Genomic DNA, 230,686 nt, shown 5'->3' with positions numbered 1-230,686 from the left:
AAATAACCACCAACGGCAGCGGCGAAGCGGTGGCCGAACTCACCAGCTTGAGCGCCGGCACCAGTCAGGTCAAGGCCGCGCTGGCTGATGGCCAGACCCAGTCGGTGGCGGTTAACTTTGTTGTGAGCATCGTCATTACGTCCATAACAGTAACGGCAGACAATGCCACCGCCAATGGCCGTGAAACCAACGTCGCGCAGGTCAAGGTCACCGACGCCAGTGGTACCGCGTTGCAAAACCAGCCAATCACCCTAACCGGCGCAGGCAGTGGCGGCACGTTAAACGTCACAATACCCACGGTGTTGACCGATGCGGGAGGTACTGCCACCTTTGCCTACACCTATGACCGCATTGGAACGGTGATGATCACCGCCAGCGCCGAGGGTGGAAGCGTCAGTAAAACCGAGCCGGGCGGAAGCTTTACCGTGCCAACATTGGCCATCGTGTTGGCAAATAACACCGCGCTGGCCGATGGGGCAGATCCCATCAAGGCCACCCTGACGGTCACCACAAACCGCGGCGCCCCCTTGGTTGATGAACCCATAAACACTGATGTTCGGGATTTCTCGGCCGGTTCTACTCCATTTCCAGATGCAATCGTCACGGCAGCATCGACTACCGACACTAACGGCAAACTCGACATATCTGCTATCAGTGAGACAGAAGGGAGTGGGCTTGTTTTTAGGTTTGTTTTCGCCAATATCAATGGCGGTTACGCGACTACACCCCAAGCAGGTTCATCGAGCTTTGAATTTAATTAGCTAAGCGTTAACCGGCGGGATGGCGAGGTCGCTATCCCGCGCTTGTTTAAACCGCAAAACCCGGCACCCGACCCTGGGCCGTCGATCGGCGCATCGCTATTTTTAGCGACCCGCTGCTAAAAATCAACATTGCTCACCCGCCGCATTCCGCCGTATAACGTGGGTATTGACCAGCCAAAACCCACAACCGGTTTGATAAGGAGCGAGGATGACGTATCAAATCGTTTTGCATTTTTTTCCACTGTTTACCGGGCCTGGAGAGGAGAGTGAATTTACTTTAACCGCCAGGGTTTACGATAGCGCAACGCAGGATCCGGTGCCCGATGTGGCGGTGAGATTTACCTCGCCCCTCGCCGGCATTACGTTCGACCCGCCCACGGTCCGCACCGATCCTTCAGGCCAGGCGCAAACCCTTGTCGGTTATCTCACCTTAGGGTCGGTACCGGTGCTGATCCCGGTTACCGCCACCACCGATGGGGGCAGCGCCAGCGGGGTGTTTAATATTTATAACCGGGCGTTGAATCTGATCTCATTAACCAATGTGACCATTAACCCAGCTACCGGGGCCGCGCCCATTGATGGGCAGGCGATAGCCAAGGGCATCCAGGCGCGCATCATATTGCCGGCGGATACCCCCTCAGACAGCCTGATAACGCTGTATTGGGGAGATCTGGCGTTGGAAAAAGCGGTTACCGGCAGCCTGGTCTGGGTCATCGATATCAAAACCGCCTTCGGCAACCCCACGTTGGTGCTGGCCAACGGCCGCTACTTTGTGTGGTATAGCATCCAGGATGCTGCGGGTAATGGCGTGGGTGCCTTCCCGCTGACCGTCACCGTTACCGGCAGCCCTTATTCCGACCCGGTGTTATTGGCACCAACCCTGCCACCAGAGCTATACAACCGAATTAACCTGGCGGCAGCGCAGGCTGGGGTAGTGGTGACCGTTGCCGGTGGGCAGACGTTATTAAGCGGCAATCCGCAGCGCTCACTGTTTCTGACCAAACGCCGTTTTAGCGGTACCTACCTGAGTAACGAACTGATTTTGCGCGGCCGACCAGCCAATGCCAGTCTGCCTTGGGAAGTGCCGGTGCCGGAAGGGATGTTTCTGGATTATAACGGCATCTACGGCGATTTTTATTACACCGCTACGGTGAGCAATGTTGAATACGCCTCATTTATTACCCGAACCATCATTGATACCGTGCCGCCTTAAATCAACGGCCCCGATAAACTTGCAGCGCGCGCTTATTTAATGACGTTATTCGGGTGATCAGGCCAGTCATTACCCTCTGTAGCGGAATAGTTCAAAAGGATAACAACGCTGATACGTTTATACATTGATACATCGATACATCGATACATCGATACATCGATACATCGATACATCGATACATCGATACATCGATACATCGATAATTCGATAATTCGATAATTCGATAATTCGATAATTCGATAATTCGATAATTCGATAATTCGATAATTCGATAATTCGACATATAGCAATATTGCTATATTGCTATATTGCTATATTGCCATACGAAATAACCGTTTTTAATGATATCAGGGGAGTCATTATGACCGTTCGTAATACGTTAAGCACCGATTCACCGAATGATGCCGTTACCCCGAATCTGATTGCCAATCACAGTCACCTGCTGCCGTGTTATATTACCAACCTGGCTCCCGGGCATATTATAAACGATCACTCCATTGCTGCCGGTGTCCAGGTGGTGGTGCCGCAGCCGCTTACCGGCGCGATAGGCGACATCTTCACGCTCTACTGGGGCCAATATTCGGTGCAACGGGCCTATGACGGCGCCAACTTTCCCTGGATTATCGACCTGGCGGCGGTATTCGACCCCGCGCAGCTGTTCAAAAATGGTCGATATGTCATTTATTATGCTGAAATGGACGGCGCCGGCAATGTAGCCAAATCCGCGCCGCAAACGGTCACGGTAGTCAGGCATCATCCGCATCACACGGCCCCACCGGCTGCAATACCGACGGATGAATTGAAGCAGTCTACGGATTAACAGGGCTGAGGTTGTGCTTTGCCATCGCCGACGTAACCCGCATTTCCACCCGGCGGCGACGCAATATTTAATAAATTATGAGCAAAAGAAATTCTGCTGCCGGTGCAATAAATTCAGGTTGTAGAAGATGTTATTTGTTGGATTAGACAAATGTGTTTTTTTAATACCCTTGCTGGCAAAAAATGACATTGATTAAGTCTATTGAAGCGATAAATATATAGCTTAAGTAATTCACGTTTCCGCCAATTCTGCACATCGACAACCTGAATTATCGCGTTTTATTTTTAATGTCATTTCAACGCCAGTCGCCACCCGTTACTGTAAGGAGTTATTATGTCGAAACCATTATTACCAGCGTCCGCCGCTATTTTAGCCGCCGCCGAACTTGACCTCGTCACTGTCACTAATTTAAAAGCTGGCAATATTTTAACCCAGCAAAGCATTGATGCTGGCGTCCAGGCCCGTATTATTTACCCACCGGATATCGCCGAAGGCGACGAGATAAATTTCTTTTGGGGTATCAATCAATTACAAAAATACTATGAATCCGGGCCGATAGCCTGGGTGATCAATATTAAAACCGCCTTCTTGCCGAGTGCAGCATTAAGCGATGGTAATTATGCTGTATATTATAACATCAACGATGTTTTCGGCAATTCTCGCACCTCACCTCAACTTGACGTGACGGTTCAAGGTAGCAGCGCCACCCAGCCAACCCTGCTCAGCCCCGATGTGTTGTACGCAGGCACCCCGGTCAATATTATCAATATCGCCAGATCAGACGACATTTCCATACGTATTCCCGTTCAGGCAGGCGCCATTGCGGATGAGGATGTGGTTAAAGTCTATTTGAGGGTGACCAATCGCACCACCGGCGCACTGATTTCGTTGAGTCAGGTGGCGGATGCCACCATTGAGGATGCGACAGCGCCTACGGTTATCGCTATACCCGGGTACCAATTCAATAACCTGGATAGCGTACTGGGCAATTTTTATTATGAAATTGTTAAAGACGTTACTGGCGCCCAAGCTTACTCACGCACCACCGCCGTGTGGATCGATACCGTGGCACCCGGCGCATAAGGGCAAAACCGGCGTGGATACGCAAGATCACCGGGCGGCTTCAAGGGGCCGCCCTCGGCTCATTTAAATCCCACCCAGATACGCCTTGCGCACGTCCTGATTAAGCAACAGCTCGGCACCGGTGCCGCTCAGGCGAATCTGTCCGTTGACCATCACGTAGGCCCGATCGGACAGCTTCAGCGCATGGTGGGCGTTTTGTTCTACCAGAAAAATGGTCATGCCCTCACGTGCCAAATCACGCAGGATCTGAAAAATCTGCTTAACGATCAGTGGTGCCAGCCCCAGGCTCGGTTCATCCAGCAATAACAGCGTTGGCCGACTCATTAACGCGCGCGCGATTGCGAGCATTTGCTGTTCACCGCCGGACAGGGTCATGGCCCGCTGTTGGCGCCGCTCCAACAAACGCGGGAACAATGCGTACATATGTTGCAGATCCTCTGCCTGATGTTGATTACCGATGGCAATGGTGCCCATCAGCAGGTTTTCCTCCACCGTCATATCATGAAACACCCGTCGTCCTTCCGGCGACTGGGCTATGCCGTTGGCGGCGATAAAATGGGTGGATTTGTGGCTGATGTCGCTGCCGCGAAACAGGATCTGCCCGGCGGTTATACGTGGCTGGCCGAAAATCGACATCAGCAGCGTGGATTTTCCGGCACCGTTGGCACCAATCAGCGCCACCGTTTCGCCTTGATTAACCTGCAACGAGACCTGTTGCAGGGCCTGGATCGGGCCGTAAAATACGTCCACCGCCTTAAATTCCAGCAACGCATTATTCATGGCGTGGGGGCCTTATTATCGATGCAGTGCAAGGCAGGCGATGTCTCGCCGGTGATTGCAGCCGCAGATTGTTCGTCGCGGCAGGGCCTGATTCTCGATACCGGGCAAGGTAGCCGAAGTCGCGCCCGCAATGTCAGCCGCACAGTGTTCATAGCACCGGTTCCTCCTCATCGGTTCCCAGATAGGCGGCAATCACTTTCTGGTCGTTCTGAATCGCCGCCGGGGTGCCTGTGGCAATCACATCCCCATGGTCGAGCACGATAATATGATCGGAAATATCCATCACCATGCCCATATCGTGTTCAATCAGCAGTACGGTGATCCCGTGCCGGTCACGCAGTAGGCGGATAATTTGACTTAAATTGCGGGTTTCCACCGGGTTCAGGCCCGCTGCCGGTTCGTCCAGACAGATGACCTCGGGGTGGGTGCACATGGCGCGAGCAATCTCCAACCGCCGCTGTTGTCCATAGGACATTTCTCCGGCCAGCCGGTTGGCGCAGTCCACCAAATCCACCACCTCCAGCCAGTAAAACGCCCGGTCCAGCGCACGGTTTTCGGCGCGCCGATAGGCTGGGGTATTAAGCACCCCAGCGATCAGGTTGCGGTTGGTTTGCCTATGTTGGGCCACCAACAAGTTCTCCACCACCGACATTTCGCGGAACAGCCGGATATTCTGAAATGTGCGCGCCAGCCCGACGCGGTTAACCAAATGGGTGCCCCCGAACATTTTATAAAATACCTGCCGACCCAGCCGCGTCGGGTGGATAAAATCGCCGAGGCGAAATTTTTGCCCAAGAATTTGTATAATATCCGTGGGGCGCTGGCGGGTATTGAGCAAAATAGTGCCACCACTGGCCTGGTAAAAACCGGTCAAACAGTTAAATACCGTGGTTTTCCCGGCACCGTTGGGGCCAATAAGCGAGGTGATCGAACCGCGTTTCACCGTCAGGTTGACGTCATTCAATGCTTTGATACCGCCGAAATGCATCATTAAATGCTCGACACTGAGAATGGTATCACTCATGGCGCCACCCCCTTGCGTATCTCCACACCGGTACGACTGACACGGATCAGGCCGCGCGGACGCCAAATCATCATCACCACCATCAACACCCCAAATAGCAGTACGCGATATTCGGCAAAACTGCGCAACAGCTCCGGTGCCACGGTAAGGACGAAGGCGGCAATCACCACGCCGATGGTGGACCCCATGCCGCCAAGCACCACGATGGCCAGAATAAGCGCCGACTCAAAAAAGGTAAACGAGGTTGGATTGACAAATCCCTGGTAACTGGCAAAAAACACCCCGGCGATACCGGCGGTAGACGCCCCCAGGGTAAAGGCAGAAAGCTTGACCAACACATGGTTCAGCCCCATGGCCCGGCAGGCAATTTCATCCTCGCGCAGCGCTTCCCAAGCACGGCCGATAGGCATGCGGGTCAGGCGATGCTTAATAAACAGCACCAGCATCACCACCAGGATCAACACACTATAGATAAAAATAAACTTCAGGCTGGGATTATAGGTAATGTGCAAATATTCGTGGATCGGCACCCCGCCCTCCGTGGCCCGACGGCCAAACTCCAGGCCGAAAAAGGTCGGTGACGGTACCGATACGCCGTTGGGGCCACCGGTAAACGCCAGCCAATTATTGAGGATCAGGCGGATTATTTCGCCAAAACCCAGAGTGACGATGGCCAGGTAGTCTCCATGCATACGCAACACCGGAAAACCCAGCAGGGCACCGGCCAGGCCCGCCATTAGCGCTGCCAGCGGCAACATGGACCAAAAGCCCAACCCCAGGTATTCATAACCCAGCGCCAGACCATAGGCTCCGATGGCGTAAAACGCCACATACCCCAGATCGAGCAGGCCGGCCAGACCCACCACGATATTCAGGCCCAGTCCCAGCAGTACGTAGATCAGGCCGAGAATGGCCACGGTCAGCAGATATTTGGTGGCGACAAATGGAAACAGCAACGCCAGCAGCAAAATCAACGGGATAATCCAGCGCAGGCGACTACGTTGGTGCGCCGGGCGAACATAGACACCGCCCGAATCGCCGTTAAACCGTACCACCCAGCGGCGTCCGGGTGCTGTTTGTAAAAACAGGCTGAGTAAAAACCGCCCTGCCGCCACCACCAGAATAATGCCCACCAGACGTGGGGCATGGAAATTAAAGCTATAGCCGTCAAGCACCACCCCGACCATCGGCCCAAACACGATCAGCGCGATAAATCCCGCCAACACCGCGTCAAGTATGCATTGACGAATATCCGGTGAGCGACCTACCGTGGGTTGCACCATATTCCCTCCCTTTATACCTTAGCCACCATCGGGCGACCCAGCAGACCCTGCGGGCGAAAAATCAAAATCACCACCAATAATGAAAATGAAAATACGTCTTTATAATCGGAATTCACCATGCTGGAAAACTGCGCTTCGGCAACGCCCAAAATCAACCCGCCCAGCATCGCCCCCGGCAGCGAACCAATGCCGCCCAACACCGCCGCGGTAAACGCTTTAATACCGATAATAAAACCGGCGTAAAAATCAAAGGTACCGTAGTTCATGGTAATCAATACGCCGGCCAGACCCGCCATGGCCGCACCGATCACAAACACCCAGGAGATCACCCGATCGGTGTTGATACCGAGAATCGAGGCCATTTTGCGGTCCTGCTGAGTGGCACGGCACATGCGGCCAAGCCGGGTATGGCCGATCACATAGGTCAGCACCAGCATCCCCACCAGCGAGGCGATCAAAATAAACACCTTGGTATAGGTCAGTTGGACAAAACTTTCGCCAATATGGAACTTAAGTACCCCATCGAGCATGGTGGGAATGCCCTGCTGACGCGGGCCTTGGCTTATCTGCGCGTAGTTTTGCAGGATCAAAGACATACCGATGGCGGAGATCAGCGGCGCCAGGCGGGTAGAATTACGCAGCGGCCGGTAGGCAATGCGCTCAATGACCCAGCCGTAGACGCCGGTGACCACGATGGTAAAGACCAAGGTGCCCAAAATCAGTAAAGGAAACGAATGCAGACCGAAAAAGGACAGCAGCGCCAGCGCAATGGCGCACAGGTAGGCGGAAATCATATACACCTCGCCGTGGGCGAAGTTGATCATACCGATAATGCCATAGACCATGGTGTAACCAATGGCGACTAAGCCGTAGACCGCGCCCAGCGTCAAGCCGTTAAACATTTGCTGCAGAAAGGAAGAATCCATAGTTAAACCGTCTCATCTGGTGTGATAGGCCGCCCGGCGGTGGCACGGCATAACCCTTGCCGGTACGCAGCGCGGCGGGAAGGTGCAGCCTGAGGAAACCGGGTGCCGATACCAACACCTCGGGGGCCAGCACCTCGGGAGTGCCTCCCCGGGCTGGGGTCCGGAGCAGCGGCCGGTGCGCTGTCGCGCTCACATAACCGCCAGTGGCGTTCGCATGCCATTGTGGGGCTGCACCTAGGGCAGTTCGTGATATTTGCCCTGATCGTCCCATTGATAGACCACATAATCGGACACTTTCAGATCGCCCTTGTTATCCCAGGATTTTTTCCCCATCACCGTATCCACGCTATTGGCTTTCAGCCAGGCACTGGCCTTGGCGGAATCGCTGCCGCCCACAGCGTTAAACGCCGCCGCAATCGCCTGCACCGACGCATAGGAGTAAAGGGTATAACCTTCCGGCTCAAAATTGCCGGCGCGGAATTTTTCGATCACCGCTTTGCCTTGCGGGATCAAACGCGGATCCTTACCAAAGGTCATTAGCACGCCATTGGTATACTGCGGACCGCCGGCGGCGGTAACCATTTCGCTATTTACAATGCAGTCGCCGGAGAAAAATTTAGCCGTGACCCCCTGCTCGCGCAACTGACGCACCAATGGACCAGCCTCCGGGTGGCAACCGCCAAAATAAACCACGTCGGGGTTAAGGGCGCGAATTTTGGTTACCAGGGCGTTAAAATCTTTTTCACCTCGCGACAGGCCTTCATACATCACCTCTTTTACACCACGTTTATTCAGTTCCGCCTTAGTGGCATCCGCCAGGCCCTGACCATAAGTGTCCTTATCATGGATAATGGCCACCTTCTTGGCTTTGAGCTTATCGATAATATAATTGCTGGCAACCAGCCCCTGCTGATCGTCGCGCCCGCACATGCGGAACATGGCGGTCTGGCCGCGTTCGGTAACCTGCGGGTTGGTGGAGCCTGGCGTGATGGCGATAATACCGGCGTCGTCATACACCACCGAAGCCGGCATGGTAGACGATGAGCAAAAATGGCCGATGACCGCTTTAACATGGGATTGGTCCACCAAACGGTTGGCCACCGCCACCGCCTGCTTCGGTTCGCAGGCGTCGTCGCCCTGTACCAGCGTGATTTTTTCGCCTTTGATGCCGCCGGCTGCGTTAATATCTTCCGCCGCCTGAGTGGCACCGCGCCAGTATTGATCGCCATAAGTGGCATTTGGACCGGAAAAAGGGCCGGCGACGCCGATGACAATATCCGCGTGGACGGCAAACGCCGTACCCAGGCAGCCAAGCACTAAAGCAGAGAGCGGTGTTGTGAGCAATTTCATTGACATCGTCTGGATCCTTATACAGTTTTAGCGAAACGTCCAGGCCGTGAACCATGACTCCAAAAGCGTAAAACGTACAGCCCGTAGCGCGGCGGGATAACCCGCCCGAGAGTAAAACCAAGCAAGATATCGGCCATATCCGCAAACAAACAACAATGTTGCAGTTAGTAACCTTTTAGAGATTGACTTTCTTAAACAGCACCGGCATTAACGCACTACTTCGGTGCAGCAATGGGGTAACTTCACCATTCCCGGACATAATTGCACCAACGAGAGACGTCATTGTGCACTTTTCGCCGACCTCTCCCGAGTGAACACTGCGCGCGGGAAGAGACGGTGACATACAGTAAATACGATTTTTGTAACATGTGAAGTATATTTCACCAACAATATCGATACATATCACAGTTAACGCAGTGATTATGACTATTTCACCGGCTGCGAAGGATTGAAACCCTCGGCGAGCGCGCGGTTTATGCCGTCGCCGATAGTGCCATTGCGACATAGATTTCACGCAGCGCCCGGGTGATCGGCCCTGGCGAGCCATCGCCCACCAACTTGCCGTCAATGGCGACCACCGGCCAGATAAAGGTGGTGGCGGAACTGATAAACGCCTCGCGGGCCGCATAGGCCTCCTCGACACTGAACGCCCGCTCTTCGAAGGGAATAGCATGACGTTCAGCTAACTCAAGTAGCGAACGGCGGGTGATACCGTGCAAAATGTCCTGGCTGAGCGGGCGCGTCACCAGTGTGCCTTGCGCCGTGACAATCCAAGCGTTGCAGGCGCTGCCTTCGGTGATCAGTCCATCCTCCACCAAAAAGGCGTCGTCGGCGCCATGAGCATGGGCGTACTGCTTCGCCAGGCAAGGCGCCAGCAATCCCACCACTTTGATATCCCGCCGCCGCCAGCGGATATCAGGCAGGGTAACCACCCGAATGCCGCTCAATGCCTTGGCATGGGCGATAACCGCGCGGGCCTGGGTAAACAGAACCAGCGTTGGCGCCACCCCAGCCGGAGGAAAATCAAATTCGCGATCGCCTGTGGAACCACGGCTTAATTGCAAATACACCGCCCCTTCCCGCAGATGGTTACGGGCGATCAGCCCCTCTTGGATCGTTTCGAGCTGCGCTAAGCTAACCGGAAGAGTGAGCGTGAGTTCGGCGCATGAGCGCGCCAGCCTGGCGAGATGCCCGGCATTTTCCAATAGTTTGCCGTTGAGCACCGCAGTGACTTCGTAGACCGCATCGGAGAATAAAAAACCGCGGTCAAAAATGGAGACTTTCGCCTGATCCTCTGGCACAAAGTCGCCGTTAATATAAACAATTCTGGTCATATTCATACCCTGCCGTAAACGTTAACGTTCGATGATACTGCGGCTCACACCCACCTAAAGTCCGTCGATAATACGATCGACGCCCTGACGGAACGGGTCGACCACCGGCAGGCCGAACCGGTGCTCCAACTCTGCCATATAGTCCAGCGCCGCGGCGTCGGCCAGTTGGGCACTATTAATGGAAATACCGACAAAACGCGCCAGGGGGTTGGTCAGCCGCGCCATCTGCAAATTAAGCGCCATACACGCGTCCAGATCGGGTAGCGGGTAATCCACCCCACGCATCGCGGTGCGGGTTGGCTCATGGCACAATACCAGCGCATCCGGCTGGGCTCCGTGGATAAGGCCCGTGGTGACCCCAGAAAAAGACGGATGAAACAGCGATCCTTGCCCCTCAATCACATCCCAGTGATCCGGGGCATTTTCCGGTGCCAACAGCTCCACTGCCCCAGCAATAAAATCCGCCACCACCGCGTCAATACTGATACCCGCCCCGCTCACGAGAATACCGGTCTGCCCGGTAGCGCGAAACGTGGCCGGGAGCCCCCGGGCCAGCATGGCTTTTTCGATCGCCAACGCAGTATACATTTTGCCGCAGGAACAATCGGTGCCCACCGGCAACAGCCGTTTACCGGCGCGCTTGCGACCATTGGCCACCGGCAGAGCCACACGGGTATGACGCACGTCAAATAGTGATCGACCAAGCCGGTCAGCGGTTTGCTTCAATTCCGGCACATCCGCCAAGCGATTATGCAGCCCGGCGGCCAAATCCATGCCACTTTCCAGCGCCTGACATAACAGCGCCACCCAGTTATCGGCAATCACCCCGCCACGGTTGGCAACACCCACCACCAACGTCTTGGCACCGTGAGCCCGGGCAGCGGCAATATCCAGGTCTGGTAGGCCACAGTCCACCTGACAGCCGGCCATGCGCAGTTGACCCACGCAATACTCGGGATGCCAATGACGAATGCCGAGAGCAACTTTTGCTGCCAGCCGATCGTGCGCATCCGCCAGGAACAGCAGGTAGGGTTTCTGAATTTCCATTATCAACGCCTCTTTAATAGTCTTAAGAAAGGATGCGCACCACCCAACGTGATAAGGAGATAGGCGCGATATGGAGATCAAAGCACAGGTTGTGCCAACTCATTTAAAAACATTTTTATTCATTAAAAACAAATAGTTAAATTATATTTTTTCAATATAGATCATAGATATCACCCAGGAGGAAAAACGCAACGCACCATTCTCAGGCATTAACACTGCTTTTATGCTCCATATAGGTGAAATTTAATAAATTATTAACAATAAGCACCATAATAAGCTGGTATACGGCACAAAAAACGATATATACGACTGTTTTATTTTCAATAATTCACTATAAACAGTAAACAGATGTCCGCTTTACCCGGTTTTATCGCGCCAAAAGGTCGAAAAATGAATAAAAACAGACAAAACCCGTTGAATTTGCTGCAAGGGGAATGCCATCTTATCGACGAAAAAAAACCTAAACCCATTGTCAGCCACTGCTCAAGAAAGCAATAGCGACAAGGGATTTAGGTCTTTACGGCTCAATAACCACACAACTTGTGTTAGATATGATAATGCCGCCGTCAGCGTCGTTATACAAGTCCGAGCCGGTAACATCCGCTGGTTATGTGATGCTGTTCAACTTTTAATCATCCGTAGACTTAACCGGGTGGGCCGCACTGACGGTTTTTATCGCGCTACCATTAAAACCCAGCAGGCGGTAGACCATGGATACCAGCAGCAAAAACCCGCCGCCAACCAATAACGACAGGCGGGTTTCAGGGCTAAACGCCATGCCGACCAGCACACAAATTAAAAACGCCATGGTCAAATAGTTAGACCAGGGAAACCACACCGAGCGAAACGGGTGAGTCAACATGGCCTGCCGGTGGGCGCGCCTAAAACGCAGTTGGCTAATCAACACCACAAACCAGGGCACCATCCCGGGTAAGACGCTGGCGCTATAGACATAGACAAAAACCTTTTGCGGATTGGGAATCAGATAGTTAAGACAAGAGCCCGCCAGTAATATCGTAATGGATAGCATAACACCCACCGCCGGCACACCGTTGCGCGAGACCCGGCCGACCACGGCAGGTAACTGACGGTTATTGGCCAGGGCATACAGCATGCGCCCACAGCTATACATGCCGCTGTTACAGCCGGAAAGGGCGGCGGTTAAAATGACAAAATTAATGATGCCAGCCGCCGCCGTAATACCGATTTTAGCGAAAGTCAGCACAAACGGGCTGCCACCGTGGTCGATTTGGTTCCAGGGGAAGAGGGTAACGATAACAAAAATCGCACCCACGTAAAAAATCAGAATACGCCATAAAATATTGCTTACAGCACGCCTCAGGGTGACCTGCGGATTTTTCGCCTCGCCAGCGGTGATACCGACCAGTTCAACCCCTTGGTAGGACGCAACCACAATGCATAAGGAAAACAACAACCCCCGCCAGCCGCCGGCAAAAAATCCGCCATGGGCGGTCAGATTGCCCAAGCCAACCGCATGGCCGTGGTTGCCGATGCCAAAGAATATAATGCCCAGCCCAACGACGATCATCACGACGATAGTGGTGATTTTAATCATGGCAAACCAAAACTCGATTTCACCGTACAGGCGGACTGCGGCCAGGTTGGCCAGAGCCACCAGCCCCACGGCGGCCAACGCTGGGATCCATTGGGGCAGTTCGGGAAACCAATACTGGACATACAACCCGATGGCGGTGATTTCCGAAATGCCCACCGCCATCCACATAAACCAGTAACTCCAGGCCGTCAGATAACCGTAAAACGGGCTCATATACCGATGCGCATACACGGCAAAAGAACCGGTAACCGGCTCTAAATACAGCATCTCGCCCATTGAGCGCATAATAAAAAACACAAACAGGCCGGCGATAATATACGCCAGCAATACCGACGGTCCGGCCCATTGCAGAGTACTGGCCGCGCCCATGAACAGTCCAACGCCAATAGTCCCGCCCAAGGCGATCAGCTCGATGTGTCGGGCTTTAAGGCCCCGCTGTAACTCCTGCTTTGGTTTCACTCTTTTCCCTCTATTGGTACGTGCTGGCTACCGCTTAACGGGTCAACAATCATTATTATAAGGCAAAGGAGATTACCGCATTTTTTGTCGCAAAACATGTTTCTCGTGGAGATGACTCAACGAAAAACGGATCCCAGAGCGTTCGTCACTGCATGACGCGACGCCGAATAGACTGCCGCTGCATTGACAGAGTTTCAGCCATCGCGGGCAGATCCTTGTATTGTGTTTTTTTATGAAAGGTCGTTATGATGAGATCACATCAATCATTTTGGAGAATATCATGTCGACCGATTTGCATGTTATTGCGGTAATCGAAGGCAAACCAGGCAGTGCCGAAACCATTAAGGCTGTGGCCACACCCTGTATAGAAGCAACACGCAAAGAACCTGGTTGCCTGAAATATAACCTGCATCAGGACCAGGCACGCCCCGATCATTTTATTTTTGTTGAACACTGGGCCAGCAGTGAGATTTTAGACCAGCATAACAAGGCACCACATCTCAAGGCGTTGGTTGACGGGTTGGCCGATCTGACGATTAAACCGCTGGAAGTTTCCGTTCTTAAAGAACTGTTTTAGGACTACCCTTTTTCATACTGCCGTGTTAATAGCGCCGTCACGTGGGGATATGACTCAAGTCAGGTCAATAGGCATGCGGGCCGCTTAGTGATTTGCTGCCCGCCCCGCCTATAAACACCCCTCATACATCACGTTGCAGATGCGTTTACAATGCTCGGCACTCGACTGGACCTCGCGCCTAACAAGGCCGCGACAGGCCAGGTTCGAATCTGTTCCAGACCGATGAGCCACTGCGTTGACGCCGCCTCTTGCTGCAACGCGAATTGTCTCGCCTATAGCCAGACCCTTCAGAGATACTTCCGTAGCCAGTTAACTTCCCGCGCGGCCACCTGATTGAGATGCTCGCCGGCAAAAATTTCATAATGACGGGCATCAGGCTGGATGTGACAATATTTTTCTGCCCCGATCGCACGATAAAGTGCCAGCCCATAATCCAACGCTATCACTTTATCTTGTTCCGCAAACACCATTAACGTCGGTTGGGTAACATTGGCGGCAGCTTTGACAGGCCGATAGCCCATCGTCTCCCAAACCGTCAGATAAGGGATTTTTATCGCCAAGGCGTCAAACTTTTTCTCCTGCTGTTCAAAAAAAACCCGCGACTCTTCATCGGTCATCACCTTGACGATAGGCACAAACAGTTCTTGATTGGAGTGTTTTTTCTTGCTGGCCATACGTGCCATGGTGGCGATGAAACGTTGTTTTTCCTCAATACCCATATCACCGGTGACCAATTGTTCACCACTGGCAAAGGCCATCTGACTGATCACACACTTCACATCAGCGCGGCGCGCAGCGGCCTCCACAACATGACAACCGCCAAGGGAGGTCCCCCATAAAGCGATGCGGCGGGCGTTAATACAGGGCTGTGTTTTACACCAATCAAACACCGCCATGATATCGTTAATCTGCTCCTCGGGCACGATACGCCCGATTTCACCCTCACTGTCACCGTAACCCCGATAATCAAACGTCACAGCGATATAACCTGCATCAACAAAGCGCTGCACAAAACCAGGCAGCAGGACATCCTGGATACAGCAAAACCCATGGCATAACAGGACTGCCGGACGGGAAGTCTCGGCGACTTCATCGGAACCACGATGTATCCTTACAGATAACTTGAGGTTTTCACCTGTTGTCGTTGTTATTTCTACATAGTGTTGTTGCGTATCCATCGTATATTCTCCTTATAAAGCTACCCACGGCATGCTTAAATATCGCAATACAAACGGCATGCGGGGCAAGCGGCATCAATAACCGTTTAATGTTGTTACCCATAGGGGGAACCGTTAGCTTATAAATCAAACTAGTTTTTATTATGCTGATATAATAATCATGGTAATTATTATTATGAAGCCTAATTTATTTTAAATTAAATAATTGAGGTATTCATCTGACGAGAAAAGTGTTTAAAACCATAAAATACTCCTCTTGAGTTTTTTTTAAAGAAAAATCTAATTAACAGTGATTTATTTTCAACAATAGGGTCAAAAGCAAGACAGTATAGAGTGATATTTTCACTTAAATCAATGTGTTGAACGGGAAAAATTAAATTTAATTATTAATAAATTTTTAGTTTACCGTCCTATCGCCCAGGGTTTAACACATTTGGCCACCCGGGCGATAAAGCTAATCAAGCACATTATTTTATTGTGATGATATCTTAACGCAAAGGAAAGAATGCTCACAACAAATAATTTGACGTTATCATTAATAACATATTTATCAAATTTAATGAATGATGAAAAATGTTGTTTTGTCAAATTACTGTTCCTATATTCCCCCAGAATTAACCTTACCGAATAGCGGTCCTCGAATGATTGGGAAACCCACGATAACAAATCAGGCTGCCTGAAACCGAGAACGTCATGTTCCAGGTTTGTGTCCTATAACTGTTCGAAATAGGGGGTAAACTGATTTATCGGCATAGGCCTGGCAAAATAATAGCCTTGTTGATAAACAACCAGTTTTTCCAACAAATAATCTCGTTGACGCACATTTTCAACACCCTCGGCTATCAATTTCATATTGAGTTTATTAGCCAAATCTATCACCACATCAACAATAATCCGCGAGGTGGTTTCCTCTTCGATCATCGCCACGAACGATTGATCGATTTTAAGGAAATCGATTTTCAGTTTTCTGAGATAAGAAAGACCCGAATAACCGGTACCAAAGTCATCAATGGCAATCCCTATTCCCAGTAGCTGCAAGGCATCCAGTACGCCAAGGGTGGTATCGTTAATCTCAATGAGTTGACGTTCGGTCAACTCCAATACCAGCTTGATATTCTTCTCTCTCACCACGGAGAGAAACGCTTCGCAGTCCCCGACAATCCGCTGATCGCTAAGATGCTGAGCCGAGATATTGATCGCCACGTAAAAATTATCCAATAGCTGAATCGGGGTATTGGCCACCACAAATGCCACCCGCTGCATCAGTTGCTTGGTCAGGGGGATGATAAGCCCAGACTCCTCGGCCAAAGGAATAAAGACATCCGGTGAAACCACCCCGTCGGCAGGATGCTGCCAGCGCGTCAAGATTTCCACGCCGATACAGGTATTGCTCGCGGCATCCATCACCGGTTGAAAGTAAGGTTCGAATTCGTTGCGCTTTAGCCCCTGCGCCATATTGGATCGAATCGAGCTCGCCACCTTAAGCCATTTACGAATCAGCAATGACATGACGACACAAACGATCACCGATAGGATCATGACCAGTCCATAGGTATTGATCAGATACTGAAGATAATGTTGAAAAGAGATGCTGATATGGATTTGGTAGGGAAAGGTCGCAGAACTGCGTTTCACCGAGATAAAACCTTTTGCCATCGAGGACAAGGGAAGCAGTTTACCGTCCGACGTCAGATATAAATCTTTTATTGTCATGCTAGTATTATTATCAGTGTCGATCATATTGAGCAGATGGAGCATATAACGCATATCAATCACCACCGCCACGCCGTTCTCGCCCTGAGGTTTATGTAGGACCAGTACCGTTTGACCGAAAAACAGCGAGGTTCCTGAACGAAATTCTATATCGGCCGCCTGCTCTGAGTCCGATACCGGGAGATTGATTATCTCGATGTTTTGCAATGACGGTATGGGTGCGCAATACACACGCCTCTGGTGAAGGAGGTCCACCGTACGCACCAGCGAGTGCTGCATGCCCATGACCCGTAGCTTTTCAACAACCGTATCGCAGGGTCGCCCCAGCAACGTCAATGCCTGAGACGCGGTATCATTGGCATCGTTTAATACGCTGTCAATAACGCCAATGGTATTGTCAACTTCATGCCAGGCACGGTTTTTCAACATGTGTTGTGCAAAAAGGCCGATGATACAAAAAGAAAAAACAAAAAAACATAATGGAATGACCACCCAGAATATCACGCGATGTTTTTCGGCAACGAAGGCGCGGATTTTATTTTTCATAGCGGTGGGCATGTTAGGTTCCCTACTCATAACCCTTGGCTCGGGCGGAGAAAATAGCCTATTCATCTGGATACGCTATTCCTATGGTATATATTTTACACCTGCTATACCCGTTGGTATATATTTTACACCTGCTATACCCGTCATAATCCACGTTGCAGGCACGTTGGTTACGCGAGTTGGCGCGAATCCCTGACCTGAGTCGCGCCGGACTCACCCTTTTGCCGCCTAACTGCAGCGTGAAACCTATGGGTGATCCCGTTCACGCAGCTCGGAGCGCTGCTGAGGTTATCACTACGCTCATTCACCTGAGTCATCGATCAAGTGAAACACAAAAGTCTCTCGCGTGTCGCCCCCTTCCGCGAAAAATCCATTAGCACAGTATAGTATATTTCATAATAATTATTTAATTTTATTCCTACCTCATTCCAGCTACAAAATAATAGGGTGGATTAGCATTATTTGCTCACTAATTTCAAACAATGATATTCGATCTAGATGAGTAATATTATCGTTGACCTGTTTCGTTATTTCATTTACTATCAATTTCAATAATATTTAAAATTTAATGGTTTGCTAGCCAAATCTATTCAACCATTTCGACACCGATAACGTTGTCGGAAAAACCAAGCGATATTCATCACATGTATTCCTTACCCTCCTTATTAATACCTAAAGAAGAAACACTGAGCAGCGGGGACGTTGTCAACTGTATTCTTCGCGAATTAAGCCTACCTGAACACACACATTTTGCTTATTCAGTTATCAATAAAAAAGATGCAAAAATACCCATAATTCATTCTAATTATCCCGCAGAATGGGTTGAAAGGTATATTAATACAGCATTATATAAATATGATCCCGTACTTGCTATCGCCAGTAGAAAAATAACACCTTTCCGTTGGGGGGACAGCCAACCATGTCATCACCTAGGAATTGTTAAAAATATTTTCGACATATCAAAAAAATATAATATAATTAGCGGTTATACGTTTCCTTTACACGATCATAAAGATAATCTGGCCACGCTGAGTTTTTATAAAGAAGATAATCAAACCTTGTTAGATGAATGTTTGGAAAAAAATAATAAAAATATACAAAGTCTATTAATATATATACATAATAGTTATTTTTTTACTTCTTCCCATTCTTTTATGGTGGCCGAACATTCGGTTAAAAAAACACTCACTGCGCGAGAGTTAGAAGCGCTTCATTGGGCAAGTAAAGGAAAAACCTATGGAGAAATAGCGATGATAATGGGTATTACCGAAAGTACCGTAAAATTCCATATTGGCAATGTAGTCACTAAACTCGATGTCGTTAATGCCAAGCACGCGATAAAAAAAGCATCTGACCTGCAGTTATTCGTTTGTGACTAGGGAAATATTGACTAAGGGCTATTCACTAAAGAACTATCGCAATTTATGACATGGATAGGTATAAAATAAAAGTGCCACGCTAAGCCTATCAAGTTATCCATCTCATAAATAGCGTGTTTTGCGTGGCCAAGTGATAGAGTTCACACTGAGTCATGCCGACCGACTTTACATCTTAGTAATGTCTTTGCCATGTAAAACAGGAGGTTATTATTAAAGATACAATGGCCATTTTTTTAGATAGATCCCTTCACAATAATGATATCGACGAATATATTTGATAAGGGCTTCCTGACTGGCTTCATCAACCCCAAGTCTCAATAAAAAAACCGGTTCTTTTTTTTCCGAGGAACCGATACTCTCAACAACGATATTCCATCCACTTCGTTTCAAAATAGTGTACATCGATTTACTGCATACCGTCATTATCCCGGTTTTATTGAGCATTCGAGCATAGTTTATCATGCCCAGAAACAGCAAATGGCAAAAGGGGAGTGTTGTGTCCGTTAACTGTTTTACCCGCGTTTTATCGACAAAAAAACGGCTCGATTCCAGTAGCATGTTATCCTCAGGCGCGTGGTAATCGAAAAATGCTTTAAAGGGGCCAGTGATCATATTGGGATGATCCATACTGATAAAACGAACGCTACAAATAATGTGTCCATCGTAACAGCCTAATAAATAATCAGTGTTTTCGTTGTCATATTGATCAAATTCCCGGTCACCGACGCAGGAGACCTGCCAATCAAGGCGATCTTTAAATGTTTGTTTTCTTAATAGATATAATTCATCGAGTTTATCACTGATAATATCTTGATGTTTAACACTGATTAAATTAAACATACACCACCTTTATTCATTATTAATTGAAAGATCATGTTTTTAAAAACCCAAAGACAATTTATGGTATCAGTTAAAAAAACCTGAAACAACCTATACTAAAGTCTAGGTTAATAGCTGTACTTAATGTCAGCTTTATGTGTTTTCATTTAAAGTGTATTGTCTATAACTACCGTTTTTTGTAAAAATTTTTCCCACATTAATATCAATAAGAGGATGTATGAGCAACCGTTTCTGTGTCATTCTTAATCAAGGGAATAATATTTTAACCATCTCAAAGCAGTCACATGACCAGCTGCATGAACTTCGTCAGGGTCATTTGTTGATTGGTGAAAATACGCCCTATAAATTTTTCAGCCAAGATGATGAATCTTGGCATATCATCGGACATATTGACAATCTACCGTTGTTAAATTACTTATTATTTAGTCATTATCCTTCCGCCGGCCATTTGGTAAGCGAAGAAATTATTTGCTTAGCCATAAGGCGTTATGGAATGAAAATCATCGAGTTATTAAAGGGCGATTTTTGTGTTATCTATGAAGACGCGGAAGGCAACCTTACCCTCGTGACCGAGGATGAAAGCTCGCGACTGGCCATGACTGCGACGGGAAGCACCGACGAAGACAGTGCCGAAAAGGGAATAAACCTTGCTCAGCACGTAGACCGTTTTGGCCAGTTGGGCCCATTACCCAGCGGGTATTCGAGAAAATATGCTTACTTAGGCGAAAAACATGGCGATTGCGCGCCATCGTGTCAATGCCCTGAGGGGGTTTTTAATACTCGACGGCGTATATCCATTACCCGCTGGCAAGATAATAATCTGCAGTTCATTCAGAGTTTTCGTTGTCCGCAGCATTCTTCGTTGAAAGAGGAGAAGATGGAAGATCATGCTAAAAGTGCGCTTTATAATGGCCGGCATTCCCTTTAAGCTAGCCGGCTATAGGCATACCACAGCATGATTGTGTCTCGACATCCTATCTAATATTAATAAATAAATTAACTTCAACAATATTATTTTTAATTAAAATTCTATATTTTATAAAAATATTAAAATAACACAAACCATTAAACACAATAATTATTAGACAAATCATGGAAATGGACTAGGCTTATCTGTGGTATAGTCAGTCTTTAATACAGGGAGACAATGATGGCCGATTTTGATCAATATACAATGCGTGATCCCGTGACCCAATATCAACAGGATGAATTCCCCAAGCAGACCCAGACCGCGCCGGGATTACAATCAGAAATGACACCGGTCCCGGATTGTGGCGAGACAACATATAGAGGAAGTGGGCGTCTCACGGGACGAAAAGCATTGATCACGGGCGCGGATTCGGGTATTGGACGCGCGACGGCCATTGCTTATGCTCGCGAAGGTGCGGATATTGCCCTCTCTTATCATCCCGATGAACAAAAAGACGCCGACCAGGTGGCTGAACTTATCAAAGAAGCAGGGCGAAATGTTGTCCTTCTGCCCGGTGATTTAAGCGATGAATCGGTAAACGTCAAAGTGGTACAAGATGCGGTAAACCATTTGGGCGGGCTCGATATTCTCGCATTGGTGGCCGGCATACAGGTCGCAGTGGAAGATATCAGCGAGTTGACCACCGAGCAGTTTCGCAAGACCTTCGAAACCAATGTTTTTTCTTTATTCTGGATGACCAAGGCCGCGTTGCCCTTTTTGCCTGCGGGTGCCTCAATCATTACCACCTCCTCCATACAGGCCTACCAGCCCAGCCCTTCCTTACTGGATTACGCGGCCACCAAAGGTGCCATCGTGGCCTATACCCGGGCACTGGCAAAACAGGTTGCTTCCAAAGGTATCCGCGTCAATTGCGTGGCCCCCGGACCTATTTGGACCGTACTGCAGGTCTGCGGCGGACAGCCTACCGATGCGTTACCCTCGTTTGGGTCACAAACGCCGCTGGGGCGTGCCGGACAGCCAGCAGAGCTGGCGCCGATCTATGTCTATCTGGCCTCGCAGGAATCGAGTTATGTCACGGCAGAAGTCCATGGTGTTACCGGTGGCAACCACTTGGGTTAACCTCCGTAGCGCGCCCAGTCTGTATCCCACAATGGCAGGTGAATGCCACGGTTAATGGCGGGACAAGCCGAATACACCATCCCGAACAGTACTCTGATTCAGCCTGGCGAAACAGATCGTTGCCCATCTAGTTTTTTTGCCCAGTGTGCTCCACCCCAACCAGACCGACCTTGAAATAACCCGCTTTGCGCAAATTATCCATCACCGACATAACGGTTTCGTAATCTACATGCTTGTCCGCCTGGAAAAAAATGGTGGTTTCTTTATTGCCTTGGGTCTGCTGATTGAGCGTCTGTGCCAGCGTTTGCAACGTAATAGGCTCAGCGCCGATAAATAACTGCTGGTCACCCTTTACCGACAGGTATAACGGCTTATCGGGCCGGGGTTGCGCCGGTGCGGAGGAGTTGGGCAGGTCTACCCGGATATCCACCGTCGCCAGCGGCGCCGCCACCATAAAAATGATGAGCAATACCAGCATGACATCGATAAACGGCGTCACATTGATGTCATGCATTTCGCCGTCGCTGTCAATATCCTCGTTAAAGTGCATCGCCATCTGTTAGCCTATCCGATACTTAGCAACACCCTGAGCCAAACGGCTATCGGCGCTGGCAGCAAGATCTAAATCGCGACTCAGCAGCAGTAACACCTGAGCTGCATAGTCGCCGACCATGGCTTTGTAACCCGCAATGGTCCGCGCAAAAATATTATAAATCACCACGGCGGGAATCGCCGCAAACAGGCCGATAGCCGTGGCCAACAATGCTTCGGCAATGCCGGGGGCCACCACCGCCAGGTTAGTGGTCTGCGTCTGGGCGATACCAATAAAACTATTCATGATGCCCCATACCGTGCCGAACAGCCCGATAAACGGTGAAATCGCGCCGATAGTGGCCAGAAAACCGTTACCTTTTCCCATCATGCGGCTGGTTGCCGCCACACTGCGTTCCAGCCTAAATGCCGCACGTTCTTTGATGCCATTGTTATCCGACGACTCGGCGGATAACGCCAGTTCGTTCTGCGTCTGGGCCAATAACCAACCGCCGACGCTGCCAGCGGGAAATTCCGCCGCACCTGACAGTGCCTCATCCAGGTTACGAACATCCTTTAGCGCAGCCAGCTCACGACCCAGGCGACGTTTGGCCGACAATAATTCCGCACTTTTGCCAAAAAACAGCGCCCACGTGATGATGGATGCGATTAACAGACCTATCATGACGGTTTTCACCACCACATCAGCATGCTGATACATACCCAAGACCGACAAATCCATTTGTGCCAGTGGCGGTTGACCTGCAGCAACGGGCAACATTGGCAGTTGCGTTTGCACCGCGCCATCGCCTGGCAAAACAGGCACGGTGGCGGGTGCGGCGACAGCAATACCCGCCAGCCCAGACACTAAGACCAGCCCAGCGACTAGGAATAGTGCCGATAGCAGCCTGCGCAGCAGGGCGGATATATTAACAAAACGTCCAAGCGCTTGGCACAATAGGGCCTGAACAATATTTAAGACAACCATCTTCACGCCTTGCCTCCATCTAATGTTTTACTGGAAAATAAGCCAGGAAGAATGATAACAAACAGAACACGAATTGATAGTGGTTCTCATTATTATTTGTATCTCCTGTAGACGACGCCCCATGGCGTTATCGCGGCTGGGATCAATTTTATGACCCATCATTGCACCCTCAGCAAAACGCCTGTCGTCGGCGCGCATTCATGCTAACGTAGCATGTATGGTCCGCCGGCATAACTGGCCCAGGACCGTCACAGCAAATACATAGAGTAAAAGGCATAGCATAAATAATGGCGAACAAAAAAATAGAAACAGCATTGATTTCCGCCGGCAGGGATAAAAAATACACTCAGGGCTCAGTCAATGCGGTTATCCAGCGGGCTTCCTCATTAGTTTTTGATTCGGTACACGCGAAAAAGCAGGCCACCGCTCAGCGGGCCAACGGTGAATTGTTCTATGGCCGACGCGGCACCCTAACCCATTTTTCCTTTCAACAGGCTATGGTGGAACTGGAAGGTGGAGTCGGTTGCGCACTTTATCCCTGCGGTGCCGCAGCCGTTACCAATGCTATCCTGTCTTTCGTTGGCGCAGGGGATCACATTTTGGTCACCGGTTCGGTATATGAACCCACCACGGATTTCTGTCGCCATATTCTGGCCAAGTTGAACGTTGCCACCACCTGGTTTGATCCCTTGATTGGCGCAGGGATCGCGGCACTTATCCAAAAAAATACCAAAGTGGTTTTCCTGGAATCTCCCGGATCCATCACCATGGAAGTTCAGGATATCCCGGCGATCGTTAACGCTGTGCGCGCAGTCAATCCGGAGATTGTCATAATGTTGGATAATACTTGGGCTGCGGGGATCCTGCTGCCAGCGCTGGCGTTGGGTGTGGATATTTCGATTCAGGCGGGAACCAAATACATTATTGGCCATTCGGACGCGATGTTGGGTACGGCCGTAGCCAACGCCCGCTGTTGGGATCAATTACGCGAGCAATCCTACCTGATGGGGCAGATGGTGGATGCCGATACCGCGTATATGGCCGCTCGTGGCCTGCGCACCCTTGGCGTTCGGCTTAAACAACATGCGCAAAACGGACTGCGGGTGGCTGAGTGGCTGGCGCAACGTCCTGAGGTCGCAGTAGTGAACCATCCTGCGCTGCCTGGCAGTAAAGGACATGAATTTTTTGTGCGTGATTTCATCGGTGCCAGCGGATTGTTTTCCTTTATTTTAAGGCAACGACTCACCCAGTTTCAGTTGGAGCATTACCTGGATAATTTCCAGCATTTCAGCATGGCCTACTCCTGGGGTGGTTTTGAATCGCTTATTTTAGCCAACCAACCCGAAGAGATCGCGGCAATCCGTCCCGCCGGCGGCGTGGATTTCACCGGTACTCTGGTGAGAGTCCATATCGGCCTGGAAAATACCGATGATCTGATCGCCGATCTCGCCGCAGGTTTCGAGCGTATCAATGAAAGCCTTGATAGCTGATCAGGACACATCAGGCCAGCATCATACACTATGCTCTGAATCATTCGAGTTGCAGCAAGGCGGCGACACATCGGCAACCTTACGTATGACGGGTATATAGTGTTTAATTGCGTCAGCGATCGAGGACAACAGCCCTTTTTGGCGTTACGCTGTCAACAAAATAAGAGAAGCAGGTTTAAATGAGCGTATTACATGAGATTATCAGCGCATTTTGGCAACAAGATTTTGCCGCGTTGGCTAATCCGCGGGTAATTTGGATCGTTTATTGTGTGATGTTTATTACACTGTTCTTGGAAAATGGGTTGTTGCCTGCCGCTTTTTTACCAGGCGACAGCCTGCTGCTGCTGTCGGGTGCCATGATCGCCAAAGGCGTAATGGCATTTTTCCCCACGTTAGTGATCCTCACGGTAGCCGCCAGCCTAGGCTGTTGGTTCAGCTATTTGCAGGGGCGTTGGCTGGGAGATACCCGTATTGTTAGGGGGTGGCTGTTGCATCTCCCTGCCCATTACCACCAACGAGCCTATTCGATGTTTGACCGTCATGGTTTGATGGCGCTGCTGGTGGGTCGTTTCTTGGCGTTTGTCCGAACCCTGCTACCGACCATGGCCGGTATTGCCGGGTTAAGTAACACCCGCTTTCAATTGTTTAATTGGTCAAGTGCGCTGATCTGGGTCGGCACATTACTCACTTTGGGGTTTTCCATCAGCCATGTGCCGCTGATAAAACATCATGAAAATCAAGTGATGATGATCCTGATGATATTGCCGTTGGTGCTACTGTGTAGTGGTCTATTGGGCACCCTGCTGTTGTTTTTTCGCCGGCGTAAAATCAAGAATGCGACCTAAACGCCCCGTTACCGAGATCGCAATGCGCACTTTTCATCAATCGCTTTCCCTGCGTCTATTATACTAGTCGCTGTAGAGTTGACGCCTGCCGGTAGCGGCTGGCGTATGTATATAGAGGAGATATGATGACAACGCAACCTTTCGTAATGCTTAACGATGGACACCGCATGCCACAATTGGGCCTTGGCGTGTGGCAGGCCAGCAACGAGGATGTTCTGACTGCCGTCCGTGAAGCGCTTAACGACGGCTACCGTTCCATTGATACCGCCGCCATCTATAAGAATGAAACCGGCGTAGGCGAGGCGCTGCTGCAGACCGATATTGCGCGTCAGGATCTGTTTATCACCACTAAATTGTGGAATTCCGACCAGACCATGGCGCCTAAGGCCCTGAAGGAAAGTTTACAGAAATTACGGTTGGAGTATGTCGATCTTTATTTGATGCACTGGCCGGTTCCTTCACAGGATACTTACGTCCAGGCTTGGCGCGATATGATCAAGTTAAAGGAAGAAGGGCTGGCCAAAAGTATTGGCGTTTGTAATTTTAATGCTCCGCATCTGCAGCGACTACTGGATGAAACCGGCGTCACGCCTGCCATCAACCAGATTGAACTGCATCCGCTGTTGCAACAGCGCGCAATGCGCCAATGGAACGCCCAGCATAATATCCAGACCGAATCCTGGAGTCCGCTGGCTCAGGGTGGCGACGGGGTGTTTAATCAGGACGTGATACGCAGCTTAGCGGAAAAATATGGCAAGAGCCCGGCGCAGATTGTTATTCGTTGGCACCTCGACTCCGGTTTGGTGGTGATCCCGAAATCAGTGACGCCGTCGCGGATTAAAGAGAATTTCGCGGTACTGGACTTCCAACTGCAACCTCACGAACTCGATTCTATCGCCACACTGGATAAAGGCCAACGTCTTGGTCCTGACCCGGATAGCTTTAATAAAGTCTAAAACCTCGCTCCACGTTGGCTGAGCGCGCTTGGGCATGATGCCCCCGGTATCCTTTAGCTGGCGCGGACGGTGAACTGGCCGGTAGCGCCGCGATCGGCCATTTCCAGCGTCTGGCTATAATAGAGGAACGGGAAGTGGTCGCTCGCCAACTGTGGAAACCAGACCATCAGTTCCACCTCGGTATCCACCCATACCGTATCCTTCCATCCCTGATCTTCTAGTTGCGGCATATTGCCGTTAACGCGCTTAATCAAAAACGCAACCCCCTGAATATGAAATGCTTGTGGTGTGTCGGCTCGCACCATCCAGCGTTCAAAGCTGCCCTGTTGTGCTTCGAAATCCGTACGGTTCATACTCCACGTTGCACCGTTGATCTCCGGCTGACTGCCAAGACGAAACTCGCGCGTGCGACGGATATTGCCGTCGATAAACTGATCCGGCAGCAGACGCATCGGCAGATTATCAGTGACCAGCGACAGCAGTCCGGTAGGTTTCAGGGTTAATACTATGGTTGAAATCAGTATGGTGGAGGGCTCAAAAAAACCGCGCACCCGATCCATAATCCCGGCGGCCACGCCGGCAGTAATGTCGACTTCCTCGCCTTGGGACATATCAATCAGAATATCTCGCCGCTCGCCGGGTGCCAGGGACAGTTGGTTAACGGGAACCGGAGCCGGTAAAAAACCCTGATCGCCAGCAACCACCTGCATTCTTCGTCCATCACTCAATTGCAGTTGATAACGACGGGCATTTGACGCGTTAAGCAGTCGCAAGCGTACCCAACCACGCGCCACTTTCACATACGGGCTCTGTGCCCCGTTGGTCAACAAGATATCACCAATAAACCCACCATTGGCCGGCGGGTTATAAATCGGCGTACCAAAATTATCCAATCGTTTATCCTGGATAATCACGGGAAAATCATCCACTCCGTAGTGGTTGGGCAGAGGGGTGTTTTTGCTCACCTCATCCTCCACCAGCCACATCCCCGCCAGACCATTATAAATATGGGGTGCCATGCGGTTGGGCGTATTGGCGTGATACCAGCACGTCGCAGCAGGCTGACGAATCGGGATCACCGGAGACCAATCCACATTGGCTGACATCAAACGCGCCGCGCCACCCATTAGCGTTCCGGGCACCTGCAGGCCGCTAACGGTCATGGATACCGGTTCGTTGAGTCGGTTGTTATAGATTAGCTTAACGTCATCACCGTTGTAGACCCGTACCGTTGGGCCAAGATAACCGCCGTTAATTCCCCAGGTGGCTGCGCGTCGGCCGGGCACAAACTCCCAGTGCGCCCGTTGCAGGGTAAGGAACAGCGGTTGACCACGACGTGATTCCAGTAGCGGTGGAATGGGTAACGCGGTGGGTTGCCCGTTAGCCCGAGCCCTCAGTGGTATGGTACCGGCGCATAACGCAATGCCCGATGCCTGAATAAACTGACGTCGACTGAGAGACATATCTGCTCCGTAAAATACCTAAAAATCCGACACGGCCTAACGCCCGTTTACCGTAGCGCAGGCACGACGGTTCAAGCCCGGCTTGCATCACCCTCACGCTTGGCCACTTCCGCATCCAGCTCTGCCAGTCTGGCCACCATTAGGGTACGGCAATGCTCCGCCAGATCACGTACTCGATCACGGCTATAAGGCGAGGTATCCACCGGCGGCAACACTTCCACGATGACCAAGCCATTTGACCAACGGTTGAGCTTAATTTTGTTGGAGGTGTTGGACACGCAAATCGGCACCACGGGTACACCTGCGGCGATGGCGGCATAAAACGCCCCCATTTTAAACGGCAACAGACCGCGGCCACGGCTTCGTGTGCCTTCAGGGAACATCCAGATGGAAATATTTTTCTTTTTGATGTGCTCGACGATGGCAGAGATAGTGCCATGGGCACGCGAGCGGTTTTCCCGGTCAATCAGCAGGTTGCCTGTCAGCCAGTAAAGTTGGCCAAAAAAAGGTATCCATAACAGGCTTTTTTTCCCTACGGTGACCGTGCGTGGCTGCACCATACTCGCCGCAGTGACCATGTCATAATTATTTTGATGATTGGCAATATAAATACAGTTTTGCCGAGTCACCCGCGCCGAGGGATAGCGCAGTTCCACTTTTAGACCCAGCAGCGGGGCCATACGGCCAAACATACGGCCAAAGGTGGCGACATGGCGGGGATTCCTGGGGCTGAAAAGACAATAAATCAAACCAAATACGCAGATACAAATAGAAAGCAGCACCACCACAATGGCACGAATTATCGCTAACATAATAACCTCTTAACCCTCAGCCGCCGCCAGTATAACGGCTTAATAACAAAACACACGGTTATTCCCGACGCGCCAAGATATCACTTAACCCATCCCACAACGCAATTTTACCCAGATTTGACCCTGCCCGGAACGCTGAGTGTGCCGGGCACGACAATTATTGGGCCGGCGGCGCCGTTTCGTCGTTGATCTCCGCCAACGGATCGTCTACTTCCACCCGGTCGATACGCTGCAGACCCCGGGGTAACAGCGTTCCTTTGCGCCCACGTTCGGCACGGTATTTCTGTAGCTCCTCAGCGCGCAGCGTCAGCTTGCGTTTGCCGACAAACAACGTCACCGAGGCTTGGGTGGAAAGCAGCAGCATCCAGAGCAGACGATCGTTACCTGCCGCCGCATCCGCCGAGGCGATGGAGATAATTTTATTGCCCTTACCTTTGGACAACTGCGGTAAATCGCCCGCCGGGAATAACAGCAACCGTCCAGCCTCACTGATCACCAGCAACAGCTGTTCGATATCATCACGAACCCAAAGCGGTGCCATGACACGGGCATTTTCGGGCAGCGTCAACATTGCCTTACCGGCCCGATTACGAGCGACTAAATCATTAAAGGTACACACAAAACCATACCCCGCATCCGACGCCAGCAACAGCTTCTGATCATCAGTTGCGGTAATCATCTGTCCCACAGTCGCGCCTGGCGGCAGCGTCAGCTTGCCGGTAAGCGGCTCGCCTTGCCCCCTGGCCGAGGGCAGCGTCGCAGGTTCCAACGCATAGCTGCGCCCGGTGGAGTCGATAAACACGACCGGCTGATTACTTTTGCCCCGAATGGAGGACAGGAAATTATCACCGGATTTGTAATTTAACGCACTGGGGTCGATATCATGGCCTTTGGCACTGCGCACCCAGCCCATGGTGGAAAGAACAATAGTCACCGGTTCCGAAGGTGTCAATTCGTTCTCACTCAAGGCCTTGGCTTCACCGCGTTCTACCAGTGGTGAACGGCGAGCATCGCCAAAAGTGGCAATATCAGCCTCAATTTCTTTTTTCAGCACATTGCTCAACTTACGTTCGGAGGCCAGGATCCCCTGTAATTTATCGCGCTCCTTTTCCAGCTCAGCCTGCTCCCCGCGAATCTTCATTTCCTCAAGCTTGGCGAGGTGCCGCAGTTTTAACTCCAGAATCGCATCGGCCTGGGTATCGCTTAACGCAAAGCGCTCTATCAATTCCCGCTTCGGTTCATCTGCGGTGCGAATAATATGGATGACTTCATCAAGATTAAGATAAGCCACCAGCAACCCTTGCAAAATATGCAGGCGCCGCAGGACTTTTTCCAGCCGATAGTTCAGGCGGCGTCGTACCGTATCCCGGCGATACACCAACCATTCAGTGAGAATTTCCAACAGGTTTTTCACCGACGGCCGGGCATCGAGTCCAATCATGTTCATATTAATGCGATAGCTGCGCTCCAGATCGGTGGTGGCGAATAAATGGTGCATCACCTGATCAAGGTCCACTCGATTGGAACGTGGCACCACCACCAGTCGGGTGGGGTTTTCATGATCGGACTCATCACGCAGATCCTCCACCATTGGCAACTTTTTCGCCCGCATCTGCGCGGCGATCTGCTCAAGCACCTTGGCGCCGGAAACCTGATGGGGCAAGGCAGTGATCACCGCTTCGCCGTCCTCAATTTTCCACAGGGCGCGCATGCGCACCGAGCCGCGCCCGGTCTGATAGATTTTACGAATATCGTCACTGGGCGTGATAATTTCCGCCTCGGTGGGAAAATCCGGGCCTTTGACGTAATTAAGCAGTTCCTCAAGCGAGGTCGCAGGGTTTTGCAACAGCGCAATGATCGCCGCACCGATCTCGCCGACGTTATGTGGCGGAATATCCGTGGCCATGCCAACCGCGATGCCGGTAGTACCGTTGAGCAGAATATTGGGCAACCGCGCCGGCAGGGTTTTCGGCTCTTGCAACGTACCGTCAAAATTAGGGGCATAATCCACCGTGCCCTGCCCAAGTTCGCCTAACAGCAACTCGGCATATTTAGACAGCCGGGATTCGGTATATCGCATGGCAGCGAAGGATTTCGGATCATCGGGCGCTCCCCAGTTTCCTTGACCATCCACCAGTGGATAGCGATAGGAAAAGGGCTGGGCCATCAACACCATCGCTTCATAACAGGCACTGTCGCCATGAGGATGGTATTTGCCCAACACGTCACCCACGGTACGGGCAGACTTCTTATACTTGGCGTTGGCGCTGAGCCCCAACTCTGACATCGCATAAACGATGCGGCGCTGGACCGGTTTGAGACCATCACCGATAAACGGCAACGCGCGGTCCATAATGACGTACATGGAATAGTTCAGGTACGCACTCTCGGTAAATTTATGCAGCGACAAACGTTCGGCGCCGTCATGAGCCAAATCACTCATTGATCAGTATTTCCTCTCACCGCGGCATGGTCTGGTGGATAGCCACGCCCTTGGTTAGTGTTGATAGCCCATGATACTACCTTATCCGCCCCCCGACTGTCACAGGGGTTAATCGCTACGGTTTATTGCGCGAGGCGCAAAAATGTTCTGCGCTGCGCGGTCTGTTTCCTTACCGCCGCCAGGACTAGACTCCTGCAAACACACTTAAGGCGGGACCACATGCAAAAGATATTCATTATTAACGCAGGGAAAAAGTTCGCCCATTCGCAAGGCATGCTGAATAACACCTTAACCGACGTCGCCGCAACCCAACTGACCGATGCCGGTCACGAGGTTCGTATTACGGCAGTGGATCAGGGTTATGACATTGAACAGGAAATTACCCATTACCTCTGGGCGGACGCGGTTATTTACCAAATGCCCGGCTGGTGGATGGGGACACCCTGGATCCTGAAAAAGTACATTGATGACGTTTTCACCGCCGGCCACGGCCGACTCTACGCCAGCGATGGACGCTCACGCGCGGACAGCAGCAAACAATATGGCTCTGGCGGCCTGTTGCAGGGTACCCACTATATGCTTTCGCTAACCTGGAACGCGCCGTTAGACGCATTTACGGATGCTGAACAGTTTTTTACCGGCGTGGGCGTGGATGGTGTTTACCTGCCTTTCCACAAAGCCAATCAGTTTCTCGGAATGTCAATGTTGCCGACGTTTATCCTCAACGACGTCATAAAGCAACCACAAATTGAACAAGACATTATAAAATATCGCGAGCATCTCGGGCGCGTCTTTGGTTAACTAGTGCCGAACCCACATTAACATCCAAAGACTGAGGAATAGATGATCACGGTAATTGCAGAAATCAAAGTGAAACCGGGACGAAGAGAAGCGGTTTTAGCTGCCATCCAGGCCCTTAGGCCCAGCGTATTAGCCGAAGATGGCTGCGGCGAATATACTTTGCTGACCGACTATAAAGCGCAAGTGCCGTGGCGCAAAACCGCCCCCGACTCCATCTTCATGCTGGAGCAGTGGAAAAGTATCCGCCATCTTGAACAGCACCAACAAGCTCAGCATATGGATGAGCACCGTGCCCATATCAGGAACGATGTTGTGGACGTCACTTTTCATATTCTGGAAAAACGCACGGATTGATTATCGAGTGCACCCATTAAAGGGGAGCCAAATGCTCCCCTTTAATGTTCTCAAACCCCGCCGCCAAACCCGCCAACACCGAATCTACCGCAGTCCCGGTTAACGAACCCGCAGGTCATGCCCATCCGCGTGACATTATGATTTCATTAAACCTTATTAAAAAAATGGTTATTATCATTTTCCATTAAAGCGCTATTACATTCTGAAAATGCGTTCCGACCTGTGCCACGGTTTGCAACCTCAAGGCGCGACAGGGTCGTTCTCCCCCGCCATACTTCGCCTCTGCAACACCATGCCATTACTTTTTCATGACTACCGGAGACGCAATGCTAAGTTTGTTTAGACCCGCAGCCCATAAACCCCGTGTACCTGATCAACGAATCGACTCACTTTATCGCCGCCTGCGTTGGCAAATTTTCTTTGGTATTTTTTTCGGTTACGCCGCCTACTACTTAGTCCGTAAGAACTTTGCCCTGGCGATGCCCTACCTGGTTGAACAAGGTTACAGCCACGGAGATCTGGGGCTCGCGTTTTCAGGTATTTCCATTGCTTATGGCATTTCTAAATTTGTAATGGGATCGATTTCCGATCGCTCTAATCCACGCATTTTTTTACCCGCCGGGTTGGTATTGGCCGCGTCGGTAATGTTGTTTATGGGTTTAGTGCCCTGGGCAACATCAAGCATCGCCATTATGTTTATCCTGCTGTTTATCTGCGGGTGGTTCCAAGGCATGGGCTGGCCGCCCTGTGGCCGGATCATGGTACATTGGTGGTCCCATAAGGAAAGGGGGTCGGTGGTTTCCGTCTGGAACTGTGCCCACAACGTCGGCGGCGGCATCCCGCCACTGCTGTTTCTGTTGGGCATGGTCTGGTTTAATGATTGGCATTGCGCACTGTATATGCCGGCCATCGTCGCCATTATCATCGCCTTGGCAGCCTATGTGCTGATGCGCGATACGCCGCAGTCCTGCGGCCTGCCCGTGATTGAAGAGTATAAAAACGACTACCCGGTCGACTATGACCCACAGTCTGCCGAACAGGAACTGAGCACCCGGCAAATTCTGCAACGGTATATCTTTCCAAATAAACTATTATGGTATATCGCATTGGCCAACGTCTTCGTTTACCTGCTGCGCTACGGCATCCTCGACTGGTCACCTACCTACCTTAAAGAGGTAAAACACTTTTCGCTAGACAAGTCGTCCTGGACCTATTTCCTTTATGAATATGCCGGTATTCCCGGTACGTTGCTGTGCGGCTGGATGTCAGATCGCTTGTTCAAAGGCAACCGCGGCGCCACGGGCATGTTTTTTATGGTGTTGGTGACCATCGCCACAGTGGTTTATTGGCTCAACCCCGCCGGTAATCCTGGCATCGATATGCTATGTATGATCGTGATTGGTTTCCTAATCTATGGCCCGGTGATGCTGATCGGTCTGCATGCGCTGGAGCTGGCACCGAAAAAGGCTGCTGGCACCGCCGCCGGATTTACCGGCCTGTTTGGTTATCTGGGCGGCTCAGTGGCTGCAAGCTCCATCGTGGGGTATACCGTGGACTATTTCGGTTGGGATGGTGGTTTTATCGTGATGATCGGCGGGTGTCTGCTGGCGGTGCTGCTGCTAGCACTGACTATGCTGAGCGAAAAAAAACACCGTCAGACATTAATCATGGCCACTGACTGATCCTGACGCCCACAGGTGGCTGCGTTCATTCAGCGCGAAGCATGACGGGATACCCTAAATAATTCGTGTTGCAGGCAGGCGGCAAACGAATGAACCCCGATGAGCTTACTCCAGTAAGTGATTCGGGTGAATGAGCGCAGCCAACGCACCTGCAGCGCGAAGTATGACGGGATACCCTAAATAATTCGTGTTGCAGGCAGGCGGCAAACGAATGAACCCCGATGAGCTTACTCCAGTAAGTGATTCGGGTGAATGAGCGCAGCCAACGCACCTGCAGCGCGAAGTATGACGGGATACCCTAAATAATTCGTGTTGCAGGCAGGCGGCAAACGAATGAACCCCGATGAGCTTACTCCGGTAAGTAATTCGGGTGAATGAGCGCAGCCAACGCACCTGCAGCGCGAAGTATGACGGGTATGGGTATCAGAAGATAAGCTTAAACACCCCTGTCAGGGTCAGTAAACCAACAATAAAGATAATCGCAATAATCCACAGAAATATTTTCATTCCCTATTCCTTCTTATGGGTTGTTGTTTTGTCTAACTTAACTCGACGATATCGTTATGTCAGTATAGAAGAACCCATGAGAAAAACAGGGCAGCGGCGGTAAAAAAATACCGCAATTCCACCACTAGCCGTTTTGCCGGATACGGGCTATCAGCGCATCAACGTCACTGATATGCGGCGCGGCGATGATCAGCATATTCCCCATGCTGAGCGCATGGCGCTGGCAGTCAAGACGCATGACGTCGTCGCCAATGCCATCAAGATCGGCTACATGGGCAAAACCCATCGTGCGGCGAATCAACTCGGTGCCGCAAAAACCAACGGCGTCGCGCCACACCCCGAGCAGGAATTGATGGGCGTAACCCGGGGTAGCCAGCATGGCATCAGTGGTTTTTTCTGCCGCCAGCGCCAGAAAACCCTCGCTAAAGGCCAACCACAGTTCACGTATGTCCCGCAATCGCTGTTCACGACCGCTTGCCGCTTCACGTAGCGCCAACAACCCGGGCAGTCCGCAATAATTAAGCAATAAATTACCCATGGCGGTACCGATGTCGAAACCCATCGGGCCGTAAAAACCGAATTCCGCGTCAATAACCTTTAAGCGACCATTAGCCACAAACACCGAACCGCTATGAATATCGCCATGCAGCAACGCCTCGGCCTGGCTCAGGAACCGGTGCTTTAAACCGGCCACCGCCAGGTTAAGCGACCGATCCACGCGCAGCGCTGTCACCTCCGGTTCCAGCGCTGGTGGATAGGCATTACGTTCATGAATCTGATAGGGCTCGGTGAAAAACAGATCTTCGGTGATCTGGCACATTTCCGGGTTGAGAAACCGCGCCACCTGGGCTTTTTTGCGCTGGGCTGACAGGAAAAAATCGGAGGTATGAAACAGCGCTTGCGCCAGATATTCCCCCAGTTGACGTGCGGCCTGCGGATAATGTACCCCCAGCAGCAGTTCGCGCCGCCAGATGACATGATCAGAGAGATCTTCTTGTATCATCACTGCTAATTGGGGGTCGTGATGCAGGATACGTACCGTGTGCTGTGGGCAATACTGTCCATGGACCAATAGGGTTTGCGCTTCGATCCTGGCGCGATCGAGCGTAAGCGGCCAGGATTCGCCGACGCAACGCACATAGGGTAACGCCTGTTTGACGATGATCCGACTGATTCCCTGGCTATCGAGGATTTTAAACACTAAATTCAGGTTGCCGTCACCGACCTCCTGCGCATCCACCAAGGATTGGGGATCGGACAAGCCGGCATATTGACGGGCATAGTCCACGGCACCGGCGGCGGTAAGGGTATGGTATTTCGACATATCAACACCTCAAACGTTTAGACGTCTATACTTCTTTATGCCATGTTGTCAGAATACGGAATAAGTTGCAATTGCCCAAAAGGACTTAACATTTCATGCAAAACCTTAACACCACCAGTATGCAAATTCGCGACAATCGCTTGTGGATTTTGGACCAACAAAAGCTACCGCAGGAGCAGAGCTGGTGCGCTACGGATACAGTGGCGGATCTGGTGGATCATATCCGCACCTTGCGGGTGCGCGGTGCGCCGCTAATCGGCCTGACCGCCAGCCTGCTCCTGGGGTTACTGGCTGAACAGGGAATGAGACGCGACCTACTGCGCACGGCGCTAGCGGTTCTGCGTGAGGCTCGGCCGACAGCGGTAAATTTGATGAACAATATGGCTCGCATGGCGGCGGCACTGGATCGGGACGATTATGCCGCCGCTATGGTCACGCAAGCACTGCAGTTGGTGGAGGAGGATCGGGGGCTTTGCCTGGCCATCGCCGGTCATGGGGTGGGACTGGTTACGCCCGACAGTCGCCTGCTGACCCATTGCAATACCGGTGGGCTAGCCACTGCGGGCATCGGCACCGCGCTAGGGGTCATTCGCCATGCCGCCGCCCTGGGCAAGGTACGCCAGGTCTGGGTGGATGAAACCCGGCCACTGCTACAGGGGGGACGATTGACCGCCTGGGAACTGGGCGAGTTGGGTATTCCCTATCAGCTGATCTGCGATGCCATGGCCGCAGGCCTGATGGCACGGGGGGTGGTGGACGCGGTTTGGGTAGGGGCGGATCGCATTGCCGCCAACGGCGATGTGGCCAACAAAATTGGCACCTACAGTCTGGCAGTGCTGGCCCATTACCATGGCATTCCATTTTATGTCGCAGCACCCCATACCACCCACGACCCACACTGCCCGAACGGCGAGTCCATTCCCATAGAACAGCGTCCGGCGGAGGAAGTGACCGGCGTCAGCGGCAGTTTCGGCAGTTGCCGCTGGGCACCGGAACAGGCGAAGGTCGATAACCCGGCCTTCGACGTCACCCCGGCGGCACTGATTAGCGCCTGGGTACTGGACACCGGCATCATCACCCCGGCCATGGCCGCCGCGGGCGTTTTCCGCCAAGGGCTGACGGCGGCCGACCGGTAATCGCTCACCCACCGCCGCAGCCAGTGGCGAGGGTCTTTAACTCTTATACAGCGAGCGACGCTGCCAGCCTACCCAGCATGGCGCGCTGGCCTAAGGGGCGTTGGCCCGGTGTTAACGCACCAGGCGCGGGTAATGGTCGGCAATGCCATCGCCGGTGAACCTCGCCACCCATCCATCCGGGTTATCAAAAACCCGGATGGCGGTGAAATTGGGTTCAGCCCCCATATCAAACCAGTGCGGAGTACCGGCGGGCACTGAAATAAGATCATCTTTCTCGCACAGGATTTGCCAGATTTTTCCGTGAAGATGCAGGCAAAACAGACCAGACCCTTCGACAAAAAAACGGACTTCGTCTTCGCCGTGGGTATGCTCCGACAAAAACTTGGCGCGCAGCGCCTCCCGCTCGGGATGGTTGGGTCGCATGCTGATCACATCCCAGCTTTGGTAGCCTTTTTCCGCTACCAGCCGGTCGATAGCATGTTGATAAGCAGCCAGTACCTCGGCGGGCTGCGGGTCGTCACCGACATCACGGTCGGCTCGCCAGCGTTCAAACCTGACCCCGATGGCGTCAAGCTGACGGCCAATGGCCTCGGCATCGCAACTTTGCCATATCGATTGGCCAGCATCGGTATCAGTAAAAATGGTTAACGCGCTCATTGAGCCATCTCCTGTAAGTCAATCTGGTCAAAACGATGTACCTGAGGGTGCATGGATGTCACGTCTGCTACCAGCAGATCCCGCACCAACTGGCAGGTGAGCCAGCCTGCGGCGCGCGCGGCGTCCAGCTCCGGTGTGGTATCCGAAAGAAACAGCACGTCCGCGGGAGGCAGTTTTAACTCGCCAGCAATGGCGCGATACGCGCTGATGTCACGTTTGGCGCCGACGCGGGTATCAAAATAACCGCTGAACAGCGGCCGCAGATCGCCGGCATCGCTATAACCGAACAGTAATTGCTGTGCTTGTACCGATCCGGAAGAATAGACATACAACCGTATTCCCTCGCGCTGCCAGGTTTCCAACTGAGGCGCCACATCAGGGTAAAGGTGGCCGCGAAAATCCCCCTGCTGGTACCCATCGCGCCAAATCATGCCTTGCAAAGCCTTTAGCGCGGTGGACTTGCAATCCTGATCCATAAAACCGAACAGCGTGGTGATAAGACTTGGCAGATCGGCGGCCGGTTGGCCTATTTCGCAGCGCAACTCGCCAAGGGCCAACGCAACATCAGGCTGATCTTGGTGCTGGCGTAGATAAGCCGCCAGCCGTTCGCGTGCATAGGGAAACAGCACCTGGTGAACAAAACGGATGTCGCTGGTGGTCCCTTCGATATCGCACACAATCGCCTTAATCATTTGGTCTCCAATAGCCGACGCTGTAACTCGCAGTGGAACAAAAACTCGAGGCCTTCCAGGTGACGTCGCGCTTGCTGAATGTCTCGGCCCCAGCAATACAAACCGTGGCCGCGCACTAGAAAACCAAAACGCAGCGGGTCGCGATGATGACGCTCGGCAACCTGTGCCGCCAAGGTCGGGATATCCTGATGGTTCTCAAAAATCGCGATGACCACGGACTCCAGGTGGCTGCCGACCCCGGTAAGGGATTTTTGCATCTCATACCCGGTCAGATCCAGCGTAGGACCCAGTTCGGCTCGGGACAGAACGGTGGCGTTTACCGAATGGGTATGCAAAATGGCCCCTACCGCCGGATGGCTGCGATAAAGCAGGGTATGTAGACCGGTCTCGGCGGAAGGGGTCCGCGTATCGTCTACCTGGTTACTGGCGATATCCACCGCCAGAAAATCCTCCACCCGCAACGAACCCTTGTCTTTACCCGATTCACTGATCAGACAGCGTTGCTCGCTGCTGCGTATCGACATATTGCCGCCAGTGGCGGGACACCATCCCCTGGCGCCAATCCAATGACACGCGTCCACCAATGCGGCGAGTTGCCCGTCTTCCGACATAGTGATTTATCCCCTGGTGTTAATAATGATCCTACTATTTTAGCCGTTTAAACATCCATATGGCTTTATAGCCAAAGAGTAACATCAGGTTAATGTGCCGACAACATATTCAATTTATCCCAAACGCCTTATATACCCGTCATACTTCAAGCTGCAGGTGCGTTGGCAATACTCAACCCATCCCTGGGCCTCGCCCTTAGCGGGGCCGCAACAGATCGCGTTCAAATCTGCTCCAGACAGGTTTGTCTCTGCGTCGCCGCCTTCCTGCAACTCGAACTTAATTCGTAAGGCGGGGCATGAGTCGTGAAGTGAAAACGTTTGCTTTGGTTCAACAATATCGATCACGTTATTGATTCTCGAACCATTCAAGTGACTGCTCCCCGCCGTAAACGGCGAGGTTTCCCACTTCTTAGGCCGCAACCGTCTGTATGACGGATTTACGCTGGCCTCGATGGGCAGAAACGACGCGTCCCGCCGCGGGTAATTCTATTATGCCCTTGCACTGGATGTTGAGCGCCGCGTTTATATCGCGGTCATGGTCAACTCCGCATTCAGTGTCTCTACAATGACCGCTTGGTTTTCGTCAACCATTGCGCGAGAGAGTGTGTGCTGGACGTCGGCGCGGGCGTTCGCCACCCGTTCGTGTACTGCGCCCAGCATTAACCGTGCTTTGCGTCGATTGGCGCTACCTCGTTGTCTTCGGCAAAGTGCTTTCTGTTTGCGTCGCAGGTTGCGGCTGGCGTTTATCACGTGACGGGGGTAAGCGTGGCGGCTGATATGAAGTGCTTTATTGTATGCGAACCGAACCGCGCCGAACTGAACCTTTAAACATGCAGCGTGTTCGTCAGTAGGGTACAACCGTACTTTTGTTGCTCTTTTCATATTCAGCGCTCATGAAGAGAATACGCATAATCTATAGCGTCATGGGGCATCATTCAAAAGAGTGCATATCACAATGATTTAACGGGGTATCTACGCCGTCGCCACCGCATCAGTAAGCGTGTTGTTCATTTGATTTTTACGACGAAATACCGCCGTAAGATACGGGATGGCAAGATGATAATGCAGATATGTGAGGCGTTCTTATCTGCTGCTGAGAAACTCGAAATAGAGATCATTGAGATGGATGGAGAGGGAAATCACGTTCATTTGTGGGTGGCATACCCGCCAAAATGGGCGATCAGTGTGCTGGTCAATAATTTGAAATCAATCAGTAGCCGTCGCGTAAGCATGTTAAACACCCCCCTACGTAAACAAAGTGATCGCGGCATTTTTTGGTCACGTTGTTATTTTGCGTGTAGTACAGGAGGCGCAACCATCGACACCCTGAAAGCGTATGTTGCATCGCAGAAAACACCTGATTAGCTCCCCTTATATCACCGCCCGATTTGAACTGACCCCATATAGTTGGACAGGTTATATCAGGCAGTCAGCAGGGTCCGGGTTTGGTATTCTACCGGGCTCTGACCATTCAGGTGTATCAGGCGGCAAAAAGCCAGGCTCCAGCCCGCTGGTCGAAAGAGACCCGAAACTGGGAGCCTATTGGTCGGTTTAGTACTCCTTTATATTGTTTATTTAACGTATTGATATCAATTTATATAAGACAAATATCTCGTTTTGTATTCTTTACTCTCACTCACTGGACTGATTAAATATTAGAGTGATTCTTTCCGATTGAGTTAAATCAAATCATCAACATAACTCATAATGGACCGTACTAAATTGATGGCGAACTTAGCATCTACTTCATTAAGTAATTTATTTTCTTGATGTAATAAGCTATTGTTATTTAGCAAGTTATTAACTCTATACAATATAGATATTGCAGATCTAAGCATATTAAAAACCTCGCTATTTCTTTCAGGATCTTGCTTTTTTAAAGTGGGAATTGATTAGTGACAATAGTCCTTGTATAGCCTCACTGCCCGTGGTAACAATATTATTAGCGCAAACTTGCTTCAGCGTGCCATGTAAAGCCGTGTGATCCGATCATATGCATTCTGTTGCCCTTGCTGATTTATAAGGATTCCGGCATCTGCAAGGGCTTTGTAGATGTTTCGTTAACGTTATTTACAGGAATAGATGATATACTTTTAAGTGACTCAGCGTTTATAAGGAACTCTATTTCCGCATGCAATTTCTCGTCTTTCATTTTCACATATCGTTGAACGTTATCAAGTTCCCATATATGGTTGAGATTATCTTTTTCCCGATCTAAAATTTTATTAACCGCCTCAATGCAACCCCCTTTAACCTCTGGATTGTGCCAGTGAACATGTTGTCAAAATTTATAAATCCCATCAGGAATATCTTCACCATCACACACAGCAAAAAGCTCAGTCCAATCTCCTTCATTAAAATTGTCGCAAAGAATTTTTGCCAGTTTGATTCTTGATTTACTGTCTAGCATACATGGCTCCATTTAATATTATTAAAATAATTCGATAATATCAGAACGGATGATGTCGGGCATGAGGAATCTCGTATCTCTTGAAGCTATGATAATTATTTATGACCAACTGTGTTGCTAACTAATTGTAAAATATATTTATTTTTTACACTCTAGACATAAAGGTAACTCTGTCTTGAACATTAAAAATCTGGTACAATAGCCAATCTAAAAATAATAACTCATTGATATGCCTACATATCTATCAACAGCATTCCAAGAGTTCCCTCACGGTGCATTTACAGCGCATCGTTTTGACTTTTGCATAGAAACACACAAGTTTCTTGTGATTTTTTCGGAAATCGACACAAGCGATCCAGCCATTCACACGTACAGAAGCGAAGAGGTTGGTTTTGACATTCCTCCTCACTGCTATGACGTTAAGTTTGATAGGCTTGAAAATTTTGAAAGTGGTGAGTTCTACCAACCCCCGCCTCAGGGGCAATGTTCAACCCAATATGGCTTCACTCATGAATTAGCGGAAGCCCTGGAAACCATAATCACACTACATCACAATGTTTATCACGCCAGAGCTTATTTGGCCGTCGCGGAAACCCCAAAGTTGAAACGTTTTTATGACCGTGTTTTACAGCAACCGCCGCATGATGTAGTATATGGAGTCAACGCCGGACTTGGCGAAGGAGGAATGGGTTATGTACTCAAAACGCGATATTTCCACAATTAAACAGATGACATTGGCTGAGCGTAAAGCTGAAGCCATGAAACAGCTCAAGGATTCTTTTGAGCGTGCTGCACACAATGGCACTCTGCGCACCCGTGATGTACACGCCAGTTGACTATATGCTTCCTCTAAAACCCGCTAACGCGGGTTTTTTTATGTCTGCGTTTTACTAATCCTCTTGGCTTGAATATTCAAGTGATCCTTTCCAGTTACCCACAATCACTCAATAAATATGATGTTAATCAATATGTTGTATCGACAGCAACTGCTAAGCACACCCGCTTTGGTTTTCAAGCTTAAATTTCGCTCTCCAGTGTGCCCCAGTGTCAGGATAGATGACACCCCCATCAAAAACTCTAATGGGGCGATGGGGACATTATATGAAACGCATTTCACCGGAACGAAAGGCCGCCACACTGGCCAAATTACTTCCTCCGTACAACATGACGGTCTCTGCAGTTGCGCAAATGGAAGGGATATCGGAAGCTACTCTCTATAACTGGCGTAGTCAGGCAAAAGCAGAGGGGAAACCGGTGCCGGGTGCAGATAAAAACAGTGAACAGTGGCCGGCGCAAGCCCGCCTGGCGGTCGTTATCGAGACCGCCACACTCAGTGGTCGGATTGGGCCAAAACATGCAATTCGGCGGTGAATCTCGTTTTTTTAGTCATCGGGACATCCTTTTAGGGACGGTGATTATACCGTCTTAAATGCTGTCCGGCATTAGTAGACCATATATGGACGCCCCGGGTGTTACAAGTACTGGTTCGATACGGTTTGCGACCATATATCCGGGGTCATTACTGGGTTAAACAACCCGCGCCATGATGTTATCCGAGCCCTGTTTCCTTATCACTACACCGGTATATGATTACCCAGGTCAACTTCAGGCTGTTACAGGGACGGTAGCCGTTTTCTCATCAGTGCTTGCAAACTCAGAGAGACATATTTTCTTTAACGCTATATTAAGTTAACTCACAGCAAAAGCCTTATTCATATCAAAATCAACGCCATCAGTCAGTATTCGCCAGATAATCCGGGTCAGCTTATTGGCCAGCGCCACTGTGGTTTTCAGAAACCCTCGCCGGGCATCAAGCCTTTTCAGCCAATGGCCCAGGCTGTCGTCACGTTTTTTCACGCATCGCATCACGGATCGTGCGCCATGGATGACCAGTATTCTTAGGCTGCGATTGCCATTTTTTGTCAAAGAGGACAATCTTTGTTTTCCTCCCGAACTGTGCTGCCGGGGGACCAGACCGCACCAGGCGGATCATTCTCTGCCGCTGGAGAACTGCACAGCATCCACTTCACTGATAAAAGCCGCAGCGATAAGCGGGCCGACACCCGGGATCGTTAATAAATGACGATAGGCTGTCTGTTGTGAAGACAATGCCGCAATTTCTTTATCCAGACAGGTGGCGCGTTCATTCAGGGCCTGCATATCTTCCCGTAATGAAGAAAATAAACGGCGAAGCGTATCCAGCAATTTCTGACGCGATATTTTTTTGTTCCAGGCAACAGAACCATCAACCATCCAGACACAGACTTGAAAAACAGATTTGGCAATATCGATACCAACAACTCTGATCGTGTTCATGTGATGTTACTCCCGGATTAATGCAGTCAGTAAAAGTATGGCACTGACTACCTTAGGAAGGGGCGTCCATCACATCACTTCAATATCGAGTGGCCCAGTCAGCCCATCCAGAACGGTGGAGCGGTGGAATAAGAAATTGGCAGGGGGTGACAACATGCTTGACACTGACCGAAATGTATCCACCACCATTCGTTTTAACTGCCGGAAAACGAAAGATATTTTTAACTGCGGACCATTTTATCTTGCGCGCTGGATTAGTCATAATGTAGCCCAGTTCAAGTATCCCTACTTGAACTGTTGCCTATTTATAAACTTCTGCTTAATTATTTATAATCTTCTGATTTAATTTTATAAATTTCTTATAAAAACGACACTATACGTCGATTTCGGCCTCGTCACCCTTTTCCTGCAGCCAGTTGCGCCGATCTTCGGAACGTTTTTTGGCCAGCAACATATCCATCATCGCCAGTGTCTGCTGCATATCCTCGTCGTCGATGGTTAACTGCACCAAACGGCGGGTATTGGGATCAAGAGTGGTTTCGCGTAACTGCGGCGGGTTCATTTCACCCAGCCCTTTGAATCGCTGTACGTTTGGCGTGCCCTTCTTGCGTTTAAGCTGCTCAAGTATCCCATTCTTTTCACCCTCGTCCAGGGCATAAAACACCTCTTTGCCCAAATCGATGCGATACAACGGCGGCATGGCGACATAAATATGGCCCCCTTTCACCACGGCACTGAAATGGCGGACAAACAGCGCGCACAGCAAAGTGGCAATATGCAGACCGTCCGAGTCGGCATCCGCCAAGATGCAGATCTTGCCGTAGCGCAGTTGGCTGAGATCGTCGCTGTCGGGATCGATGCCGATGGCCACGGAAATATCATGGACTTCCTGCGAGGCCAATACTTCGTCGGACGAGACTTCCCAGGTATTGAGGATCTTGCCTTTAAGCGGCATGATCGCCTGGTATTCGCGATCCCGCGCCTGCTTGGCCGATCCACCTGCGGAATCACCTTCCACCAGAAACAGCTCGGTACGTGCCAGATCCTGCGCGGTACAGTCCGCTAGCTTGCCGGGTAACGCCGGGCCGCTGGTGAGCTTTTTACGCACCACTTTTTTTGATGCGCGCAAACGCCGCTGGGCGCTGTTAATGGCCAGTTCGGCCAACTGATCGGCAATTTGGGTATTCTGATTGAGCCACAGGCTAAACGCGTCTTTCACCACCCCTGACACATAAGCCGCACATTGGCGAGACGACAGGCGCTCTTTGGTCTGACCGGCAAACTGCGGGTCTTGCATTTTCACCGACAGTACGTACGCACAGCGCTCCCAAATATCTTCCGCCGACAGCTTGACGCCGCGCGGCAAAATATTGCGATACTCGCAAAAATCGCGCATGGCGTCGAGCAGCCCTTGGCGCAGCCCGTTAACATGGGTACCACCCTGTGGCGTGGGTATCAGATTAACGTAGCTTTCGGTAAGCAGTTCGCCACCTTCGGGCAGCCAGAGCAGCGCCCAGTCCACCGTTTCAGTTTCGCTAGCGAAAGCGCCGACAAACGGTGCCTCGGGCAGGGTGATCAGGCCGTTGATCGCCTGGTTAAGGTAATCCGTCAGACCCGATGCATAGCACCAACGGGTCTCGGTATTGTTTACCTGGTCGTTAAAAACAATTTCCACGCCGGGACATAATACTGCTTTTGCCTTAAGCAAATGGGCCAACCGGGAAGCGGAAAAACGCGGGCTGTCAAAGAACTGGGGATCGGGCCAGAAATGGACGCTGGTACCGGTATTACGTTTTCCACAGGTGCCCACCAACGACAGGTCTTCTACCTTATCGCCGTTTTCAAACGCGATAGCATACACATTGCCATCGCGGCGCACCTTGACGTCCACTCGGGTGGAGAGCGCATTGACTACCGAAATACCAACGCCGTGCAGGCCACCGGAAAACTGATAGCTCTTATTGGAAAACTTGCCGCCGGCATGCAGGCGACACATAATCAATTCCACTGCCGGCACACCTTCCTCAGTGTGGATATCCACTGGCATACCGCGCCCATCATCAGTGACTTCCAGCGATTGATCGGCATACAGCACCACATCGATACGGCGGGCATGCCCGGCCAAGGCTTCATCCACGCTGTTATCGATAACTTCCTGGCCCAGATGATTGGGCCGCGAGGTGTCTGTATACATCCCGGGGCGTCGGCGCACCGGTTCCAACCCGCTTAGTACTTCTATCGCATCGGCGTTATAGCTTGTTTCAGTCATGGCTTAAATCGTATTTCGTGACAAATTGTTGGAGAGCCTACCGCAAAGAGTACCTGCTCGGGAAGCGTTATTCGCGTGGCTCAAAGGGTGGCGATTCAGTCCGGATTAAGACCCAGGAAGTCAATGATGGGCGCAAAAAAGTGGTCAAAGCCAATAAAAGCATGGTTTCCGCCCGATTCCACGGTTTGGCGGCAATGCGTATAATATTCCTGCGCCTGTCGGTAATCGAGGATTTCGTCGCCCGTTTGTTGCAGCAACCAGATAAGATCCGGCGATTCGAGCTTTTCGATCTGCATTAATTTCAGATCATAAATATGCTGTGACTCTAGCACATAACGACGGCCGGTGTAGGGATTCTCGTTGGCGCCTAAATAATGGGTTAATAATTCAAAGGGACGCACGGCCGGATTCACCACCACCGCCGGCAACATAAAGGATTGCGACAGCCAGGTGGCATAATACCCGCCCAAAGATGAACCGACAATGCCCACAGGCTCGCCCGCGCGCGCCAGCACCAGCGACTCGAGCAGCTCGGCCGCGTCGGCCGGGTAATCCGGCAACTGCGGAACCAACATCTCAATGGCCGGATGATATTCCTGCAACCAAGCCTGCAGGGATACCGCTTTGGCCGAGGCCGGGGAACTGTTAAAACCATGCAGATAAAGCAAGAGCGCCATCAATAACCTTCCGAATCCGTGTCGGGCAAGTATTCGTCGTCGTTTAACCGATGCACTTCGGTGGACAACGTCCCGTCGGGATGTAAATCGAGATAACGCCAGCCAGGAGCGATGGGATCGATAGTAAAATTGGTGCAGTGCGGCTTGAACTGGACACAGGTAGACGGCGAAGCCAGCACGCGCCGCCCTTGCCAGTCCACATCGAGCTCTTGATGAATATGGCCGCACAGCAAGGTGTTCACCCGCGGAAATTTAGCCAGCACCTCCGCCAGCATATGGGCATTTCGCAAACTATGCTGATCCAGCCAGATACATCCCGAAGCAAAGGGATGGTGATGCAGCAGTAGCAGCGTATTGCGCTGTGGCTCAGAAGAGAGCACCTTGTCCAGCCAACCCAGTTGGTAATCGCTAAGTTCGCCATGGGGTACGCCGGAAACCTGGCTGTCAAGCAGCACCACTTGCCAGTTATCACCGAGCAGCACGTGTTTTGAGGGTAAAATCCCACACTCGTCCAGCGCTTTAACCATGGCGGGCTGAAAATCATGATTGCCGGGCAACCAGACACAGGGTGCGGGCAAGCGGGCAATGCCTCTGGCAAAATGCCGATAGGCCTGTAAAGAATGGTCCTGGGCCAAATCACCCGTCGCAACCACCAAATCATAGTGCAACCGTTCGGCTTCAACCGCATCAAGTACCGCGCTGTAACTTCGGAAAGTATTTACGCCGAGCAGGGCCTCATCCTCACCAGCAAACAGGTGAGTATCGGTGATTTGTAAAATCCTGATTATGGCCCCGTGCGCCACAGGAAGAGTCAACAGGCTTTCCAAAGGTTATCCTTGGTTATCAAAATCCGTTCAACAAACAGGAACCGCCATCGCCCCATACGCTAAACAATAGCGTAGCCAATCCGCGAGGAATTGGTTGATTTGATGTTTTTCGTCACGTTGATGTAACTTTTTATTAGGGTAATCATACCGTGCCTTGAAACGATAGATCTGCTGGCTTGAACACACTTCCGCAACCAGCGCGTCTCGATAGAGCCGCACACTCATGGACGGCAAGCTCCAGTAGCTGAGTACCGGCTCGGTCTGCAGTATTTGTACCAAGGTGGTATAACGGGTCGCCTCAAGGATTGTCAGGCGATAGCTGGCCCCATTAACCTGGTAGGTGATCTGATCGCCCACCTCGTTGGTGCGCGGCAACAGCCGGCGCAATTGGGCGAAATTCGTCTCACACAGGCGCATCATTTCTGGAAAATCCGGGGTGTAGCGCTTGATCATTAATCGGCCCACTCTTTTCTTAGCGATTCATGGTGCAACGCCAGCCATTGCAAAGCAATGACAGAGGCCGCGTTATCGATGACACCCTCTTCAACCCAGCGATAAGCCTGTTCGCGGCTGACCACATGAAGCCGAATGTCCTCGTTCTCTTCCACCAATCCGTGGATACCTTCAGCCACCAGCGCATTAACCTCGCCCACCATAATCGTCAAGCGCTCACTGGTGCCGCCTGGGCTGGCTAAATAGCTTAGCATGCGTTTGCAGCGCCCCACGTCCAGTCCCGCTTCCTCCTGCGATTCGCGTCTGGCCACCTGCTCATCCGTTTCACCGGGTTCTATCATCCCAGCCACCATTTCCAACAACCAGGGCGTCGGACTGCTATCATAAGAGGCAATCCGGATTTGTTCCAATAGAACCACTTCATCACGTAACGGGTCATAGGGTAGCAAGACGACAGCATGCCCGCGTTCAAAAACTTCCCGCGTCACTTCGCCGCTCATTTCGCCATTGAAAAGCCGATGGCGGAATCGATAAAGCTCCAGGGAAAAGAATCCTTGGTAACGTTTTTCCCGCGCGATCATTTCTACATCGTTTTTACCTAAAGTGACGGGAGATTTTTCCGAAAATGCCATGTGAACAACTCCTAATGGGATTAATGTGTCAGTAACATCGCTGACGGGCAAATCACTTTTTTCAATAGTTAGCCGAATAGTGAAAAATTTGCTTCACAGATCTAAGATGGCACATTAAGCCATCTCATTATTCTGGCGGACTCTGTTAGAATCATGCACTATTTAGTTTAATGGCTTTTTTGTCGACAGCGCTACCATAGCAATTTTGCTGTATCAAAAGGAATGCAAATGAAGAAACTGCTCCCCCTTCTTATCGGATTGGGCCTCGTCGGCTTCAGTACTATAAGTCAGGCAGAAAATCTGCTACAGGTGTACCAGCAGGCGCAATTGTCCAACCCGGATCTGCGCCAGTCCGCCGCCGAACGCGACGCGGCGTATGAAAAGATTAACGAATCACGCAGTCCACTGTTGCCACAGCTTGGACTGTCAGGGGATTATACTTATACCACCGGCTTTCGCGATCAGAAGGATGTTAACTCCAACGCCACCAGCGGTTCGCTACAGTTAACACAAACCCTTTTTGATATGTCCAAGTGGCGCCAGTTGACGCTCCAGGAAAAGACCGCCGGCATTCAGGAAGTCAGCTACCAGACCGAACAGCAAACGATACTGCTCAATACCGCCACCGACTATTTTAACGTATTAGACGCCATTGACGCACTGTCTTATACCGAGGCACAGAAACAATCGATTTATCGTGAATTGGACCAGACCACCCAGCGGTTTAACGTGGGCCTGGTGGCGATCACCGACGTGCATAACGCCCGCGCCCAGTATGATTTGGTTTTGGCTAACGAAGTTAGCGCCCGTAACACGCTGGATAACGCACTGGAAACCCTGCGACAAATCAGTGGTAATTACTACCCGCAGCTCGCCTCGTTAAACATTGAAAACTTTTCTATGCAGCGCCCAGAACCGATCGCCAGCCTGCTGAAACAAGCGGAAAATCGTAACCTAAACTTGTTGAGTGCCCGTCTCTCACAGGATCTGGCGCGCGAACAAATCCGCTACTACGAAACCGGCCATTACCCCACCTTGGGATTAACGGCGTCTTCGTCACTCAGCAACACCGCGTATAACGGTTCGAAAACAGATAATAACGCCAGCTATACTAATAAAAATATCGGACAGAACGCCATTGGCCTGACGTTGAGTGTCCCCATATACTCCGGTGGCTCGGTAACATCCCAGGTTAAGCAAGCACAGTATAATTTTGTCAGCGCTAGCGAGCAGTTGGAAAGTGCCCATCGCAGCATGGTGCAGACGGTACGTTCTTCCTTTAATAATATCTCGGCGTCCATTAGCAGCGTCAAGGCCTACAAGCAGGCGGTTATCTCGGCGCAAAGCTCTCTGGATGCCTCCCAAGCCGGTTATGACGTTGGTACCCGCACCATCGTCGACGTGCTGGATGCCACCACGACGCTGTATAACGCCAAGCAAAATCTATCCGCCGCGCGATACACCTATTTGATTAACCAACTGACGCTGAAGTCGGCCCTGGGTACCCTAAACGAAAGCGATATCCTGGCGATGAATGGTGTTCTGGGCAAGCCCATAACCACCACCCCCGAACAGGTCGCGCCAGAAAATCCTGCTCAGGCGGCCAATGCTGAAGGTATCAATCCAAGCCGCTCGCAAACCGCTATGCCGCAAGCCTCAACGGTAAGCGCTACCACCCCGGTCACCAGTGCCAATACCACCGGGCGCAATCCCTTTAGGCATTAGGCAGCGCCCCGCGATTGACCTAAGTCCCTTCGCGGGGTACCCCCTCGCTCGCCTATTCAGGCGGGCAGCATGTCCACCTGATGTGTGCACCCCCCCGCATACCCACCATCCCACCATTGTTTGTGTATAAATATGTAAATATATTTCAAGCGGACATGTGTATGCTTCTTCTTTAGACGTTTTTACCTTATCCTTGATGAGCAGATCTCTGGAAATGTTAACGCATTAATAAAGCAGGATAATAATGAAACGGACAAAAAACATTCATCACGCCAGTTTTCGTAAGCAATGGCGTACTTATCGAATGGCGCCGGTGGCGCTGGCGGTCAGTGCGGTATTTATGTTGGCCGGTTGTGAAAAAAGCGACCAGAACGTCTCGCTGTATCAGAATAGCGACGACTGTACCCGCGCCAATCCGTCGATGAGCGCACAGTGCACCACTGCGTTTAACAACGCGCAGAAGGAAGCAGCGAAAACCGCACCGAAATACGCCACCCGCGAAGATTGCATCGCTGAATTTGGCGAAGGGCAATGCACCCAGGCACCCGCTCAGGCTGGGATGGGTGCTCAATCCCAACAAAGCGGCAGCTTCTGGATGCCGCTTATGGCCGGTTACATGATGGGCCGCATGATGGGCGGCGGCGGTTACTCCCAACAGCCGCTATTTAGCTCGCGCGCACCCAATAGCCCGGCCAACGGCAAGTTCGTTGACGCCAGCGGCCGTAATTACGGTCCCGCTACCGGTGGACGCAGCATGAGCGTACCGCCATCGGCCATGGCGCCCAAACCCCCGACCACCGCTACCGTCACCCGTGGCGGCTTCGGTGAGACGGTAGCCAAACAAAACTCGGCGATGCAGCGCAGTAGCGCCATGCCTCGGCGCAGCATGGGCGGCTAAGCGAACGATGAAAAGAGTCACCCTGAACGAACGCCCGGACTGGCGTGCAAAAGCCACAGAATACGGTTTTGAATTTCATACCATGTATGGCGAACCCTACTGGTGCGAAGACGCCTATTATCAGTTTACGCTGGCGCAGATTGAAACCCTGGAGGACGTCACCGCCGAGCTGCACCAAATGTGCCTTAAGGTGGTAGAAAAAGTGGTAGACAGCGACGCGCTGATGACCCGATTTCAAATACCCAAGCATACTTGGCAATTTGTTCGTAACGCGTGGCACTCTGGCCAGCCTTCGCTCTACTCGCGTCTGGATCTGGTTTACGACGGGCAACATCCGCCGAAACTGCTGGAGAACAACGCCGACACGCCAACGTCGCTGTATGAATCCGCATTTTTCCAATGGATTTGGCTGGAGGATCAGATCAAATCCGGCCAACTCCCGCCCGGTGCCGACCAGTATAATAGTCTGCAGGAAAAAATAATTGAGCGTTTTAGTCAATTAAAACAAGAATATGGCGTAAATCTTCTCCACTTCGCCTGCTGCCAGGACAGCGTAGAGGATCGTGGTACGGTGCAATACCTGCAGGACTGCGCGCTGGAGGCGGCGTTAGCCAACGATTTTTTGTTTATTGAAGAGATTGGTCTGGGGGAAAAAGGGCAATTTACCGATACGGAAAATCAGGTCATCAGCAATCTGTTCAAGCTCTATCCGTGGGAGTTCCTGCTGCGGGAAATATTCTCCACCAAGCTGGAGGACGCCGGAGTACGCTGGCTGGAACCCGCCTGGAAGAGCATTATTTCCAACAAGGCGCTGCTACCAATGCTCTGGCAGATGTATCCTGGGCATCCTAATCTTCTGCCGGCCTATTTCGCCGACGATAACCCGCCGCCAATGGAACGCTATGTGGTCAAACCGCTGTTTTCCCGCGAAGGGGCCAATATAAGCATTGTGGAAAATGGCAAGGAAACCGCCCATGTGGAAGGTCCTTATGGCAAAGAAGGTTTTATCGTGCAGGAGTTTTGTCCGCTGCCGCGGTTTGGCGACAGCTACACAGTGATCGGCAGTTGGCTGGTGAACGATCAACCCTGTGGACTGGGTATACGTGAAGATAAACAGATGATTACGCAGGATCTCTCGCGTTTTTATCCGCATATCATACTCGGTTAATCCGCGTGACGTTGCGGCGGTGAACCCACGCCGCCGCGTAACATCGATATTACCCCACCTGTACTGACAGCATGCTCAGTGAAGCCATCTCAATGCCCTCCACCGGTACCGAAATCGGTTCCTGACCATCCCAACTGCCCAGGACATACAGCAGTGGCAGATAGTGCTCAGGGGTGGGATTGGACAAGGCAGCACCCTCATGTTGCGAATAATTAACCAGCGGATGCACACCCTCCCCGCGCCAGGCAATGTTATCCCGAACAAATTGATTGAACGATTCAGCCCAGGCATACGGTGCCGCCTCGCCTTGCCAGTTTATCATGCGTAAATTATGCACCACGTTGCCGCTGGCAACGATCATCACCCCCTGATCACGCAGGGCCGCCAGTTTACGCCCTAACTGATAGTGGTATTCCGGTTTCTGAGTACCGTCAACGCTCAATTGCACCATAGGAATATCGGCGTCAGGATACATTTTTTTCACCACCCCCCAAGAACCGTGATCGAATCCCCACTCGGACAGATCGGCCTCCACTGCCACCGGTAACAACAGTTGCTGGATCTCTTTGGCCAGCTCAGGGGAACCCGGCGCCGGATAACGAATATCAAACAGCGCCTGTGGAAAACCGCCAAAATCATGGATTGTACGTGGGTGTTCCATCGCGGTAACCACAGTACCCCGAGTATACCAATGGGCAGATATCGCCAAAATGGCGCGAGGACGAGGCAGGGTCTGACCCAGACGTGACCAGACTTGAGTATATTGATTATCTTCCAGCACATTCATCGGGCTACCGTGGCCAAGGAACAGTGCGGGCATGCGGGATTCGGTCATGATTATTCCTTACTTATCGTTCTTACCGCGCCAAGCGCTCTATGACGCTTACGTTACGCGGTACTGACAAGAAATAAACTCGGATAAGCATGATAATGACTGTCAAAAAAATTGAACATCAACTGGCGGTTGTTTTCATTATCACCAGCACAACGCCCGCAGACAACACTTTCAGCTCCGATTCCCGCGTTTCAGTCACAGACGCCAGTTCACTTTGTTTATATAACGGTGCTCATAACGTATCCTCTCTTTCCGATCAGCCTTTCGTATGCTGATGAGGTGAATCATCTCTGTCCCGTCTTCAAATCGTACTGTATGTGCCACAAGAACCATTACTCAGCCTGTTACCACCCCACTGGCGCGCCACATAATAGTTACATTATTGTGATGCTTCGCCCTCTAATACTGCACTTTTGTGATGCAAGCTCTTTAAATGATGCACTTTTGTTAGGCATGTATTACATAAAGTTACCCTTCAGACCTCCCCTGTCATACAAAAAATCCCTGCCGACCCGAGCTCCGTTACGCTTTTGAAAACATGGCACGTATCGTGCTTTGTTACTTTTATATCATGATTATTTTGAATGACAGAAAAGTAACATCAAGGCGAATATGAAGGATAACTCAGAACTTTTCAGGAAAATTGAAGCTGCGTTCAGTCAGCAAACGCCTAGCGAAAAGCGAATCAGCTCATGGCTGCTGAGTCACCGTGAACAAATTCCGTTTGAGACGGCGGACAGCATCGCCCAAACGACCGGCACCAGTGGGATTACTGTTGGGCGTTATTTGCGCAAGTTGGGTTTTCGTAATCTGGACGATATCAAAAATAGCCTAAAAGATGTTTCGAATACCCCTTACAAGCAATGGGGCGTGATAGATCGCCTAGATTCATGGGAACAGCAGCAGACATTGCCGGATCATGCTAGCCAATCGCTTGAGATGGAGCTGGATGCTATTCGTTATGTCTATCAGATTGCGCAGAGCGAGGCATTCTCTCGCGTTAGTCAGCATATTGCGAAAGCAGATGCGGTCATCGTTATTGGGATCCAGTCCACACGCGGCATTGCCAATACTTTTTTCAGCCATCTTGAGTACCTACGACCACGCGTCACCTACGCCGATGGCTGCTCAGGCAGTTGGCTGGAATCACTCAATTCCGAGTATGACAAACCTTATGTGGTCCTGACGGACGCTCGAGCCTATTCAACCGTTGCACGGCAGTTTTGTCGGGTGGCAACAGAACATCAGGTTTCAATGGCGCTGGTGACAGATATCTGGTGTCCCTGGGCGCGTGACTACCCGGTTGATTTATTACAGGTAAAAACCGATACCGGTAACTTCTGGGACTCGTTGGCTCCGATCAGTTGCCTATTTAACCTGTTGCTGTCTTCGGTTGTGGAATGTCTTGGTCCGAAACTTTCCAGCCGCCTGGCGCAGAACAGGCTGCTACAACAGGAATTTGGCCAATTTGAACGTTAACAATACAGGGATTATTGAATGAGTCAGGAAACAAAACTGGTCGATATTGCAGCTAAATACCCTCAGTTGCGTATCGATTTGAAATATGCCACCGCAGATAATATCACGGGTCATCCGATATACAGTGTTGCCCGGTGTCTGCTTCACACTGATGCGGCAGTGGCGCTGGAAAAATGCATTGAGATTGCCCGGCTTGCGGGTTTCACCTTGTTGGTTCTGGATGCTTACCGGCCACAAACAGCACAAGCGCTTTTGTGGCAGGCATGTCCCGATAAGGACTATGTTGTGCCTTTGTTTCAGGGCTCCAATCACAGCCGGGGCACGGCTATTGACGTCACCCTGATCGATGCGCATGGGAATGTCCTGGATATGGGAACGGGCTTTGATGTAATGGCTGAGCCGTCCCATCCTTATCATCCGTCCATCCCCCAAGCAGCTCAACGAAACCGGCTATTGCTCAATGCAGTCATGATTGGCGGTGGCTTCACTGGCATTGCTACGGAATGGTGGCATTTCGAATTACCGGAAGCAGCCAGTTATCCGCTCTTCGACGATGTTTTCACCTGTATTTATCCAACCCCGATTGACGGAGTATTACCATGAAAATGACCCACACCGCGTCTTTACATTTTCGTCCGCTGATACTTGTGATAGCCATGGCTGCTATATCTGCACCCGCTTTCTCAGCAGTGCCAAAAGATATGCTTGTCATCGGTAAAGCGGCCGATCCACAAACGTTGGATCCGGCCGTCACCATTGATAATAACGATTGGACAGTCACTTATCCGGCCTATCAGCGCTTGATTAAATATAAGACCGAAAACGGTAAAGGCTCGACAGATATAGAAGGTGATCTGGCGCAAAGCTGGCAGACATCATCGGACGGAAAAGTCTGGACATTCAAACTGCGTAAAGATGCCGCGTTTGATGACGGTTCAAGCGTCAATGCAGAGGCAGTCAAACTGTCCTTTGAGCGCCTCATGCGCATCAAGCAAGGGCCGTCAGAAGCATTTCCCTCAGGACTAAAAGTGGAGGCAGTCGATCCTTATACCGTGCGTTTCACATTGAGTGAACCCTTTGCCCCTTTCCTTTACACGCTCGCTAATGACGGGGCTTCAGTTATCAATCCCGCCGTTCTGAAAAGCCACGATTCGGATGATGCGCGAGGCTATTTAGCTGAACATACGGCCGGTTCCGGCGCGTTTATGCTGCAGAGCTGGCAAAAGGGACAGCAACTGGTTCTGGTTCCTAACCCACATTATCCGGGCGAAAAACCATCGTTCAAACGCATTTCCGTCAAAATTATTAGCGAAAGCTCCGCTCGCCGTCTGCAGTTAACCAAGGGCGATCTGGATATTGCGGATTCGTTGCCGGTAGATCAGTTTGCGGCGCTGAAAAAGCAAGCAGACGTGGCGGTATACGATTATCCAGCACTTCGTGTTACCTATCTTTATCTGAATAACAGTAAAGCCCCCTTGAATCAGCCAGATTTACGCCGGGCAGTATCTTGGGCGACTGATTATAAAGGAATGGTCACCGGCATTCTGGGTGGAAATGGTAAACAAATGCGCGGTCCCATCCCTGAAGGGATGTGGGGATATGATTCAGGTGCTATGCAGTATTCATTTGATATGACTAAAGCAAAAGCAGCGATGGAAAAGGTGACGGATAAACCTAAAACCTTGTCATTTCTTTATTCGGACAACGACCCAAACTGGGAGCCTATTGCGTTATCAACACAAGCTAATCTTCAGGCTCTAGGGATTAATGTGAAGTTGGAAAAACTAGCGAACGCAACTATGCGTGAGCGAATCGGTAAAGGTGATTACGACATTGCCATTGGCAACTGGAGTCCCGATTTTGCTGACCCCTATATGTTTATGAATTACTGGTTTGAGTCTGATAAAAAAGGTCTTCCCGGTAACCGTTCTTTTTATATGAATCCAAAAGTTGATGCACTGCTGAAAAAAGCGATATCAACCACCGATCAGGCCGAACGCACTAAAGACTACCAGGCAGCACAAAAAATAGTTATCAACGAGGCAGCCTACGTTTATCTCTTCCAGAAAAACTATCAGGTCGCGATGAACAAAGACGTTAAAGGCTTTGTATTTAATCCGATGCTAGAGCAGATATTTAATATTGCTGACATGCATAAGTAATTATTCAGCCAAAACCTTTTCATGCAGGGCGTCGGTTCCGGCCCTGCAGAGGTAGCAATTATGAGTTTCTGGAGTTTACTAAGACAGCGTAGCTGGGGACTGCTATTGGTGGTTGCTGGCGTATGCGTTATTACATTTATTATTTCACATCTTATTCCCGGTGATCCGGCTCGCCTTCTGGCCGGTGAGCGTGCAAGTAATGAGATAGTTCAGCATATTCGCCAACAATTGGGTCTTGATTTACCACTGTGGCAGCAGTTTGCCCATTATGTCGGCGCACTTCTTCACGGTGATCTAGGAACATCGATACGTACAGGTCGCCCCGTATTGGAGGACTTGAAAGACTTCTTCCCAGCCACACTTGAGCTGGCATGTTGTGCGCTACTGGTTGCACTGGTCGTGGGTGTACCGCTGGGTGTTCTCTCTGCGGTTTATCGTAACCGTTGGCTGGACCATCTGGTGCGGCTACTGGCACTGACTGGCATCTCCACACCTGCCTTCTGGCTTGGACTGGGTGTCATTGTTTTATTCTATGGAAAACTCAACCTGCTGCCAGGGAGCGGAAGACTGGATGACTGGTTTGTTCCACCACCCCGTGTCACCGGATTTTACCTGATAGATTCGCTGCTGAGCGGTGATCTGGATGTTTTTTTCAATGCCTTTAAGCACCTGATCCTGCCTACCACCACCCTAGCATTTGTACATCTCGGAATAGTGGCTCGCCAGATCCGCTCAGCCATGCTTGAGCAGCTCAGTGAAGATTATATCCGCACAGCATTGGCGAGTGGTCTTACAAGGTTCACTATTATTGTGCGCTATGCCCTTCCTAATGCCCTTATTCCCTCTGTAACCATCCTGGGGTTGGCACTTGGCGACCTTTTGTATGGCGCCGTTCTAACCGAAACCGTTTTTTCCTGGCCAGGTATGGGGGCTTACGTGGTTTCTTCCATTCAGGCACTCGATTTTCCTGCCGTAATGGGTTTTGCGATCGTCGTGTCGTTCGCCTATGTGCTGGTCAACCTGTGTGTAGACCTTCTTTATCTGTGGATCGATCCACGCATGAGTCGGGGAGCTAACTAAATGATGATGACGCAAGAACACCCCACCGTGATGAAAAACAATGCCACGATTACCGCCTGGAGGCGGCGTTTCTGGTTGCTGCGTAAAAGCCCACTGACCGTCATCGGGGGAGTGATCATATTGCTCACGTTGATGATGATGGTATTTTCGCCCTGGCTTGTTCCCCTGGATCCTAACGCCATCAACCTTACCGACCGACTGTTGCCACCCTCGCCAACACACTGGTTCGGCACTGACGAAGTGGGTCGCGATCTGTTCAGCAGGGTGCTGATAGGAAGTCAACAATCTGTTGCAGCCGGTTTGTCTGTCGTGCTACTGGCGGGTACGAGTGGCTCGTTATTAGGATGTTTGTCCGGTGTGCTGGGCGGACGCAGTGACGCACTTATCATGCGTCTGATGGATATCATGCTGTCCATACCTTCACTGGTTCTGACTATGGCACTGGCCGCAGCACTTGGACCCAGCCTATTTAATGCCATGCTGGCTATTTCGATTGCCCGCATCCCTTTTTACGTTCGGCTGGCTCGCGGGCAGGCGCTGGTCGTTCGCCAACATACGTTTGTCGAGGCATCTAGAACCTTTGGTGCCTCGCGCTGGCATCTCATCAGTTGGCACATTCTGAGAAACGCGCTACCTCCGCTTATTGTTCAAGCATCGATGGATATCGGTAGCGCCATTTTGATGGCCGCGACGCTCGGCTTCATTGGCCTGGGTGCACAACAGCCAACGGCTGAATGGGGTGCGATGGTGGCAAATGGGCGTAATTATGTGCTCGATCAGTGGTGGTATTGCACCTTTCCGGGGGCCGCCATTCTGATTACAGCCGTCGGGTTCAATCTATTCGGTGACGGAATTCAGGATCTGCTGGACCCAAAAGCAGGAGGACGTAACTGATGAAAAACAGGGTGCTCACGATTGAAGATCTGCGCCTGAGTTTCCCGGTGTTTCAGGGAGAAGTGAAGGTACTCAACAATATATCAATGCATATCGATCGCGGCGAAATTGTCGGTGTCGTGGGTGAATCAGGTTCTGGCAAGTCCGTTACCGCCATGCTTTCTATGCGGCTCATTCCACAGCACAGTTATCGCATCAACAGTGGCAAACTTGAACTCATGGGCAAAGATGTCCTGAATGCCAGTGAAAAAGAGATGCGCGAAATGCGCGGCAAAAAAATTGCCATGATTTTTCAAGAACCGATGACGGCACTTAATCCGACTCGCCGGATCGGTAAACAGGTGGTGGACGTGATCCGCCAACATAGCCCCTTATCTTCACGCGAGGCCAGGCGTCGGGTGATGGAACTACTCAGTGATATGCAAATCGCTGATCCAGCGAACATCATGGAACGCTATCCATTTGAACTGTCAGGAGGTATGCGCCAGCGAATCATGATTGCGCTAGCATTTTCCTGTGAGCCAGACCTGCTGATTGCTGACGAACCGACAACCGCACTGGACGTTACAGTTCAGCGGCAGGTACTTCGCTTACTGAAACAAAAGGCCAAAGCAACGGGAACGGCGGTACTGTTTATCAGCCACGATATGGCTGTCGTATCGCAGGTCTGTGATCGCTTGTATGTCATGTATGCCGGCTCAGTTATTGAAAGTGGTTCTACTGACGCGGTACTGCAAAAACCTTTTCATCCATACTCTGTCGGCTTGCTTGGCTGTACACCTGATGCCAGCGAGCCGCGTTCAGTTCTGCCATCTGTACCGGGAACGGTACCTAATATGGCGAAGCTACCCTCGGGATGCGCCTTTCGTGAGCGCTGTTTTGCAGCCGGTGAAGCTTGCGCTAATGTACCCCATCTTCGTTCAGTTGGTGAAACGGAACAACAGGTCGCGTGCTGGTATCCACAACAGGAGAAGACCAATGTCTGAGTCACTTATTGAACTGACCGATGTCCATGTCAATTTCCCGGCCCGAACTAACTGGCTTGGCAAGGTGACGGAACGCGTTCATGCGCTTAATGGTCTGGATATGGTGGTGCAACGCGGTGAAACCCTGGGAATTGTCGGCGAATCCGGCTGCGGGAAAAGTACGTTGGCTAGGCTGCTGATGGGGATGATCAGCCCCTCATCGGGTCAATTTGAGCTGGCACGGGCACCCTATTCCTGGTTAGGCCGCGGTATGCAGATGGTGTTTCAGGATCCGCTTTCCTCTCTTGACCCACGATTGCCTATCTGGCGAACCATTACAGAACCCGTATGGATACAAACCCATCCGGGGGAAAAAGAGCGCCGCGACCTGGCTGCAAAACTGGCGTCACAGGTTGGGATCCGTCAAGAATACCTGGATCGTCTCCCCCATGCTTTTTCCGGTGGTCAGCGCCAGCGTATTGCTATTGCCCGCGCCCTGTCGGCGCAACCCGACATTATTGTTCTGGATGAACCCACCTCAGCGTTGGATATTTCAGTACAGGCGCAAATCCTGAACCTTCTGGTTGATTTGCAAAAACAACAAAACCTGACGTACATCCTGATTTCTCACAACGTCTCGGTCGTTCGTCATATGAGCGATCGTGTTGCAGTGATGTACCTCGGGCAGATGGTTGAAGTTGGCGAAGCCAGACAGGTCCTTGATTCACCCTCACATCCCTACACTCGTCTTCTGATGGAGTCAATACCGCGCATTGGCGCCCCCCTTGACGGGGCACCACATAACACTGAATTACCGAGCAATAGACACTTACCCATTGGGTGCTATTTCAAGGATCGCTGCCCGTTTGCGACTGTGGCGTGTGAAAAACCGCAAACACTGCGATCACTGACAAACGGCAGTTCATCTCGCTGCTGGAAAGCAGAGAGTCTGCTGGATGTATGACGGGCGCTAATTAAACAGTAACTAATTAACAAATATCATTTTTATTACTGATTCAAATGGGATTTTGTGGAGTTATAGAGATATGAATATTGTTGTTCTTGGCAGTGGTGTAGTGGGGGTGGCAACCGCCTGGTACTTACGTCAGGCAGGCCATGATGTTACTGTAATTGATCGCGAGCCCGGTCCGGCATTAGGCACCAGCGCCGGTAATGCAGGGCAAATTTCGCCAGGATACGCCGCACCATGGGCAGCGCCAGGCATTCCATTTAAAGCGGCAAAATGGATGGTACAGCGGCACGCACCATTGTCGATTCGGCCAGACGGCACCTGCTTCCAACTGTCCTGGATGTGGCAAATGCTAAAGAACTGTAATCCGCAAAGCTATGCGGAAAATAAAAGCCGCATGGTGAGGCTGTCAGAATACAGCAGAGACTGCCTGAAGTTACTGAGATCAAGTTCAGGTATTCAGTATGAGGGGCGTCAGGGCGGCACATTACAACTTTTTCGTACTGCGCAGCAGTATGAACACGCTTCAAAGGATATTGCCGTCCTTCGGGATGCAGGTGTCCCTTATGAGCTCCTTGAATCACATCAGTTAGCCGATGTTGAACCTGCTCTCGCACCAGTAGCTCGCAAGCTTACGGGGGGGTTGAGGCTGCCAAATGATGAAACGGGAGACTGCCAGCTTTTTACTCAACAACTTGCAAAAATGGCCGAAGAGGCCGGAGTACGTTTTCGCTACAACACACCGGTAGACCAACTCATGACGTCAGGCAGTCAACTTACCGGCGTGAAGTGCGGAAATGAGACGGTGACTGCGGACGGATATGTAATGGCATTGGGTTCATACTCAACGAACCTTCTTAAAGGGCTGATGCATATCCCGGTCTATCCGTTAAAAGGCTATTCACTCACGATCCCGATCACGGATGAAAGCAGCGCTCCGGTATCCACCGTGCTGGATGAAACCTACAAGATTGCCATTACGCGCTTTGATAATCGCATCCGGGTGGGCGGCATGGCTGAAATCGTAGGTTACAGCGATACACTGCTCCCGGCCAGGCGGCAAACGCTGGAGATGGTTGTTCAAGACCTGTATCCTCGCGGAGGGCACATAGAGCAGGCGACATTCTGGACCGGCCTGCGCCCGATGACACCGGATGGAACACCCATTGTAGGGCGCACGCCTCTTAGCAATCTGTGGTTAAACACCGGTCATGGAACATTGGGATGGACTATGGCCTGTGGATCGGGCCAACTTCTGAGCGATGTTATTTCTGGCAAAAAACCGGAAATTCAGCACAACGATTACACTGTCTCACGATACGCCATGTAAACCGTTGGCACTCGGTTATCACCCGGGTGCTTAACGCATCGCCACCTGATAAACAGCAGCGAAAACCCATATTCGCCCTCGAACAATATGACGCCGAGACCACCAAGCCGTGTAGCAGGCCATGTTAAGGGGAGATCGCCCCTCGGTGTGCTAGGCCCGCGATCACCACTCCCGCAGCAAACCGGGTTAAAGGGAGAGCGCGCCGAAGGGGTAGAAGCGGACATGCTGTTACCAACCGCTCTGGCCAGCCTAACCCCATACTGGCGATAACATATCATCACTTAGTATACAGGTCGCGCATCATTGCTTCGCGCAAAATAGCATTAAGCCGGGTTTGATAGCCCTTACCTGGCCCTTTGAGCCATTCCAGAACATCTGCATCAATCCTGACAGACGCATGCTTTTTAATGGGTCGGTAAAACTGCCCACGCACTGTATTTTTCCAGAATGCGTCGCTCAATGCGGCTACATCACTGTAATCAATATCGCAATCAGGCTTCTCAGACAATGCTTTCAGCTCCGATTCCCGCGTTTCAGTCAGAGGCGCCAGTTCACTTTGTTTATATCTAACGGTGCTCATAACGTTTCCTCTCTTTCCGATCAGCCTTTCGTGCGCTGATGATGCGAATAATCTCTGTCCCGTCCTCAAATCGTACTGTATGCGCCACAAGAACCACTACACAACCGGTTGTTACCACCCCAATGGTCTGCCAGCGGTACTCGCCATTCTCCAAACGGTCCTGCGCTGAAAGATGAAAAGGATCTTCAAAAACCAATGCAGCCTCTTCAAAACGGAGTCCGTGTTTGCGGAAATTTATCTCAGCCTTAGCTGAATCCCACTCAAAATCCAAGTCCATATGGCAACTGTTAAATCACATTTTTGTATATACATATTAGTATAAACAAAAATAACAGATTTACCATAAAATCCGGGCTACAAAACCTACCCGACGGCTTAAAAAAGCACATGGATATACTTAAATGATGGCTAATATAACCCCTAATCTACAATTGAAAACCAGCAAAATGGCGTTCACTGAAAACCAAAAGTTTATTATTAAACAGATAAACCATAACGGTATTGGAATACATTGATTCAAGGCCGTAAAGCCGTTCTGCGAGGTGGTGTTAAACGAAGAGTGCCCCATGGTGCGCTAGGCCCGCGATCACCGCTTCCGCAGCAAACCGTGTTAAAGGGAGAGCGCGCCGAAGGGGTCGAATTGGCCGTGTTTTTCCCGGCCAACCGAGCACCCCTCGGTGTGCTAGGCCCGCGATCACCGCTTCCGCAGCAGACCGTGTTAAAGGGAGAGCGCGCCGAAGGGGTCGAATTGGCCGTGCTTTTCCCGGCCAACCGAGCACCCCTCGGTGCGCTAGGCCCGCGATCACCGCTCCCGCAGCAGACCGTGTTAAAGGGCCCGCGCCCCATGGCAAATAGATCGCCCTCAGCTTGCCTGGCGGCTCAACGACTGACGATACTCCACCAAATCCTCAATGGTCACCACCGGCATCTGATGCCGATTGCCGAAGGCCACAATTTCCGGCGCATGCGCCATACTACCGTCTTCATTAGTCACTTCACACAGCACACCCATCGGTTTGAGACCGGCAAGCGTCACCAGATCAATACTGGCTTCGGTATGTCCACCCCGGGTCAACACCCCGCCAGGCTGCGCGCGCAAAGGAAAAACGTGGCCGGGCCGATTAAGATCCGACGGTTTAGCGTTATCCTGAATGGCGGCACGAATGGTGGTCAGGCGATCGGCGGCAGAAACACCGGTAGTCACCCCTTCAGCAGCTTCAATGGTCACGGTGAAGGCCGTTTGATAATGGCTGGAATTGTGCTCCACCATCATCGGCAAATCCAACTGCAGCCGACGATCCTCGGTCACGCAGAGACAAACAATACCGCTACCGTGACGAATGGCCAGAGCCATTTGTTCCACAGACATATTTTCGGCGGCAAAAATCATGTCGCCTTCATTTTCACGATCTTCATTATCAAGCACCAACACACCGCGCCCGTGGCGTAATGCATCCAGTGCATTTTCCACGCGTTCTGTCGGGGTACCGAATTCGGAAAGAAGCGTCTGATTCATGGTAAATAAAACCTCATAAAAAATATGGATTACCAGAACCAGGGCAGACTTAGGAGTGAGCCTAATAAAAAGGCTGAAAAGTGAACGACAATGAGCTGGTAACTGACTCATTAGTAAACCGCTACTCTCTCCCATCCGGACTATAACCGTCGGCCCCGGAATTTCACCGGATCTGCTGACCTCGGACTAGGTGCAATCCGAGCGCTCGCGGGCTTCCTGTAACATGATCACTTAATGCAATCATTACACAGGTTTACCGCCGGTGGGGAATTACACCCCGCCCTGAGAATAAACGCAATAACTATAACGCCATTGGATAATCAGGGCAATTAACAAAGCAAATATTTCCAGCGCACTGTTTTAGTTTCTAATCCTACCATCTGGCATTACACTTAAACAAAACCAACCCACTGGGGAACGAAAGATGATTGACACCAAAAAAATCGAACAACTTGCCCGTCAGATTCATGAGTCCCTGCCCAAGGGCATCCGCGATCTGGGTGACGATATGGATAAAAAAATCCGCCAAGTATTGCAAAGCCAGTTCAACCGGATGGATTTGGTCAGCCGCGAAGAATTTGATGTACAGACCCAGGTGCTGCTACGCACACGCGAAAAGCTAAACCAGCTGGAACTGCGGATCAACGCACTGGAAACCATGCCGGGCGCGACTAAGGCCGCTGGCCAGACCGAGGCACCGGCTAACGCGACAAAGGCGACCGACGCAACGCCCGACGACGCGCCAGACACCGTTAAAGACGCTAACTAAACCGGCAAAAGACGCTTATATCCCCGTTCGCATTTGGGGCATAGGTATCTACACATCTTCGAACGGGCCCAGAATGGTTGTCGCCAGCCGGGTCAGTTCTTCCGGTGTGTATTCTGACAATAACGTCAGCGTATTCAGTAAGATCCCCAACCCCGCCAGCAGTGACGAGGCACTTCCCCGCCGCCCCACCTCACCGAAAGCGATGGGCCTGCCTGGGGTTTTACCCGTCTGCCTGTCTCCTTATCGGTTCGTTTGGGTTTTGCCACCCGGATGATATCCGCAGCCAGGGCATCCATATGGGTGTGGTTATCGGACAGGCCATCCGTCAGCGTTGAACAGCAACCCTTGCTGTCTGTCAACGTCTGTGCCAGCTTTTCTGGGCACTGGCGGCATTTTTAATCGCACAACTGAGAGGATCTGCGGGTGTCATATGTTGTTTAACCAGCGTCTGATATCGGCGGTTAAGCCGGGCATCAGGCCCGGCAAAAGAGAGATTGAGTGCATGCACAAGAGTAATAGCATTAATCACAATAAATGCGTAGATACCTATGCCGATTGGGCAAGGGTTTACGGGGCAATTGCTAATAATGTGGTAAATTAGTCAGCATTTTGCAGGCCAGCACACAGGGGAAACATGGCGCGGGCTATAAAAGACTTACTTACTTTCAGAACATTAGGGCTTCCAGATCTAAGGGAACTTGAAAGCGAATTCAGGCTTGAGCCTACTCCTGAAATCAACGCTGCCGATTCCGTTGAAAGCGCCGTTTCCCTTCTCGAACAACATATGGGTTTTAATGAACCGAATATGCTTCTCGTGCCAAAATACACACATCGGTACCCTCAGCATTTTAAGAAGTAACCTTGTCCACATCGTGGAAAAGCGTATTGATGCCCGCGAGCGTTATGTACTTCTTGCTCTCGATACGCTTGATAATCCGTATGAAATTTGGGAAACCATGTATGACGACCATATGGTGAGATATATTTTTATCGGCGCATCGCATACAGACAAAAACAGCAAATGCTTGTTGTAGCGGCTCCCTGGGACGGAAAAGTACTCTGGAACTTCATGCATACAGATGCAAAGAGCCTGAACAAGCATCGTCAGGGTGATCTACTTTATAAAAGGCATTAAAAAGCCGCCATTCAAAGAAACAGCGGCCCTCGGATTAAGTGCCTGATTATTTTACACCTTCAGGCGGGAGGTGTGAGGTTTCACCCTGACACAGAAGTTAGGGCTTCTATGGGGTTCTTCCACCGACTAGTGCACCCTAATGCAGTCAGCTTCTCGCTCAAGAGTAATAGTACTTTCTTTTGACTGGCCCGTCAAAAATTTGTGGTTGCACAAATATCGTCTTCAACGCTCCATTGCCTATTCTCAATACTGAATGCCTATGTGACTGCTCCCCGCCGTAAACGGCATAGGTATCTACTCATATTCGAACGGGCCCAGAATGGTGGTCGCCAGCCGGGTCAGTTCTTCCGGTGTGTATGACAATAACATCAGCGTTGAACGGCAACCCTTGCTGTCTGTCAGCATCTGTGCCAGCTTTTCTGGGCACTGGCGACATTTTTGAAAGGATCTGCGGGTGTCATATGTTGTTTAACCAGCGTCTGATATCGGCGGTTAAGCCGGGCATCAGACCCGGCAAAAGAGAGATTGAGTGCATGCACAAGAGTAATATCATTAATCACAATAAATGTGTAGATACCTATGCATTTGGGGCGAGGGTTTACCACGGATCTCGCTAAACCATGATGTCATCACGGCAGCACGCGTCGTCACCGTGATGAACGCCAGCGAACACCTAACCGCGCTTGCCGCTTTTAATCGCGTTGATGATGTTGGTTGTGGAACACCCGTCTTCGAAATTCAATACCTGGACGTCGCCACCGTTAGCCCAAACCTCCTCACTGCCGGCAATCTGCTCGGGCCGGTAGTCACCGCCCTTCACCAGTAAATCAGGCAATATCTCAGCAATCAGCCGCTGCGGCGTATCCTCTTCAAACGCCACCACCCAGTCTACCGCCTGTAGCGCGCCCAAAACCGTCATACGCTGCGCTAACGGGTTAACCGGCCGGGAATCACCCTTTAGACGGCGCGTCGACTCATCGCTGTTTACCGCCACAATCAGCCGATCCCCCAGGCGTCGGGCCGTGGCCAGGTAAGTCACGTGACCGGCATGCAGAATGTCGAAAATACCGTTGGTCATGACCACTTTTTCACCACGCTGCCGCGCCTGGGCAACCGCCTGGCGCAGTTCGTCTTCGCTCATCACGCCGAATCCAGCGTCACCGCGGCCCTGAATGGCATTTTCCAGCTCAATGGGGCTGACGGTTGACGTGCCGAGCTTGCCGACCACCACCCCGGCCGCCGCATTAGCCAGAAAACAACACTCTTCCAACGGTCGACCTGCCGCCAGCGCCGTTGCCAGTACGCCAATCACCGTATCGCCCGCGCCGGTGACATCGTAAACTTCCTGCGCCAACGTCGGCAAATTAAGCGGTTCCTGACCCGGCTGCAGCAACGTCATGCCCTGCTCGGAACGGGTGATCAGCAGTGCCGACAGCTCACACTCTGCAATCATGCGCATACCGCGACTCACCAGTTCATCCTCGTCACGGCAATGCCCTACCACCGCTTCAAACTCGGAGAGATTCGGCGTAAGCAGCGTCGCACCACGATAACGGCCGAAATCTGTGCCCTTGGGATCAACCAGCACCGGCACGCCGGCGTCCCGCGCCAGTTGGATCATGTCCTGCACCTGCGTCAATGCGCCTTTGCCATAATCCGACAATACCATCGCACCAGCGGCCGGCAACGCCTGTTGGATCCGCTCGCGCATCGGCGTCAGGTCTACATCCTCGAAACCCTGCTCGAAATCCAACCGAATCAACTGCTGGTTGCGCGACAATACCCGCAGTTTGGTGATAGTGGGATGGGTGGCCACCGTCACAAAATCGCAGGTGACGTTCACTTCGCTTAACCGCGCACCCAGCGCACGCGCTGCGTCGTCAATCCCGGTAAGGCCGACCAGACGCGATGCTGCGCCGAGGGCGGCAATATTCATCGCCACGTTGGCGGCACCGCCGGGGCGCTCCTCAATCGTCTCCACTTTAACCACCGGCACCGGGGCCTCTGGTGAGATACGACTGGTGGGGCCATACCAATAGCGATCCAACATAACATCACCCACGACCAGCACGCCTGCCCGGCGAAAATCAGGCAAAGTCACTTTCATCCTATAGCTCCAGACTCAACGATTTTATTGCGCGAGATAGTAGCATAGCCCGCATGAATTCTCTCTTGCCAGGAGGTGGAATTGCCACTTCCTCCACCCGAAGATCACCCTAACCACTGTTGCCAATAACGGGTGATCAATGCCCGCTCCGTAAGAAATCCATCGGTCGCCACCCGGCCCGGCAGATCTTGTAGCGCTAAATGATGGATCTCGTCACGCAGGGTGATATAGGCCTGAGTCAAGGCACTGGCCTGCTCCTGGTTGATGATGCCGTAACGCGCCATCAACTCGAAAATACGCACATTATCGGACCAGCGCGTCAGTTCCGGGATCGTGGCGGCATGACGCAACACCAAATATTGCGCCATAAACTCAATATCGGTAATGCCCCCTTCATCAGCCTTGATATCAAACATCTCGCTGTTTTTGCCGGCCAGATGCTCACGCATCTTGGTGCGCATGCCACTCACCTCGGCCCGTAGCGCCTCACCATCACGCTCACGGCACAACACAACGCGGCGGATGGCCACAAAACGCACCCTGAGATCCTCATCGCCGTAGACCATCCTCGCCCTGACCAGGGCCTGGTGTTCCCAGGTCCAGGCTTCATGCTGCTGATACGCCTCGAACGCCCCGAGAGTACTGACCAACATCCCCGCAGCACCTGACGGACGCAGTCGTGGATCGACTTCATAAAGGATCCCCGACGGTGTACGGGTACTGAACAGATGCATAATCCGTTGGGCCAGGCGCAGGTAGAATTGTCGCCCGTCGATACAGCGTTCACCATCGGTCATGGCATCTGCCGGGCAGTCGTGCAAAAACACCACGTCAAGATCGGAGCCATAGCCCAGTTCCCAACCGCCTAACTTGCCATAACCAATAACCGCAAATCCCTGCCCGCCGCTCTCCGGCAGGTGATTCGGTCGCCCATAGCGCGTCACCATGGTTTTCCAGGCCTGTTCGATCACCGCGGCAATCATCGCCTCCGCCAGATAAGTCAGGTGATCGCTCACCCGCATGACCGGTAGTACGCCGGTAATATCACTGGCAGCAATACGCAAATGCTGTGCTTGTTTGAACTGCCGCATGGCATCGAGCCGCTGTTCCTCGTCCTGTTCCGGCACCCGCAGCAAATATTGGCGTAACTCGTCGCCATACGCCTTGGGTTCTAACGGATGGTAGAGCGTGGCGGGATCGAGCAGCTCATCAAGCAGCAGTGGATGGCGGGCCAGTTGGGTGGCAATCATTGCCGAGGCGGAACACAGGCGAATCAAATGGGTCAATGCGCCTGGGTATTCCACCAACAGCTCCAGGTAGGTAGTGCGGGAAACAATGCTCAGCAGCATCGGCGCCACCCTGCCGAACACCGCATCCGCCGCAGGCTGGGAACACATTTGCGCCAACAATCTGGGCATCAGTTGATCCAAGACCCCACGCCCGCGTGGGCCAATGGTTCGTTTATCCACATCATGCCGGAACCCGTCAATCAGTCCGCACAGCCGCCAGCGACCGGCCTCATCCAGGGTCGATTCTGCCAGCCCGTTCTCCGGATCCGGCGTTTCGTCAAACCACAGCGCACCGTAGCGCCCAAAATCCGAAGGATCGGCCGGATCGGGAGCATCATCGCCGATCAGTTCGTCAAAAATGCCCCGCACCAGTTGCATATGCCGCGCTAACGTTTGTAGCATGGACGGCCAGTCAGCCTCGCCCATGCCATAAGCCAAGCGGGCCCGATTTAAATCATCTTCGGGTAGGGTCTGGGTTTGCTGATCGCCGATCGCCTGCAGTAAATTCTCCAGCCGCCGCAGATACATATAAGCATGGTCCAGACCTTGTGTCTGTTGCGCACTTAGCAGACCCAACTCACCAATGACCAACAGCGCCGGCTGCAGAGCGCGTTGCTGCAGCCGGGGTTCACGCCCGCCGCGAATCAACTGGAACACCTGGGTGATAAATTCGATCTCACGAATACCGCCAGCACCCAGTTTGATATTGTCCTTCAATCCCCGCCGCCGTACCTCGCGGGCGATCATAATCTTCATATTGCGCAGGGATTGAATCACACTGAAATCGATGTATCGCCGGAAGACAAAGGGCCGCAGCATGCTATACAGTTCACGGGCATAGGCATCATCCTGGGCGCCCATCAGCCGCGCTTTAACCATGGCGTATCGCTCCCAGTCACGGCCCTGTTCCTGGTAATAATCCTCCAGCGCAGCAAAACTCAACACCAGCGGTCCACTGTCACCGAATGGGCGCAAACGCATATCCACGCGATAAACAAACCCATCACTCGTGGGTTGATCCAGCACTTTAATCAGCCGCTGCCCCAAACGCGTAAAAAATAACGCATTATCCAGCTCGCGGCGGCCGCCTCGGGTATGTCCATTTTCTGGGTAGACAAAGATCAGGTCGATATCGGAGGAAAAATTAAGCTCCCCACCCCCCAGTTTGCCCATGCCCAGGACCAATAGCGGCTGCGGATCGCCCACCGCATTGGCCGGCGTGCCCCATTCAACACAGCAGGCGTGATAAAGCCAGTCGCGCGCGGCAATAATCAGGTTTTCGGCCAGTTGACTAAGCTGAGTCAGGGTCTCGGTGGTGGTGCACAGACCCAGCGCCTGCGCACAACCGATACGCACCAACGCCCGGCGCCGAAACCACCGCAGCGTCTGCATCAAACCCGCCTCATCGCGCACCGACGCCAACTGCTGGCGCAATATGCTGGCATATTCGCGCCATTCATCGGCCTGCACTGGGTTGTGTCCCAGCTCATCGAGCCAATCAGGGCGAGCAATCAGCGCCTCGCTGATAAAATCACTTAAGGCCAAAGGAACGGCCATAGCATCATCCAAAGAGAGGGGCCAAGGCGCCCTGGCGGCAATCTCACGCGCCTGCTGAGATAAGCGCGTCGGTAAAGGCAGGTTCATCATTGGACTCCTGTTGGTGTGCCGCGACGCGGCCTAACGGCGACTCACACTGAGCCAGAAGCCCGGTTGCGTTACCGCCTGGTGACGCATAAATTCCACATCATTGGTCTCAGGCAGAATAATCGCCTGTTCCAGAGCTTGCCAATGCAAAATATAGGTCAGCACGTTGTTGACCGGATAGAAGCCCGACAGCAGGTGGAAAGCCATAATATGTCGTGCCAGGCGCGGCAGTTGCTGTTGATATTCTTCCGAAGATAATGCCCGACCAAACGCCACTTTCAGCTCGGCGGCGCAGCGTGAAAGCATGATATCGGCAAAACGTTTAAACGAACCGTCCAGTTTTTTACGGGCTTTTTCATCCACGCTGGCTCGCCACTCCTGCAGGATCAACCAGGTCGTGATCGCCAGTTTACACTGCAAATAACGCGTCTGATAACAGAGGTCGTGAGGGTCGCTGTCCGGCAGCGCGATCAGGGCGCTGATGTCCACCAATTGCTCACGCAGCACGTGTGTGGCCTTGCGCGGGATCATATTTCCCATCACCACAAAGGTTTCGCGCACCAGCGCAATGGCAGCCAGGATACTGTCCCGGGCCAACGGTACGTCCGCCAGCCACAGCTCCTCATGATATTGCCAATGAGCCAAGGCTAACGATAGCCCTTCTCTTAACCCTTGCTCAACGCTGGCTTTGGGGGCCGGCCGCAGTAACGACAATGCCCGGATTTCCCGGGTTGGGCTGCCTGCGGCTAAATCGTAACCCCGTGCGGCTTTACTTACGCTACCCAGCCGCAAGCCGCCGTCGGCGCTAATCTGTTGGGCGAACGTCAGGAGATCGGCGATATTGCCGCTTAATAATTCCATTTCCAGTTCGCATATCGCCTCGCGGGCAGCGCCCGCCAGCACGTCACCACGATCAAAAGCCACTTCAATCTCGCTTTCGCCGTACGTGATCACCCATTTTTCACGCTGGTAGTCGGTGCTAAACAAGGGTGCCAACCGCGCTTGCAATGAGTCCACTGCGATGCCCTGTGGCCAGATATCCGTCGGCAACAAGCTGATATTCAGTTCAGGACCAGGCAAAGCAATATTATATTCTGGATGTTGATGTAAACCGCCGATAATTTTACCGGCCGTCTTGGCCGTCATTTCATAACGATCATTATTGCCCCGCACTCGCAGGCCTAGACCGTGCCGACGCAGTTCAAGATCCTGGGTGTCAAAATAAAGATTAATCAAATGCTGGGGGGCAAAGTGAGTCCCGCCAAAAACGGAAACACGCTCGGCCACGTGCGCCAACGCATCAGGATGGATAATAAATTTCAATTCGGTTTCTTCACTCATAACGCCGGCCACATCCATAGTTGCTGAACGAGTAATTGTTAAGGTTGGTCATGCCACCCCTACTATGGGCGCTATCCTAAGCCCACCAGCAGGCCCTTTCCTAGAACATAATCATCGCCTTAATGTGTAATATGGACAAGTTGGAAATAATTGAAAAGCAAAGTTAGTAGGATAGTTCCCATTTTTGTTTACGTATTGCGCCGTCAAACTGATCCCTCTACTATCGACTAACATTTACCAAAAAACGACGGAACTATGCACAAATTACGCCATATTTGCTTCGCGTTATTGAGTCTAAGCTTCGCCGCTAGCACTCATGCGGATGAGACACGCTACATCTCAGATGAGCTGATCACCTATATTCATAGCGGACCTGGAAATCAATATCGCATTGTCGGCACCCTTAATTCAGGGGAAGAAGTGGCGCTACTGAGTGTCAACCAAGACAACAGCTACGCACAGATCCGCGATGACAAAGGGCGAACTGCCTGGATCCCGGTGGATCAGCTCAGCGATCAACCCAGCCTGCGCGTCAAGGTCCCCGCACTAGAACAGCAGGTGCAAACACTGACGCAAAAACTCAGTACTATCGATGCCAGTTGGAATCAGCGCACGGCACAGATGCAAAAGGACGTTGCCGAAAGTAGCGGCACGATTAAAGGCCTGCGTGACGAGAATCAACATCTCAAAGACCAGTTGGCCGAAGACAAGAAAAAAATGGCCGCCGTCGCGGTACAGCTCAATGACAAACAGCGCGCCATTATCATGCAATGGTTCCTGTACGGCGGTGGTGTGGCTGGCGTCGGCCTGATTCTCGGTTTGTTATTACCCCATGTGATCCCGCGCCGTAAAAAAAATAACCGCTGGATGAACTAAAGCCGGTTTGCTGCGTATCAGGGAGGCTGCCGAGCGGGTAACACAGCGCGGCACGCGTTCGTCGGATATACTGTTAGGAGATAACGGCAACGCTGATACTGGGCAAGGAGTTTTTATAGTGAAAAAATATTTGGTCGGCGGCGCAGTTCGCGACGGCTTATTGCATTTGCCGGTGCGGGAGAAAGATTGGGTGGTTGTCGGCTCAACCCCTGCCGAGTTGTTGGCCGAAGGGTACCAGCAGGTAGGCAAGGATTTCCCGGTATTCCTGCATCCTCACACCCGTGAGGAGTATGCGCTGGCGCGCACCGAACGCAAATCCGGCCAAGGTTATGCCGGTTTTACCTGCTATGCGGCGCCAGATGTTAGCCTGGAACAGGATTTGCTACGGCGCGACTTGACGCTTAACGCCATCGCCCAGGACGAAAACGGCAACCTGATTGATCCTTATCATGGTCTAGAGGACATTGAACGTCGCTTATTGCGCCATGTTTCGCCGGCGTTCGGCGAAGATCCCTTGCGTGTGCTGCGCGTTGCCCGTTTTGCTGCCCGCTTCGCTCACCTGAATTTCCGTATTGCCCCACAAACCATGGCCCTGATGCAGCAAATGGCCTTGGACGGCGAGTTGCCGCTGATTGCGCCGGAACGCGTATGGAAAGAGACAGAAAAAGCCCTGTCCACCGCCCATCCTCAAGTCTATTTCCAGGTATTGCGTGATTGTGGCGCCCTGGCGGCGCTATTCCCCGAGATTGACGCCTTGTTCGGCGTCCCTGCGCCAGCCAAATGGCATCCGGAAATCGATACCGGTGTCCACACTCTGATGACGGTGGCGGTGGCTACACAGCTGACGCCGGATATCGCGGTGCGTTTCGCCACCCTGTGCCACGATCTTGGCAAAGGCCTGACGCCACGCGAACTCTGGCCACATCATCATGGTCATGGCCCGGCGGGGGTCAAGCTGGTGCAGGCACTGTGCGAACGTCTGCGGGTCCCGAACCATGTCCGTGATTTGGCGAAAGTCGTCGCTGAATACCATGACCTGGTGCATACGGTAGAGCGCCTGACACCAAAAACCCTGATGAAATTGTTTAATGCCATCGACGTCTGGCGCAAACCGGAGCGGCTGGAGCAAATCATCATGACCAGTGAAGCTGATGCCCGGGGTCGCACGGGGTTTGAACACAACCCTTACCCACAGGGAGATTACCTGCGGGCGGCATTCGCCGTGGCCAACAGCGTAACCAATCGTGAAGTGATTGATGCCGGATTTAGCGGTGCGCAAATTGGCGAAGAGATACGGCTTAGGCGCCTGCGGGCGCTGGAACACTGGAAAGTGCGGCAAGAACAGGCGCGTAGCGCATCCGCTCAGGATTGACTGCGGCGCAAGATAGATGGATGGATGGACAAGCAGAGGCCAGCCTCAACGGTCTGGCCCCGCTAATGATCTTAGAGCATGACCCAATAAACCACCGCCGCCAGGATAAAGCGGTAGATGGCAAAGGGGACAAACGAAATACGTTTGATCAACTGCAGGAATAACTTGATGGCGACCAGCGCCACCACAAAGGCGGTGACAAATCCCACCGCAAACAGCGGGAAATCCTGCCAGGACAGAAACGGCAGACTTTTATACAAATCCAGCACGGTAGCGCCCAACATCATTGGCACCGCCAGGATAAATGAAAACTCCGATGCGGCGTAACGGCTCACCCCAACCAATATCCCGCCGCTGATGGTCGCACCGGAACGAGAAAATCCGGGCCACAGGGCCAAACACTGGAAACAACCAATCAGGAAAGCCTGCAAATGGGTAATATCATCGATGCCTACCGAACGGGGCACCTTGGGTTTTAGCCATTCACCCGCCAACAACAACACCCCGCCGGCCACCAATGCATACATCACATATTTAGCTTCAAACAGCGATTTTATTTGTTCGTGAAACACCAGACCCATCACCACGGCGGGGAGCATCCCCAACAGAATATGGGTTAACCGCAGGCGCCCGGCACCGGTACCTTCATGTTTCACTTCGCCGAAATGAATACCGATAAGACCAAACAACCGTCGCCAGAACATCACCACCACCGCCAGGATCGACCCCATTTGAATAATCACTTCAAAGGTTTTGGCCCGGTCATCGGTAAACCCCAGCAATGTCCCTACCAAGATCATATGTCCCGTCGACGAGACCGGCAAAAACTCCGTTAATCCTTCAACTACCCCAAGAATCAATGCGATGAACAAATCATGCAGGTCAGCCATACAACACATTCCCCTCAATCAAGCGACAACAAAAAGCGGCGCTTTGGTGATACCAACGCAGCCGCTAAAGCACACCGCAACAAAATGAAACAAACATACGGTAAAAACGGTTACACTGCATGAAATTTAGATTAAGGCCTGTTCACTTTCAGACTTTTCGGTGACCACGCTCGATGATCACGCCGACGCTACTCGCCTGTGGCACCGCACCCGGTTTGCCAAGTTTGATCCGCACCCAAGGCAGAGCAAAACGGGTCATCAGTAATTCGGCCACCTCCTCCGCCACGCGCTCTAGCAGGGCAAAATGGTGGGATGAAACAAACGCTATTACGGTGTCGCTGACATCGGCGTAACTCAGGCAATCGGCCACGTCGTCACTGCGCGCTGCTGGCCGGTTATCCCAGCCCATTTCAATATCAAACATCAATTTTTGTTGACGTTCCTGCTCCCAGTCATACACACCGATGACGGTCATCACTGTTAATTGCTCTATGAATACAATGTCCATGTGCCATACTCGCTTTTTGTCGATACCGGATACCACTTCCAAAGGAATGTGCGTATTATCCACAGTTAGACAAATAAAACGATGATTATGGGATGGAACTTGGTTATGAATGCTGTCGCGATTGGCATGATAATCTTCGCCTATCTTTGCGGCTCAATATCCAGTGCGATACTGATCTGCAAACTCGCCCACTTACCGGATCCCCGCACCCATGGTTCCGGTAATCCTGGGGCGACCAACGTGCTGCGGGTTGGCGGCAAGGTTGCGGCGGCCGGAGTAATGGTGTTTGATGTGTTAAAGGGTATGCTGCCGGTATGGTTGGGCTATCGGTTGGGTGTGCCGCCGTTTTACCTGGGTCTGATCGCCATCGCTGCCTGCATCGGGCACATCTATCCGGTATTTTTCCATTTTCAGGGTGGCAAAGGCGTCGCCACGGCGTTTGGCGCCATCGCGCCCATCGGACTGGACCTGACCGGCCTGATGGCGGGCACCTGGCTGCTAACGGTGTTGCTCAGCGGTTATTCGTCGCTTGGCGCCATTATCAGTGCGCTGATCGCGCCATTCTACGTCTGGTGGTTCAAACCACAGTTCACCTTTCCAGTATCCATGCTGTCCTGCCTGGTACTGCTGCGCCACCATGACAATATTCAACGCCTGTGGCGCGGCCAAGAGAGTCGGATCTGGCGCAAGCGTGCCAAGGATCGTGCGCTGGACGCCGATAAAGACAACCCGTCGAACCAATCGGAAGACCACCGTTAAGCTGGGCCACCGCCTGCGTCAACAGTCATCACGTCAAGAGTCATCACGTCAAGAGTCACGACCAACACGTTACAACGACGATGATTCGACCAACACCCACACAGACCACACAAACAGTCACACTGACTGCGGGGACACCCGCCAGGCTGCGAGTGGCTCAGTCAGTGTGGACGCGGGTTATACGGCGAGTAACTCAGCCAGCGGCCAACGCGGACGCACGGTGATCGCCAAATCACCGGCAATACCGGCCCGCAAGCGCATCATCCCCGCATAAGCAATCATTGCGCCGTTATCGGTGCAAAATTCCGGCCGAGCATAAAACACCTTGCCGCCGCGCTTGCGCATCATCTCGCCAAGCCGCTCGCGCAGAGTATGGTTGGCGCTCACGCCACCGGCAATCACCAAGCGCGCCAACCCGGTCTGATCCATGGCCCGTCGGCATTTAATCAGCAGGGTATCCACCACGGCATCTTCAAACGCGCGTGCCACATCAGCCTGGGTCTGGGCGTCCTGTGGATTGGCGCGAATGGTATTGGCCGCAAAGGTTTTTAAACCGGAAAAACTGAAATCCAGTCCCGGCCGGTCGGTCATCGGCCGGGGAAAGGTGAACCTCCCAGCCACACCGTCACAGGCCATTTTCGACAACCGAGGCCCACCGGGATAGTCCAGACCCAGCAGCTTGGCGGTCTTATCAAACGCCTCCCCCGCCGCGTCGTCGATAGATTCCCCTAACAGCACATACTGCCCGATACCCTGTACCGCAATAAGCTGAGTATGACCGCCGGAGACCAACAATGCGGCAAAGGGAAACGCCGGCGGATCCGCTTCCAACATCGGCGCCAGCAGATGACCTTCCATATGATGCACCGCCACCGCCGGCTTTTTCCAGGCATAGGCCAAGGCGCGGCCCACAGTGGCCCCCACCATCAAGGCACCCACCAGACCCGGACCGGCGGTATAAGCCACCCCGTCGATATCTTCGCCGGCCAGACCGGCTTCGGCCAGGGCGGCCTGAATCAGCGGCACGGTCTTGCGCACGTGATCGCGCGAGGCCAACTCCGGCACCACACCGCCGTAATCGGCATGCAGCTTAACCTGGCTATACAACTGATTGGCCAGCAATCCCGCCTGTTGGTCATAAATCGCCACGCCGGTTTCATCACAGGACGTCTCAATACCCAATACTCGCATAATTTATTATCCACTCCCCTCAGTGCGGCGCACAGTCTAGCATAACCCGGTCGCGGAGCACTTAGCCAAATCCGCCATAAACCCTCGTCCGGCACTCAACTGATCCCCAAAAACGCCCAACATGTTGGACCCGGTCAGGCGTGGCGGGAAAACGGCAACCGCGTAAATTCAGTGTCTTTATTGGCCAACTCATGATACAAGTACTGCCCCGAGGATCCTGCGGGCAATAAAAAAGATCCAGGATCACGGTCGAAGGATCCTGGCCCCATTCGAAAGGTCGCGTCGCTTAAAGATTACCACTTTAATCGGGCAGGCCAATCGAGTGCAGTAATTTTGGCCAAATTGTGCTAGAATAATTGCCAGAAATGTAAATTTGCGCGGCGGATAACCACGGCGCTTGCAAGATCATTGTCCGTGGCGCTTTACAAAGTGGTCACGGTTGAAGTAAAATTCCGCACCATTTTGAAACGGCTGACACAAGGTCAGCAGCAAAATCCGAATTCTATCGAGGTGAGAGTTACATGCCGGTAATTAAAGTACGTGAAAACGAGCCCTTCGACGTAGCACTGCGTCGCTTCAAACGTTCATGCGAAAAAGCGGGTGTCTTGGCCGAGGTTCGTCGTCGTGAGTTCTATGAAAAACCGACTACCGAACGTAAACGCGCCAAAGCTTCCGCAGTAAAACGTCATGCAAAAAAATTGGCTCGCGAAAACGCACGCCGCACTCGTCTGTATTAATTTTATACCCAGTAGATTTCACGTTGCAGGAACGCGGCCAGTGAGAGCATTCCGATAAGCTTACTCAGGTAAGTGATTCGGGTAGCCGAGCGTAGCCAACCTATTCTGTAACGTGAAAGATGACGGGTATCGGGATTAACCTCCCAATAGCGTGATTATTCCGCAGACTCAGTAGTTGCATACGAAGGCCGTGCGATCCGCGAGGATTGCGCGGCTTGTTCTCGTTTATAGGCTAACCAATCAGGGCTTATGGCTGGACGAATCCCACGCGTATTTATCAACGACTTGCTGGCTCGCACCGATATTATCGATCTGATCGACGCTCGGGTGAAGCTGAAAAAACAAGGCAAGAATTATCACGCTTGTTGTCCGTTTCACCATGAAAAAACCCCGTCGTTTACCGTTAATGGTGAGAAGCAGTTTTATCATTGCTTCGGCTGCGGTGCCCACGGAAACGCCATCGATTTCCTGATGAATTACGACCGGCTCGAGTTTGTCGAGTCCATCGAAGAGTTGGCAACCATGCACGGTCTTGAGGTGCCCTCCGAAGCGGGAGCGGGCCCGAACCAGCAGGAGCGCCACCAGCGCCAGAGTCTGTATCAGGTCATGGGGCAACTCAGCGAGTATTTTTCACAAGCATTGCAGCAAAACGGCGCGGCATCAGCCAATGGATACCTGGCGAAACGCGGCCTGAGCGCAGAAATAATAAACCATTTCACTATCGGTTACGCGCCGGCTGGCTGGGATAACGTCTTAAAGCGCTTTGGCCGCGCACCGGAAGATCGCAGCGCGCTGAATGATGCCGGCATGCTGGTGACGAACGATCAAGGCCGTGTCTATGATCGTTTTCGCGAGCGAATTATGTTCCCGATTCGCGATCGCCGTGGCCGGGTTATCGCCTTCGGCGGGCGCATTCTGGGTGATGGCCAGCCGAAATACCTGAACTCGCCGGAAACCGAAATTTTCCATAAAGGCCGTCAGTTATATGGTCTTTATGAAGCGCAGCAGCAACATCCTGAATTATCCCGCGTGTTGGTGGTCGAAGGGTATATGGACGTGGTGGCCCTGGCGCAGTTCGGCATTGATTACGCCGTTGCTTCACTGGGAACCGCTACCACCGCCGAGCATATCCAGTTGCTTTACCGCGCCACCGACCGGGTCATTTGCTGCTACGACGGCGACCGCGCCGGACGTGAAGCCGCCTGGCGGGCACTGGAAACTGCCCTGCCCTACCTTAACGATGGGCGCCAATTGCGCTTTATGTTCCTGCCGGACGGGGAAGATCCGGATACGCTGGTCCGCCAGATTGGTAAAGATGCCTTCGAGGAACGCATGGAGCAAGCACAGCCGTTATCCGTGTTTTTATTCGAAACGCTGATGCCGCAGGTGGATTTAAGCAGCCCGGACGGTCGCGCCAAGCTCAGCACCTTGGCTTTGCCGCTGATCGGACAAGTGCCAGGGGAAACGTTGCGCATGTATCTACGCCAACAGTTGGGTAATAAATTGGGCATCCTAGACGACAACCAATTGGAAAAACTGTTGCCCAAGCAGGCCGGCAGTACAAATATTTCGCCGCAACCCCGGATAAAACGCACAACCATGCGTATACTTATAGGGTTGCTGGTTCAAAACCCGCGCCTTTCGGCTCTTATCCCCTCTGTGCAGGGTCTAGAACAAGCAAAACAACCGGGCGTACCGTTATTTATTGAACTCGTGCAGACATGCCAGGCACAGCCGGGGCTGACCACGGGCCAGTTGCTTGAACATTATCGGGATAATAAATCCAGCCCGCAGCTTGAAACCTTGGCTATCTGGAACCACATGATCATAGAGGATATGATCGAAGCGACGTTTGTCGATACCCTGACCAGCTTATATGATTCAATACTAGAGCAGCGCCAGGAAGAGCTGATAGCACGCGAAAGAACACACGGATTAACGGCCGAAGAACGAAAAGAGCTTTGGTCTTTGAACATGGCTTTGGCCAAAAAAAACTGAATAACGAGGCTTAATTGCCTATAAACGGCAGGGCAATGCCCTGTGCGATGCCGTATTGGGCTGCGGCGTTAAACAACGGCCTGATCTCTTGTTGGTGATGAAATTTCACCGACCAACACCGAATTATACTCTGAAGTGTGGATACCGTCTTATGGAGCAAAACCCGCAGTCACAGCTCAAGCTACTTGTCACCCGTGGTAAGGAGCAAGGCTATTTGACCTTTGCCGAGGTCAATGACCATCTGCCAGAGGATATCGTCGACTCGGACCAGATCGAAGATATCATCCAGATGATTAACGACATGGGCATCCAGGTGATGGAAGAAGCACCGGATGCCGACGACCTGTTATTGGCTGAAAACACCTCCGACACCGACGATGATGCCGCTGAAGCCGCTGCTCAGGTACTATCAAGCGTGGAGTCCGAAATTGGACGCACCACCGACCCGGTGCGCATGTATATGCGCGAAATGGGTACAGTAGAACTGCTTACCCGTGAGGGTGAAATCGATATCGCCAAGCGTATCGAGGAAGGGATTAATCAGGTGCAGTGCTCGGTTGCCGAGTATCCTGAGGCCATCACCTACCTGCTGGACCAGTATGATCGGGTGGAAGCGGGCGAAGCGCGCCTCTCCGATATGATCACCGGTTTTGTCGATCCTGACGCCGAAGAACAAATGGCGCCTACCGCGACCCATATCGGCTCCGAATTAACGACCGCAGAGCTGGCAGATAACGACGACGATGACGATGATGACGACGATGAAGAGGACGATAACAGCATCGACCCCGAATTGGCGCGTCAAAAATTCCTCGACCTGCGCAATCAATACGAAGCTGCGCGTGACATGATCAAGGCCAACGGCCGCAGTCATGCCAAATCAGCCGAAGAAATCTTGAAACTGTCCGACGTGTTCAAACAGTTCCGTCTGGTGCCGAAACAGTTTGACTACCTGGTCAACAACATGCGCGCCATGATGGATCGTGTGCGCACCCAGGAACGGCTGATCATGAAGCTGTGCGTTGAAGTCTGCAAAATGCCGAAGAAAAACTTCGTCACGCTGTTTGGCGGCAATGAAACCAGCGAAGCCTGGTTCAAGGCCGCGCTGGCCATGAACAAACCTTGGTCGGAAAAACTGCGCGAAGTCGATGAAGATGTCCATCGTAACCTGCAAAAACTGCGTCAGATCGAAGAAGAGACCGGACTGACCATCGAGCAGGTGAAGGACATCAATCGCCGGATGTCCATTGGCGAAGCCAAAGCACGCCGCGCCAAGAAAGAAATGGTCGAAGCCAACCTGCGTTTGGTGATTTCCATCGCCAAAAAGTACACCAACCGCGGTTTGCAGTTCCTGGATCTGATTCAGGAAGGCAATATCGGTCTGATGAAAGCGGTAGATAAGTTTGAATACCGCCGCGGCTATAAGTTCTCTACTTATGCCACCTGGTGGATTCGCCAGGCCATCACCCGCTCCATCGCCGACCAGGCGCGGACCATCCGTATTCCGGTGCATATGATTGAGACCATTAACAAACTCAACCGTATCTCCCGTCAGATGCTACAGGAAATGGGCCGTGAGCCTACACCTGAAGAGCTGGCGGAACGGATGCTGATGCCGGAAGATAAAATTCGCAAGGTGCTGAAAATCGCCAAAGAGCCGATCTCCATGGAAACGCCGATCGGTGACGACGAAGATTCGCATCTGGGTGATTTTATCGAAGATACCACTCTCGAGCTGCCGCTCGATTCCGCCACATCGGAAAGCCTGCGTTCGGCCACGCATGATGTGCTGGCCGGCCTGACCGCGCGTGAAGCCAAGGTGCTGCGTATGCGTTTCGGTATTGATATGAATACCGACCATACGCTCGAAGAAGTGGGCAAGCAGTTTGATGTTACCCGCGAACGTATCCGTCAGATCGAAGCGAAGGCATTGCGCAAGCTGCGTCATCCTAGCCGTTCTGAAGTGCTGCGCAGCTTCCTGGACGACTAGCGCTACCCGAGCGTGCCTACGGGTACGCCAAGACGTTATTAATGGCAACAAAAAGCCCCGCGCAAACGCAGGGCTTTTTTTTGCCGATTCATCACAGAACCTGCCGCGGCTAGCGCCCTTGGGTGGCGAGGATCGCATCCAGTTCCCGATACGACTTGATCAGCGTATCAAAGCCCATACGATTAAGGCCGCTAGGATTGGGCAGCACCCAAATCTGGGTGGCACCGATGGTCACCTCCTGCTTGCCCCACATCGCATTACTCACCCGAAATGCCTGCCGATAGGCCTGCTTGCCCAGTACCGCCAGCGCACTAGGCTGATAGCACTGGATCTTCTCAATCAACCGCTTGCCCCCTGCGCGGTACTCCGCCAGCGACAGCTCAGACGCCTCAACCGTGGGCCGGTCCGCCAGCATGGTAATACCGCAACCGGTATCCAACAGTTCCCGCTCCTCTTCCGGTTTCAACTGACGCGTGGTAAATCCCGCCTGGTGGATGATTTTCCAGAATCGGTTATTGGGATTGGCAAAATGCACCCCTTTATGGGCACTGGATAACCCCGGGTTGATCCCGCAAAACACCACCCGTAATCCTGGGGCCAGAATATCCTCTATCATCTTGAAAACTCCGAAATTGCCGCCAACCATCATAATCGTTCAATAATAACCTGAAATTGGCGATAAATCCGCCAAGCGAACGCCCCCCCTATGGATCTGCCCATAGAGTTACTCTATAATCAACGCCCACTCGGCCCCTTAGCTCAGTTGGTTAGAGCAGGCGACTCATAATCGCTTGGTCGCTGGTTCAAGTCCAGCAGGGGCCACCAATAAATGTGTGATAAATCATGAAATTAGGCCAGCCATTGAGCTGGTTTTTTTACGTCTAAAAATGGCGGTAGCGATGAAATGGCGATGGCGTTTTGTCATACGAGCCAGGCAGGCCAATGATACAGATAGCGGGATGCCCAACCATATCAATCAGCGTTGAATGTTGAGCCGCTGGGGGCCTTTTTACATTGGCACTAACAACTGCGGCAGAAATGGGGTTGTTCCATTGCGAACACTGATAAGTGAAAATAAGCGAACTACCTTACTAACAACACTGTTCCCCTCTAGACTTTCGAGAACAGTTCAAGAGACACGTTACATGAAAAGAAAAACCGTTACTAAAGCTCAGATTTACCGTTCCGTCGCCAACTCTACCGCGATCGAAACAGGCGTTTCTGTGCAAAAAATTGAGCAGCAGCTCAAGCGTTATCAGATGCAGGCGAAAGCCGTTGGCCTCGCCCGTTAGTCTGGCAAGATGTCGGTCACCCATTGCATCATAGGGCGGTAGAGAGTGCCGCGTATAAGCTTCACAAACCTACCTAAATGTAATGGTTATCTGGTAAGCAGTAAGACCAGACAATCAAAATGTTATGAGCCACATCTGCACAAGGGTGGTGCAGTACCCCAGACCGGTGCATTACCGCGCCCCTGAATGAACATCAGCAACCACGGGCTCATGTTTTAACGCATCCAGGAATAGCTTCATAACGGCATTTTGCGCAGCGCCCTTTTTTACCACCAGATGAAACGGCGTGGTGACATAGATATCTTCCGGCTTAAGCGCTTTAATTTTCCCTTCAGAAACAAAACGACTGATATAATGTTCCGGAAGAAAACCCACATAATTTCCGGTAAGGATAAGCATGGTCACTGCCTCTACCTGCACCGCCACAGCATTGGAAGGTTGGAAATGTAGCGTTGGGTTTTGATGACTATGATTAGTATAAAAATGTTTGATTAAGCTGGCACTCTCAATACGCGCATCAGTCAAGGACTCCGGCGCCAGAGTAAACAAGTCGTGTTGATATGAACAGCATAAATGAGATATTTCATTATAAAGAAAAAAATAATCGAAATCTGTTTTTTCCTCATAAACGGGTATTATTCCACAGGTAAAACGGCCATCGATAACGCCGCGTTCGATCTCCTCAAGTTGGGTAGCGTGTAGGCGTACGCTGACCTTTGGCGCCTGCCGGTGAATCTCGCTCAACGCCCCCACTACCGGGGATTTCCGGTCGGTAATGGTGTTATCGATAATACCGATATTTAACTCACCGAATATTTCTCGGCGGGCGTGGTTTAGGGTATCCCGAAACTGATTGATCGATGAAAATAAATCAAGACACGCCTGATAGGCCACTTTACCATGCTCGGTGAGATAAAACCCTTCACGCCCACGGGTGCATAACTTCATGCCAAACCGGATTTCAAGATCAGATATTTGTTTACTGATCGCCGCCAAACCAATATTCAAATCATTAGAGGCCGCAGTAAATCCGCCGGCCTCAACTACCGTTTTGAATACCCGCAAAAGCTTTAAATCCGCAACCCCAATGTTTTGCTGATTAATATCACTCTTGACTGGCGATGTGTTTCCAAATTTGGAAAGTGGACTTTCCATAATAACTATTTACCCCTACGCCCTCGTTCTCCATTATCAATTTAACCGCGTTATTTTCCTTATTTCACCCATGTCAGCGGATGTTGATCATTCTTGGTTAAATGCCCTTTGCCAGCAGGCGATGGCGCCGTTTACCAAAAAGACTGCAACATCCATGCCATCAAAGGAGCATGCCATGACTCATTCGGTAGACCGTCTGTGGGGCGCACGTTTTAAAAGCGGGCCCGCGGCCGCGCTTAGTGCGTTGTCACGCAGCCCAGACGCCTATTTCGCCCTGGCCGCCTATGATCTGGAAGGTTGCCGTGCCCATGCTCGTGAACTCCAGCGCGCCGGACTGCTGGACGCGCAGGAAACCGCCCTGATGTTAGCGGCCATCGCACAACTGGCCGATGACCATCAGCATGGACGCATCCAGCCCAGCGTGGACGATGAGGACGTGCATACCTATATCGAACGAATGCTGACCGAGCGGCTGGGAGAACTGGGCGGCAAGCTGCGCGCCGGCCGTTCGCGCAACGACCAGACCGCCAACGATCTGCGGCTGTATCTGCGCGATAACGCCCGTAAAATCGTTCACGCCCTACTGACGCTGCAAACCGCACTGGTCAAACAAGCGGAACAGCATATCAACAGCATTGCCCCCGGATTTACCCATCTGCAGCAGGCCCAACCCATTGTGTTCGGCCATCAGTTGATGGCCCACGCCCAATCGTTTGCCCGCGACATCGACCGCTTCCAGGACTGGGATAAGCGCTGCGCTTTTTCTCCGCTGGGCGCGGCGGCGATGGCCGGCTCGGCGATTGCCATGCATCCCGAGCTATCGGCGCAGGATCTAGGTTATGACGGCCCCTGCGAAAACTCCATCGATGCAGTGGCAAGCCGTGATCATGTGGCGGAATTTTTATTTGCCGGCGGCATGCTCGGCGTCAACCTCTCAAGGTTGTCCGAGGAAGTGTGCCTGTGGGCATCACGCCAGTTCCGCTGGGTGTCGCTGGATGATGCTTATGCCACCGGCAGTTCCATCATGCCACAGAAAAAAAATCCCGATATCGCCGAGCTGACCCGCGGTAAAAGCGGACGGCTTATCGGCAACGTGACGGCGATGCTGTCCACCATGAAAAGCCTGCCGCTGTCCTATAACCGCGATCTGATTGAAGATAAACGCAACGCCATGGATACCGTCGAACAGCTGTTGCTGGTACTGCCGGCCATGGCGGGCATGGTCGAGACTATGGTTGTTGACGCCCAACGTTTGCTCACACAGGCGCCAGAGGGCTTTACCCTGGCAACCGAAGTGGCGGACTGGCTGTCCCGCCGTGGCGTGCCGTTTAAAGAAGCCCATGACATCACCGGCAAATTGGTGCAGCTATGCGAGCAGCATCAGTTGGAACTGCACCAGCTAAGCGACAGCCAACTGGCCGAGGTGGACGCCCGTCTGACCGGTGAGGTGCGTCAGTGCCTGACCCTGGAGGCGGCCATCAGCGCGCGTTGCGCCTGGGGCGGTACTGCGCCGGAACGGGTGGCCGAACAAATTGCCCGGCTACGGCTAAAACTGGCGGCCCAGGCCGCCTGGGTCACCGGCTATACCGGTCTTTCCTTAATTTCAAATGCATAACCTGGGGGTGCGATCATGACCGAACAGCGCTATCCGGGCGCCGGCGGCGAGCCAGCCAAGATTGATTTAAGCGAATATCAGCACGTGCCTCAGCGTTACTACGGGCGGATATTCTCCTCGGTGATTATTCTGGTGCTGCTGGGGTTACTCATCAACGCCTTTGCCCACGGCAAGATCGAGTGGCGTTTTGTCGCGCAATTCCTCACGGCCAAAGCCATCATGTTCGGCCTGGTCAATACCATCATCATGTCAGTCTTGGCGATGTTGCTGGGGGTGATCTTCGGTGTCATCATCGCGGTAATGCGCATGTCGCAAAACCCGGTGCTGCGCGCCGTCGCCATCGGTTACACCTGGATTTTCCGCGGTACTCCATTGATATTGCAATTGTTGCTGTGGTTCAACCTGGCACTGATCTTCCCCGACATGGGCATTCCCGGACTGTTCAGCTTTCATACCGTCGACATTATGACCCCCTTCATGGCCGCGCTGCTTGGCCTGAGCATCAACCAGGGCGCGTATACCTCGGAAGTGGTGCGTGCCGGCCTGCTGTCGGTGGATCTGGGCCAGTATGAAGCGGCCAAAACCATCGGCATGACCCGTCTGCACGCCCTGCGGCGCATTATTCTGCCCCAGGCGATGCGGGTGATTATTCCGCCCATCGGCAACGAATTTATCAGCATGGTGAAAACCACCAGCCTGGCCAGCATGATTCAGTATTCCGAGCTGTTGTATAACGCGCAAACCATTTACTTCGCCAACGCCCGGGTAATGGAATTGCTGTTTGTCGCCGGTATTTGGTATCTGGTGGCGGTAACCCTGCTGTCGCTTGGCCAGATACGCCTGGAGCGTCATTTCGGTCGTGGTACGCAGCGTCGCGATCGCTAACGGGAGAAAAAAATGAAAAACATTATCAAAGCCGTGAATGTGAATAAGTTTTTCGATGCCTTCCAGGCGCTGAAGAACATCAACCTGTCGGTGGACCATGGCGAGGTGATGTGTGTTATCGGCCCTTCCGGCTCGGGAAAAAGTACCTTTTTACGCTGTATTAACCAGTTGGAACGTATCGACAGCGGCGGTATCTGGGTGGATGACGAACTGGTGGGCTATCGCATCGCGGGTAAAAAACTCTATCCGCTTAACGATCGTCAGGTTGCCCGCCAACGGCTGAAAACCGGCATGGTGTTCCAGCGTTTTAACCTGTTTCCCGATAAAACCGCGCTGGAAAATATTATCGAGGGGCCAACCCAGGTGCTGTTGCGCCCGGTAAAAGAGGCGCGCGAGGAGGCCATGGCGTTGCTCGAACGGGTTGGCCTGGCCAATAAACGCAACGCCTACCCACTGGAGCTGTCCGGCGGTCAGCAGCAGCGGGTGGCGATCGCCCGTGCGCTGGCCATGAAACCCAAGCTGATGCTGTTTGACGAACCTACCTCCGCACTGGACCCGGAGATGGTGGGAGAAGTGCTGGCGGTGATGCGCGGCCTTGCCGCTGAAGGAATGACGATGATCGTGGTCACCCATGAGCTGGGTTTTGCCCGGGAAGTAGCCAACCGCGTGGTCTTTATGGATGAAGGCGGGATCATCGAGAGTGGTAATCCAGAAGATGTTTTGCTTAGTCCACAAAATCCGCGGACCCAGAATTTTATTTCTGCTGTCCTGATTTAAACATCCATACACACTGAGAGCCTGATGATGATGAAAAAAACGCTGTTGTCCTTATTAACCGCCGGCGCACTGCTTACCGGCGTCACGACTGCCGGTGCCGCGGAACTGACGCAAAAAGACGACATTAAAGTGGCGATGATGCCCAACTATCCGCCGCTGGAATTCAAGGATCCCGCCACCGGCCAGTTGACCGGCATGGATTACGATCTGGGCATGGAAATCGGCAAGCGGTTGAACCGCAAAATCAGTTGGCAGGAAATCGGCTTTGAACAGATGGTCAACGCAGTGGCCACCAAACGCATCGATATGATCCTCTCCGGCATGACCGATACCAAAGCCCGCCAACCGGTGGCCACCTTCGTGGATTATTACCATAGCGGACCCCAGTTCTACACCACCGTGGCCCATAACGAAATAAACCAAATGCTGGATCTGTGCGGCAAAAAGGTGGGCACCAGCCGGCGCACCACCTTCCCGGCGGAAATTGCTGCCTGGAGCAAAGCCAACTGCGAGGCTGCCGGTAAGCCAGCCATCGTCGTGGTCGGTGCCGAAGGTACCGCCGATGCCCGTACCCAGCTGCGTCAGGGCCGTATCGAAGGCGCGGTGCAGGGCAGCGAAACCCTGCCCTATATCATGAACATGGAAAAAGACACCTTTAAACCACTGGGCAAAGCCTTTGCCTACCAGGTGACCGGCATAGGCATCGCCAAAGACGATACCCCACTGATTGACGGCGTCAAGTCGGCGTTGACCGCAATGATTGCCGACGGCACCTACATGAAAATCCTGACGAAATGGGGTATGCAGGACGGCGCGATCACCAAAGTCACCATCAACAGCGGCAAATAAACGGCCGTGATTTTTATCGCGTGGGTGTCTCGAGCCCGCGCAGCTCGCTAGCGGAGAAAACACGCGATCATGTCTTCTATTCCAACCCGCTGGCCCGGGGATAAAACGGGCTGTATGGCGCTGGCGTTCGACGTTGACGGTCCCACCGGCGATGCGATGCTCAGCGGTAGCATTTGGCGCAAGGCGGATTATTTTACCTTCGGCGGTTACGGTCCTTTTCGCGCGCTAGGACGTATTTTGGATTTGCTGAAATCGCATCAGCTACCCGCTACGTTTTTTGTGCCTGCCTGGGTGGTGGAAAACTGGCCGGCGCAATGTCGGGCCATCGTGGAACAAGGGCACGAAGTGGCCTACCACGGCTATCGTCATGAGTCTTTTTATGCCCTGACCCCCGAACAGCAGCGCTGGGTGATGGATAAATCGCGCGCTATTTTCCATCAGGTACTGGGCATTCGCGCCGAGGGGTTTCGCACCCCGTCCGGCGACTGGCATCAGGAAACGCCCGCTATGCTGCTGGACGCCGGCGTGACCTACTCCAGCAGCATGCGCGGCGACGACCGGCCTTACCTGATAAGGGTGGCCGGGCATGAACGGCCGTTGGTGGAAATCCCCGGCCGCTGGGAGATGGACGATTATGCTTCCTTGGCGTATACCCGCGAACCTAACTTCCCCTCTGGCCTGGATCGCACCGCGAGCTATGCGCTGACGCTGGATAACTGGTGTCGCGAATTCGACGGCGCAATGAACGAGGGGCTGAGCCTGACCACCCTGTTCCATCCGAAGATTTCCGGCAAGCCGGGCCGCATTATGCTGCTCGACCAATTTTTTGATCATCTGCGCCGGCGCGACGACGTGTGGTTCGCTCGTTGCCGGGACGTGGCGCACTGGTGGCTGGGAGCAGGCAATGAATCTTGATGCGGGTTTACTCACCGGCCGCTGGCCGCACGGCAAACGTTGCGCGGTGGTGGTTACGGTTGATTTTAATGATATCCACGGCATCCTGAGCCAGGTGCCGGCGGTGGCCGGCCGAGAAAAAACGCTGTCGGTATGGCGCTACGGCACTCTGCGTGGCATCGATCGGTTGCTGGATTTGCTGGCGGCGAAAAACGTCCCCAGCACCTGGTGTGTGCCGGGCCTGGTGGCGGAAGAACATCCCGATCGCATAAGGCAGATCCAGCAAGGCGGCCATGAACTGGCCTGCAGTGGTTACCGGTTTGAGTCGTTTGATAACCTGACGTTGGCGGAGCAGATCGCCAGCATACAGCGCGGCAGTGCCGCTATCGCCGGTATTACCGGTAGCGCGCCGCAAGGGGTTCGGCTGCCGGCGGGCAATGGGGCGGCCGGCCTGCCCGACGCGCTGGTGGCCGACGGGATTCGCTGGACCTCCGGCTGGCGCGGCGACGATGTGCCGTTTTTTATCCCGTTGCAACGGCCTGCGGATACCACGCCCGGGCCCCGACTGGTGGAGTTGCCGCTGCACTATGAGCTGGAGGACGAGCCTTATTTCGCGTTTAATCTCAGCCCGGCGGTGCCGCCGGCGCAATCACGAATTGCCTCCTACAGCCAGACGCTGGGCAATATGAAGATGGATTTCGACGGATTTTATCGTTTTGGCCTGTGCTACGTGCTGCGCCTGCATCCTGAAGTGATAGGCACCGCAGGACGTATCGGCATCCTGGCCGAATTGCTCGATTATATTATGGCCCAGCCCGATGTCTGGATCGCTAACGCAGGCGAGATCGCCGACTGGTGGCAACGTAGCCAGCCGGACAATGATCCCACGCATCCAGCCGAAATCTGGCAGCGCCACATTGGCCAAGAACATCCTGCCGGTTCCCCCCTCCCAGCGGATAACCAGAAGGGCACACCCCATGTCTGAAACAATACTGACCCAGAATGCCAGTGGTCCCCTAGGATCCAATCCCCAGCAGGTGCTGGCGGCGTTTATTACCGACACGACCTTTGACCATCTGCCACCGGCGCTGGTGGCGCGCTGCAAGCGGCATATCCTGGATACGCTGGGGGCGGGTCTTGCCGGCGCGAGCAGCGAGGTCGCACAGGACATGGTCAGGCTCCTGGCAGCGGAAGGCGCGTCAGCGCAGGCGAGTGTATGGGGCACAACCCTGGCGACCTCGCCACGTAACGCGGCGTTGCTCAATGGCATCGCCGCCCATGCGCTGGAGCTCGACGATACCGGCGGTTGCGACCATTCCGGTGCCGTAGTGCTGCCCGCACTGCTGGCGATATTGCCGCTGTGCCCACAGCCGGTCAGCGGCAAAACGTTGATCCTGGCAACGGTCATGGGTTACGACATCGCGCGGCGGGTGCTTGAAGCCTGCGGCGGTTATGCCGCCCATAACGGTGCCGGCTGGCATTCTACCGCCACCTGCGGCGTGTTCGGCGCGGCGGCGGCGGCGGCCCGCCTGCTGGGACTGAGCACCGCGCAGGCCCGTTCCGCCTTGGGCATCGCCGGCAGCTTCAGTGGCGGGTTATGGGGATTTATCCATGACGGCTCGCAAAGTAAAAAACTGCACGCCGGCCGCGCCGCCGAAGGTGGGGTGCTGGCGGCGCTTTGTGCCCGCCAGGGTATCAGTGGACCGGGCGCGCTATTTGACCATCACTGGGGTGGTTTCCTTACCACCTTTGCCGCCGACGGTGCCAGACCCGAGGCGCTAACCCACGCGCTGGCACGGGAATGGAAACTGGAGCGCTGCTCGATAAAACCCTATGCGTCCTGTCGCGGCACCCATGCGGCGATTGACGCCGCCGGCGTATTGCTCGATCGGCTTAATGTCGGCCATCAGGCGATCGAAAAAGTTGAGGTTCGGCTCTGCCCGTTCCTTAACGATATGTGCGGCAATGCCCGTTTGCATACGCTGGCGGCTGCGCAGATGAGCTTACCCTATGCGGTGGCGGCGCGGCTGGTATTCGGCCATGCAGGCCTGGATGCCTATGGGGACCAGGAACGCCGCGATCCGCGGTTGCTGGACATGATGGCACGCATTGAATTACAGATCGATCCGACGCTCAGCGCCGACGGCGAGCCGGAAATCACCCTGCAGACCCGCGAGGGCGATCGCCTGTCGCTGCGCGTGGATATTGCGTTGGGCAGCCCCGCCAATCCGGTGAACGACCTGCAGTTGCGGGATAAGTTTTTATCCCTGGCAACGCGCGTCCTGCCGGCCACCCAGGCGCAGTTGCTATGGGCCAGGGGAATGGCCTTGGAAGATGAAGAGGATATCGGCGCTCTGGTCGCCCTGTTGATGCCAAACCAGATAGATTTTATCTGAGCACCGGTTAATGTATTGACCTTTAGAGGACACGACGTCAGTGGAGAGATCGCACATGCAAACACAAACCATTATTTTTCCGGCACACATCCTGCGCGGACCTGGCGTGTTGTCCCGGCTGGGGGACGTTTGCGGCACGTTAGGACGGCGCGCGCTGCTGATTGGCGGCCACCAGGCGCTGGCGGCGGTGGCTGAGACCATCAAATCTCAATTGGCCACCGGCCCGGTGACATTGGTCGGCAGTACATGGTTTGGCGGAGAATGCAGCGAAACACAAATCCTCCGGTTGACCCAATTAGTACTGGAGCAGCATATCGATCTGATTATCGGCGCCGGTGGCGGCAAGGCACTGGATACCACTAAAGCGGTAGGCGTCGCCGCCAATGTACCGGTGGTGACCGTCCCGACCATTGCCGCCACGTGCGCCGCCGTGACGCCATTATCGATTCGTTATTTTGATGACGGCCGGTTCCAGGACCTTTATCCACTAGCGCAGGCGCCGGCGGCGGTATTCATCGACAGTGATCTGCTAGTGCGTGCGCCGATGCGCTGGCTGGCGGCCGGGCTTGGCGACACGCTGGCAAAATGGTACGAATTCCGCGCCATCAGCACGCGGCAGACCGCATTGGTGGGGATCCAGCGCGCATCGCAGGCCAACAGTTTGATTTGCTACGATCTGATCGCCACCTATGGGGCGGCGGCATGCCAGGCGGTACGCGATGGCCGGGCCAATCCGGCACTGGATCAGGTGTTGGACGCCATCTTTATGTTCGCCGGACTCACCTCGCTGATGAGCAACGGTGCCCATGCCGCCGCCGCCCATGCCATGTATGAAGGTTTTACCGTCTGCCATAAAACCCATGATTTTGGCCATGGTTTGCTGGTGGGTTTTGGCAATCTCTGCTTGCTGGCGCTGGAGAACCGCGCCGACGATGAACTGCGCGATGCCATGGTACTGGCCAAAACCTGCGCGGTGCCGCTGCGGTTAAGCGAAATAGCGGATTTAAACGCTGAGGAGCTGGAGAGTATTGTGCAGGCATCGGTGCAGGCGCCGGATATGGCGAACATGCCGGGCAAGGTCACGGCGACTGACCTGTATACCGCCATCCGGCGAGTGGAGGCGATGGCGGAAACGATCCTTTAGTGACATGAGAAAAAGGGCGGGAACGGCATTAGCCGTATCGATTACGTTAATGCAGACAGCAATGCTTGAATTTTTTACCGCTACCACAAGGACAGGGATCGTTGCGCCCTACTTTCGGCATCTGTTTAACCGGTGTGGCCCTGGGGGTTAATGCATCGCGGCGCTGATCTAAATAATAGCGGTGTAATGCACGGGCAGCCGGCTCGATAAAACCTACCGATTGTTGATGCTGTTCTAAGGTTAACTTATCAAGCAGCGGAAAATTTTTTTCGCAGCCATGCAGAGCAATGGCATCGAGGTGGATCTGCATTGCAGGCGGCAAGCCCGTCCAGTCGCCTAATTCCACGCCCCGCATATAACCGAAACACCATTCCTCAGCAACGATTATCTCTTTTTCGTCGATGTTTCTAATAGCAAACATTGCCGTAAATTGATCGGGCTCATCCATCAGCGATGAAACAATACCGTTCATATGCTTAAAGATCGGATCAAAAAATCGCTGCAACTGCGCTTGGCTTTCCCAGCCTGGCTGGTGCTCCTGCCCGCCCCACAACGCCGGTATCCACTGGCTTGGCGCAATGGTCTGTGGCCCGGAGATTATCGCCGTGAGAAAACCATCCAGTTCCGACAAGTCCAGAATGGAATCGTCGTTACCATATCTCAACAGCATTTCGCCGACGAAATCTAACCCTGGCTCATTAATTGGCTCTGACATCTGGCGATCCCCCTGATTAAGTCACCCAACCATGATATCAATCTCATTCCCAAACGAAAAGCCAGTCCGCAGAACGAGGTTAATCCCAATCGAAGAAAGATTAAAAAAATCGTCCACTGTTCGGCGCATGTAGATCTGATACGCGGCTAACAACCGGTGGTGAACCGTTGCATTTGTTGGCGGCTGAAGATGGCAAAGCTGCCTTTGCTCACGCGAACTGGACGCGTCTTACCCGCAACTGCCTTATTTAGGCATTACAACCACCAATGTTTACCTGGCGGTGGAGCGTAACGAAAACGTTATCCTGCTGTACATCTACCCGGTGAAGGACAAACCCGCCGGCCCGCAGGCCAGGGCACTTAACGCACAATATTAATACCCATATTACGTAAACTACCCTTGACGCCGTTTGCATGAAGAATAAAACGATGGTGATGCTAGGCAAAACGCTTCCCGAGTGGGCTCAGTTTCCGTGGTGCGTGCACATGGCCAGTTAACCGGTTGATAATGTACATAAATCACATAGAATAAGCAGCTATCCCACGGCGTGATCCTGCTGATTTAATGTAAATCTGATAGGGGTTTTCACTTATGCGACCAAAAACTATTGTGGTGTTTATCGATATGTCACCGAGTAGCCAGTCAAGGATCGATTACGCAGTAAAAATCGCGCACCGCTATGATGCTCATCTGACGGGTATCTATATTGCCCCAACTTACTGGGGGGCCAGTCCCTCTGAGTCCTATGTTATTGGCAGCAAAGCAATAACTGAATTGACAAAGTTTTATCACGCAGAAGAACGGGAAACATCAAAAATAGCGATTGAATTGTTTAATACCGCCACCAGCAATGGAAAAATCAGTGCTGAATGTCGCATCATCAAAGACAGCGAGGTTGACCTGCAGCTAAAGTCAATTTTGTTATATACGGATCTGATCATCGCGGGTAATCCAGGAACTAACGGGCTGCCGAAAAATTGGTCGGCGGAGGTGATATTACTGGACACCGGGGTCCCATTTCTTCTGGTGCCAAATGGATGGCAATGTCAATCAGGCGACATTGGCACACGGATCCTGCTTGGCTGGAACGGCAGCCGTGAGTCGCGCCGGGGTATTACCGATTCCTTACCTTTTTTGGTCGAGGCACAATCTGTGTCCGTTGTGGAAGTCGATCGAGAAAAACATCCACATCATGAGGACCCGATCGGCGCTGATTTATTGCTTTACATGAGTAGGCATGGGGTCAAGGCTGATCTTAACGCGTTATCATCCCAAGGCCGTCCCGTTGCCACGGTGCTCTTGGAATTTGCGGCGCAGCATGACATTAATTTCATTGTACTTGGGGCTTACAGTCACAGCCGGTCGAGCGAAATGATTTTCGGGGGCGTGACGCGAACACTCTTAAAGACCATGAGCGTTCCCTTGTTGATCGTGCATTAGTATCAATAACGGGTGAAAGGCGGGTCTAGCGCAACGTGAGTGATTCAACTCATGCCAGGGGACCCAGGTGGCCGGTAGGCTAACAGAAAATCAATTAATTACAGATGGTCATGCTCCGCCAGTTCCTGCCAAAATGACTGCATTTCGATTTATTCAACAACGCCTATCCATGTAAAAAAGGGGTGATATTGATGCCATTAAACACATTTTCACCCCAAGGTGAGCATGAGTGTCAGTTGAAATAGCCTCGCGCATTGTGGTAACAGATATTAGTCACCATTTCCCCGGTCAGAGCGAAATCCGGCGGAATTTCACCACGATCAATCCACCCGCCAATGATGTTGCACAGTAGGCGACGAAAGTATTCATGCCGGGTGTAGGACAAGAAGCTGCGTGAATCAGTAAGCATGCCAATAAACTGGCTCAGCAGGCCAAGCTGTGCCAATTGCTCCATCTGACGAGTCATACCATCAAGTTGATCGTTAAACCACCACCCAGAGCCAAACTGTACTTTTCCGGCGATCCCGCCTCCTTGAAAATTACCGCACATCGTGGCCATCACCGCATTCCACGCCGGGTTGAGTGTGTACAGCACCGTTTTCGGCAGTTCGTCGCTGAGATCCAGTGTACTGAGTAACTGCGCCAACGGCTCGGCAAAGGGGCGATCATTGATCGAATCAAAACCGGTATTCACTCCCAGGATACGGAATGCCCGCTCGTTGTTGTTACGCTGTGCACCAATATGCAACTGCATGACCCAACAACGCTGCGCATATTGTTTGCCCAACCAGACTTGGATTGCCGTGCTAAACTGAGCAACTTCTATTTCACTGAGTATCTCTCCGTCGAGCCGGCGGCACAGTATAGTGTTAAGAGTGTTCATTGATGGTATCTGGGCAAAACGAACCACTTCAATACCATGATCGGCACTTCGACAACCGTGACGACCAAAATGATCTAATCGCTTTGTCAGGGCAGCGGTCAGATCATTAAAACTGGTAATAACAATATCAGTCAGAGCGGACAGTGCCTGGATGTAATCGGCAAACCCCGGCAATTCAGGTTTGAATACATTGTCCGGCCGCCAGGTCGGAAGCACGGTAATGTTAAAACTCTGTTCATCGGCTATACGTTGATGGTGCTGCAGGTCGTCCAGCGGGTCATCCGTGGTGCCGACCATTTTAACATTCATCTGCTGCATGATGCCACGTGCACTAAATTCAGGCAGAGCGAGCTTCTGCTGGCAATGATCCCACACCTGTTGCGCAGTCTGAGGGGAAAATACGATATTTTTCAGACCAAACGGGCGTTTTAAGTCCAGATGACTCCAGTGAAAAATCGGATTTCCGATGGTTTTGGGTATCACCGATGCCCAGGCCATAAATTTATCTTTATCACTGGCGTCACCCGTGATCAGCCGTTCGTCTATTCCAGCGGTACGCAGTACACGCCATTTATAATGATCGCCTTCCAGCCAGATTTCCGTCATGTTATTAAACTGGCGGTTATCAGCAATTTCCTGTGCAGGTAAATGGCAGTGATAGTCAAAAATAGGCTGGTCTTTGGCAAATTCATGCCATAAACGTACAGCAGCATCACTATGCAACAAAAAATCTTCATCAAGAAAAGGTTTCATATTCCCCTCATTTAACCGTGGCGAGTTCAGTTCGCGATACACCCGGTGTTTTATGTTCTTTCACCATGGTCCAGAGAATGATGGCACCAATAATATCCATTATGCTTAGGAACATGAAGAACGGGTTATAGCCGATCGTATTAACCAGGCTTCCCATAATCAGGGTGCAGATGAAAATACCGCTCCAGCCGGCCGTACCTGCAAAACCGCTTACAGTAGACGTTTCATTACGTTTGAAAAGGTCGGTCGCCATGGTAATCACCTGAGTTGACAGCATCTGGTGAGCGAAACCGCAGATAGAAACTAGACCAATTGCAAGATAGGGACTTTTAACGAAACCAACAAAGGCCAGAGGTAACATTAAAATGGCGCCCAAAGAAAAACCGATACGACGAGCGTTTACCGTGGTAATACGCCACCGTTTCATCATAAAATTGTTCAAGAAACCACCAGCCATACCGCCGAAATCTGCGGCGAGAAAAGGCAGCCAGGCAAACATAGCTATATCTCTCAGTGGCATATGACGCACAGTCATTAGATATACAGGTAACCAGAAGTTAATGGTGCCCCATGCCGGATCAGCCAGAAATCGCGGTAAAGCAATCCCCCAAAAATTACGCTGGCAGAGCAGTTTACCGATCGATGGTTTAGCATGGTCGGCAGCCAGGTGTTTTTCCTGACCTGCTTCGATTAAGTGAAGCTCTTCCGGGGTTATAGCTTTATGTTTTTGTGGGGTGTCATAGCAGAACCACCAGATAACAGCAAACACCAACCCCAGCGCACCGGTTATAACAAATGCCATTTCCCAATTGTAAGCCATGATGGCCCACACGACTAACGGTGGCGCCAGCATCGCACCTATAGATGTACCGATGTTAGCAATACCGCCCGCAATACCCCTCTCTTTAGCGGGGAACCATTCGGAGTTACATTTTACCCCAGCGGGGATCGCTGCCGCTTCACTGAGACCCATCAGGCCTCTGAAAAAGGCAAGTCCACCCCACGAACTACAAGAAGCATGCGCCATGTTGGTCAATGACCAAGCAATAATCATGATGAAAAAGCCTAATTTCAGGCCGATCACGTCAATAATAAATCCGCAAATAGGTTGTGCGATAGTATAGGTAAACTGAAAAGCGCTCAGGATCCATGAATATTGCTGTTCGTTAATGTGTAAATTAGTAAAAATCGTCGGCGCGGCAACACTCAATGAACTGCGCGCTAATGCGTTAAGGATGGTGCCCAATGAAACAAGGCAAATAACCCACCAACGCAGTTTTTTAACTTTCATGGGGTAAATTCCAAATCAGATATCAATTATATTAGCCGGAAAATAATCCAGTTCTGCTGGGAAAGCGTTTACCAGTTCCACAACGTTCCGTCTTCAAGACGGGACACGGGTAAGTAAGCGGGTTCATATGGATATTTCGTGGCCAGTTTTTCATCGAATTCAATGCCAAGCACTGGTTTATCACCTGGGTGCATAACTCCGATTTTAAACATCACGTTATGCAGGAACACTTCGAGAATTTATGCGGAATATCCCCTGTATTCCTGGTCAGTCCGTTATCAGTTGTTATTTTCAACGTAACAACGTTACGCCTTAAGCAATTGACAAAAATTTCAGCTTTTACAATTTTCATTTAGTTTCCTGTCTGTATACCAGTAAGGGGTCTTATGAAAGCTAAACAATCATCATCCTAACGTAACTAGAACACTACCATACAAGAATGGTCAAAAATTGTGAGCTACGTTTCATTTCACCAAAACTCAGCTTCGTCGTGATGATCACTGAGCTCTTTTCGTACAATTGGCTCTTATCGGCACGGATTATCTGCCAGGGACACGACTTCCCCCACATACATACCGGCGAGCCCAATTCCTGTATCACATTAGCGGGCTTATGGACGTTGAAACTGACGACGGTGCATGGGTAGTCGGGGAACATGTTGTGATTAAACACCGCTATCAGGCCTTGGGGGCGCTGAATGGCTTTTTCATCGCGCTTTGGTTTTTGATAGGTAGCGTGTTTTTTTATACGGTAGCTTGACGCTTGACGGTACTTGGCTTTTTATCGCAGGCAGTACGCAACTGATGCTAAAACCCGCCATCAAACTTGCTGAACTTATTCATGTAAGGCATATTTACCGTAAAATGCAGGATGCGTCAGCCGACTCGCCTTAATCACGGTTTAACGGCATTGCCGCGTATTTTTCGGCCAACTTGTCGAGGAAGATACACCGCGTCTGGTCCATATTACGGTAGTCCTGCTCACGCCAATTGACTGATGCACGGACCAAGTCCATCCAAATGTCATTCCACCCTCTTCTTATTATGTGCTGGGCTTATGTGGGTTTAAGAACCCTGTTTCCAGCCCGTGCGAGTCCTGCGGTGAAAACGAGATACGTGAAAACCATCATGGCATAGTCGATCGTAAACCGGTCCAGAGAAGCCCTGCGCCAGCATTGCTCCAGCCTAGTCAGAGTGACTGCCGAATGACCAGATGGCGGTGCTGGACGCGCCCATCAGGAAAGATGCGATGATCAAACGCGTAAGCGCACTATTGCGTGGTGGCAAACTACTGGCGCTTTTGGTGCCTGTTTTGGCCTCGCGAGGCACGCTCAGTGCCGCTGCTATCGCCATGAAAAAAGCGACCGCAATAAAAATGACGTCAATAACATTGGTTGCAGCGGTTAAGGTTCATCGGATAAAGGCAATCACCGATACGTTGCGCGAAATGCTACCCCTTCTCGCCTGAACGCGTGTTCTCATGCTTTTCATACGGTAGCATGACTCGGAAAATGCCCGTCTGTGCTTAGGCGGCACCAGGTTCTGCCAACGTATTAACCAGCGCTACAAAGGGAGTCTTATGTTAAACAACAAAATCGTGTTTTCTGTCGCTGGGGAACATATTGTGATTAAGCACCGTTATCAAGCCTTGGGGGCGCTGAATGACTTTTTCATCGCGCTATGGTTTCTGATAGGTAGCGTGTTTTTTTTATATGGTAGCTTGACGCTTGATGGTACTTGGCTTTTTATCGCCGGCAGTACGCAACTGATGCTAAAACCGGCCATCAAACTTGCTGAGCTTATTCATATTAGGCATATTTACCGTAAAATGCAGGATGCGCCAGCCGACTCGCCTTGATCACGGCTTAACGGCATGGCAGCGTATTTTTCGGCCAACGTGTCGAGGAAAATAAACCGCGTCTGGTTCATATTGCGACAATCATGCTGACGCAGACGTTCCCGTGAATCAACCAAACGGAACGCTGCGGCGTGGTTGTGATCTTGTGCGAAATGAGCAATCAGCAGTTCAACCCAATTTGAGTCCCGTTCCATATGGCATTAAAAACCATAACCCAGATTACGGCAAACAACGATCTGTCGTGGGCACCTTCGCTGTATGCCATGACCAGTGCATCTGACGGCAGTATTCGGGCCAAGGTTTTTACACGTTGATGGTTTATACGACTGAACAGCCCTCACTCAAATTTAGTAAAAGCCCACATCCCCTCTTGAAAAAGCGACAGAACGTCGTCTATATTTCCCGTACGCTGTACCGTGGTGATGGCACCCTCAACTAGCAACGCGTATTTCTGTGCCATGCGGCCCTCATCTTTTTCTGAGGATATAAAAGACGCGATTATTTGTTCCATTTGCGTCTTATGTTCTCTGATAAGCGGCATAACCTGTGGTAGCTCATTTCCGATTTCACTTACCGTATTGATGAATGCACAACCTCTAAAATCATCAGATTTGAACCATTCCGCCAGTGTTTCCGTCAGCCCTTCAGGCAGTGTCCCGTAACGATTTATATTTCGCCTTAGAGATTCTTCAAACCAGTTAATCCATAACCTATGGCGAAAATCAAGAAAGGCTAGAATGAGATTATTTTTAGATGGAAAGTGCCGATAGAACGTAACTTTGGTCACTGCCGCTTCTTTGATAATACGATCAATACCCGTGGCACGAATGCCATCGCGATAAAACAACCGGTGGGCTGAGTTAAGTATGCGTTCCCGCGCTTCTGATAGTTTTTTTGTCATATTTTTCTCCTCGTACACAATAATTCATGTAGACAGTTCTGTCTACATGAATTATTGTGTAGACAACCCTGTCTACATACACTGAGGAAAAAACCATGGAAATCAGACAACCTATCCCACCCTTTACACACAAGACAGCCGAGTTAAAGGTCCGCTTAGCGGAAGATGCCTGGAACAGCCGGGATCCTGAGAAAGTATCATTGGTGTACAGCAAAGATACGTACTGGCGTAACCGAACGACTTTTGTGGAAGGCCGCGAATCTGTGGTGGCGTTTTTAAAAAACAAATGGAATAGAGAGCTCGAATACCGTCTTATTAAGGAGTTATGGGCGTACGATGAAAATCGCATTGCTGTGCGTTTTGCATATGAATGGCATGATGATTCAGGTAACTGGTTTCGCAGCTTTGGCAATGAAAACTGGGCATTTAACGAACAGGGGTTGATGACCCGTCGTTTTGCCTGCATCAATGATATGCCTATCCAGGAACCTGAAAGGTGTTTTCATTGGCCGTTAGGACGTCGTCCCGATGAAGCTAAAGGCCTTAGTGAATATGGTTTTTAACACATACCTCAAACTCAACCCTGATGTAAGCCAATAACGTTAATAAGTCATCATCGCACACCAATTGACTGATGCACGGACCAAATCCACCCAAATTTCCTTCCACCCTCTTCTTATTATGTGCTGGGCTTATGTGGGTTTAAGAACCCCGTTCCCAGCCCGTGCGAGTCCTATGGTAAAGGAGAGACAGGCGAAAACGACCACAGCATAACCGATCGTAAGCCGATCCAGAGAAGCGCTGCGCCGGCATTACTCCAGCCTAGTCGGAGCATGACAAGCTGACTGCAGAATGACCAAATGGCGGTGCTGGACGCGCCCATCAGGAAAGATGCGATGATCAAACGCGTAAAGCGCACTATTGAGTGGCGGAAGACCACGGGTGCTTTTAGTGGCTGTTTTGGCCTCGCGAGGCACACTCAGGGCCGCTGCTATCGCCATGGAAAAAGCGGTCACAGTAAAAATGACGAAGGCTAACCACCATTGTCCCCCATCAACAATGTCCAAATCCGCGGGAGGATTATCGTTACCAAATTGCGCATTTATGTATCATTCATGGCGATACATTTTATTTTTTCATTTTTCGCAAAATGATGATCAACTCATGAATCAGGGTGCTTGGATTATCGGTGCCATGGTTAAAAGCGGCATTTTTAGCTCTAAGGCTGTTCGCTATAGCAGCATCTACTTTATCATTCAACTTGCGGAATAATCCTTTGGTGGCTTTTTTATAGTCCGGAATATATTTCTTTAATTCATGGATTATTTGTTTACCTGAACTATTGTTTGGTAAGTTTTCATAATTTTTTGTTGAGTATTTATAATGTAAAAGCAACCAGTATTCGAAGCATGGTATGGAATTTATTATAAAAAATATATTTTTTGGATTAGCCCTGTATATAATATCAAGTGCTTTAAAATAATCGACATGCGCATCTTTATCTATCACACAGTAAACTTTGTCATAAGGAGCATATGCAACTACTGATTCTTTGTATAATTTTTTGCATGAGCGACCACGCTTGATGGACTTGAGCCACAATTACCAATGACTTCAATAACATTGGTTGTATTTAATTCATAAAACTCTCTTAACTCAGTAAAATAGATCGGTTCGGTTTTTTCTCCTTCACATACGATAAGTATTTTGTCGAGACTTATTTTTGATTCTTTCTTTCTGCGCATATCCGCAGTAGATTTTGGCCTTCTTTTGTGAAATAAATCATCGCTTCCCATCTTCACATCTCCATTTTTTTAATAAATGGGATCGCACCGTAACGACCATCAAGATAAGATGTCTCAATATTTTCTCTACCTTTTCTTGGACTGAAGTCAGTCAAAGGAAATAGTTTCGTGGCGTTGGCATTATCCTTTTCACAAAACCAAATCTGATCTCTTCTAAAAACTTCCTGATTAAGAATTGAAGTTTCATGCGTGGTAAAAATCAATTGTGCATTATTTGTATTTTTATCAGGATCATTAAATAAACTGACTAAAAACCTGACTAATTTTGGATGCAAACTTAAATTTAATTCATCAATAAAGATAACATGACCTTTATCTAAAGTATCTAGCCATGGCCCCGCTAAAGAAAATAATTTTTTTGTACCTTCTGATTCATCTTTTAAATCAAATAACATTAATTCGTTATTATTATTCTTATGAACCGTTTGAATTTTATAAGTATTCACATCATTATTATTTTTAATTACCAGTTGTTTAAGATTTTCAGGTAAGCTATTAGGCAGAGATGCAGGGTTGAATTTTTCCTTTGTCACAATAATATCATCAATCCCAACATCAGCCGCTTTGAGAAAATTTAATACTTCTTCCTTTTTATCTCGAGTGCAAATCAATGAACTGAATTTTTCATTCCACCCACCCAGCGTTGATACTCGTAAAGTATTTTTGAACCAATCGAATACGGGTTTAAGTTGTTCGCTATTAAGTTGCATCGCTGTTGACAAAAACAAAGCATTTGATCTGGTCGCCTTTTGCCATACATGCTTGTCACCTAATAATGCACTACCCATCTCCCATTCGTATTCATTTTTTTTATTATTCCATGCCCGCATAAACCATTTTTGAGGACGACCTTTTGGCCATGCGAACAACCATTCGTCATGAATCTTGCTTGAAGTCGCCGTAAAACCATACTGATATCTAATATTATTGCTAATAAAAGAAATTTCAAATTCGCTAGGTTTATCAATTAATTCACTATCTAATTTAAAGGGAACAATAGGTAATTCATCGCCGCTTTGAGATTCAGAGGCAGAATTGATAATAATATTGTGCATAACACGTAATCCGAGGAAAAAATTAGACTTTCCAGCTGCATTAGCGCCATAAATGACAGCGGAACGCAACAGTTCTAATTTATTAGGATAGGTAAGTTTGATCGTGCTTGCATCTAATCCTTTGAGCCTAGAAGAGTTAAGTGAGATCGTTTGTGTCTGTGCAAATGAGTAAAAATTTTTAAGTGAAAATTCAATAATCATGATGTTAGTCCGTGTGGGTCTTTGGCCTTATCATAAAGATAAATCTAAATTTAGTTAATGTCATCATTTTGATTCGTTTTATGACAAAAAAAACCAAAAAATGACATTTGATTGAGTATTTGTTGCGATTATAGGTTTATGAGCTGCAGCGGTTAAGTTAAGGTTCATCGGATAAAAACAGTGGCCGATATGTTGCGCGCAATGCTATCCCTCCTCGCCTGAACGCGTGTTCTCATGCTTTTCATACGGTAGCATGACTCGGAAAATGCCCGTCTGTGCTTAGGCGGCACCAGGTTCTGCCAACGTATTAACCAGCGCTACAAAAGGAGTCTTATGTTAAACAACAAAATCGTGTTTTCTGTCGCTGGGGAACATATTGTGATTAAGCACCGTTATCAAGCCTTGGGGGCGCTGAATGACTTTTTCATCGCGCTATGGTTTCTGATAGGTAGCGTGTTTTTTTTATATGGTAGCTTGACGCTTGATGGTACTTGGCTTTTTATCGCCGGCAGTACGCAACTGATGCTAAAACCGGCCATCAAACTTGCTGAACTTATTCATATTAGGCATATTTACCGTAAAATGCAGGATGCGCCAGCCGACTCGCCTTAATGCCGACATCAAGGCCGCGAGTATCCACGCTAGATAGTCGTCGGTTGATCAACGGGCATCCGCATTAGTGTGTTTTATTTTCCATTTTTTGAGGCAACCTCATGAAAAACCAGATTGACAAAAAAATTGCTGAAGACTTTTTGGCTGCCTATGCGGCGCATGATTTCCAACGCATTGCTCTGCTTTTGCACAATGATATTGAATGGAACCTTCCCGGCAATGGCCCAATTTCCGGGACCGCTGTGGGTATTGATGCCGTCATCAGGCGAGTAAAAACAATCATCGCCTCAGGCATCAAAACGGAACTTCACCATATATTGATCGGCCAGCATGGCATTACGCTTTCTTTGCACAATACGGCAAGCAAACCTGACGGCAGGCAGCTCGACGAAGAACTGGCAACCGTGCTGGCCGTCGACGCTGGCCTTATCAAGCGGATTGACACCTATCTTTCCGATGTTCCGATAATGGAGCGCTTTTTTAACGCCTAACCATCCCCACATATCGTCGTTGGCGGTTCCCTGCCTAAAGCACGTTTCACCCGATGTGGCGCGGCACGACACACCTCTACACGCGTAAATGCCTCAGCGATGAAACACCATCTGAGGTCTTCGCGCGTAAAATCATGCACGGTCAACCCAGTATTACCCCTCAAACTTGAAACCGCGTGCTTATGACAGGGCGAAAACGCTTTAAATTAAATAACGCTATTCTTTAAATAAGTTATGTTATTAATTTAATATTCATAGATTAAATAAGCACATTTCCCCATAAGACGCCGAGAAACACACTTTAAATTCACTTAATCACTTAATCACTTGATCACTTGATCACTTAATCACTTGATCACTTGATCACTTAATCACTTGATCACTTGATCACTTAATCACTTAATTTAATTACCTTATTATGTATTAAATATGCTTTATACTACTTGCTCTTTTTAAAAATAACAGTTTATAATCCTCCCGCACCGTTAATACGGTGTGGGGACTCTCACTCTTCGAATGACAACAGCGATATGATATGAGGATTATATTATGTCGTTTAAGAGTAATCATTGAACTACGATATATTGACTTATTAGTCTTATATCAACAGCGGCTCAAATTAGTCAGTGTTAGTGCTAACTATAGAGCTGATATCAACGATTGTGAGATTGTTCCCCACTACTAAGGTGCCTACCATGCAAATCCGTTTTGATCCCTCCTTGGCCTGCTACGACGATGTGTACTGTCAATGCCAGGCATTAGCTCACGCAGCCTACAAAATCGACGACGACGATATCCGAGAAATGCTGTTATATACGCTGCTGGAAAAACAACAGCAGTTGGAAATGCTGCTGCCCGCATCAGGCTTGGGTAACGAAAGCCCCGCAGTGTAAAACGATGTTAAGGGGAAAATAATAATCAGAGGGGTGGCGTTCAGCCCTCACATAGTTTACAGCACCCGCAGCACCACGATACCCAGCTTATTGGTTAAATAGCGCTCAAACGGGGAATCCACCACTTTCATATTTTGCTCGAGGGATGAAGCATTACGAAAATAAACACCATCCGGGTCTTTAATACAAAAACCCACATGCGAGACATCCAGACCGTGAGATTTGGAATAGATACCCATAAGATCGCCGGAGTTAAGTTTGGCTATCACATCGTCATCAATTTTTTCCGTTGGGATATAATGTATTTCTCGTTCGACGATACCCAAGCCCGGAATAAACTCTTCATCGATGCCTTTACGATTGAGGTGCTTTGTTACGGTGATAGCATCCGCACTGAGTTTATCCGTAATATCCACTGCATTGGCCGGTTTTCTGGCAAACCAGTCGCTAAAAAAGTGATTTCGTTTTAAAAAGTTAACCTCACCGCCTTGGTATCTTATGGCCTGTAGATGGTGGATAAACGCCGAATGACTGTGTGATTTGGCCAACGCACAGACATAATCCAGCAGGGTAAAACAGTCCACACCGCTAACATCAGCCACCAGTCGCTCTTGTTCTGCTAATGAGCCTATTAACCTGTTGGCGTGATAAGGCGTATCCAAAAACGCTTGTGATACTATTTTAAGTAATTGGCCGGTATCAACATCACGACACGGGATGACGATGTCATCGATTATCGCGTTGATCTTTGCCGAGGTGGCAGGATCTATCACCGTATCGTCCAGATCATTTTTTTGCGCAACCGACTCGATATCACTCTCATCATTTTGGGGCATGGATTCATGACATAATAACCAAGCATGACCGTTGGTATGATCGACATTCATCAATTATCCTTAATGACATTAGCATAATAGGCAAAATATCACATATCTGCGGATCAACTTCAATCCACAATCATGCTACTGGTGAGCCGCCATTTAACGTTGTTGGCATTTTAGCCCGGTTAACCTGCCACCCCCACCAGTATACTGTTGCCAGCCCTTCGTTCAGGCGTAAACCCGCAACGATGATGTGCCGCTACATTGTTTAGCAAAGGTGTCCGTGATATCAGTCTGCCACCGGCTTCAACGGTGTTGGGAGGAGCAATTGATAAAAAGCCAAATCCAGCCAGCGGTCAAATTTCCAGGCCACCTGTGGCATTGTCCCAGTATGGCGGAAGCCGTTTTTTTCATGCAGTACAATGCTAGCGCTGTTGTGCGCGTCGATGGCACCAATTAGCGTATGCACTTCACGCTCACGGGCGGCATCAATCAGCGCCTTAAGCAGCACGGTTCCCAACCTTTTGCCACGATGATCTGGATGAATATAAATAGAATGTTCGACCGAATATTTATAGGCCGGCCAGGCGCGGAACGTGCCGTAGCTGGCAAACCCGAGCAGTGTGCCCTGCTCATCTTCCAGACCCATCACCGGAAAGTCATGGGTCAGTTTTGTGGCAAACCATGGGGCCATACTGTCGATATGACGCGGTTTATAATCATACAGTGCGGTAGATGTCAGGATGGCGTCATTAAAAATATCCAGGATCGCGCCCGCATGCTGGCGCTCACTGCAGGTAATCAGTTGCATAGGTTACGCTCCGATGGCTTTTTTTATGCGCTAAATTCCACTATAGTAGAATTAATTCCATTAAAGTAAACAACGGAAATTCCCTTATGTCAATCGACCACTTGCTTGCTACGCGCTTGCAGGCATTACGCAAGGCACAGGGCCTGAGCCTGGAACAGCTCGCCGCCAGCGCCGGTGTCAGTAAAGCGATGATTTCGAAAATTGAACGCCAGGACAGCAGCCCAAGCGCCAGTCTGTTAGGCCGTTTGGCAGCAAGCCTTGGCGTGTCACTGGCACAGTTGCTCACGGAAGATAACGCACCGCCCGCGCCGTTGCGCCCGTTTGCCCAGCAGGACGTCTGGCAGGACCCCGACATCGGCTATTTACGCCGTCAGGTGACCGCACACGATAAACAGGGTGGCCCGGAACTGGTGGAAATCACATTGCCCGGATTCGCGCGCATCAGCTATCCAGGCTGGAGTCATCGGGCCTACACACAACGCCTGTGGTTGGTGGAAGGCAAGCTGAATATTGATTATGGCGCTGAAAATTATACGTTATCTTCTGGCGACGCGCTGACGTTTGGGGTGGATCTGCCGATCACCTTTAGCAATCCGGGTGAACAACCGTGCCGTTATTTACTGGTGATGAGCGACAAATGATCTCAACACCATACCCTATATACAGGCGTTTATTCATCTGTTAGCGCCCAGGCATCCCGGACGCTAACCGCTAGTGGACACTGATCACAGGTCTAGCGTGCCGTCAATCAATGTACAGGTGTCGCCACCAATCCAGGGTTTGCCGTCAACAAACGTGACCGTAACCCGTCCATCTCGCTGGCGCTGAGTGCCCTGACGGACGCGGTAACCCTGAGCTGTACCTCTGCCATCGGGAAAAGCAGCCGCGTGGAGAAGCTGCGCCAGACAGGCGTTGGCACTGCCGGTAACCGGATCTTCTACCAGCACATCCTGCTCGAAGATAAACGCACGCACTTCGTAATCCGCCGGACCCTGTTCATCGTGTAAACCGTACACCGCGACACCGTCCACGCCGAACTGCTTTTGTAACTGTTCTATCGCCGTTGCATCTGCCGTGATATTAAGGCATTCCTGTGCATTTTCCATGCGAACCATCAGCCAGTTAATGCCAATGTCCACTGCTGTCGGCGTGACATTCTCCTGTATCTTGCCGCCATGCAGCGCAGCGGCAAGCAAAGGATGATGCGCTGCGCACAGCGGTTTTAGTACGGCCGGTGGTGCAGCAAATGCCAGCCCGCCACCTTGCAGACGATTGACCAACACCTGCCCAATGCCGCATTCTTGTACCAGATACCCCGGTTTTTTGGCTACCAGACCGTCTTGCAACAACGCGTATGCGGTCCCCAACGTGGGGTGCCCAGCGAATAACAGCTCTTTGTCGGGAGTGAAAATCCGCACACGGTAATCGGCGTCCGGTGACGTGGGTGTCAGTACAAAGGTGGTTTCGGAAAGATTAGTCCATCGCGCCATGGCAAACATCTCGGCGTCAGTCAGTCCTTCGGCGTCAAGGATCACCGCCAGTGGGTTACCTTTGAGCGGAACGGCAGTAAACACATCAACTTGTTTAAAACGACGCAGGCGAGTCATAGCAAATCCTTTTTAGTGATATAAAAGGGAAAGTTGAATTCATCGAGTTTAGTAAATTTTCAATAGGTTATCGAGAAAAATGAGTACGGCACTCAACTTGCTGATTCAGCAAAGACGGATACCTTTTGACGTGAGTATTGGCACAGATGGATGAAGAGCGATCTTATGTGACCACAAAGGCCCACCCGCTGTGGCTGTTTTACACCGATGACCAAGAGGTAAATGAACACCGTCTAAACGGGGGGACGGCACGTCAGATCAACACGCAACACATAACTTCAAGGGTGATATGATGTAAAATTAATTATATTTTTATTATTTAATATATTATGTCGCCGCCGGAATAGTTTAATTTGTAAATAGGCGTCTGATTTTCCAGGATGACCGTCTCGCTGCCATTGAATTTATCGATATTGCCATAGATACCATTGAAATAATATAACTTACCGTCTTGATACTCATTAGGTCCTCGGATCGGGTATTCAAGTGTCGCTCTAGAGACATTTTTTATGACAAAAGTATAAATTTTCCTAACGGAATCGTCCGACATCAGCATGTCTAGCACCCCACCGTCATAGGTTAGGGTCCAGACAGGTTTATTTGCTTTGAGCACCAGAATAGTGCCATATAAGGTACGGTTTCCAATAATATAATTCCTGTAGATAAACTCACCTCGCCGGTGTTCTACCAGCTTCATATCACCATTGGCGGTGTTCCTGAAAATGATATTTTCAGGAAAACTATAGAGAAAATTATTCGCTTCAACTAAGAATTCAATCATCGGCTCATTTTTACTCGGTGAGAAGTTGGCGCGCTATGATAGCATCATTATCTTGGCGCAGAATTAAGGTTAATCGCTAATAAAACAACCGTGCCAAGTAACCATAGCACTGATACACATTGTTCTGATGCGTGAAATTAAAATAATTCATAAAAATTTAAATCTAGGTGAGTTGTAGCATTATTTTTTTTCAGATAAATTACTGTCAGCGCTATTATCATCTATTAGATTGTTATTTGAATAATAAACATATTAATGGTTGGAATGATTACATAGGGAGGGGGAACCAGCGCACTGACCATTTGAGTGATAACGGGGGTAGTCACATCCACTTCATCAGCGAAGTGGATGTGATGACATACGGCGATACCCGCAAGACGCCGCTTAGAAGGTTTGCCAGTTATCGTCTGTCGCAGCGGCACTTTTCTTACCGGCGTTATCCTGCGGTTTTTTCGTCACTACGGTTTTTGTTTTTTGGCCAATCTTGTCTTCAGCTAATTGGAACACGGCCACCATTTCGGTTAAATTGCGCGCCTGTTCTTCCAGCGACGCGGACGCGCTGGCTGATTCCTGTACCAAGGCGGAGTTTTGCTGCGTCACGCTGTCCATTTCCGTGACCGCCTGGCCGATTTGTTGGATGCCTTTGCTTTGTTCATCGGATGCCGAGGCTATCTCGGCCATGATATCAGTAACGTGGGTAATGGCTTTGACGATATCTTCCATGGTTTCGCCGGCATAGGTCACCTGCTTGGACCCGATATTCACCCGTTCCACCGACTCGCTGATTAAGGTTTCAATTTCTTTTGCTGCATCACCGCTGCGTTTTGCCAGATTGCGGACCTCACTGGCGACCACGGCGAATCCCCTACCTTGTTCACCGGCCCTGGCCGCTTCCACTGCGGCATTCAACGCCAGGATATTGGTCTGGAAAGCGATACTGTTGATGACACCGATAATATCGACGATCCGCCGTGAGCTGGACGCGATATTGCCCATGGTTTCCACCACGTCCTGCACGCTGTTACCACCTTTGCGGGCAGTTTGCGACGCCGTCTCGGCCAATTTACTGGCCTGATGCGCGTTGCCGGTATTTTGTTTTACCGTGGAGCTAAGCTCTTCCATACTGGCTGCGGTTTGCTCCAAGGCGGATGCCTGCTGCTCGGTGCGCGAGGCGAGGTTGCTATTGCCCAGCGAGATCTCGTTCGACCCTTGATAAATGGCATGGGCGCTGGTGCGAATGTTGGTGACTGTGCTGATCCAATTGGTTTGCATCTCCAGCAGAAAAGGAATCAGTTGACCCACGCAGTTGCGGCCTAAATCGTCGATTTTCACGCTTAGCCGTCCAGCGGCCAGCTCGCGAAAATAGAACTTCAGGGCATCAAGTGGCTTAACCAGGTACTTTGCCAAATAACGATCGGTTGCCAGCATAAGCAGGATACCGGCGATCAGTGCGGCGATCAGCGTGCGTTGACACCAACTGACCAACAGGTTAATCCGAACATTAGCCTGCTCTCTGATACTCACTATCTCGGCATTGTATTCCTTGATGGCGGCAGTGAAACCGAGGCGCAGTGGCAAATATGTGCGTTCCAGATCGCGGTCAAACGCGTCGTAACGGCCCTCTTCTATCGATTGGTAGAGCGGCAGCATGCCCTGGGTAAACAGTTGTAGGGAACTGTTATAAATTCTGTCGACCAACTCGGGACGTAACGTGCCGTGATCCATGACCTTAAACTGCTTTAGTCCTTGATCAATGCCGTCTATTTCCACTTTGGCCGCCGCCATTTCCTTGTCATAGCTGGCTTTCTCACTGATTTTAGCATCCCTGACGGCACGTTCCATGGTGGTCACCAAACGATAATAATGATCGTTGGCACCATTGATGACATCCCCATTGAGCTGATGGTTGTCACTCAACTGCAACGTCTCATTGACCTGATTGAGCGAAGACAAGGTGAATGTCGATACCGCGGCCCATAACAAAGAAAAAATAACGAGGATAAGTAATAAAATAATCCTGATTTTAGTATTTTTCAAAAAATTCATAAGGCCTTCCTGATCATTTTTCGCCTGTTGCACATCCGACTGCCTCGCCTGCGATGAGGGTGTTACATCGCCGTATTACCTTATTTGCTGTCAGTAATACCTATGAGGAGTGCCTTCTGGAAATATGTCTTGTTATACTGACATTCCAAGGTATATCGGCAAGATTTGTACAAAAATTAGAGTGGATTGATCATTTATTGCAAAAATAAGACATTACTCAAAAGAATGAAGTAAACCAAGATAATCACCATTGCTTTATGGCAAACAGCCGTGTTCATCCTGAATATCCGTCAGCAGTAAAAAAAACAGATTTTTTTATTTTAACATAGCACCATTGTCGAGCCAGGCATATAACTTACTGGAAAATAAATTAAAAAGACCATTGCGTATCACGGTCATGAAGATATTACTTATTGGGTTATTTTCAATGGCTTCTTTTTTTGATTTACTGGACAGTCAATGAACAATCTGAGGTCACCAGGTCACAGGTTGTTATTTTATGATAATCACCGACGCATTCAATCACGTAATTTTTTGGTGTTTATTATTAATTAATTAATAATTTGGATTGATATGTTAAATTCAGTTCTCGGCGGTCATCTGATGGCCCAGCAGTTTTTATCACAACGTCTGATGGATGACGAATCGGATCCTACTGCTAAAAAAAACACCTCTCGAACCGCACCAAAAAAGAAGATAGCCTATATAAGACTGTTGGACGCCGTGGTAACGCAAGCCGATCTGGCCAGTGCGCAGACGCTGTTAGCAAGAGATTATTTGACCTTAACGCTGAGCAATGCTCACGTAATGATGGCGTCAACCGTGGAACGACTGGACATGACATCATCCCAGACTCGCCGTACGTTTTTTTCGCTGTTAGCCGACTGGCTTAGTCTGGCCGAGGTGGACGAACCCACTAAAAACAAGCTCTACAACCTTGCTCTGGTGCTGATAGATGAGCATGAAACCCGGCAAAGCGGCGTTCATGTCGCGTGTGCAGCAACAGATCATGTCACGATACCTGGCGAGCTAAAAATGATTACCACTGCGGCCATAACCGTTGAAACCTATATTATTGACCAGGCTATCTACCTATTGTCCAAAACCCACCGTGACTTCTTTTCTACCCCTACCCTGCTTTATCAGTCCAACAGTGATCCTTTTCATGATCAACCAAACCATTACCTGAAAGCACAAGCCAATACATTTAGCGAACTCGCCCGGGCAAACTTAAGTCGGTTGCAACCTGGCCAGAAACTGATGATCCCATTGCACTGTATTGATATTAACCCGAGTGGCTTAAGTCCATCGAGCAGCCATATCAGCCCAGTGGTCGCGTTAAGAATTGATCAGGGTTTCAAATTTTACCTATTTGACAGCTGGGAAAGTGCCGAACGAAATGAATATAAGGAAAATCTGATTAATTCACTGATTGTGAATAACATGTATAGAGAGTTTTTTTATCATGGTATGGCGTTTCAATGGGAAAATGATTGTGCTATCCATACCTATAATTTTTTTCGGCTTTGTACGTTATCTGCAGAATACCTGTTCAGCACCGCGGATGGCACACACCTTCTTTTTCGTCAATACGTCGATAATCTAGAAAAACTCAAAGAAAAAGTCAATCATGATACCTTGGCAGCAAGCAGCCTATTGCGGATTTTTTTTACATTGGATTGTATAAAAACGGGTTACCAGGATCAGTATCACGATATTGGCGGCCTGCTGCAGATTTATGACCCACAGAACGAAAGCCCACCGGAAGAGGCGGCGGCTTCGGCCAACTGCTTTAATGACCTTTGGGACAGCCTACGCCATCACTCATGCCTAGGCTACCGGCATGGGGAGCGTCGCAGGATAATACAAACGGATTGACGCATCCTACTGCGGCAGTGACTGGCGAAATGCCGTGGCATCCTGCGCCAAGGCGTCGATGTGAGAGTTTAATATTTTCATTTTGTGTATCAGCGGGTTGCGATCAGGCGAACTGTCCATATTATTCAATTGGCTCACCAGCAGCGCATTCTGTTGGCGTAGCTTTTCCTCGCGGCGCAGGCTTAAATCTAACTGCTGTTGCAACGTCTGCTGGTCTTGCTGCCAAAGCTGATGATACCGTCCGACGCTTTGCTCCAACGCCGTCAAGGCATCGTTTATCCGGGTTTCAAACTCTTGCAACAGCATAATCGTTCCTTAAATATGATCTTGGCAACGTATGGAGAAGGTTACTCATTCCAACAATTCATTATACTCACCGTTTTTTACACTTGCCCCACCCAGGCGGATTCAGGTATTGACCGCGCGTAACACCACAAACTTCGGATTCGCCCCAAGTGTAGTGCAGTTACCAAATAGCTGTTTAATCTTATGATAATAATCCAGATGGCGATTGGCGACGATGCGTAATTCGCCCCCAATGCGCAAACACCGTTTCGCCTCACTGAACATCTCTCGGGCGATATGATCGGTAATGACCTGCTGTTGATGAAACGGCGGATTGCACAATACCGCCTGCAGGCAATTGGCGTCATAGCCCGCCAAGGCATTACCGACGTTAAACTGGCAGCGTCCCAGGTCAGCCGGACGATTACGTTGTATATTAATCTGACTTGAGGCGATTGCCATATAGGATTCGTCAACAAAATGCACGTCGGCCTGTGGATTTAACTGCAACGCGCTCAACCCCAGAACACCGTTACCGCAGCCTAAATCCACCAGCGTCCCGTTCAGTCCTGTCGGCAGATGCTGCATAAAAAATCGGGCGCCGATATCCAGCGAGCTACGGGAGAACACGTTGGCGTGGTTTTGGATCTGATACGGGGTATCTTCAAGCGGCCAGGTGCAGCTTTGATCGCGCGCCACACCAACAGGTGCAGTGGGTTGGCTGAAAATCAACCTGGCTTTCTTTTTGGCCAACGAGGTGCGGGTCGGCCCCACGATATCGCTAAAGCGCTGCAGGGTAGAATTATGGATATCCCGCACTTTGCCGGCGGCGATAATCAGCGTCCCGGGCACGGCCACCTGACGTATAGCATACAATTGGTGCTCAAGCAGCGCCAGCGTCTTGGGCAATTTGATTAACACCAGCGCCGGCGCATCGGGCAAGGGTGCCAAGCTATCAAGGAACTGGACCTGACCGCCGGTCACCGGATTTTTTTGCAGGTTATGCCGGCTGGCTAGCTGGCTAAGAAAAGAGTCGCCGATGCTAACCGGACATCGGTCTTGCAAGGCACAAGCCAGCGTACCGAAACCATCATTAAAGAGCAGCGTCGGTCCGGACTGCGGCTTGAGGGTTACGCAGTGCTGCAACAGATATTCGTCTGCTGCATCCCAAGCCTGCAAATTGTCGGCGGCAGCGTTCAGTGGGTAACGATCGAGTTCTAACCCCCCACAGACAGAATCAAAGCGGCTCATAAGCCATTCCTGAAAAATAAAATTGTGGTGTTTATCCTTTAAAATGCCGCATCAGTAAACCCCTTTTTGCGTTAACCGCATAAAACCACCGATGGGGCCGAGTATTGCCATGCAACCTACGCACCTGCCACTTGAATGATAACAGGTATAGCGTGTTAATCTTAATGCCCATCCCTTACGCCTAGGAAACTCACCCGCTATGATTCGCTTCGCTATAATAGGTACCAATTGGATCACCCGCCAATTCATTGATGCCGCGCATGAGAGTGGCAGGCTGAAGCTGACTGCCATTTATTCACGCCGGATTGAGCAAGCACAACACGTTGGCATCGACTATCCGGTCCAGCATTATTTTGATTCGCTGGAGGCGTTGGCGGCGTCAGAGGTTATTGACGCGGTCTATATTGCCAGCCCCAATGCTTTTCATTATCGGCAAGCGTTGCTATTTCTTCATCAGGGTAAACATGTGATCTGTGAAAAACCGCTGGCGTCCAATTTACGGGAGGTGGAGCAGATGATTGCCGCCGCCAAAGATAATGGGGTGGTACTGTTTGAAGCGTTCAAAACCGCCTATTTGCCCAATTTTCTGGCGTTGCGCCACGCACTGCCCCGCATAGGTAAAATCCGTAAGGTTTGGCTGAATTACTGCCAGTACTCCTCGCGCTATCCTGCGTATCTGGCGGGTGAACATCCCAATACCTTTGATCCGTCATTTTCCAACGGTTCAATCATGGATATCGGCTTTTATATGCTGGCAAGCGCAGTAGCGCTGTGGGGGGAACCCCGGTCGTTGTATGCCACGGCGTCACTGCTGGCCAGCGGTGTCGACGGCCACGGTACGGTATGCCTGAACTATGGCGACTTCGATGTCACCGTGAGCCACTCCAAGGTGAGTCAAACGGTGTTGCCTAGCGAAATTCAGGGCGAAGACGCGTCGCTGATCATTGAAAAAATGTCCGAATGCCAGCAGATCCTATTGGTGCCGCGCGGCGAAAATAAACAGGATCTGACACAACCACAGCACAGTAATACTATGCTTTATGAAGTGGAACAGTTCGCTGCGTTGGTGGAAAACGGCGCGGTGGACCACCCGGGTCTGGCACTGTCACGCAGCACGGCCAAGCTGTTGACTGAAATCCGGCGACAAACTGGCGTGGTGTTCCCGGCTGATGACGCTGACGCTCCGCCGTCAATGTAAACTGACCGTCAATACCATGCTGATGCACCCGGCTACCGGGTAACCAGACAAAGTCTGTCCAGTGTGGTAAGTGAGACCTTGCCGTAAAGCGAGCTTGGTTCATATCCTGGATCAGGAAAAACGACCTGCGTTTTACGACGTTGGCCTTTTTTTTGTCTTTATGTGAGGATTTGCTATGAATACCGTGGGTACCCCGTTGCTGTGGGGCGGGTTTGCCGTGGTGGTGGTGGCCATGCTGGCCCTTGATCTGCTATGGCAAGGCCGTGCCATGACCTTTAAACGTGCCGCCTGGTGGTCGTTGGTTTGGGTGTCGTTGTCGATGCTGTTTAACGCCATCTTTTGGTGGTATCTCTCCCTCACCCAAGGACGAGGGGTCGCGGATACTCAGGCGTTAGCATTCCTGACCGGTTATCTGATTGAAAAAGCGCTGGCGGTGGACAATGTGTTTGTTTGGCTAATGCTGTTCAACTATTTCGCCATACCGCCGCAGATGCAGCGCCGAGTGTTGGTCTATGGCGTGTTGGGCGCTATCGTCTTGCGGACCTTAATGATTTTTGGTGGCAGTTGGCTGGTGACGCAGTTTTCATGGCTACTGTATATTTTTGGCGCGTTCCTGCTGTTTACCGGTATCAAGATGGCGTTGGCGAAAGAGCAGGCGTCGAACCTGGACAATAAACCGGTGGTACGCTGGTTGCGCGGGCATTTGCGTTTGACCAGCGAACTGCATGGCGAACATTTTTTTGTTCGACAAAACGGACTGCTGTATGCCACGCCGTTGATGTTGGTGTTGATTCTGGTGGAGTTGAGCGACGTGATTTTTGCGGTCGATAGCATCCCGGCGATCTTTGCCGTCACCACCGATCCTTTTATTGTGCTGACCTCGAATCTGTTCGCCATTCTGGGGCTACGCGCCATGTTTTTTATGCTGGCCGGGGTTGCTGAGCGTTTCTCGTTGCTAAAATATGGCCTGGCGCTGATTCTGGTATTTATCGGCATCAAGATGATGATAGTGGATATTATTCATATTCCTATCGCGCTATCACTTGGCATGGTGGCCACTATTTTAGTGGGCACCTTGCTAATTAACGTCTGGGTTAACCAGCGTCGGGTGCCTTAGCGCACCTTCGCGGCTCTATTTTCTGCCACAAACGGGTCGATGCCACGCAGTTGCATACGGCGGAACCGAATAATATTGAAGCCGTTGACAATTAAAAAACTGCCTTCGATCAGCGAGCCGCCAATGGAGCCAAGCCAGATATTATGGGTCACCCAGCCGGCAGTAGAACACCACATCACGCAGCGGGTAGTCAGCCCGCTGGTGCGAAACAGCGCCCAGGTACTCATGACCGTGCCGATAATCGGCAGCAGTTCGACGGCATGTTTAACCTCTGACAGGCCCAGAGCCAGCGTGAGAGTGATAAACACAAACATGACGATAATACTGCGGGTGCGGGTGGAGATCACTGTGCGCACCGAGTTCAATACCGCGCTCGTGCCTGCGGCGTTGGCCCCCATCAAAAAGAAATGGCAGCCGATAATGAGGCTGTATAACGCCAGCTGTAATTTAAATTTGCGATCGTCACGTTTAACAAACATGGTGATGCCAACAATAAATGCCAGCCCCCCAACTGCTTGGGCAAACCAGTAAAGGCTCATGGAATGGTGGTCCTGTCTATCCGAGGAGAGTGAAAAGAAAACGGCGATTCAAATAAATGAAACGCCGTTCTTATTCTATGGAGTTATGGATACGTTTACAACGTGACACCGCTTTTAAATATAGCCAACTCGCGGAAGTCATTGACTTCGTTACGACTATGCTTGCCATCGGCGATGGCGACGATCAGATCGACGAACTGCGTTAAGACATCGTCCATTGCCACGCCATGAATCAGCTGCCCGGCGTCAAAGTCAATCCAATGCGGCTTTTTGGTGGCCAATTCGCTGTTGGTAGCAAGTTTGACCGTTGGCACAAAACCACCGTAAGGCGTACCGCGTCCGGTGCTGAACAGCACCATATGACAGCCGGCACCCGCCAGCGCACTGGTCGCCACGGCATCATTACCCGGCGCACTGACCAGGTTAAGCCCAGGCACCCGTAGCCTTTCTCCATATTTCAATACATCCATCACCTTGCTCTGTCCCGCCTTTTGCGTACAGCCCAGCGATTTTTCCTCTAGGGTGGTGATGCCGCCGGCTTTATTCCCCGGCGACGGATTCTCGTAAATCGGCTGTTGATGGGCGATGAAGTATTGTTTGAAATCATTGACCATATGAACGGTTTTTTCAAACGTCGCTTCGTCGCGACAGCGGCTCATCAGAATACGTTCAGCGCCGAACATTTCCGGCACTTCGGTTAATACCGAGGTTCCACCGTTGGCAATAACATAGTCGGAAAAACGACCCAGTAGTGGATTGGCAGTGATGCCGGACAAACCATCTGAACCCCCGCACTCCAGGCCAAACTTAAGCTCGCTGAGCTTACCCGGCTGGCGTTTATCCCCGCGCATGGCCAAATACAGTGCGCGCAAGCGTTCAAGACCGGCTTCTACCTCATCATCTTGCTGCTGACAGATCATAAAGGTGACCCGCTGCGGATCATATTCCCCAAGCGTGGTGCGAAACACATCCACCTGGTTGTTTTCACAGCCCAAGCCAATGACCAACACCGCGCCGGCATTAGGATGGCGCACCATATTTTGCAGCATGGTGCGGGTATTTTCATGATCCTGTCCCAACTGCGAACAGCCGAAGGGGTGGGTAAACAAATGAACGCCGTCGATATCCTCAGCGCCAAAGGTCTCTTTGAGAAAACGTTGCTGAATCTGCTTGGCGATACCATTGACACAGCCCACGGTAGGCAGGATCCACAGTTCATTACGGATACCCACGGCACCGTTGGCACGACGATAGATCTGGACCTCACGATCGGCCATTTGTGCCGGCAGAGTTTGGAAATCAGGCTGATACTGATATTCATCCAAATCGCTCAAATTGGTTTTGGCGTTTTGTGAATGAATATGCTCTCCAGGGGCAATATCATGCAGGGCATGGCCGATAGGCAGGCCATATTTGACGATCATTTCACCTTCACCTATGGGTGCCAGGGCAAATTTATGCCCCCGGGCGATAGGCTGAGGCAGCGTGATGGTCATCCCCCCCATGTCCACTGACTCATTGGTCTCGAGGTCTTGCAGGGCGACCGCCACATTGTCTAACGGATGAATTCTAATAATATTCATGAAGTAACCTTCTTGCTTTCAGCAATAGGCGGAAACGGCGGCTCGCATGCCTTGATCAACAATAGCGTGCAACTGCTTTTCCACCTGTTTTGCCAGACCAGGAACCAGGAGCAGATCCTGGCCCCAATGCTCGCTATCTTCTAATACGTCATTCACTAACGTGCTTAACGCAACCTCACCGTTGTCCACACCGCTCCAAAGCGATTTAAAGCGGGTGATCCATTTTTCATCATCCTGCAACGCATAGGTTTCATCAGCACGTTTACCACGATAAAACGCGATCAACGCCGCCAGCGCAAACGTCAGGCGGGCGGGAAGCTCACCGTGCTGCTCACGATACGCCAGCAATTGCGGCAGGATGCGGGTGCGAAATTTAGTCATACCATTCAAAGAAATGGACAATAACTGATGTTGTATAAAGGGGTTGCGGAAACGGCTTAATACCGCTTGGGCAAACGAGGTCAGTTCGTCATGGGGTAAATCCAGCACCGGCACGATCTCTTCGGCAATGGTTTTTTCCACAAATGCGCTAATCTGCTTGTCGTTCATGGATTCGCCAACGGTGTTCAGACCGGACAAGAATGCAATAGGCACCAATGCCGTATGAGCACCGTTGAGGATGGCGACCTTGCGTTCTTTATAAGGTTTGATGTCATCGACAATGCGTACGTTCAGCTCGACCTGGTCAAGACGCAACTCTTTCGCCAACCATTGCGGTCCCTGAATCACAAACAGGTAGAAATATTCCGCGGTATCCAGGAACGTGTCCTGATAACCCAATTCAGTTTGCAGAGCGTCCACTTCGCCACGGGGATAACCGGTAACAATGCGGTCCACCAGCGTGGAACAGAAGGTATTGTGTTCATTGAGCCAGGTGGTGAATTCAGCCGGCAGCGCCCATTCCTGTGCATAACGCAGTACCAGTTCCTGCAAAGCGTCGCCGTTATAATCAATCAGTTCGCAAGGCAGCAGTACCCAACCCTTGTCGGCAGCACCGTCAAAATGTGAGAAGCGCTCAAAAAGTAAACGTGTCAATTTAGCCGGATAACTTACCGGCGGCGTATCGGTCAGTTTGTCACCCGCATGATAGCTGATACCGGCTTCAGTGGTGTTGGAGAAGACAAAGCGGATATTGGCATCATGCGCCAAAGCCAAATATTCATCAAATTGATGATAAATGTTGATTTCACGGTTAACCGAACGGATCAAGCGAGGTTCGCGCACCGCTTCACCTTGTTCATTCAACCCGCGAATCACGGTAGTATACAGGCCGTCCTGGGTAGATAACGACGGCGGGAAATCGGTATTGATTGGACGAACGATCACGATACCGGCATCAAGGTCGGTGTGTTCATTGAGAAGGTCAAGCTGCCAGTCAATAAAAGCCCGTAAAAAATTGCCTTCGCCGAACTGAATCACGCGATCCGTATACTGGCGACCAGGAAAATTTTGACGATTTAACGTTTGCATTCGAAATATACCTTACGAAATTACCCGCCCTCGGGTGATAAAACATCTCATATACCCTTTGTCTTTCGCGTTGCAAGTAAGGTGGCGGTACGCATTCACCTTAATCACTGACTTGAGTAAGCTCAGCAGGTTTTTTCACATACCGCCTTCCTGCAGCTCGAAAGCTATAGGGTCATTCAACCATAACCGAGCAGACCGATGGCCTGCCCGCAATCATCACAATTCGATAGCGAAGTAGTTTTTCGCGTTGTCGAAACAGATGTTTTTGACCATATCGCCCAACAGATGAATATCTGCCGGTGCTTCGCCGGACTCAACCCAATGGCCCAGCATACGGCACAGGATGCGACGGAAATATTCGTGGCGAGTATAAGAAAGGAAACTGCGGCTGTCGGTTTGCATACCAACAAAGCGGCTTAACAGGCCCAGGTTGGCCAATTGCAGCATCTGACGTTCCATGCCATCTTTCTGGTCATTGAACCACCAGCCGGGACCGAACTGCATTTTGCCCGGCATGCCTTCACCCTGGAAGTTACCAATCATGGTACCGATAACTTCGTTATCTGACGGATTCAGGCAATAAAGAATGGTTTTCGGCAGGGCATTGTTTTTTGCCTGGGCGTCGAGTAGACGGGATAACGCCATGGCTACCGGCTGGTCATTAATGGAATCAAAACCGGTATCGGGACCCAGTTGCGCCAGTAAACGGCTGTTATTGCTGCGCAGCGCGCCAATATGGTATTGCTGCGTCCAGCCACGACGGGTGTATTCGCTGCCAAGGAAGATCAACACGGCAGTGCGGAACTGGGCGATTTCTTGCGGGGAAGGCAGCTTGCCGTCAAGGCGGCGGGCGAGAATGCCATCCAGAGTGCGATCATCCGCTTCACCATAAACCACCACATCCAGCGCATGATCCGACACTTTACAACCGTGGGCGGCAAAGTGGTCTAACCGTTTTTTCAGGGCGTCGCACAGTTGGCTGAAACCGGTGATCGCGGTATCGGACGCGGTTTCCAGGAGTTTCATATAATCATTAAAACCGACGGCTTCAATATTAAAGGCTTTATCCGGGCGCCAGCTCGGCAATACTTTAATATTGAATTCGGCATCGTCAGCGATGGCTTTGTGATGCACCAGCGAATCGATCGGATCATCAGTGGTGCCGGCCAGTTTCACGTTCATCTGCTTCATGATACCGCGGGCGGAGAAGTTATCCTGCGCCAACATCTCATTACCGCGATTCCAGATATCACGCGCCGTGGCGGGAGACAGCAATTTGTCGGTAATGCCAAACGGACGACGCAGTTCCAGGTGCGTCCAATGGAACAGTGGGTTACCAATAGTGTGTGGAACCGTCTGTGCCCAGGCTTCGAATTTTTCCCAATCGTCAGCGTCGCCGGTGCAAAAGCGTTCAGCTACGCCGTTAGTGCGCATGGCGCGCCATTTATAGTGATCGCCTTTCAACCAGATATCATACAAATTCTTAAAGCGGTAATCTTCCGCAATCTGTTCTGGCGGCAAATGACAATGGAAGTCGTAGATCGGCTGATCAACAGCGTATTCATGATACAAACGACGAGCGAATTCGCTATCCAATAAAAAATCTTCAGTCAAAAACTGGGACATTTCAGGCTCCTCACCTTCTACCTTATTGAGTAATGTTTCTAAAATGTTGAAAGATATTATACCAATTTGGCAGAAAATCACCGAATCCACTGGGATAGATAAACCATTTACTGCCAAAATCAACAAAAACTCAACATTTAGATGTCAGTTGCGGGCAAAAGCCCGGCTAACGGGACAGCTTATTATCCCTTAAATTAAAGATGGTTTTTGTGATGGCTCTCAACTTTTAAATCTGTATGACAAGTTATCGTAGCGCCACATTGAGCCTTGGCTCAATCTTTTTATCATCATGATCGCAATTTGGGTCATGAATTTGTTTGGCGGTCAGGTCGATAAGGGCTATCCGGCGACAATTGGTTGGGCCGGTACGTCTGAAATTGGTATACCACGTTATCACGTCGGCGGGGTTCGCGTTGGCAAGGCGCGAGTGAGCTACACGTGCTAACGGGTCGTTAAATGATGTATTTACCCGAAGGGCTTCACGCCCGTCGGCGAACTCTATATCCGTCATCCCCATTATAACTGGGTAGTGGTGATGATAGCTCATACTCATTGGGAGAAGTGGTAATGCGTAAAATCAAAGGGTTACGCTGGTATATGATCGCCCTGGTCACCGTTGGTACGGTGCTGGGTTACCTGACGCGTAATGCTATTGCAGTGGCAGCTCCGACACTTCAGGGGCAACTGCATATAACCACTCAGCAATATTCCTACATCATTGCCGCCTACTCTGCATGCTATACGATCATGCAGCCGGTAGCCGGCTATATATTGGATTTACTGGGTACAAAAGTGGGTTATGCCGTGTTTGCCATCGTTTGGGCGTTAATGTGTATGGCAACCGCGTTGGCCGGCAGTTGGGGTGGTTTGGCGATTGCCCGCGGCGCAGTGGGTATGGCGGAAGCCGCAATGATTCCCGCCGGCCTGAAAGCCAGCAGCGAATGGTTCCCGGCCAAAGAGCGTTCCATTGCCGTAGGTTATTTCAACGTTGGCTCCTCTATTGGTGCGATGCTTGCACCGCCGTTGGTGGTTTGGGCGATTCTGGTTCATAGCTGGGAATTGGCATTTGTCATCGTTGGTGCACTGAGTCTGGCCTGGGCTATTTCCTGGCTGGTGTTGTACAAACATCCCAAAAATCAGAAACACCTGGGTGATGAAGAACGCGACTATATTCTTGGTGGTCAGGAAGCACAACATCAGGTCAATAACGGCAAAAAAATGTCGGCTTGGCAGATTATTCAAAATCGTCAGTTCTGGGGCATTGCCATCCCGCGTTTCCTGGCTGAACCAGCCTGGGGGACGTTTAATGCCTGGATCCCGCTGTTTATGTTCAAGGCTTACGGCTTTAACCTGAAAGAAATCGCGATGTTTGCCTGGATGCCAATGTTGTTTGCCGACCTTGGCTGCGTGCTTGGCGGGTATATGCCTCCGTTCTTCCAACGGGTATTCGGTGTTAACTTGATCGTTTCGCGTAAATTGGTGGTGACGCTAGGTGGTTTCCTGATGATTGGCCCAGGCCTGATCGGTCTGTTTACCAGTCCTTATGTTGCCATTGGCTTATTGTGTATTGGTGGTTTTGCCCATCAGTCCCTGTCCGGTGCACTGATTACGCTGTCGTCCGACGTTTTCGGCCGTAACGAAGTGGCTACCGCCAACGGTCTGACCGGTATGGCGGCCTGGACGGCCAGTACGATGTTTGCCCTGGTGGTCGGTGCTTTGGCCGATACCCTGGGTTTCAGTCCGCTGTTCGCGGTACTGTCGGTATTTGACCTGCTGGCCGTGTTGGCGGTGTGGACCATATTGCAAAATCGTCCGGTGATCGAATTGATTGAAGGGCAAGAGCCGCTTAAACCGGCCCATAGTTAACTGCTCCGGTGCCGTCATTACGCCTCTACGGCACACTGCAGTGACAAAAACCTAAAGGGTCCCCGGCGTATGCACATAGGCATTGCCGGGGATTTTTTTTAAAAGTTCGTGTTAGGCACCATAGATTTGACATTAACTATTGGAGTCAAGGGAATATTCATTGCTAGATGAGAGGTAGCCACCTAGGCGTAACATTTAATAAGTGGTATAACAAATAAGTCAAATTTACCGAGTTGTGCATGTGTGGCACAACGGTCAATGCACTAATTCACTTACCTTTTTTAAGAGCACGTATCATGGAATTCACTGAAACCCGGCGATTGTACCAACAACTGGCTGCCGAGCTTAAACAACGTATCGAATCCGAAGTCTACCGGGTAGGTGAAAAGCTACCAGCGGAACGCTATATCGCGGAAGAGATGAATGTCAGTCGCACCGTGGTGCGCGAGGCGATCATCATGCTTGAAGTGGAAGGCTACGTTGAAGTACGCAAGGGTTCAGGTATTCACGTCATGTCCAACCAGCAAAAAAACCCGCTACAGGACAGCGGCGAATTCCAATTCACCACTGTCGGTCCCTTTGAATTGCTGCAGGCCCGTCAGCTTATTGAAAGTAATATTGCCGAATTCGCCGCCACACAGGTGACACGGCAGGATATCGTGTTACTGATGGAAATTCAGGAAAATGCCCGCTTGGAGGACCGCTTTCGCGATTCCAAATGGGATCTTAAATTTCATGTCCAGGTCGCGCTGGCAACGCAAAATACCGCCATGGCCACCATTGTCGAACAAATGTGGAGCCAACGTCTACTCAATCCCTACTGGCGCAAGTTGCACGAGCATATTGATGATAAATCCATTGAGAGCTGGTGCGAGGATCATGATCATATTTTAAAAGCGCTTATTCGCAAAGATCCCTACGCCGCAAAACTGGCCATGTGGCAACATTTGGAAAATACCAAGCAGATGCTGTTCCATGCCACCACCGACGATTTCGAGTTTAACGTTGATCGTTATATGTTTACCGAAAATCCGGTCGTGCATTTGGACAATTTGGCCAACGGCACCAAATAGTACAAATTCCCCCTGCACTCGGCCGTATTCAATCGGCCGGAACGTGAATAAATGTCATTTTTATGTCAGTCAGTGTAAAAAAACGCTCAATCCTTTATTTTAACGCAATCATCCCTTGGCTCATGCCGATAGTGGGTTATATTTCCCTGTCTCAATGAGTTCTATTTTGTTACAGTGAGAACGATTTTTTACACTTTACATGAGTAGTCGGTGATGACTTCTGGCGCGGCGCGTCTTTGTATTGCCTGCGAACGCAACGCCCGGCGCTACATTGGTGCGATATTGGCACTAGGCCGGCACTCAGCATGGCTGACCATGAGCCCAGTTTTCCCCTCGGGCGGACGTTACCCACAAATATCTTACTGCAACGCCGAAGTTTTGCTCACCCTGGGCGAAGAAGGCCCGTTCAGGAAAGCCAATGAACGTTGTCTTATGTTAGGAATGCTGAATGGACATACTAAAATCCCTGGTACATGCGCTTTGGCAACAGGATTTTGAAACCCTTGCCGACCCAACCTTGGTCTGGACCATTTATTTGGTATTGTTTGTCATACTTTTTTTGGAAAACGGATTACTGCCCGCAGCCTTTCTGCCCGGCGACAGCCTGCTGATCCTGGTGGGTGTATTGATCGCCAAAGGTACCATGAACTTCCCCATGACCTTGCTGGTGCTGACCGCTGCCGCGAGCCTGGGCTCCTGGATCAGTTACATTCAGGGTAAATGGCTGGGCAATACCCGCCTGGTGCAAAGTTGGCTGGCACATTTGCCGGCGCAGTATCATCAGCGCTCGCATCTGATGTTCCACCGCCATGGACTCTCCGCACTGTTGGTTGGCCGTTTCATCGCGTTTGTCCGTACCCTGATGCCAACGATTGCGGGTCTTTCGGGTCTGAGCAACACCCGTTTTCAGCTATTCAACTGGTTAAGCGCGTTGCTATGGGTATTGATCCTTACCACACTGGGTTTCCTGCTGGGAAAAACCTCACTGTTTAAGTATTACGAAGATGAGCTGATGTTAGGGCTCATGCTGTTACCGCTGGTATTCCTGGTCATCGGCCTGGCCGGTTCATTAATGATCCTATGGCGTAATAAGCACGCGCAGGATATGAGAAAAAGGCAGTCCAAATGACCGGTCTTCATTGCACGTTCTCTTGGCGCGCGCTGCTGTTAGTGACGGCATGTCTACTGACGCTAACCTTGCTGTTACCGGTAATGTTAAATCACGATACGTCGCTGGAAATCACCTTGGCTAACGAGCGTGGCGCCTTGCCAGATGGTTTTTATATCTATCAGAGCCTTGATGAACGAGGCATTAGGATTAAAAGTATCACGCCGGCGAAAGATAGCCTGGTGATCCTGCTGGAATCGCCGGAACAAGCATTGGCGGCACAAAACGCGCTGCGAGATCTGCTGCCGGCAGACTACGCTATTTCGCAACGTCGTCAATTTTACCGCTGGCACTGGCTGACCTATTTGCATGACGAAAACGCCCAATTGGGATGATAAACGTTTGGGGATTCGTTGCATCGAGGATGTCCTGCAACGCCCATGATTGAGGCCATACACCCGCGGGTGTCCCTGATTAAGCCTAAGAATTTACTATACCTTTTTTGCGATTCGCCCCGCCCTGAACTACTCTTATTATCTGAATCGAGAATAATGTCCAATCGTAAACATCGAAGGAGTAATAAAAATGGCTAAAGATACCACCGCTGAGCATTTGCGCGCCGAATTGAAGTCGTTGGCGGATACATTAGAAGAAGTGCTGCGCGGCTCCTCTCAAAAACCCAAGGCCGAATTCGACAAATTGTGCAGCAAAGCAGAACATGCCCTGAAAGAAACCCGTACCCGGATGGGTGATAGCGGTGAGCGTATCGCAGAGCAGACTAAAGTGGCCGCAGAGAAAACCGATGAATATGTTCACGAAAATCCATGGACCGGTATTGGCATAGGTGCAGCCGTCGGTTTTGTCCTTGGCGCACTCCTTACGCGACGTTAATAATGACGGACCAACAAAACCAGGGCCCTGGCAAGGGCATTCTCACCATAGGCCAACGCATCCTTACGCTGATTGTTGGCATGGTGGAGACCCGCATTCGGTTGGCGGTAGTAGAGCTAGAGCAAGAGAAAGCCAATATCATCCAGCTGTTGATGATGGCGGGCATAACGTTGCTGCTGGCGGCGTTTGCCCTGATGAACCTACTGGTATTGATCGTCTGGGCCATCGATCCACAGTATCGTTTGACGGCCGTTGCCACGACTACCGGGGTATTATTTCTGCTCGCGATTATCGGCGCAGTATGGACCTTAAGCAAAGCACGTAAATCGACGCTGTTAAGTGCCACCCGTGAAGAACTGCAGGCCGATCGCAACATTTTGGAAAAAGTGCAGCACGACATTCACGAAGAGGAAAAAACGCGCAAAAAAGAACAGGAAAGGGAGTGAAAATGAGCCATCAACATCCACGGATTGCCAAAGCTCAGTTATTACGCAAAATTCAACAACAGCGCTTGGATTTGGCGGCGGAAAAACAGCAGTGGTTTATGGCCACTGCTGGCTATGACCGCAGTTGGAATATGCTGGTAAACTTGCGTAAGTACCTGATTGCCGGCTCCAGCTTGTTCGCACTTTACACCGTCAGACATCCCAGTCGTTTGGTGCGCTGGACCAAAAGAGCATTAGGCCTGCTCGGTACCATCAGACTTATCCGTTCGACCCTGCTATCGCGTTAACTCAATTGCCCCTTACCCACTGATGACAATATCCACGCCTTGCCGCCTGATATTGTCCAGGTCTTGCGGATCAGCCCCAGGGTCAGTGATGAGCCGTTGGACCTGTGCCCAGGGGCAGACGCGGAAGCTGGCAAAAGAAGCCAGTTTAGTATGATCCGCCATGACGGTGACTCGATTCGCCGCAGCAATAAACGCGCGATTCATCGCGGCATCCTCGTTATCACGCATGTAGATACCGGTGGGCGAAACGGCATGTACCCCCAGAAAAACTTCACGGATTTGGATGTGGGGAAACCGATCCCTCTCAGGACGCTCAATGGTGGCCTGTTTATGGCTGTCGAGCCGACCTGACAGGACATAGACATGTGCATGTAGGCTTTGTCCTAGCGCCGCCGCCACCGTCAGGCCATTGGTGATCACGTTCAAATCCTGATGCCCGCGCAATGCCTGCGACAACGCGTGGGCGGTGGTGCCAGCATTGATCAGGATACTGTCGCCATCGGATATAAACTGCGCGGCGCACTCGGCAATAGCGGCCTTTTCCTGCGACTGTTGATCGTGCCGCTCGGCATAACTGTACATTTCGTAGCGCGCGCTACCTTCGGCGATAACCTCCTGCGTCGCCACCGCGCCACCGCGAGTACGTTCCAACAGGCCCCGCTCCCCCAATTCCAATAAATCGCGTCTGATGGTAATGGGCGAGGTGGCGAATTCCCGTGCCAGATCGCGCACAGTGACCAAACTGGTTTGCTGCATCAACGCAAGAATGCGCTGATGACGTTCTATTTTGAGCATAAGGCCTACGGTTCGCTCCGAAACAATGGGTGAGGTGGCTTACTATGACCTAGCGGCAATAGAAAATATAGCCACGATTAACTACGCGAATTATAGCCATATCGAACAATATTGCTCGCACAAAACAATCATAAAAGAACAAAAATATCCAATAAAGATCATTAACGTTCTAAAAAGTGTCACATTTGATCATTATAGTGGCCGCCATGGCCCATAATGACGTTTATACTATGATTGTTTTCGATCTGGATGGCACGCTGCTTGATACATGGCCCGGGTTACTCGCTGCGGTTCGCAGCGTACTTCGCTCCGATTCCCCTGAGCTTGATCCTGGCGCGTTACGGCTGCAAATGAGTTTTGGTATCGGCGCGGTGCTAAATCAGGCAGTGCGGCAGATGGGACTTGATGACGATAATGCGTCTGGCGTCAGGATACGCATTCTTGATGCCTATCTACATCAGTGGTTGTGTACGGCGAAACCTTATGCCGGTACACAGGCGATGCTGCACTCGCTGCTGTCGGCCGGATATACGCTGGGCGTGTGTACCAATCGCGACCGGGGTACGACAGAGGCACTATTAGCGCATTTGGGCTGGTCAGCTCTCTTTTCCGGGATTATTTGCCTGGACGAATGCGCCAATGCCAAGCCCCACCCCGAGCCCCTGCTGACACTGTTATCCCACTGTCATTGTTCGCCCAGTCACGCCCTTTTTGTCGGCGACTCCCTAGTCGATGCACAATGTGCAGCCAGGGCCCAGGTGTCTTTCGCCGCACATCTTCAAGGGTATCATTCACACCCCAACGACCTGTTTCCCTGTGCTTTAGCCTTTAGTCATGCCAGCGAATTAGCCACATGGGTCATTCGCCAGGGCAGTTCTTTTTCACCGGGGGAAACCTCACATGGCTGATATCAAACTTGAGCACATTAGCAAGACCTACGACGATACAGCGGTACTCACCGACCTGTCTTTGACCATTCGCGAGGGTGAATTCCTGACGCTACTGGGCGCATCAGGCTGCGGTAAATCAACGCTGCTCAGATTACTTGCCGGATTGGAATTGCCCGACACCGGGACCCTGCGTAAAGGCGACGTGGATATGCTGAGTCTTTCACCGGGTGAACGCGACTGCGCCATGGTGTTTCAGTCTTATGCCCTCTATCCGCATATGACCGTTGGCGACAACATTTGTACGCCGCTTTATATGCGGATGTTGCGCTGCTGGCAACGGTTGCCGGGCATGCGCTGGCTCAGTCCCCATGCCCGTAGGCAAATCAAATTGGCCCATCGGCAAGGGCATCGTGTGGCGCAAACCCTCGGTATCGACACACTTTGGTCACGCAAACCCGCCCAGCTTTCTGGCGGTCAACGTCAGCGGGTGGCGCTAGCGCGCGCCATGGTCCGCCGCCCGACGGTGTTTTTGTTCGACGAACCCTTGTCCAACCTGGATGCGGGCCTGCGCCAGTCACTGCGCGGTGAAATCCGCCAGTTACATGATGCGTTGAACGTGACCTTCGTTTATGTCACCCACGATCAACATGAAGCCATGTCCATGTCCGATCGCATCGCGGTGATGAAAGGGGGCTGTATTTTGCAATTGGGTACACCGGCTGAAATTTACGATTGTCCCCAGCATAAAGATGTCGCCGCCCTGGTCGGCACGCCCCGAATCAATTTTATTACACTAACTCGCGATGCCGACGGGCGGGCAAACTACCAGGGGCACACTATCGATAGTCTTGTCCCGGCAAACACTGCCGTCTTGGCGTTCCGCCCGCACACCGCTCGGCGACAAAACGGCCCGAATAGCCTTGGTATCACCGGACAGATCACACTGGTCGAATTCACCGGCACAGAACAGTTGGTTACGCTGAAAACGCTGACGGAGACCTCGTTAACCGCCATCGTCGATAAACAGCAACGGTGTGTGGTCGGCGACGTGATGACAATTTATGTGGCTTGCGAGGACTTGCACGGTTTCGATGCTCAGGGCGGACGCGTCGAACTGATTTATGCTGCCCGACAAGACCCGGTTGTTCCAACACCTGTATTCTCGTTATAGAAGGTTCGCTATGCGTATCAAAGCTTTGCAAACCCTACTGCTGTTAGGGCCCAGCATGTTGTTAACCCTGCTTCTGCTGGTGCTTCCTCTGGCCGTCGTCGCCTTAATGTCGCTAACCGACTGGCAATTCGGCGCTAGCACCCTGAACTGGGTTGGACTGGAAAATTATGTTTCCTTGTGGCACGACGACACGTTCCACAAGGCCTTTTTTAATACGCTGGCTTATATGGCGCTGGTGTCGCTGGGTTCCGTCGCCATTGGCCTAGGCGCAGCGTTGTTGATCGAATCGCATCACTCGTTACGGGGCCTGTATCGCACCGCGTTTTTCTTGCCGGTAGCCTCGACCTTTATTGCCATGGCGGTGGTCTGGCAGTTCCTGATGAACCCCAATATTGGCCTGATTAATCAGGTATTCACCTGGTTTGGCGCCGCCAAACACAATTGGCTTAAAGACTATGATCTGGCGCTGATATCACTCGCGGTCATTGGTATCTGGCAAATGTCGGGGCTGGCGATGGTCATGTTTCTGGCGGGTTTAAAAAGTATTCCGGTGGAGTTACGCCATGCCGGTTTATTGGATGGTATGGCGCACCCAGTCGATCGCTTGTTCCGTCTGACATTACCCATGCTAAGGCCAACGACCCTGTTTGTCGTGACCATCTGTGGCATTCGTTCACTGCAAGTCTTCGATACGGTGCAGGTTCTTACCCAAGGTGGGCCAAATAAAGCCACCGAGGTCATGCTGCATTTAATCTATACCGAAGGTTTTGGGTTCTTGAAAATGGGCTATGCCTCAAGCATGACCATGGTGTTTGTGGTGTGCATTTTTATACTGACACTATTACAACAGGCCGCTATGGCAAAAAGGAGCCGCTGTTAATGAAACAAAATCCTTTGCAAGCCGGCATACCGTGGCAAATATTTCGCCATGTCGTACTGATGGGCGGCGCGGCGGTATTTCTGCTGCCCTTCGTGTGGATGGTATCCACCTCGTTCAAACCTGCGGACGAAATTTTTACCGGCGGTTTCCATCTGCTGCCACAGCACTGGGCTGTCGTCGACAATTACACCAAAGCGCTCACCGAGGTGCCCCTGCTGCGTTTTCTGCTTAATGGCGCGATCGTCTGCGGCGCCATACTGGTATTGCAATTACTGGTCGCGCTGCCCGCGGCATATTGTTTTGCCAAAATACATTTTCGTGGCAAACGGCTGGCCTGGGCGTTGGTATTGCTGGCGCTAATGATTCCCTTCCAGGCAACCGCCATCCCGTTGTTCATCATGCTGTATCACGTTCATCTTCTCGATACCACCGTCGCGCTGATTATTCCATTTATCGTCTCTGCATTTGGTATTTTCCTGCTGCGCCAATCCATTATGGGCGTACCTGATGATTTGATTTACGCCGCGCGTCTTGACGGCATGGGCGAGGTTGAACTGTTATGGCGGGTTATCATGCCCGCCTCCCTGCCAGCGATGATCGCGTTTGCTATTTTTTCGGTGGTCTGGCACTGGAATGACTACTTCTGGCCATTGTTGGTGATCAATACCACCGACCTTGCTACACCGCCGCTGGGCACATTATTTTTTATGAACCAGGAAGCCGGTACGGATTTTGGTCCACTCATGGCCGGCACCGTGATTATTACATTGCCCTTACTGCTGTTTTTCCTGAGCGCCCAAAAGCGCTTTATCGAAGGTGTCACTCTCTCAGGCCTTAAAGGTTGAAAAGCGAATGATGAAACAAAAATTTTTCTACGGATTGATAGCCGGGTTGGCACTGACCGGCAATGTCGCCCATGCGGCCAATATCGAGTTGGTAGTGGATTACGTTTACCCGGCCATGTTTAACCAGGTCCAAACGGACATCGCCCAGCGTTTTCATGAAAAATACCCGGCTTATTCGGTCAGGTTTCGGGCGCCTACTACAGAATATGAAGCCGCAGCCCAGCAAGCGTTACGTCAGGCCGTGACACACCAGCTACCCGACGTCTCCTTTCAGGGGTTGAACCGTCAACGTTTGTTCGTCGATCGGCACATTGCGGTAGACCTGACGCCCTTCATTCAGCGTGAGCATAATTGGACACAACAAGGTTATAGCCCATCACTGATGTCGTTAGGCCAGATCAATGGCCAACAGGTGGGTATCGGTTTTGCGCTGTCAACGCCGGTGGTCTACTACAACATGGATTTACTTGGCAAAGCCGGTATCCAAGCCGATAACCTGCCCAAGACCTGGGATCAGATCATTGCTGCAGCCGACCGTTCCAGGCAGTCCAATCCCGGTACCCAAGGCCTGTATTACGACTGGAGCGTCACCGGTAACTGGTTATGGCAGGCCATGGTGTTTTCCAAAGGGGGTCGGATGCTCGATGACACTGAGAAAAAAGTGGTTTTCGGCGACAGTATTGGCCAGTCAGCCATTGCCCAAATGGGAAGAATGGTTGCGCACGGTACGATGCAAAACCTCTCTTATAGCGATGCAGCACAATTGTTTGTGAGTGGCAAGCTGGCGGTGTTGTCCTCCACTACCGCACGTTTGTCAGGGTTTGAGAAACAGATCGGCGAGCGTTTCAAGCTGGTTACCGGGCCGTTCCCGCTGTATGGCGATCACGCCCGGGTTCCGGCGGGCGGTAACGTGGCGATGATGTTTACCCACGATCCACAACGGCAGAAGGCCGCGTGGGCATTCATTAAATTTGCCACCGGCCCGGTGGGGGGAACCATTATGACCAAGGGCACCGGTTATTTCCCCGCCAATACCCTACCCATAGAAGAACCCGGTCAGCTCAAAGGATTCTATGACGTCCATCCAAACCAATACACGGCGGTCAAGCAATTGCCCGTAGTCACCGGTTGGTATGCTTTCCCCGGCGAAAATGGACTAAAAATTACTGATGTGATCAACGATCATCTGCAGACGGTTTTTGACAAATCAGCCGATCCGCAAACCGCATTAGCGTCAATGGTAGACGACGTGCAAAAACTTTTGGATAAATAGGAAAAACAATGAAATTTATTCACCTGACGGATACACACATCGTGGCGGGTGCCGGCGATCTCTACGGTACCAACCCCAAAACACGGCTTCAACAGGCGGTAGCACATATTTGTGCCCACCATGCTGATGCTGATGCCCTGGTCCTTACCGGCGACTTGACGCATCTGGGTCAAGAGGATGCCTATCGGCAAGTGTGTGAATGTCTGGCACCGTTGCCGATGCCCGTTTATCCCATACTGGGTAACCATGACTGCAGGAGCGTGTTTATAGCGCATTTCAAGCAGGTCCCCCGTGACGGGCATGGATTTATTCAGTACACCCAAGATTTTGGCGATTATCTGGCGATTTTCCTCGACACCAACAAGCCCGGCGCACATTGGGGCGAGTTCTGTGAATTACGTGCGCAATGGCTGCGTGCGCAATTGGCCGCAACCGACCGGCCAGTATTATTGTTTATGCATCACCCGTTTTTCCCTGTGGGCATCGGCAGCATGGATACGATCGCCCTGCGTGATACCGCACCATTCTTATCCGCCATCGCCGGTTATCAAAACCAGATAAAGCATATTTTTTTCGGACATATACATCGGCCGATATTTGGTTCCATCAATGGAATGCCGTTTTCTACGCTCAGAGGGACTAACCATCAGGTCGCATTGACGCTCGATGACGATGCCACCGCGGATATTATTGCCAGCCATGAACCACCGCAATACGCGGTAGTGCTGTTAGATGAGCCGCAGATTGTGATCCACCTTGAGGATTTTTCAGACCACAACCTGCGCTTTGCTCTCACCTAGCGCCGCTGAAGGCTCAGTTTTTTTGATAATAATAGACAATTTTAATCGCTATCACCCTTATCTTTTCACAGATAAGATTCCATCCATCCAACGTGAGGGGGACACAACGCCGGAATAATTGCTGTAAATCCCTGGCGTTATCTGGCTTTCATAACGAATGTCACCGTTAAATATGAGATGGAATGAAGATGAAAAAATTAGATGATAGCGCCATTTTGATCGCCCGTATTCTGATGCCGATCCTGTTTATTGTCGCAGGGTTTGGCAAAATGGGCGGCGGTTATGCCGCTACCCAGCACTATATGGAAGCGATGGGTGTGCCCGGCTTTTTACTGCCTCTGACCATTTTGCTAGAATTCGGCGGCGGTCTGGCGATTTTGTTCGGTTTTTTGACCCGTTCGGTGGCCTTGATTACCCTGGTATTTGTCTTATTAACTGCCTTTATTTTTCATAGTGATTTTTCACAGGCAGGCAATCAAATTAACTTTATGAAAAACCTTTCCATAACCGGTGGTTACTTATTGCTGGCGGTACAAGGCCCAGGGTATTTCAGTATTGATCGTTTATTGAACAAGAAATGGTAATGCGATAAAAACCAGTAGATAGAAACCGGTAAATTGACCACCCGATGACTACACTTAACGGGTGGTCAGTGCATCTGTGATGTGAAAGATAATGGTAGATAAGGAGCTAAATATGGGACTGCTTGTCGAAGGTAAATGGCAAAATAGCTGGTACGACACCAAGGCGACCGGTGGACATTTCGAGCGATCTGCGGCGCAGTTCCGTAATTGGGTTACGGCCGATGGCCGCCCTGGCCCAGCCGGCCGTGGCGGTTTTGCCGCCGCCAACCACCGGTATCATCTGTATGTGTCGCTAGCCTGCCCATGGGCACACCGCACGCTGTTGATGCGCCAGCTCAAGGGGTTGGAGAAGATTATTCCGGTCTCAGTGGTTCACCCGCTGATGCTGGAGCACGGTTGGACCTTTGGTACCGATTTTGCGGGTGCCACCGGTGACCCGCTCTATCATAAACATTATCTTTATCAGCTTTATCTCCAGGCCGACCCGCGTTATAGCGGCCGCACCACGGTACCGGTGTTGTGGGATACTGTAGAAAACACCATCGTCAGTAATGAATCGGCGGACATTATTCGCATGTTTAACAGTGCGTTTGATGCAGTAGGTGCCCAGGCAGGGGATTATTATCCGAGCGCCTTGCGCGGGCAAATCGATGAGATTAACGACTGGGTTTATGATCAGGTCAATAACGGCGTGTATAAGGCCGGCTTTGCGACTACGCAGGACGCTTATGAGGAAGCCGTGGTGGCCGTATTTGATGCCCTCGATCGGCTGGAGCAGATCCTGGGCCGTCATCGTTATCTGACCGGTGATCGGCTGACCGAAGCCGATCTGCGGCTGTGGACCACATTGATCCGTTTCGATCCGGTTTATGTGACCCATTTTAAATGTGATCGCCGCCGGATCAGCGATTATCTTAATTTATCGGGGTTTTTACGCGATATTTATCAGATGCCCGGGGTAGCCGATACGGTGGACTTCGCCCATATTCGTCACCATTATTATCGTAGCCATGCCACGCTCAATCCGCACGGTATTATCTCTATTGGTCCGGAACAGCACTTAAACGAACCCCATGGGCGTGATGACCGGTTCGGGCCTGGGGCCAGCTAAGCAGCTTGGCTTGCCGGCGACATTACCAGCGACATTGCCGGCCAATGGGGTGAGCGCGTGCCCGACAACGGCATACTCAGTTAAGCAGCTTGGGAATTTCACGCAGGCACCATGACTTGGCTTCACCCATGCTATCGCGGCGCCAGGCCATGATGATATCACTTTCGTTACTGTATTCCGGCCCAACGACCCGCAACCGGCCAGCGGCAATATCATCCGCCACCAGTTGATAGGGCATGGTGGCCACACCCAGTCCGGCAATCAGGGCCTTGCGCTTATCTTCCATTGAGCTTAGGGTCAGGCGCTGCTGTTTATCGAGCAATTGTACCGTTAGCACTGGTCGTTCGCGGGCCGTGTCGGCAATTGCGATGCCGCGATATTTCACCCGCGTCAGCTCGGAAAGCGGCTCCGGTTCCAAATGTATCGGGTGATCCGGACTGGCCACATACACGTTAAGTATTTTATAAAGCTTGCGACTGTTAATTTCCGATGAAGCGCGAAAATGCAAGTCAGGCGCGATCACGATATCGGCGCGGCCCTGTTCCAGCCGTTCCCAGGATCCCGCCAATACTTCGGTAATAATCGATATCTGGGTATTGGCCTTAAGCGCCAATTTCTCAACTAATGGAAACAATTTTTCGCTGGGAACCAGCGCTTCCGTAACCAATGTCAAATGAGTTTCCCATCCGCGCGCCAGAGCTTCGGCGTCGGTGGTGAGTTTATCCGCCGCTTCCAATAACACCCGCCCACGCTCGAGCAGCATGCGACCAACGTTAGTAAACTTGGTGCGATGTCCTGAACGATCGAACAGCACCACATCTAACTCATCTTCCAGCTTTTGCATGGTGTAGCTTAAGGCAGAGGGAACCCGCCCCAGCTCATCAGCTGCGGCGGCAAAACTGCCGCGCCGGTCGATGGCATCCATCACCCGTAATGCTTCAAGCGTCAACGCCCGTTCTCTTGCCATGGACAATCTCATTCAGCTTTTTTGAATATTCTGACCAGATTAACTTGCTAACAATCTGCCGTCCATACACTTACTCTTTATACAGTAACGTTTTGGTGTCATTTGGCAAAATGCGCCTATTACCTCTTATAGCAACCCAAAATGAGCGATACGCCCATAACAATAAGCAGATCGACCCATGATTACAAACAGAACGGCGAAACAGTGTGGCCACGCGGATTACGGGTGGCTTCAAGCACGCTATACCTTTTCCTTCGGCCATTATTTCGATCCGCAAATGTTGGGTTATGCTTCGCTGCGAGTACTCAACCAAGAGATATTGGCCGTTGGTGCCGCCTTCCAGCCACGCGCTTATCCACAAGCGGATATTGTTAATCTGATCTTGCAGGGTCGGGCGGAATACCGTGATAGCCAGGGTAACCATATTCAAGCGGACACCGGCGAAGCGGTCTTGCTGTCGGCACGTAATGGCGTCACTTATAGCGAACACAATATTGGCACCATCGCGCTGACGCGCTTACAGCTGTGGTTGGACGCCTGCCCCACCCGTGATAATCCACTGATCCAAAAGATCGCCATCACCGACGCGCCTCATTGTTTGCTGGCGTCTCCCGAAGGCGAGGACGGTAGCCTGGCACTACGCCAACAGGCCTGGATTCATCATCTGGATCTGGCCGCCGGGCAAACAATAACGGTAGATATCAAAGGATCGCGCGCCTATTTGCAGTCCATTCACGGGACGGTACAGATCGCTAACCACCCGACCCATGACAAAACACTGACCTGTGGGGATGGCGCGTTTATTCATAATGAACCCCATCTCAGGCTGCAGGCGTTAACCCCGCTCAGGGCGTTGCTGGTCGATTTGGCCGGCTAAGCGGGCTACAGACGAAAAAAAACCCCATGCCATTGAAAGGCATGGGGTTAACGCAATAGTGGAGTTGACCGGTAAGCCGGGTTCTGTCGTGGACAATCATTCATCTAGGCCAGCGCTCGCGCGCTGGCTCAAGCAGCCTACCCGGGTTCAGTACGGGCCGTACCTAGTGAACCCCTATTTGGCCTTGCTCCGGGTGGAGTTTACCATGCCACAAACTGTTGCCAGCCGCGCGGTGCGCTCTTACCGCACCCTTTCACCCTTACCTGATCCCACAAAAGCGGGCCATCGGCGGTTTGCTCTCTGTTGCACTTGTCGTGGGTTTGCACCCCCCAGGCGTTACCTGGCACCCTGCCCTATGGAGCCCGGACTTTCCTCCCCATGCCCTTGCTTCCCGAAGGAAGGTCGGCCAAGCGGCGATTGTCTAGTCAACTCCGGCGCGGAGTATAAGGGCTTTTATCTCAATTGTCATCACCTAGCTGCTCCAGGGCGTAACGATAAAGCGCATTTTTCTTCAACCCATGAATTTCGGCAGCCAGCGCGGCGGCCGTTTTCAGCGGCAGCTCTTTTTGCAGCAGGCTTAGCGTGCGCAGTGCTTCCGGCGGCAAACCATCCGCCTGCGGCTGGAAACCTTCGACAATCAGCACCATTTCGCCCCGGGCACGATGTTCGTCCTCACTCACCCAAGCCAGCAGTTCCCCCACCGGCGCACCGTAAATATTTTCCCAGGTTTTGGTCAACTCCCGCGCCAGTACCACATAACGGGCCGGTCCCCAGACCGCCACCATGTCACGCAGGCTCTCCACCAGACGATGGGTAGACTCATAGAAGATCAGTGTACGCGGTTCCTGCTCCAGCGCCTGCATGGTATCCATGCGGCCTTTACGTTTGGCCGGTAAAAAACCTTCGTAGCAAAAGCGGTCCGAAGGCAGCCCGGCGGCGGAAAGCGCGGTAATGGCGGCGCAAGGCCCCGGCAACGGAACCACCCTGATCCCCGCTTCGCGGCAGCGCCGCACTAAATGATAGCCAGGATCGTTAATCAGGGGTGTGCCAGCATCACAGACAAGTGCGATACTGAGTCCTTGTTGTAATTTTGCCAGCAAAATATCCGCTTTTTGTTGTTCATTATGATCATGTAACGCGAACAAGCGCGCATTTATGGCAAAATGTTGTAACAATAGGCCGGTATGACGGGTATCTTCGGCGGCAATGAGGTCAACTCGCCCGAGTATCGACAACGCCCGCTGGGTGATGTCTTCCAGATTACCAATGGGAGTCGGTACCACATAAAGCGTTGATGCGCAAATATCTGCTTGTTGGTGTTGATTCATTGTCTCATCCGGATTGCCGATTTAATATTGAGCATCTTGATAAAAACATCACTGGATACAGAATGCTTTACTCATATGTCATGGGTTTTAAAACAGGGCGTGTTCTCCCCGCCTTGCTGGCTGCATTGATCCTGGCTGCATGTTCAGGCCAGGCGCCGCAGACACCATCCGGCGACGTGCAGGCCAAAGCCGGCGCCAACTCGGATTACTACCTGCAGCAAATGCAACAGGCAGGCAATGATAGCAAGACCGACTTTCAATTACTCGCCATTCGCGCATTGATTAGCGAAGGCAAAACCGATCAGGCACAGCAACAGCTCGGCACGCTACCCCAAGCGCTCAGTGATGTCCAACATCAAGAGCAACTTTTGTTGGCCGCCGAACTGGCCGTGTCACAACATCGGCCGCAGGATGCCGTCGCCGAGTTGCAAAAAATCGACCCGGGACAGCTTTCCAGCGACCAGCAAGCGCGTTATTTGCAGGTCCGGGTTGCTGCAAATCAAGGGCAACCCTCGCTGGATCTGCTGCGTGCCTATATCGCTCAGGAACCGCAGCTCACCGGCCCGGCGCACCAGCAAAATATCGACCAGACCTGGCAAACACTGCAGGCTTTCATGGCGCAACCACCGGCCAACCTGATGATAAACGCCAATGAAAACGTTCTGCAGGGGTGGCTGGATTTGCAGCATGTCTATCAGAACGACAAACAGGATCCCGCGCTGCTAAAGGCCGGCATCAAAGATTGGCAGGTGCGTTATCCGCTTAACCCGGCAGCCAAGACGCTGCCGACTCAGTTGGCCCAGATCCTGAATTACCAACCCTCGGCAGTGGGAAACATTGGCCTGTTTCTGCCGCTAAGTGGCCCGGCGCAGGTGTATTCCAACGCTATCGAGCAAGGGTTTAATGCCGCCAAGAATGGCCTGCCGATCGCAGTCCCAACCGGGACGCCGACCGAAGGTACCGTCGCACCCGGCCAAACGCCTACAGTCGTCCCCACGTCCGCCACGTCACCAGCAGGTACAAACGCCCCCACCAATCCGGTCGCAGGCAGCACAGTCCCGGCAGTGGCCGTCGCACCCTCTGCGACCAGCAGTGCACAGGTTAAGGTGTATGACACCGCAAGCCAGTCGCTGCCCGTTTTGTTGGCACAGGCTCAGCAGGACGGCGTCACCATGATTGTCGGCCCGCTGCTGAAAACACAAGTGGAACAACTTTATGCCAGCCCGATCACCATGAACGTACTGGCGCTCAACCAGCCGGAACAGGTACAAAACCGACCGAACCTTTGCTATTTCTCACTTTCACCGGAAGATGAGGCACGCGACGCGGCCGATCATATTTTCCAGCAACATCGACAACAGCCGTTATTGCTGGTGCCGCGCGGCTCATTGGGCGATCGGGTGGTCAAGGCCTTTGCCGACGCGTGGACCAAAGCCGGCGGTGGCACCGTGCTGGAACAGCGTATCGGCTCGGTCGGCGAGTTGAAACAAGCACTTAACAGTCGGGCGGGCATACAGCTTACGGGCCAGCCGGTAACCACCTCAGCCACTCCGGCGGCGCAGTCAGTCACCATTGGTGGCCTGACCATTCCGGCACCACCGAGCGACGCGGCAATATCCCCTTCGGCTAACGGCGGTGTGGATGCAGTGTATATTATCGCTACGCCAGCCGAACTGGCGCTGATCAAACCCATGATTGATATGCGTACCAGTTCGCGCGCCAATCTGAAATTATATGCCAGCTCGCGCAGTTACCAGGCCGATGCCGGCCCGGACTACCGTTTGGAAATGGAAGGTCTGGAATTCAGCGATATTCCACTGCTGGCAGGTGCCAATCCCGATCTGCTCCAGCGGACTAGCGCCCAGTTCAAGGACGACTATTCTTTGGTACGGCTATACGCCATGGGCATGGACGCCTGGACGCTGGTTAACCATTTTTCTGAAATGCGGCAAATCCCCGGATTCCAGGTCAACGGTGATACCGGCGTACTGTCGGCGACATCGGATTGTGTTATCAACAGGAAACTCTCTTGGCTGAAATACCAACAGGGAAAACTTATTCAGGCAGATTGACCCGGTGGCAACTCGGCGCGCAGGCGGAACGCCGCGCGCGCCGATATCTCGAAGCGGCCGGGCTGGTTTTTGTCGCCGCTAACATGCGGGTACGCGGCGGCGAAGTGGATCTCATTATGCGCGAAATCCATACTTGGGTGTTCGTCGAAGTGCGTTATCGTCGCGGTGACGCTTTCGGCGGGGCCGCCGCCAGCGTCACTCTCCATAAACAGCGCCGCTTATTACTGGCAGCAGCAGTGTGGCTAGCCCGTAGGGGCGAGAGCCTTGACACATCCGCTTGCCGTTTCGACATTTTAGCGATCACTGGTTGCCACGTAGAATGGCTGGTTAACGCCTTTGGCGAATCGGGTCCCTGCTAATCCATTTATCATCAATTAGGTTTAATTATTGTGCTGGAAAGAATAAAAGGCTGTTTTACCGAGAGCATTCAAACGCAAATAGCCGCGGCGGAAGCGTTACCCGACGCCATATCACGCGCCGCAACGGCCTTGGTACAGGCGCTGCTCAACGGCAATAAAATTTTATGCTGCGGTAACGGTACTTCCGCTGCCAATGCGCAACATTTCGCCGCCAGCATGATTAATCGTTACGAAACTGAGCGGCCAAGCCTGCCCGCCATAGCGCTCAACGCCGACAGTGTGGTGCTGACCGCTATCGCCAACGATCGGCTGCATCAGGAAATTTATGCCAAGCAGGTACGGGCACTTGGCCAGGCCGGTGATATTTTACTGGCCATATCCACCCGGGGGAATAGCCGTGATATTGTGAAGGCGGTAGAAGCCGCAGTGACCCGGGATATGACCATTATTGCCCTGACCGGCTATGACGGCGGGGAACTGGCAGGTCTACTGGGCCAGCAGGATGTTGAAATCCGTATTCCCTCGCATCGAAGTGCGCGTGTACAAGAAATGCACATGCTGACGGTAAACTGTTTATGCGATCTGATAGATAATTCTTTGTTTCCTCACCAGGACGATTAAGGAGCTCAAATGAAGGTATGTTCACCCCTTGCACTGCTATTTGCGGCCCTGCTACTTCAAGGATGTGTCGGTGCGGTTGTGGTCGGTAGCGCCGCCGTGGCGACCAAAACCGCCAGTGACCCACGGACAATCGGCACTCAGGTCGATGACGGCACGCTGGAAGCCCGTGTCTCCAATGCCTTGTCAAAAGACGCACAACTTAAGAAAGAAGCCCGTGTTGTGACAACCGCCTATCAGGGCAAAGTCCTGTTAACCGGCCAGGCACCGACCTCCGAACTGGCGGCCAGGGCCAAAAAAATCGCGTTGGGTGTTGATGGCGCCAGCGCCGTGTATAACGAAATCCGCCAGGGCCAGCCAATAACGCTGGGGCGTGCCTCGTTGGATACCTGGATCACCACCAAAATCCGCTCTCAAATGTTAACCAGCGATACGGTACAATCCTCCAATGTCAAAGTGACCACCGAAAACGGCGAAGTATTTTTATTGGGTCTGGTCACGGCGAAGGAAGGCAAAGCTGCGGCGCAGATCGCCAGTCATGTCAGTGGCGTCAAACACGTTACCACCGCGTTTACCCCGCTCAATTAGCTGAGATAAGCCTTCATCGGTGACGATGCGGGCTTGTTTTCTCAAAGGCTAATACAGTTTATTTTCCCGCAAATACTCCACTGAACCCATTTGACGCATTTGCCGCAGGATCCACTGCTGACGCATCTGCACATAACGGGAAGGCGCATTGGCGTGAAAAAGCAGTGGATTAGGCAGTACCGCCGCCAGCAGCGCCGCCTCGGAAGCGGTCAGTCGGGCCGCGGGTTTATGGAAATAACGCTGTGCGGCCGCCTCTACCCCAAAAGTCCCCTCGCCAAATTCGGCGATATTCAAATACACCGTCAAAATACGCCGCTTGGTCCAGATCCCCTCCATGGCCAGGGTAATACCCGCCTCCAGTCCCTTTCTGATCCAAGTGCGATCGTTCCACAACAGCAGATTTTTTGCCGTTTGTTGTGAAATCGTCGAAGCACCGCGTGTCCGCTGGCTGCGTTCGTTATGGGCCACCGCAGCCTGGATAGCGTCAATATCAAATCCCCAATGATCAGGAAATTTTTGATCCTCTGCCGCGATGACTGCCAGCGCCATGCTGGGGGCAATCTCATCCATTGGCACCCAGTCGGAGTGCGCGACATAACTAAAATCCCCCTGCAACCAAGCACCGACCTGGCGCTCAATCATCACCGCAGAGAACGGCACCGGCAGAAAAGCGAACAAAACCACCGCCGTCAGCCACACGCCGAGAATAACCGCACAACCGGCCGCCAGCCATTTCCCCGTCCGGGCGACAACCGAGCCGGAACGGAATTTGCGCCTCATGAAGTCGATTCCAGCACCGTTAGGTGAATCTCACTACCGTTATTCGCGCCGCGTCCGCATAAACCAACACCAACAGGTTTCATTATTTCGCTCCCTTCCGAATCACCGGTGAACATGTTATTTCATTGACAAAGCCTATTCTTCATCCAAAATCTCATGGATTCCTAGTAACATACCCGTGTTTTTTGCCGTGTTGTTCATTCAGAATTAATAATTCTAGTCAATTTGTCAGCGCCACCCAATGCATGTCGAGTGACACCGAGGTGGTAAGCAAACGGCTCTCAATGATCTTACTCAACGTCATTCGGGCGAACGAGCAAGATCCCTGCAACGTGAAAGATAACGGGCATAAAACAGCTAATCACAATGATAAGTATCGCTTTCCCTGGTGTTGGCGCAACCTTCGCGCACCCCGACATAGGTCGGGGTCATTTTTTTACCACGGTTTTTTCTGCATGCTTTACCCAATCGCGCAGGCGTTGCACATCATTTCGCCATTCGTGATCGAGTTCATCCACCCATTCCTGGACGTTATCCCACCAGGCCGGTAAATCCGGCGACTGGATTTGCTGCGCCAATTGCTGGAGGTGTACCAACCCAATGGAACCCGCAGCACCTTTAATTTTATGCCCCTCTTCGGTAATGCCGTCACGATCGCGTGCCGTCATATTGTTCGATAAAATCGCCATATATCCCGGCATCATTTTTTCGAACATGGCCAGGCCCTCATGGATCAGCGACGGCCCGACCAACTCCATGTACTGCTGCAGCATTGCAGTATCAAGCACATTCTGGGCGAGCGGTGCGGCGAGCGCAATGTCCGACGTGTCCTGCGGTTTGCCTGCCGGTTGATCCCAATATTTTTGAATGATGTCAGTGAGTGCAGATACCGCCAGCGGTTTACTCAACACGTCATCCATGCCTGCGTCGAGATACTCTTGTTTGTTTTTTAACACATTGGCAGTCAGGGCAATCAATGGCGGCAGGTGTTGTCCTTGGTAACGCCGGCGCAGTTCCCGCGAAATATCCAGTCCGGTCATATCCGGCAGTTGGATATCCAACAACACCAGATCGTATTCATCAGGGTCAAACATTGCCAGCGCATCGTGACCGTTCATGGCCACATCCACGCTGCTGCCCAATCGTTCCAACACCGAGCGTGCGACCACCACATTCAGCTCAATATCTTCCACCAACAACACGTTTAATGCAGGCAGCGGCAGATCGTCCTCGTTATCCGATGCCGGCAATTGTCCATCGGGGGCCACAATCGACAAGGTAAAGCAGGCCCCTTCGCCCGGACGACTGGTGACCTGTATATCCCCCCCCATGGCCTGCGCCAAGCGTTTAGACACCGCCAGCCCAATGCCGCTGCCAGTGGCGGGTTTACCACCACGCTGGTCCTTAACCTGGTAATACATGGCGAAAATCTTGTCTTGCTCATCATCGGGAATACCGATGCCGGAATCCTGCACGTCGAAGAACAACATGTACTCAGCACCACGCCGGATACGAATAGTAATGTTGCCATGCAGGGTAAACTTCACGGCATTGCCGATCAGGTTCCAGAGAATTTGGCGCAACCGGGTGCCGTCGGCAATGATATTGCCCGGCAGCTCGGGCTCAGGCTCCATAACCAGCGTCAGGCCTTTCGGCTGCACCAGCAATCCAGAAAGGTTTTCCAAATCCGCCAGGAAGGCAGTGAAATCCAGCGGTTGGTTATCCAACTGAACGTTACGCCGTTCCAGCTTATCCATTTCGATAATATCGTTGAAGATATTGCCAAGCGTAATGGCGCTGACATGGATGGTTTTCAGGTAGTTCTGTTGCTCATTGTCCAACTGGGTATCAAGTAAAATACGACTGAGTCCCACAATGCCGTTAAGCGGCGTGCGCAGCTCGTGGCTGATGGTTGAGATGAAGGTGGTCTTTTCCCTGCTGGCATTCTCCAGTGCGTCCTGATAGCGCTTACGTTCGGTTATATCGCGGCCAAAGCCCATCAGACCATGTCGTTTGCCCACCCGGTCGTAAAAGGGCACTTTACGCAGTTCAAAACACGCTTTGCGTCCATCTGGATAAATTAGCCACTGCTCATAGGTCAAAGAAACGTTATGGCGAAATACTTTTTCATCGGTTTCGATAACTTTTTCCGCAATCTCCGCTGAGTAAACCTCCCGAGGCGTCAGACCCACCAACTGCTTTTCACTTTTTCCCACCAGCAATTCCATTGCCCGGTTACAGCCGGAAAATTCTTTGTCTTCGTTGCGGTAATACACCAGATCCGGCGAGGCATCCAGAAACGAGCGCAGCAGTGAGGACTGTTGCTCCAACTCGACTTGCGCCTGTTCCCGCCGCGCCATCTCCTCGGTGAGCTTGGCGATGGCCCCCGCCCGCGCATCCTCTGCCTTTTCGCGATCGGCAATTTCCTGATTCAAATGGGCAATATTGTCCTGCAATTGCTGGTTAAGTCGTAGATCACGGTTGCGCATCTCCTCAAGCTTGTCGACCAGCTTGACCAGCCGCTGACGCGACTCTTCCAATTGTTCAACCACTACCGACAGGAAATAGACCGCCCAGGGCGTGATCAGCAGGCCAAAGAATATCGAGCGCACCACATCGATTCTTTCCACCTCGCCGTGCAGCAGCATGGTCACGGCCATCTGCACGATCATCGCCAGGACCACCAGCGCCGACGCCAACAGCAGCGAAAAGCGAATCAACCCCAACTTGACCATGAGATCGACGTAATATTGCGCCAGCAGGCGGATTTGCTTCATAGCGGTTTCCTTGAATGTCCAGGCCTCAATCATACCGTAAAATTAGGTTTTTGAACGGGTATCTGTACCAAGAACCTGTGCTCAACCGGACGCTTTTGCCAGGCGTGGACGCCCGGGCCAATTGAAGGTGACGTCTGGCGCTCGCCCCCTAGGCCCGTTGCGCGTGTTGCCTGACATAGAACGCCTAAGCTGGTTGAAAGGGTTTTCCTCGTGCGGCACCCTGCCCACCGTGCTCCAGCAGGTTATTGTACAGGGCGTTCATCCCGGTCCAGTGATTGGCGCACCATAACGGGGCGAGCAAGGTCGGTGGCCGTGCGCTGGCGCAAATACGGTGAAACACCACGTCGGGTGGCGTATGGCGGATCAGGTCTGCAGCGATGGCGGTATAATCCTCAACCGACAGCGTGTGCAACCGTCCGGCCCGCCAGGCTTTGGCCATGATACTGCCTTCCACCACCAGCAACGGATGCAGTTTTAGGCCATCTACCCCTGCCGTCAGCACCTGTTCCAAGGTTGATAAGCAGTGGTCGGCCGTCTCGCCCGGCAGGCCAACAATAAGGTGGGTACACACGTTCAGGCCCCGTTGACGCGCCTGGGTTACCGCGCGCTGGTAACAGGCAAAATCATGACCCCGGTTAATCCGATGCAGGGTTTTATCCTGTGCGGTTTGCAGTCCCAGTTCTAACCAGACCTCAAACCCCTGCCGCCGGTAACCCGCCAGCAGATCCAGCACTTCCGTCGGCACGCAATCCGGACGGGTACCCACACAGATACCCACGATGTCCGCCCGCGTCAGCGCTTGGCGATACAGGTGGTCCAACGCCTCAACTTCTGCATAAGTACTGGTATAAGCCTGAAAGTAGGCCAGATAGCGTTTGGCCCGATCAACACGACCAAGCTGTGCGTCAAGCTGTTCGCCAATACTGTCAAACTGACGTTGTTCATCCGCAAACGACGCGACATTGCAAAATGTACAGCCCCCACGCCCCAAAGTGCCGTCGCGGTTAGGACAGCTAAATCCGCCATGTAACGAGAGTTTAAAGACTTTCTGGCCATAGCGGCGCAGGAGATCGCCGCCAAACATATTGACTACCTGGAGCAACTGCATATTCTATCTGTCCTGACCCGATAAGGCGGTATAGGCTATCCCATCGGGTCGATGGCTGTGATGATATCGATCAATTCGGATGGTTGGCTGTAGTTCACCTGCATATTTATGCGTATAATGTGAAAATTAAATCATCAGATAGGAATTAATAGTTCTTATCTCCACCGGGTAAATTATTCATATTGTCACTGTATGGGCAAAACAGTGTCATAAATGGTAAAAAAAGCCATAACCAGCACATACTGCTAGTCTGGAGCGCAGCACTAGCATGGTGCAGAGATTGTTGAGCTGCACTATAGTGAGACAGCGCATATTATCAGGAGCGATGCGCAGCACGTTAAGTCGGGTTAAAATAGCAATAAAATAAACTTATTCAACAAGTTAAATATATATTAGCCTACTTACACGCCGTTAACGGAGATATTTGACCTGCGTGTGGTTTGTCGTTAATTTGGAAGGCCGCTGGAAGAATTCTGGACGGGCCAACGACTCGTCATAGTTATGCAGTTATGAAGACTCCTTCTTAAAGCAAGTCGTTTATCACTAGTAATACCGCCACGATAAGGTTGTCCGCAGAGTGGAATAGCAGGAGATTAATCCGCAGCCGCTCAATACCGATACGCCTTCTCGCAGTAGGTTGTGAGAGTCACCTGGAGCCTGGGGAGGTCCACGATATGTTGTACGATGAATCCCAAGAGAAGGACAACTGCGGCTTCGGCCTAATTGCCCATATAGAAGGCGAGCCAAGCCATAAAGTGGTCCGGACGGCGATCCACGCACTGGCCCGCATGCAGCATCGTGGTGCGATCCTTGCCGACGGCAAGACCGGCGACGGCTGCGGGCTATTGTTACAAAAACCCGATCGTTTCTATCGCATTGTCGCTCAGGAACGCGGCTGGCGATTAGCGAAAAACTACGCGGTCGGCATGATTTTTCTGAGTCAGGATGAAGAAGAAGCGCGCGCCAGCCGCCGTATTGTGGAAGAAGAACTGCAAAACGAAACGCTGTCGATCGTCGGCTGGCGTGAAGTTCCGATCAATGCTGATGTTCTGGGTGAAATCGCATTGTCCTCCCTACCGCGTATCGAGCAAATTTTCGTCAATGCCCCAGCCGGTTGGCAGCCGCGGGATATGGAGCGTCGGTTATATGTGGGACGCCGCCGTATCGAAAAGCGCGTGACCGACAACAGTTTCTATGTTTGCAGCCTGTCGAATTTGGTGACCATCTATAAAGGTCTGTGCATGCCGGCGGATTTGCCGCGCTTTTATCTGGATCTGGCGGATCTGCGGCTGGAATCGGCGATCTGCCTGTTTCACCAGCGTTTCTCCACCAATACCGTGCCGCGCTGGCCACTGGCCCAGCCGTTTCGTTATCTGGCCCATAACGGCGAAATCAACACCATTACCGGTAACCGGCAGTGGGCACGTGCGCGCGCTTATAAATTAAAAACGCCATTGATCCCAGACCTGCAGGATGCCGCGCCTTTCGTCAATGAAACCGGATCCGATTCAAGCTCTCTGGACAACATGTTGGAACTGTTCCTCAGCGGTGGTATGGATTTGATCCGCGCCATGCGTTTGCTGGTGCCGCCGGCCTGGCAGAACAACCCCAATATGGATCCCGAGCTACGGGCGTTCTTCGACTTCAACTCCATGCATATGGAACCTTGGGACGGTCCGGCCGGACTGGTGATGTCCGATGGCCGTTTCGCCGCCTGTAACCTCGATCGCAACGGTCTGCGTCCAGCCCGTTATGTCATTACCACTGATAAGCTCATTACCTGCGCATCCGAAGTGGGTATCTGGGACTATCAGCCGGACGAGGTGGTGGAAAAAGGCCGGGTCGGACCTGGCGAGCTGATGGTGATCGATACCCGCAACGGACGTATTTTGCATTCGGCGGAAACCGATGACGATCTGAAGAGCCGCCATCCCTACAAGGAGTGGATGGAAAAGAATGTCCGTCGCCTGACGCCGTTTGAAGAGTTATCCGACGACCAGGTTGGCCACCGTGAGCTGGATGATACGCTGCTCGAAACCTATCAAAAGCAGTTTGGCTACTCGAATGAAGAGCTGGATTCCATTTTACGGGTGCTCGGTGAAAACGGTCAGGAGGCGACCGGTTCTATGGGGGACGATACGCCGTTTGCGGTGCTGTCAAGCCGCCCGCGCGTCATCTATGATTACTTCCGTCAACAGTTTGCCCAGGTAACCAATCCCCCTATCGACTCACTGCGCGAAGCCCATGTCATGTCCTTGGCCACCTGTATCGGCCGGGAAATGAACGTATTTTGTGAGGCCGAGGGTCAGGCATTCCGTTTGGCATTTAAATCGCCAATCTTGTTGTATTCCGATTTTACCCAGTTAACCACGCAAGAAGGCCGGCACTATCAGGCAGATAAGCTGGATATTACCTACGATCCAAGTGAACGCGATTTGCATCAAACACTGTTAAAACTGTGCGACGACGCCGAAGAAAAAGTTCGCCAGGGTACGGTACTGCTGGTGCTGACCGACCGGGTGATCTCCCCTAACCGCCTACCGGTGCCAGCACCGATGGCAGTAGGGGCGATTCATACCCGACTGGTGGAAAAAAACCTGCGCTGTGACGCGAACCTGATCGTCGAGACCGCCAGTGCCCGCGACCCACACCATTTTGCGGTATTGATTGGTTTTGGCGCTACGGCTATCTATCCTTACCTGGCCTATGAAACGCTGGCGGCGTTGATCGACAACGGCACCATTGAAAAAAATTATCGCACCGTGATGCTCAATTACCGCAACGGCATCAACAAAGGCCTGTACAAAATCATGTCCAAAATGGGCATTTCCACCGTGGCCTCATATCGCTGTTCCAAGCTGTTTGAGGCGGTGGGGCTGCACAGTGAACTCACCGCGCTCTGTTTCCAGGGTGTGGTGAGCCGTATCGGCGGCGCCAGTTTCAGTGATTTTGAACAAGATCTGCGTAATTTGTCAAAACGCGCCTGGCTCAAGCGCAAGCCTTTGGATCAGGGTGGTCTGCTGAAATATGTTCACGGCGGTGAATACCATGCCTACAATCCAGACGTGGTCAAAACCCTGCAATTGGCGGTGAAAAGCGGCGAATACCGTGATTATCAGCTTTATGCCAAGCTGGTGAATGAACGGCCCATCGCTATGCTGCGCGATTTGCTGGCCATCAAGCCCAACGGCCAGGCGGTATCCCTTGACCAGGTGGAACCGGCGGAAAATCTGTACCAGCGCTTCGACACGGCGGCCATGTCCATCGGCGCACTCAGTCCGGAAGCGCATGAATCACTGGCGCAGGCCATGAACAGCCTGGGCGGATTCTCCAATTCCGGTGAGGGCGGAGAAGATCCCAAGCGCTACGGTACCAATAAAGTGTCGCGGATCAAGCAGGTAGCCTCGGGACGTTTTGGCGTGACACCGGCCTATCTGGTCAACGCTGATGTGATCCAAATCAAGGTGGCCCAAGGGGCAAAACCGGGCGAAGGTGGACAGTTGCCTGGGGATAAAGTCACGCCCTATATTGCTAAGCTGCGCTATTCGGTGCCGGGCGTCACGCTGATTTCACCACCACCCCATCACGATATCTATTCTATCGAGGATTTGGCTCAGCTGATTTTCGATTTAAAACAGGTCAATCCAAAGGCGCTAATTTCGGTCAAGCTGGTTTCGGAACCTGGCGTTGGCACTATTGCCACCGGCGTGGCAAAAGCCTACGCCGACTTGATCACCATCGCCGGTTACGATGGGGGTACCGGCGCCAGTCCTCTGTCTTCGGTGAAGTATGCCGGCTGTCCGTGGGAACTCGGTCTGGTGGAAACCCAGCAGGCCCTGGTGGCCAATGGTTTGCGCCATAAGATCCGCCTGCAGGTGGATGGCGGCCTGAAAACCGGTCGAGACATTATCAAAGCGGCGATCCTTGGCGCGGAAAGTTTTGGTTTCGGCACCGGGCCAATGGTGGCCCTTGGCTGTAAATACCTGCGAATTTGTCATCTGAATAATTGCGCCACCGGTGTGGCCACCCAAGATGAGAAACTGCGCCGCGACCATTACCACGGTCTGCCCGGGCTGGTAACCAACTACTTTGGTTTTATTGCCCAGGAAACCCGCGAAATCATGGCCGAACTGGGCGTCACCCGGCTAGTGGATCTGATTGGACGTACCGATCTGCTGCTCGAACTGGACGGCATCTCCGCACGCCAGCACAAGCTGGATCTCTCGCCACTGCTGGAGACCGCAACGCCGCATCCCGGTAAAGCGCTATATTGCACCGAGGGCAGTAATCCACCGTTCGATAAGGGGCTGATGAACAAGACCTTATTGGAACAGGCGATGCCGTATGTGGAAAAACGCCAGAGCAAGACATTTTATTACGACATCCATAATACCGATCGTTCGGTGGGCGCTTCCCTGTCTGGCGCCATCGCCGCACTGCATGGCGATCAGGGCTTAGCCGCTGACCCCATCAAAGTCATTTTTACCGGCACCGCAGGCCAGAGTTTCGGCGTATGGAACGCCGGTGGCGTTGAGCTGACCCTAACCGGCGACGCCAACGACTACGTGGGCAAGGGCATGGCCGGTGGCAGCATTGTGATCCGTCCACCGGTAGGTTCGGCATTCCGTAGTCATGAAGCAACGATTATCGGCAACACCTGTTTGTATGGCGCTACCGGTGGCAAGCTGTATGCCGCTGGGCGAGCCGGTGAACGTTTTGCCGTACGCAACTCCGGCGCCATCACGGTAGTGGAAGGTATCGGTGACAATGGCTGTGAATACATGACCGGCGGCATCGTTTGTGTTCTGGGCCGTACCGGCGTCAATTTCGGCGCGGGCATGACCGGTGGCTTCGCGTATGTGCTCGATGAGGAAGGCGACTTCCGCAAACGGGTGAATAGCGAATTGGTGGAAGTGCTGGACGTCGAGCAATTGGCCATCCATGAAGAGCATCTGCGCGGCCTGATCACCGAACACGTCCAGCTCACCGGCTCCAATCGTGGTGAAGAAATTCTGGCTGACTGGCCAGCCTGGGCATCCAAATTTACACTGGTAAAACCAAAATCAAGTGATGTGAAAGCGTTGCTGGGTCACCGCAGCCGTTCTGCGGCAGAGCTTCGCGTGCAAGCGCAGTAAGAGGTTAATGATGAGTCAAAATGTTTATCAATTTATCGACTTGCAGCGTGTAGATCCGCCGAAAAAACCGCTGAAGATTCGGAAAATTGAATTTGTGGAAATCTACGAACCGTTTTCGGAATCGCAGTCAAAAGCACAGGCGGATCGCTGCATTTCCTGCGGCAACCCTTACTGTGAATGGAAATGCCCGGTACATAACTATATTCCAAACTGGCTGAAACTGGCCAACGAAGGGCGGATTATCGAAGCAGCAGAGCTGTCGCACCAGACAAATACCCTACCGGAAGTCTGTGGTAGGGTCTGTCCACAGGACCGGTTATGTGAGGGCTCATGCACGCTGAATGACGAATTCGGCGCGGTGACTATCGGCAATATTGAACGCTATATTAACGATAAAGCCATCGAAATGGGCTGGCGACCCAACGTGTCCGGCATTGTCGCCACCGGTAAACGGGTGGCGATTATCGGTGCCGGCCCTGCCGGTCTAGGCTGTGCCGACGTGCTAACCCGCAACGGTGTGCAGGCGGTAGTTTTTGATCGTCATCCAGAAATTGGCGGTCTGCTGACCTTTGGCATCCCGTCGTTCAAGCTGGAAAAAGAGGTGATGATCAAACGACGGGAAATCTTTAGCGAGATGGGTATCGAGTTTCGCCTCAATACCGAGGTAGGACGGGATATCCAAATGAGCGACCTGCTGGGCGAATTTGACGCGGTATTCCTGGGTGTCGGCACCTATCAATCCATGCGCGGCGGGCTGGACAATGAAGACGCCCCGGGGGTAGTGGATGCCCTACCGTTCCTGATCGCCAATACCAAGCAACTGATGGGATATGAAAATCCGGAATCCGCGCCGTACGTCAGTATGGCCGGCAAGCAGGTAGTGGTACTCGGCGGCGGTGATACGGCCATGGACTGTGTACGCACATCCATTCGCCAAGGTGCCGCCCATGTGATTTGCGCCTATCGTCGCGATGAGGAAAATATGCCCGGCTCTCGGCGTGAGGTGAAAAACTCTCGCGAAGAAGGGGTTGAATTTATGTTCAACCTGCAGCCAGTCAGTATTGAAATCAATAGCGCCGGTAATGTCAGTGGCGTGAAGATGGTGCATACGATGATGGGTGAACCGGACGCAAAGGGTCGCCGCCGGGCTGACATCGTGGCCGGGTCTGAGCATATCCTGCCCGCCGATACAGTGGTGATGGCGTTTGGCTTTCGCCCGCATAATATGGAATGGTTGGCCGACTTTAGCGTTGAGCTGGATGGTCAGGGGCGGATCATCGCACCGGAAAATTGCGAAACAGCATTCCAAACCAGTAATCCGAAGATCTTTGCCGGTGGTGATGCGGTACGGGGGTCGGATTTGGTGGTTACGGCTATCGCCGAAGGCCGTAAGGCCGCTGAGGGTATCATGAACTATCTGGAAGTGTAGGACGATTGAGTGGAATGTTTCCCGCCCAACAGGGGCGGGAAAATCAAGGTTTGCACGTTAGGTGATGTCACGCCGTTAACCGCCAGCAACACGCTCTGGCAATACCGGAATGACCTATGGTGAGCCGACTACTTCACCACCCGCAGCGACGGACGGGCACCACGTGGTGGTGTAGGAGGTTCGTCGTCGGAGTCATGTTCGTCACTGACATCGGGGCGATCGCCGTCAATAATCGACATAACGGTTTCCGGGCCACTATCCAACGTTGAGTCATCTTCCGCCACGCCGTTCTGCTCATAACCCACTTCTGGTTCGAACATGGTGCCGGCACCGTTTTCCCGAGCGTAAATGGCCAATACCGCGGCGATGGGCACGTTGACCTGACGGGGTATGCCACCGAAACGCGCGTTAAAACTCACCTCGGCGTTGGTCAGCTCAAGATTAGCCACCGCACGCGGAGCAATATTAAGCACAATCTGTCCATCACGGGCGAATTCCATCGGCACCGAGACACCTTCCACCGAGACATCCACCACCAGATGAGGTGTCAACTGGTTGTCCAGCAGCCATTCATAAAACGCCCGCAGCAAATAAGGGCGACGCGGCGTTAGCTGAGAGACTTCCATGCTTAACCCCGGGTTTGCAGGCGCATTTCGCGCTCAGTTTCGGTTAATGAAGCCAAGAACGCGTCACGCTCGAAGACACGTGTCATGTAACCTTTCAGTTCCTTGGCTCCGGCGCCTGACACCTCAATGCCCATCTGCGGCAAACGCCACAACAACGGTGCTAGATAGCAGTCAACCAGGCTAAATTCCTCACTCATAAAATAGGGCGCTTCATTGAATACCGGTGCCACCGCCAGCAACTCTTCACGCAGTTGACGACGTGCGCTGTCCGCTTCTTGGTGGCTGCCGTTCTCGATCTTGCGCATCAAGGAGTACCAGTCACTTTCGATACGGTGCATCATCAAACGACTGCTGCCACGCGCCACAGGATATACCGGCATTAGCGGAGGATGAGGAAAACGCTCGTCAAGGTATTCCATGATGATGCGTGATTCATACAATGTCAGCTCGCGATCGACTAAAGTCGGCACCGTGCGGTAAGGGTTGAGGTCAATCAGGTCCTGCGGTAGATTATCCAGCTCTACCTGCTCAATTTCGACACTGACACCTTTTTCCGCCAGTACAATGCGTACTTGATGGCTAAAAATGTCGGTCGGGCCAGAAAACAGCGTCATCACCGAACGTTTGTTGGCAGCGACAGCCATGAAAACCTCCAAGTTATCTAGAAAATACCGCGAATAGCCATATTAGCCGGCTACTATCCTGAAATGTTTGACCGTTAACCTATCGTCAGTTTGTCCATCGCTCACGCAGTAAATTGCTCCTACCGCGCCATGACAAAACGCCACCTAAGTAAACAGGCATAAAAGTGCTTAACAGTTTACCAGATTTTTGCGTGTTTAGGGGGATGGCGAGTGGCAAATCGCGACGAATAAAACGACGCAATCAGATTATTGGCGTTAAATCAATGCTAGATCAATAAAAAAGCCCGGACCGTGCCGGGCTTTGCTAGCTGTAAAAAACAGCCGGAAATTAACGTTTGGAGAACTGCGGACGACGACGTGCTTTACGCAAGCCGACTTTCTTACGTTCAACCTTACGGGCATCGCGAGTGACGAAACCGGCTTTACGCAGTTCTGCGCGCAGCGATTCATCATATTCCATCAGCGCACGGGTGATACCGTGACGAATGGCGCCTGCCTGACCGGAGATGCCACCACCAGTTACGGTAATGTACAAATCCAGTTTTTCAACCATGTCTACCAGTTCCAGCGGCTGACGAACTACCATGCGGGCAGTTTCGCGACCGAAGTACTGATCCAGACTACGCTGGTTGATGACGATATTACCGCTACCCGGCTTCATGAAGACGCGTGCGGAGGAGCTTTTGCGGCGACCAGTGCCGTAGTATTGATTTTCAGCCATTGCCTATAATCCCGATTAAATGTCCAGAACTTGCGGTTGCTGAGCCGCGTGGTTGTGCTCGGTACCCTTGTAAACTTTCAGTTTACGATACATTGCACGACCCAGCGGGCCTTTTGGCAGCATGCCTTTAACCGCGATTTCAATCACACGCTCAGGGTGGCGGGCAATCATCTCTTCAAAGGTCGTTTCTTTAATACCGCCGATGAAACCGGTATGATGATAATAAATCTTATCGGTACGCTTTTTGCCGGTCACGGCGACTTTCTCAGCGTTCAATACGATGATGTAATCACCGGTATCAACATGCGGTGTAAATTCCGCTTTATGCTTCCCGCGCAGGCGACTAGCCAGTTCGGTTGCAAGACGACCCAGGGTTTTACCGCTGGCGTCGACAACATACCAGTCGCGTTTTACGGTTTCTGGTTTTGCTGTAAATGTTTTCATTAAAAGCTTACCCAATTTAAGTTACACGTTGGTGAACACCCAAACGCTTCAATGAACAGTTATGAGGCTCACACGGCTATCTAGTCCAGCAAACCTACCCCTTCGAATAGCCGTTGCTGGCGCGATCGAAGTTTTTGGGAAAAAAACTTCTTGTAACGTGGGGTCGCGAGATTATAGAGAAGACCAGGGCAAAGGTCGACTGTTATTTACGATATTCGCCAAATACGCCAACGCTCCCCGCATAGCCAACGCCCCTGCAGCGTGAAAGATGACGGCAAATAGCCTATAGATTTCGCGTTGCAGGTAGGCGGCAAGTAAGAGAACCCCGGGGAGCTTACTCCAGTAAGTGACCCGGGTGAACGCGCATAGCCAACGCCCCCTGCAGCGTGAAAGATGACGGCTATGGACGGTGTGGTTGCGCCAAATACTCCTCACTTTGCATCTCGCGCAGGCGCGACAGGCAGCGCTTAAATTCAAAACGTAGCAAGTTCCCTTGGTATAAATTGTCCATCGGCACAGCGGCAGCTATGATCAGTTTGACTTGACGCTCATAAAACTCATCCACCAGCGCGACGAAGCGTCGGGCGGTATTTTCGTCATCGGACCCCATCACGTGGACATTATGCAGTAGTACGCTGTGATAGAGGCGTGAGAGTGCAATATAATCGTTTTGGCTGCGGGCATCGGCGCACAACGTGTTGAAATTGACCGCCACCACGCCATTGCGGGCGCCCAGGATGGGCATCGGCCGATGATTGATGGTCAGCACCTGCGCGGCGGTGGTATTTTCTCCCGCCAAGCGGGTGAAAATGCCGTGCATCTCATGGGCAGTCTGGTCGTTGAGGGGGGTTAGGTAGATACGGGCTTGGGTAAGAGTGCGCAATCGATAGTCAATGCCCGCGTCCACATTCATGACCTCGCAATGGCGGGTGATGAGCTCAATCGCCGGTAGGAACCGTGCGCGTTGCAGACCGTTGCGATACAGCTCATCTGGGGGAATGTTGGAGGTGGTGACAAGCGTAATGCCCCGAGCAAAGAGTGCTTGCATCAATGTACCTAACAGCATGGCATCGGTAATATCGGAGACAAAAAACTCATCAAAACAGAGAATATCCGTTTGCGCCTTAAACCCGTCAGCGACGATTTGCAGCGGATCGGCTTGACCTTGCAGACGGTTCATTTCTTCGTGGACGCGCAACATAAAACGGTGGAAATGCAGACGCAGTTTGCGATCCCCGGGCAAGCTCTGAAAAAACAGATCCATCAGCCAGGTTTTCCCCCGCCCCACCCCGCCCCACATATATAAGCCTCGCACGGGTGTCAAGGTGTTATCGGCAGGGGGCTTGCCCAGCAGTTTTTTACTCAGTCGTGCCAGTAACCCGCGGTCTGCTGGCACGGTTGCTGCGCGACGGGCCAAGAGTTGGCGATGGATAACATCAAGTCTGCTCATAGCCGCAGCCTGTACGGCGTCGGCCTGATACTCTTCCCCCTGAGCTAGCGTATGTTGATAAAGGGACAACGGCGAGCTGGTTTGCATGGTCGACAACATTCCCTGATAACAATTATTTGTTATGATTTTGTTAGAGGTTCCATACTAAACAGCGACAAACAGGAACACAATAGCAGGATATTTTGGGCGTAAAATAGTGGCTGCGTCGCTGTTTAACGACCTTCATTCACCCGGTGACGCTATGGGGATTCCCCAGTAGCGGGATAAACGGTTATAGTGAGTAGCATAGAGAACATCCCCATGGGACAACGAAGTCAACTAAAGGAGTCATTATGACCTGGGAATATGCGCTGATTGGATTAGTGGTTGGTATTATTATCGGTGCAGTCGCAATGCGGTTTGGCAATCGTAAACTTCGTCAGCAACAAACCCTGCAGCACGAGTTGGAAAAGAGCAAGGCAGAATTGGAAGAGTACCGCCTGGAACTGACGGGTCACTTCGCCCGTAGCGCGGAACTACTGGATAACATGGCCGATGACTACCGTCAGTTGTATCAACATATGGCCAAAGGCTCCAGCAGTCTGCTGCCGAATTTGCCCGGAGAAGAAAACCCGTTTCACTACCGCCTGACCGAAGCGGAAGCCGATAACGATCAAATTCCGGCGGGAATGCAACCCAGAGATTATCCAGAAAGCGCGTCTGGACTGCTGAGAACCACACGGCCACCCCGTAAGTAATATGAGGGTATCGAGAGTCACTTGCCTGCAATGCTATATCGACAGGATTTAGTGATTTTCCCGCGCCCGCCAGTACCGATTTCCCGCGGGGGCACTGAACTTTAACCGCAGTGGAAAGGTCATAAAGTATCTCAAGGTGGCGTTTTAACAAGGCTTTTGATTAATGGCGTCGTTCACGGACAGTAAGAGAGTAACAAGTTTAATGAAAACAACACCTTTATTAAGCATGCTAGCCCTTTGTATCACACTCGGCCTGACCTCGATGGTGCCCGCTGAAGCGGCGCTGCCGGCCACAGTGCCCGGACAGACGATGCCAAGCCTGGCTCCTATGCTGGAAAAAGTGCTTCCCGCAGTGGTCAGCGTTCATGTTGAAGGTACCCAACCGGTACAGCAACAGAATCTGCCGAAAGAATTTAAATATTTCTTCGGACCGAACGGCCCCAGCGATCAATCACAGGGAGATTCCCGCCCATTTGAGGGCTTGGGCTCCGGCGTCATCATTAACGCTGCCAAAGGTTATGTGATCACCAATTACCACGTGGTCAACGGCGCAAATAAGATTAAGGTCCAGCTCAATGACGGCCGCGAATTCGAGGCCAAGCTGGTGGGGAGCGACAAACAGACCGATCTGGCGCTGCTGCAACTGCCCGATCCGAAAAACCTGACTGAAATAAAAATGGCCGATTCCGATGACTTGCGGGTAGGTGATTTTGCCGTCGCGGTGGGCAACCCCTTCGGCTTGGGACAAACAGCAACGTCCGGCATTGTTTCAGCGCTGGGACGCAGCGGTTTACACCTTGAAGGACTGGAAAATTTCATCCAGACCGATGCCTCAATTAATCGTGGCAACTCCGGTGGTGCGCTGATTAATCTCAATGGCGAACTTATTGGCATCAATACTGCCATTCTGGCGCCCGGTGGTGGCAATATCGGTATCGGTTTTGCCATACCAAGCAACATGGTGAAAAACCTCAGCCAGCAGTTAATCGAATTTGGTACCGTCAAACGTGGCCTGTTAGGGATTAAGGGCAGCGACATGACCGCCGATATGGCGAAGGCGTTTAATATCGATGTTCAGCGCGGTGCCTTTGTCAATGAAGTGCTGCCCGATTCCGCTGCGGCGAAGGCAGGTATAAAGGCCGGCGATATCATTGTTTCTATCAAAGGCAAGGCGATCACCAGTTTTGCCGAGCTGCGGGTGACCATCGGTACGACGGCGCCGGGCAAGTCGATCAAGCTCGGGTTGCTGCGCGAAGGCAAGCCAGTGGATGTTACCGTCACCTTGGATGACAGCGCCGCGACCACCAGCAGTGCGGAAATTTTGACCCCATCGTTGCAGGGCGCATCCCTGAGCAACGGCCAGTTAAAAGACGGCACCAAAGGCATCATGATAGACGATGTGGCTAAAGATACGCCGGCTGCGCAAATCGGCCTGCAGAAAGGGGATGTGATCATCGGCATCAACCGCAGCCGGGTGAACAATATCATTGAACTGCGCAAGGTCCTGGATACCAAACCGGCGGTAATGGCCATGAATATCATGCGTGGCGACGAGAGTATTTTTCTGTTATTACGTTGATATTTTGAGCTGTGGGCAAGCGGCAAACGAATGAATCCCGATAAGTTTGCAAAGTGATTCGGGTAAATGCGTGTAGTCAACACACCCACAGCTTGAAAGATAACGGGTGAACAGACCACGAGACGTGGGGTTGTCATATCAACTCATGCTACCCTACAGCTAATCCCATTACTCGATTTGGATATCATGCTGGTTAAGCTTTTACGCGCGGTTATTTTCGGTCTTATCATCGCAGGCATTTTGCTGCTCACTTTGCCTTCCTTGCGTTCCACCACGGGCGATCTGTTGGCGGGCCTTTCGAGCAGCGATGACGAGTCTCCGGCCAGCTATAACCCGGCAGTTCGCCGCGCCGCACCAGCGGTAGTAAACGTTTATAACCGTAGCATGAACGCCTCCTCCCACAACGCGCTGGAAATTCATACCCTCGGATCCGGCGTGATCATGAACCAAAAGGGTTACCTGCTTACCAATAAGCATGTGATCAATGATGCCGAACAGATTATCGTGGCGCTGCAGGACGGCCGGGTGTATGAGGCGCAACTGGTAGGCTCTGATAGCCTTACCGATCTGGCAGTGTTAAAAATTGACGCCAATAATCTGCCGGTTATTCCAATCAATCTCAAGCGCGCGCCGCATATCGGCGATGTCGTCATGGCCATCGGCAACCCCTATAACCTGGGGCAGACCGTGACCCAGGGTATTATCAGCGCCCTTGGCCGTATCGGCCTGAGTCCATCCGGCCGTCAGAACTTCCTGCAAACCGATGCGTCGATAAATCGCGGTAACTCCGGCGGCGCGCTGATCAATTCACTGGGTGAACTGGTGGGTATCAATACCCTGTCGTTCGATAAAAGCAATAATGGGGAGACACCAGAGGGTATAGGTTTCGCCATTCCTTCCGCGCTGGCAATCAAAGTGATGAATAAGCTGATCCGCGACGGACGCGTGATCCGCGGTTATATCGGCATTAGCGGGCGTGAAGTGGCACCGTTGCACTCCACCGCCGCCAATATGGATCGGATACAAGGCATTATTGTCAATGAGGTCACCCCGGGTGGCCCCGCAGCCGCAGCGGGTATCCAGGTTAATGACGTTATCCTCAACGTCAACAATAAGCCGGCGGTCTCTGCTATAGAAACGATGGATCAGGTGGCGGAAATTCGGCCCGGTTCGGTGATCCCGGTGGTGATAATGCGCAACGGCACCAAATTGACCTTACAGGTGACTGTTCAGGAGTATCCGGCGACCAATTGATAGCGCGTGAGCGACCACTGCCGGTTGTATTGCCGTAGAAGCCAGCACCGAGGATAACCGTGCTGGCGTTGGTACCCTAAAACACACGTCAGCCGTGGCCAGTAGGGCGTCATCGCTGACGCTCCCCCGGCCACGGCGTTTATTCATTATTCGCCGCTGATACGCTCGATGTTAGCACCCAACTTGCGCAGTTTGGCTTCGATACAATCGTAACCACGATCGATATGGTAGATACGATCCACCACCGTGACACCGTCTGCAATACAGCCCGCCAGCACCAAACTGGCTGAGGCACGTAGATCGGTGGCCATCACCTGAGCGCCCGACAGCATTTCAACCCCGTGACAAATGACGGTGTTGCTTTCAATTTCCGCCCGTGCGCCCATACGAATCAGTTCGGGTATGTGCATAAAGCGGTTTTCGAAAATGGTCTCAGTAATGACGCCGGTGCCTTCGGCCACCAGATTCAACAGGCTGAACTGCGCCTGCATATCGGTGGGAAAACCCGGGTGGGGCGCGGTGCGCACCGTGATGGCTTTCGGCCGTTTACCGTGCATGTCGAGGCTTATCCAATCTGCACCGGTTTCAATATCAGCCCCGGCCTCGCGCAACTTGGCCAGCACAGCGTCCAACGTATCCGGCCGGGTGGACTTGCACACCACGCGTCCGCCGGAAACGGCTGCCGCTACCAAAAAGGTGCCGGTTTCAATCCGATCAGGCAACACGCGATAGACGCCGCCGCCCAGACGTTCCACCCCTTCGATGGTAATCTTATCCGTGCCGGCACCGCTGATTTTCGCGCCCAAGGTGATCAGGAAATTGGCGGTATCAACAATCTCCGGCTCGCGGGCGGCATTCTCAATAATCGTGGTGCCTTGCGCCAGCGTGGCGGCGCTCATAATGGTAACGGTCGCACCGACACTGACTTTATCCATCACGATGTGAGCACCGCGCAATCGACCATCCACCGATGCCTTGACGTAACCCTCTTCGAGCTTGATGGTCGCGCCCAGTTGTTCCAGGCCGGAGATATGTAAATCCACCGGTCGGGCGCCAATGGCGCAGCCACCGGGCAATGAAACCTGGCCTTGGCCGAATCGCGCCACCAGCGGACCCAGAGCCCAGATGGAGGCACGCATCGTTTTCACCAGTTCGTACGGTGCGCAGAACACATTAACGCCGCTGGCGTCGACGTGTACCGACCCATTACGCTCTACTTTTGCACCGAGCTGGCTGAGCAGTTGCATCGTTGTATTAATATCTTTTAACTTTGGCACATTCTGAATTTCCACTGGCTCCTCAGCCAGCAGCGCAGCAAACAAAATCGGCAACGCGGCATTTTTAGCGCCGGAGATTGTCACTTCACCACTTAACCGGGTTGGACCCTGGACACGAAATTTATCCATCACAACTGCTCTCTATTTAACGGGGACTGGGCTGTCGAACGTCGATATACCGGTCGTGAACGACCGGTTCAGCCGCTTAAAAACCGTTTAATTTACGATCGCGCTGCCATTCATCAGGGGTATAGACCTTGATGGAAAGCGCATGTATACGATTGTCCGCGATATACTCCTTTAAGGGGGCATATACCGCCTGCTGTTTTTTTATCCGGCTCATACCGGCAAACCGTTCGCTGACGACAACTACCTGAAAATGGCTGCCATCGCCCGTTACATGAGCTTCCTGTAACGCCAGCTCACTGGTATTCATCAGTACTTCGTGAATTTCGTGGTTTTCCATAAGGGTCAAATCTTTTTCATGGTTCAGGTATCAAGCCGACATATTAGAGGAATCCATCGCTATCTGAAACAGGCATTCGATGAATGAACGCGTCAGACAGGGCTATCGTCGGCGCAGGGAAGGATATTATCCAGCTTATACAACGCGATGAGAGTGCGTAATTTTTCCGTGACGCCGGTCAGAGTCAGGGCAACGCCCCGCTGCTCCTGCAAAGCGTATAAATGCAGCAACATGGCCACACCTGCGGAGTCCACCCGATCCAATCGCGATACATCCAGAAAATGAATATCCTGCAGCAGGTTCTCGCGCTGCTCCCATAACGACAACAGCGTGACCCGATCTAATTCACCCTGCAGGAACAGCGTCTCACCTTGTGTTTGCCATGACAGGGGCTCAGCCATTATTTTGCTTATCCAGCGTAATAGGTTGCGCTGCTGCCGCCAATAATTGCTTGGTCAGCCCGTCAATACCGGTCTGACGCAGTGTTGCGGCCCATTCATTTTGCTTGGTGGTGATCATGCTTACCCCTTCGGCAATCATATCAAACGCCTGCCAATGCCCGGTTTGGCTGTTCTTACGCCATTGAAAATCCAACCGTATCGGCGCCCGTCCACCCTGATCGATGATGAGCACCCGAATCGCGATGATGGTGGCGTCACCGATGGGTTTGGGCTGGGCCACCTGATAGGTCTGGTTGTGGTACATGGCCAGTGCCTGACCGTAGGCTTGCTCCAGATAGGATTCAAAAGCCTTAAAATAAGCGTCGCGCTGCGCCGGCGTCGCTTGGCGATAATAGGTGCCCAGCACCAGTGCGCCGGCATATTTTATCTGCACATAAGGCAACAGTTCTTCACGCACCACGGTACGCAGATAGTTGGGATCCTGGTGGATCTGGCTTTGTTCGTTTTTCAGTCGGGTAAAGGTTTTATCCGCCGCCGCGTTCATCAATGCGTAGGGATTGGTCTGGTCAACCGTCTGCGCGTTCACCAGGGGGGCCAGAGCGAACAAGGCCACCATCAATAATCGTTTAAACATTATCTGTATTCCTCTTAGTGAACTGCCGGGATGGCGTCGGCCGGGGCTTTGGTTTCTGCCGGACTCGTCGGGTTAGGGGTGCCGCCTTTATATAAGAATTGACCAATAAGATCTTCCAAAACCAACGCTGATTTAGTGTCCTGGATAACGCCACCATCCTTAAGAATAGACGTTCCCATTTCCGGGTCCTCAAAACCAATATTCAGTGACAGATACTGCTCGCCCAACAGTCCAGAGGTGCGGATAGCCAGAGAGCTGGTATCGGGAATATGGTTATACCTCTTATCAATCTCCATGGTTACCCGTGGCGTGTAGGTTTTAGGATCCAGAGCGATATCCACCACTCGTCCCACCACCACACCGCCCACTTTCACCGGCGAACGGATTTTCAGTCCACCGATATTATCGAAGGACGCGGAAATACGGTAGGAGGCCATCTTGCCCACCGAGTGGATACCCGCGACTTTGAGACACAGGAAAATAACTGCGAGCATGGCGATAATCATAAAAACGCCGACCCAGATTTCACTTTTTTTCGTTTGCATTAACTCAATTCCCAAACATCAGTGCTGTCAGCACAAAATCCAGTCCCAACACCGCCAGGGACGCATGGACAACCGTTCTGGTAGTCGCTCGGCTGATGCCTTCAGAGGTAGGAATCGCATCATAGCCGTTAAACAACGCTATCCAGGTCACCGTAATGGCAAAAATAACGCTTTTTATCAGGCAATTAACCAAATCCTGCTGCCACTCCACCGCACCTTGCATGGCGGACCAGAAATAACCGCTATCAATGCCTTTCCAATCTACCCCCACCATGCCACCGCCCCAGATGCCCACCGCGACGAATATTGCCGTCAGTAACGGCATACTGATAACACCAGCCCAAAAACGCGGCGCCACAACCCGTCGCAACGGATCCACAGCCATCATTTCCAGACTCGATAGCTGCTCGGTAGCCTTCATCAGACCGATTTCGGCGGTCAACGCCGACCCCGCCCGCCCGGCAAACAGCAAGGCGGTGACCACCGGGCCGAGTTCACGCAGCAACGACAGCGCGACCATCATTCCCAAGCTCGCTTCAGCGCCATAAGTGGTGAGGATGATATATCCCTGCAGCCCAAGCACCATGCCAATGAACAGACCGGAGACAATAATGATAATTAACGATTGTACCCCAACGTTATAGAGCTGTTTTAACAGCAGCGGCCACTGCTGGCGGAAATCGGGTTTACCCACCAGCGCGTTAAACAGCATTAAGCCCGAGCACCCAAAGGCGTGACAGACATTAATGCCCCGGCGTCCCAACGACGCCAATGCTTGTTGTAGTAGCATGGCTAGGTCAACTCCCTAAACCTAAAAGCTGTGATTGGTAGTCGCGGGCAGGAAAATTAAACGGCACGGGACCATCGGCGATACCGTCGAGAAACTGGCGCGCACGCGGGTCGGGGTTTGCCCGCAGCTCAGACGGGGTACCCTGAGCGATAACCTGCTGATCAGCTACAATATAAGCATAATCAGCAATACTCAATACTTCGGGAACATCGTGCGAAACCACGATACAAGTCACCCCCAGCGCGTGGTTTAATTCATCAATAAGTTTTACCAGCACGCCCATCGCAATAGGGTCTTGCCCGCCAAAAGGTTCATCAAACATGATCAATTCCGGATCCAGGGCAATGGCACGCGCCAAGGCGGCGCGGCGTGCCATGCCGCCAGAGAGTTCGGCAGGCATAAGGGATGCCGCACCGCGCAACCCCACCGCTTCAAGCTTCATCAACACGGTGCTGCGCAAAATGACTTCCGGCAGACGCGTATGCTGGCGCAGCGGGAACGCCACGTTTTCAAACACGTTGATATCGGTGAATAGCGCACCGGACTGGAACAGCATACTGATTTTTTTTCGCACCTCATATAAACGGCGGCGCGACAAGGCGGGAATATTATCGCCATCAAACCAGATTTCGCCGCTATCCGGCGGCAATTGCCCGCCAATCAAGCGTAACAGGGTAGTCTTACCGATACCAGACGGCCCCATAATAGCGGTAATCTTGCCGCGCGGAACCTGCAATGAAATGTTATCAAAAATGGGTCGGTCGCCGCGGCGAAAACTCAAACCGCGAATGTCGACCAAATGCTCAGCCTGATTCATGTTGTCACTACCCATTGCATCCTCGCCCAAACCCATTGCCTATATACCCTTTATCTTTCAAGCTGCAGATGCGTTGACTGCACTCGTTCACCCGAATCACTTACCGATGTAAGCTCATCGGGATTCTCTCCCTTGCCGCCTTCCTGCCGCTCGAAATCTATCGGGTAGACCTTTATCTTTCAAGCTGCAGATGCGTTGACTGCACTCGTTCACCCGAATCACTTACCGATCTCGACATCTAGTGGAGATAGATAGTAAAGCAATGGGACCGATTCATCGAACTTTTACCCCCAATTGCCTTGCCGAGGGCTAAGATACGCAAACTCACCGACATTTTACTTTTGTGCCGCAGACAGTCAAAATTAGATCTTGGCGCCTTTGCCCACGCCAAGCCTGACTCATTCCGGTAACCACGATGGCGCCGATAGCCCAGGATTTCTTAGTAATCAAGGACTTTACATGCTTTTTTCCACGTCATTATTAATTATCGGCCTTATTCTACTGGTTTATGGCGCGGATAGATTGGTTTACAGTGCTGCCATCATCAGTCGTTCGCTGGGGGTACCGCCATGGCTCATCGGTTGTACCATTGTGGCGTTCGGCACCTCAGTGCCCGAAATGCTGGTTTCGGTCACCGCGGCACTGAATCATCAAATCGATATGACCGTGGGCAATATCATCGGTTCCAATATTACCAATATATTACTGATAGTGGGGGGGGCGGCGCTGGTTAAGCCGATCACCTTCCATTCGGATATTGTCCGGCGGGAACTGCCGCTCATGTTAGTGGCAACGGTACTGTGCGGCCTGGTACTGGCAGATCACACCTTGAGCCGGGTGGATGGTATGATATTGTTACTGGCTGCGGTGGGTTACGTGGCCGCCGTAGTGCGTATCTCACGCCCGGCGCTGTGTGATGGTAGCGACAGTTTGACCCGCGAGCAGTTGGCGGAGCTGCCTTCGGACAGCAGTAATACCGTCGCGGTGTTGTGGTTGGCCCTGGCGTTTATCATCATGCCCATATCCGCCCATATCGTGATCGATAATGCCAGCGTGCTAGCGCGCCACCTGGGTGCCAGCGATCTGGTTATCGGCCTCACGGTAGTGGCGGTGGGGACCAGCCTGCCAGAGCTGGCTACCGTTATCGCCGGCGCGCTTAAAGGTGAAAACGATATTGCCCTTGGCAATCTCATCGGCTCGAATATTGTAAACAGTGTTATGGTGCTGGGCGTTCCGGCGCTGCTCTCTCCCGGCCCGTTCAATCCGCTGGCGTTTACCCGAGATTACTGGGTAATGCTGGCCGCCAGCGTGGTATTGATGCTTTTTTGTCTGGGAAAGCGCCGCAGAATCGGTTCCGCCATGGGCGCTCTGTTATTATGTGGATTTGCCGCCTATCTGACGGTGTTGTTTATTTAGCCCGGACATAAAACCGGGTACCTCAGGATGAATTTATGTCACATATATCATTAGCGCCGGATTTCGATTTTCCGGCCGCCGGTAAGAGAGTCCTCGCGGACGAGCGTGCAGGGTTGGCGCAACTAGATCAATATATCAATGATGATTTTCGTCGCGCCTGTGAAAAAATATTCTACTGCAGCGGCAAAGTCGTGGTGATGGGGATGGGCAAATCGGGACATATCGGCCGTAAAATGGCGGCAACGTTCGCCAGTACCGGCACTCCGTCCTTTTTTGTCCATCCTGGCGAAGCGAGCCACGGCGACTTGGGGATGGTATCCCCTCAGGACGTGATCATTGCGCTGTCCAATTCCGGTGAATCCGATGAAGTGCTGGCGTTGATCCCGGTGCTCAAACGCCAACATATTCCATTGATTTGCATGACCGGCAATCCAGAAAGCACCATGGGCAAAGCGGCGGATATTCATATCTGCGTCCATGTCCCGGTGGAAGCCTGTCCACTGGGCCTGGCACCGACCACCAGCACCACCGCCGCGCTGGTGATGGGTGATGCATTAGCGGTGGCGCTGCTACAAGCCCGTGGTTTCACCGCCGAGGACTTTGCGCTTTCCCATCCCGGCGGTGCCCTTGGCCGCAAGCTATTGCTACGGGTATCCGATATCATGCATAACGGCGATGATATTCCGCTCACGCGGCGCGATGCCACACTGCGTGATGCGTTATTGGAAATGACCCGCAAAAGCCTCGGTATGACGGTTATCTGCGATGAGCAGCGCAACATTGAAGGTATTTTTACTGACGGGGACTTGCGCCGGGTGTTTGATATGGGCATTGACCTCAACCAGGCGCGAATCGCCGATCTGATGACCCCCGGCGGCATCCGCGTCATGCCGACTATCCTGGCGGTAGATGCACTGAATTTAATGCAGTCACGCCACATCACTTCGGTGCTGGTGGCGGACGGGAACCGGCTGGTAGGCGTGGTGCATATGCATGATATGCTGCGGGCCGGGGTTATTTGATAAGGAAAACGTCATGCAAGATATACCACGCCATAATGGGCCCAGTATAGCGACCTGTTACGGTCCGGTCGATTCGCGGGTATTGCACAGTGCCGCCAGTATCCGTCTGCTGATTTGCGATGTGGACGGCGTGCTGTCTGACGGCCTGATTTATCAAGGTAACCACGGCGAAGAGCTAAAAGCGTTTAACGTGCGCGACGGCTATGGGATTCGCTGCTTACTGACAACGGGTATCGAGGTCGCTATTATTACCGGCCGATCCGCCAAACTCGTGCAAGATCGTTGCAAAACGCTGGGTATTAGCCACCTTTATCAGGGCCAATCGGATAAGCTTTTGGCCTTTGAGTCCCTATTAGGTAAACTGTCCTTAACAGCCGATCAGGTTGCGTATATCGGCGACGATCTGATTGATTGGCCGGTCATGGCGCGAGTCGGATTAAGCGTCGCCGTAGCCGATGCTCACCCGCTGCTGCTGCCCAGAGCTGATTACGTAACACGGATTGCCGGCGGACGCGGCGCGGTGCGCGAAGTATGCGATCTGGTGCTATTGGCACAAGGCAAGCTTGAGGATGCCAAAGGGCAGTCGGTATGAGCAAAATAAAAATAGGGATTACCGTACTGCTGCTATTAGTGGCATTGGTGTTAATCGGCCTCAATCTGACGGGTACGCATAGCGAGACGTCTCAGGTGGTAACCGACACCGGCGAACCCACCTACCAAAGTCAGCATACCGTCACCCTGGTATATAACCCGGTGGGTGGATTGAACTATAAGCTGGTTGCCGAGCACGTCCAGCAGTTTGCCGTAGAGCAAGTCACCTGGTTTACCCGGCCGGTGGCGACAATGTACGATGAGAACAAGATTGCAACCTGGACGGTCAGATCCGATCGTGCCAAGCTGACCAATGACAAAATGCTGTATTTGTATGGCCATGTCGAAGTCGATAGTCTGACCGACACCTCGCAATTACAACATATCAGGACGGATAATGCGGTGGTCAATCTTGTTACGCAGGATGTCTCCTCTGATGACGAAGTGACATTATCTGGCATCGGATTTAGTTCCAAGGGCATGAAAATGCGCGGAAATTTACGAAAAAAGACGGCTGAACTGCTTGATAAGGTTAAAACCTCTTATGAAATCCAAAACAAAAAATAATATTTACCGTATTGTTACCGCTGGCGCACTGCTGCTGGGTTGCGCCAACGCGCTGGCGCTTACCGGCGATACCAATCAGCCGATTAAGATCGATTCCGCACAGCAGTCCGTGGATATGCTGACCAATACCGTAACCTTAACCGGTTCGGTGATTGTCAAACAAGGTTCCATCGATATTCGGGCGGATAAAGTCGTTATTACCCGCCCCAACGGCGAACAGGGCAAAGAAGTGGTGGAAGGTTTCGGTAATCCGGTCACCTTTTACCAGCTCCAGGACAACGGTAAACCGATCAAAGGCCACGCGCAGAAAATCCGCTATGAGGTGGCCAACGATTTTGTCGTTTTGACCGGAGACGCTTATCTTGAACAGCTGGACAGCAGTGTTAAAGGCGACCGGATAACCTATTTGGTGAAAAAACAGCAAATGGAAGCCTTTAGCGATAAGGGTAAACGGGTCACCACCGTACTGGTGCCTTCCCAGTTGCAGAATAAACAGCCGGCAAAGGCCGCGTCGTCACCCAAATCCGGCAATCAATAAGAGTAACCGAGCCTATGGCAACATTAATCGCAGAAAACCTGGCCAAAGCCTATAAAGGCCGCCACGTAGTGGAAGACGTCAGCCTTAAGGTCAACTCAGGGGAGATTGTGGGGCTACTGGGTCCGAACGGCGCGGGCAAAACCACCACGTTTTATATGGTGGTGGGTATCATCCAACGTGACGCCGGGCGCATTATCATCGATGACGAAGATATTAGCCTCTTGCCGCTGCATACCCGCGCCCGGCGAGGCATTGGCTATTTGCCGCAGGAAGCGTCGATTTTCCGGCGCCTGAGCGTGTATGATAATCTGATGGCGATCTTGCAGATCAGAAACGACATCAACGCCGCGCAGCGTGAAGACCGCGCCAACGCACTGATGGAAGAGTTCCATATTGCCCACCTGCGTGACAATCTTGGCCAATCGCTATCAGGCGGGGAACGTCGGCGGGTGGAAATCGCTCGCGCCCTGGCGGCCAACCCTAAATTTATCCTGCTCGATGAACCCTTCGCCGGTGTAGATCCCATTTCCGTGATCGATATTAAAAAAATCATTGAGCATTTGCGCGATAGCGGACTCGGCGTATTGATTACCGACCACAACGTGCGCGAGACGCTGGACGTCTGTGAGCGCGCCTATATTGTCAGCCAAGGGCATCTTATCGCCCATGGTACACCGGCTGAAATACTGCAGGACGAGCAGGTGAAACGGGTTTATCTGGGCGAAGAGTTCCGCCTCTGATAAGGTGTCCTGATGTGAAAGGCCGATAAGGTTAATTGACGTATTATATGAAGCAAGGTTTGCAACTCAGGTTTAGTCAGCAACTGGCAATGACTCCACAATTACAACAGGCAATTCGCTTGTTGCAATTGTCTACGCTTGAACTCCAGCAGGAAATACAAACTGCACTGGAAAGCAATCCTTTGCTTGAGCAAACTGATGTCCATGAAGAAATAGAGGCCCAGGAAACCCCTGATAGCGAGTCGCTCGATACCCGCGAAGCGATGGAACAAAAGGATATGCCGGAAGAACTGCCGCTGGATGCCACTTGGGACGAGATGTACTCAGCGGGCACACCATCCGGTACCGGCACCGATTATCGCGATGAAGAGCTGCCGGTTTACCAGGGTGAGACCATCCAGACCCTGCAGGATTACCTGATGTGGCAAGTGGAACTGACGCCATTTTCCGATACCGATATTGCCATCGCCACCTCGATTGTTGACGCGGTAGATGAAACCGGTTATCTCACCGTGCCGCTGGAAGATATTCTCGAGTGTATCGGCGACGACAGTGTGACCATGGACGAAGTAGAAGCCGTGCTCAAACGAGTACAACGTTTCGATCCGATCGGCGTGGCAGCGCGGGATTTACGTGATTGCCTGTTAATCCAGCTGTCTCAGCTATCGAAGGATTTCCCCTACATCAATGAAGCCCGACTGATTGTCAGTGACTACCTTGATCTGTTGGCCAGCCATGATTTCCGCACCCTGCTGCGCTCCACCCGGTTAAAGGAAGAGGCGTTGAAATCCGCCATGGCGCTGATTCAGTCGTTGGATCCGCGGCCAGGTCAATCCATCAACACCACGGAATCACAGTATGTGATCCCTGACGTGTTGGTACGCAAAGTGCACGGTCGCTGGACGGTGGAGCTTAATACCGACAGCGTGCCCACACTGAAAATCAACCAGCAATACGCCGCCTTGGGCAATACCATACGCAACGACTCGGACGGCCAGTTTATCCGCAGTCATTTACAAGAAGCGCGTTGGTTGATCAAAAGCCTGGAAAGTCGTAATGATACCCTGTTGAAAGTGACCCGGTGTATTGTGCAGCAGCAGCAAGCCTTTTTCGAACAAGGTGAGGAATTTATGCGCCCGATGGTGCTGGCGGATATTGCCCAAGCGGTGGAAATGCATGAATCGACAATATCCCGCGTCACCACACAAAAGTATTTACACAGCCCACGGGGCATTTTTGAACTTAAGTATTTTTTCTCCAGTCACGTGAATACCGAGGGGGGAGGCGAAGCCTCTTCCACGGCCATTCGGGCCTTGGTGAGAAAATTAATTGCCGCAGAAAACCCGGCAAAGCCGCTTAGCGATAGTAAGTTAACAACCCTGCTATCCGATCAGGGAATCATGGTGGCGCGGCGCACCGTAGCAAAATACCGAGAGTCTTTGTCCATCCCGCCGTCAAACCAGCGTAAACAATTGGTTTGACCTATACAGAGAAGGAAGACACTATGCAGCTGAATATTACCGGACAGCGTGTTGAAATTACTGATGCTTTGCGTGATTTTGTGACCTCGAAATTTGCCAAACTGGAACAGTACTTTGACCGGATCAATCAAGTTTATATTGTTCTGAAGATTGAAAAAGTCCAGCAAATTGCCGAAGCGACGGTGCATGTCAACGGTGGTGAACTACACGCAACGTCGGAGGCGCAGGATATGTATGCCGCCATCGATTTGTTGATCGACAAGCTGGCACGTCAGTTGAACAAACATAAAGATAAGCTAAAGCAATACTGAATTGATTGTAGCCATCATCGCTACGAAACCTCACATCGGCTCATTATATATACCCGATAGATTTCAAGCGGCAGGCAGGCGGCAAGCGAATGACAAATCTGTCTGGAACAGATTTGAACAGCGCCTGCGCTGGCCCGAGGGCTGAGCCTCAGGATGAGGCTCATAAGCCCCGATAAGCTTACACTGGTAAGTGATTCGGGTGAACGAGCGTAGCCAACACACCTGCCACTTAAAAGATGAAGGGAATGCCGGTGACACAGCGCCTAAGTGAAATGAAATGACTAACGATACAGCAATGCAAATCAATACGGTGCTTAGTATAGAATGCACCCGCGGTTCCATTCACTGCCAGAGCAAAAAACGCGCACTGGAAATCATCAGTGAATTGGCTGCCAAACAACTCAATTTGGCGCCGCAGATGATATTTGACGCCGTATTGACCCGTGAACGCATGGGAAGTACCGGTATCGGCAATGGGATCGCGATTCCACATGGCAAGCTGGAAGAGGATACCTTGCGCGCCGTGGGCGTGTTTATTCGCCTGGAGCAACCTATCCCTTTTGATGCTATAGACAATCAGCCGGTGGATTTGCTGTTTGCTTTATTGGTGCCGGCAGAGCAGTGCAAAACCCATTTACATACCCTGTCGCTGGTGGCCAAACGTCTGGCCGATAAGACGGTTTGTCGCCGCCTGCGCGCGGCGCAGAGCGATGAAGAGCTTTATGCAATTATGACGGAAACGGATACGGAGATGCAAGACGGTCCTGGTACCCTGTAGCATCCGCGTTGCGGGCTGGCGCCTGTAACTATAACAATAGCGGGTATAACGAGCTGGGCGTGATCGATGCCTGTGCCATACCGGGGAAGGATTGGCGTGTGAAAAGATGTGGACGCCAATAGGTCAATAAACATGCCAGGGGAGTCGTCATGGTACTGATGATTGTCAGCGGTCGGTCCGGTTCAGGGAAATCGGTTGCGTTGCGCGCGCTGGAAGATATGGGGTTTTATTGCGTCGATAATTTGCCGGTGGTATTGCTGCCGCAATTGGCCAATACCCTAGCGGATCGCAATATTTCCGCTGCGGTCAGCATTGACGTGCGCAATATGCCCGAGTCACCGGAAGTGTTTGAACATGCCATGAGCAGCCTGCCGGAATGTTTTTCACCCCAGTTGCTGTTTCTGGATGCCGAACGCAATACTCTCATTCGGCGCTACAGCGACACGCGTCGTCTGCACCCGTTATCGAGTAAAAACCTGTCGTTGGAAAGTGCCATCGATGAGGAAAGCGAACTGTTGGAGCCACTGCGTTCCCGGGCCGATTTGATTATCGATACGTCGGAAATGTCAGTGCATGAGCTGGCTGAGATGCTGCGCACCCGACTGTTGGGCAAACGCGAACGCGAACTGACCATGGTGTTTGAATCCTTTGGCTATAAGCATGGACTGCCGATTGATGCGGATTACGTGTTTGACGTACGCTTTTTACCCAACCCGCATTGGGACCCCAAGCTGCGGCCGATGACCGGACTGGACAAACCGGTCATGGCGTTTCTCGATCGCCATACCGAAGTGCATAATTTTATCTACCAAACCCGCAGCTACCTGGAATTATGGCTGCCGATGTTGGAAACCAACAACCGTAGCTACCTGACCGTGGCGATTGGCTGCACCGGTGGCAAGCACCGCTCGGTGTACGTGGCCGAACAGTTGGCCGATTATTTCCGCTCGCGCGGCAAGAACGTACAGTCTAGACACCGCACCTTGGAAAAGCGCAAATCATGACGGTCAAACAATCGGTGGAAATCAAGAATCGCCTCGGAATGCACGCCCGCCCGGCAATGAAGTTATTCGATTTAGTGCAGAGTTTTGACGCCGAGGTACTGTTGCGCAATGACAGCGGCACCGAAGCGGAAGCCAGCAGCGTCATCGCCCTGTTAATGCTCGACTCGTCCAAAGGCAGATTTATCGAGGTGGAAGCCACGGGTCCGGACGAGAATCAAGCGCTGGCGGCAGTCATCGAGCTATTCAACGCCGGCTTTGACGAGGATTGATTACGCCCGGCTCAGGCTGTCGATGGCTACCGCTTTAAAGTCGGCAAAGCTGCCACTGTCGCGCAGGCGTGGCATAGAGCGTTCACGCACAAAGGTCACAAACAGCTCATAGATCGCCATAGCCTCTTCGTAATCGGTCTTATTGATCGCCAGCAGAAAAATCACATAAGCCGTTTCATTATCTCCCCAAGCAACACCTTGAGGCGCCAGAATGGTATAAATTACCGTCTGTCGCGCCAGCAGTCCTAGCGAATGCGGCAACGCGATCCCTTCACCCAGCATAGTGCTAACGATGGCTTCCCGCTCCACCACCGAGGGATAAAAATTTTTCTCCACCACACCTTCGCGCTTTAGCTGGGCGCAAACCTGTTTAAACAATGCTTGCTGGGTCATTGGCTGATGAACAATCATAAAGTGTTTATCGGCAAAAAATTTTTCCAGCATATAGGGACGGGTACGGTCCACCAGAACCAGCTTGCCCAGTTGTTCCAGCTGGTAGTCACTGGGGAAGGGTGCCAGTACCATCACCGGCTTATTCTTTTCCGCTAGCCTGACGGTTGAAATAACAAAATCTTCCTCCAGGGCTGGCAATGTTTCATATTCCCGCAACGAGATAACCTGGGTAATGGCAATTTGTGGATATTTGCGCGTTAGCATCGCCTGGATCATGCGTACCGTAGAGTTCCCACTGTCACACACCAGCAACACCTGGGGGTGGCGTTGATAACCAATATTGTAATGACGCTCCAGACCGACGCCGATATGCAACACCAAATAACCGATTTCATTTTCGCTAATCACATATGGGGTATATTTACCCCAGCTGTTCACCGCCGCCAGCGTCACATCATAGGCCATGGGATAATGCTGTTTAATATTGGCCAGCAACGGATTGGGGATGGTGATTTGATAGCGCACCCGGGTGATCATGGTCTTGATATGGGTCAGCAGATCGGCGCGCAGTTGGCTGTCGTTTTGCAGGTCATAGTTATAATGGGTATTGATGTAGCTCAGCAGGTAATCCACCAGCGTTTCGTCATCGTCAGCGTTAATGGCCGAAGGATTGATGTCCTGCACCCGGCGGGCAGCAATATGAATACACAGGTAATTACGCTCCGCCGCCGAGAAACCTTTACCGGTTAACGGTTCAATCAACCGCGCCAATTGCGCCGAGGTGACTTTACTCTGTTCGTCCACCTCTTCTACCGGGAACTCCGGTAGCGGGTAGCCCGCCTGAATCCGTTTGATCGCCACCGAGCAGTAAAGCGCCAGGTATTGTTCCCCCTCGTCGGTTAATTTTATGCCACCGACGCCCAGACTTTGATGCCAAGACGGCGTCAACTGGGCCAGGATGTCAAACGGCAGCCCCCCGCTCGCCAACAGATAGCTGTCGCGCTCATCGAGCAACGACGCATACATGATATCGGTCAGGCAGACGCGGATCGCGGCTTCTTTGCCAAACAGCTTCATGCCGTGTCGCGGCTTGGTTTCAATGCTCAGATCGTAACGGGTTAAACGATCGCGGACCTCCGCCATGTCGCTTTGCAAGGTACCGCGGCTGATGTACCACTCATCGGCCAGATCCTCCATTTTGCAAGCATAGGCCGAATTCAGAAAACGAACCATCAGCGCCGTAATACGTTCGGCGCTGGAACGTGGCGAGCGATTACGGCGCGGCACCTGCTGGCGCAGCGTCGCAAAGCGCGGTTCATCGTCGATATTGAGCTGGTAGCCGCTGCCCCGATTGAGCACCAACTGCGAGCCATAATCGGTCAGAATGGCGTTCAGCGCATGGATATCGGCCCTTACTGTGCGGGTCGATACGTTAAACCGTCTGGCCAGTTCTTCCTGCGGCAGCGATTCCACCAGTAGAGCGTCAAACAGGCTGGCTAATCGCTGATTAGGGAATCTTACCATGAGTTATTGCACCTGATGTTTAACCATTGCCAGCAGCCGCGCCACATCCTGCGGGCGGGTGTTGCCAGTGGTTTTATCAATGATCGAACTGTAAATATGTGGAATGATTTTTTTGACCCCGGCATCCAAAGCGATCTGTAAGATCGTTGGAAAGTTCTCCAGATCGATACCCCCGGTAGGTTCCAAATAAAAATCATCGCGCGCGCAGGCCTGAGCGATAGCCCGATATTCGTCTACATGATCCAGCCCGCCCATGGGGAAAAATTTAATCGAACTGCCGCCCATATCCTTTAACAAGGCGATGGCGGTCTCAATGGGGACAATGCCGTCAGGGGACTTGGCGCTCAGCGGGCCGGTGGAAATTTTCACCATGCCAACCCGGCCGGTGGGGGAAACCAGTCCATTGACCAGGGTGTTGTGCTGGCCCAGCAACGCCCGACTGGCGCCGACACCGGTAAATACCTGATTGACATGCTGCGGTTGCACCGCACCGACGATATGGCTAACCATAACCGACTGGCCGGGGTCGCCAGCGCCCAAACCGACCGACAAGGCGTTGCCGATGAGCTTAGCATACGCGAGCATATCCTCAATGGCACTGGCAACATCCGGGTAATTCTTTGACAACACGCCCACCAGCACATGACCTTCGGCCGCCTGGTGCACAGCCACGGCATTCTCCTTCGACCCGGCCAGGACATTCAGGCAGACGCGGTCGTGATAATAATCGGGAGTTAATTTCATGAACGGGGTCCTGTAGCTAATGCTTTGATGCGTAAAAAGATGGTATCGAGCTGTGCAGCACTTACGCTGCGCACATCCACTTCGATAATAGCGTCGTTGGCTTTATAGCCACGAAAGTAAATGGCCGGATCACCCTGTTTCAACGCGCTGACAATGTCGAGTGTGGTCATGCCGAACCGTGGCTCATCAAAATGAATTTCCGCACGGGCAATATCCCTTCCGGCGCTATCCCAAACGTCACGGGCAGTGATTCCGGTCAATCCGTTAAGTTGCTCAATAAACGGCGTCATTTTTTCCACCAGTGCGCGCCCGGTCTCTTTCTCTCGCACCAGATAACTTTCGATCGCTTGGGTAAGGCCAAGAATACCTTCCTTACCAATTTTCATTGCCCGGCCGATCCCCTTTCCCTGGTGTTTTACCCAGGCAACCGGTTGGCGTTTGCCAATAACCAATCCGCTGGTAGGCCCTTCCAGAGCTTTGGCACCGCTGTAAATCACCAGGTCGGCGCCTTGACGATAATATATCGCCAAATCTTCTTCGGCAGCAGCATCGACAATCAGCGGCAACTGATGTTGATGCGCCACGGCGGCGGCCTGCTCGACGCTTAACATGCTTTTTTGTACGCAATGGTGTGATTTGATATACATTACGGCGGCCGTTCGCGGGGTAATTACCGCCGCCAACTGCTCGGGGGAACACTCATTGGCGTATCCAGCTTCAACCACCTTGCCGCCGCCCAACGCCACCATGGTGCCTACCGGCGCACCAAAATTAACGTTATGTCCTTTTGGCAGCACAATTTCATGGGGTACATCAAGCGGCGCATTATGCAGATTCACCAACAGATCCGCGTCATCCTTCACAATCACCGCTGCCACCGACTGGGCAATACCCGCTGAGGCGCAAGATACCACCACTGCGCTCTCAACGCCTAACAAACCGGCCAGATAGTCGCCGGTTTTATCCACCAAATCCTTTATTTCAAAAAAATGATTAAGGCCAAGGTTAACCGCCTCCACCACATCGCTACGGGGCGTGGATACGCCCAGAATAGTCATTCGGCCCGAGGCGTTGATCACGTGTTTGAGCTGGTATTTTTCATAAATTGAAGACATGGGATAATTTTCCTTCGTCCGTTAACAGACATTCGCCACCTACCACCGCAGCCAGAGGCACGAATCGCCGTTGCCCGCCGACCGAGACGCCTTCGGCATCGGTAAACACACAGGGCTCGGTGCTAAAATCAAATAGGGTTAAATCGGCGTCATGGCCGGGTTCCAAGCGCCCTTTGTGCGTTAATCGCAGCGCGGTCGCGGCATGGAGGGTGACACAATCAATGACCTGGCGTGACGTCATACCCAGGGTTAGAAATTTTGACATTACCGCCGCCAGGCTGTGAACCGGCCCGTCAATGCGATTGCGGCAATAAATATCCGAACTGATGGTATTGGGATACACCCCCTGCGCAATAGCAAGCCTCGCCACCTCAAAACTAAAGCTGGCGGTGCCATGGCCTACATCCAGGTGTACACCGCGCTTCAACGCGCGTCGTACCGACGCACGCAACTCACCCGCCGCCGTCAGGATACGATTGGGTTTGCCGTTATAGCAGTGGGTAATAATATCGCCCTCGGTAAGCAGTTCGGCGATAGTACCTAAATCCGGTGGATTATTGCCAATATGCACCATCAGCGGCAAATCACCATTGGCCCGCTGGATCATTTTGGCTCGTACCAACGGTTTGACGCCATTGGCACCCACGACACTGCTGCTGATACGCGCCTTGAGACCAATGATAAAATCAGGATGGCGGGCAATGGCTTCACCCGCCAATGCCATGTCGATACGCGACATATCAGCCAGTTCATCCTGGGTAACAATGCCGGTACGGGCAATATTCAACAGCGCGAATACCCGAGTTTTTGCCACGCGGGTCAGACGGTAAAAGTCATCAATATGGTCAGCGCCGGTGCTCCCGGCATCCACCACCGACGTCACACCGCCGGCGACGCCCACCCGATCAGGCTCATCATGATAGATAGGTGAAGCTGGGTAGCAGTGAACGTGGGAATCAATCCAACCGGCGCTGACATAACAACGGCCGCCGAGGTTGATCTCATGTCGGGCCGGGGCCGAGATAGCGCCGATGGCAGCAATGCGACCATTCTGGATGGCAATATCGATAAGCGTATTGTCCACCCGTTTGGCTTGCTTGATGATCACGTCATATAGGGTTGTCATCATTTCTCCTGACGTTGCCTGGCCGCCGCCCCGCAAGACGTGGCCAAGTGCTAAGGTACGATCTTGCCCGTCGACACCGGGTCGGCGGGCGCAGCAATCCTAGCCGATAGCCACTGGGAACAACGCGCCCAGCAACATCGCGCCGAGAATGGCACCGCCGGTGATAGGTTTATTCCACAGATAAAACAGTAGCGCCCCGGCCAACGAACCCAGGCCGATGGGGATAGACGCGCCAATAGCGGATAAGATAATCAGCGGACCAAGAAAACGCCCTGAAGTATTACCGGCGCCCATCATGACATCTGCGCCGTAGGTGGAGCTGGTTTGACTAATAGTGAATTTGCGCGCCAGAACAATCAGTCCGCCAATCAACAAACCTAGCACCATGCCGGTGGCCAGGGAGGCGGCAAAATTTTGCAAAGGAAACACGATGCCAGCGCCGAGCAATAGCGCCGGAATACCCAAACCGACGCCGGTTTGCAACGCCCCGCCGATATCCAAAATACCTACCAGCGAACCTTCAATGATGCGCGCAAACAGAAAACTGGCACCGAACGCCGCCACCGCACCATACACGCCGGTGTCGATCCCGGTGCGTAGCATGGCGACAAACGCCACTTCATTAAACGCTCCGATGCCATACAGGTAATACATATGGGTACCGGCAAAAATACCGGCCGACAGTATGCCGACAAAAATCGGGAACGACCAGTCGGCATACCAAAAGCCGCGTTTTGTTGCTTCCATTATCTGGCTCCTCGGAAAGTTATTTACCGCTCAGGGTGTTATGGATAGTGTCCAGCCAGACGGGAACGCCCAGACTAAACGACTGCAAAGCTTTCATATCAAAACCACGGAAGAAACCGCTTAGCACAAACAGGGCGATTATCGCCGCCATCATAATGCCGGTAATTTTATTCCAGCCACCCTCTTCGACACCCTTACCAATCAATATACCCAACACCAGTCCAGGCACGGCGTTACCCATGATAAGCTGTGCCAGACCACCAAAAATCGTGGCCCAAAATCCGGAGCGCTTGCCAGCATCAATGGCCGCCAGCCAGAAAATAACCGGCATCACGGTGTTGACCAGGATATTGGCGGCAGGTACCAGGACCTTAACTGCAGTAACCTGCAGCGCGGCCGGCACGGCAGACGCGGTGGAGTTCAAAAACGCCACGACCAGCATCCCAATGATGCTACAGGCGATGGCCATACGTTTCGGATCGTGCATGGTCTCGCTAAGCTGCCGATTTTTAATCATCAGCGCCGCTGCGCCCCAGTGCGGAATGATGCGATGATCGACGTCTTGCGTAAACGCCCCGGCAGCGACTGATGAAGCCCAAGCGTTAAAGAAAAATCCCAGGCCAAAAGAGAAATGAGAAGCGGGATCGCCTTCGCAGGAATTCAATTCTCCCAACGTACGAAACGCACCCATGCCCTGGACGGTTGGCGCATGGAACATGCGCGCCGCACCGGCACCCACGCCAAAGCCGACGAATCCGCCGATAATGAGCGATTTTATTAAGATTATAAGGAACATCGGATTATCCTTTCATTATTACCCACGGATCAGCGCAGGATAAATGGAACTTTTTCGGTATCTATCATGGTGATACTGACGGTAATATCCAACACCACGCTATAACGTTTTTTTTCCCGAGGGAGAAAGAAAAAAAGAAATTTCTCGGTGGTACTATGCTCTTCCGCCATAATGATTTTCACGTCCTCCGGTTCAATGCGTAATAACACGTAACCGGTTGATTTCAGTACCACGGATTGTACTTTGCTCAGGGCTGCAGCAAAGGCGCTATTTTTTGTTTCACCGTTTCCCGCCACCTGCACGGTTAAAACTGATTGCTGTTTCATCAGGCGCTGCCATATTTTTTTATCCAGGTTTCTACTAATTTCTGACCCAGTTCTTCTTTATCCATAAAACCGAAACCCAGAACTTTACATCCTTCCTGAATAGCAGTGACGCCCTCTTCGATAGACCGCATACCGTATTTGGCTTTATAACCGTATTTATTTTGTGCGGTGATGGCACCGGCGCCGCCACTGCCGCAAAATGAGATGCCAAAATCCACTTGTTCACTGTTCATGACATCGCCCAGCCTCATATCCGCCGCCATGCCCGGAACCACAATCGCTTGTCCACCAGCGGTTTCGACGCCTTGTGCCACTTTTTGCCCTTTACCCAATCTATCGCCAATCGCGACTTTGACTTGTGCCATGGTGTATCTCCACTGTGTTTAACGGTTGTTATCTTTGGCAACTTCGAAATGAACCGATAATAAATAGGCTTCCTCAATCGGTAAATTATCCAGTAAATTCACCACTTCTTTTGCCATTTCCATCGAATCCGCCGAAATCTCATCAAATAAACTACTATCCACTTCCGGCAATGGCTCCCCGGTAAGAGAACGCATCACCATGGCCCTGACATGTGAATTCAGCATCTGCTCCTGTACCTGATTGACCTCAATACCTCGGGTTTTAAGCATCACCATGATCGCCGACAACACTTTTTCGAACAGGGTTGCTGATAATAATGCGTGGCGATTCTCTTCGATTGGGGTTACAGCTTTATCGCCCACGATAGACTCCTACGTCGTCCAAAATTAAAAACTGTTTTAGCATGGTCAAAAATGAATGCTGCAACCGGTTTTCAGGATGATTCACCCTAACTTTTGTATTCATGAGTTTCTAGCCGCTCTATTTCCACTTTGAAACGGAAATAATTCGAGGATAAGTGTTCTGCGTCTCATAATAGCCATAAGGTAGGCAAATACACTGCGTATAACGATACACACAGTGAATAGCGTTATTGATATGTTATTGGAAAGGATATTATTTTAAAAAATAGATATAAGTATAACTTATATTATTTGCTATCACATTCAACCCAAAAAATGCCCCAGTGCGGGTTTAAGGTGATGATCTGCACTAACCCGCCTATTGGTGGTTCACCACGCCACCCGCGTGGCATGCAGGCATCCGGCGAAAACCGGCCATTGGATAGTGCCAGTGATAGAGGCAACGAGCGGCCATAACCGCTGCAACCGATGCGCTGACAGGATTGGACAAACCGGTTAGCGCACGTTGGAAAAACCTATATTATGACAATAAAAAATCGTGGTAATCACGCGGTTCAACGCCGGCGTTGAGGATTGATGCTGCGGGTTCAGGCGTTAGGCGTGTTATGTCTTCGGACCAATGGGTCGAGATAACGGCGATCTACCGTTTAGGGCTTGACGTAGGTTACCTGTAGTTGCTGCTTTTTTATATGCCTTAATTCTGAAAAAGTGATGGGTTCAAACACGCTACCCATGCCGGTAAAGTCGTTTTTTCCCTGCCAATTCTTCTTATTTGATATAGCGGTGATATTATTTTTTAAATCTGGATCATAAAGGAATTCAATTCCACCAAATTCATTTTTTATTTTAGCAAAAAAATCGAGACTTAACTTACTCAATTTTCTTACCCGTGCAGTGTAAATAGCATGTTCTATAACATAATAAACCATACCAGACATAGGTTTAGCTTTAATTTCAGCCAACCGTCTATGCCCCACCTCGTCGTTTTCTAAAAAGCAAGAATAGACATCCTTCATCATTTCTTCAAACTTTGTCTCTTGTGATACACTTTTGGCCATTATTCTACATAACGTATAATCAATCATTGAGTATTGGTTGTTCTTTAAAAAAAAATCGTTTACATAGGTCTTTGATTTTAACACCCGTGCTTTCATTGACTCACATAACAACAGTTTGCATTGATGTTCTTTTATAAAACAGATGAATCTCGTGGCAATATCTCGCAGTATGTCTTCATTAATGAATGATCTGTAATGCAGTTGTTTTAACTCCGTTTCGTTGATGCGTAGTTCACCCTTTGATATAGACTCAACCGGATGGTTATAAAGGTTAATTGCGATGACTTCCCAAATGCCATGCAAGGTTAATGTCAGTTTTTTAACATTAGCGGAAGACCTGTATCTCCGTATTTCCTCTGAAAACCCATAGACCATGGTGATGTTTTTTGTAAGCGGGGAAGTGTGATTATTTTCTGACAAAGAGTCGCACAAATTAATATTTTTTGACCTGGATAATAAAGAAGGAAAATAGTTATTCATAAATGGGATAAACCCCGATTCCGCAGGTAAAGTTAACAACAAAAGATATGTTATGATTATCATTAAGTTTATTGGCAAATGCAATGCTATTTTTATAGACAGCCTGCGGGGTTATTTATATATTATCACCACATTTATTGTCATATTAATTAATACGCTAGTTATCATTTTGGTTGGGATGTAATACATTATGCTTGGTACCGGCTGCCGATGGCCCGATCGCATTCATGTCATCATAGGGCCACCGCCAGCAAGCCGCGCGAGTCAAGTGCTAGCGACTCGCGACGGCGCGCGCAAGCGATTAACGGAATTTAGCGTGATTTTCGTCGCGGGTTTGCTTAAATTGCTTCGCGACCACCTTCACCTGCGCCACATCACCTTTTGCCGCCAATGCCTGGGCCTGTTCAATCTGGTTGATCAGGTTGGTCATTCCCTGACGGTAATCCTTCATCTTGGGGCCATCAGCCGGCTGTCCTTGCAGTTTCGGCGGCGTGTCCTTGAGCGCGTCCATCGCGGCTTCGTGCATATTCGCCAGGGCTTTTTTCAACGTATCGACATTATCACTCTTCATTACGGTACTGACGTTAGCCGCCAGGATATCCATGTTCTCGCCAAGATCGCGTGCCGACGCCATTAAGGGACTGCTCATCAACAGCGTGAACGACAACATTGCGATTATTTTTATTTTCATGCTGGTGCTTCCTGTTAAATATTGATTTAAATACCGGCTATTTTCATTTCTGACAATAGTACCGATCCACACTGGATATTGCTGCGGGTTTCTATGTCGTCCCCCACCGTAACAATATTGCGCCACATATCCCTTAGATTACCGGCAATGGTAATTTCGCTCACCGGATATTGTATTTCACCGTTTTCGACCCAGAAACCCGCCGCCCCCCGGGAGTAATCACCGGTGATGGCGCTAACACCTTGCCCCATCAGTTCGGTCACCACCAATCCACGATCCATTTTTTTGATCAATGCAGCAAAATCTACCCCCTGGCCGGCGATGCGCCAGTTATGAATGCCACCGGCATGTCCGGTGCTGGTCATGCCCAATTTACGTGCCGAATAACTGCTAAGCAGCCAGGTTTGCAGTATGCCGTCCTTGACGATGGCCCGATCGACGGTGCGTACCCCTTCGCTATCAAAAGGCGAGGATGCCAGGCCTTTAAGCAAATGAGGACGCTCATCAATCGTCAGCCAATCCGGTAAAATCGCTTTACCCAGATCGTCGAGCAAAAAAGTGGCTTTACGATAGACACTGCCGCCGCTAATCGCGCCAACCAAATGGCCAAATAATCCGGAGGCCACTTCGGCGGCGAATAATACCGGCGCATGCATGGTGGCGATTTTACGCGGGTTCAAATGCGCCAAGGTACGCCGCGCACACTCCTCGCCCACCCATTCCGGCGTACGTAAGTCGCTGAATGCCCGACCGATGGTATAGGCGTAGTTCCGCTCCATATTACCGCCGCTTTCAGCAATAACGCTGCTGGAAAGCGAGTGTCGACTGCTATTGTAGCTGGCCAGCATACCGTGGCTGTTACCGTATACTTTGGTGCTGTAGTGACTGTTAAAACTGCCGCCTTCGGTATTGGTGATTCGCTTGTCCGCGTTTAACGCCGCTTGTTCGGCCCGTGCGGCCAGTTCAGCGCCTCGCTCGGCATCCAGTTCCGTTGGATGGAACAGATCCAGTTCAGGGGCATCAAACGCCAATAGTGCTTTATCCGCCAGACCGGAAAAGGGGTCTGGTGACGTGAAGCGGGCGATATCCAATGCTGCGCCAACAGTACGAGCAATAGCGTCCGGACTGAGATCCGTAGAGGATGCGCTGCCTTTACGCTGCTGATAATATACGGTGATACCCAGCGCGCCGTCGCTGTTGAATTCGACATTTTCCACTTCACCATAGCGCGTGCTGACACCGATACCGGTGGTTTTGGTCACCGCCACTTCCGCCGCGTCGGAACCGGCACCCGCCAGTTCCAACGCCTGCGCGACGGCGTTTTCCAATATTTTCCGCTGTTCTGCAACTTGAGTGACTAAATTCATTGGTCCGCCATCATTAAGTAAGTTATCCACCGGATATCGACCTGGCCGAGACCGGACATGATCGGTTTTCGCCGTCAATCGGGCTCAAACCGCAGCTGCAAGGTTGTCATTCCAGTCTATCAGTACGCCTGGCATTTCGCACGGTGTGCGGCAGTATATACCCGTCATCTTTCACGTCGCACCCGCGCTGGCGGTACGGATGCATCTGAATCAGTAGCCGATTTAAGCGCAGCGGGCTCTCTGGCGCGCCGCCGGAATGTGACGCGGATATGATTGACTAACGCATGTTCCACACTGGCGCTGCTACTGTTTATATGGACTTGGAATGAATTTTTAGTGCCATTGATCTTGGTAAATAAAGAGGAATTGCGCACGCTGCCGATTGGCATGATGTTTTTCCAAAATAGGAATACCATCAATATACCGGTATTGATGGCCGGTGCCACGATTGCCATATTACCGCTGGTCGCGATTTTTTTGCTGTTCCAGCGCCGGTTCATAAGTGGTATCACCGAGGGTGCGGTGAAATAATGCCGTTGATCATCCCCCGCAACCTGTTAGGATTAGCCTCTTTTTGAGGAACCGTATCATGAGCAAGCAACCAGAAGACTGGCAAGACGAACAGCCCCAGACACCACCGGTGGATGAAGAAGATGACGAAATCATCTGGGTCAGCAAAAGCGAAATCAAACGCGATGCCGAAGCACTAAAGGTGCTGGGGGTCGAGTTGGTGGAACTGGGTAAGAACGCGCTGGACAAAATTCCGCTCGATGAAGAGCTGCTGGCCGCCATTGAACTGGCCCAGCGCATCAAAAAAGAGGGTCGCCGCCGACAGATCCAGCTGATTGGTAAAATGCTGCGCAACCGCGATGCCCAGCCGATTGAGCAAGCCCTGGACAAACTGAAAAATCGCCATAATCAGCAAATCACCCTGTTCCATAAGCTGGAAAATTTGCGTGATCGTTTGATTGAGTTTGGCGACGAGGCGGTGGATGACGTCATGGCCATCTATCCCGAGGCAGACCGGCAACAGTTACGCTCACTGGTGCGCAATGCACAAAAGGAGAAAATCGCCAATAAACCTGCTAAAACCTCCCGGCAAATTTTCCAGTATCTGCGCCTGGTCGCCGGCGACAAATAACGTCCCAGTCGGAGAACCGGCTGATCTCAGTCCTGCGCCTGCCCAGTCTGCACGGCCTAGCGCAGATTGAAATGCAGTCGTCCGTCCAGTTCTTCTTCCGCCTCGTCAAAGAGCAATATCAATGCGCCAAAGCGGCGTTTTTGAGATGTGCTGAGATGAATAAATTCTATTTCCACGGGTAGCGGCATCCGCTTGGTGACGGTATGCCACAATTCATCCAGATTGGCATCACACGGCTGCGCAAGGGCGAACTGACGGCCAAAATCACGATAGAACGCCGGCAAATCAGGTATCTGTTTAAAATCGAAGGATACTTTGCCCATTTAACGCTCCCCACAAAACAGGTTATCAATTGTCTGCTGCCAACCACACTAGCAGCATGCCATACCTCGGTTATCGGCGATATGACAAAAAGAGTTACCCTAAGTATAGATGCTAAATAATTCGCGCTGCAGGAAGGCGACGGTGCAATCATCGGCAGTGACGGGATTAATCGCTTAACGCATGGCGATAGCGCTGCAGGGTATCCGCCAGGCGTTGCACCGGTTCAGTGACATCGGTTGTAGCTTGATATTGCACTAATTTTTGCTGATAGAGGGTTAACTCGTCAAGTAGACGGTTGAAGTGCTTGCCCCGTCGTAGTTCGTTACGCGCCTGCAATACCCGATCGGCAGTGGCCCGAATCTGCCGATGGAATGCCGAGAGATCAGCGTTAGCGGGGATGTCAGCCATGCGTAGTCGTTGATGGGTAATAATCAGGGTCAGCGCCAGACGGTATTTAGCAATATCCGCCGGGAACAGGGTTAACAATTGAAATAACTGTTGGTATAACGCCGGCAGATGATTCTCCTGCCGCCGGGTTTTGTTGGTAGAGAGTGCGGATACCGCGCCGTACACAAAACGATTAAGTAATACCCGGCCAATGCGCGCCTTAGAACTATCGCGGATCAGCAGTATCACCAACGTCGCCAGCCCACAGCCGACAAGCTGGCCAATGGCACTATCCAAAAAAAAGTTGACCGAGAACGTCATGGGATTGGCCAGCACCAGGACATTAATGGTTCCTGCCAGCGTGCCTAAGCTACCAAGACGGCGTTTTTGTACCTCAATCCCGATGATAAAAGCTAACACCCCTAGCGAAATGCACAGTAACAGCATGCTCTGTTGGGTTGCGGGCATGATCACCATGTAATAGAGTGCGCCAATAGGCAACGCCATGGCCATACCGATCATAAAGTCTTTGCACACCATTAAAGGGTTGGGCAACCGCATGGAGAGCGATGTCACTACCGCTATCATGACCATGCAACTGCTGCCAGAGGTCCAACCGGTCCATAACCAGAACAGGCAGCCCAGCGCAGTGGCCACCCCAGTGCGCAGTCCGTTAATCATGGCGCGGTGTCGTTCAGCTGAGGGCGCGGTGATGATCACCTGGCCGACCAATACCTGTTCTTCGATTTTAGTGATACGGGTATTATTTTTAACCCCTTTCGACAACAGGAGGTAACGGGTGGCGGTTCCCACCCAGGTATACAACGTTTGCGGGGTGTCCTTTGACAGTGTATTGGCGATCGTCTGGCGCATCAGTTTCATGCGTTTATGGATATCGGCCACCGTATCCACTGGCTCATTAAACAGTTCCAGCAGTTGGGGCTTGATAAGATCAGGCCGGCGTTGCAACAGCAAAAAGGTTTCGCAGGCCTGGGTGATAAGCATCAGCGATAATGTGTTCATCGCTCGTAAACGCCGATTGCAGCGCTGCCAATGCGCCGATTCCATCATCAGATTGGCGCGCATGCCGTCAAGGGCAATGGTGAATTTGACCAGATCTCCCCAGGATTTATCGATTTCCTCTTTCGTTGCATTGTTGATACATAGCAGAAACAACCGGTATTGATCCAGCAGCAATTGATCCACGGCCCGGTCGATATCTTTTTTGATGGAGCGCGGTGAAAACAAAATATCCGCCAGGATGGCGCACACGATCCCCATCACGATTTCACTACAGCGCTCAATGGCAAACTGCGGCGTGACCTGGGGCTGGGATTGGATGCTGACGATAATAATCAGTGCGGTATACCCCGCCAGTCCTAATGCATAGGAGTTCTGCACCCGCACCAATGAAGAGATCCACATGCAGGTACCGGTCCAAATGCAGCTCAACAACAACATAACCACCGGCGCACGGATCGTCAGAGTGACGATAACCACGGCGCCAAGACAGCCGATCAGCGTACCGATAATGCGTAGCATGCCGCGATGCCTGATGGCACCGGCAAACGGCTCACCGCCTGCGGCAAACGCGGGACCGGATGCCACGATAGCAGCAGTCAATACTGCCCAGCGCGGCGTTTCCAAGTGGAAATGAAAACCGAGGAACAGCGCCAGCAGGACGGCAAAGGTTAATTTGATCGCAAAGCGACAGCGAAAAAACAGTTGCTGAAACATTAGATTGCCATCCGTTTAGCCAAACTCACGCAGACGATGGATGAGTTTCATCATCGGCGACAAGTGTGTACGATCGCGGCCTCGGCTGCCGGTGACCACCACCGTGGCGGTGGTACCCGCCGGGTAAAGATCGCCTTGCTGTTCATCCAGCCGGATTTTTACCGGCACCCGTTGCGCCAGGCGAACCCATTCAAGGTTGGAATCCACCGAAGCCATACCTTTACTGCCCACCGAGCTACTGCTGCTGGTGACGCCGGCCGCGATGCTGTCCACGGTACCGTATAATATTCGGTCACTGCCCAGCGGCGTGATATCAACGCGGTAACCCGGACGTATGCCGCCCAATTTGGTCTCTTCCATATAGGCCAATAAATAAAAGGAGTTACGTTTCACCAGCGCCACCGAGACGGTACCGCGGGTGATAAATTCACCCGCGTGAACGTTGAGGTTAGTGATCCATCCTTCGGCTGGCGCGCGGATAGTGGTACGATCCAAATCGATCTTGGCAAGATCCCTGGCGGCAATGGCCTTGGCCAGTTGATGTCCGACGGTGACCGAATCATTGCTGGCTTGATCAATCGCCTCTTGAGACATCGCACTGGTGCCCAAACGGAGTCTTCGGCTGGCTTCGCGGCGTTTTTCAGCAACCAACGCCTGGTAATAATCCACATCTGCCTGGGCTTCATCGAGAGCCTGCTGATAGCGCGGTCGGTCGACAACAAACAGGATGTCGCCTTGTTTGACCAATTGGTTGTCACTGACACGCACCTCGGTCAATATGCCGCTGACGTCTGGTGAGATGGCCACCACATCAGCGGTAAATTTTGCATCGCGAGTCCAGGGAGATTCGGTATAAAACACCCAGGCACGGAATATCGCGATGGCGGCAATGAGAACCAGTAGCAGGGTTATCGCGATTCTGATTATTTTTATTGCAACAGTTTTCACAGCAACCTCAAACGAAAAGACAGGAAACCAGATAGAACACACAGCAGTATAAGGCGGTATTAAACAGCGCCGGATGCCACACAACGTCGTAAATGCCCGTCGGTTGAAACAGTCGGCGTAGGAGGAAAAAAAGCGGCATTGAGACCAGTAATTCAAAAAATACCGGCGGAAATGACAGACCGAAAATCACCATAACCGGGAAAAAACCCATGACCTTTTCCTTACCTTTTTTAATAATTGCCAACCGCCAGTGCAGATGAGATTTTGCCGGACAAAGGTCTTCTTAGCCGCGGGCAACGATTGCCAGTGCGTGCTAAGTCAGTATAGAACTCGAGAGGAGGGCCTATGGAGTTTTCCGGCGGAAATAACGTCTTAAGACAGATTGTCTATGACCTATCCAGGATGTTACTGTTTATTTCAAAGTAATAAAGGCAGTAAGGTTGTATAGGCAACGCTACGCTATCTGGCAAACCAACTGCATTATAATAGCCTTTAATACCTGATGTTTTCAATTATATGTGATCTAAATCACTTTTCACTCAGGGTTAACAATGGAAAGACTTAAGCGGATGTTGATTTTCGCCAAAGTGGTTGAGGGTGGCTCTTTTACGTCTGCGGCGCGGCAGTTGCAAATGAGCGTTTCATCCATCAGCCAGACCGTGGCGAAGCTGGAAAACGAGCTGCAGGTGAAGCTTCTTAACCGCAGTACCCGCAGTATTGGCCTGACCGAAGCGGGCAAGATTTATTATCAGGGCTGTCGTCGCATGTTGCTGGAGTTTAATGACGTTCACGAGCAGTTGTATGCGTTTAATAATACGCCGATAGGGACGTTGCGCATCGGCAGTTCGTCCACCATGGCCCATAACGTTCTGGCGGCGATTACCACAGAGATGTTGAAGGAGTATCCGGGGTTGTCGGTGAATTTGGTTACCGGTATTCCCGCGCCGGATTTGATTGCCGCGGGTTTGGATTTGGTGGTGCGGGTAGGTGCGTTGCAGGATTCGAGTTTATTTTCCCGGCGTCTTGGGGCCATGCCGATGGTGGTATGCGCGGCAAAGAGTTATCTGATGACTCATGGTACACCGGAGAAGCCGAGTGATATGGGTAATTTTTCCTGGTTGGAGTATGACGTTAGGCCGGATAGTGAGTTTGAGCTGATCGCCCCCGAGGGTATTACGTTGCATTTGTCGCCGCAGGGCCGCTTTGCCACTAATGATTCACAGACGTTGATCCGTTGGTTGACCGCCGGTGCCGGGATTGCGTATGTGCCGATTATGTGGGTGCTTGATGAGATTAAGCAGGGGAACGTGGAGATTTTGTTTAATCGTTATTTGTCGGATCCGCGTCCGGTGTATGCGGTGTATACCCAGAAGGATAAGTTGCCGTTGAAGGTGCAGGTGTGTATTAACGCGTTGCTGGAGTATTTTAATAATGTGGGGTCGGTGTATCAGGCGTTTCGGCAGGATAATAATCCGTGAGTGTGGTGCGAGGGTGGGCCGGTGTGCGGCTGGGGTGCTGGCCGGTGGGGCAACGGCGTGTGGCGGGTCTAGCGCACCTAGGGGCACTCGGGCGGCCGGGAAACGGCCGCTTCGACCCCAACGGTACGCTCCCCCGCCAGGTGAGTTTGGTGGCCAGTCTGCGGCTGGGGTGCTGGCCGGTGTAGTGTTAGGCGGTGCCGCCGACGGTGAGGTTGTCGAGTTTTAGTGTGGGCTGGCCGACGCCGACCGGGACGCTTTGTCCTTCTTTACCGCAGATGCCGACCCCTTTATCCAGTGCGAGATCGTTGCCCACCATGGAGATTTTTTGCATTGCCTCAATGCCAGAGCCAATTAAGGTTGCACCTTTTACCGGCGTGGTGACCCGGCCTTTTTCAATGAGGTAGGCTTCTGAGGTGGAGAAGACAAATTTTCCCGACGTGATATCAACTTGGCCACCGCCAAAATTGGGTGCGTAGAGTCCGTATTCGACGCTGGCGATAATGTCCTCGGGGGTGGACTTTCCGGCCAGCATGTAGGTGTTGGTCATGCGCGGCATCGGTAGTGCGGCGTAGGATTCCCGCCGTCCATTGCCGGTGGGTGGAACCCCCATTAGCCGGGCATTGAGTTTGTCTTGCATGTAGCCTTTGAGGATGCCGTTTTCAATCAGCATATTGTATTGTCCGGGCACGCCTTCGTCATCGATAGCCAGCGAACCGCGCAAACCGGCCAATGTGCCGTCATCAACGATTGTGCATAGGGGGGATGCGACCAGTTTTCCCATTTGGCCACTGAACACCGAGGTTCCGCGGCGGTTAAAGTCACCTTCCAGGCCATGGCCAACAGCTTCGTGTAGCAATACCCCGGGCCAGCCGGCGCCCAGGACTACCGGCATAGTACCGGCTGGCGCCGCCACTGCAGATAGGTTTATCAGCGCCATGCGCACCGCTTCGCGCGCCCAGCTATCTGCCCGGACTTCACCATCAACGGTTGCCAGGAAAAAATCATAACCGAAGCGTCCGCCGCCGCCGCTGGAGCCGCGTTCGCGTTTGCCGTCTTGTTCTACCTGAACACTGATGGAAAGCCTGACCAGCGGTCGAATATCAGCCGCCAGGGTACCGTCGCTGGCCGCGATCAAGACTTGTTCATAAACCCCAGACAGGCTGGCGTTGACTTCCTGTACGCGTTTATCAGTGGCGCGGGCCACCTGGTCAACCCGGTGCAGTAGGGCTATTTTTTCTTCGCGCGGCAGGCTGTTAAGCGGGTCGAGCACAGGATACAGTATGTTGTAGGGCACTTCGCCGAGGGTATGTACCTGGCCGTTGCCTCGTTCTTTGACAATACTGCGCGCAGCATTGACACTGAGTTGCATGGCGTTGAGCGTGATTTGATCCGCATAGGCGAATCCGGTTTTCTCTCCGCTGACCGCCCTTACGCCGACGCCCTGGTCAATATTGTAGGATCCATCTTTGATGATGCCATCTTCAATAACCCAGGATTCATGGTAGCTGGATTGAAAATAGAGATCGGCATAGTCCACACGCCGTTGTGTCAACTGGCCCAACAGCGAGAAAAGATCTTCGTGACTCAGGTTGTTGGCCGCGAGTAATTGCTCACTGACAAATGTCAGACTCATAGTTTTTCACTCTTATTTACGATGGATTGGCCAGCAACGGCTGGAATAATAAACCGCGGTACTCGTCATAGCCAGGTTGTATGACGGGTATAAACAATAAATTTTATCATGTGTATAGACTGCGGCAATTCTATCTCAAGGTCAAATGGGTACCACTTAATTGCCCTTGTCTTTTGGCTGACGCGGTTGACGCAAGACCTCTTCAATTTTCGGCTGATCCAGGCTACCGGTTATATGGTAACGGATCACCGAAATTTTATTCCATAGCGGTGCCAGGACTTTGCTGGCGGCGAATACCGCCGCCCCCACGACCGGGTTGATGGCAAAGGCAGTGGCAACCCCAACGGTCGCGGAGATTTCCGGCGCAATGACTGCTTGCATATCGATCTGCTGGGCGTTGAAATCCACTTGGCCATTCATGGCAATATCTGCTTCGAGGCCATCCACCAGCAAGTCATTGGTATGCAGCACACCGTCTTTAATCCAGGCAGTGCCTTTAATCGAGTCGAAATAAAAACCCTTGCCGAAAGTATCACGAAAATCAAATTGTAGTTTGCGCAGCAGTGCGTCAAAGCTGACCAGCCTGAGCAACCGACCCGCCTGTCCGCTGCTGATATCGTCAATCTTGCCTTTACCGAGGGTGCTATGCAGCACGCCATTGAGGCTGGCGATATCAGGAGCCCAGGGAGCGGCCTGCCAATGCAGATCGTAGTCCGCGTTAAAGGGGGACTCGCGCAACGGGGTCGCGATACCAATATAATCGGTGGCTTCACCGATATTTTTGCCACTGAGTTTGCCTTTTACCGACGTCCGGTTTTGCTGGCCGGTGTGTGACCAACTGCCATCAAGCGTAAGGCGGGACTTGCCGTTGTCTACCACGCCATTGGTGAGTAACAGGGCCGTTTTATTCGGCGTGATATCCGCCTCAACCCGACCCAGGTTTTGTCCTAATATCCAACACGACTGACAACGAAATTGTAACGCCGGCCAATGGCTAAAACCGGTGGAGGGAACGTCGTCGTTGAACAAGGCAGCCTGAACATTTTCATTTTCCGAATCAGTGGTCTGCTGCCATAGGGGGTTGTAATAAAGGTAACGGATATCCGCCCGCCATGGTCCCTGGTTAGCAATGAAAAGTTTACCATCGATCTCCCGGCCGCGGGCTTCGATGCTGCTGCCACCCAAGGCATTGAGACGGGTCACACTCAGATCGCGCCACTGTTGCCCACCGAGCGTTAATCGCGGGGTTTTCAGGGTCAACGTATCCGGGAATCGAAAACGGCTGGCCACGACTTTGCCCGTCGAGCGGGACTCTGGGGTCATTAAACCTAGCCATTGCTCGCCATCAAGAGCAGGTAAATCCACGGTCATGCTGTTGCCTGACGGCAGCGGGGGCACCTTGTTCGAGTCGCCGGTCCAGGCACCGCGCAACAATGATATCTGTTTGCCCAACGCCCATTCACTATTAAACGCATTATTTTTGCCCGTTCGGCCGCTCAGCGTCAAATCCGTCAAGTTGCCGTGGGCATTTAGCGTCACAGGAAAACTCTTCCCGCCTGGTTTATCTAGGGGTTCGGGTAAGTGACTGCTTACATTTTTTAGATCGGCAGTGACATTGACCTCGTAGGTCGTTTTACCGTTATACGGCAGGGATACCGCAATATCGCTTTGCCAAGCCGCGTTTCCGGTCAAGGCTTTAGCCATCGCGCTGGGTAAACCAGGCAGACGATTCATGGTTGAATCGCCCTGTATACCCACTTTGATATCAAAGCCTTTTGGCTGCTCAAGCGTGGTAAAGTCCACCGACACCGGCTGCCCCAGCAACTGACCGGTGAGCGTATCGCTCTCAAGGTTACCGTTATGGTATCTGAATTGACCGCTTAGCGCTTTTAAGGTGACGTCCAAGGGTTTTATCAGCAGGCTGTTTTTTGCCAAGTTGACGTTGCCCGATGCGCTAACCGCCCTGCCATCCAGTGGGATGGTAAGATGTAAGTCCCCACTAACATTTCCATCAATCTGAAGTTCGCCCAACGCCTCACCGAGGGATGTTTTCAGCGGCGTGTCAGTAAAATAATCACCGATGGCCTTGCCCGAACCGCTTACGTTTGCATCCACTAGCAACAGCTCTTTTGCATAGTCGGGTATAACCGCAACAATATTGCTGCCGCTGGCGTCCCCAAGCTGAGCCTGCGGCGCGTGCATAAACAGCCCATCGTTAAGAAAATCGAGATCAATCGCCAAATCGGTCAGGTGCGGCCACTCCGGCTCAAATGCGTAATCCGCGTGGCGCAACGGCACCAGTACTTGAAATTGTCCGTCATTATGTTTAAACGGGAATTGTTTGGGATCGCCGGCAAAAACCAAGGTGGCGTTATCCACGTAGCCGCCTTTCAACGCGCCAGTGAGATAATCAACCAGGTGGGTGCCCATTAGCGGCTCCGGGAAATAACGCCAGGCCTGGGCCGCGTCATACAACCGAATACCTGACAAAATGTCCAGCCTGGGTTCGCCGTTGACCGGCTGATGGAAATTAAAATCGCCGGTGGCCCAGAGTGAGTTGGCCCGCAGATCGATATTCTTACCGCGTAGTTCCAAGCCATTATCGCCATGGGTCCAATCGAGCGTAACGCGTGCACGCTGTACCTCCAGCGGCGCACGGAACATGTCTTTATACGGCAGGGTGCTATTATCCAGCGCCAGGGTTAACCGGCCGGTGGCGAGCGAACCCGCTGCCGAGCCAGTAACGTGATCGGCGCCGGGCAGCAATTGCCATTGCTGCCAGCCAATATCCCGCCACGTGCCTTGAAAACGCGTCTGCTGCGGTTGGTTAAGGGGGATATCCAACGCCAGCGTGGATAAGGTGCCATGAGGTTGTAAATCTTGCCAGCGCGCTTGCAAATTTGGCGTGACAGCAGAGAACAGCGACAGAAACGGCGAGAACCGCTCCAATTGTAGATTTTTGGCCCGCAGGTGGACCTCTCCATGCCGGTTGGGGGTAAACAGATGATTTTTTTCCGGCAACCAAAACAGCGAGAGCGACCCGGGTGCCCAAGAGGCACCGTCGGTGCTCATATTTAGCGCTGGCGCATCCAGTTGCCAACCATCAGCCAGCTGACTCAGATGTAACGCCATGTTTGCCACATCCAGACGATGTTCCCGATCACCCTCTAACCATCGGGCCTCGCCCTGGCTGAAAAATGCATCGCCGCTAACAATATCCCCATTATCAATGGTTAACCAGGCCGCCAGGCTAAAATCGGCTTTTTTCAAGCCACTTTGATCCTGCGCCCACTGGCTTAGCCAGGGTTTAACATTGATATTATCGGCTTGTAAATAGACCTTGCCGTTATTGAGCAGGCCATTTTTGTCATTAAGATCCATGCGCAACTGGATTGCTCCCTGCGCCACATCAACATTAGACAGGCTAATCCGGCCCTCTGCCCGATGGCGTTGGTTGGTATTAAGCCAGGTCAGTTGCGGCATTGACAGGGTGATACGATCGCCTGAGGGACTGAGAAACGATACGTCGCTATCACGCAGGATAAAATGATCGAACTGATATAAAAACAGATCGGTGAGCTGGTCGGATTTTATCGGGCTGCCCTGATGATCGCTGCCGAGCAGAGTGGTATTGAGATCGAGCTGTAGCCGGTAAAACGTCACATCGCGGAATTGCCAGCGCCAGTGCAGCAACGATTGCCAGACATTTAGCGCCACCGTGACGCGCTGAATGCGTAATTGTTCATCTGCCGTACTGGAGGCAAAACCACCAATATCAAGAGTAGGACCAAACGACTGCCAGCTGCCGTGCATTTCCCGAATATGGATATTCAGACCGGTAGCCGCATTGAGCGTTTGTACAATACGCGGGCGGAAATCATCCAGATAAGGCAGCGCCAGGCGTAGGCCGCTGACCGCTAACGCCACCAGGACGATGAGGGTTGCACAAAGGGCCAGCACTATCCCCGGCAGTCGCTTCACGCCTATCTCCTTGCATCCCGTAAGCCTATGCTCACGGGAAGGGTGTTATTTTGATCTTTTGACCGCATATAGGCTTCTTCAATGGCAGGGTTATTCTTGGCGATATACCCGTCATTTTTCACGTTACAGGTGTATTGGCTACGCGCTTTCAACCGCATCACTTTGTGAGCTGCGCGGGATTGACTCTCTTTTGCCTTCCTGTCACTCGACATCTATCGGCTATCAGCTATCGGGTTATTCCATTAAAATCACTACATCATTACGACGTCAAACTGCTCCTGGCTATATAGCGGTTCGATTTGTACTTTGACCTGCTTGCCGACGAATATTTCCACTTCGGCCAAGGCGTGGGATTCATCACTCTTTAATGCTTCACCCACCACAGCCGAGGTGTAAACCAAAAACTGATCAGATTCATAGGCATGATGTACTCGCACAATTTCGCGCATGATTTCATAACATACGGTCTCTATGGTTTTTACCGTGCCACGGCCATGGCAGGTTGGACACCCGCTACATAGCACATGTTCAATACTTTCACGTGTACGTTTGCGGGTCATCTCCACCAGACCGAGCTGTGAGAACCCGTGAATACCGGTTTTCACCCGATCCTTGCTCATTGCCTGTTCTAGCGTATGCAACACCCGCCGGCGATGTTCCTCATTATTCATATCGATAAAATCGATAATGATGATGCCGCCGAGATTACGCAACCGCAGCTGTCGAGCTATCGCCTGCGTAGCTTCAATATTGGTATTAAAGATAGTCTCATCGAGATTACGGTGTCCGACAAATGCACCGGTATTAATATCGATGGTCGTCATGGCCTCGGTTTGATCGATAATCAGGTAACCACCGGATTTAAGCTCAACCTTACGTTCGAGGGAGCGTTGGATCTCATTTTCTACATCATAGAGATCAAAAATAGGCTGTTTACCGTTGTAATGTTCCAGCTTATGCGTCATCTCGGGGATATATTCGCCGGTAAACTCCACCAGTAGATCAAAAGTCAGCCGGGAGTCGACCCGGATACGATCCAACGCCGCGCCGGCGAAATCGCGCAGTATGCGCTGTGCCAGCGCCAATTCGCCGTATAGCATGTATTTGCTTTGGTTACGGCGTTTGCGCTCCATGACCTTGGTCCAAAGGCGTTTAAGAAAAGCGGCATCCTGGGATAACTCTTCATCACCAATGCCCTCGGCAGCGGTGCGGATAATAAAACCACCATGCTCGTCACAATATTCCGCCACAGTGCGTTTAAGGCGTTCACGCTCTTCTTCACTGTCAATGCGTTGAGAGACCCCGACATGCGAGGCGCCCGGCATAAACACCAAATAACGCGACGGCAAGGTGATATCCGTAGTCAAACGGGCACCCTTGGTGCCCAGCGGATCTTTCACCACCTGCACCATGATGTCCTGCCCTTGTCTGACCAGTTCGGCAATATCACGCACATGGAAATTTTTCTGTTCTTCCCCGGCGACGCATTCCGTGTGCGGCATAATATCGGACGCATGCAAAAACGCCGCTTTTTCGAGACCTATATCGACAAACGCCGCCTGCATTCCTGGCAAAACGCGGCTAACCCGGCCCTTATAAATATTACCGACAATACCCCGCCGGGCTTCACGCTCGATGTGAATTTCCTGCAGTATGCCACCATCAATGTAGGCAACCCGGGTTTCCGAAGGCGTGATATTGACCAGCAATTCAGCAGCCATGTTATCCTCTTAACTACGTAACGCAATGAATTGACAGAGCAATTCAGTAGTTTCCACCAGTGGCAAACCTACCACACCGTGATAACTTCCATTGATAGCCCTGACAAAAACACCACCTAATCCCTGAATACCGTAGGCTCCCGCCTTATCCATCGGTTCTCCAGAAGCAATATAACGATGGATTTCCTGTTTCGACAACTGACGGAAAGTGACCTCAGTCACGACGCTGCGACAAAGTTGGTGCTGGCTATCGGCAACCGCGATGGCCGTCATCACCTGATGACATTGACCGGACAACGCCGCCAGCATCTCGGCAGCATCGGCGGCGTCACGCGGTTTTTCCAAAATTTTACCCTTCAGCACCACAATGGTGTCCGCTCCGAGCACCGGCAGTGCCAAGGGTGCTATGGCCACCCCTGCCAGCGCTTTTTCACGCGCCAAGCGACAGACATAATCCATAGCGGCCTCGTCGGGCAGTCGCTGCTCTACAATCGGGGCAATAAGCACATCGAACGGCACATCTAATAATGTTAGCAACTCCCGGCGTCTGGGAGAGCCGGAGGCTAAATAAATAGCAGTCATTACGACCCTTATTGCACAGAAAATTGTCGGCGAACTTTGCGCATAAGTAAAAACAGCCATGGCCACAACACGCCGTCAACCACGCTGCTCCAGAAAATTTCCGGCCGGAAGGAAATATCGATCACCAAAAACTCAGCCCAGAACACAATAATATGCATCGTTAACGATAGCAGCACCACCACTAATGACTGCTGCCATAGGGCCATATTTCTAAATAACTGGAACTTGAACACCACCATATAGGCCAGGACACTTAATGCCAGAGCCCTGACGCCAAGGATGGAGCCCAAAATCAGATCCATTAGCAGCCCAAGCACAAAACCCGTACCGACATTGACCCGGTGGGGCATCGCCATCACCCAGTAAATCAATACCAAGCTTAACCATGAGGGCCTGAACAAGTAGAGCTGTTCAGGCCATGGCATAATTTGCAGCACAATGGCAATTAAGAAGGATAACCAAATGACCCAACTGCCATTGCGACGATAACGATTCATCGTCGTTCACCCGTGCCACGACCCAAGGTCGCTGCAGGGCGCGTCGTGGCCTTGCCGCTTGTCGCCGGCGCTGGAGCAACTGCTGGCGGGCTCACCGGGGCCGCCGACGGATTGGGCCCCATAATATTATCCTGCGATGGCAGTACCTGCGGCATCATCTGCATCAGCCGTTCATTGGCGACCCGGTGCACCTCAGACGGCGGCAACGGCACGTCACCACCGCGTGGATCGGCACCCCATAACAACAGCAAATAGCGCAAGCGCTGCAATTGCGCGGTAGGCCGAGCCTGAATGACCGTATAGGCGCGTTGTCTATCCACTTTTACCGAGGACACCACCGCCACCGGATACCCTTCCGGGAACCGGCCACCGAGGCCAGAGGTCACCAACACATCACCGACTCTGATATCAGTATTGCCCGGCAGATGTTCCAACTGCAGATCTTCAGTACAGCCGTTACCGGCGACGATAACTCGAATGTCATTACGCAGTACCTGGATAGGCAAAGCGTGAGAGGCATCACAGATGAGCAAGACCCGGCTGGTCATTTTGCTGGTCGCCACCACCTGGCCGACCACGCCCTTGTCACTGATCACCGGCTGGCCAACATACACCCCATTGTCCAGCCCTTTATCGATCACCACCTGATCACTGTAGGGATCGGTGCTGGTAGAAATAACCTGCGTTACCATCTTATGCTCATCCTGACGCAGTGGCGACCCAAGCAATTCACGCAACCGCGCATTCTCTTGGCGATATTGTCCCAGCAGCAACTGTTCGCTATTTTTTAGCAACAATTCCTGGCGTAGAGTGTGATTTTCCAGTTCCAGCTGTTGACGGCTCGCCAACGTTTGCGAAATATTGTCCAAAATCTTGCGTGGACCGTTGGCCAGAAAATAGAACGGACTGACAGCTGTATCCATATACGTACGGATTTGTACAAAGGCTCCAAGCCGACTGTCGGCGATAATGATAGCAATTGCCACCATCACGGCGAGAAACAATCGGAGTTGCAGAGAGGGTCCCCTGCTAAAAATCGGCTTCATAGGTTATGCATTTTCCTCAACAAAAAAGGGGGGCGCCGACCAGGATGAGAAATATCAGCGTTCACCCGGGTGGTCCCCCCTTTTCGAGGCTGGTTATTCTTCGCTGAACAAATCGCCGCCGTGCATATCAATCATCTCCAATGCCTTACCACCACCACGGGCGACACAGGTCAAAGGATCTTCTGCCACCACTACGGGGATGCCTGTCTCTTCCATCAATAGACGGTCGAGATTGCGCAACAGTGCGCCGCCACCGGTCAACACCATGCCGCGTTCCGAAATATCGGACGCGAGCTCAGGTGGACACTGTTCCAGTGCGACCATCACTGCGCTAACAATGCCGGTCAGCGGCTCTTGCAACGCTTCAAGGATTTCATTGGAGTTCAGGGTAAAACCCCGAGGTACGCCTTCGGCAAGATTACGACCGCGTACTTCGATTTCCCTGACTTCATCGCCGGGGTAAGCCGATCCAATTTCATGCTTGATGCGTTCCGCTGTCGCTTCACCGATAAGCGAACCGTAGTTGCGTCGAACATAATTAATGATAGCTTCATCGAAGCGATCGCCGCCAATACGTACTGAAGAGGAGTACACCACACCATTAAGAGAAATGACTGCCACTTCCGTAGTACCACCGCCGATATCCACCACCATCGAACCGGTGGCTTCCGAAACCGGCAGCCCCGCACCAATAGCCGCAGCCATAGGTTCTTCGATCAGGAAGACTTCACGGGCACCCGCGCCCTGGGCCGACTCGCGAATCGCTCGCCGTTCCACCTGGGTTGCGCCCACCGGAACACAGACCAGAACCCGCGGGCTTGGGCGCATAAAACTATTGCTATGAACTTGCTTGATAAAATGTTGCAGCATCTTTTCTGTGACGAAAAAATCGGCGATAACGCCGTCTTTCATCGGCCGGATCGCCGCAATATTACCGGGGGTGCGCCCCAGCATTTGTTTGGCTTCATGGCCCACGGCTGCAACGCTTTTAGGGGAGCCGGCGCGATCCTGACGAATCGCGACGACAGAAGGCTCGTTCAGGACAATGCCCTGTCCTTTCACATAAATCAGGGTATTGGCGGTACCCAGGTCGATGGACAAGTCGTTGGAAAACATGCCACGAAATTTTTTAAACATAACTAAAGGATAATCCTGCAAGCTGGGGCGAAATAAAATCCGCCTACTTTACCAACCACGAGAAGCAGCGACAAGACGTAAAAGCACGCTACTTCAATGAAAATACGTCCTCATTAACATTCCCACACACCGAAGAAATCCCTGACGCGGTTTTTAGTCAGATGAAATGCGAGAATATTCTTATGTCTGTGGTTATTATTTGGTTAATAACCACAAGCGGAAAATCTTGCAGAGCACCTGAATCCAGGTAATGTAAGTGCCTACTAACCATTTCGGTCAATGGGCGTATTGTACGTTAAATTCCTGCGAACTTTTATACTAATCACACATCATGACGTGAATATTTTTTTATCATCTCCTCAAGCGGCTCAATCGGCGCAAAAAAAGCCCCTTGCCCCCCTGTCACTCCGTTGTCCGTTAGCGTTAGCCATTCCTGTCTCGTTATGATACCCGTGGCAAAAACCTGTGTCGCAGTGCCAATGCATGCGTCGGGCACACATTGGACAAATAGCCTATTTTCCGCCCGCAGATCGGTTTCCCGCGTCAGGCCGGGATGTAATGTGATCATTTCCAGCGGTGCTGCCGTGATATAAGCGGTACTGATGACAGTCAAACCCGCCGCTACTAAGGCCAAACGACAACCCAGCCCATCGAGCAAACGCAGCGTCGGACGTAAATGCACCAAGTGTTGACAAAAATCTGTCTCAACAAGTTCAAACATAATTTGTTGTCGCTGTGATTTCGCGCACTGCATAGGCGTATAGCGTAACCACGTCAGGCATTGGCTATTTCATTGCGCTGTGGCGCGGATAAACCCGGCAGGGTATCCCGTGCCCCCAGCAGTTGCACCGCCAGCGATTCGGCATCCTTGAGCAAACAATGGGGCAGGATCTGACGGCGCAGCCCGCGTTAACCGAACAGTACCGAAATAATCAGTAACACAATGGCCACGCTGACGGGGGCGATAACGTTCAGGGTACGAACCTCACGGATGAGTGAGGTGGAATAGCGCAGCCGGATATGGAGATCGGGATGATGCGGTAAGGTTAAACGACGTTCACTAACAGCCACTAACCAAAAATGATATATTTTTGATCAGGTGCCGATCATCAGCGCGGCCCCCCAGGGCACATCAGCTGACCCGCAGAAATATCCCCCCAGCTGACGTCGTCAAATGCAATTTCTGCGTCATACTTGATACAGCGATATTTTTCAGTGAACTGGAGCCGATTATGAGCCGATACCGCAAACTTCGGGATGCCGATGTCACGCCACCAGAGGTGTTTTTTCAACGGCGTAAGGTGTTAAAAGCCCTCGGCATCACCGCCGCCACGCTCAGCCTGCCATTGTCCGCAAAGGCGGATTTATTATCTTGGTTCCATGGAGATAAACACGACAAGGCCCCAGCCGGAAAGCCGCTGACCTATAGCCAGCCGCCCGCTTGGCATGCTGATTTACCGTTAACCCCGTTCGATAAGGTGACGGGCTACAATAATTTTTATGAATTCGGCATGGACAAGGCCGATCCGGCCGCCAACGCAGGCGGTTTAAAAACCGACGGCTGGAAAGTCCGTATTGACGGCGAGGTGGCCAAGCCGATGACGCTGGATATTGACGACATCATTAAGCGCTTTGCTCTGGAAGAACGTATTTATCGGTTACGCTGCGTTGAAGCTTGGTCCATGGTGGTGCCCTGGATCGGTTTCGAACTGGGTAAACTGATTAAATTGGCTGAACCCACCAGCCAGGCACGCTTCGTGGCGTTTCAAACCCTTGACGACCCGCAGCAAATGCCGGGTGAAAAGGATCGTTATATCGGCGGCGGACTGAATTACCCCTACGAGGAAGGGCTGCGACTGGATGAAGCCATGCATCCTCTCGCACTGATGACCGTTGGGGTATATGGCAAAACGCTGCCACCACAAAACGGCGCGCCGATCCGCTTGATCACCCCGTGGAAATATGGTTTTAAGGGGATTAAATCCATTGTTCATATCCGTCTGACACGTGAACAGCCCCCTAACACCTGGAATATTGCCGCCCCTAACGAGTACGGCTTTTATGCTAACGTGAACCCGCATGTGGATCACCCACGCTGGTCGCAGGCCACCGAACGGTTTATTGGCGCGGGCGGCATTCTGGATGTAAAGCGTCAGCCGACGTTGCTGTTTAATGGCTATGCCGAACAGGTCGCGAGTCTGTATCGCGGTATGGATTTGCGGGAGAATTTTTAGGTGCGACTTAATCTTAAGCAGATTTTCTGGCTAAAGGCGCTGATTCATCTCGTGGCGTTTCTTCCTCTGGTCTGGCTGGTTTATGCGGTGGTTCAGGGAAATTTAAGCGCGGACCCGGCGAAAGATATTCAACATTTTACCGGTCGGACAGCGCTGAAGCTATTACTGGCCTCGCTGATGATCACGCCGTTGGCGCGTTGGGGTCGCCAACCCCTGCTGATCCGCTGCCGTCGGCCGATAGGCCTGTGGTGTTTCGCGTGGGTAACACTGCATTTGCTTAGTTATGCGCTATTGGAACTCGGCATCAACAATCTCGGTCTGCTCGGACGCGAACTGGTGACCCGTCCGTACCTGACGCTTGGCATCGTCAGTTGGTTGATTTTGCTCGCGCTGGCCATCACTTCCACCCAGCGTGCGCAGCGTGCACTAAAAAAACGGTGGCAAACATTGCATAATCTGGTCTATGTTGTGGCCATCTTGGCGCCAATTCATTACCTCTGGTCGGTGAAAATCATCTCGCCACAGCCCGTAATTTATGCGCTTATTGCTGCGGTGCTTTTAGCACTGCGTTACAAAAAATTCCGCTTATGGTGGCGGTGAGTGCTGAATTTTTTGTTTCAATCCCACTTCAAAATGCGCTATCTTGCTTCCCACTTTGGATACCAGTCCCGAGTCATCTTCGCAGATAACACCAGTATTTTGCTGCGAAAAGTTGCGATATCATTATAATGCATGACTCCATTAACACTCTGGGACGGATTTTTCATCAAACAGGTGACAAATTGCCGGCTCGAGGTTATTTTTGTCAGAGCATCGCAAGTTAACCGGAGATAGCGGCACGATGGCGGATAAATTACATATTTTGCTTCTGAATGGCCCTAATCTGAACCTGTTGGGGACACGCGAGCCGGATAAGTACGGCCACACGACGCTCGCCGATATCATCAACAGTCTTGAGGGACAGGCTCAGGCGCTTGATGTGGCGTTAAGTCATCTGCAATCCAACGCGGAATATGTCCTGATAGACAGGATCCATCAGGCCAGAGGTAATACGGATTTTATCCTTATTAATCCTGCAGCCTTTACCCATACCAGCGTAGCGCTGCGCGATGCGCTGTTAGCGGTAAGCATCCCGTTTATCGAGATCCATTTATCCAATGTGCATGCACGTGAGCCTTTCCGTCATCACTCTTATCTCTCTGATATTGCGGTTGGTGTTATCTGTGGCCTCGGCGCCGATGGTTATAATTTTGCTTTTCAGGCAGCGGTTAACCGCTTGTCTGCATCCAATTAATTAGAGTATGGAACCCCACTCATGGATATTCGTAAGATCAAGAAACTGATTGAACTGGTAGAAGAGTCCGGCATTTCAGAGCTGGAAATTTCCGAAGGTGAAGAATCAGTTCGTATCAGTCGTGCCCCGGCGATGCCGGCATACCCGATGATGCAACAGGCTTATATCCCTGCCGCTCAACAACAAATCGCACCGGCAGTGGCAGTGCCCGCAGCTGAGTCAGCCGCCGCCGTGCCCGCCGCCATGAGTGGACACCAGGTCCGCTCACCGATGGTCGGCACCTTCTATCGCACACCAAGCCCAGACGCGAAACCCTTCATCGAAGTAGGGCAAAAAGTCAACATCGGCGACACCTTATGCATTGTCGAAGCGATGAAAATGATGAATCAGATTGAATCCGATAAAGCGGGAGTGGTAAAAGCCATTTTGCTGGACAACGGTCAACCGGTTGAATTTGACGAGCCGCTGGTCGTCATCGAATAACGAGGCGCCACATGCTAGATAAAATTGTCATCGCCAACCGTGGTGAAATTGCGCTGCGTATTTTGCGCGCGTGCAAAGAATTGGGAATTAAAACCGTGGCGGTTCACTCCACGGTGGATCGCGATCTTAAACATGTCCTACTGGCGGATGAAACCATCTGTATTGGGCCACCCCCGTCGGTTAAAAGCTATCTGAATATTCCGGCAATCATTTCAGCAGCCGAAATTACCGGCGCGGTGGCCATTCACCCCGGGTATGGATTTCTCTCCGAGAATGCCGACTTTGCCGAACAGGTTGAACGTTCCGGTTTTATCTTTATCGGGCCACGGCCTGAAACCATCCGTTTGATGGGTGATAAAGTCTCCGCCATCAGCGCCATGAAAAAAGCCGGCGTGCCCTGCGTACCCGGATCTGATGGCCCGGTCGGCGACGATATGGAAAAAAACCGCGCGGTGGCCAAACGTATCGGTTACCCGGTGATTATCAAAGCATCAGGCGGCGGCGGCGGACGCGGCATGCGGGTAGTACATAGCGACAATGAACTCGAGTCGTCACTGAATATGACCCGTGCCGAAGCAAAAGCCGCGTTCAACAACGATGTTATCTATATGGAAAAATATCTGGAGAACCCGCGCCATATTGAAATCCAGGTATTGGCGGACGGTCAGGGTAGCGCTATCTACCTCGCAGAACGCGACTGTTCCATGCAACGCCGTCACCAGAAAGTGGTAGAGGAAGCGCCGGCGCCGGGCATTACCGAAGCCATGCGCCGCTACATCGGCGAACGCTGTTCCAAAGCCTGTAGAGACATTGGTTATCGTGGTGCCGGCACCTTTGAATTCCTGTATGAAAACGGCGAGTTTTATTTCATTGAAATGAACACCCGTATCCAGGTAGAGCATCCGGTTACCGAAATGATCACCGGCGTGGATTTGATTAAAGAGCAGTTGCGCATTGCCGCCGGCCAGCCTTTATCGATCAAACAAGAAGAAGTGGTGGTGACCGGCCATGCGGTGGAGTGTCGGATCAATGCCGAGGATCCCAAGACCTTTATGCCAAGCCCCGGGAAAATCACCCGGTTTCATGCTCCAGGCGGTTTTGGCGTGCGTTGGGAATCACATATTTACGCCGGTTACACCGTGCCACCGTATTATGATTCAATGATCGGTAAATTGATTTGCTATGGCGAAAACCGTGATGTAGCCATCGCCCGTATGAAAAATGCGCTGGCGGAGCTGATTATTGACGGCATCAAAACCAATATCGATTTACAGTTAAGAATCATGAACGATGAAAATTTCCAGCATGGTGGCAGCAACATCCATTATCTGGAGAAAAAGCTCGGTTTAGTGGAAAAATAAATCACCACCACGCCAAGTTGGTTCTGACAGTCGTTAAGGCCGGTTATATACCCAATGGGTATACCGGCCTTTTCCATTATTGTTCAACAAATCGGCACTTCTATCATGGATAAACGATTTATTCAGGCACATCGAGAAGCCCGGTGGGCATTTGGCTTGGCGGTGGCATACCTTATCGCCTGGTTAATGGCCGCCTACCTGCCGGATAGCCAGCTGGGCGTCACCGGCCTGCCCCATTGGTTTGAAATGGCCTGCCTGTTGGTCCCGCTCATTTTCATCGTGCTTTGCTGGCTGATGGTGCGGGTGGTTTATCTGGACATCCCGCTGGAGGATCACGATGCAAATTGAGGTAGTACTGCCTCTGATCGCCTATCTGGTACTCGTCTTCGCCCTTTCCTACTACGCCTATCGTCGCCGAAAAAAGGGGGCATTTCTCACCGAATACTTCCTGGGCAGCCGATCGATGGGTGGTTTTGTACTGGCGATGACCCTGACGGCTACCTATATCAGCGCCAGTTCATTTATTGGCGGACCGGGCGCCGCCTATAAATATGGCCTTGGCTGGGTATTGCTGGCGATGATTCAATTGCCGACGGTCTGGCTCGCCCTCGGGGTGTTGGGCAAAAAATTTGCCATCCTCGCCCGGCGTTATAACGCCGTGACACTCAATGACATGCTGCTGGCCCGTTATCAAAGCCCACTGTTGGTTTGGTTGGCCAGCATCAGTTTACTGGTGGCGTTTATCGGCGCGATGACAGTGCAGTTTATCGGTGGAGCCCGTCTGCTGGAAACCGCAGCGGGTATCCCCTATGATACCGGCCTGCTGATTTTTGGTGTCAGTATCGCGCTCTATACCTCTTTGGGAGGTTTTCGTGCCAGCGTACTTAACGATGCGTTTCAAGGGCTGGTAATGCTGCTGGGGACCTTTATCCTGTTATACGCCGTGATTCATGCGGCGGGAGGATTATCGGCGGCAGTGATCACACTACAACGGATCGAGCCGGCGCTGATTTCCCCTACCGGGGTGGATCATGTGCTGACACCGCAGTTTATGTCATCCTTTTGGATCCTGGTCTGTTTTGGCGTGATCGGTTTGCCGCATACCGCCGTGCGCTGCATCTCCTATAAAGACAGCAAAGCCGTCCATCTTGCCATGATAATCGGCACTCTGGTTATCGGGGTATTGATGTTTGGCATGCACCTGTCGGGAGCATTGGGACGGGCCATTCTTCCCAACCTGGCCATCCCCGATCAGGTCATCCCTACCCTGATGATTACCGTTTTGCCACCGGTGGTGGCCGGGATTTTCCTGGCGGCGCCGCTGGCGGCGATCATGTCGACTATTAACGCCCAGTTGCTGCAATCCTCGGCAACTATCGTGAAAGATCTGTACCTCAGCCTGCGTCCGGAACAGGCGCACAACGAGCGGCACCTGACACGCATGTCCAGCACTGTGACACTGGTGCTAGGCTTGTTGTTGTTAGTGGCCGCCTGGCGTCCCCCGGAAATGATCATCTGGCTAAATCTGCTGGCGTTCGGTGGCCTGGAAGCGGTGTTTTTATGGCCGTTGGTACTGGGATTATATTGGGAACGCGCCAACGCCGCGGGCGCCCTAAGCTCGATGATTGTCGGCGGAGCAAGTTATGCGTTACTGGCCATTCTGGATCTGCATATCGGCGGGTTTCATCCGATCGTACCGGCCCTGGCGCTTAGCCTGTTGGCGTTTCTTGCCGGAGCCTGGTGTATACCGGCCAAACGACGCGACAGCCAGCCAGACCTTTAATTTTCATATTGGGAGCGAACCATGCCCTGGATTCAACTTAAGATTAATACCACCGGCCGCGATGCGGAAATTCTCAGCGATGCCATCGTGGAAAGCGGCGCGGTTTCCGTTACGTTTCAGGATACCCATGATAATCCGGTATACGAACCCTTACCGGGCGAGACACGTCTTTGGGGTGATACCGATATCATTGGCCTTTACGATGCATCCACGAACATGGCGGCGGTTATAGAGGCCTTGGCGGGCCATGCGTTGCTAGGACCTGGATTTATCCATAAAATCGAACAGCTCGAAGATAAAGATTGGGAGCGGGAATGGATGGATAATTTTCATCCAATGCGTTTCGGTGAGCGGCTGTGGATTTGCCCCAGTTGGCGTCCGGTACCGGATGAGAACGCGGTCAATGTGATGCTCGACCCCGGCCTAGCGTTCGGCACCGGAACTCACCCCACCACCGCCCTGTGCCTGCAGTGGCTAGATGGGCTGGATCTGCACGGCAAGACCGTTATCGATTTTGGCTGCGGTTCGGGTATTTTGGCCATCGCAGCGTTAAAACTGGGCGCAGCAAGCGCCATTGGCATCGATATTGACCCCCAGGCTATTCAGGCCAGCCGCGACAATGCCGAGCGCAATGGCGTGTCCGACCGCCTGACACTTTTTTTGTCCGAGGATAAACCCGACAATTTACATGCCGATGTTGTGGTGGCCAATATTCTGGCCGGCCCTCTGCGTGAATTGGCTCCACTCATTTCCAGGCTGCCAAAGTCCGGTGGTTCGCTGGCGTTATCTGGTATTCTCGCCAGTCAGGCCGCGGGTGTTGCACAGGCTTATGACGGTTTGTTCCAATTAGATCCGGTGATGGAAAAAGATGAGTGGTGCCGGATAACCGGCTATCGCCGCTAAGGCCTCGCGCATAACGGGCTGGCTAAGGTGAAAAAGTCACGACCGCACGAAAAAGGTTTTTTACAATAACGTGTTGTATTTAATAATTAAATTTATCTTCACACCCGTTAAAGCATAATTTCATTGATCTATAGCAGTGGATTGTTCAAAGTTTGGCCTTTCATCTGACGAAAAAAATGCGTAATATACGCGCCCTTGCGGACACAGTATGGTCTCTCTTTGGCAATGCGTATTGGACACATTCAGCTCGACAATTGCCTGATAGCCGCTCCTATGGCCGGAGTAACCGACCGACCCTTTAGGGCGTTATGTCATGCGATGGGTGCTGGATTGACGTTTTCCGAGATGCTTTCCTCGAATCCTGAGGTATGGCGCACGGATAAGTCGCGTCTTCGTATGGTACATAGTGATGAACCCGGTATCCGGGCCGTGCAAATTGCGGGCAGCGATCCTGAGGATATGGCCGCCGCCGCCGTCATTAACGTGGCGAACGGTGCGCAGTTGATTGATATCAACATGGGTTGCCCTGCCAAGAAGGTTAACCGGAAAATGGCGGGTTCCGCCTTGCTACGCTATCCGAGTCTGGTTCAACAGATTCTGCTGGCCGTGGTCAACGCGGTAGACGTGCCGGTGATGCTAAAAATTCGCACAGGTTGGTCTTTGGAACACCGTAATTGTGTAGAAATTGCCCAATTGGCCGAAAATTGTGGTATACAGGCCATCACGATTCATGGCCGCACTCGCGCCTGCTTGTTTAACGGCAACGCGGAGTACGACAGTATTCGGGCAGTTAAACAGTGTGTTTCCATTCCGGTTATCGCGAATGGCGACATTACTGACCCGCAGAAAGCCAGAGCAGTACTCGACTACACTGGGGCTGACGCCCTGATGATAGGACGTGCCGCTCAGGGAAGACCCTGGATCTTCCGGGAAATCCAGCATTATCTGGACACGGGGGAACTGCTGCCACCACCGCCGTTAGGCGAGGTGAAGCGTTTGTTGATTGAGCACGTACGGGAATTGCACGACTTTTACGGTCCAGGCAAGGGATTCCGCATTGCTCGTAAGCACGTCTCCTGGTACTTAGAGGAGCATGCCCCCAACAACCAGTTTAGGCGCACATTCAACGCCATTGAGGATGCCGGCGAACAGCTGGAGGCGTTGAAGGCATATTTTGAAAATCTTGCGTAATAGAAAAAAGAGCTGACAGAACTATGTTCGAACAACGCGTAAATTCTGACGTACTGACCGTTTCAACCGTTAACTCTCAGGATCAGGTAACTCAAAAACCACTGCGGGACTCGGTAAAACAAGCACTGAAGAACTATTTTGCTCAATTAAATGGTCAGGACGTGAATGATTTGTATGAGCTGGTACTGGCTGAAGTGGAACAGCCACTGTTGGACATGGTCATGCAACACACCCGCGGTAACCAAACCCGCGCGGCCCTGATGATGGGTATCAACCGTGGTACACTGCGTAAGAAATTGAAAAAGTATGGTATGAACTGATACCTCTACTTAACTGATTAATAATAAAAGCGTTATCGGGCAACCGATAGCGCTTTTTTACGTTGGGCAGGGTCCTGGCGAACAGCACGACCTGGTCAGTTGGCCGCGTGTTTAGCGCCCCAGATTACCCGCAGCGATAAACTACATAATGATGTATTAGTGTGCTGGTCCGTTAGGCATCAGCGCCCCAGAATAGATATTTTTGACCGGCCCAGCACGCTTACCCTGACTGAGACAGACCACACTGACCTCACGCCCGGATGCATCTGATACGGCAGAAATGCGCTCAACCTTTAATAAAGTTTTTGGCGGAATAAGAATATGATCCAGTAATAGATGAGTACTGGCGATTTTTTTGCCCACCTTACGGTCCACGATGAAAATCACCGGCACATCACGGACATGGGCTGCCTGATTTTTACTCCAGCTATTTTCCCATTCAAGGCTGTTTAATGGCAGCGCAGAGGCCGACATAAATCCCTTATCCATTATCACATCTCCCTCGACGATAAGGCCACCATAGACCTCGGGCGGGCAATAAACTGCACGATAAACCGGAAAGATATAATCTTTCAGGTTGGCATACTCACCCAGCATTATCTGCGCTTCGGTACTTGCCGTGACGGATACGTCATCGGTGCTATCGATGCCAAAACGTAACCAGTTATTCACAAAATCACTGCCCGCTTCTGAATAGGCTTCAATGGCTGGGAAGTCAGTTTGCTGTTTCGCAAAGTCCATCAGCATCGGAGAATATTTTTCAATATAGGCCGCTGAATACTTTTGTTTTTTTCTGTCTGATTTTAATAATTCAAGCATCATTATTCTTTCGCGATCAAGACGGAACGCGGCTACATCAGGGGTGCCCACATTGATTTTTCTCACGTCGGTGCCCACAGGCAGTGCCGCTCGCCCCTCGGTTTCACTTAACACGATGGTGTGTTCGGTCACACTATCAACTTTGAAAAGACAGCCATCTGGAATAAGAATTTCCGTATCAGACCAATCTTTGGCTTGGTGATTTATCGGGTAGCCTTTTTTTATCAGATTGAATTCATATTCAACTTCTATAAAGTCGTCTTCATGCATGATTCTAATTTGATATGCTTTTTTTTTCTTAATGGAGGCGAGGGTAAACCCGGAGGTTTCAAAAAAATCATTCGTCTTTATTTGAAGAAAATCACGTTCAGCAATGATGCCGAGTTTACGTGTAGTGCATCGCTGGGGAACAATTTTGGTCAGCGCTGAATGCAGATTATTAATTTGAGCAGCCCATTGTTTTTTTATTGTTAATGGTTCATTCTCAGCCGACACACTCTTAAGCATAAATTGATTAACATAATATCCCGAGGTGTGTTTAAACTGTTCTAAAGTGTTAATTTCATCGTTATTCAGAGGATATAGAGTTTTCAGTTTAAAAGGCTTAAATGACATTTTTGCCACTTGTAATATTTCCCAAACCTGTTCAATGCGCATAGATAAATAATTGAGGGTTTTTCCATCCGTTGACACTACATGCAGTAACTTCTGTTTACTAGAGGCAGGCGTTGCACCATAAATAGCGTAACCATCTCTTTCTTCTCTCAACCTAAAGAATCTATCGCCATAACGTAAATATTGTGTCTTATTCACATCATCGAAATAAATATTTTTGCTGGGATCCAACGTGAGTTTTCGACTAAAATCTGCATAATTAATGCTGAAATCAATATTTTTATCAAGGATTTTTTTTACACGACTCGAAACACGTAAACAGTAGTGGGCCCGTGGGCCAACATTACGTTTAACGCGACAGGGAGATGTAAATATCCCTGTTTTTCTCTGTTGATAATCCACCATTTTCCAACTTTTACTTTTTTTTAAATAGATCAGTCCTTGCTCCAATTCCTCACCGATAAAATAGATTGGCTGCTCCCCCGTGGGTGTTAACCGATAAATCTTGCCGGCGAAAACAATAAAACTATTACCGAGATCATCGAAATGAATACCACGTATGTCGACACGCGTGAGTGCGGCCAGGCTAACCCGACTTTGCGAAACTTTTTTATCATCTATACGCGCCAGCTCTACTGGATCAATATTGGCGTCGCCTAGAATATCTGCTGGCACTGGCACCGGTGCCGTTTCTGCTGCGAATTTTTCGGCATGGCTTACCCGTGAATCAACAGCCGCAGGATGATTGCGGGCAGACAAATATGCATCCTGCATCACACTCGAAACGCTGGTATCAGGGCCGCCTATTCCCAACTGAGCGCGCGATAAATCGTGTTCGTCATAGGTTGGCAAACGACCTTCAATCACGCTGCTAAATGCCATCAACGCAATATTTATACTTTCACCGATGACCACCTGATTACCTGCCTGGCGATCTGTCGGCGTATCACCATTAAGCATTTTTTCTATTCCCAAACCTAAGGTGACAAAAGGCGTAACCGGGTTAGGCAACATCATATCCACTACTGAAAAGTATCTAATGGCCATGTCTACTCGAACTTCATCGTTGGATTTAATCAGGCTGTCAGCATCGTCCATAGCACGCAACTCTTGCCTAGCGGATAAAAATTCGAGTACGGTACCAGTGACCTCATGTTTATTCCGCCAAATTTTATTCAAATAGCCGGCATCATTCTTCTGGCCCACCAGCAGCTTAAGCCAACTGTCTACACCAATGAAAAAAAATCCATCCTGACGGTCTTTAAGAGAAAAATAGCCTGCAATTTCATCACTTTTTTTTGTATCGGCGCAGGATTTAGAAAACCAGATTTTCATTTCATAAAGGCTATCAAATTTAATCAGTTTGTTAACACTTCGTGGCATATACACAGCGACGTAAGGCGCGCTATTGTGAGTTAACACCAGCATATCCGTCGCAAGATAACCGTTGATATCAAAAATATATTTTTTTACCTGTCGGTCAGTATCAGGGATCAGGTTAAAAGCTTTCAGATAAAAGTCATATATTTCAGAATCATGATTAACTTTTATCAAACCTTGTATAAAAACATAAAGGTTCATCATGTCTTGTAAATCTGTTTGCCAATAGCGCGAGAGCTTTTCGATATAGCTGCCGAAAAAATCTTTTTCAATAACAATGTTAGCGATGGTTGATGGTTTAATCGGCACTTGATTTTCGGCGCCAAATGAATTGACCTCATTTTCAGCAACACGATAAATCCCAGCCATTTGGTCAACCACATCCATATTGTCTCGGGCATCTGCTGGGAAATTTTTTAACAAGCATTCGGTAACAGTCCAGGATTCCACTGGTTTACTCACATCATGTCGCCAGCCAGTTATAGCATGGGGATCATTTTCTGCTGAAGTAAAATGATGAAAAAATATTTTATCAGGATCAACCCACAACCCTGTTTTATTAAAAATGGCTTGTTTCATTTGAGCAGCAGCGAAACGCAATATATCTGGAAAGTCCTCACTATAACGTTTTTTTAAAGAGTTAACCGTTGAAATAATCTTAAATTTTTGTTTGGCGTAATTTATAAAATAGGTATTCTCCTGGACATTACGATAAACTTCATTCATTTCATCGGAAATATATTCAGTTTTTTTCTTCTTCATCTCGACCGGGTAATGTGAATTTTTTTGAACATTACCAACTTGTTGTATCCTATTATCAAAAGACACGTGCTGGCCTACATGTCCTCGAGTGCCAAGATTTCGTCCTTGGGCTTGAGGGTAACCATCAGCCCTGGCAACGGGGGTAAGACCATGAGTCCCAGGGGGATATTGAGTCGACCTCAGCACTGGACTGTTCGCTTTTGCCTGCGAAACACCTATCAGCAATGAGGTTAAGACCAGTAACGCGAGAGCGCCCTTTTGCTTAGTAAAAAGCGTTTTATGTTGATTGCATGGCTGTGATTTCTTTTTATTTTTCTTATTATTATGATTAATATTATTTTTCATGTAATACTCCCCAGTATTACGAAAAAAATAGTTGTTTGAAACAGGCATAAATAAATCCCTTATAATTTAATTAAATAATCAACTGATTTAACACCAGCGATACTGTAATCAATGTTTGGGATTTATAATCTAAACGAAAACTATTTTACTAAGAAATTGTACTAAAATAATAATTTAAACTTGCTAACTCAACGCGATGTACCGAAGATGTTTTTAACCGAAAATAGCCTATTTGCGACAGAGAGGTTGATAACATCTTAACCTGTGGCCCGATAGTCCGCATTGCGTAGTGAGCGCCCCCATATTCATGCTCTGCCTCAGGTTACAGTATCATCTTGAGGTTCCCCATACAGCGGCGTAGAGCCTGTGCTAAGTCTACACACAGATATGCCTAACCCTATTAGTCGAGGGTTTAAAGGGGGATGTTGCTAACATTATCTTAATAACAGGAAGGGCGGATCAGGAATGGCGTACAAACAAAAAAACCCTGACAAAGTCAGGGTCTTAAAATTATTCAGGATCAGGGTGATCTTCAAACTGAGGTGGCATAAGCCTTACAGTCGTGATCAGACAACCTGTATCTACTGTGGGTTACAGAGCAACCACGTTAGCAGCAGATGGGCCTTTCTGGCCTTTTTCGATGGTGAATTCTACGCGCTGACCTTCGTCAAGCGTTTTGAAATCATTGCTCTGGATGGCAGAGAAATGAACAAACACGTCTTTGCTACCGTCAGCAGGGGTGATGAAACCAAAACCTTTACCAGCGTCAAACCACTTTACGATACCAGTCATTTTGTCAGACATTAAATACTTCCTTCATAAAAAATTGTGCCACTAGGGCGTTAAAATGGTCTGTTTGCCAGGAGTTACTTATGGGCACTTAAGAAGGAAATTCGTCGAAGAAGTGATGGTACATTATCGCTTTTACTTGAACAACTTTACTATAATGGCTTACATAAATAGGTCTGTACTACAAACCGTTGGTGCTATTTACTCATAATCCTCACTTTAGCGCAAGCTTTATTATTCTATCCCCTCAATAAGTCGCACAGCCCAAAGGCGGTAACCCCGTTCAAATCGGTCGAGAACCGATGTGAACAACGCTTACGCTGGCCCGAAGGGAAACAAGGTACTGCAGGTTTACACGGTCTTTATGACACTCCTTTGGCACGTCCCATTGCATTATATTGGTGCGCAACGGGCCTAAACGCACCAATATGGCGCCCCATTGCCCATATTAAAGCTTAGCACTGTGGCAAAATCGGCCCGATGACCCCGCCACTCGGTAAATCGCCATTTTGGCATCCCATTTGCTAAGAGTAACGGGAGTAACACGCATCACGCCGTTGGACAGAGTGGATGCGCAATAAGGCGCATCGAAACCATTAGCTATAATTTTGCCTCACAGGATACTTTTAATGAAAAAAATGATGATTTCCACGTTAATTGCCGCAGCGACATTGTTTGCGGCAGTTAACCAGGCACATGCAGGCACAACATTAGACGCAGTGAAAAAGAAAGGTTTTGTACAATGCGGTATCAGTGATGGTTTGCCAGGATTTTCTTACGCTGACGCCAGCGGTAAATTTACCGGTATCGACGTAGACGTCTGCCGCGCCGTGGCAGCTGCCGTGTTTGGCGATGCCACTAAAGTAAAATACACGCCGCTGACCGCCAAAGAACGTTTCACCGCATTGCAATCTGGCGAAGTGGACATTCTTTCCCGTAATACCACCTGGACGTCCTCACGTGACTCTTCCATGGGGATGGTTTTCGCCGGGGTTAACTATTATGACGGCATCGGTTTTCTGACCCATAAGAAAGCCGAGATCAAAAGCGCCAAGGACCTCAATGGTGCTACCGTTTGTCTCCAGGCCGGTACCGATACCGAGCTGAATGTAGCCGACTACTTTAAATCCCATAAAATGCAGTACACGCCGGTGACCTTCGATCGCTCCGATGAAAGTGCCAAGGCGCTGGAATCTGGCCGTTGCGATACGCTGTCTTCCGACCAATCCCAGCTGTACGCGTTGCGCATCAAACTCGGCAAACCGGATGATTATGTCGTATTGCCTGAAGTGATTTCCAAAGAGCCGCTGGGACCCGTCGTTCGTCGTGGTGACGACGATTGGTTCACCATTGTCAAATGGTCGCTGTTTGCCATGATAGACGCCGAAGAAATGGGCGTGACGTCGAAAAACGTTGATAAGTTGGCCGCTAACCCGTCGACTCCTGATATGGCCCATTTGCTGGGTAAAGAAGGTAACTACGGTGAACAGTTGAAACTGCCGAATAATTGGGCATTTAATATCGTAAAACAAGTCGGTAACTACGGCGAAGTGTTTGATCGTAACGTCGGTGCCGGCAGCGCGCTGAAAATTAAGCGTGGCCTGAACGCATTATGGAATGACGGCGGTATCCAATACGCACCACCTGTTCGCTAATATCAGCCACAGTGCAGAAGCGCCGATGGAATCCATCGGCGCTTTTCCAGCAGATTTTTTTATACTGAGGCTCTCCACATGCAACAACGCCAAACGGTAAAAAACGCCTTATCATTATCCAACCCCGCAGTCCGTGCCTGGATATACCAGATTCTGGCTGTCGTGGTGGTACTGGCCATTGGCGGCTATATCCTGCACAACACACTCACCAACCTTAGTCACCGTGGCATAACCTCAGGGTTCGGTTTCCTCAATGACCCCGCAGGTTTCGGCATTGTGCAGCATTTAATTCCTTTTAATGAGAGTGATACCTACGCTCGGGTTTTTCTGGTCGGGTTACTCAATACATTATTGGTGTCCGCACTATGTATCGTATTTGCGTCGGTGCTGGGTTTTATTATTGGACTTTGCCGATTATCAGATAACTGGTTATTACGTAAACTTTCGACCATTTACATTGAAATATTTCGTAATATTCCGCTACTGCTGCAAATCTTTTTTTGGTATTTCGCCGTGCTGCGCAACCTGCCGGGTCCACGCCAGGCGGTAAACGCCTTTGATATGATTTTTCTCAGCAATCGCGGCCTGTATATGCCGACCCCCATCTTAGGAGAAGGTGCATTAGCGGCTTTTATCGCGTTGGTGCTGGCCGTCGCGATATCACTCTTCTTGTTTACCATTAATCGTCGCCATCAGATGTCCACGGGAGAGCTACGGCGCAGTTGGCCATGGATTATCCTATTGGTGGTGGCCTTGCCTGGGCTAACCTATTTTATATCCGGTGCGGCCATCCATTGGGATATACCGGCACTGAGCGGGTTTAATTTTCGTGGTGGTATGGTGCTGATCCCCGAACTGGCGGCATTAACCTTGGCATTGTCGATATATACATCAACGTTTATCGCTGAAGTCATTCGTTCAGGCATTGAGTCAGTGCCGTTCGGTCAGCATGAAGCTGCGCGTTCGTTGGGATTGCCTAATACCGTGACATTAAATCAGGTCATCTTGCCACAGGCGCTACGTGTCATTATTCCTCCCTTGACCAGCCAATATCTTAATATCGTTAAGAACTCTTCGCTGGCGGCAGCCATAGGTTATCCCGATATGGTTTCACTGTTCGCCGGAACGGTGATGAATCAAACCGGACAGGCCATTGAAACCATCGCCATCACCATGGGGGTTTATTTGATAATCAGCCTGGGGATTTCGTTCTTAATGAATATATACAACCAGCATAAAGCTTTGGTTGAACGCTAAGAGACGCATATGACCATGACATTGAATCCGCAAGAACCCGAGGCGACGGCGTCGCCAAGCCGGTTGTCCCTTGCACTGCTCTGGATGCGCCAGAATTTGTTTTCCAGCATTGGCAATAGCCTGCTGACACTGTTTTGTCTTTGGTTGCTATGGATTATTGTTCCACCGCTGCTTAACTGGATGGTATTTAAAGCCAGTTGGGTTGGCACTAGCCGCGCAGACTGTACTCGCGACGGTGCTTGCTGGGTGTTTATCCACGCCCGCTTCGGTCAGTTTATGTATGGCCTCTATCCTTTCCAACAGCGCTGGCGCATCAACCTGACCTTAGTGGTTGGCCTGTTAAGCCTGGTACCGATGTTTTGGCGCGCCATGCCACGTCGTGGCCGTTACATCGTCTGCTGGGCGGTGGCGTTTCCGGTGTTTACCTGGGTTATGATCTACGGTGGTTTTTTTGGGTTGTCACGTGTAGAAACCCGCCAGTGGGGCGGCCTGACACTGACGCTGATCATTTCAACGGTAGGCATCGCCGGCGCACTTCCTCTGGGCGTACTGCTAGCGCTGGGGCGTCGCTCACAGATGCCGGTCGTTAAATGGTTTTCTATCATTTTTATTGAGTTTTGGCGTGGCGTCCCGCTGATCACCGTGTTGTTTATGTCCTCGGTGATGCTGCCGTTGTTCTTATCGGAAGGATCCAATGTCGATAAACTCATCCGGGCATTGGTGGCAGTCATCATGTTCCAGTCCACTTATGTGGCGGAGGTGGTGCGCGGCGGACTTCAGGCACTGCCGCGAGGCCAGTACGAGGCAGCGGAATCGTTGGGCCTCGGCTACTGGAAAACCCAGGGACTGGTTATCTTGCCGCAGGCGCTGAAGTTGGTCATCCCTAGCCTGGTCAATACCATCATCGAACTGTTTAAAGATACCAGTCTGGTGGTCATTATCGGCCTGTTTGATTTGTTCAGTAGCGTTCAGCAGGCCACAGTAGACCCAGCCTGGCTTGGCATGTCGACCGAAGGCTATATTTTTGCCGCCGCTGTCTATTGGCTGTTTTGTTTTAGTATGTCCCGCTATAGCCAACATTTGGAAAGGCGTTTTAACACCGGACATTCTTCCACGCATTGAGGTATCACATGAGCGAAAATAACGCCAACCAGCCTGACCGTTTGATGATTACGCTGGAAAATGTCAATAAATGGTTCGGTCAGTTCCATGTATTGAAAGATATTAATTTACAGGTGAAGGCCGGCGAACGCATTGTGCTATGTGGCCCCTCCGGTTCAGGTAAATCCACCACCATCCGGTGCATTAATCACCTTGAAGAACATCAAAAAGGCACAATTGTGGTGGACGGCACCTTGCTTGATGATGACCTGCGTAATATTGAGCGCGTGCGTACCGAAGTCGGCATGGTATTTCAGCATTTCAACCTGTTTCCCCATTTATCGGTATTGCAAAACTGCACCCTAGCGCCCATTTGGGTGCGCAAGATGCCGAAAAAAGAAGCAGAAGAGCTGGCAATGCATTATCTGCAGCGGGTCAGGATCGTTGAGCACGCGCACAAGTTTCCCGGCCAGTTGTCTGGCGGGCAGCAGCAACGCGTGGCCATCGCCCGTTCGTTGTGCATGAAACCTAAAATTATGCTGTTCGATGAACCCACTTCTGCTCTGGATCCCGAAATGGTCAAAGAGGTGCTCGACACGATGATTGGCTTGGCCAATGACGGCATGACCATGTTGTGCGTCACTCATGAAATGGGTTTTGCCCGCACCGTAGCTGATCGGGTGATCTTTATGGATCGCGGTGAGATCGTCGAACAATCCTCACCGGATGAGTTTTTCAGCCAACCGAAATCGGAGCGTACCCGCGCTTTTCTCTCGCAGATCCTGCATTAATCAGCACTACCCTCGCCACTAAACGTGGCGCAGTTACGCCATGATGATCCCGTAGGGCGGCGGTTAGCGCACGGTCGCCACCTTCGGAGGATTTTATTTCAACAGCACGTCATATTGTGGATTAAATTCATCAAATATCGGTAACGCCGCTGCACCCAGTGCGGCGGTATCGGTACCCGTCATACCGATCCTTACCCGGCTGCCGTCACGGTACTTACTGCGTACCGATTGCAGCAGTGGCGATAAGCGGTTGACGATTTTTTCCACCAACGACTGCGGCATCTGGCCGCCGATAATCACTGCCTCGGCGTCAAATAGACATTCAAGAATGTTAATGGCTTGCCGGGTTGCCGGCAGCGCTGACTCAACCCAACGGTCAAAGCACACTTCATCCACCGTTAGCAGATCTTCCGGCATGGCGGTCATCGGGTCCAATTCGCAGGCCTCGTAGGCCGACTGCAAGGATAAGTATCGTTCCAGGCACCCCTGGTTGCCGCAAGAACATAACCGGCCTTGCGGTTGTACCACCATATGTCCGACTTCTCCGGCGTTATGCGCATGACCGGTATAAATATGACCGTCGGTAAAGATGCCGGCCCCCAGACCGGTACCGATATACAGGTAGATAAAAGAATCAAGCTGCTTGGCGATACCGTGAAACCGCTCGCCAATAGCGGCCACCGTGGCGTCGTTTTCCAACGTGACCGGCAGACCAGTGGCACTTGAGAGTTCTGCCACCACATCGACATTTTCCCACCCATGCAGGGTGGTCGGTCCCTGGGATGATAGCCCCTCAACGCCAAACGGCCCTGGCATCACCACGCCGATCCCCAGCATTTTGCTCCAGTCGATGGGCACCTGTTGTTTCATTTCCGTCAATAGGAGTTTGATCAAGGCCAAGGTTGCACCAGGTTGGGGCTTTTGCACCAAACAAAGCCGTCTGAACCGCACGCTGCCGGCCAAATCAACCAGCACGATCAGCAACGTTTGATGATCAAGGTGAATGCCGATGGAATAGGCACTGTCAGGATTGAGCGTCACAGGCACCGCCGGTTGCCCGCGTCCGCCAACGTGTCGGGGCAAGTGGCTGAACAGTACTCCAGCCTGACCAAGCTCGGCGACAATATTGGAGACGGTCTGCGGCGTCAAGGCCGTGAGGCGCGCCAGCTCAGCCCGCGTAAGTTCACCATTAAGCCGAATAGCCTCAATCACCACGCGGCGATTATGCGCCCGGGCATGTTCAAGATTGGTTCCCGATGTTCTCATTGTTTCCTACCACCTGCTATCGTAGCGCCAGTATGTGCACATGCTTTATAGCAATCAAATTGATTTAATAATAATGATCCGCTGATCTCGGCACGGCTATTGCACGACTATGACACAGAGTTACCTAAGGCTTACGCCAGGGCAGGAAACCGGCTGAAAACTGCAGTGCCGAGATACTGGTCACACGCTGAAGCATTGGTCGTTGCTTTCACCTATTAAAGCAATCAAATTGATTTAATAACCCAACCCATGCAGTCTGATTTCGGAGAGAGAAGATGAAAATAACGAGTAAATATCCCGTCCTGACGCTGTGCGCTGTTACGGTCCTCTCGTTGGGACTTTCAGCACAGGCTCTGGCGGAAACACATATCAACGCGTTGTTTATGACCCAGGCGGCTTACAGCGAAAGCGATATTCGCGCCATGACCGCCGACTTCACCAAACAACACCCCGATATTGACGTTAATCTTGAATTTGTACCTTACGAAGCGTTGCACGATAAAATCGTCGCGGCGCGCGGCGCAGGTGGAAATGGCTACGATGTGGTGCTGTTCGATGCCATCTGGCCGGCCGAATTCACTAAATTTGGTTTATTGCAGGACGTATCGGCGCGCATCAATCCCGACGATAGCAAAAAAATATTTTCGGGAGCCATGAGCACCGTAACCTATCAAGGTAAGGTTTGGGGTCTGCCGTGGATCCTGGATACTAAATATTTATATTACAACAAAGCCATGCTGGCCAAGGCCGGAATAACCACACCACCGCACACCTGGCAACAGGTGGAACAGCAGTCGGAAATTCTTAAGCAAAAAGGTATCGTTAAATATCCCCTGGTCTGGAGTTGGTCACAAGCTGAAGCGCTGGTGTGTGATTACACTACGTTGGTTTCCGCCTATAAGGGCCAGTTCTTTGAACAAGGCAAACTCAACTTTACCAATCCCGGCGCAATGAAAGCCGTGAATTTTATGAAAGAAACGCTGGATAAAGGCCTGACCAACCCTAATTCACGTGAATATCTCGAAGAAGATGTGCGTAAGGTTTTCTCCAATGGCGATGCCGCTTTCGCGCTTAACTGGACCTATATGTACAATATGGCCAACGATCCGAAGCAAAGCAAAGTCGCTGGTGACGTGGGCATCGTACCCGCGCCTGGTTCCAAAGATGGCCAAGTCTCTGCGGTTAACGGTTCTATGGGACTGGGCATTGCCAAAGCCAGCAAGCATCCTGATCAGGCATGGCAGTTCATTAGCTATATCACCTCACAGCCGGTTCAGGACAAATACTCCCGTTTAAGTTTGCCTATTTGGAAATCTTCTTACGACGATCCCAAGGTACAACAAGGACAGGAACCGCTGATCGCGGCAGCGAAACAATCCCTGAATGTGATGTTATCGCGTCCGGAAATTCCCGCTTATTCCCAGCTGTCCAATATCCTGCAGCAAAATCTGCAGCAGGTATTACAAAACCTGGCGACGCCGGATGCGGCCATGCAGGCGGCCACCAAAGCCGCAGACCGTTTGCGTTAAGGACTTACGTATGCTCAGTTTGCAACAACGTGAGCATCGTCAGGCATGGGTGCTGTTAGCACCCATGTTAGCGATGATGTTTTTACTGACTGCCTGGCCGCTTGGCCGCACGCTATGGCTTAGCTTTACCGATGCGGCGCTTATCAGCAACGGGATGGTTCCGGCGAATGTCGGTTTTGCTAATTATATTTATGCGTTGACCGATCCGGATTTTTTGGCCTCCTTGGCTCGCACGCTGTATTTCACCGTGGTGTCAGTCGCAGTGGAGGGCGTGCTGGGCGTGTTGGTCGCCCTATTACTCAATCAGCCGTTCTATGGCCGCAGCATACTGCGCGTTTTGGTGATCTTGCCCTGGGCGTTGCCCACCATCGTTAACGCCATGATGTGGCGACTTAATTTTAATCCTGACTATGGCAGTATCAATGCACTGCTGATGCAAACCGGGATCATTGATCATTATCGCAGTTGGCTTGGCTCGCCCGGTTCGGCAATGAACGCGGTGATGATTGCCGATATCTGGAAAAACTATCCCCTGGTAACGTTGCTGACATTGGCGGCGTTGCAATCTATTCCCGACGATTTATACGAGGCGGCCCGTATCGATGGTGCCGGCGCCTGGCGCCGCTTTCGCGCCATTACCCTACCCTCGATCTTGGCGCCTCTGGGCGTAGCGTTAATATTACGCACCATCGATGCGTTTAAAATCTTCGACATTATTTACGTAATGACCCGTGGTGGACCGGTGGACAGTACCAAGACCTTGAGCTTTTTTGTCTATCAGGAGTCGTTTAGCTATTTACGTGCCGGCAGTGGCGCGGCTTATGCCATTTTAATGACGATAATGTGTGGTGTGCTGATTGCCATCTATATGTTTATGCTAGCGCGCGGACGCCGGCGGGAGATTGAACAATGAAACGCCATCTGCGCATTATTTTACGCTACGCTGCAGCGATAGTGCTGGCTATAACTATTCTAGCGCCTCTGCTGTGGCTGTTTCTAATGAGCGTCAGTTCGTCGGAAGATCTGGCGCGCATTCCCCTCGAATGGCTACCTCATCAGTGGGATTTTAGTCGTTATGCCCGTCTGCTGTCATTGGCGCCAGGCCAACCGGGGGCGTTGTTTTTACATGCCCTTGGCAACAGTATTTTTACCGCCACCGGTGCCACGCTTATTTCCTTAGCATTGGCGATCCCCGCCGCGTTTAGCTTTTCACGTTATCCCGGCCGCGACGGCTGGCTGATGGGCAGCCTGGCCATTTACATGGTACCGCCGGTGGCTTTTGTCCTCCCGCTCTACTTCGTCTTGCAACAGCTGTCTTTGCTCAATACCCATCTGGGATTGATCCTGGTCTACTGCTCGCTGATCCTGCCGTTTCTGACCTGGATGCTCAAAAATCAGTTTGACGCCATGCCGCTGGATATTGAGCAAGCGGCACGCCTTGATGGATTACGGTTCTGGCAAGTATTACTGCGCATTACCCTGCCCTTGGCCAGACCGGCGGTCGCTGCGTCGGCGGTCTTCGGTTGGTTGCTGGCCTGGGATGAATTTTTTTATGCCCTACTGTTTACCAACAATATTCAGGCACAAACGCTGCCGGTTACCATCGCGGGTTTCACCGCCGGCAGGGCCACGGATGACGGTCTGATAGCCGCTGTCGGTATTCTTGCGTCGGTGCCGCCGCTATTTATTGCTATTTGGTTGCAAAAGTCTCTGGTGAGCGGTTTAACCAGCGGCGGCAGCAAAGGGTAGAAAGGACGATGTGGATACAACCATGCTAAAACCAACGAGCGACGCCACGCTTTATGTGGTGGGTAATATTAATATAGATCTGATTATGGGTACGCTGGATCATTGGCCAGCTCGTGGCACCGAGGCGATGCTCGATCATAGCGCGCTACGCCCTGGCGGGTCGGCCGGCAACTGTGCTTTAGCGCTGGCGGCCCTGGGTACGCCGCATCGGGCGGTGGCCAACCAAGGGGATGATCACTTTTCCAGTTGGTTAGCGGAATATTTTGCCGCCAGTGCGCCATTTTGGCCGCGCTATGCGTGTGAAACCTCCCTGACGGTGGGATTGACCCACCCGGACAATGAACGTACTTTTTTCAGTAATCAGGGACATATTGTGCGTCTGACCCGTCAAGACGTGCTGGTACAACTGCCGTCCAAGGCTATTCCAGGGGATATCGTATTGTTATGCGGTACCTTTTTGTGCCTACAGCTATTCAATGAGTATCCCGAGTTATTGGCCGCGCTGCGCCAGCGTGGTTTTAAAGTGGCGGTGGATACCGGCTGGCCACCGCAGGGCTGGAGCAATGAGCTGCGTCAGCAGATAGCGCGCTGGCTGGGCAACTGTGACTATCTTTTGTTAAATGAAGTGGAAACGCTTGGGTTGGCCCAGGGTGATGACCTCGCGCAGGCGGGACAAGCACTGGCGGCACAACTGGCTGACGGTGGGGCTTGCGTGATCAAACGTGGCGGCGAAGGCGCGATGGTTTGCGATGCCGGGGGACCTTTTTCCTGCGCCGCCGATCGGGTGACCATTATTGATACCATCGGCGCCGGCGACAGTTTTAACGCCGGTTTTCTGAGTGCCCTGCTCTATGGCTATAACCGGCATCAGGCGCTGCGCTGGGGCATTCGTGTTGCCAGCCAGGCCATCAGCAGCTCGCCACGTCAGTATCCGGACCGGGCTTCCCTACAATCCTTTGCCGGGGAGGAGTAATCCATGGCTAGCGTAGAATTAGTGAAAGTTGCCAAACGTTATGGCAAGAATATCGTGCTTAATCCGTTGGATCTGACCATTCCCGACGGCAGTTTTACCGTGCTGGTCGGACCGTCCGGCTGCGGTAAATCCACGTTGCTGCGCCTGTTGGCAGGACTGGATACCGTTTCTGACGGCGATATATTTATTGATAAGCAGCAGATCAATAATTTGGATCCGGCGGATCGGGATATCGCCATGGTATTTCAGAGCTATGCGTTATATCCACATCTGACGGTGGCGGAAAATATGGCGTTCCATATGCAGGTAAAAAAGATACCACGCCAACAGCAGCAAACTAAAGTTGAGCAAATTGCCCGAATGCTGGGCATTGAGCCGCTGTTGCGGCGGTTGCCAAAAGCATTATCAGGCGGACAGCGACAGCGTGTCGCCATGGGTCGGGCAATGGTGCGCAATCCTCGGGTATTTCTGTTTGACGAGCCGCTGTCAAACCTTGATGCACAGCTGCGCATGGAGCTACGAGCCGAAATTAAATCTTTGCATCAGCAACTGAAAACCACCACAGTGTATGTTACCCATGATCAGGTGGAGGCCATGACCTTGGCCGATCAGATTGTGGTGATGAAGCAGGGCAGTATTGTGCAGCAGGGGCAGCCGCTGGAGATCTACGATCGACCAGTGAATACCTTTGTGGCCCGTTTTATCGGTTCCCCGCCAATGAACTTGCTTGAAGGTCGTATTACGATGCAAGGTGGGCGACCAGGCGTAAGCTGTGGCGATCTGTGGTTTCTATTGCCGGAGAAATGGCGTGAGGCCGCGAGTTTGCAGGGTGATGCGCCGGTGACGTTGGGCATTCGTCCGCATGATTTTGTTCTTGTTTCAGCGAGCAACCAGCCTGCTGCTTCGCTTCGGCTGATGGAAAAGAGCGGCGAGAGCAGTCTGCTGCACGTTACCTGGGCCGGTTTTCCATTGCATGTGCAGTTTGCCGGGCGGTCGCAGTGTCAGCTGGGGCAACCGTTGTGGCTGGAGCCTAAGGCCGAGGAGATGCATTTGTTTGATACCGCGAGCGGTAATCGACTTGGCGAGACACTTTCGCATTGAGCAGATGCAGCCAGTGAGGCTTGGGTGGGTGGCTGATGCGTGCGCCGGTGCGTGACCGCTGGGCGTCTGGCGTGTGCACCGGTGCGTGACCGGCCTAGCGTACCAGGGGGCGCTCGGTTGGCCGGGAACACCACGGCCAATTCGACCCCCACGGTATGCTCCCCGGCCAGTTTCGTTT

The 230,686-nt window shown here is 51.6% G+C and carries 221 protein-coding genes, 1 tRNA gene, 1 other RNA gene, 8 pseudogenes and 1 riboswitch (1 of these 232 cut by a window edge); of the genes and pseudogenes, 119 read left to right on the top strand and 112 right to left on the bottom strand.

Annotated features, from left to right (window positions below; all coding sequences use genetic code 11):
• The 4 genes from SJI19_RS08140 to SJI19_RS08125 form a co-directional block, all read left to right on the top strand.
• Positions 1 to 761, top strand: partial view of an inverse autotransporter beta domain-containing protein gene (locus tag SJI19_RS08140; protein WP_323477750.1) — the 3' end only. It extends 2,080 nt beyond the left edge of the window; only the last 761 of its 2,841 coding nucleotides appear in the window; the start codon falls outside the window, past its left edge; its stop codon occupies positions 759 to 761.
• Positions 762 to 969: 208 nt separating this feature from the next.
• Positions 970 to 1,974: a hypothetical protein gene (locus SJI19_RS08135; protein WP_323477749.1), complete on the top strand. Its 1,005-nt coding sequence runs from the start codon at positions 970 to 972 to the stop codon at positions 1,972 to 1,974.
• A 361-nt stretch (positions 1,975 to 2,335) separates the two neighbouring features.
• A complete protein-coding gene (locus tag SJI19_RS08130) occupies positions 2,336 to 2,794 on the top strand; it encodes a hypothetical protein (protein WP_323477748.1) in 459 nt (152 codons plus the stop codon).
• Positions 2,795 to 3,127: 333 nt separating this feature from the next.
• The gene (locus tag SJI19_RS08125; RefSeq protein WP_323477747.1) at positions 3,128 to 3,877 is read left to right on the top strand and encodes a hypothetical protein; all 750 of its coding nucleotides are present in this window, start codon (positions 3,128 to 3,130) and stop codon (positions 3,875 to 3,877) included.
• Positions 3,878 to 3,940: 63 nt separating this feature from the next.
• Here SJI19_RS08125 and SJI19_RS08120 read toward each other — a convergent pair whose 3' ends face one another.
• The 8 genes from SJI19_RS08120 to thrP form a co-directional block, all read right to left on the bottom strand.
• Positions 3,941 to 4,657 (bottom strand): ABC transporter ATP-binding protein, encoded by a 717-nt coding sequence (locus tag SJI19_RS08120; protein WP_323477746.1) that lies wholly within the window; start codon positions 4,655 to 4,657, stop codon positions 3,941 to 3,943.
• A gap of 148 nt (positions 4,658 to 4,805) precedes the next feature.
• Positions 4,806 to 5,681 carry an ABC transporter ATP-binding protein gene (locus SJI19_RS08115; protein WP_323477745.1) on the bottom strand — a complete coding sequence of 292 codons (876 nt, stop codon included), beginning with the start codon at positions 5,679 to 5,681 and terminating at the stop codon, positions 4,806 to 4,808.
• Complete coding sequence (gene livM, locus SJI19_RS08110; RefSeq protein ID WP_323477744.1) at positions 5,678 to 6,964, bottom strand: high-affinity branched-chain amino acid ABC transporter permease LivM; 1,287 nt, start codon at positions 6,962 to 6,964, stop codon at positions 5,678 to 5,680. Before livM ends, SJI19_RS08115 begins: the two co-directional genes overlap by 4 nt.
• A gap of 11 nt (positions 6,965 to 6,975) precedes the next feature.
• Positions 6,976 to 7,890: an ABC transporter permease subunit gene (locus SJI19_RS08105; RefSeq protein ID WP_323477743.1), complete on the bottom strand. Its 915-nt coding sequence runs from the start codon at positions 7,888 to 7,890 to the stop codon at positions 6,976 to 6,978.
• Positions 7,891 to 8,124: 234 nt separating this feature from the next.
• Positions 8,125 to 9,246, bottom strand: a complete 1,122-nt coding sequence (locus tag SJI19_RS08100; RefSeq protein ID WP_323477742.1) for a branched-chain amino acid ABC transporter substrate-binding protein — start codon at positions 9,244 to 9,246, stop codon at positions 8,125 to 8,127.
• 467 nt (positions 9,247 to 9,713) lie between these two features.
• Positions 9,714 to 10,574 carry a D-amino-acid transaminase gene (locus SJI19_RS08095; RefSeq protein ID WP_323477741.1) on the bottom strand — a complete coding sequence of 287 codons (861 nt, stop codon included), beginning with the start codon at positions 10,572 to 10,574 and terminating at the stop codon, positions 9,714 to 9,716.
• 54 nt (positions 10,575 to 10,628) lie between these two features.
• Positions 10,629 to 11,621 carry an N-acetyltransferase DgcN gene (gene dgcN / locus SJI19_RS08090; protein ID WP_323477740.1) on the bottom strand — a complete coding sequence of 331 codons (993 nt, stop codon included), beginning with the start codon at positions 11,619 to 11,621 and terminating at the stop codon, positions 10,629 to 10,631.
• A 628-nt stretch (positions 11,622 to 12,249) separates the two neighbouring features.
• Complete coding sequence (gene thrP / locus SJI19_RS08085) at positions 12,250 to 13,656, bottom strand: bifunctional threonine/serine APC transporter ThrP (protein ID WP_323477739.1); 1,407 nt, start codon at positions 13,654 to 13,656, stop codon at positions 12,250 to 12,252.
• A gap of 280 nt (positions 13,657 to 13,936) precedes the next feature.
• Between thrP and SJI19_RS08080 the strand changes: the two genes are divergently transcribed.
• Positions 13,937 to 14,233 carry a putative quinol monooxygenase gene (locus SJI19_RS08080; RefSeq protein ID WP_323477738.1) on the top strand — a complete coding sequence of 99 codons (297 nt, stop codon included), beginning with the start codon at positions 13,937 to 13,939 and terminating at the stop codon, positions 14,231 to 14,233.
• A 287-nt stretch (positions 14,234 to 14,520) separates the two neighbouring features.
• Here SJI19_RS08080 and SJI19_RS08075 read toward each other — a convergent pair whose 3' ends face one another.
• Positions 14,521 to 15,411: an alpha/beta hydrolase gene (locus SJI19_RS08075; RefSeq protein WP_323477737.1), complete on the bottom strand. Its 891-nt coding sequence runs from the start codon at positions 15,409 to 15,411 to the stop codon at positions 14,521 to 14,523.
• 711 nt (positions 15,412 to 16,122) lie between these two features.
• Positions 16,123 to 17,682, bottom strand: coding sequence for an EAL domain-containing protein (locus SJI19_RS08070; protein ID WP_323477736.1), 1,560 nt, complete (start codon positions 17,680 to 17,682; stop codon positions 16,123 to 16,125).
• A gap of 632 nt (positions 17,683 to 18,314) precedes the next feature.
• Here SJI19_RS08070 and SJI19_RS08065 point away from each other — a divergent pair.
• Positions 18,315 to 19,049 carry a LuxR family transcriptional regulator gene (locus SJI19_RS08065; RefSeq protein ID WP_323477735.1) on the top strand — a complete coding sequence of 245 codons (735 nt, stop codon included), beginning with the start codon at positions 18,315 to 18,317 and terminating at the stop codon, positions 19,047 to 19,049.
• 210 nt (positions 19,050 to 19,259) lie between these two features.
• Here SJI19_RS08065 and SJI19_RS08060 read toward each other — a convergent pair whose 3' ends face one another.
• Complete coding sequence (locus SJI19_RS08060; protein WP_323477734.1) at positions 19,260 to 19,889, bottom strand: acyl-homoserine-lactone synthase; 630 nt, start codon at positions 19,887 to 19,889, stop codon at positions 19,260 to 19,262.
• A gap of 217 nt (positions 19,890 to 20,106) precedes the next feature.
• On the opposite strand from SJI19_RS08060, the gene SJI19_RS08055 reads away from it, so the two are divergent.
• Together SJI19_RS08055 and SJI19_RS08050 are read left to right on the top strand one after the other, a co-directional pair.
• Positions 20,107 to 20,817 (top strand): carbapenam-3-carboxylate synthase domain-containing protein, encoded by a 711-nt coding sequence (locus tag SJI19_RS08055; RefSeq protein WP_323477733.1) that lies wholly within the window; start codon positions 20,107 to 20,109, stop codon positions 20,815 to 20,817.
• A 222-nt stretch (positions 20,818 to 21,039) separates the two neighbouring features.
• Complete coding sequence (locus tag SJI19_RS08050) at positions 21,040 to 21,939, top strand: SDR family oxidoreductase (RefSeq protein WP_323477772.1); 900 nt, start codon at positions 21,040 to 21,042, stop codon at positions 21,937 to 21,939.
• Between the two features lie 127 nt (positions 21,940 to 22,066).
• Here SJI19_RS08050 and exbD read toward each other — a convergent pair whose 3' ends face one another.
• Together exbD and exbB are read right to left on the bottom strand one after the other, a co-directional pair.
• Complete coding sequence (exbD, locus tag SJI19_RS08045) at positions 22,067 to 22,495, bottom strand: TonB system transport protein ExbD (protein WP_323477732.1); 429 nt, start codon at positions 22,493 to 22,495, stop codon at positions 22,067 to 22,069.
• 3 nt (positions 22,496 to 22,498) lie between these two features.
• Entirely contained in the window at positions 22,499 to 23,464 is a 966-nt protein-coding gene (gene exbB, locus SJI19_RS08040) for a tol-pal system-associated acyl-CoA thioesterase (RefSeq protein WP_416347522.1), read from the bottom strand.
• 281 nt (positions 23,465 to 23,745) lie between these two features.
• Between exbB and metC the strand changes: the two genes are divergently transcribed.
• The 3 genes from metC to dkgA all read left to right on the top strand — a co-directional run bounded on the left by metC (position 23,746) and on the right by dkgA (position 26,749).
• Complete coding sequence (metC, locus tag SJI19_RS08035) at positions 23,746 to 24,948, top strand: cystathionine beta-lyase (protein WP_323477730.1); 1,203 nt, start codon at positions 23,746 to 23,748, stop codon at positions 24,946 to 24,948.
• Positions 24,949 to 25,127: 179 nt separating this feature from the next.
• Entirely contained in the window at positions 25,128 to 25,793 is a 666-nt protein-coding gene (locus SJI19_RS08030) for a DedA family protein (RefSeq protein WP_323477729.1), read from the top strand.
• 125 nt (positions 25,794 to 25,918) lie between these two features.
• The gene (gene dkgA / locus SJI19_RS08025) at positions 25,919 to 26,749 is read left to right on the top strand and encodes a 2,5-didehydrogluconate reductase DkgA (RefSeq protein ID WP_323477771.1); all 831 of its coding nucleotides are present in this window, start codon (positions 25,919 to 25,921) and stop codon (positions 26,747 to 26,749) included.
• Positions 26,750 to 26,802: 53 nt separating this feature from the next.
• On the opposite strand, the gene ftsP is transcribed toward dkgA, so the two are convergent.
• The 3 genes from ftsP to parC all read right to left on the bottom strand — a co-directional run bounded on the left by ftsP (position 26,803) and on the right by parC (position 31,467).
• Entirely contained in the window at positions 26,803 to 28,212 is a 1,410-nt protein-coding gene (gene ftsP, locus SJI19_RS08020; protein ID WP_323477728.1) for a cell division protein FtsP, read from the bottom strand.
• A 71-nt stretch (positions 28,213 to 28,283) separates the two neighbouring features.
• The gene (locus SJI19_RS08015; RefSeq protein WP_323477727.1) at positions 28,284 to 29,024 is read right to left on the bottom strand and encodes a 1-acylglycerol-3-phosphate O-acyltransferase; all 741 of its coding nucleotides are present in this window, start codon (positions 29,022 to 29,024) and stop codon (positions 28,284 to 28,286) included.
• 157 nt (positions 29,025 to 29,181) lie between these two features.
• A complete protein-coding gene (gene parC, locus SJI19_RS08010; RefSeq protein ID WP_323477726.1) occupies positions 29,182 to 31,467 on the bottom strand; it encodes a DNA topoisomerase IV subunit A in 2,286 nt (761 codons plus the stop codon).
• Between the two features lie 219 nt (positions 31,468 to 31,686).
• Between parC and SJI19_RS08005 the strand changes: the two genes are divergently transcribed.
• The 3 genes from SJI19_RS08005 (at position 31,687) to glpT (ending at position 34,304) form a co-directional block, all read left to right on the top strand.
• Positions 31,687 to 32,268 carry an NAD(P)H-dependent oxidoreductase gene (locus tag SJI19_RS08005; RefSeq protein WP_323477725.1) on the top strand — a complete coding sequence of 194 codons (582 nt, stop codon included), beginning with the start codon at positions 31,687 to 31,689 and terminating at the stop codon, positions 32,266 to 32,268.
• A 42-nt stretch (positions 32,269 to 32,310) separates the two neighbouring features.
• A complete protein-coding gene (locus SJI19_RS08000; RefSeq protein WP_323477724.1) occupies positions 32,311 to 32,622 on the top strand; it encodes a putative quinol monooxygenase in 312 nt (103 codons plus the stop codon).
• A 326-nt stretch (positions 32,623 to 32,948) separates the two neighbouring features.
• Positions 32,949 to 34,304, top strand: coding sequence for a glycerol-3-phosphate transporter (glpT, locus tag SJI19_RS07995; RefSeq protein ID WP_323477723.1), 1,356 nt, complete (start codon positions 32,949 to 32,951; stop codon positions 34,302 to 34,304).
• A gap of 631 nt (positions 34,305 to 34,935) precedes the next feature.
• Here the strand turns inward: glpT and mtnK are convergent.
• Entirely contained in the window at positions 34,936 to 36,135 is a 1,200-nt protein-coding gene (gene mtnK, locus SJI19_RS07990) for an S-methyl-5-thioribose kinase (RefSeq protein WP_323477722.1), read from the bottom strand.
• 95 nt (positions 36,136 to 36,230) lie between these two features.
• Between mtnK and mtnA the strand changes: the two genes are divergently transcribed.
• Positions 36,231 to 37,271, top strand: coding sequence for an S-methyl-5-thioribose-1-phosphate isomerase (mtnA, locus tag SJI19_RS07985; protein ID WP_323477721.1), 1,041 nt, complete (start codon positions 36,231 to 36,233; stop codon positions 37,269 to 37,271).
• A gap of 111 nt (positions 37,272 to 37,382) precedes the next feature.
• Here mtnA and SJI19_RS07980 read toward each other — a convergent pair whose 3' ends face one another.
• From SJI19_RS07980 to SJI19_RS24815, 5 genes and pseudogenes are all read right to left on the bottom strand, one after another.
• Positions 37,383 to 37,928 carry an acireductone dioxygenase gene (locus SJI19_RS07980; RefSeq protein ID WP_323477720.1) on the bottom strand — a complete coding sequence of 182 codons (546 nt, stop codon included), beginning with the start codon at positions 37,926 to 37,928 and terminating at the stop codon, positions 37,383 to 37,385.
• Positions 37,925 to 38,620: an acireductone synthase gene (gene mtnC, locus SJI19_RS07975; protein ID WP_323477719.1), complete on the bottom strand. Its 696-nt coding sequence runs from the start codon at positions 38,618 to 38,620 to the stop codon at positions 37,925 to 37,927. Before mtnC ends, SJI19_RS07980 begins: the two co-directional genes overlap by 4 nt.
• Complete coding sequence (locus tag SJI19_RS07970) at positions 38,617 to 39,231, bottom strand: methylthioribulose 1-phosphate dehydratase (protein ID WP_323477718.1); 615 nt, start codon at positions 39,229 to 39,231, stop codon at positions 38,617 to 38,619. Before SJI19_RS07970 ends, mtnC begins: the two co-directional genes overlap by 4 nt.
• A gap of 409 nt (positions 39,232 to 39,640) precedes the next feature.
• A pseudogene (locus tag SJI19_RS07965) lies at positions 39,641 to 39,996 on the bottom strand (transposase); the annotation flags it as partial.
• Between the two features lie 51 nt (positions 39,997 to 40,047).
• Positions 40,048 to 40,113, bottom strand: a pseudogene (locus SJI19_RS24815) (helix-turn-helix domain-containing protein); the annotation flags it as partial.
• Between the two features lie 51 nt (positions 40,114 to 40,164).
• Here SJI19_RS24815 and tnpA point away from each other — a divergent pair.
• Positions 40,165 to 40,596, top strand: coding sequence for an IS200/IS605 family transposase (gene tnpA, locus SJI19_RS07960; protein ID WP_323477770.1), 432 nt, complete (start codon positions 40,165 to 40,167; stop codon positions 40,594 to 40,596).
• 314 nt (positions 40,597 to 40,910) lie between these two features.
• Here tnpA and SJI19_RS07955 read toward each other — a convergent pair whose 3' ends face one another.
• The gene (locus SJI19_RS07955; RefSeq protein WP_323477717.1) at positions 40,911 to 41,069 is read right to left on the bottom strand and encodes a hypothetical protein; all 159 of its coding nucleotides are present in this window, start codon (positions 41,067 to 41,069) and stop codon (positions 40,911 to 40,913) included.
• Between the two features lie 443 nt (positions 41,070 to 41,512).
• A complete protein-coding gene (locus tag SJI19_RS07950) occupies positions 41,513 to 41,641 on the bottom strand; it encodes a hypothetical protein (RefSeq protein ID WP_323477716.1) in 129 nt (42 codons plus the stop codon).
• Between the two features lie 229 nt (positions 41,642 to 41,870).
• On the opposite strand from SJI19_RS07950, the gene SJI19_RS07945 reads away from it, so the two are divergent.
• The 3 genes and pseudogenes from SJI19_RS07945 to SJI19_RS07935 all read left to right on the top strand — a co-directional run.
• Positions 41,871 to 42,365 (top strand): hypothetical protein, encoded by a 495-nt coding sequence (locus SJI19_RS07945; RefSeq protein ID WP_323477715.1) that lies wholly within the window; start codon positions 41,871 to 41,873, stop codon positions 42,363 to 42,365.
• Positions 42,334 to 42,477, top strand: coding sequence for a hypothetical protein (locus tag SJI19_RS07940; RefSeq protein ID WP_323477714.1), 144 nt, complete (start codon positions 42,334 to 42,336; stop codon positions 42,475 to 42,477). Before SJI19_RS07945 ends, SJI19_RS07940 begins: the two co-directional genes overlap by 32 nt.
• Before the next feature lie 265 nt (positions 42,478 to 42,742).
• Positions 42,743 to 42,976: pseudogene (locus SJI19_RS07935) on the top strand (transposase); the annotation flags it as partial.
• Positions 42,977 to 43,330: 354 nt separating this feature from the next.
• Here the strand turns inward: SJI19_RS07935 and SJI19_RS07930 are convergent.
• From SJI19_RS07930 to nudF, 6 genes and pseudogenes are all read right to left on the bottom strand, one after another.
• Positions 43,331 to 43,894: pseudogene (locus tag SJI19_RS07930) on the bottom strand (IS110 family transposase).
• Between the two features lie 436 nt (positions 43,895 to 44,330).
• Positions 44,331 to 46,226, bottom strand: coding sequence for a DNA topoisomerase IV subunit B (gene parE, locus SJI19_RS07925; protein ID WP_323477713.1), 1,896 nt, complete (start codon positions 46,224 to 46,226; stop codon positions 44,331 to 44,333).
• A 95-nt stretch (positions 46,227 to 46,321) separates the two neighbouring features.
• Positions 46,322 to 46,903 carry an esterase YqiA gene (gene yqiA / locus SJI19_RS07920; RefSeq protein ID WP_323477712.1) on the bottom strand — a complete coding sequence of 194 codons (582 nt, stop codon included), beginning with the start codon at positions 46,901 to 46,903 and terminating at the stop codon, positions 46,322 to 46,324.
• Positions 46,903 to 47,730, bottom strand: coding sequence for a 3',5'-cyclic-AMP phosphodiesterase (gene cpdA / locus SJI19_RS07915; RefSeq protein ID WP_323477711.1), 828 nt, complete (start codon positions 47,728 to 47,730; stop codon positions 46,903 to 46,905). The genes yqiA and cpdA overlap by 1 nt, the downstream gene beginning before the upstream one ends.
• 27 nt (positions 47,731 to 47,757) lie before the next feature.
• Positions 47,758 to 48,183 carry a DUF1249 family protein gene (locus tag SJI19_RS07910; RefSeq protein WP_323477710.1) on the bottom strand — a complete coding sequence of 142 codons (426 nt, stop codon included), beginning with the start codon at positions 48,181 to 48,183 and terminating at the stop codon, positions 47,758 to 47,760.
• Positions 48,183 to 48,815, bottom strand: a complete 633-nt coding sequence (gene nudF, locus SJI19_RS07905; protein ID WP_323477709.1) for an ADP-ribose diphosphatase — start codon at positions 48,813 to 48,815, stop codon at positions 48,183 to 48,185. The genes SJI19_RS07910 and nudF overlap by 1 nt, the downstream gene beginning before the upstream one ends.
• A gap of 228 nt (positions 48,816 to 49,043) precedes the next feature.
• Between nudF and tolC the strand changes: the two genes are divergently transcribed.
• From tolC to SJI19_RS07890, 3 genes are all read left to right on the top strand, one after another.
• Complete coding sequence (gene tolC, locus SJI19_RS07900) at positions 49,044 to 50,540, top strand: outer membrane channel protein TolC (RefSeq protein ID WP_323477708.1); 1,497 nt, start codon at positions 49,044 to 49,046, stop codon at positions 50,538 to 50,540.
• A 244-nt stretch (positions 50,541 to 50,784) separates the two neighbouring features.
• Positions 50,785 to 51,438 (top strand): DUF1190 family protein, encoded by a 654-nt coding sequence (locus tag SJI19_RS07895; RefSeq protein WP_323477707.1) that lies wholly within the window; start codon positions 50,785 to 50,787, stop codon positions 51,436 to 51,438.
• Positions 51,439 to 51,445: 7 nt separating this feature from the next.
• On the top strand, positions 51,446 to 52,606 hold the full coding sequence (locus SJI19_RS07890) for a glutathionylspermidine synthase family protein (RefSeq protein WP_323477706.1): 1,161 nt from the start codon (positions 51,446 to 51,448) through the stop codon (positions 52,604 to 52,606).
• Positions 52,607 to 52,655: 49 nt separating this feature from the next.
• On the opposite strand, the gene ygiD is transcribed toward SJI19_RS07890, so the two are convergent.
• Both ygiD and SJI19_RS07880 read right to left on the bottom strand, forming a co-directional pair.
• Positions 52,656 to 53,441, bottom strand: a complete 786-nt coding sequence (gene ygiD / locus SJI19_RS07885; protein ID WP_323477705.1) for a 4,5-DOPA dioxygenase extradiol — start codon at positions 53,439 to 53,441, stop codon at positions 52,656 to 52,658.
• A gap of 195 nt (positions 53,442 to 53,636) precedes the next feature.
• Positions 53,637 to 53,807 (bottom strand): annotated as a pseudogene (locus SJI19_RS07880) (hypothetical protein); the annotation flags it as partial.
• Positions 53,808 to 54,053: 246 nt separating this feature from the next.
• Here SJI19_RS07880 and SJI19_RS07875 point away from each other — a divergent pair.
• The 8 genes from SJI19_RS07875 to SJI19_RS07840 all read left to right on the top strand — a co-directional run bounded on the left by SJI19_RS07875 (position 54,054) and on the right by SJI19_RS07840 (position 62,321).
• Positions 54,054 to 54,920 carry a MurR/RpiR family transcriptional regulator gene (locus SJI19_RS07875; RefSeq protein ID WP_323477704.1) on the top strand — a complete coding sequence of 289 codons (867 nt, stop codon included), beginning with the start codon at positions 54,054 to 54,056 and terminating at the stop codon, positions 54,918 to 54,920.
• Positions 54,921 to 54,938: 18 nt separating this feature from the next.
• Entirely contained in the window at positions 54,939 to 55,523 is a 585-nt protein-coding gene (gene ddpX, locus SJI19_RS07870; protein WP_323477703.1) for a D-alanyl-D-alanine dipeptidase, read from the top strand.
• Entirely contained in the window at positions 55,520 to 57,082 is a 1,563-nt protein-coding gene (locus tag SJI19_RS07865; protein ID WP_416347521.1) for an ABC transporter substrate-binding protein, read from the top strand. Before ddpX ends, SJI19_RS07865 begins: the two co-directional genes overlap by 4 nt.
• Positions 57,083 to 57,142: 60 nt before the next feature.
• On the top strand, positions 57,143 to 58,162 hold the full coding sequence (locus SJI19_RS07860; protein ID WP_323477702.1) for an ABC transporter permease: 1,020 nt from the start codon (positions 57,143 to 57,145) through the stop codon (positions 58,160 to 58,162).
• The gene (gene ddpC / locus SJI19_RS07855; RefSeq protein WP_323477701.1) at positions 58,163 to 59,056 is read left to right on the top strand and encodes a D,D-dipeptide ABC transporter permease; all 894 of its coding nucleotides are present in this window, start codon (positions 58,163 to 58,165) and stop codon (positions 59,054 to 59,056) included.
• Positions 59,056 to 60,042: an ABC transporter ATP-binding protein gene (locus SJI19_RS07850; RefSeq protein ID WP_323477700.1), complete on the top strand. Its 987-nt coding sequence runs from the start codon at positions 59,056 to 59,058 to the stop codon at positions 60,040 to 60,042. Before ddpC ends, SJI19_RS07850 begins: the two co-directional genes overlap by 1 nt.
• Complete coding sequence (locus SJI19_RS07845) at positions 60,035 to 60,985, top strand: ABC transporter ATP-binding protein (protein ID WP_323477699.1); 951 nt, start codon at positions 60,035 to 60,037, stop codon at positions 60,983 to 60,985. The genes SJI19_RS07850 and SJI19_RS07845 overlap by 8 nt, the downstream gene beginning before the upstream one ends.
• Before the next feature lie 82 nt (positions 60,986 to 61,067).
• Complete coding sequence (locus tag SJI19_RS07840) at positions 61,068 to 62,321, top strand: D-amino acid dehydrogenase (protein ID WP_323477698.1); 1,254 nt, start codon at positions 61,068 to 61,070, stop codon at positions 62,319 to 62,321.
• Positions 62,322 to 62,598: 277 nt separating this feature from the next.
• On the opposite strand, the gene SJI19_RS07835 is transcribed toward SJI19_RS07840, so the two are convergent.
• From SJI19_RS07835 to ribB, 3 genes are all read right to left on the bottom strand, one after another.
• Positions 62,599 to 62,901 carry a BrnA antitoxin family protein gene (locus SJI19_RS07835; protein ID WP_323477697.1) on the bottom strand — a complete coding sequence of 101 codons (303 nt, stop codon included), beginning with the start codon at positions 62,899 to 62,901 and terminating at the stop codon, positions 62,599 to 62,601.
• A complete protein-coding gene (locus SJI19_RS07830; protein WP_323477696.1) occupies positions 62,888 to 63,178 on the bottom strand; it encodes a BrnT family toxin in 291 nt (96 codons plus the stop codon). Before SJI19_RS07830 ends, SJI19_RS07835 begins: the two co-directional genes overlap by 14 nt.
• Positions 63,179 to 63,763: 585 nt before the next feature.
• Positions 63,764 to 64,417, bottom strand: a complete 654-nt coding sequence (gene ribB / locus SJI19_RS07825) for a 3,4-dihydroxy-2-butanone-4-phosphate synthase (RefSeq protein WP_323477695.1) — start codon at positions 64,415 to 64,417, stop codon at positions 63,764 to 63,766.
• A 119-nt stretch (positions 64,418 to 64,536) separates the two neighbouring features.
• Positions 64,537 to 64,711, bottom strand: a riboswitch (FMN riboswitch).
• 130 nt (positions 64,712 to 64,841) lie between these two features.
• Here ribB and ubiK point away from each other — a divergent pair.
• Positions 64,842 to 65,186, top strand: coding sequence for a ubiquinone biosynthesis accessory factor UbiK (gene ubiK / locus SJI19_RS07820; protein ID WP_323477694.1), 345 nt, complete (start codon positions 64,842 to 64,844; stop codon positions 65,184 to 65,186).
• A gap of 48 nt (positions 65,187 to 65,234) precedes the next feature.
• Here the strand turns inward: ubiK and SJI19_RS07815 are convergent, their stop codons facing one another.
• Positions 65,235 to 65,375, bottom strand: coding sequence for a hypothetical protein (locus SJI19_RS07815; RefSeq protein ID WP_323477693.1), 141 nt, complete (start codon positions 65,373 to 65,375; stop codon positions 65,235 to 65,237).
• 605 nt (positions 65,376 to 65,980) lie between these two features.
• On the opposite strand from SJI19_RS07815, the gene SJI19_RS07810 reads away from it, so the two are divergent.
• Entirely contained in the window at positions 65,981 to 66,220 is a 240-nt protein-coding gene (locus SJI19_RS07810; RefSeq protein ID WP_323477768.1) for a PBECR2 nuclease fold domain-containing protein, read from the top strand.
• A gap of 774 nt (positions 66,221 to 66,994) precedes the next feature.
• Here the strand turns inward: SJI19_RS07810 and hldE are convergent.
• The 3 genes from hldE to SJI19_RS07795 all read right to left on the bottom strand — a co-directional run bounded on the left by hldE (position 66,995) and on the right by SJI19_RS07795 (position 72,702).
• On the bottom strand, positions 66,995 to 68,428 hold the full coding sequence (gene hldE, locus SJI19_RS07805; protein WP_323477692.1) for a bifunctional D-glycero-beta-D-manno-heptose-7-phosphate kinase/D-glycero-beta-D-manno-heptose 1-phosphate adenylyltransferase HldE: 1,434 nt from the start codon (positions 68,426 to 68,428) through the stop codon (positions 66,995 to 66,997).
• A gap of 104 nt (positions 68,429 to 68,532) precedes the next feature.
• A complete protein-coding gene (gene glnE / locus SJI19_RS07800) occupies positions 68,533 to 71,364 on the bottom strand; it encodes a bifunctional [glutamate--ammonia ligase]-adenylyl-L-tyrosine phosphorylase/[glutamate--ammonia-ligase] adenylyltransferase (protein WP_323477691.1) in 2,832 nt (943 codons plus the stop codon).
• A 30-nt stretch (positions 71,365 to 71,394) separates the two neighbouring features.
• A complete protein-coding gene (locus SJI19_RS07795; RefSeq protein WP_323477690.1) occupies positions 71,395 to 72,702 on the bottom strand; it encodes an inorganic triphosphatase in 1,308 nt (435 codons plus the stop codon).
• 255 nt (positions 72,703 to 72,957) lie between these two features.
• Between SJI19_RS07795 and SJI19_RS07790 the strand changes: the two genes are divergently transcribed.
• A complete protein-coding gene (locus tag SJI19_RS07790) occupies positions 72,958 to 73,578 on the top strand; it encodes a TIGR04211 family SH3 domain-containing protein (RefSeq protein ID WP_323477689.1) in 621 nt (206 codons plus the stop codon).
• A 118-nt stretch (positions 73,579 to 73,696) separates the two neighbouring features.
• Positions 73,697 to 74,950, top strand: a complete 1,254-nt coding sequence (locus SJI19_RS07785; protein ID WP_323477688.1) for a multifunctional CCA addition/repair protein — start codon at positions 73,697 to 73,699, stop codon at positions 74,948 to 74,950.
• Positions 74,951 to 75,021: 71 nt separating this feature from the next.
• Here SJI19_RS07785 and bacA read toward each other — a convergent pair whose 3' ends face one another.
• Positions 75,022 to 75,840 (bottom strand): undecaprenyl-diphosphate phosphatase, encoded by an 819-nt coding sequence (gene bacA / locus SJI19_RS07780; protein WP_323477687.1) that lies wholly within the window; start codon positions 75,838 to 75,840, stop codon positions 75,022 to 75,024.
• Between the two features lie 148 nt (positions 75,841 to 75,988).
• On the bottom strand, positions 75,989 to 76,348 hold the full coding sequence (gene folB / locus SJI19_RS07775; RefSeq protein WP_323477686.1) for a bifunctional dihydroneopterin aldolase/7,8-dihydroneopterin epimerase: 360 nt from the start codon (positions 76,346 to 76,348) through the stop codon (positions 75,989 to 75,991).
• 105 nt (positions 76,349 to 76,453) lie between these two features.
• On the opposite strand from folB, the gene plsY reads away from it, so the two are divergent.
• Entirely contained in the window at positions 76,454 to 77,107 is a 654-nt protein-coding gene (gene plsY, locus SJI19_RS07770) for a glycerol-3-phosphate 1-O-acyltransferase PlsY (RefSeq protein WP_323477685.1), read from the top strand.
• Between the two features lie 177 nt (positions 77,108 to 77,284).
• Here plsY and tsaD read toward each other — a convergent pair whose 3' ends face one another.
• Positions 77,285 to 78,298 (bottom strand): tRNA (adenosine(37)-N6)-threonylcarbamoyltransferase complex transferase subunit TsaD, encoded by a 1,014-nt coding sequence (gene tsaD / locus SJI19_RS07765; protein ID WP_323477684.1) that lies wholly within the window; start codon positions 78,296 to 78,298, stop codon positions 77,285 to 77,287.
• 521 nt (positions 78,299 to 78,819) lie between these two features.
• Between tsaD and rpsU the strand changes: the two genes are divergently transcribed.
• From rpsU to rpoD, 3 genes are all read left to right on the top strand, one after another.
• A complete protein-coding gene (gene rpsU / locus SJI19_RS07760) occupies positions 78,820 to 79,035 on the top strand; it encodes a 30S ribosomal protein S21 (RefSeq protein WP_001144069.1) in 216 nt (71 codons plus the stop codon).
• A 249-nt stretch (positions 79,036 to 79,284) separates the two neighbouring features.
• Positions 79,285 to 81,033, top strand: coding sequence for a DNA primase (gene dnaG / locus SJI19_RS07755; protein WP_323477683.1), 1,749 nt, complete (start codon positions 79,285 to 79,287; stop codon positions 81,031 to 81,033).
• Between the two features lie 151 nt (positions 81,034 to 81,184).
• Positions 81,185 to 83,023 (top strand): RNA polymerase sigma factor RpoD, encoded by a 1,839-nt coding sequence (gene rpoD / locus SJI19_RS07750; protein ID WP_323477682.1) that lies wholly within the window; start codon positions 81,185 to 81,187, stop codon positions 83,021 to 83,023.
• 109 nt (positions 83,024 to 83,132) lie between these two features.
• Here rpoD and mug read toward each other — a convergent pair whose 3' ends face one another.
• Entirely contained in the window at positions 83,133 to 83,639 is a 507-nt protein-coding gene (gene mug, locus SJI19_RS07745; RefSeq protein WP_323477681.1) for a G/U mismatch-specific DNA glycosylase, read from the bottom strand.
• A gap of 132 nt (positions 83,640 to 83,771) precedes the next feature.
• Between mug and SJI19_RS07740 the strand changes: the two genes are divergently transcribed.
• Positions 83,772 to 83,848, top strand: a tRNA-Ile gene (locus SJI19_RS07740).
• Positions 83,849 to 84,168: 320 nt separating this feature from the next.
• Positions 84,169 to 84,315, top strand: coding sequence for a hypothetical protein (locus tag SJI19_RS07735; RefSeq protein WP_323477680.1), 147 nt, complete (start codon positions 84,169 to 84,171; stop codon positions 84,313 to 84,315).
• A 171-nt stretch (positions 84,316 to 84,486) separates the two neighbouring features.
• Here SJI19_RS07735 and SJI19_RS07730 read toward each other — a convergent pair whose 3' ends face one another.
• Positions 84,487 to 85,470 carry a LysR family transcriptional regulator gene (locus SJI19_RS07730; protein WP_323477679.1) on the bottom strand — a complete coding sequence of 328 codons (984 nt, stop codon included), beginning with the start codon at positions 85,468 to 85,470 and terminating at the stop codon, positions 84,487 to 84,489.
• Between the two features lie 175 nt (positions 85,471 to 85,645).
• Between SJI19_RS07730 and argH the strand changes: the two genes are divergently transcribed.
• The 8 genes from argH (at position 85,646) to SJI19_RS07690 (ending at position 94,030) form a co-directional block, all read left to right on the top strand.
• Positions 85,646 to 87,085 (top strand): argininosuccinate lyase, encoded by a 1,440-nt coding sequence (argH, locus tag SJI19_RS07725; protein ID WP_323477678.1) that lies wholly within the window; start codon positions 85,646 to 85,648, stop codon positions 87,083 to 87,085.
• 15 nt (positions 87,086 to 87,100) lie between these two features.
• On the top strand, positions 87,101 to 87,970 hold the full coding sequence (locus SJI19_RS07720) for an amino acid ABC transporter permease (RefSeq protein WP_323477677.1): 870 nt from the start codon (positions 87,101 to 87,103) through the stop codon (positions 87,968 to 87,970).
• A gap of 12 nt (positions 87,971 to 87,982) precedes the next feature.
• Positions 87,983 to 88,747, top strand: a complete 765-nt coding sequence (locus SJI19_RS07715) for an amino acid ABC transporter ATP-binding protein (protein WP_323477676.1) — start codon at positions 87,983 to 87,985, stop codon at positions 88,745 to 88,747.
• A gap of 30 nt (positions 88,748 to 88,777) precedes the next feature.
• Entirely contained in the window at positions 88,778 to 89,596 is an 819-nt protein-coding gene (locus SJI19_RS07710) for an ABC transporter substrate-binding protein (protein WP_323477767.1), read from the top strand.
• 69 nt (positions 89,597 to 89,665) lie between these two features.
• Positions 89,666 to 90,511 carry a polysaccharide deacetylase gene (locus tag SJI19_RS07705; RefSeq protein ID WP_323477675.1) on the top strand — a complete coding sequence of 282 codons (846 nt, stop codon included), beginning with the start codon at positions 89,666 to 89,668 and terminating at the stop codon, positions 90,509 to 90,511.
• Positions 90,501 to 91,475, top strand: a complete 975-nt coding sequence (locus SJI19_RS07700; RefSeq protein WP_323477674.1) for a polysaccharide deacetylase — start codon at positions 90,501 to 90,503, stop codon at positions 91,473 to 91,475. Before SJI19_RS07705 ends, SJI19_RS07700 begins: the two co-directional genes overlap by 11 nt.
• The gene (locus SJI19_RS07695; protein ID WP_323477673.1) at positions 91,468 to 92,886 is read left to right on the top strand and encodes an MmgE/PrpD family protein; all 1,419 of its coding nucleotides are present in this window, start codon (positions 91,468 to 91,470) and stop codon (positions 92,884 to 92,886) included. Before SJI19_RS07700 ends, SJI19_RS07695 begins: the two co-directional genes overlap by 8 nt.
• Positions 92,887 to 92,941: 55 nt before the next feature.
• Positions 92,942 to 94,030: an iron-containing alcohol dehydrogenase family protein gene (locus tag SJI19_RS07690; RefSeq protein WP_323477672.1), complete on the top strand. Its 1,089-nt coding sequence runs from the start codon at positions 92,942 to 92,944 to the stop codon at positions 94,028 to 94,030.
• A gap of 46 nt (positions 94,031 to 94,076) precedes the next feature.
• Here SJI19_RS07690 and SJI19_RS07685 read toward each other — a convergent pair whose 3' ends face one another.
• A complete protein-coding gene (locus tag SJI19_RS07685; RefSeq protein WP_323477671.1) occupies positions 94,077 to 94,745 on the bottom strand; it encodes a YecA family protein in 669 nt (222 codons plus the stop codon).
• 624 nt (positions 94,746 to 95,369) lie between these two features.
• Between SJI19_RS07685 and SJI19_RS07680 the strand changes: the two genes are divergently transcribed.
• Complete coding sequence (locus SJI19_RS07680) at positions 95,370 to 96,185, top strand: universal stress protein (RefSeq protein ID WP_323477670.1); 816 nt, start codon at positions 95,370 to 95,372, stop codon at positions 96,183 to 96,185.
• A 232-nt stretch (positions 96,186 to 96,417) separates the two neighbouring features.
• On the opposite strand, the gene uxaC (SJI19_RS07675) is transcribed toward SJI19_RS07680, so the two are convergent.
• The 3 genes and pseudogenes from uxaC (SJI19_RS07675) to SJI19_RS07665 all read right to left on the bottom strand — a co-directional run.
• Complete coding sequence (uxaC, locus tag SJI19_RS07675; protein WP_323477669.1) at positions 96,418 to 97,821, bottom strand: glucuronate isomerase; 1,404 nt, start codon at positions 97,819 to 97,821, stop codon at positions 96,418 to 96,420.
• A 7-nt stretch (positions 97,822 to 97,828) separates the two neighbouring features.
• The gene (locus tag SJI19_RS07670; protein ID WP_323477668.1) at positions 97,829 to 99,112 is read right to left on the bottom strand and encodes an MFS transporter; all 1,284 of its coding nucleotides are present in this window, start codon (positions 99,110 to 99,112) and stop codon (positions 97,829 to 97,831) included.
• Positions 99,113 to 99,180: 68 nt separating this feature from the next.
• A pseudogene (locus tag SJI19_RS07665) lies at positions 99,181 to 99,378 on the bottom strand (bifunctional D-altronate/D-mannonate dehydratase); the annotation flags it as partial.
• Positions 99,379 to 99,724: 346 nt separating this feature from the next.
• On the opposite strand from SJI19_RS07665, the pseudogene SJI19_RS24810 reads away from it, so the two are divergent.
• Positions 99,725 to 100,005 (top strand): annotated as a pseudogene (locus SJI19_RS24810) (YrhK family protein).
• On the opposite strand, the gene SJI19_RS07655 reads toward SJI19_RS24810, so the two are convergent.
• On the bottom strand, positions 100,002 to 100,127 hold the full coding sequence (locus SJI19_RS07655; RefSeq protein ID WP_323477666.1) for a hypothetical protein: 126 nt from the start codon (positions 100,125 to 100,127) through the stop codon (positions 100,002 to 100,004). The pseudogene SJI19_RS24810 and the gene SJI19_RS07655 sit on opposite strands and share 4 nt — an antisense overlap.
• A 233-nt stretch (positions 100,128 to 100,360) precedes the next feature.
• Here SJI19_RS07655 and SJI19_RS07650 point away from each other — a divergent pair, with 233 nt between their 5' ends.
• Together SJI19_RS07650 and SJI19_RS07645 are read left to right on the top strand one after the other, a co-directional pair.
• Entirely contained in the window at positions 100,361 to 100,579 is a 219-nt protein-coding gene (locus tag SJI19_RS07650) for a hypothetical protein (RefSeq protein WP_323477665.1), read from the top strand.
• Positions 100,580 to 100,690: 111 nt separating this feature from the next.
• Positions 100,691 to 100,969 (top strand): YrhK family protein, encoded by a 279-nt coding sequence (locus tag SJI19_RS07645; protein ID WP_323477658.1) that lies wholly within the window; start codon positions 100,691 to 100,693, stop codon positions 100,967 to 100,969.
• Here the strand turns inward: SJI19_RS07645 and SJI19_RS07640 are convergent.
• Positions 100,930 to 101,163, bottom strand: coding sequence for a hypothetical protein (locus SJI19_RS07640; protein WP_323477664.1), 234 nt, complete (start codon positions 101,161 to 101,163; stop codon positions 100,930 to 100,932). The genes SJI19_RS07645 and SJI19_RS07640 overlap by 40 nt on opposite strands.
• A 143-nt stretch (positions 101,164 to 101,306) precedes the next feature.
• Complete coding sequence (locus SJI19_RS07635; RefSeq protein WP_323477663.1) at positions 101,307 to 101,870, bottom strand: TetR/AcrR family transcriptional regulator; 564 nt, start codon at positions 101,868 to 101,870, stop codon at positions 101,307 to 101,309.
• A gap of 95 nt (positions 101,871 to 101,965) precedes the next feature.
• On the opposite strand from SJI19_RS07635, the gene SJI19_RS07630 reads away from it, so the two are divergent.
• Positions 101,966 to 102,433, top strand: a complete 468-nt coding sequence (locus SJI19_RS07630; protein ID WP_323477662.1) for a nuclear transport factor 2 family protein — start codon at positions 101,966 to 101,968, stop codon at positions 102,431 to 102,433.
• A 565-nt stretch (positions 102,434 to 102,998) separates the two neighbouring features.
• On the opposite strand, the gene SJI19_RS07625 is transcribed toward SJI19_RS07630, so the two are convergent.
• The 3 genes from SJI19_RS07625 to SJI19_RS07615 are packed head-to-tail and all read right to left on the bottom strand — an operon-like array spanning position 102,999 to position 104,931.
• Positions 102,999 to 103,472 (bottom strand): RloB family protein, encoded by a 474-nt coding sequence (locus tag SJI19_RS07625; RefSeq protein ID WP_323477661.1) that lies wholly within the window; start codon positions 103,470 to 103,472, stop codon positions 102,999 to 103,001.
• Positions 103,412 to 103,666, bottom strand: coding sequence for an RloB family protein (locus SJI19_RS07620; RefSeq protein ID WP_323477660.1), 255 nt, complete (start codon positions 103,664 to 103,666; stop codon positions 103,412 to 103,414). The genes SJI19_RS07625 and SJI19_RS07620 overlap by 61 nt, the downstream gene beginning before the upstream one ends.
• 2 nt (positions 103,667 to 103,668) lie before the next feature.
• Positions 103,669 to 104,931 carry an ATP-binding protein gene (locus tag SJI19_RS07615; RefSeq protein ID WP_323477659.1) on the bottom strand — a complete coding sequence of 421 codons (1,263 nt, stop codon included), beginning with the start codon at positions 104,929 to 104,931 and terminating at the stop codon, positions 103,669 to 103,671.
• A gap of 333 nt (positions 104,932 to 105,264) precedes the next feature.
• Here SJI19_RS07615 and SJI19_RS07610 point away from each other — a divergent pair, with 333 nt between their 5' ends.
• The 3 genes from SJI19_RS07610 to SJI19_RS07600 all read left to right on the top strand — a co-directional run bounded on the left by SJI19_RS07610 (position 105,265) and on the right by SJI19_RS07600 (position 106,927).
• Positions 105,265 to 105,543, top strand: coding sequence for a YrhK family protein (locus SJI19_RS07610; protein ID WP_323477658.1), 279 nt, complete (start codon positions 105,265 to 105,267; stop codon positions 105,541 to 105,543).
• A gap of 101 nt (positions 105,544 to 105,644) precedes the next feature.
• Positions 105,645 to 106,034, top strand: coding sequence for a nuclear transport factor 2 family protein (locus tag SJI19_RS07605; RefSeq protein WP_323477657.1), 390 nt, complete (start codon positions 105,645 to 105,647; stop codon positions 106,032 to 106,034).
• A 695-nt stretch (positions 106,035 to 106,729) separates the two neighbouring features.
• Positions 106,730 to 106,927, top strand: a complete 198-nt coding sequence (locus tag SJI19_RS07600) for a hypothetical protein (protein ID WP_323477656.1) — start codon at positions 106,730 to 106,732, stop codon at positions 106,925 to 106,927.
• Positions 106,928 to 106,983: 56 nt separating this feature from the next.
• Here the strand turns inward: SJI19_RS07600 and SJI19_RS07595 are convergent, their stop codons facing one another.
• Together SJI19_RS07595 and SJI19_RS07590 are read right to left on the bottom strand one after the other, a co-directional pair.
• Positions 106,984 to 107,814, bottom strand: coding sequence for an N-acetylmuramoyl-L-alanine amidase-like domain-containing protein (locus SJI19_RS07595; RefSeq protein WP_323477655.1), 831 nt, complete (start codon positions 107,812 to 107,814; stop codon positions 106,984 to 106,986).
• A gap of 223 nt (positions 107,815 to 108,037) precedes the next feature.
• Complete coding sequence (locus SJI19_RS07590; RefSeq protein WP_323477654.1) at positions 108,038 to 108,559, bottom strand: GNAT family N-acetyltransferase; 522 nt, start codon at positions 108,557 to 108,559, stop codon at positions 108,038 to 108,040.
• A gap of 86 nt (positions 108,560 to 108,645) precedes the next feature.
• Between SJI19_RS07590 and SJI19_RS07585 the strand changes: the two genes are divergently transcribed.
• A complete protein-coding gene (locus SJI19_RS07585; RefSeq protein WP_323477653.1) occupies positions 108,646 to 109,200 on the top strand; it encodes a helix-turn-helix domain-containing protein in 555 nt (184 codons plus the stop codon).
• Between the two features lie 84 nt (positions 109,201 to 109,284).
• On the opposite strand, the gene SJI19_RS07580 is transcribed toward SJI19_RS07585, so the two are convergent.
• The 3 genes from SJI19_RS07580 to SJI19_RS07570 all read right to left on the bottom strand — a co-directional run bounded on the left by SJI19_RS07580 (position 109,285) and on the right by SJI19_RS07570 (position 112,993).
• Complete coding sequence (locus tag SJI19_RS07580) at positions 109,285 to 110,166, bottom strand: PhzF family phenazine biosynthesis protein (RefSeq protein WP_323477652.1); 882 nt, start codon at positions 110,164 to 110,166, stop codon at positions 109,285 to 109,287.
• Between the two features lie 319 nt (positions 110,167 to 110,485).
• Positions 110,486 to 110,947: a DUF5680 domain-containing protein gene (locus SJI19_RS07575; RefSeq protein ID WP_323477651.1), complete on the bottom strand. Its 462-nt coding sequence runs from the start codon at positions 110,945 to 110,947 to the stop codon at positions 110,486 to 110,488.
• 384 nt (positions 110,948 to 111,331) lie between these two features.
• Positions 111,332 to 112,993: a methyl-accepting chemotaxis protein gene (locus SJI19_RS07570; protein ID WP_323477650.1), complete on the bottom strand. Its 1,662-nt coding sequence runs from the start codon at positions 112,991 to 112,993 to the stop codon at positions 111,332 to 111,334.
• 573 nt (positions 112,994 to 113,566) lie between these two features.
• On the opposite strand from SJI19_RS07570, the gene SJI19_RS07565 reads away from it, so the two are divergent.
• Entirely contained in the window at positions 113,567 to 114,871 is a 1,305-nt protein-coding gene (locus SJI19_RS07565) for a hypothetical protein (RefSeq protein WP_323477649.1), read from the top strand.
• A gap of 6 nt (positions 114,872 to 114,877) precedes the next feature.
• Here the strand turns inward: SJI19_RS07565 and SJI19_RS07560 are convergent, their stop codons facing one another.
• Positions 114,878 to 115,177 (bottom strand): hypothetical protein, encoded by a 300-nt coding sequence (locus tag SJI19_RS07560; protein ID WP_323477648.1) that lies wholly within the window; start codon positions 115,175 to 115,177, stop codon positions 114,878 to 114,880.
• A 102-nt stretch (positions 115,178 to 115,279) separates the two neighbouring features.
• Positions 115,280 to 116,407: a 23S rRNA (guanine(1835)-N(2))-methyltransferase RlmG gene (gene rlmG / locus SJI19_RS07555; RefSeq protein WP_323477647.1), complete on the bottom strand. Its 1,128-nt coding sequence runs from the start codon at positions 116,405 to 116,407 to the stop codon at positions 115,280 to 115,282.
• Positions 116,408 to 116,606: 199 nt separating this feature from the next.
• On the opposite strand from rlmG, the gene SJI19_RS07550 reads away from it, so the two are divergent.
• Both SJI19_RS07550 and SJI19_RS07545 read left to right on the top strand, forming a co-directional pair.
• A complete protein-coding gene (locus SJI19_RS07550) occupies positions 116,607 to 117,605 on the top strand; it encodes a Gfo/Idh/MocA family oxidoreductase (protein ID WP_323477646.1) in 999 nt (332 codons plus the stop codon).
• Between the two features lie 175 nt (positions 117,606 to 117,780).
• Positions 117,781 to 118,722: a TerC family protein gene (locus SJI19_RS07545; protein WP_323477645.1), complete on the top strand. Its 942-nt coding sequence runs from the start codon at positions 117,781 to 117,783 to the stop codon at positions 118,720 to 118,722.
• On the opposite strand, the gene SJI19_RS07540 is transcribed toward SJI19_RS07545, so the two are convergent.
• From SJI19_RS07540 to uxaC (SJI19_RS07525), 4 genes are all read right to left on the bottom strand, one after another.
• Positions 118,719 to 119,261, bottom strand: coding sequence for a YgjV family protein (locus SJI19_RS07540; protein WP_323477644.1), 543 nt, complete (start codon positions 119,259 to 119,261; stop codon positions 118,719 to 118,721). The two genes, SJI19_RS07545 and SJI19_RS07540, sit on opposite strands and share 4 nt — an antisense overlap.
• Before the next feature lie 95 nt (positions 119,262 to 119,356).
• A complete protein-coding gene (locus tag SJI19_RS07535) occupies positions 119,357 to 120,844 on the bottom strand; it encodes an altronate dehydratase family protein (RefSeq protein ID WP_323477643.1) in 1,488 nt (495 codons plus the stop codon).
• Between the two features lie 18 nt (positions 120,845 to 120,862).
• Positions 120,863 to 122,314, bottom strand: a complete 1,452-nt coding sequence (locus tag SJI19_RS07530) for a tagaturonate reductase (protein ID WP_323477642.1) — start codon at positions 122,312 to 122,314, stop codon at positions 120,863 to 120,865.
• A 216-nt stretch (positions 122,315 to 122,530) separates the two neighbouring features.
• Entirely contained in the window at positions 122,531 to 123,940 is a 1,410-nt protein-coding gene (uxaC, locus tag SJI19_RS07525) for a glucuronate isomerase (protein WP_323477641.1), read from the bottom strand.
• A 567-nt stretch (positions 123,941 to 124,507) separates the two neighbouring features.
• On the opposite strand from uxaC (SJI19_RS07525), the gene SJI19_RS07520 reads away from it, so the two are divergent.
• The 7 genes from SJI19_RS07520 (at position 124,508) to SJI19_RS07490 (ending at position 129,611) form a co-directional block, all read left to right on the top strand.
• Positions 124,508 to 125,806 (top strand): MFS transporter, encoded by a 1,299-nt coding sequence (locus SJI19_RS07520; RefSeq protein ID WP_323477640.1) that lies wholly within the window; start codon positions 124,508 to 124,510, stop codon positions 125,804 to 125,806.
• 296 nt (positions 125,807 to 126,102) lie between these two features.
• Positions 126,103 to 126,879, top strand: a complete 777-nt coding sequence (gene exuR / locus SJI19_RS07515) for a transcriptional regulator ExuR (RefSeq protein WP_323477639.1) — start codon at positions 126,103 to 126,105, stop codon at positions 126,877 to 126,879.
• 448 nt (positions 126,880 to 127,327) lie between these two features.
• Positions 127,328 to 128,008: a DedA family protein gene (locus SJI19_RS07510; protein ID WP_323477638.1), complete on the top strand. Its 681-nt coding sequence runs from the start codon at positions 127,328 to 127,330 to the stop codon at positions 128,006 to 128,008.
• Entirely contained in the window at positions 128,005 to 128,382 is a 378-nt protein-coding gene (gene mzrA / locus SJI19_RS07505; protein WP_323477637.1) for an EnvZ/OmpR regulon moderator MzrA, read from the top strand. Before SJI19_RS07510 ends, mzrA begins: the two co-directional genes overlap by 4 nt.
• Positions 128,383 to 128,572: 190 nt before the next feature.
• Positions 128,573 to 128,878 carry a YqjD family protein gene (locus tag SJI19_RS07500; RefSeq protein WP_323477636.1) on the top strand — a complete coding sequence of 102 codons (306 nt, stop codon included), beginning with the start codon at positions 128,573 to 128,575 and terminating at the stop codon, positions 128,876 to 128,878.
• A gap of 2 nt (positions 128,879 to 128,880) precedes the next feature.
• A complete protein-coding gene (locus SJI19_RS07495) occupies positions 128,881 to 129,324 on the top strand; it encodes a phage holin family protein (protein ID WP_323477635.1) in 444 nt (147 codons plus the stop codon).
• 2 nt (positions 129,325 to 129,326) lie between these two features.
• Positions 129,327 to 129,611, top strand: a complete 285-nt coding sequence (locus SJI19_RS07490; RefSeq protein WP_323477634.1) for a YqjK-like family protein — start codon at positions 129,327 to 129,329, stop codon at positions 129,609 to 129,611.
• Between the two features lie 12 nt (positions 129,612 to 129,623).
• Here SJI19_RS07490 and SJI19_RS07485 read toward each other — a convergent pair whose 3' ends face one another.
• Entirely contained in the window at positions 129,624 to 130,406 is a 783-nt protein-coding gene (locus tag SJI19_RS07485) for a DeoR/GlpR family DNA-binding transcription regulator (protein WP_323477633.1), read from the bottom strand.
• Positions 130,407 to 130,612: 206 nt separating this feature from the next.
• On the opposite strand from SJI19_RS07485, the gene SJI19_RS07480 reads away from it, so the two are divergent.
• The 8 genes from SJI19_RS07480 to SJI19_RS07445 all read left to right on the top strand — a co-directional run bounded on the left by SJI19_RS07480 (position 130,613) and on the right by SJI19_RS07445 (position 137,960).
• Positions 130,613 to 131,314 (top strand): HAD-IA family hydrolase, encoded by a 702-nt coding sequence (locus tag SJI19_RS07480; protein ID WP_323477632.1) that lies wholly within the window; start codon positions 130,613 to 130,615, stop codon positions 131,312 to 131,314.
• Complete coding sequence (locus SJI19_RS07475; RefSeq protein WP_323477631.1) at positions 131,307 to 132,467, top strand: ABC transporter ATP-binding protein; 1,161 nt, start codon at positions 131,307 to 131,309, stop codon at positions 132,465 to 132,467. Before SJI19_RS07480 ends, SJI19_RS07475 begins: the two co-directional genes overlap by 8 nt.
• A gap of 10 nt (positions 132,468 to 132,477) precedes the next feature.
• Positions 132,478 to 133,347, top strand: coding sequence for a sugar ABC transporter permease (locus tag SJI19_RS07470; protein ID WP_323477630.1), 870 nt, complete (start codon positions 132,478 to 132,480; stop codon positions 133,345 to 133,347).
• On the top strand, positions 133,347 to 134,192 hold the full coding sequence (locus tag SJI19_RS07465; protein ID WP_323477629.1) for a carbohydrate ABC transporter permease: 846 nt from the start codon (positions 133,347 to 133,349) through the stop codon (positions 134,190 to 134,192). Before SJI19_RS07470 ends, SJI19_RS07465 begins: the two co-directional genes overlap by 1 nt.
• A 7-nt stretch (positions 134,193 to 134,199) precedes the next feature.
• On the top strand, positions 134,200 to 135,465 hold the full coding sequence (locus SJI19_RS07460; protein WP_323477628.1) for an extracellular solute-binding protein: 1,266 nt from the start codon (positions 134,200 to 134,202) through the stop codon (positions 135,463 to 135,465).
• Between the two features lie 8 nt (positions 135,466 to 135,473).
• Positions 135,474 to 136,265: a phosphodiesterase gene (locus SJI19_RS07455; protein WP_323477627.1), complete on the top strand. Its 792-nt coding sequence runs from the start codon at positions 135,474 to 135,476 to the stop codon at positions 136,263 to 136,265.
• A gap of 188 nt (positions 136,266 to 136,453) precedes the next feature.
• Positions 136,454 to 136,849 (top strand): DoxX family protein, encoded by a 396-nt coding sequence (locus SJI19_RS07450; protein ID WP_323477626.1) that lies wholly within the window; start codon positions 136,454 to 136,456, stop codon positions 136,847 to 136,849.
• A gap of 112 nt (positions 136,850 to 136,961) precedes the next feature.
• Positions 136,962 to 137,960 carry a glutathione S-transferase family protein gene (locus tag SJI19_RS07445; protein ID WP_323477625.1) on the top strand — a complete coding sequence of 333 codons (999 nt, stop codon included), beginning with the start codon at positions 136,962 to 136,964 and terminating at the stop codon, positions 137,958 to 137,960.
• Between the two features lie 76 nt (positions 137,961 to 138,036).
• Here the strand turns inward: SJI19_RS07445 and SJI19_RS07440 are convergent, their stop codons facing one another.
• Positions 138,037 to 138,927 carry a LysR family transcriptional regulator gene (locus SJI19_RS07440; RefSeq protein ID WP_323477624.1) on the bottom strand — a complete coding sequence of 297 codons (891 nt, stop codon included), beginning with the start codon at positions 138,925 to 138,927 and terminating at the stop codon, positions 138,037 to 138,039.
• Positions 138,928 to 139,105: 178 nt separating this feature from the next.
• Between SJI19_RS07440 and SJI19_RS07435 the strand changes: the two genes are divergently transcribed.
• Complete coding sequence (locus SJI19_RS07435) at positions 139,106 to 139,804, top strand: pirin family protein (RefSeq protein ID WP_323477623.1); 699 nt, start codon at positions 139,106 to 139,108, stop codon at positions 139,802 to 139,804.
• 56 nt (positions 139,805 to 139,860) lie between these two features.
• Here the strand turns inward: SJI19_RS07435 and rnpB are convergent.
• Together rnpB and rsmI are read right to left on the bottom strand one after the other, a co-directional pair.
• An RNA gene (gene rnpB, locus SJI19_RS07430) (RNase P RNA component class A) lies at positions 139,861 to 140,237 on the bottom strand.
• 25 nt (positions 140,238 to 140,262) lie between these two features.
• Positions 140,263 to 141,132: a 16S rRNA (cytidine(1402)-2'-O)-methyltransferase gene (gene rsmI / locus SJI19_RS07425; RefSeq protein WP_323477622.1), complete on the bottom strand. Its 870-nt coding sequence runs from the start codon at positions 141,130 to 141,132 to the stop codon at positions 140,263 to 140,265.
• 62 nt (positions 141,133 to 141,194) lie between these two features.
• On the opposite strand from rsmI, the gene SJI19_RS07420 reads away from it, so the two are divergent.
• The 4 genes from SJI19_RS07420 to dolP are packed head-to-tail and all read left to right on the top strand — an operon-like array spanning position 141,195 to position 144,769.
• Positions 141,195 to 143,204, top strand: a complete 2,010-nt coding sequence (locus SJI19_RS07420; RefSeq protein ID WP_323477621.1) for a penicillin-binding protein activator — start codon at positions 141,195 to 141,197, stop codon at positions 143,202 to 143,204.
• Complete coding sequence (locus tag SJI19_RS07415; protein ID WP_323477620.1) at positions 143,162 to 143,563, top strand: YraN family protein; 402 nt, start codon at positions 143,162 to 143,164, stop codon at positions 143,561 to 143,563. Before SJI19_RS07420 ends, SJI19_RS07415 begins: the two co-directional genes overlap by 43 nt.
• 30 nt (positions 143,564 to 143,593) lie before the next feature.
• Complete coding sequence (gene diaA / locus SJI19_RS07410; RefSeq protein WP_323477619.1) at positions 143,594 to 144,184, top strand: DnaA initiator-associating protein DiaA; 591 nt, start codon at positions 143,594 to 143,596, stop codon at positions 144,182 to 144,184.
• A 9-nt stretch (positions 144,185 to 144,193) separates the two neighbouring features.
• Positions 144,194 to 144,769 carry a division/outer membrane stress-associated lipid-binding lipoprotein gene (dolP, locus tag SJI19_RS07405; RefSeq protein WP_323477618.1) on the top strand — a complete coding sequence of 192 codons (576 nt, stop codon included), beginning with the start codon at positions 144,194 to 144,196 and terminating at the stop codon, positions 144,767 to 144,769.
• A 48-nt stretch (positions 144,770 to 144,817) separates the two neighbouring features.
• Here the strand turns inward: dolP and mtgA are convergent, their stop codons facing one another.
• The 3 genes from mtgA to SJI19_RS07390 form a co-directional block, all read right to left on the bottom strand.
• Positions 144,818 to 145,549, bottom strand: coding sequence for a monofunctional biosynthetic peptidoglycan transglycosylase (gene mtgA / locus SJI19_RS07400; protein ID WP_323477617.1), 732 nt, complete (start codon positions 145,547 to 145,549; stop codon positions 144,818 to 144,820).
• Between the two features lie 428 nt (positions 145,550 to 145,977).
• Complete coding sequence (arcB, locus tag SJI19_RS07395; RefSeq protein WP_323477616.1) at positions 145,978 to 148,326, bottom strand: aerobic respiration two-component sensor histidine kinase ArcB; 2,349 nt, start codon at positions 148,324 to 148,326, stop codon at positions 145,978 to 145,980.
• A gap of 184 nt (positions 148,327 to 148,510) precedes the next feature.
• Complete coding sequence (locus tag SJI19_RS07390; RefSeq protein WP_323477615.1) at positions 148,511 to 149,434, bottom strand: TIGR01212 family radical SAM protein; 924 nt, start codon at positions 149,432 to 149,434, stop codon at positions 148,511 to 148,513.
• A gap of 674 nt (positions 149,435 to 150,108) precedes the next feature.
• On the opposite strand from SJI19_RS07390, the gene gltB reads away from it, so the two are divergent.
• Both gltB and SJI19_RS07380 read left to right on the top strand, forming a co-directional pair.
• A complete protein-coding gene (gene gltB / locus SJI19_RS07385) occupies positions 150,109 to 154,569 on the top strand; it encodes a glutamate synthase large subunit (RefSeq protein WP_323477614.1) in 4,461 nt (1,486 codons plus the stop codon).
• Between the two features lie 10 nt (positions 154,570 to 154,579).
• Positions 154,580 to 155,998 carry a glutamate synthase small subunit gene (locus SJI19_RS07380; RefSeq protein ID WP_323477766.1) on the top strand — a complete coding sequence of 473 codons (1,419 nt, stop codon included), beginning with the start codon at positions 154,580 to 154,582 and terminating at the stop codon, positions 155,996 to 155,998.
• Between the two features lie 128 nt (positions 155,999 to 156,126).
• Here SJI19_RS07380 and sspB read toward each other — a convergent pair whose 3' ends face one another.
• The 5 genes from sspB to zapE form a co-directional block, all read right to left on the bottom strand.
• Positions 156,127 to 156,624: a ClpXP protease specificity-enhancing factor gene (gene sspB / locus SJI19_RS07375; RefSeq protein ID WP_323477613.1), complete on the bottom strand. Its 498-nt coding sequence runs from the start codon at positions 156,622 to 156,624 to the stop codon at positions 156,127 to 156,129.
• A 2-nt stretch (positions 156,625 to 156,626) separates the two neighbouring features.
• Positions 156,627 to 157,268: a stringent starvation protein SspA gene (gene sspA, locus SJI19_RS07370; protein ID WP_323477612.1), complete on the bottom strand. Its 642-nt coding sequence runs from the start codon at positions 157,266 to 157,268 to the stop codon at positions 156,627 to 156,629.
• A 328-nt stretch (positions 157,269 to 157,596) separates the two neighbouring features.
• Complete coding sequence (gene rpsI, locus SJI19_RS07365; protein ID WP_162366275.1) at positions 157,597 to 157,989, bottom strand: 30S ribosomal protein S9; 393 nt, start codon at positions 157,987 to 157,989, stop codon at positions 157,597 to 157,599.
• A 15-nt stretch (positions 157,990 to 158,004) separates the two neighbouring features.
• A complete protein-coding gene (gene rplM, locus SJI19_RS07360) occupies positions 158,005 to 158,433 on the bottom strand; it encodes a 50S ribosomal protein L13 (protein ID WP_162366274.1) in 429 nt (142 codons plus the stop codon).
• A gap of 400 nt (positions 158,434 to 158,833) precedes the next feature.
• Positions 158,834 to 159,970 carry a cell division protein ZapE gene (gene zapE, locus SJI19_RS07355; RefSeq protein ID WP_323477611.1) on the bottom strand — a complete coding sequence of 379 codons (1,137 nt, stop codon included), beginning with the start codon at positions 159,968 to 159,970 and terminating at the stop codon, positions 158,834 to 158,836.
• 245 nt (positions 159,971 to 160,215) lie between these two features.
• Here zapE and zapG point away from each other — a divergent pair, with 245 nt between their 5' ends.
• From zapG to degS, 3 genes are all read left to right on the top strand, one after another.
• Positions 160,216 to 160,620 (top strand): Z-ring associated protein ZapG, encoded by a 405-nt coding sequence (gene zapG / locus SJI19_RS07350; protein ID WP_323477610.1) that lies wholly within the window; start codon positions 160,216 to 160,218, stop codon positions 160,618 to 160,620.
• A gap of 202 nt (positions 160,621 to 160,822) precedes the next feature.
• Positions 160,823 to 162,199, top strand: a complete 1,377-nt coding sequence (gene degQ, locus SJI19_RS07345) for a serine endoprotease DegQ (protein WP_323477609.1) — start codon at positions 160,823 to 160,825, stop codon at positions 162,197 to 162,199.
• A gap of 186 nt (positions 162,200 to 162,385) precedes the next feature.
• Positions 162,386 to 163,453: an outer membrane-stress sensor serine endopeptidase DegS gene (gene degS / locus SJI19_RS07340; protein WP_323477608.1), complete on the top strand. Its 1,068-nt coding sequence runs from the start codon at positions 162,386 to 162,388 to the stop codon at positions 163,451 to 163,453.
• A gap of 146 nt (positions 163,454 to 163,599) precedes the next feature.
• Here the strand turns inward: degS and murA are convergent, their stop codons facing one another.
• The 7 genes from murA to mlaF all read right to left on the bottom strand — a co-directional run bounded on the left by murA (position 163,600) and on the right by mlaF (position 168,383).
• Positions 163,600 to 164,859, bottom strand: coding sequence for a UDP-N-acetylglucosamine 1-carboxyvinyltransferase (gene murA, locus SJI19_RS07335; RefSeq protein WP_323477607.1), 1,260 nt, complete (start codon positions 164,857 to 164,859; stop codon positions 163,600 to 163,602).
• Between the two features lie 76 nt (positions 164,860 to 164,935).
• The gene (ibaG, locus tag SJI19_RS07330) at positions 164,936 to 165,196 is read right to left on the bottom strand and encodes a BolA family iron metabolism protein IbaG (RefSeq protein WP_323477606.1); all 261 of its coding nucleotides are present in this window, start codon (positions 165,194 to 165,196) and stop codon (positions 164,936 to 164,938) included.
• 92 nt (positions 165,197 to 165,288) lie between these two features.
• A complete protein-coding gene (mlaB, locus tag SJI19_RS07325; RefSeq protein ID WP_323477605.1) occupies positions 165,289 to 165,597 on the bottom strand; it encodes a lipid asymmetry maintenance protein MlaB in 309 nt (102 codons plus the stop codon).
• Positions 165,590 to 166,231 carry a phospholipid-binding protein MlaC gene (gene mlaC / locus SJI19_RS07320; protein ID WP_323477604.1) on the bottom strand — a complete coding sequence of 214 codons (642 nt, stop codon included), beginning with the start codon at positions 166,229 to 166,231 and terminating at the stop codon, positions 165,590 to 165,592. The genes mlaB and mlaC overlap by 8 nt, the downstream gene beginning before the upstream one ends.
• 14 nt (positions 166,232 to 166,245) lie before the next feature.
• The gene (gene mlaD / locus SJI19_RS07315) at positions 166,246 to 166,776 is read right to left on the bottom strand and encodes an outer membrane lipid asymmetry maintenance protein MlaD (RefSeq protein WP_323477603.1); all 531 of its coding nucleotides are present in this window, start codon (positions 166,774 to 166,776) and stop codon (positions 166,246 to 166,248) included.
• Positions 166,777 to 166,780: 4 nt separating this feature from the next.
• Positions 166,781 to 167,566 carry a lipid asymmetry maintenance ABC transporter permease subunit MlaE gene (mlaE, locus tag SJI19_RS07310; protein ID WP_323477602.1) on the bottom strand — a complete coding sequence of 262 codons (786 nt, stop codon included), beginning with the start codon at positions 167,564 to 167,566 and terminating at the stop codon, positions 166,781 to 166,783.
• A gap of 7 nt (positions 167,567 to 167,573) precedes the next feature.
• Complete coding sequence (mlaF, locus tag SJI19_RS07305) at positions 167,574 to 168,383, bottom strand: phospholipid ABC transporter ATP-binding protein MlaF (RefSeq protein WP_323477765.1); 810 nt, start codon at positions 168,381 to 168,383, stop codon at positions 167,574 to 167,576.
• 459 nt (positions 168,384 to 168,842) lie between these two features.
• Between mlaF and SJI19_RS07300 the strand changes: the two genes are divergently transcribed.
• From SJI19_RS07300 to npr, 11 genes are all read left to right on the top strand, one after another.
• Positions 168,843 to 169,799 carry a calcium/sodium antiporter gene (locus tag SJI19_RS07300; protein ID WP_323477601.1) on the top strand — a complete coding sequence of 319 codons (957 nt, stop codon included), beginning with the start codon at positions 168,843 to 168,845 and terminating at the stop codon, positions 169,797 to 169,799.
• A gap of 35 nt (positions 169,800 to 169,834) precedes the next feature.
• Positions 169,835 to 170,821: an arabinose-5-phosphate isomerase KdsD gene (kdsD, locus tag SJI19_RS07295; RefSeq protein WP_323477600.1), complete on the top strand. Its 987-nt coding sequence runs from the start codon at positions 169,835 to 169,837 to the stop codon at positions 170,819 to 170,821.
• Positions 170,822 to 170,834: 13 nt separating this feature from the next.
• A complete protein-coding gene (kdsC, locus tag SJI19_RS07290; protein ID WP_323477599.1) occupies positions 170,835 to 171,413 on the top strand; it encodes a 3-deoxy-manno-octulosonate-8-phosphatase KdsC in 579 nt (192 codons plus the stop codon).
• On the top strand, positions 171,410 to 171,979 hold the full coding sequence (gene lptC / locus SJI19_RS07285; protein ID WP_323477598.1) for an LPS export ABC transporter periplasmic protein LptC: 570 nt from the start codon (positions 171,410 to 171,412) through the stop codon (positions 171,977 to 171,979). The genes kdsC and lptC overlap by 4 nt, the downstream gene beginning before the upstream one ends.
• Positions 171,957 to 172,517, top strand: a complete 561-nt coding sequence (gene lptA / locus SJI19_RS07280; protein ID WP_323477597.1) for a lipopolysaccharide ABC transporter substrate-binding protein LptA — start codon at positions 171,957 to 171,959, stop codon at positions 172,515 to 172,517. Before lptC ends, lptA begins: the two co-directional genes overlap by 23 nt.
• A 14-nt stretch (positions 172,518 to 172,531) precedes the next feature.
• Positions 172,532 to 173,257 carry an LPS export ABC transporter ATP-binding protein gene (gene lptB, locus SJI19_RS07275; RefSeq protein ID WP_323477596.1) on the top strand — a complete coding sequence of 242 codons (726 nt, stop codon included), beginning with the start codon at positions 172,532 to 172,534 and terminating at the stop codon, positions 173,255 to 173,257.
• Between the two features lie 47 nt (positions 173,258 to 173,304).
• The gene (gene rpoN / locus SJI19_RS07270) at positions 173,305 to 174,738 is read left to right on the top strand and encodes an RNA polymerase factor sigma-54 (RefSeq protein WP_323477595.1); all 1,434 of its coding nucleotides are present in this window, start codon (positions 173,305 to 173,307) and stop codon (positions 174,736 to 174,738) included.
• Positions 174,739 to 174,761: 23 nt separating this feature from the next.
• A complete protein-coding gene (gene hpf / locus SJI19_RS07265; protein WP_323477594.1) occupies positions 174,762 to 175,049 on the top strand; it encodes a ribosome hibernation promoting factor in 288 nt (95 codons plus the stop codon).
• A gap of 277 nt (positions 175,050 to 175,326) precedes the next feature.
• Positions 175,327 to 175,827, top strand: coding sequence for a PTS IIA-like nitrogen regulatory protein PtsN (gene ptsN / locus SJI19_RS07260; protein ID WP_323477593.1), 501 nt, complete (start codon positions 175,327 to 175,329; stop codon positions 175,825 to 175,827).
• 149 nt (positions 175,828 to 175,976) lie between these two features.
• Entirely contained in the window at positions 175,977 to 176,831 is an 855-nt protein-coding gene (gene rapZ / locus SJI19_RS07255) for an RNase adapter RapZ (RefSeq protein WP_323477592.1), read from the top strand.
• On the top strand, positions 176,828 to 177,100 hold the full coding sequence (npr, locus tag SJI19_RS07250; protein WP_323477591.1) for a PTS phosphocarrier protein NPr: 273 nt from the start codon (positions 176,828 to 176,830) through the stop codon (positions 177,098 to 177,100). Before rapZ ends, npr begins: the two co-directional genes overlap by 4 nt.
• On the opposite strand, the gene SJI19_RS07245 is transcribed toward npr, so the two are convergent.
• From SJI19_RS07245 to pmbA, 12 genes are all read right to left on the bottom strand, one after another.
• Positions 177,101 to 179,017 carry a BglG family transcription antiterminator gene (locus tag SJI19_RS07245; protein ID WP_323477590.1) on the bottom strand — a complete coding sequence of 639 codons (1,917 nt, stop codon included), beginning with the start codon at positions 179,015 to 179,017 and terminating at the stop codon, positions 177,101 to 177,103.
• Positions 179,018 to 179,020: 3 nt separating this feature from the next.
• The gene (gene dagF, locus SJI19_RS07240; protein WP_323477589.1) at positions 179,021 to 179,761 is read right to left on the bottom strand and encodes a 2-dehydro-3-deoxy-phosphogluconate aldolase; all 741 of its coding nucleotides are present in this window, start codon (positions 179,759 to 179,761) and stop codon (positions 179,021 to 179,023) included.
• A complete protein-coding gene (locus SJI19_RS07235; RefSeq protein WP_323477588.1) occupies positions 179,758 to 180,876 on the bottom strand; it encodes a DgaE family pyridoxal phosphate-dependent ammonia lyase in 1,119 nt (372 codons plus the stop codon). The genes dagF and SJI19_RS07235 overlap by 4 nt, the downstream gene beginning before the upstream one ends.
• A complete protein-coding gene (locus tag SJI19_RS07230) occupies positions 180,860 to 182,005 on the bottom strand; it encodes an amidohydrolase/deacetylase family metallohydrolase (protein ID WP_323477587.1) in 1,146 nt (381 codons plus the stop codon). Before SJI19_RS07230 ends, SJI19_RS07235 begins: the two co-directional genes overlap by 17 nt.
• Positions 182,006 to 182,101: 96 nt before the next feature.
• The gene (locus SJI19_RS07225) at positions 182,102 to 182,749 is read right to left on the bottom strand and encodes a DUF4310 family protein (RefSeq protein WP_323477586.1); all 648 of its coding nucleotides are present in this window, start codon (positions 182,747 to 182,749) and stop codon (positions 182,102 to 182,104) included.
• 19 nt (positions 182,750 to 182,768) lie between these two features.
• Positions 182,769 to 183,545, bottom strand: coding sequence for a DUF4311 domain-containing protein (locus tag SJI19_RS07220; protein ID WP_323477585.1), 777 nt, complete (start codon positions 183,543 to 183,545; stop codon positions 182,769 to 182,771).
• A 29-nt stretch (positions 183,546 to 183,574) separates the two neighbouring features.
• A complete protein-coding gene (locus SJI19_RS07215) occupies positions 183,575 to 183,871 on the bottom strand; it encodes a DUF4312 family protein (RefSeq protein WP_323477584.1) in 297 nt (98 codons plus the stop codon).
• Complete coding sequence (locus SJI19_RS07210) at positions 183,871 to 184,236, bottom strand: glycine-rich SFCGS family protein (RefSeq protein WP_323477583.1); 366 nt, start codon at positions 184,234 to 184,236, stop codon at positions 183,871 to 183,873. Before SJI19_RS07210 ends, SJI19_RS07215 begins: the two co-directional genes overlap by 1 nt.
• 18 nt (positions 184,237 to 184,254) lie before the next feature.
• A complete protein-coding gene (locus SJI19_RS07205) occupies positions 184,255 to 184,575 on the bottom strand; it encodes a glycine dehydrogenase (RefSeq protein WP_416347523.1) in 321 nt (106 codons plus the stop codon).
• A gap of 671 nt (positions 184,576 to 185,246) precedes the next feature.
• The gene (locus SJI19_RS07200; protein WP_323477582.1) at positions 185,247 to 186,137 is read right to left on the bottom strand and encodes a hypothetical protein; all 891 of its coding nucleotides are present in this window, start codon (positions 186,135 to 186,137) and stop codon (positions 185,247 to 185,249) included.
• Positions 186,138 to 186,438: 301 nt separating this feature from the next.
• The gene (gene cybC, locus SJI19_RS07195; RefSeq protein WP_323477581.1) at positions 186,439 to 186,828 is read right to left on the bottom strand and encodes a cytochrome b562; all 390 of its coding nucleotides are present in this window, start codon (positions 186,826 to 186,828) and stop codon (positions 186,439 to 186,441) included.
• Between the two features lie 26 nt (positions 186,829 to 186,854).
• Positions 186,855 to 188,195: a metalloprotease PmbA gene (pmbA, locus tag SJI19_RS07190; RefSeq protein ID WP_323477580.1), complete on the bottom strand. Its 1,341-nt coding sequence runs from the start codon at positions 188,193 to 188,195 to the stop codon at positions 186,855 to 186,857.
• A 288-nt stretch (positions 188,196 to 188,483) separates the two neighbouring features.
• Here pmbA and SJI19_RS07185 point away from each other — a divergent pair.
• Positions 188,484 to 188,726: pseudogene (locus SJI19_RS07185) on the top strand (carbohydrate ABC transporter permease); the annotation flags it as partial.
• Positions 188,727 to 188,784: 58 nt separating this feature from the next.
• A complete protein-coding gene (gene yjgA / locus SJI19_RS07180; protein WP_323477579.1) occupies positions 188,785 to 189,336 on the top strand; it encodes a ribosome biogenesis factor YjgA in 552 nt (183 codons plus the stop codon).
• Between the two features lie 56 nt (positions 189,337 to 189,392).
• On the opposite strand, the gene SJI19_RS07175 is transcribed toward yjgA, so the two are convergent.
• From SJI19_RS07175 to aaeX, 4 genes are all read right to left on the bottom strand, one after another.
• Positions 189,393 to 189,659, bottom strand: a complete 267-nt coding sequence (locus SJI19_RS07175; RefSeq protein ID WP_323477578.1) for a hypothetical protein — start codon at positions 189,657 to 189,659, stop codon at positions 189,393 to 189,395.
• Positions 189,660 to 189,825: 166 nt separating this feature from the next.
• Positions 189,826 to 191,784 (bottom strand): p-hydroxybenzoic acid efflux pump subunit AaeB, encoded by a 1,959-nt coding sequence (gene aaeB, locus SJI19_RS07170; protein WP_323477577.1) that lies wholly within the window; start codon positions 191,782 to 191,784, stop codon positions 189,826 to 189,828.
• 15 nt (positions 191,785 to 191,799) lie between these two features.
• Complete coding sequence (gene aaeA, locus SJI19_RS07165; protein WP_323477576.1) at positions 191,800 to 192,732, bottom strand: p-hydroxybenzoic acid efflux pump subunit AaeA; 933 nt, start codon at positions 192,730 to 192,732, stop codon at positions 191,800 to 191,802.
• Between the two features lie 7 nt (positions 192,733 to 192,739).
• The gene (aaeX, locus tag SJI19_RS07160) at positions 192,740 to 192,943 is read right to left on the bottom strand and encodes a p-hydroxybenzoic acid efflux pump operon protein AaeX (protein WP_323477575.1); all 204 of its coding nucleotides are present in this window, start codon (positions 192,941 to 192,943) and stop codon (positions 192,740 to 192,742) included.
• Between the two features lie 340 nt (positions 192,944 to 193,283).
• Here aaeX and aaeR point away from each other — a divergent pair, with 340 nt between their 5' ends.
• Positions 193,284 to 194,210, top strand: a complete 927-nt coding sequence (gene aaeR / locus SJI19_RS07155) for an HTH-type transcriptional activator AaeR (protein WP_323477574.1) — start codon at positions 193,284 to 193,286, stop codon at positions 194,208 to 194,210.
• Complete coding sequence (locus tag SJI19_RS07150; RefSeq protein WP_323477573.1) at positions 194,207 to 194,395, top strand: hypothetical protein; 189 nt, start codon at positions 194,207 to 194,209, stop codon at positions 194,393 to 194,395. The genes aaeR and SJI19_RS07150 overlap by 4 nt, the downstream gene beginning before the upstream one ends.
• Positions 194,396 to 194,397: 2 nt before the next feature.
• Here the strand turns inward: SJI19_RS07150 and tldD are convergent, their stop codons facing one another.
• The 9 genes from tldD to SJI19_RS07105 form a co-directional block, all read right to left on the bottom strand.
• The gene (gene tldD, locus SJI19_RS07145) at positions 194,398 to 195,843 is read right to left on the bottom strand and encodes a metalloprotease TldD (RefSeq protein WP_323477572.1); all 1,446 of its coding nucleotides are present in this window, start codon (positions 195,841 to 195,843) and stop codon (positions 194,398 to 194,400) included.
• Positions 195,844 to 195,999: 156 nt separating this feature from the next.
• The gene (gene yhdP, locus SJI19_RS07140) at positions 196,000 to 199,824 is read right to left on the bottom strand and encodes an AsmA2 domain-containing protein YhdP (protein WP_323477571.1); all 3,825 of its coding nucleotides are present in this window, start codon (positions 199,822 to 199,824) and stop codon (positions 196,000 to 196,002) included.
• A 251-nt stretch (positions 199,825 to 200,075) separates the two neighbouring features.
• On the bottom strand, positions 200,076 to 201,545 hold the full coding sequence (gene rng / locus SJI19_RS07135) for a ribonuclease G (RefSeq protein ID WP_323477570.1): 1,470 nt from the start codon (positions 201,543 to 201,545) through the stop codon (positions 200,076 to 200,078).
• Positions 201,546 to 201,554: 9 nt separating this feature from the next.
• Positions 201,555 to 202,127 (bottom strand): Maf family protein, encoded by a 573-nt coding sequence (locus tag SJI19_RS07130; protein ID WP_323477569.1) that lies wholly within the window; start codon positions 202,125 to 202,127, stop codon positions 201,555 to 201,557.
• An 8-nt stretch (positions 202,128 to 202,135) separates the two neighbouring features.
• The gene (gene mreD, locus SJI19_RS07125; protein WP_323477568.1) at positions 202,136 to 202,624 is read right to left on the bottom strand and encodes a rod shape-determining protein MreD; all 489 of its coding nucleotides are present in this window, start codon (positions 202,622 to 202,624) and stop codon (positions 202,136 to 202,138) included.
• Positions 202,621 to 203,670 (bottom strand): rod shape-determining protein MreC, encoded by a 1,050-nt coding sequence (gene mreC, locus SJI19_RS07120; RefSeq protein WP_323477567.1) that lies wholly within the window; start codon positions 203,668 to 203,670, stop codon positions 202,621 to 202,623. Before mreC ends, mreD begins: the two co-directional genes overlap by 4 nt.
• Positions 203,671 to 203,763: 93 nt before the next feature.
• Positions 203,764 to 204,807, bottom strand: coding sequence for a rod shape-determining protein MreB (mreB, locus tag SJI19_RS07115; RefSeq protein ID WP_004385136.1), 1,044 nt, complete (start codon positions 204,805 to 204,807; stop codon positions 203,764 to 203,766).
• A gap of 322 nt (positions 204,808 to 205,129) precedes the next feature.
• Positions 205,130 to 205,528: an EAL domain-containing protein gene (locus tag SJI19_RS07110; protein ID WP_323477566.1), complete on the bottom strand. Its 399-nt coding sequence runs from the start codon at positions 205,526 to 205,528 to the stop codon at positions 205,130 to 205,132.
• Between the two features lie 188 nt (positions 205,529 to 205,716).
• Entirely contained in the window at positions 205,717 to 205,878 is a 162-nt protein-coding gene (locus SJI19_RS07105; RefSeq protein ID WP_323477565.1) for a hypothetical protein, read from the bottom strand.
• A gap of 161 nt (positions 205,879 to 206,039) precedes the next feature.
• Here SJI19_RS07105 and msrP point away from each other — a divergent pair, with 161 nt between their 5' ends.
• The 10 genes from msrP to fis all read left to right on the top strand — a co-directional run bounded on the left by msrP (position 206,040) and on the right by fis (position 214,376).
• Entirely contained in the window at positions 206,040 to 207,041 is a 1,002-nt protein-coding gene (msrP, locus tag SJI19_RS07100; RefSeq protein WP_323477564.1) for a protein-methionine-sulfoxide reductase catalytic subunit MsrP, read from the top strand.
• Positions 207,042 to 207,641 carry a protein-methionine-sulfoxide reductase heme-binding subunit MsrQ gene (gene msrQ, locus SJI19_RS07095; protein ID WP_323477563.1) on the top strand — a complete coding sequence of 200 codons (600 nt, stop codon included), beginning with the start codon at positions 207,042 to 207,044 and terminating at the stop codon, positions 207,639 to 207,641.
• A gap of 241 nt (positions 207,642 to 207,882) precedes the next feature.
• Positions 207,883 to 208,335: a type II 3-dehydroquinate dehydratase gene (gene aroQ / locus SJI19_RS07090; protein WP_323477562.1), complete on the top strand. Its 453-nt coding sequence runs from the start codon at positions 207,883 to 207,885 to the stop codon at positions 208,333 to 208,335.
• 21 nt (positions 208,336 to 208,356) lie between these two features.
• The gene (gene accB, locus SJI19_RS07085) at positions 208,357 to 208,818 is read left to right on the top strand and encodes an acetyl-CoA carboxylase biotin carboxyl carrier protein (protein ID WP_323477561.1); all 462 of its coding nucleotides are present in this window, start codon (positions 208,357 to 208,359) and stop codon (positions 208,816 to 208,818) included.
• An 11-nt stretch (positions 208,819 to 208,829) separates the two neighbouring features.
• The gene (accC, locus tag SJI19_RS07080; RefSeq protein ID WP_323477560.1) at positions 208,830 to 210,179 is read left to right on the top strand and encodes an acetyl-CoA carboxylase biotin carboxylase subunit; all 1,350 of its coding nucleotides are present in this window, start codon (positions 208,830 to 208,832) and stop codon (positions 210,177 to 210,179) included.
• A gap of 105 nt (positions 210,180 to 210,284) precedes the next feature.
• On the top strand, positions 210,285 to 210,527 hold the full coding sequence (locus SJI19_RS07075) for a YhdT family protein (RefSeq protein WP_323477559.1): 243 nt from the start codon (positions 210,285 to 210,287) through the stop codon (positions 210,525 to 210,527).
• Positions 210,517 to 211,962 carry a sodium/pantothenate symporter gene (panF, locus tag SJI19_RS07070; RefSeq protein ID WP_323477558.1) on the top strand — a complete coding sequence of 482 codons (1,446 nt, stop codon included), beginning with the start codon at positions 210,517 to 210,519 and terminating at the stop codon, positions 211,960 to 211,962. Before SJI19_RS07075 ends, panF begins: the two co-directional genes overlap by 11 nt.
• Positions 211,963 to 211,983: 21 nt before the next feature.
• A complete protein-coding gene (gene prmA / locus SJI19_RS07065; protein WP_323477557.1) occupies positions 211,984 to 212,865 on the top strand; it encodes a 50S ribosomal protein L11 methyltransferase in 882 nt (293 codons plus the stop codon).
• A 225-nt stretch (positions 212,866 to 213,090) separates the two neighbouring features.
• Positions 213,091 to 214,056 carry a tRNA dihydrouridine synthase DusB gene (dusB, locus tag SJI19_RS07060; RefSeq protein WP_323477763.1) on the top strand — a complete coding sequence of 322 codons (966 nt, stop codon included), beginning with the start codon at positions 213,091 to 213,093 and terminating at the stop codon, positions 214,054 to 214,056.
• A gap of 23 nt (positions 214,057 to 214,079) precedes the next feature.
• Positions 214,080 to 214,376, top strand: a complete 297-nt coding sequence (gene fis / locus SJI19_RS07055; RefSeq protein ID WP_317583119.1) for a DNA-binding transcriptional regulator Fis — start codon at positions 214,080 to 214,082, stop codon at positions 214,374 to 214,376.
• Positions 214,377 to 214,532: 156 nt separating this feature from the next.
• Here fis and SJI19_RS07050 read toward each other — a convergent pair whose 3' ends face one another.
• Positions 214,533 to 218,297: a dermonecrotic toxin domain-containing protein gene (locus SJI19_RS07050; protein ID WP_323477556.1), complete on the bottom strand. Its 3,765-nt coding sequence runs from the start codon at positions 218,295 to 218,297 to the stop codon at positions 214,533 to 214,535.
• Between the two features lie 591 nt (positions 218,298 to 218,888).
• Positions 218,889 to 219,101: an RNA chaperone/antiterminator CspA gene (gene cspA, locus SJI19_RS07045; RefSeq protein ID WP_323477555.1), complete on the bottom strand. Its 213-nt coding sequence runs from the start codon at positions 219,099 to 219,101 to the stop codon at positions 218,889 to 218,891.
• 614 nt (positions 219,102 to 219,715) lie between these two features.
• Here cspA and SJI19_RS07040 point away from each other — a divergent pair.
• The 4 genes from SJI19_RS07040 to SJI19_RS07025 all read left to right on the top strand — a co-directional run bounded on the left by SJI19_RS07040 (position 219,716) and on the right by SJI19_RS07025 (position 223,890).
• Positions 219,716 to 220,741 (top strand): amino acid ABC transporter substrate-binding protein, encoded by a 1,026-nt coding sequence (locus SJI19_RS07040; protein ID WP_323477554.1) that lies wholly within the window; start codon positions 219,716 to 219,718, stop codon positions 220,739 to 220,741.
• A 78-nt stretch (positions 220,742 to 220,819) separates the two neighbouring features.
• The gene (locus SJI19_RS07035) at positions 220,820 to 221,998 is read left to right on the top strand and encodes an amino acid ABC transporter permease (RefSeq protein ID WP_323477553.1); all 1,179 of its coding nucleotides are present in this window, start codon (positions 220,820 to 220,822) and stop codon (positions 221,996 to 221,998) included.
• A gap of 15 nt (positions 221,999 to 222,013) precedes the next feature.
• Entirely contained in the window at positions 222,014 to 223,120 is a 1,107-nt protein-coding gene (locus SJI19_RS07030) for an amino acid ABC transporter permease (RefSeq protein ID WP_323477762.1), read from the top strand.
• 8 nt (positions 223,121 to 223,128) lie between these two features.
• Positions 223,129 to 223,890: an amino acid ABC transporter ATP-binding protein gene (locus SJI19_RS07025; protein WP_323477552.1), complete on the top strand. Its 762-nt coding sequence runs from the start codon at positions 223,129 to 223,131 to the stop codon at positions 223,888 to 223,890.
• Between the two features lie 93 nt (positions 223,891 to 223,983).
• Here the strand turns inward: SJI19_RS07025 and SJI19_RS07020 are convergent, their stop codons facing one another.
• Positions 223,984 to 225,156 carry an ROK family transcriptional regulator gene (locus SJI19_RS07020; RefSeq protein ID WP_323477551.1) on the bottom strand — a complete coding sequence of 391 codons (1,173 nt, stop codon included), beginning with the start codon at positions 225,154 to 225,156 and terminating at the stop codon, positions 223,984 to 223,986.
• 275 nt (positions 225,157 to 225,431) lie between these two features.
• On the opposite strand from SJI19_RS07020, the gene SJI19_RS07015 reads away from it, so the two are divergent.
• From SJI19_RS07015 to SJI19_RS06995, 5 genes are read left to right on the top strand one after another with little or no spacing between them, the layout of a single operon-like run.
• Entirely contained in the window at positions 225,432 to 226,685 is a 1,254-nt protein-coding gene (locus tag SJI19_RS07015; protein WP_323477550.1) for an extracellular solute-binding protein, read from the top strand.
• A gap of 10 nt (positions 226,686 to 226,695) precedes the next feature.
• Positions 226,696 to 227,598 (top strand): sugar ABC transporter permease, encoded by a 903-nt coding sequence (locus SJI19_RS07010; RefSeq protein WP_323477549.1) that lies wholly within the window; start codon positions 226,696 to 226,698, stop codon positions 227,596 to 227,598.
• On the top strand, positions 227,595 to 228,434 hold the full coding sequence (locus SJI19_RS07005; protein ID WP_323477548.1) for a carbohydrate ABC transporter permease: 840 nt from the start codon (positions 227,595 to 227,597) through the stop codon (positions 228,432 to 228,434). Before SJI19_RS07010 ends, SJI19_RS07005 begins: the two co-directional genes overlap by 4 nt.
• 22 nt (positions 228,435 to 228,456) lie before the next feature.
• Positions 228,457 to 229,407, top strand: a complete 951-nt coding sequence (locus SJI19_RS07000) for a carbohydrate kinase family protein (protein WP_323477547.1) — start codon at positions 228,457 to 228,459, stop codon at positions 229,405 to 229,407.
• A gap of 3 nt (positions 229,408 to 229,410) precedes the next feature.
• Positions 229,411 to 230,508, top strand: coding sequence for a sn-glycerol-3-phosphate ABC transporter ATP-binding protein UgpC (locus SJI19_RS06995; RefSeq protein ID WP_323477546.1), 1,098 nt, complete (start codon positions 229,411 to 229,413; stop codon positions 230,506 to 230,508).
• The last annotated feature ends 178 nt before the right edge of the window (positions 230,509 to 230,686 follow it).

It is taken from the genome of Acerihabitans sp. TG2, assembly GCF_035013185.1.
Taxonomy (GTDB): Bacteria; Pseudomonadota; Gammaproteobacteria; order Enterobacterales; family Enterobacteriaceae; genus Acerihabitans.
This window is presented reverse-complemented; position numbering and strand designations above follow the sequence as displayed.

Coding starts and splice junctions, on each gene's coding strand:
- SJI19_RS08135 (WP_323477749.1), top strand. CDS start 970: ATGACGTATCAAATCGTTTTGCATTTTTTTCCACTGTTTACCGGGCCT.
- SJI19_RS08130 (WP_323477748.1), top strand. CDS start 2,336: ATGACCGTTCGTAATACGTTAAGCACCGATTCACCGAATGATGCCGTT.
- SJI19_RS08125 (WP_323477747.1), top strand. CDS start 3,128: ATGTCGAAACCATTATTACCAGCGTCCGCCGCTATTTTAGCCGCCGCC.
- SJI19_RS08120 (WP_323477746.1), bottom strand. CDS start 4,657: ATGAATAATGCGTTGCTGGAATTTAAGGCGGTGGACGTATTTTACGGC.
- SJI19_RS08115 (WP_323477745.1), bottom strand. CDS start 5,681: ATGAGTGATACCATTCTCAGTGTCGAGCATTTAATGATGCATTTCGGC.
- livM (WP_323477744.1), bottom strand. CDS start 6,964: ATGGTGCAACCCACGGTAGGTCGCTCACCGGATATTCGTCAATGCATA.
- SJI19_RS08105 (WP_323477743.1), bottom strand. CDS start 7,890: ATGGATTCTTCCTTTCTGCAGCAAATGTTTAACGGCTTGACGCTGGGC.
- SJI19_RS08100 (WP_323477742.1), bottom strand. CDS start 9,246: ATGTCAATGAAATTGCTCACAACACCGCTCTCTGCTTTAGTGCTTGGC.
- SJI19_RS08095 (WP_323477741.1), bottom strand. CDS start 10,574: ATGACCAGAATTGTTTATATTAACGGCGACTTTGTGCCAGAGGATCAG.
- dgcN (WP_323477740.1), bottom strand. CDS start 11,621: ATGGAAATTCAGAAACCCTACCTGCTGTTCCTGGCGGATGCGCACGAT.
- SJI19_RS08080 (WP_323477738.1), top strand. CDS start 13,937: ATGTCGACCGATTTGCATGTTATTGCGGTAATCGAAGGCAAACCAGGC.
- SJI19_RS08075 (WP_323477737.1), bottom strand. CDS start 15,411: ATGGATACGCAACAACACTATGTAGAAATAACAACGACAACAGGTGAA.
- SJI19_RS08070 (WP_323477736.1), bottom strand. CDS start 17,682: ATGCCCACCGCTATGAAAAATAAAATCCGCGCCTTCGTTGCCGAAAAA.
- SJI19_RS08065 (WP_323477735.1), top strand. CDS start 18,315: ATGTATTCCTTACCCTCCTTATTAATACCTAAAGAAGAAACACTGAGC.
- SJI19_RS08060 (WP_323477734.1), bottom strand. CDS start 19,889: ATGTTTAATTTAATCAGTGTTAAACATCAAGATATTATCAGTGATAAA.
- SJI19_RS08055 (WP_323477733.1), top strand. CDS start 20,107: ATGAGCAACCGTTTCTGTGTCATTCTTAATCAAGGGAATAATATTTTA.
- SJI19_RS08050 (WP_323477772.1), top strand. CDS start 21,040: ATGGCCGATTTTGATCAATATACAATGCGTGATCCCGTGACCCAATAT.
- exbD (WP_323477732.1), bottom strand. CDS start 22,495: ATGGCGATGCACTTTAACGAGGATATTGACAGCGACGGCGAAATGCAT.
- metC (WP_323477730.1), top strand. CDS start 23,746: ATGGCGAACAAAAAAATAGAAACAGCATTGATTTCCGCCGGCAGGGAT.
- SJI19_RS08030 (WP_323477729.1), top strand. CDS start 25,128: ATGAGCGTATTACATGAGATTATCAGCGCATTTTGGCAACAAGATTTT.
- dkgA (WP_323477771.1), top strand. CDS start 25,919: ATGACAACGCAACCTTTCGTAATGCTTAACGATGGACACCGCATGCCA.
- ftsP (WP_323477728.1), bottom strand. CDS start 28,212: ATGTCTCTCAGTCGACGTCAGTTTATTCAGGCATCGGGCATTGCGTTA.
- SJI19_RS08015 (WP_323477727.1), bottom strand. CDS start 29,024: ATGTTAGCGATAATTCGTGCCATTGTGGTGGTGCTGCTTTCTATTTGT.
- parC (WP_323477726.1), bottom strand. CDS start 31,467: ATGAGTGATTTGGCTCATGACGGCGCCGAACGTTTGTCGCTGCATAAA.
- SJI19_RS08005 (WP_323477725.1), top strand. CDS start 31,687: ATGCAAAAGATATTCATTATTAACGCAGGGAAAAAGTTCGCCCATTCG.
- SJI19_RS08000 (WP_323477724.1), top strand. CDS start 32,311: ATGATCACGGTAATTGCAGAAATCAAAGTGAAACCGGGACGAAGAGAA.
- glpT (WP_323477723.1), top strand. CDS start 32,949: ATGCTAAGTTTGTTTAGACCCGCAGCCCATAAACCCCGTGTACCTGAT.
- mtnK (WP_323477722.1), bottom strand. CDS start 36,135: ATGTCGAAATACCATACCCTTACCGCCGCCGGTGCCGTGGACTATGCC.
- mtnA (WP_323477721.1), top strand. CDS start 36,231: ATGCAAAACCTTAACACCACCAGTATGCAAATTCGCGACAATCGCTTG.
- SJI19_RS07980 (WP_323477720.1), bottom strand. CDS start 37,928: ATGAGCGCGTTAACCATTTTTACTGATACCGATGCTGGCCAATCGATA.
- mtnC (WP_323477719.1), bottom strand. CDS start 38,620: ATGATTAAGGCGATTGTGTGCGATATCGAAGGGACCACCAGCGACATC.
- SJI19_RS07970 (WP_323477718.1), bottom strand. CDS start 39,231: ATGTCGGAAGACGGGCAACTCGCCGCATTGGTGGACGCGTGTCATTGG.
- SJI19_RS07955 (WP_323477717.1), bottom strand. CDS start 41,069: ATGCTTAGATCTGCAATATCTATATTGTATAGAGTTAATAACTTGCTA.
- SJI19_RS07950 (WP_323477716.1), bottom strand. CDS start 41,641: ATGCTAGACAGTAAATCAAGAATCAAACTGGCAAAAATTCTTTGCGAC.
- SJI19_RS07945 (WP_323477715.1), top strand. CDS start 41,871: ATGCCTACATATCTATCAACAGCATTCCAAGAGTTCCCTCACGGTGCA.
- SJI19_RS07940 (WP_323477714.1), top strand. CDS start 42,334: ATGTACTCAAAACGCGATATTTCCACAATTAAACAGATGACATTGGCT.
- parE (WP_323477713.1), bottom strand. CDS start 46,226: ATGACTGAAACAAGCTATAACGCCGATGCGATAGAAGTACTAAGCGGG.
- yqiA (WP_323477712.1), bottom strand. CDS start 46,903: ATGGCGCTCTTGCTTTATCTGCATGGTTTTAACAGTTCCCCGGCCTCG.
- SJI19_RS07910 (WP_323477710.1), bottom strand. CDS start 48,183: ATGATCAAGCGCTACACCCCGGATTTTCCAGAAATGATGCGCCTGTGT.
- nudF (WP_323477709.1), bottom strand. CDS start 48,815: ATGGCATTTTCGGAAAAATCTCCCGTCACTTTAGGTAAAAACGATGTA.
- tolC (WP_323477708.1), top strand. CDS start 49,044: ATGAAGAAACTGCTCCCCCTTCTTATCGGATTGGGCCTCGTCGGCTTC.
- SJI19_RS07895 (WP_323477707.1), top strand. CDS start 50,785: ATGAAACGGACAAAAAACATTCATCACGCCAGTTTTCGTAAGCAATGG.
- SJI19_RS07890 (WP_323477706.1), top strand. CDS start 51,446: ATGAAAAGAGTCACCCTGAACGAACGCCCGGACTGGCGTGCAAAAGCC.
- ygiD (WP_323477705.1), bottom strand. CDS start 53,441: ATGACCGAATCCCGCATGCCCGCACTGTTCCTTGGCCACGGTAGCCCG.
- SJI19_RS07875 (WP_323477704.1), top strand. CDS start 54,054: ATGAAGGATAACTCAGAACTTTTCAGGAAAATTGAAGCTGCGTTCAGT.
- ddpX (WP_323477703.1), top strand. CDS start 54,939: ATGAGTCAGGAAACAAAACTGGTCGATATTGCAGCTAAATACCCTCAG.
- SJI19_RS07865 (WP_416347521.1), top strand. CDS start 55,520: ATGAAAATGACCCACACCGCGTCTTTACATTTTCGTCCGCTGATACTT.
- SJI19_RS07860 (WP_323477702.1), top strand. CDS start 57,143: ATGAGTTTCTGGAGTTTACTAAGACAGCGTAGCTGGGGACTGCTATTG.
- ddpC (WP_323477701.1), top strand. CDS start 58,163: ATGATGATGACGCAAGAACACCCCACCGTGATGAAAAACAATGCCACG.
- SJI19_RS07850 (WP_323477700.1), top strand. CDS start 59,056: ATGAAAAACAGGGTGCTCACGATTGAAGATCTGCGCCTGAGTTTCCCG.
- SJI19_RS07845 (WP_323477699.1), top strand. CDS start 60,035: ATGTCTGAGTCACTTATTGAACTGACCGATGTCCATGTCAATTTCCCG.
- SJI19_RS07840 (WP_323477698.1), top strand. CDS start 61,068: ATGAATATTGTTGTTCTTGGCAGTGGTGTAGTGGGGGTGGCAACCGCC.
- SJI19_RS07835 (WP_323477697.1), bottom strand. CDS start 62,901: ATGAGCACCGTTAGATATAAACAAAGTGAACTGGCGCCTCTGACTGAA.
- SJI19_RS07830 (WP_323477696.1), bottom strand. CDS start 63,178: ATGGACTTGGATTTTGAGTGGGATTCAGCTAAGGCTGAGATAAATTTC.
- ribB (WP_323477695.1), bottom strand. CDS start 64,417: ATGAATCAGACGCTTCTTTCCGAATTCGGTACCCCGACAGAACGCGTG.
- ubiK (WP_323477694.1), top strand. CDS start 64,842: ATGATTGACACCAAAAAAATCGAACAACTTGCCCGTCAGATTCATGAG.
- SJI19_RS07810 (WP_323477768.1), top strand. CDS start 65,981: ATGAACCGAATATGCTTCTCGTGCCAAAATACACACATCGGTACCCTC.
- hldE (WP_323477692.1), bottom strand. CDS start 68,428: ATGAAAGTGACTTTGCCTGATTTTCGCCGGGCAGGCGTGCTGGTCGTG.
- glnE (WP_323477691.1), bottom strand. CDS start 71,364: ATGATGAACCTGCCTTTACCGACGCGCTTATCTCAGCAGGCGCGTGAG.
- SJI19_RS07795 (WP_323477690.1), bottom strand. CDS start 72,702: ATGAGTGAAGAAACCGAATTGAAATTTATTATCCATCCTGATGCGTTG.
- SJI19_RS07790 (WP_323477689.1), top strand. CDS start 72,958: ATGCACAAATTACGCCATATTTGCTTCGCGTTATTGAGTCTAAGCTTC.
- bacA (WP_323477687.1), bottom strand. CDS start 75,840: ATGGCTGACCTGCATGATTTGTTCATCGCATTGATTCTTGGGGTAGTT.
- folB (WP_323477686.1), bottom strand. CDS start 76,348: ATGGACATTGTATTCATAGAGCAATTAACAGTGATGACCGTCATCGGT.
- plsY (WP_323477685.1), top strand. CDS start 76,454: ATGAATGCTGTCGCGATTGGCATGATAATCTTCGCCTATCTTTGCGGC.
- tsaD (WP_323477684.1), bottom strand. CDS start 78,298: ATGCGAGTATTGGGTATTGAGACGTCCTGTGATGAAACCGGCGTGGCG.
- rpsU (WP_001144069.1), top strand. CDS start 78,820: ATGCCGGTAATTAAAGTACGTGAAAACGAGCCCTTCGACGTAGCACTG.
- dnaG (WP_323477683.1), top strand. CDS start 79,285: ATGGCTGGACGAATCCCACGCGTATTTATCAACGACTTGCTGGCTCGC.
- rpoD (WP_323477682.1), top strand. CDS start 81,185: ATGGAGCAAAACCCGCAGTCACAGCTCAAGCTACTTGTCACCCGTGGT.
- mug (WP_323477681.1), bottom strand. CDS start 83,639: ATGATAGAGGATATTCTGGCCCCAGGATTACGGGTGGTGTTTTGCGGG.
- SJI19_RS07735 (WP_323477680.1), top strand. CDS start 84,169: ATGAAAAGAAAAACCGTTACTAAAGCTCAGATTTACCGTTCCGTCGCC.
- SJI19_RS07730 (WP_323477679.1), bottom strand. CDS start 85,470: ATGGAAAGTCCACTTTCCAAATTTGGAAACACATCGCCAGTCAAGAGT.
- argH (WP_323477678.1), top strand. CDS start 85,646: ATGACTCATTCGGTAGACCGTCTGTGGGGCGCACGTTTTAAAAGCGGG.
- SJI19_RS07720 (WP_323477677.1), top strand. CDS start 87,101: ATGACCGAACAGCGCTATCCGGGCGCCGGCGGCGAGCCAGCCAAGATT.
- SJI19_RS07715 (WP_323477676.1), top strand. CDS start 87,983: ATGAAAAACATTATCAAAGCCGTGAATGTGAATAAGTTTTTCGATGCC.
- SJI19_RS07710 (WP_323477767.1), top strand. CDS start 88,778: ATGAAAAAAACGCTGTTGTCCTTATTAACCGCCGGCGCACTGCTTACC.
- SJI19_RS07705 (WP_323477675.1), top strand. CDS start 89,666: ATGTCTTCTATTCCAACCCGCTGGCCCGGGGATAAAACGGGCTGTATG.
- SJI19_RS07700 (WP_323477674.1), top strand. CDS start 90,501: ATGAATCTTGATGCGGGTTTACTCACCGGCCGCTGGCCGCACGGCAAA.
- SJI19_RS07695 (WP_323477673.1), top strand. CDS start 91,468: ATGTCTGAAACAATACTGACCCAGAATGCCAGTGGTCCCCTAGGATCC.
- SJI19_RS07690 (WP_323477672.1), top strand. CDS start 92,942: ATGCAAACACAAACCATTATTTTTCCGGCACACATCCTGCGCGGACCT.
- SJI19_RS07685 (WP_323477671.1), bottom strand. CDS start 94,745: ATGTCAGAGCCAATTAATGAGCCAGGGTTAGATTTCGTCGGCGAAATG.
- SJI19_RS07680 (WP_323477670.1), top strand. CDS start 95,370: ATGTCACCGAGTAGCCAGTCAAGGATCGATTACGCAGTAAAAATCGCG.
- uxaC (WP_323477669.1), bottom strand. CDS start 97,821: ATGAAACCTTTTCTTGATGAAGATTTTTTGTTGCATAGTGATGCTGCT.
- SJI19_RS07670 (WP_323477668.1), bottom strand. CDS start 99,112: ATGAAAGTTAAAAAACTGCGTTGGTGGGTTATTTGCCTTGTTTCATTG.
- SJI19_RS07655 (WP_323477666.1), bottom strand. CDS start 100,127: ATGGACTTGGTCCGTGCATCAGTCAATTGGCGTGAGCAGGACTACCGT.
- SJI19_RS07650 (WP_323477665.1), top strand. CDS start 100,361: ATGATCAAACGCGTAAGCGCACTATTGCGTGGTGGCAAACTACTGGCG.
- SJI19_RS07645 (WP_323477658.1), top strand. CDS start 100,691: ATGTTAAACAACAAAATCGTGTTTTCTGTCGCTGGGGAACATATTGTG.
- SJI19_RS07640 (WP_323477664.1), bottom strand. CDS start 101,163: ATGGAACGGGACTCAAATTGGGTTGAACTGCTGATTGCTCATTTCGCA.
- SJI19_RS07635 (WP_323477663.1), bottom strand. CDS start 101,870: ATGACAAAAAAACTATCAGAAGCGCGGGAACGCATACTTAACTCAGCC.
- SJI19_RS07630 (WP_323477662.1), top strand. CDS start 101,966: ATGGAAATCAGACAACCTATCCCACCCTTTACACACAAGACAGCCGAG.
- SJI19_RS07620 (WP_323477660.1), bottom strand. CDS start 103,666: ATGGGAAGCGATGATTTATTTCACAAAAGAAGGCCAAAATCTACTGCG.
- SJI19_RS07615 (WP_323477659.1), bottom strand. CDS start 104,931: ATGATTATTGAATTTTCACTTAAAAATTTTTACTCATTTGCACAGACA.
- SJI19_RS07610 (WP_323477658.1), top strand. CDS start 105,265: ATGTTAAACAACAAAATCGTGTTTTCTGTCGCTGGGGAACATATTGTG.
- SJI19_RS07605 (WP_323477657.1), top strand. CDS start 105,645: ATGAAAAACCAGATTGACAAAAAAATTGCTGAAGACTTTTTGGCTGCC.
- SJI19_RS07600 (WP_323477656.1), top strand. CDS start 106,730: ATGCAAATCCGTTTTGATCCCTCCTTGGCCTGCTACGACGATGTGTAC.
- SJI19_RS07595 (WP_323477655.1), bottom strand. CDS start 107,814: ATGAATGTCGATCATACCAACGGTCATGCTTGGTTATTATGTCATGAA.
- SJI19_RS07590 (WP_323477654.1), bottom strand. CDS start 108,559: ATGCAACTGATTACCTGCAGTGAGCGCCAGCATGCGGGCGCGATCCTG.
- SJI19_RS07585 (WP_323477653.1), top strand. CDS start 108,646: ATGTCAATCGACCACTTGCTTGCTACGCGCTTGCAGGCATTACGCAAG.
- SJI19_RS07580 (WP_323477652.1), bottom strand. CDS start 110,166: ATGACTCGCCTGCGTCGTTTTAAACAAGTTGATGTGTTTACTGCCGTT.
- SJI19_RS07575 (WP_323477651.1), bottom strand. CDS start 110,947: ATGATTGAATTCTTAGTTGAAGCGAATAATTTTCTCTATAGTTTTCCT.
- SJI19_RS07570 (WP_323477650.1), bottom strand. CDS start 112,993: ATGAATTTTTTGAAAAATACTAAAATCAGGATTATTTTATTACTTATC.
- SJI19_RS07565 (WP_323477649.1), top strand. CDS start 113,567: ATGTTAAATTCAGTTCTCGGCGGTCATCTGATGGCCCAGCAGTTTTTA.
- SJI19_RS07560 (WP_323477648.1), bottom strand. CDS start 115,177: ATGCTGTTGCAAGAGTTTGAAACCCGGATAAACGATGCCTTGACGGCG.
- rlmG (WP_323477647.1), bottom strand. CDS start 116,407: ATGAGCCGCTTTGATTCTGTCTGTGGGGGGTTAGAACTCGATCGTTAC.
- SJI19_RS07550 (WP_323477646.1), top strand. CDS start 116,607: ATGATTCGCTTCGCTATAATAGGTACCAATTGGATCACCCGCCAATTC.
- SJI19_RS07545 (WP_323477645.1), top strand. CDS start 117,781: ATGAATACCGTGGGTACCCCGTTGCTGTGGGGCGGGTTTGCCGTGGTG.
- SJI19_RS07540 (WP_323477644.1), bottom strand. CDS start 119,261: ATGAGCCTTTACTGGTTTGCCCAAGCAGTTGGGGGGCTGGCATTTATT.
- SJI19_RS07535 (WP_323477643.1), bottom strand. CDS start 120,844: ATGAATATTATTAGAATTCATCCGTTAGACAATGTGGCGGTCGCCCTG.
- SJI19_RS07530 (WP_323477642.1), bottom strand. CDS start 122,314: ATGCAAACGTTAAATCGTCAAAATTTTCCTGGTCGCCAGTATACGGAT.
- uxaC (WP_323477641.1), bottom strand. CDS start 123,940: ATGTCCCAGTTTTTGACTGAAGATTTTTTATTGGATAGCGAATTCGCT.
- SJI19_RS07520 (WP_323477640.1), top strand. CDS start 124,508: ATGCGTAAAATCAAAGGGTTACGCTGGTATATGATCGCCCTGGTCACC.
- exuR (WP_323477639.1), top strand. CDS start 126,103: ATGGAATTCACTGAAACCCGGCGATTGTACCAACAACTGGCTGCCGAG.
- SJI19_RS07510 (WP_323477638.1), top strand. CDS start 127,328: ATGGACATACTAAAATCCCTGGTACATGCGCTTTGGCAACAGGATTTT.
- mzrA (WP_323477637.1), top strand. CDS start 128,005: ATGACCGGTCTTCATTGCACGTTCTCTTGGCGCGCGCTGCTGTTAGTG.
- SJI19_RS07500 (WP_323477636.1), top strand. CDS start 128,573: ATGGCTAAAGATACCACCGCTGAGCATTTGCGCGCCGAATTGAAGTCG.
- SJI19_RS07495 (WP_323477635.1), top strand. CDS start 128,881: ATGACGGACCAACAAAACCAGGGCCCTGGCAAGGGCATTCTCACCATA.
- SJI19_RS07490 (WP_323477634.1), top strand. CDS start 129,327: ATGAGCCATCAACATCCACGGATTGCCAAAGCTCAGTTATTACGCAAA.
- SJI19_RS07485 (WP_323477633.1), bottom strand. CDS start 130,406: ATGCTCAAAATAGAACGTCATCAGCGCATTCTTGCGTTGATGCAGCAA.
- SJI19_RS07480 (WP_323477632.1), top strand. CDS start 130,613: ATGGCCCATAATGACGTTTATACTATGATTGTTTTCGATCTGGATGGC.
- SJI19_RS07475 (WP_323477631.1), top strand. CDS start 131,307: ATGGCTGATATCAAACTTGAGCACATTAGCAAGACCTACGACGATACA.
- SJI19_RS07470 (WP_323477630.1), top strand. CDS start 132,478: ATGCGTATCAAAGCTTTGCAAACCCTACTGCTGTTAGGGCCCAGCATG.
- SJI19_RS07465 (WP_323477629.1), top strand. CDS start 133,347: ATGAAACAAAATCCTTTGCAAGCCGGCATACCGTGGCAAATATTTCGC.
- SJI19_RS07460 (WP_323477628.1), top strand. CDS start 134,200: ATGATGAAACAAAAATTTTTCTACGGATTGATAGCCGGGTTGGCACTG.
- SJI19_RS07455 (WP_323477627.1), top strand. CDS start 135,474: ATGAAATTTATTCACCTGACGGATACACACATCGTGGCGGGTGCCGGC.
- SJI19_RS07450 (WP_323477626.1), top strand. CDS start 136,454: ATGAAAAAATTAGATGATAGCGCCATTTTGATCGCCCGTATTCTGATG.
- SJI19_RS07445 (WP_323477625.1), top strand. CDS start 136,962: ATGGGACTGCTTGTCGAAGGTAAATGGCAAAATAGCTGGTACGACACC.
- SJI19_RS07440 (WP_323477624.1), bottom strand. CDS start 138,927: ATGGCAAGAGAACGGGCGTTGACGCTTGAAGCATTACGGGTGATGGAT.
- SJI19_RS07435 (WP_323477623.1), top strand. CDS start 139,106: ATGATTACAAACAGAACGGCGAAACAGTGTGGCCACGCGGATTACGGG.
- rsmI (WP_323477622.1), bottom strand. CDS start 141,132: ATGAATCAACACCAACAAGCAGATATTTGCGCATCAACGCTTTATGTG.
- SJI19_RS07420 (WP_323477621.1), top strand. CDS start 141,195: ATGCTTTACTCATATGTCATGGGTTTTAAAACAGGGCGTGTTCTCCCC.
- dolP (WP_323477618.1), top strand. CDS start 144,194: ATGAAGGTATGTTCACCCCTTGCACTGCTATTTGCGGCCCTGCTACTT.
- mtgA (WP_323477617.1), bottom strand. CDS start 145,549: ATGAGGCGCAAATTCCGTTCCGGCTCGGTTGTCGCCCGGACGGGGAAA.
- arcB (WP_323477616.1), bottom strand. CDS start 148,326: ATGAAGCAAATCCGCCTGCTGGCGCAATATTACGTCGATCTCATGGTC.
- SJI19_RS07390 (WP_323477615.1), bottom strand. CDS start 149,434: ATGCAGTTGCTCCAGGTAGTCAATATGTTTGGCGGCGATCTCCTGCGC.
- gltB (WP_323477614.1), top strand. CDS start 150,109: ATGTTGTACGATGAATCCCAAGAGAAGGACAACTGCGGCTTCGGCCTA.
- SJI19_RS07380 (WP_323477766.1), top strand. CDS start 154,580: ATGAGTCAAAATGTTTATCAATTTATCGACTTGCAGCGTGTAGATCCG.
- sspB (WP_323477613.1), bottom strand. CDS start 156,624: ATGGAAGTCTCTCAGCTAACGCCGCGTCGCCCTTATTTGCTGCGGGCG.
- sspA (WP_323477612.1), bottom strand. CDS start 157,268: ATGGCTGTCGCTGCCAACAAACGTTCGGTGATGACGCTGTTTTCTGGC.
- rpsI (WP_162366275.1), bottom strand. CDS start 157,989: ATGGCTGAAAATCAATACTACGGCACTGGTCGCCGCAAAAGCTCCTCC.
- rplM (WP_162366274.1), bottom strand. CDS start 158,433: ATGAAAACATTTACAGCAAAACCAGAAACCGTAAAACGCGACTGGTAT.
- zapE (WP_323477611.1), bottom strand. CDS start 159,970: ATGCAAACCAGCTCGCCGTTGTCCCTTTATCAACATACGCTAGCTCAG.
- zapG (WP_323477610.1), top strand. CDS start 160,216: ATGACCTGGGAATATGCGCTGATTGGATTAGTGGTTGGTATTATTATC.
- degQ (WP_323477609.1), top strand. CDS start 160,823: ATGAAAACAACACCTTTATTAAGCATGCTAGCCCTTTGTATCACACTC.
- degS (WP_323477608.1), top strand. CDS start 162,386: ATGCTGGTTAAGCTTTTACGCGCGGTTATTTTCGGTCTTATCATCGCA.
- murA (WP_323477607.1), bottom strand. CDS start 164,859: ATGGATAAATTTCGTGTCCAGGGTCCAACCCGGTTAAGTGGTGAAGTG.
- ibaG (WP_323477606.1), bottom strand. CDS start 165,196: ATGGAAAACCACGAAATTCACGAAGTACTGATGAATACCAGTGAGCTG.
- mlaB (WP_323477605.1), bottom strand. CDS start 165,597: ATGGCTGAGCCCCTGTCATGGCAAACACAAGGTGAGACGCTGTTCCTG.
- mlaC (WP_323477604.1), bottom strand. CDS start 166,231: ATGTTTAAACGATTATTGATGGTGGCCTTGTTCGCTCTGGCCCCCCTG.
- mlaD (WP_323477603.1), bottom strand. CDS start 166,776: ATGCAAACGAAAAAAAGTGAAATCTGGGTCGGCGTTTTTATGATTATC.
- mlaE (WP_323477602.1), bottom strand. CDS start 167,566: ATGCTACTACAACAAGCATTGGCGTCGTTGGGACGCCGGGGCATTAAT.
- mlaF (WP_323477765.1), bottom strand. CDS start 168,383: ATGAATCAGGCTGAGCATTTGGTCGACATTCGCGGTTTGAGTTTTCGC.
- SJI19_RS07300 (WP_323477601.1), top strand. CDS start 168,843: ATGCTTTTTTCCACGTCATTATTAATTATCGGCCTTATTCTACTGGTT.
- kdsD (WP_323477600.1), top strand. CDS start 169,835: ATGTCACATATATCATTAGCGCCGGATTTCGATTTTCCGGCCGCCGGT.
- kdsC (WP_323477599.1), top strand. CDS start 170,835: ATGCAAGATATACCACGCCATAATGGGCCCAGTATAGCGACCTGTTAC.
- lptC (WP_323477598.1), top strand. CDS start 171,410: ATGAGCAAAATAAAAATAGGGATTACCGTACTGCTGCTATTAGTGGCA.
- lptA (WP_323477597.1), top strand. CDS start 171,957: ATGAAATCCAAAACAAAAAATAATATTTACCGTATTGTTACCGCTGGC.
- lptB (WP_323477596.1), top strand. CDS start 172,532: ATGGCAACATTAATCGCAGAAAACCTGGCCAAAGCCTATAAAGGCCGC.
- rpoN (WP_323477595.1), top strand. CDS start 173,305: ATGAAGCAAGGTTTGCAACTCAGGTTTAGTCAGCAACTGGCAATGACT.
- hpf (WP_323477594.1), top strand. CDS start 174,762: ATGCAGCTGAATATTACCGGACAGCGTGTTGAAATTACTGATGCTTTG.
- ptsN (WP_323477593.1), top strand. CDS start 175,327: ATGACTAACGATACAGCAATGCAAATCAATACGGTGCTTAGTATAGAA.
- rapZ (WP_323477592.1), top strand. CDS start 175,977: ATGGTACTGATGATTGTCAGCGGTCGGTCCGGTTCAGGGAAATCGGTT.
- npr (WP_323477591.1), top strand. CDS start 176,828: ATGACGGTCAAACAATCGGTGGAAATCAAGAATCGCCTCGGAATGCAC.
- SJI19_RS07245 (WP_323477590.1), bottom strand. CDS start 179,017: ATGGTAAGATTCCCTAATCAGCGATTAGCCAGCCTGTTTGACGCTCTA.
- dagF (WP_323477589.1), bottom strand. CDS start 179,761: ATGAAATTAACTCCCGATTATTATCACGACCGCGTCTGCCTGAATGTC.
- SJI19_RS07235 (WP_323477588.1), bottom strand. CDS start 180,876: ATGTCTTCAATTTATGAAAAATACCAGCTCAAACACGTGATCAACGCC.
- SJI19_RS07230 (WP_323477587.1), bottom strand. CDS start 182,005: ATGATGACAACCCTATATGACGTGATCATCAAGCAAGCCAAACGGGTG.
- SJI19_RS07225 (WP_323477586.1), bottom strand. CDS start 182,749: ATGGAAGCAACAAAACGCGGCTTTTGGTATGCCGACTGGTCGTTCCCG.
- SJI19_RS07220 (WP_323477585.1), bottom strand. CDS start 183,545: ATGTTCCTTATAATCTTAATAAAATCGCTCATTATCGGCGGATTCGTC.
- SJI19_RS07215 (WP_323477584.1), bottom strand. CDS start 183,871: ATGAAACAGCAATCAGTTTTAACCGTGCAGGTGGCGGGAAACGGTGAA.
- SJI19_RS07210 (WP_323477583.1), bottom strand. CDS start 184,236: ATGGCACAAGTCAAAGTCGCGATTGGCGATAGATTGGGTAAAGGGCAA.
- SJI19_RS07200 (WP_323477582.1), bottom strand. CDS start 186,137: ATGAATAACTATTTTCCTTCTTTATTATCCAGGTCAAAAAATATTAAT.
- cybC (WP_323477581.1), bottom strand. CDS start 186,828: ATGAAAATAAAAATAATCGCAATGTTGTCGTTCACGCTGTTGATGAGC.
- pmbA (WP_323477580.1), bottom strand. CDS start 188,195: ATGAATTTAGTCACTCAAGTTGCAGAACAGCGGAAAATATTGGAAAAC.
- yjgA (WP_323477579.1), top strand. CDS start 188,785: ATGAGCAAGCAACCAGAAGACTGGCAAGACGAACAGCCCCAGACACCA.
- SJI19_RS07175 (WP_323477578.1), bottom strand. CDS start 189,659: ATGGGCAAAGTATCCTTCGATTTTAAACAGATACCTGATTTGCCGGCG.
- aaeB (WP_323477577.1), bottom strand. CDS start 191,784: ATGTTTCAGCAACTGTTTTTTCGCTGTCGCTTTGCGATCAAATTAACC.
- aaeX (WP_323477575.1), bottom strand. CDS start 192,943: ATGGGTTTTTTCCCGGTTATGGTGATTTTCGGTCTGTCATTTCCGCCG.
- aaeR (WP_323477574.1), top strand. CDS start 193,284: ATGGAAAGACTTAAGCGGATGTTGATTTTCGCCAAAGTGGTTGAGGGT.
- tldD (WP_323477572.1), bottom strand. CDS start 195,843: ATGAGTCTGACATTTGTCAGTGAGCAATTACTCGCGGCCAACAACCTG.
- rng (WP_323477570.1), bottom strand. CDS start 201,545: ATGGCTGCTGAATTGCTGGTCAATATCACGCCTTCGGAAACCCGGGTT.
- SJI19_RS07130 (WP_323477569.1), bottom strand. CDS start 202,127: ATGACTGCTATTTATTTAGCCTCCGGCTCTCCCAGACGCCGGGAGTTG.
- mreD (WP_323477568.1), bottom strand. CDS start 202,624: ATGAATCGTTATCGTCGCAATGGCAGTTGGGTCATTTGGTTATCCTTC.
- mreC (WP_323477567.1), bottom strand. CDS start 203,670: ATGAAGCCGATTTTTAGCAGGGGACCCTCTCTGCAACTCCGATTGTTT.
- mreB (WP_004385136.1), bottom strand. CDS start 204,807: ATGTTTAAAAAATTTCGTGGCATGTTTTCCAACGACTTGTCCATCGAC.
- SJI19_RS07110 (WP_323477566.1), bottom strand. CDS start 205,528: ATGTTTGAACTTGTTGAGACAGATTTTTGTCAACACTTGGTGCATTTA.
- msrP (WP_323477564.1), top strand. CDS start 206,040: ATGAGCCGATACCGCAAACTTCGGGATGCCGATGTCACGCCACCAGAG.
- aroQ (WP_323477562.1), top strand. CDS start 207,883: ATGGCGGATAAATTACATATTTTGCTTCTGAATGGCCCTAATCTGAAC.
- accB (WP_323477561.1), top strand. CDS start 208,357: ATGGATATTCGTAAGATCAAGAAACTGATTGAACTGGTAGAAGAGTCC.
- accC (WP_323477560.1), top strand. CDS start 208,830: ATGCTAGATAAAATTGTCATCGCCAACCGTGGTGAAATTGCGCTGCGT.
- SJI19_RS07075 (WP_323477559.1), top strand. CDS start 210,285: ATGGATAAACGATTTATTCAGGCACATCGAGAAGCCCGGTGGGCATTT.
- panF (WP_323477558.1), top strand. CDS start 210,517: ATGCAAATTGAGGTAGTACTGCCTCTGATCGCCTATCTGGTACTCGTC.
- prmA (WP_323477557.1), top strand. CDS start 211,984: ATGCCCTGGATTCAACTTAAGATTAATACCACCGGCCGCGATGCGGAA.
- dusB (WP_323477763.1), top strand. CDS start 213,091: ATGCGTATTGGACACATTCAGCTCGACAATTGCCTGATAGCCGCTCCT.
- fis (WP_317583119.1), top strand. CDS start 214,080: ATGTTCGAACAACGCGTAAATTCTGACGTACTGACCGTTTCAACCGTT.
- SJI19_RS07050 (WP_323477556.1), bottom strand. CDS start 218,297: ATGAAAAATAATATTAATCATAATAATAAGAAAAATAAAAAGAAATCA.
- cspA (WP_323477555.1), bottom strand. CDS start 219,101: ATGTCTGACAAAATGACTGGTATCGTAAAGTGGTTTGACGCTGGTAAA.
- SJI19_RS07040 (WP_323477554.1), top strand. CDS start 219,716: ATGAAAAAAATGATGATTTCCACGTTAATTGCCGCAGCGACATTGTTT.
- SJI19_RS07035 (WP_323477553.1), top strand. CDS start 220,820: ATGCAACAACGCCAAACGGTAAAAAACGCCTTATCATTATCCAACCCC.
- SJI19_RS07030 (WP_323477762.1), top strand. CDS start 222,014: ATGACATTGAATCCGCAAGAACCCGAGGCGACGGCGTCGCCAAGCCGG.
- SJI19_RS07025 (WP_323477552.1), top strand. CDS start 223,129: ATGAGCGAAAATAACGCCAACCAGCCTGACCGTTTGATGATTACGCTG.
- SJI19_RS07020 (WP_323477551.1), bottom strand. CDS start 225,156: ATGAGAACATCGGGAACCAATCTTGAACATGCCCGGGCGCATAATCGC.
- SJI19_RS07015 (WP_323477550.1), top strand. CDS start 225,432: ATGAAAATAACGAGTAAATATCCCGTCCTGACGCTGTGCGCTGTTACG.
- SJI19_RS07010 (WP_323477549.1), top strand. CDS start 226,696: ATGCTCAGTTTGCAACAACGTGAGCATCGTCAGGCATGGGTGCTGTTA.
- SJI19_RS07005 (WP_323477548.1), top strand. CDS start 227,595: ATGAAACGCCATCTGCGCATTATTTTACGCTACGCTGCAGCGATAGTG.
- SJI19_RS07000 (WP_323477547.1), top strand. CDS start 228,457: ATGCTAAAACCAACGAGCGACGCCACGCTTTATGTGGTGGGTAATATT.
- SJI19_RS06995 (WP_323477546.1), top strand. CDS start 229,411: ATGGCTAGCGTAGAATTAGTGAAAGTTGCCAAACGTTATGGCAAGAAT.